The organism is Actinoplanes sp. GCM10030250, assembly GCF_042666575.1.
GTDB lineage: Bacteria > Actinomycetota > Actinomycetes > Mycobacteriales > Micromonosporaceae > Actinoplanes.
Map to the genome: position 1 here is coordinate 1 of NZ_JBHTDO010000003.1, position 213406 is coordinate 213406.

The 213406-nt window shown below is 70.4% G+C and carries 167 protein-coding genes, 1 tRNA gene and 1 pseudogene; 86 read left to right on the top strand and 83 right to left on the bottom strand.

Features of this window, described 5'->3' with window-relative positions; translation table 11 throughout:
• Nucleotides 1-265 precede the first annotated feature (265 nt).
• Entirely contained in the window at nucleotides 266-1456 is a 1191-nt protein-coding gene (locus ACFQV6_RS05785; RefSeq protein WP_378026278.1) for a PucR family transcriptional regulator, read from the bottom strand.
• A 75-nt stretch (nucleotides 1457-1531) separates the two neighbouring features.
• Here ACFQV6_RS05785 and ACFQV6_RS05790 point away from each other — a divergent pair, with 75 nt between their 5' ends.
• Nucleotides 1532-2644, top strand: a complete 1113-nt coding sequence (locus ACFQV6_RS05790) for a ferredoxin reductase (protein WP_378026684.1) — start codon at nucleotides 1532-1534, stop codon at nucleotides 2642-2644.
• 114 nt (nucleotides 2645-2758) lie between these two features.
• Nucleotides 2759-3940 carry a fatty acid desaturase family protein gene (locus ACFQV6_RS05795; protein WP_378026279.1) on the top strand — a complete coding sequence of 394 codons (1182 nt, stop codon included), beginning with the start codon at nucleotides 2759-2761 and terminating at the stop codon, nucleotides 3938-3940.
• Between the two features lie 169 nt (nucleotides 3941-4109).
• Here ACFQV6_RS05795 and ACFQV6_RS05800 read toward each other — a convergent pair whose 3' ends face one another.
• The 4 genes from ACFQV6_RS05800 to ACFQV6_RS05815 form a co-directional block, all read right to left on the bottom strand.
• Nucleotides 4110-4433 carry a putative quinol monooxygenase gene (locus ACFQV6_RS05800; protein ID WP_378026280.1) on the bottom strand — a complete coding sequence of 108 codons (324 nt, stop codon included), beginning with the start codon at nucleotides 4431-4433 and terminating at the stop codon, nucleotides 4110-4112.
• A gap of 86 nt (nucleotides 4434-4519) precedes the next feature.
• The gene (locus tag ACFQV6_RS05805; RefSeq protein ID WP_378026281.1) at nucleotides 4520-5932 is read right to left on the bottom strand and encodes a 6-phospho-beta-glucosidase; all 1413 of its coding nucleotides are present in this window, start codon (nucleotides 5930-5932) and stop codon (nucleotides 4520-4522) included.
• Nucleotides 5932-6996 carry a carbohydrate kinase family protein gene (locus ACFQV6_RS05810; protein WP_378026282.1) on the bottom strand — a complete coding sequence of 355 codons (1065 nt, stop codon included), beginning with the start codon at nucleotides 6994-6996 and terminating at the stop codon, nucleotides 5932-5934. Before ACFQV6_RS05810 ends, ACFQV6_RS05805 begins: the two co-directional genes overlap by 1 nt.
• 43 nt (nucleotides 6997-7039) lie before the next feature.
• On the bottom strand, nucleotides 7040-7606 hold the full coding sequence (locus ACFQV6_RS05815; protein ID WP_378026283.1) for a hypothetical protein: 567 nt from the start codon (nucleotides 7604-7606) through the stop codon (nucleotides 7040-7042).
• A 71-nt stretch (nucleotides 7607-7677) separates the two neighbouring features.
• Here ACFQV6_RS05815 and ACFQV6_RS05820 point away from each other — a divergent pair, with 71 nt between their 5' ends.
• Nucleotides 7678-8319 carry a DinB family protein gene (locus tag ACFQV6_RS05820; protein ID WP_378026284.1) on the top strand — a complete coding sequence of 214 codons (642 nt, stop codon included), beginning with the start codon at nucleotides 7678-7680 and terminating at the stop codon, nucleotides 8317-8319.
• On the opposite strand, the gene ACFQV6_RS05825 is transcribed toward ACFQV6_RS05820, so the two are convergent.
• The 3 genes from ACFQV6_RS05825 to ACFQV6_RS05835 all read right to left on the bottom strand — a co-directional run bounded on the left by ACFQV6_RS05825 (nucleotide 8307) and on the right by ACFQV6_RS05835 (nucleotide 9763).
• Complete coding sequence (locus ACFQV6_RS05825; protein ID WP_378026285.1) at nucleotides 8307-8819, bottom strand: GAF domain-containing protein; 513 nt, start codon at nucleotides 8817-8819, stop codon at nucleotides 8307-8309. The two genes, ACFQV6_RS05820 and ACFQV6_RS05825, sit on opposite strands and share 13 nt — an antisense overlap.
• Nucleotides 8816-9088 (bottom strand): hypothetical protein, encoded by a 273-nt coding sequence (locus tag ACFQV6_RS05830; RefSeq protein WP_378026286.1) that lies wholly within the window; start codon nucleotides 9086-9088, stop codon nucleotides 8816-8818. Before ACFQV6_RS05830 ends, ACFQV6_RS05825 begins: the two co-directional genes overlap by 4 nt.
• A 126-nt stretch (nucleotides 9089-9214) precedes the next feature.
• Entirely contained in the window at nucleotides 9215-9763 is a 549-nt protein-coding gene (locus ACFQV6_RS05835) for a hypothetical protein (protein ID WP_378026287.1), read from the bottom strand.
• A 243-nt stretch (nucleotides 9764-10006) separates the two neighbouring features.
• Between ACFQV6_RS05835 and ACFQV6_RS05840 the strand changes: the two genes are divergently transcribed.
• The 4 genes from ACFQV6_RS05840 to ACFQV6_RS05855 are packed head-to-tail and all read left to right on the top strand — an operon-like array spanning nucleotide 10007 to nucleotide 12883.
• A complete protein-coding gene (locus ACFQV6_RS05840) occupies nucleotides 10007-10789 on the top strand; it encodes an ABC transporter ATP-binding protein (protein ID WP_378026288.1) in 783 nt (260 codons plus the stop codon).
• Between the two features lie 53 nt (nucleotides 10790-10842).
• The gene (locus ACFQV6_RS05845) at nucleotides 10843-11847 is read left to right on the top strand and encodes an aliphatic sulfonate ABC transporter substrate-binding protein (protein ID WP_378026289.1); all 1005 of its coding nucleotides are present in this window, start codon (nucleotides 10843-10845) and stop codon (nucleotides 11845-11847) included.
• Nucleotides 11844-12596: an ABC transporter permease gene (locus ACFQV6_RS05850; protein WP_378026290.1), complete on the top strand. Its 753-nt coding sequence runs from the start codon at nucleotides 11844-11846 to the stop codon at nucleotides 12594-12596. The genes ACFQV6_RS05845 and ACFQV6_RS05850 overlap by 4 nt, the downstream gene beginning before the upstream one ends.
• 11 nt (nucleotides 12597-12607) lie before the next feature.
• Nucleotides 12608-12883, top strand: coding sequence for a hypothetical protein (locus ACFQV6_RS05855; RefSeq protein ID WP_378026291.1), 276 nt, complete (start codon nucleotides 12608-12610; stop codon nucleotides 12881-12883).
• 152 nt (nucleotides 12884-13035) lie between these two features.
• Here the strand turns inward: ACFQV6_RS05855 and ACFQV6_RS05860 are convergent, their stop codons facing one another.
• The 6 genes from ACFQV6_RS05860 to ACFQV6_RS05885 form a co-directional block, all read right to left on the bottom strand.
• Nucleotides 13036-14382 (bottom strand): ferric reductase-like transmembrane domain-containing protein, encoded by a 1347-nt coding sequence (locus tag ACFQV6_RS05860; protein ID WP_378026292.1) that lies wholly within the window; start codon nucleotides 14380-14382, stop codon nucleotides 13036-13038.
• A 62-nt stretch (nucleotides 14383-14444) separates the two neighbouring features.
• Nucleotides 14445-14528, bottom strand: a tRNA-Tyr gene (locus ACFQV6_RS05865).
• Nucleotides 14529-14629: 101 nt separating this feature from the next.
• Nucleotides 14630-15631, bottom strand: coding sequence for a TAXI family TRAP transporter solute-binding subunit (locus ACFQV6_RS05870; RefSeq protein WP_378026293.1), 1002 nt, complete (start codon nucleotides 15629-15631; stop codon nucleotides 14630-14632).
• A complete protein-coding gene (locus ACFQV6_RS05875; RefSeq protein WP_378026294.1) occupies nucleotides 15628-17790 on the bottom strand; it encodes a TRAP transporter permease in 2163 nt (720 codons plus the stop codon). Before ACFQV6_RS05875 ends, ACFQV6_RS05870 begins: the two co-directional genes overlap by 4 nt.
• A 183-nt stretch (nucleotides 17791-17973) precedes the next feature.
• The gene (locus ACFQV6_RS05880; protein ID WP_378026295.1) at nucleotides 17974-20523 is read right to left on the bottom strand and encodes an NACHT domain-containing protein; all 2550 of its coding nucleotides are present in this window, start codon (nucleotides 20521-20523) and stop codon (nucleotides 17974-17976) included.
• 293 nt (nucleotides 20524-20816) lie between these two features.
• A complete protein-coding gene (locus tag ACFQV6_RS05885; protein WP_378026296.1) occupies nucleotides 20817-23117 on the bottom strand; it encodes a beta-galactosidase in 2301 nt (766 codons plus the stop codon).
• A gap of 209 nt (nucleotides 23118-23326) precedes the next feature.
• On the opposite strand from ACFQV6_RS05885, the gene ACFQV6_RS05890 reads away from it, so the two are divergent.
• The 7 genes from ACFQV6_RS05890 to ACFQV6_RS05920 all read left to right on the top strand — a co-directional run bounded on the left by ACFQV6_RS05890 (nucleotide 23327) and on the right by ACFQV6_RS05920 (nucleotide 32810).
• Nucleotides 23327-24637: an ABC transporter substrate-binding protein gene (locus ACFQV6_RS05890; RefSeq protein ID WP_378026297.1), complete on the top strand. Its 1311-nt coding sequence runs from the start codon at nucleotides 23327-23329 to the stop codon at nucleotides 24635-24637.
• Nucleotides 24638-24797: 160 nt separating this feature from the next.
• Nucleotides 24798-25775, top strand: a complete 978-nt coding sequence (locus ACFQV6_RS05895) for a carbohydrate ABC transporter permease (RefSeq protein WP_378026298.1) — start codon at nucleotides 24798-24800, stop codon at nucleotides 25773-25775.
• A 3-nt stretch (nucleotides 25776-25778) separates the two neighbouring features.
• On the top strand, nucleotides 25779-26624 hold the full coding sequence (locus ACFQV6_RS05900) for a carbohydrate ABC transporter permease (protein ID WP_378026299.1): 846 nt from the start codon (nucleotides 25779-25781) through the stop codon (nucleotides 26622-26624).
• Nucleotides 26625-26638: 14 nt separating this feature from the next.
• The gene (locus ACFQV6_RS05905; RefSeq protein WP_378026300.1) at nucleotides 26639-27655 is read left to right on the top strand and encodes a LacI family DNA-binding transcriptional regulator; all 1017 of its coding nucleotides are present in this window, start codon (nucleotides 26639-26641) and stop codon (nucleotides 27653-27655) included.
• A 96-nt stretch (nucleotides 27656-27751) separates the two neighbouring features.
• On the top strand, nucleotides 27752-28852 hold the full coding sequence (locus ACFQV6_RS05910) for an arabinogalactan endo-beta-1,4-galactanase (RefSeq protein WP_378026301.1): 1101 nt from the start codon (nucleotides 27752-27754) through the stop codon (nucleotides 28850-28852).
• Nucleotides 28852-29943 carry an arabinogalactan endo-beta-1,4-galactanase gene (locus tag ACFQV6_RS05915; RefSeq protein WP_378026302.1) on the top strand — a complete coding sequence of 364 codons (1092 nt, stop codon included), beginning with the start codon at nucleotides 28852-28854 and terminating at the stop codon, nucleotides 29941-29943. The genes ACFQV6_RS05910 and ACFQV6_RS05915 overlap by 1 nt, the downstream gene beginning before the upstream one ends.
• A 161-nt stretch (nucleotides 29944-30104) precedes the next feature.
• The gene (locus tag ACFQV6_RS05920) at nucleotides 30105-32810 is read left to right on the top strand and encodes an NACHT domain-containing protein (RefSeq protein WP_378026303.1); all 2706 of its coding nucleotides are present in this window, start codon (nucleotides 30105-30107) and stop codon (nucleotides 32808-32810) included.
• A 263-nt stretch (nucleotides 32811-33073) separates the two neighbouring features.
• Here the strand turns inward: ACFQV6_RS05920 and ACFQV6_RS05925 are convergent, their stop codons facing one another.
• From ACFQV6_RS05925 to ACFQV6_RS05940, 4 genes are all read right to left on the bottom strand, one after another.
• Nucleotides 33074-35428, bottom strand: coding sequence for an MMPL family transporter (locus ACFQV6_RS05925; RefSeq protein WP_378026304.1), 2355 nt, complete (start codon nucleotides 35426-35428; stop codon nucleotides 33074-33076).
• Nucleotides 35429-35445: 17 nt separating this feature from the next.
• Nucleotides 35446-36000: a TetR/AcrR family transcriptional regulator gene (locus ACFQV6_RS05930; protein ID WP_378026305.1), complete on the bottom strand. Its 555-nt coding sequence runs from the start codon at nucleotides 35998-36000 to the stop codon at nucleotides 35446-35448.
• Nucleotides 36001-36082: 82 nt separating this feature from the next.
• Nucleotides 36083-36817, bottom strand: a complete 735-nt coding sequence (locus ACFQV6_RS05935) for a hypothetical protein (protein WP_378026306.1) — start codon at nucleotides 36815-36817, stop codon at nucleotides 36083-36085.
• A 43-nt stretch (nucleotides 36818-36860) separates the two neighbouring features.
• Entirely contained in the window at nucleotides 36861-38261 is a 1401-nt protein-coding gene (locus tag ACFQV6_RS05940; RefSeq protein ID WP_378026307.1) for an AAA domain-containing protein, read from the bottom strand.
• A 71-nt stretch (nucleotides 38262-38332) separates the two neighbouring features.
• On the opposite strand from ACFQV6_RS05940, the gene ACFQV6_RS05945 reads away from it, so the two are divergent.
• Entirely contained in the window at nucleotides 38333-39973 is a 1641-nt protein-coding gene (locus tag ACFQV6_RS05945; protein ID WP_378026308.1) for an amidohydrolase, read from the top strand.
• On the opposite strand, the gene ACFQV6_RS05950 is transcribed toward ACFQV6_RS05945, so the two are convergent.
• On the bottom strand, nucleotides 39970-40632 hold the full coding sequence (locus ACFQV6_RS05950) for a hypothetical protein (protein WP_378026309.1): 663 nt from the start codon (nucleotides 40630-40632) through the stop codon (nucleotides 39970-39972). The two genes, ACFQV6_RS05945 and ACFQV6_RS05950, sit on opposite strands and share 4 nt — an antisense overlap.
• A 289-nt stretch (nucleotides 40633-40921) precedes the next feature.
• Between ACFQV6_RS05950 and ACFQV6_RS05955 the strand changes: the two genes are divergently transcribed.
• Nucleotides 40922-41653, top strand: coding sequence for a laminin G domain-containing protein (locus ACFQV6_RS05955; RefSeq protein ID WP_378026310.1), 732 nt, complete (start codon nucleotides 40922-40924; stop codon nucleotides 41651-41653).
• Between the two features lie 138 nt (nucleotides 41654-41791).
• Here the strand turns inward: ACFQV6_RS05955 and araA are convergent, their stop codons facing one another.
• The 5 genes from araA to ACFQV6_RS05980 form a co-directional block, all read right to left on the bottom strand.
• The gene (araA, locus tag ACFQV6_RS05960; protein ID WP_378026311.1) at nucleotides 41792-43276 is read right to left on the bottom strand and encodes an L-arabinose isomerase; all 1485 of its coding nucleotides are present in this window, start codon (nucleotides 43274-43276) and stop codon (nucleotides 41792-41794) included.
• Nucleotides 43277-43345: 69 nt separating this feature from the next.
• Nucleotides 43346-44371 carry a galactofuranose ABC transporter, permease protein YjfF gene (gene yjfF / locus ACFQV6_RS05965; RefSeq protein WP_378026312.1) on the bottom strand — a complete coding sequence of 342 codons (1026 nt, stop codon included), beginning with the start codon at nucleotides 44369-44371 and terminating at the stop codon, nucleotides 43346-43348.
• Nucleotides 44368-45393, bottom strand: a complete 1026-nt coding sequence (locus tag ACFQV6_RS05970; protein ID WP_378026313.1) for an ABC transporter permease — start codon at nucleotides 45391-45393, stop codon at nucleotides 44368-44370. Before ACFQV6_RS05970 ends, yjfF begins: the two co-directional genes overlap by 4 nt.
• A complete protein-coding gene (locus tag ACFQV6_RS05975; RefSeq protein WP_378026314.1) occupies nucleotides 45390-46916 on the bottom strand; it encodes a sugar ABC transporter ATP-binding protein in 1527 nt (508 codons plus the stop codon). Before ACFQV6_RS05975 ends, ACFQV6_RS05970 begins: the two co-directional genes overlap by 4 nt.
• Nucleotides 46917-47074: 158 nt before the next feature.
• Nucleotides 47075-48064 (bottom strand): ABC transporter substrate-binding protein, encoded by a 990-nt coding sequence (locus ACFQV6_RS05980; RefSeq protein ID WP_378026315.1) that lies wholly within the window; start codon nucleotides 48062-48064, stop codon nucleotides 47075-47077.
• A 339-nt stretch (nucleotides 48065-48403) separates the two neighbouring features.
• On the opposite strand from ACFQV6_RS05980, the gene ACFQV6_RS05985 reads away from it, so the two are divergent.
• Entirely contained in the window at nucleotides 48404-49441 is a 1038-nt protein-coding gene (locus tag ACFQV6_RS05985; RefSeq protein WP_378026685.1) for a LacI family DNA-binding transcriptional regulator, read from the top strand.
• A 262-nt stretch (nucleotides 49442-49703) separates the two neighbouring features.
• Entirely contained in the window at nucleotides 49704-50207 is a 504-nt protein-coding gene (locus tag ACFQV6_RS05990) for a hypothetical protein (protein ID WP_378026316.1), read from the top strand.
• Nucleotides 50208-50479: 272 nt separating this feature from the next.
• Here ACFQV6_RS05990 and araD read toward each other — a convergent pair whose 3' ends face one another.
• From araD to ACFQV6_RS06020, 6 genes are all read right to left on the bottom strand, one after another.
• Nucleotides 50480-51187: an L-ribulose-5-phosphate 4-epimerase AraD gene (gene araD / locus ACFQV6_RS05995; RefSeq protein WP_378026317.1), complete on the bottom strand. Its 708-nt coding sequence runs from the start codon at nucleotides 51185-51187 to the stop codon at nucleotides 50480-50482.
• A 49-nt stretch (nucleotides 51188-51236) separates the two neighbouring features.
• Nucleotides 51237-51365 carry a hypothetical protein gene (locus tag ACFQV6_RS06000; protein WP_378026318.1) on the bottom strand — a complete coding sequence of 43 codons (129 nt, stop codon included), beginning with the start codon at nucleotides 51363-51365 and terminating at the stop codon, nucleotides 51237-51239.
• Nucleotides 51366-51464: 99 nt separating this feature from the next.
• Nucleotides 51465-52646 carry an esterase-like activity of phytase family protein gene (locus tag ACFQV6_RS06005; RefSeq protein ID WP_378026319.1) on the bottom strand — a complete coding sequence of 394 codons (1182 nt, stop codon included), beginning with the start codon at nucleotides 52644-52646 and terminating at the stop codon, nucleotides 51465-51467.
• Nucleotides 52647-52686: 40 nt separating this feature from the next.
• Complete coding sequence (locus tag ACFQV6_RS06010) at nucleotides 52687-58983, bottom strand: DUF3320 domain-containing protein (RefSeq protein ID WP_378026320.1); 6297 nt, start codon at nucleotides 58981-58983, stop codon at nucleotides 52687-52689.
• A 193-nt stretch (nucleotides 58984-59176) separates the two neighbouring features.
• The gene (locus ACFQV6_RS06015; protein WP_378026321.1) at nucleotides 59177-61048 is read right to left on the bottom strand and encodes a hypothetical protein; all 1872 of its coding nucleotides are present in this window, start codon (nucleotides 61046-61048) and stop codon (nucleotides 59177-59179) included.
• A gap of 753 nt (nucleotides 61049-61801) precedes the next feature.
• A complete protein-coding gene (locus tag ACFQV6_RS06020; protein ID WP_378026322.1) occupies nucleotides 61802-62797 on the bottom strand; it encodes an NADP-dependent oxidoreductase in 996 nt (331 codons plus the stop codon).
• Nucleotides 62798-62869: 72 nt separating this feature from the next.
• Between ACFQV6_RS06020 and ACFQV6_RS06025 the strand changes: the two genes are divergently transcribed.
• Together ACFQV6_RS06025 and ACFQV6_RS06030 are read left to right on the top strand one after the other, a co-directional pair.
• On the top strand, nucleotides 62870-63487 hold the full coding sequence (locus tag ACFQV6_RS06025) for a TetR/AcrR family transcriptional regulator (RefSeq protein ID WP_378026323.1): 618 nt from the start codon (nucleotides 62870-62872) through the stop codon (nucleotides 63485-63487).
• Between the two features lie 21 nt (nucleotides 63488-63508).
• Nucleotides 63509-64288, top strand: a complete 780-nt coding sequence (locus tag ACFQV6_RS06030; RefSeq protein ID WP_378026324.1) for an NADPH-dependent F420 reductase — start codon at nucleotides 63509-63511, stop codon at nucleotides 64286-64288.
• Nucleotides 64289-64291: 3 nt separating this feature from the next.
• On the opposite strand, the gene ACFQV6_RS06035 is transcribed toward ACFQV6_RS06030, so the two are convergent.
• Nucleotides 64292-64441 (bottom strand): hypothetical protein, encoded by a 150-nt coding sequence (locus ACFQV6_RS06035; protein WP_378026325.1) that lies wholly within the window; start codon nucleotides 64439-64441, stop codon nucleotides 64292-64294.
• Nucleotides 64442-64522: 81 nt separating this feature from the next.
• Here ACFQV6_RS06035 and ACFQV6_RS06040 point away from each other — a divergent pair, with 81 nt between their 5' ends.
• From ACFQV6_RS06040 to ACFQV6_RS06050, 3 genes are all read left to right on the top strand, one after another.
• Nucleotides 64523-64855 carry an ArsR/SmtB family transcription factor gene (locus ACFQV6_RS06040; RefSeq protein ID WP_378026326.1) on the top strand — a complete coding sequence of 111 codons (333 nt, stop codon included), beginning with the start codon at nucleotides 64523-64525 and terminating at the stop codon, nucleotides 64853-64855.
• A gap of 5 nt (nucleotides 64856-64860) precedes the next feature.
• Entirely contained in the window at nucleotides 64861-65346 is a 486-nt protein-coding gene (locus ACFQV6_RS06045; RefSeq protein ID WP_378026327.1) for an SRPBCC domain-containing protein, read from the top strand.
• A gap of 123 nt (nucleotides 65347-65469) precedes the next feature.
• Complete coding sequence (locus ACFQV6_RS06050) at nucleotides 65470-66618, top strand: methyl-accepting chemotaxis protein (RefSeq protein WP_378026328.1); 1149 nt, start codon at nucleotides 65470-65472, stop codon at nucleotides 66616-66618.
• Between the two features lie 49 nt (nucleotides 66619-66667).
• Here the strand turns inward: ACFQV6_RS06050 and ACFQV6_RS06055 are convergent, their stop codons facing one another.
• The 4 genes from ACFQV6_RS06055 to ACFQV6_RS06070 form a co-directional block, all read right to left on the bottom strand.
• Nucleotides 66668-67279 carry a TetR family transcriptional regulator gene (locus ACFQV6_RS06055; RefSeq protein WP_378026686.1) on the bottom strand — a complete coding sequence of 204 codons (612 nt, stop codon included), beginning with the start codon at nucleotides 67277-67279 and terminating at the stop codon, nucleotides 66668-66670.
• Between the two features lie 164 nt (nucleotides 67280-67443).
• Nucleotides 67444-68172: an ABC transporter permease gene (locus tag ACFQV6_RS06060; RefSeq protein WP_378026329.1), complete on the bottom strand. Its 729-nt coding sequence runs from the start codon at nucleotides 68170-68172 to the stop codon at nucleotides 67444-67446.
• A 40-nt stretch (nucleotides 68173-68212) separates the two neighbouring features.
• Nucleotides 68213-68932, bottom strand: a complete 720-nt coding sequence (locus ACFQV6_RS06065) for an ABC transporter ATP-binding protein (protein WP_378026330.1) — start codon at nucleotides 68930-68932, stop codon at nucleotides 68213-68215.
• A gap of 105 nt (nucleotides 68933-69037) precedes the next feature.
• Complete coding sequence (locus tag ACFQV6_RS06070) at nucleotides 69038-69685, bottom strand: phosphoribosyltransferase (RefSeq protein WP_378026331.1); 648 nt, start codon at nucleotides 69683-69685, stop codon at nucleotides 69038-69040.
• Nucleotides 69686-69895: 210 nt separating this feature from the next.
• On the opposite strand from ACFQV6_RS06070, the gene ACFQV6_RS06075 reads away from it, so the two are divergent.
• Complete coding sequence (locus ACFQV6_RS06075) at nucleotides 69896-70315, top strand: hypothetical protein (RefSeq protein WP_378026332.1); 420 nt, start codon at nucleotides 69896-69898, stop codon at nucleotides 70313-70315.
• Nucleotides 70316-70331: 16 nt separating this feature from the next.
• Here ACFQV6_RS06075 and ACFQV6_RS06080 read toward each other — a convergent pair whose 3' ends face one another.
• Complete coding sequence (locus tag ACFQV6_RS06080; RefSeq protein ID WP_378026333.1) at nucleotides 70332-71036, bottom strand: GAF and ANTAR domain-containing protein; 705 nt, start codon at nucleotides 71034-71036, stop codon at nucleotides 70332-70334.
• A 244-nt stretch (nucleotides 71037-71280) separates the two neighbouring features.
• Nucleotides 71281-71634, bottom strand: coding sequence for an STAS domain-containing protein (locus ACFQV6_RS06085; protein WP_378026334.1), 354 nt, complete (start codon nucleotides 71632-71634; stop codon nucleotides 71281-71283).
• Nucleotides 71635-71773: 139 nt separating this feature from the next.
• Between ACFQV6_RS06085 and ACFQV6_RS06090 the strand changes: the two genes are divergently transcribed.
• Nucleotides 71774-72466 (top strand): GAF and ANTAR domain-containing protein, encoded by a 693-nt coding sequence (locus ACFQV6_RS06090; protein WP_378026335.1) that lies wholly within the window; start codon nucleotides 71774-71776, stop codon nucleotides 72464-72466.
• Between the two features lie 156 nt (nucleotides 72467-72622).
• On the opposite strand, the gene ACFQV6_RS06095 is transcribed toward ACFQV6_RS06090, so the two are convergent.
• Together ACFQV6_RS06095 and ACFQV6_RS06100 are read right to left on the bottom strand one after the other, a co-directional pair.
• Nucleotides 72623-73993, bottom strand: coding sequence for a pyridoxal phosphate-dependent decarboxylase family protein (locus ACFQV6_RS06095; protein WP_378026336.1), 1371 nt, complete (start codon nucleotides 73991-73993; stop codon nucleotides 72623-72625).
• Nucleotides 73994-74260: 267 nt separating this feature from the next.
• Entirely contained in the window at nucleotides 74261-75016 is a 756-nt protein-coding gene (locus tag ACFQV6_RS06100; RefSeq protein ID WP_378026337.1) for a DeoR/GlpR family DNA-binding transcription regulator, read from the bottom strand.
• Between the two features lie 58 nt (nucleotides 75017-75074).
• Here ACFQV6_RS06100 and ACFQV6_RS06105 point away from each other — a divergent pair, with 58 nt between their 5' ends.
• Both ACFQV6_RS06105 and ACFQV6_RS06110 read left to right on the top strand, forming a co-directional pair.
• Entirely contained in the window at nucleotides 75075-76139 is a 1065-nt protein-coding gene (locus tag ACFQV6_RS06105) for an NUDIX domain-containing protein (RefSeq protein ID WP_378026338.1), read from the top strand.
• Between the two features lie 4 nt (nucleotides 76140-76143).
• On the top strand, nucleotides 76144-77505 hold the full coding sequence (locus ACFQV6_RS06110) for an alpha/beta hydrolase family protein (protein WP_378026339.1): 1362 nt from the start codon (nucleotides 76144-76146) through the stop codon (nucleotides 77503-77505).
• 3 nt (nucleotides 77506-77508) lie between these two features.
• Here ACFQV6_RS06110 and ACFQV6_RS06115 read toward each other — a convergent pair whose 3' ends face one another.
• The gene (locus tag ACFQV6_RS06115; protein ID WP_378026340.1) at nucleotides 77509-78405 is read right to left on the bottom strand and encodes a LysR family transcriptional regulator; all 897 of its coding nucleotides are present in this window, start codon (nucleotides 78403-78405) and stop codon (nucleotides 77509-77511) included.
• Between the two features lie 102 nt (nucleotides 78406-78507).
• Here ACFQV6_RS06115 and ACFQV6_RS06120 point away from each other — a divergent pair, with 102 nt between their 5' ends.
• On the top strand, nucleotides 78508-81900 hold the full coding sequence (locus ACFQV6_RS06120) for a bifunctional proline dehydrogenase/L-glutamate gamma-semialdehyde dehydrogenase (RefSeq protein ID WP_378026341.1): 3393 nt from the start codon (nucleotides 78508-78510) through the stop codon (nucleotides 81898-81900).
• Nucleotides 81901-82145: 245 nt separating this feature from the next.
• Here the strand turns inward: ACFQV6_RS06120 and ACFQV6_RS06125 are convergent, their stop codons facing one another.
• Together ACFQV6_RS06125 and ACFQV6_RS06130 are read right to left on the bottom strand one after the other, a co-directional pair.
• Nucleotides 82146-82769, bottom strand: coding sequence for a maleylpyruvate isomerase N-terminal domain-containing protein (locus ACFQV6_RS06125; RefSeq protein ID WP_378026342.1), 624 nt, complete (start codon nucleotides 82767-82769; stop codon nucleotides 82146-82148).
• 72 nt (nucleotides 82770-82841) lie between these two features.
• The gene (locus tag ACFQV6_RS06130) at nucleotides 82842-83297 is read right to left on the bottom strand and encodes an Lrp/AsnC family transcriptional regulator (RefSeq protein ID WP_378026343.1); all 456 of its coding nucleotides are present in this window, start codon (nucleotides 83295-83297) and stop codon (nucleotides 82842-82844) included.
• Between the two features lie 73 nt (nucleotides 83298-83370).
• Between ACFQV6_RS06130 and ACFQV6_RS06135 the strand changes: the two genes are divergently transcribed.
• Nucleotides 83371-84462 (top strand): Glu/Leu/Phe/Val dehydrogenase dimerization domain-containing protein, encoded by a 1092-nt coding sequence (locus ACFQV6_RS06135; protein WP_378026344.1) that lies wholly within the window; start codon nucleotides 83371-83373, stop codon nucleotides 84460-84462.
• Nucleotides 84456-84911: a hypothetical protein gene (locus ACFQV6_RS06140; RefSeq protein WP_378026345.1), complete on the top strand. Its 456-nt coding sequence runs from the start codon at nucleotides 84456-84458 to the stop codon at nucleotides 84909-84911. The genes ACFQV6_RS06135 and ACFQV6_RS06140 overlap by 7 nt, the downstream gene beginning before the upstream one ends.
• Nucleotides 84912-85047: 136 nt before the next feature.
• On the opposite strand, the gene ACFQV6_RS06145 is transcribed toward ACFQV6_RS06140, so the two are convergent.
• Complete coding sequence (locus tag ACFQV6_RS06145; protein WP_378026346.1) at nucleotides 85048-86544, bottom strand: aldehyde dehydrogenase family protein; 1497 nt, start codon at nucleotides 86542-86544, stop codon at nucleotides 85048-85050.
• Between the two features lie 81 nt (nucleotides 86545-86625).
• Between ACFQV6_RS06145 and ACFQV6_RS06150 the strand changes: the two genes are divergently transcribed.
• The 4 genes from ACFQV6_RS06150 to ACFQV6_RS06165 all read left to right on the top strand — a co-directional run bounded on the left by ACFQV6_RS06150 (nucleotide 86626) and on the right by ACFQV6_RS06165 (nucleotide 91632).
• Nucleotides 86626-87429 (top strand): IclR family transcriptional regulator, encoded by an 804-nt coding sequence (locus ACFQV6_RS06150; RefSeq protein WP_378026347.1) that lies wholly within the window; start codon nucleotides 86626-86628, stop codon nucleotides 87427-87429.
• 115 nt (nucleotides 87430-87544) lie between these two features.
• A complete protein-coding gene (locus ACFQV6_RS06155; RefSeq protein WP_378026348.1) occupies nucleotides 87545-89005 on the top strand; it encodes an aldehyde dehydrogenase family protein in 1461 nt (486 codons plus the stop codon).
• A gap of 1374 nt (nucleotides 89006-90379) precedes the next feature.
• Nucleotides 90380-91204: an aldo/keto reductase gene (locus ACFQV6_RS06160; RefSeq protein WP_378026349.1), complete on the top strand. Its 825-nt coding sequence runs from the start codon at nucleotides 90380-90382 to the stop codon at nucleotides 91202-91204.
• Nucleotides 91205-91359: 155 nt separating this feature from the next.
• Complete coding sequence (locus ACFQV6_RS06165) at nucleotides 91360-91632, top strand: YggT family protein (RefSeq protein WP_378026350.1); 273 nt, start codon at nucleotides 91360-91362, stop codon at nucleotides 91630-91632.
• Nucleotides 91633-91713: 81 nt separating this feature from the next.
• On the opposite strand, the gene ACFQV6_RS06170 is transcribed toward ACFQV6_RS06165, so the two are convergent.
• Entirely contained in the window at nucleotides 91714-93786 is a 2073-nt protein-coding gene (locus tag ACFQV6_RS06170) for a hypothetical protein (RefSeq protein ID WP_378026351.1), read from the bottom strand.
• 79 nt (nucleotides 93787-93865) lie between these two features.
• Nucleotides 93866-94840, bottom strand: coding sequence for an acetylxylan esterase (locus ACFQV6_RS06175; RefSeq protein ID WP_378026352.1), 975 nt, complete (start codon nucleotides 94838-94840; stop codon nucleotides 93866-93868).
• Between the two features lie 60 nt (nucleotides 94841-94900).
• On the opposite strand from ACFQV6_RS06175, the gene ACFQV6_RS06180 reads away from it, so the two are divergent.
• The 3 genes from ACFQV6_RS06180 to ACFQV6_RS06190 all read left to right on the top strand — a co-directional run bounded on the left by ACFQV6_RS06180 (nucleotide 94901) and on the right by ACFQV6_RS06190 (nucleotide 98838).
• Nucleotides 94901-97078 carry an ATP-dependent RecD-like DNA helicase gene (locus tag ACFQV6_RS06180; protein WP_378026353.1) on the top strand — a complete coding sequence of 726 codons (2178 nt, stop codon included), beginning with the start codon at nucleotides 94901-94903 and terminating at the stop codon, nucleotides 97076-97078.
• Nucleotides 97079-97343: 265 nt separating this feature from the next.
• Nucleotides 97344-97949, top strand: a complete 606-nt coding sequence (locus tag ACFQV6_RS06185) for a cutinase family protein (protein ID WP_378026354.1) — start codon at nucleotides 97344-97346, stop codon at nucleotides 97947-97949.
• A gap of 253 nt (nucleotides 97950-98202) precedes the next feature.
• Entirely contained in the window at nucleotides 98203-98838 is a 636-nt protein-coding gene (locus ACFQV6_RS06190; protein WP_378026355.1) for a DUF4360 domain-containing protein, read from the top strand.
• Between the two features lie 13 nt (nucleotides 98839-98851).
• Here ACFQV6_RS06190 and ACFQV6_RS06195 read toward each other — a convergent pair whose 3' ends face one another.
• From ACFQV6_RS06195 to dhaK, 5 genes are all read right to left on the bottom strand, one after another.
• Nucleotides 98852-100186 carry a YibE/F family protein gene (locus tag ACFQV6_RS06195; RefSeq protein WP_378026356.1) on the bottom strand — a complete coding sequence of 445 codons (1335 nt, stop codon included), beginning with the start codon at nucleotides 100184-100186 and terminating at the stop codon, nucleotides 98852-98854.
• 58 nt (nucleotides 100187-100244) lie between these two features.
• A complete protein-coding gene (locus tag ACFQV6_RS06200; protein WP_378026357.1) occupies nucleotides 100245-100946 on the bottom strand; it encodes an acetoacetate decarboxylase family protein in 702 nt (233 codons plus the stop codon).
• Nucleotides 100947-101050: 104 nt separating this feature from the next.
• Nucleotides 101051-102625 carry a methyl-accepting chemotaxis protein gene (locus ACFQV6_RS06205; protein WP_378026358.1) on the bottom strand — a complete coding sequence of 525 codons (1575 nt, stop codon included), beginning with the start codon at nucleotides 102623-102625 and terminating at the stop codon, nucleotides 101051-101053.
• Between the two features lie 176 nt (nucleotides 102626-102801).
• Nucleotides 102802-103428 carry a dihydroxyacetone kinase subunit DhaL gene (gene dhaL, locus ACFQV6_RS06210; RefSeq protein WP_378026359.1) on the bottom strand — a complete coding sequence of 209 codons (627 nt, stop codon included), beginning with the start codon at nucleotides 103426-103428 and terminating at the stop codon, nucleotides 102802-102804.
• A 1-nt stretch (nucleotide 103429) separates the two neighbouring features.
• Nucleotides 103430-104431 (bottom strand): dihydroxyacetone kinase subunit DhaK, encoded by a 1002-nt coding sequence (gene dhaK / locus ACFQV6_RS06215; RefSeq protein WP_378026360.1) that lies wholly within the window; start codon nucleotides 104429-104431, stop codon nucleotides 103430-103432.
• Between the two features lie 95 nt (nucleotides 104432-104526).
• Here dhaK and dhaM point away from each other — a divergent pair, with 95 nt between their 5' ends.
• From dhaM to ACFQV6_RS06230, 3 genes are all read left to right on the top strand, one after another.
• Complete coding sequence (gene dhaM / locus ACFQV6_RS06220; RefSeq protein ID WP_378026361.1) at nucleotides 104527-104913, top strand: dihydroxyacetone kinase phosphoryl donor subunit DhaM; 387 nt, start codon at nucleotides 104527-104529, stop codon at nucleotides 104911-104913.
• A complete protein-coding gene (locus ACFQV6_RS06225; protein WP_378026362.1) occupies nucleotides 104897-105157 on the top strand; it encodes an HPr family phosphocarrier protein in 261 nt (86 codons plus the stop codon). The genes dhaM and ACFQV6_RS06225 overlap by 17 nt, the downstream gene beginning before the upstream one ends.
• Before the next feature lie 192 nt (nucleotides 105158-105349).
• Nucleotides 105350-106726, top strand: a complete 1377-nt coding sequence (locus tag ACFQV6_RS06230) for an endo-1,4-beta-xylanase (RefSeq protein ID WP_378026363.1) — start codon at nucleotides 105350-105352, stop codon at nucleotides 106724-106726.
• A 267-nt stretch (nucleotides 106727-106993) separates the two neighbouring features.
• Here ACFQV6_RS06230 and ACFQV6_RS06235 read toward each other — a convergent pair whose 3' ends face one another.
• A complete protein-coding gene (locus ACFQV6_RS06235) occupies nucleotides 106994-108271 on the bottom strand; it encodes an acetyl-CoA C-acetyltransferase (protein WP_378026364.1) in 1278 nt (425 codons plus the stop codon).
• Nucleotides 108272-108338: 67 nt separating this feature from the next.
• Here ACFQV6_RS06235 and ACFQV6_RS06240 point away from each other — a divergent pair, with 67 nt between their 5' ends.
• The 8 genes from ACFQV6_RS06240 (at nucleotide 108339) to ACFQV6_RS06275 (ending at nucleotide 119326) form a co-directional block, all read left to right on the top strand.
• Complete coding sequence (locus tag ACFQV6_RS06240; protein ID WP_378026365.1) at nucleotides 108339-109685, top strand: 3-oxoacyl-ACP reductase; 1347 nt, start codon at nucleotides 108339-108341, stop codon at nucleotides 109683-109685.
• A gap of 1 nt (nucleotide 109686) precedes the next feature.
• The gene (locus ACFQV6_RS06245; RefSeq protein ID WP_378026366.1) at nucleotides 109687-110565 is read left to right on the top strand and encodes a MaoC family dehydratase; all 879 of its coding nucleotides are present in this window, start codon (nucleotides 109687-109689) and stop codon (nucleotides 110563-110565) included.
• A 45-nt stretch (nucleotides 110566-110610) separates the two neighbouring features.
• Nucleotides 110611-111822 (top strand): acyl-CoA dehydrogenase family protein, encoded by a 1212-nt coding sequence (locus ACFQV6_RS06250; RefSeq protein ID WP_378026367.1) that lies wholly within the window; start codon nucleotides 110611-110613, stop codon nucleotides 111820-111822.
• Nucleotides 111823-111836: 14 nt separating this feature from the next.
• The gene (locus ACFQV6_RS06255; protein WP_378026368.1) at nucleotides 111837-113399 is read left to right on the top strand and encodes an AMP-binding protein; all 1563 of its coding nucleotides are present in this window, start codon (nucleotides 111837-111839) and stop codon (nucleotides 113397-113399) included.
• A gap of 18 nt (nucleotides 113400-113417) precedes the next feature.
• Nucleotides 113418-114221 (top strand): SDR family oxidoreductase, encoded by an 804-nt coding sequence (locus ACFQV6_RS06260; protein ID WP_378026369.1) that lies wholly within the window; start codon nucleotides 113418-113420, stop codon nucleotides 114219-114221.
• A gap of 107 nt (nucleotides 114222-114328) precedes the next feature.
• Nucleotides 114329-114847 carry a DUF6879 family protein gene (locus tag ACFQV6_RS06265; RefSeq protein ID WP_378026370.1) on the top strand — a complete coding sequence of 173 codons (519 nt, stop codon included), beginning with the start codon at nucleotides 114329-114331 and terminating at the stop codon, nucleotides 114845-114847.
• A 3-nt stretch (nucleotides 114848-114850) separates the two neighbouring features.
• Nucleotides 114851-115342 (top strand): hypothetical protein, encoded by a 492-nt coding sequence (locus ACFQV6_RS06270; RefSeq protein ID WP_378026371.1) that lies wholly within the window; start codon nucleotides 114851-114853, stop codon nucleotides 115340-115342.
• Nucleotides 115343-115375: 33 nt separating this feature from the next.
• Complete coding sequence (locus tag ACFQV6_RS06275) at nucleotides 115376-119326, top strand: tetratricopeptide repeat protein (protein ID WP_378026372.1); 3951 nt, start codon at nucleotides 115376-115378, stop codon at nucleotides 119324-119326.
• 6 nt (nucleotides 119327-119332) lie between these two features.
• Here the strand turns inward: ACFQV6_RS06275 and ACFQV6_RS06280 are convergent, their stop codons facing one another.
• Both ACFQV6_RS06280 and ACFQV6_RS06285 read right to left on the bottom strand, forming a co-directional pair.
• Complete coding sequence (locus tag ACFQV6_RS06280) at nucleotides 119333-124672, bottom strand: DUF3320 domain-containing protein (protein ID WP_378026373.1); 5340 nt, start codon at nucleotides 124670-124672, stop codon at nucleotides 119333-119335.
• 57 nt (nucleotides 124673-124729) lie between these two features.
• The gene (locus ACFQV6_RS06285; RefSeq protein WP_378026374.1) at nucleotides 124730-126376 is read right to left on the bottom strand and encodes an FAD-dependent oxidoreductase; all 1647 of its coding nucleotides are present in this window, start codon (nucleotides 126374-126376) and stop codon (nucleotides 124730-124732) included.
• A gap of 142 nt (nucleotides 126377-126518) precedes the next feature.
• Here ACFQV6_RS06285 and ACFQV6_RS06290 point away from each other — a divergent pair, with 142 nt between their 5' ends.
• Nucleotides 126519-127109: a helix-turn-helix domain-containing protein gene (locus ACFQV6_RS06290; protein WP_378026375.1), complete on the top strand. Its 591-nt coding sequence runs from the start codon at nucleotides 126519-126521 to the stop codon at nucleotides 127107-127109.
• Between the two features lie 172 nt (nucleotides 127110-127281).
• Here ACFQV6_RS06290 and ACFQV6_RS06295 read toward each other — a convergent pair whose 3' ends face one another.
• The 3 genes from ACFQV6_RS06295 to ACFQV6_RS06305 all read right to left on the bottom strand — a co-directional run bounded on the left by ACFQV6_RS06295 (nucleotide 127282) and on the right by ACFQV6_RS06305 (nucleotide 132108).
• Nucleotides 127282-128223 carry a phosphoglycerate dehydrogenase gene (locus ACFQV6_RS06295; RefSeq protein ID WP_378026376.1) on the bottom strand — a complete coding sequence of 314 codons (942 nt, stop codon included), beginning with the start codon at nucleotides 128221-128223 and terminating at the stop codon, nucleotides 127282-127284.
• 42 nt (nucleotides 128224-128265) lie between these two features.
• Nucleotides 128266-129867, bottom strand: a complete 1602-nt coding sequence (locus ACFQV6_RS06300; protein ID WP_378026377.1) for a glycosyltransferase family 39 protein — start codon at nucleotides 129865-129867, stop codon at nucleotides 128266-128268.
• A 117-nt stretch (nucleotides 129868-129984) separates the two neighbouring features.
• Complete coding sequence (locus ACFQV6_RS06305; protein ID WP_378026378.1) at nucleotides 129985-132108, bottom strand: PhoX family protein; 2124 nt, start codon at nucleotides 132106-132108, stop codon at nucleotides 129985-129987.
• Nucleotides 132109-132446: 338 nt separating this feature from the next.
• On the opposite strand from ACFQV6_RS06305, the gene ACFQV6_RS06310 reads away from it, so the two are divergent.
• From ACFQV6_RS06310 to ACFQV6_RS06325, 4 genes are all read left to right on the top strand, one after another.
• Nucleotides 132447-134945: an alpha-L-arabinofuranosidase C-terminal domain-containing protein gene (locus ACFQV6_RS06310; protein WP_378026379.1), complete on the top strand. Its 2499-nt coding sequence runs from the start codon at nucleotides 132447-132449 to the stop codon at nucleotides 134943-134945.
• 9 nt (nucleotides 134946-134954) lie between these two features.
• The gene (locus tag ACFQV6_RS06315; RefSeq protein WP_378026380.1) at nucleotides 134955-136346 is read left to right on the top strand and encodes a family 43 glycosylhydrolase; all 1392 of its coding nucleotides are present in this window, start codon (nucleotides 134955-134957) and stop codon (nucleotides 136344-136346) included.
• A 126-nt stretch (nucleotides 136347-136472) separates the two neighbouring features.
• Nucleotides 136473-137999 carry a PAS domain S-box protein gene (locus ACFQV6_RS06320; RefSeq protein WP_378026381.1) on the top strand — a complete coding sequence of 509 codons (1527 nt, stop codon included), beginning with the start codon at nucleotides 136473-136475 and terminating at the stop codon, nucleotides 137997-137999.
• Complete coding sequence (locus ACFQV6_RS06325; protein WP_378026382.1) at nucleotides 137996-139684, top strand: putative bifunctional diguanylate cyclase/phosphodiesterase; 1689 nt, start codon at nucleotides 137996-137998, stop codon at nucleotides 139682-139684. Before ACFQV6_RS06320 ends, ACFQV6_RS06325 begins: the two co-directional genes overlap by 4 nt.
• Nucleotides 139685-139687: 3 nt before the next feature.
• Here ACFQV6_RS06325 and ACFQV6_RS06330 read toward each other — a convergent pair whose 3' ends face one another.
• On the bottom strand, nucleotides 139688-141115 hold the full coding sequence (locus tag ACFQV6_RS06330; RefSeq protein WP_378026383.1) for a flavin-containing monooxygenase: 1428 nt from the start codon (nucleotides 141113-141115) through the stop codon (nucleotides 139688-139690).
• Nucleotides 141112-142806, bottom strand: coding sequence for a GMC oxidoreductase (locus ACFQV6_RS06335; RefSeq protein ID WP_378026384.1), 1695 nt, complete (start codon nucleotides 142804-142806; stop codon nucleotides 141112-141114). The genes ACFQV6_RS06330 and ACFQV6_RS06335 overlap by 4 nt, the downstream gene beginning before the upstream one ends.
• A 189-nt stretch (nucleotides 142807-142995) precedes the next feature.
• Between ACFQV6_RS06335 and ACFQV6_RS06340 the strand changes: the two genes are divergently transcribed.
• Nucleotides 142996-143832, top strand: a complete 837-nt coding sequence (locus ACFQV6_RS06340) for an alpha/beta fold hydrolase (RefSeq protein ID WP_378026385.1) — start codon at nucleotides 142996-142998, stop codon at nucleotides 143830-143832.
• 65 nt (nucleotides 143833-143897) lie between these two features.
• On the opposite strand, the gene ACFQV6_RS06345 is transcribed toward ACFQV6_RS06340, so the two are convergent.
• Nucleotides 143898-144089: a hypothetical protein gene (locus ACFQV6_RS06345; RefSeq protein WP_378026386.1), complete on the bottom strand. Its 192-nt coding sequence runs from the start codon at nucleotides 144087-144089 to the stop codon at nucleotides 143898-143900.
• Nucleotides 144090-144240: 151 nt separating this feature from the next.
• Here ACFQV6_RS06345 and ACFQV6_RS06350 point away from each other — a divergent pair, with 151 nt between their 5' ends.
• The gene (locus tag ACFQV6_RS06350) at nucleotides 144241-145089 is read left to right on the top strand and encodes an NAD-dependent deacetylase (protein ID WP_378026387.1); all 849 of its coding nucleotides are present in this window, start codon (nucleotides 144241-144243) and stop codon (nucleotides 145087-145089) included.
• Here ACFQV6_RS06350 and ACFQV6_RS06355 read toward each other — a convergent pair.
• From ACFQV6_RS06355 to ACFQV6_RS06370, 4 genes are all read right to left on the bottom strand, one after another.
• Nucleotides 145086-146522 (bottom strand): long-chain fatty acid--CoA ligase, encoded by a 1437-nt coding sequence (locus ACFQV6_RS06355; RefSeq protein ID WP_378026388.1) that lies wholly within the window; start codon nucleotides 146520-146522, stop codon nucleotides 145086-145088. The genes ACFQV6_RS06350 and ACFQV6_RS06355 overlap by 4 nt on opposite strands.
• A 67-nt stretch (nucleotides 146523-146589) precedes the next feature.
• Nucleotides 146590-147048 carry a MaoC family dehydratase gene (locus ACFQV6_RS06360; RefSeq protein WP_378026389.1) on the bottom strand — a complete coding sequence of 153 codons (459 nt, stop codon included), beginning with the start codon at nucleotides 147046-147048 and terminating at the stop codon, nucleotides 146590-146592.
• The gene (locus ACFQV6_RS06365) at nucleotides 147045-147923 is read right to left on the bottom strand and encodes an amidohydrolase family protein (protein WP_378026390.1); all 879 of its coding nucleotides are present in this window, start codon (nucleotides 147921-147923) and stop codon (nucleotides 147045-147047) included. Before ACFQV6_RS06365 ends, ACFQV6_RS06360 begins: the two co-directional genes overlap by 4 nt.
• Before the next feature lie 20 nt (nucleotides 147924-147943).
• A complete protein-coding gene (locus tag ACFQV6_RS06370; protein WP_378026391.1) occupies nucleotides 147944-148843 on the bottom strand; it encodes an SDR family oxidoreductase in 900 nt (299 codons plus the stop codon).
• A 121-nt stretch (nucleotides 148844-148964) separates the two neighbouring features.
• Between ACFQV6_RS06370 and ACFQV6_RS06375 the strand changes: the two genes are divergently transcribed.
• The 4 genes from ACFQV6_RS06375 to ACFQV6_RS06390 all read left to right on the top strand — a co-directional run bounded on the left by ACFQV6_RS06375 (nucleotide 148965) and on the right by ACFQV6_RS06390 (nucleotide 157077).
• Entirely contained in the window at nucleotides 148965-149456 is a 492-nt protein-coding gene (locus tag ACFQV6_RS06375) for a MarR family winged helix-turn-helix transcriptional regulator (protein ID WP_378026392.1), read from the top strand.
• Nucleotides 149457-149682: 226 nt separating this feature from the next.
• Nucleotides 149683-151326 (top strand): MFS transporter, encoded by a 1644-nt coding sequence (locus ACFQV6_RS06380; protein WP_378026393.1) that lies wholly within the window; start codon nucleotides 149683-149685, stop codon nucleotides 151324-151326.
• Between the two features lie 22 nt (nucleotides 151327-151348).
• Nucleotides 151349-151981: a TetR/AcrR family transcriptional regulator gene (locus ACFQV6_RS06385; RefSeq protein ID WP_378026394.1), complete on the top strand. Its 633-nt coding sequence runs from the start codon at nucleotides 151349-151351 to the stop codon at nucleotides 151979-151981.
• Between the two features lie 98 nt (nucleotides 151982-152079).
• On the top strand, nucleotides 152080-157077 hold the full coding sequence (locus ACFQV6_RS06390; protein WP_378026395.1) for a DUF4011 domain-containing protein: 4998 nt from the start codon (nucleotides 152080-152082) through the stop codon (nucleotides 157075-157077).
• A 161-nt stretch (nucleotides 157078-157238) separates the two neighbouring features.
• Here ACFQV6_RS06390 and ACFQV6_RS06395 read toward each other — a convergent pair whose 3' ends face one another.
• On the bottom strand, nucleotides 157239-159035 hold the full coding sequence (locus tag ACFQV6_RS06395) for a polysaccharide biosynthesis protein (protein ID WP_378026396.1): 1797 nt from the start codon (nucleotides 159033-159035) through the stop codon (nucleotides 157239-157241).
• A gap of 243 nt (nucleotides 159036-159278) precedes the next feature.
• On the opposite strand from ACFQV6_RS06395, the gene ACFQV6_RS06400 reads away from it, so the two are divergent.
• The 12 genes from ACFQV6_RS06400 (at nucleotide 159279) to ACFQV6_RS06455 (ending at nucleotide 171369) form a co-directional block, all read left to right on the top strand.
• Nucleotides 159279-160694, top strand: coding sequence for a polysaccharide biosynthesis tyrosine autokinase (locus ACFQV6_RS06400; protein WP_378026397.1), 1416 nt, complete (start codon nucleotides 159279-159281; stop codon nucleotides 160692-160694).
• Complete coding sequence (locus ACFQV6_RS06405) at nucleotides 160691-161431, top strand: TylF/MycF/NovP-related O-methyltransferase (protein ID WP_378026398.1); 741 nt, start codon at nucleotides 160691-160693, stop codon at nucleotides 161429-161431. Before ACFQV6_RS06400 ends, ACFQV6_RS06405 begins: the two co-directional genes overlap by 4 nt.
• Nucleotide 161432: 1 nt before the next feature.
• Nucleotides 161433-162308 (top strand): transketolase, encoded by an 876-nt coding sequence (locus ACFQV6_RS06410; RefSeq protein WP_378026399.1) that lies wholly within the window; start codon nucleotides 161433-161435, stop codon nucleotides 162306-162308.
• Nucleotides 162305-163285, top strand: coding sequence for a transketolase family protein (locus ACFQV6_RS06415; RefSeq protein ID WP_378026400.1), 981 nt, complete (start codon nucleotides 162305-162307; stop codon nucleotides 163283-163285). Before ACFQV6_RS06410 ends, ACFQV6_RS06415 begins: the two co-directional genes overlap by 4 nt.
• On the top strand, nucleotides 163260-164372 hold the full coding sequence (locus tag ACFQV6_RS06420) for a DegT/DnrJ/EryC1/StrS family aminotransferase (RefSeq protein ID WP_378026401.1): 1113 nt from the start codon (nucleotides 163260-163262) through the stop codon (nucleotides 164370-164372). The genes ACFQV6_RS06415 and ACFQV6_RS06420 overlap by 26 nt, the downstream gene beginning before the upstream one ends.
• 10 nt (nucleotides 164373-164382) lie before the next feature.
• On the top strand, nucleotides 164383-165540 hold the full coding sequence (locus ACFQV6_RS06425; RefSeq protein ID WP_378026402.1) for a glycosyltransferase family 2 protein: 1158 nt from the start codon (nucleotides 164383-164385) through the stop codon (nucleotides 165538-165540).
• Nucleotides 165537-166598, top strand: a complete 1062-nt coding sequence (locus tag ACFQV6_RS06430; RefSeq protein ID WP_378026403.1) for a DegT/DnrJ/EryC1/StrS family aminotransferase — start codon at nucleotides 165537-165539, stop codon at nucleotides 166596-166598. The genes ACFQV6_RS06425 and ACFQV6_RS06430 overlap by 4 nt, the downstream gene beginning before the upstream one ends.
• A 58-nt stretch (nucleotides 166599-166656) precedes the next feature.
• Nucleotides 166657-167271, top strand: a complete 615-nt coding sequence (locus ACFQV6_RS06435; protein WP_378026404.1) for a GNAT family N-acetyltransferase — start codon at nucleotides 166657-166659, stop codon at nucleotides 167269-167271.
• A complete protein-coding gene (locus ACFQV6_RS06440) occupies nucleotides 167268-167954 on the top strand; it encodes a sugar transferase (protein ID WP_378026405.1) in 687 nt (228 codons plus the stop codon). The genes ACFQV6_RS06435 and ACFQV6_RS06440 overlap by 4 nt, the downstream gene beginning before the upstream one ends.
• 9 nt (nucleotides 167955-167963) lie before the next feature.
• Complete coding sequence (locus tag ACFQV6_RS06445) at nucleotides 167964-169259, top strand: lipopolysaccharide biosynthesis protein (protein ID WP_378026406.1); 1296 nt, start codon at nucleotides 167964-167966, stop codon at nucleotides 169257-169259.
• Complete coding sequence (locus ACFQV6_RS06450; protein ID WP_378026407.1) at nucleotides 169256-170497, top strand: O-antigen ligase family protein; 1242 nt, start codon at nucleotides 169256-169258, stop codon at nucleotides 170495-170497. Before ACFQV6_RS06445 ends, ACFQV6_RS06450 begins: the two co-directional genes overlap by 4 nt.
• Before the next feature lie 77 nt (nucleotides 170498-170574).
• On the top strand, nucleotides 170575-171369 hold the full coding sequence (locus tag ACFQV6_RS06455; RefSeq protein WP_378026408.1) for a formylglycine-generating enzyme family protein: 795 nt from the start codon (nucleotides 170575-170577) through the stop codon (nucleotides 171367-171369).
• A 23-nt stretch (nucleotides 171370-171392) separates the two neighbouring features.
• Here the strand turns inward: ACFQV6_RS06455 and lexA are convergent, their stop codons facing one another.
• A complete protein-coding gene (gene lexA / locus ACFQV6_RS06460; protein WP_378026409.1) occupies nucleotides 171393-172079 on the bottom strand; it encodes a transcriptional repressor LexA in 687 nt (228 codons plus the stop codon).
• Between the two features lie 126 nt (nucleotides 172080-172205).
• Between lexA and ACFQV6_RS06465 the strand changes: the two genes are divergently transcribed.
• The gene (locus ACFQV6_RS06465; protein WP_378026410.1) at nucleotides 172206-172853 is read left to right on the top strand and encodes a hypothetical protein; all 648 of its coding nucleotides are present in this window, start codon (nucleotides 172206-172208) and stop codon (nucleotides 172851-172853) included.
• Between the two features lie 130 nt (nucleotides 172854-172983).
• Here ACFQV6_RS06465 and ACFQV6_RS06470 read toward each other — a convergent pair whose 3' ends face one another.
• From ACFQV6_RS06470 to ACFQV6_RS06485, 4 genes are all read right to left on the bottom strand, one after another.
• Nucleotides 172984-174324 carry a hypothetical protein gene (locus ACFQV6_RS06470; RefSeq protein ID WP_378026411.1) on the bottom strand — a complete coding sequence of 447 codons (1341 nt, stop codon included), beginning with the start codon at nucleotides 174322-174324 and terminating at the stop codon, nucleotides 172984-172986.
• Nucleotides 174321-175403 carry a hypothetical protein gene (locus ACFQV6_RS06475; RefSeq protein ID WP_378026412.1) on the bottom strand — a complete coding sequence of 361 codons (1083 nt, stop codon included), beginning with the start codon at nucleotides 175401-175403 and terminating at the stop codon, nucleotides 174321-174323. The genes ACFQV6_RS06470 and ACFQV6_RS06475 overlap by 4 nt, the downstream gene beginning before the upstream one ends.
• Nucleotides 175400-176455: a hypothetical protein gene (locus ACFQV6_RS06480; protein WP_378026413.1), complete on the bottom strand. Its 1056-nt coding sequence runs from the start codon at nucleotides 176453-176455 to the stop codon at nucleotides 175400-175402. The genes ACFQV6_RS06475 and ACFQV6_RS06480 overlap by 4 nt, the downstream gene beginning before the upstream one ends.
• 198 nt (nucleotides 176456-176653) lie before the next feature.
• Nucleotides 176654-177661, bottom strand: a complete 1008-nt coding sequence (locus ACFQV6_RS06485; protein WP_378026414.1) for a dioxygenase — start codon at nucleotides 177659-177661, stop codon at nucleotides 176654-176656.
• A 56-nt stretch (nucleotides 177662-177717) separates the two neighbouring features.
• Between ACFQV6_RS06485 and ACFQV6_RS06490 the strand changes: the two genes are divergently transcribed.
• The gene (locus ACFQV6_RS06490) at nucleotides 177718-178644 is read left to right on the top strand and encodes an alpha/beta fold hydrolase (protein ID WP_378026415.1); all 927 of its coding nucleotides are present in this window, start codon (nucleotides 177718-177720) and stop codon (nucleotides 178642-178644) included.
• Between the two features lie 16 nt (nucleotides 178645-178660).
• On the opposite strand, the gene ACFQV6_RS06495 is transcribed toward ACFQV6_RS06490, so the two are convergent.
• The 5 genes and pseudogenes from ACFQV6_RS06495 to ACFQV6_RS06515 form a co-directional block, all read right to left on the bottom strand.
• Nucleotides 178661-179620, bottom strand: a complete 960-nt coding sequence (locus ACFQV6_RS06495) for a branched-chain amino acid ABC transporter permease (protein ID WP_378026416.1) — start codon at nucleotides 179618-179620, stop codon at nucleotides 178661-178663.
• A 140-nt stretch (nucleotides 179621-179760) separates the two neighbouring features.
• The gene (locus ACFQV6_RS06500) at nucleotides 179761-180621 is read right to left on the bottom strand and encodes a branched-chain amino acid ABC transporter permease (protein ID WP_378026417.1); all 861 of its coding nucleotides are present in this window, start codon (nucleotides 180619-180621) and stop codon (nucleotides 179761-179763) included.
• 392 nt (nucleotides 180622-181013) lie between these two features.
• A pseudogene (locus tag ACFQV6_RS06505) lies at nucleotides 181014-181565 on the bottom strand (ATP-binding cassette domain-containing protein); the annotation flags it as partial.
• The gene (locus ACFQV6_RS06510; protein ID WP_378026418.1) at nucleotides 181562-182452 is read right to left on the bottom strand and encodes an ABC transporter ATP-binding protein; all 891 of its coding nucleotides are present in this window, start codon (nucleotides 182450-182452) and stop codon (nucleotides 181562-181564) included. The gene ACFQV6_RS06510 and the pseudogene ACFQV6_RS06505, both read right to left, overlap by 4 nt.
• Nucleotides 182449-183618: an ABC transporter substrate-binding protein gene (locus ACFQV6_RS06515; RefSeq protein ID WP_378026419.1), complete on the bottom strand. Its 1170-nt coding sequence runs from the start codon at nucleotides 183616-183618 to the stop codon at nucleotides 182449-182451. Before ACFQV6_RS06515 ends, ACFQV6_RS06510 begins: the two co-directional genes overlap by 4 nt.
• A gap of 271 nt (nucleotides 183619-183889) precedes the next feature.
• On the opposite strand from ACFQV6_RS06515, the gene ACFQV6_RS06520 reads away from it, so the two are divergent.
• Nucleotides 183890-184705, top strand: a complete 816-nt coding sequence (locus ACFQV6_RS06520; protein WP_378026420.1) for a PaaX family transcriptional regulator C-terminal domain-containing protein — start codon at nucleotides 183890-183892, stop codon at nucleotides 184703-184705.
• Between the two features lie 133 nt (nucleotides 184706-184838).
• Complete coding sequence (locus tag ACFQV6_RS06525; protein WP_378026421.1) at nucleotides 184839-186110, top strand: DUF222 domain-containing protein; 1272 nt, start codon at nucleotides 184839-184841, stop codon at nucleotides 186108-186110.
• Nucleotides 186111-186198: 88 nt separating this feature from the next.
• On the opposite strand, the gene ACFQV6_RS06530 is transcribed toward ACFQV6_RS06525, so the two are convergent.
• Both ACFQV6_RS06530 and ACFQV6_RS06535 read right to left on the bottom strand, forming a co-directional pair.
• Nucleotides 186199-186537, bottom strand: coding sequence for an L-rhamnose mutarotase (locus ACFQV6_RS06530; RefSeq protein ID WP_378026422.1), 339 nt, complete (start codon nucleotides 186535-186537; stop codon nucleotides 186199-186201).
• Nucleotides 186538-186681: 144 nt separating this feature from the next.
• The gene (locus tag ACFQV6_RS06535) at nucleotides 186682-187047 is read right to left on the bottom strand and encodes an Mth938-like domain-containing protein (RefSeq protein ID WP_378026423.1); all 366 of its coding nucleotides are present in this window, start codon (nucleotides 187045-187047) and stop codon (nucleotides 186682-186684) included.
• 126 nt (nucleotides 187048-187173) lie between these two features.
• Between ACFQV6_RS06535 and ACFQV6_RS06540 the strand changes: the two genes are divergently transcribed.
• The 5 genes from ACFQV6_RS06540 (at nucleotide 187174) to ACFQV6_RS06560 (ending at nucleotide 191961) form a co-directional block, all read left to right on the top strand.
• The gene (locus ACFQV6_RS06540) at nucleotides 187174-187644 is read left to right on the top strand and encodes an NUDIX domain-containing protein (protein WP_378026424.1); all 471 of its coding nucleotides are present in this window, start codon (nucleotides 187174-187176) and stop codon (nucleotides 187642-187644) included.
• A 173-nt stretch (nucleotides 187645-187817) separates the two neighbouring features.
• On the top strand, nucleotides 187818-188690 hold the full coding sequence (locus ACFQV6_RS06545) for a serine aminopeptidase domain-containing protein (protein WP_378026425.1): 873 nt from the start codon (nucleotides 187818-187820) through the stop codon (nucleotides 188688-188690).
• Entirely contained in the window at nucleotides 188687-189301 is a 615-nt protein-coding gene (locus ACFQV6_RS06550; protein WP_378026426.1) for a MarR family winged helix-turn-helix transcriptional regulator, read from the top strand. The genes ACFQV6_RS06545 and ACFQV6_RS06550 overlap by 4 nt, the downstream gene beginning before the upstream one ends.
• Before the next feature lie 197 nt (nucleotides 189302-189498).
• Entirely contained in the window at nucleotides 189499-190986 is a 1488-nt protein-coding gene (locus tag ACFQV6_RS06555; protein ID WP_378026427.1) for an NAD(P)/FAD-dependent oxidoreductase, read from the top strand.
• A 99-nt stretch (nucleotides 190987-191085) separates the two neighbouring features.
• Nucleotides 191086-191961: a thymidine kinase gene (locus ACFQV6_RS06560; RefSeq protein ID WP_378026428.1), complete on the top strand. Its 876-nt coding sequence runs from the start codon at nucleotides 191086-191088 to the stop codon at nucleotides 191959-191961.
• Between the two features lie 131 nt (nucleotides 191962-192092).
• On the opposite strand, the gene ACFQV6_RS06565 is transcribed toward ACFQV6_RS06560, so the two are convergent.
• Nucleotides 192093-193217: a lamin tail domain-containing protein gene (locus ACFQV6_RS06565; protein ID WP_378026429.1), complete on the bottom strand. Its 1125-nt coding sequence runs from the start codon at nucleotides 193215-193217 to the stop codon at nucleotides 192093-192095.
• Between the two features lie 428 nt (nucleotides 193218-193645).
• Here ACFQV6_RS06565 and ACFQV6_RS06570 point away from each other — a divergent pair, with 428 nt between their 5' ends.
• Nucleotides 193646-195607, top strand: coding sequence for an ABC transporter ATP-binding protein (locus ACFQV6_RS06570; protein ID WP_378026430.1), 1962 nt, complete (start codon nucleotides 193646-193648; stop codon nucleotides 195605-195607).
• Nucleotides 195604-197688, top strand: a complete 2085-nt coding sequence (locus ACFQV6_RS06575; RefSeq protein WP_378026431.1) for an ABC transporter ATP-binding protein — start codon at nucleotides 195604-195606, stop codon at nucleotides 197686-197688. Before ACFQV6_RS06570 ends, ACFQV6_RS06575 begins: the two co-directional genes overlap by 4 nt.
• A gap of 10 nt (nucleotides 197689-197698) precedes the next feature.
• Here ACFQV6_RS06575 and ACFQV6_RS06580 read toward each other — a convergent pair whose 3' ends face one another.
• From ACFQV6_RS06580 to ACFQV6_RS06595, 4 genes are all read right to left on the bottom strand, one after another.
• Nucleotides 197699-198598, bottom strand: coding sequence for a serine hydrolase domain-containing protein (locus tag ACFQV6_RS06580; RefSeq protein ID WP_378026432.1), 900 nt, complete (start codon nucleotides 198596-198598; stop codon nucleotides 197699-197701).
• Between the two features lie 106 nt (nucleotides 198599-198704).
• Nucleotides 198705-201311: a M14 family zinc carboxypeptidase gene (locus tag ACFQV6_RS06585; protein WP_378026433.1), complete on the bottom strand. Its 2607-nt coding sequence runs from the start codon at nucleotides 201309-201311 to the stop codon at nucleotides 198705-198707.
• A gap of 90 nt (nucleotides 201312-201401) precedes the next feature.
• Entirely contained in the window at nucleotides 201402-203528 is a 2127-nt protein-coding gene (locus tag ACFQV6_RS06590; protein WP_378026434.1) for a hypothetical protein, read from the bottom strand.
• 270 nt (nucleotides 203529-203798) lie between these two features.
• A complete protein-coding gene (locus ACFQV6_RS06595; protein WP_378026435.1) occupies nucleotides 203799-204437 on the bottom strand; it encodes a DUF2461 domain-containing protein in 639 nt (212 codons plus the stop codon).
• Between the two features lie 107 nt (nucleotides 204438-204544).
• Between ACFQV6_RS06595 and ACFQV6_RS06600 the strand changes: the two genes are divergently transcribed.
• Nucleotides 204545-205339 carry an SAM-dependent methyltransferase gene (locus ACFQV6_RS06600; RefSeq protein WP_378026436.1) on the top strand — a complete coding sequence of 265 codons (795 nt, stop codon included), beginning with the start codon at nucleotides 204545-204547 and terminating at the stop codon, nucleotides 205337-205339.
• On the opposite strand, the gene ACFQV6_RS06605 is transcribed toward ACFQV6_RS06600, so the two are convergent.
• A complete protein-coding gene (locus ACFQV6_RS06605) occupies nucleotides 205307-208837 on the bottom strand; it encodes an NACHT domain-containing protein (protein WP_378026437.1) in 3531 nt (1176 codons plus the stop codon). The genes ACFQV6_RS06600 and ACFQV6_RS06605 overlap by 33 nt on opposite strands.
• Nucleotides 208838-209084: 247 nt before the next feature.
• On the opposite strand from ACFQV6_RS06605, the gene ACFQV6_RS06610 reads away from it, so the two are divergent.
• The 3 genes from ACFQV6_RS06610 to ACFQV6_RS06620 all read left to right on the top strand — a co-directional run bounded on the left by ACFQV6_RS06610 (nucleotide 209085) and on the right by ACFQV6_RS06620 (nucleotide 212435).
• Complete coding sequence (locus tag ACFQV6_RS06610; RefSeq protein WP_378026438.1) at nucleotides 209085-210083, top strand: oxaloacetate decarboxylase; 999 nt, start codon at nucleotides 209085-209087, stop codon at nucleotides 210081-210083.
• A 91-nt stretch (nucleotides 210084-210174) separates the two neighbouring features.
• Nucleotides 210175-211440, top strand: coding sequence for an NAD(P)/FAD-dependent oxidoreductase (locus ACFQV6_RS06615; RefSeq protein WP_378026439.1), 1266 nt, complete (start codon nucleotides 210175-210177; stop codon nucleotides 211438-211440).
• A complete protein-coding gene (locus tag ACFQV6_RS06620) occupies nucleotides 211437-212435 on the top strand; it encodes a sigma-70 family RNA polymerase sigma factor (RefSeq protein ID WP_378026440.1) in 999 nt (332 codons plus the stop codon). The genes ACFQV6_RS06615 and ACFQV6_RS06620 overlap by 4 nt, the downstream gene beginning before the upstream one ends.
• Before the next feature lie 45 nt (nucleotides 212436-212480).
• Here the strand turns inward: ACFQV6_RS06620 and ACFQV6_RS06625 are convergent.
• The coding region (locus ACFQV6_RS06625; RefSeq protein ID WP_378026441.1) for an acyl-CoA dehydrogenase at nucleotides 212481-213406 on the bottom strand (926 nt) is incomplete at its 5' end.

A 213406-nucleotide genomic window follows, 5' to 3' on the forward strand; every position in this document is an offset into this window, starting at 1 on the left:
GGGCTGGGCTGGAGGGTCGGCGTGGGGGCGCGCTTACGCCCGGCGGGCGCGCTGCGGTCTGGAGTTGCAGTGGGTCGCGTGGCTGGGCGGGACGGGATTGGTGGGTTTGGGGAGTCGACTCTCGTACGAAAAAGGAGGTTGATTTTGAAGGGTTGAGACGCGTTGATCTTGAAGGATTAGGAAGGGGGTTCGGGACGGGTTAGGAGGAGGGATCGGGGAGGGGTTAGGAAAGGGGGGTTAGGAATGGGGGGTTAGGAATGGGGGGTTAGGAAGAGGGTTCGGGGAGGGCTAGGGCGATGGTGAGGGCGAGGATCCACTCCGGGTCGCGGAGTTTGTCGCCGTAGAGTTCGCGGAGGCGGGCCATGCGGTAGCGGACGGTCTGGGGATGGACGAAGAGCTCGGTGGCGATGTCCTCGCGGCGGCCGTGGTGCAGCAGCCAGCTGCGCAGGGTTTCGATGAGTTTCGCGGCGGCGGCGCCACGTTCGCCGGCGAGGGGGGCGAGGGCGCGGGCGCGCAGGTCGGTGAGGGCGCTGCGGTCGGCGGAGACCACCACGCGGGCCAGGTGGTCCTCGGTGTCGACGACGGCGCCGGCCAGGGACGGACGGAGTTCGTGGACGCGCAGGACGCGGTCGAGGGAGGACTTCGCCTCCAGCCAGGGGCGGGCCGGGCCGATCGTGGCACCGTGGCCGGTGAGCAGGCGGGTCAGGTGCGGGCGGGTGGTGCCCTGCGGGTCAGGGATCAGGAGCAGGGTCGAACCAGGCAGATCGGGTACGGCGTCAGCAAGCTGAAGGGTCCGCGGATCGAGCAGATCGATCACCCATCGGGCCGAGCGTTCCGGCAGCATGATGGCGGTGAGGGTCTGCGGCGGGGTCCACTCGGCCTGTTCGGCGGCGGCCAGCAGCACGTGCGGCGGTTCGCCGGCGATCAGGGCCTGGGCGAGTTCCTGCAGGTGGCGCAGGTGGATCCGGCCGGAGGCGGCGAGTTCGTCGGCGTGGCCGGCGACGCTGGCGGCGGAGAGCTCGTCGATGTAGGCGAAGACGAGCTCGGCGAAGTCGGCGATGGAGGCTGCGGGCTGGCCGGTGCCGACGCTGATCGCGGCCAGCTCGCGCCAGGCGACCCGGGCACCGACCCGGTAGGCCGCGAGCAGGGCGTCGAGGCTGCGGCCTGAGCGTGCCTCACCACGACCGAGCGCGTACGCCGCCTCGAGTGCCGAGGCCAGCGGGGTGCCGGGGTCGCCTCCGGGCCGGGAGACCAGGTTGAGGAACGTGCCGAGGGCGGCCCGGACCGCCTTCTCGATCTTCTGGCCCATCTCGCCGGCGAAGGCCTCCGCGTACGCCGGGACCTCCATGGTGATCGCGGTGATGGTCTGCGCGGACACTTCGCCCAAACCATGCTTCAGCGGGTCGATCACCTCCACCGGGAGGCGGAAGGACCGGACGTCGCGCAGCTGTTTCACAAAAACTCCTTGTTTACCGCCCCGTACTTGTCCCCACCGAACAATTATGCCGTGCCCGATTCACTTCTCCTGGTCATGCCTTCTCCCTCACGACATAGCAAGCTTGGTCACGTGGCTGTTACACGGACTTTGCGCAACGGAGCCTGGCGCGTGGTCGAGCTGATCACGACGCCGGTGGTGCCCGCCGACTATCTCGACGTGATCGCGCCCCTGCGCAACCCGACAGTCCTGCGCGCCAGGATCGAGGCGGTTCGCCCCGAGACCGAGAACGCGGTCACGCTCGAGCTGCTCCCCGGCCGCAACTGGGCGCCGCACCAGCCCGGGCAGTATGTCCGGCTCGGTGTGGACATCGACGGTGTGCGGCTGTGGCGGGCCTACTCGGTGTCGAGCGCGGCCGGCCGCAAGGACGGCCGGTTCACGGTCACCGTCAACGCGGTCAAGGACGGCGTGGTCAGCGGATATCTGCGGCGGCACGCCCGCCGCGGCATGATCGTCCACCTGGACCTGCCGACCGGTGACTTCGTGCTGCCGCCGGCCTCCCCGGCGAAGGCCCTGTTCGTCACCGCGGGCAGTGGCATCACGCCGGTGATGGGGATGCTGCGCAGCGCCTTGCACTCCCTGCCCGACGTGGTCGTCGTGCATTCCGCGCGGACCCCGGCCGACGTGGTCTTCGGAGCCGAGCTGCGTGAGCTCGCCGCCGCCGGCCGGATCCGCCTGATCGAGCGGCACACCCGGGCCGACGGCCGGCTCAAGCCCGACGAGCTGGCCACCCTGGTGCCCGACCTGTTCGAGCGGGAGACCTGGGCGTGCGGGCCCGGCGAGATGCTCGACGACCTGACGACACACTGGACCGACGCGGGCGCCGCCTCGCGATTGCACGTCGAGCGGTTCCGGCCGACGGTGCTGGTCGCCGGCGACGGTGGCACGGTCACCTTCGAACGCACCGGTACGGTCGCGGAGGCCCCCGGCGGCACGTCGATCCTCGAAGCCGGTGAGGCCGCCGGGCAGCTGATGAAATCCGGCTGCCGGATGGGCATCTGCTTCAAGTGCGTGCTCCCGATGCGCGAGGGCATCGTCCGCGACCTGCGCGACGGCACGATCACCACGGCCACCGAGGTGGACGGCGCCGACGTGATCATCCAGACCTGCATCTCGGCGGCCGCCGGCCCGTGCCGGTTCGACGCCTGATCTTTCCGTCCGGGCTCTTCCGGAGCCCCTTGTGAAGCCCATTTCTGAAGCATCTTCTGAAGCCACTTCCGAAGCCCCCCTTCTGACGCCCTTTCGAGAAACTGAGGGAATCCAGTGACGACGCTGCAGCGCAAGGAAGTCAACCCGATCGCCCACCTGTCCCCCGAGGACATCGAGCAGATCGGCCGAGAGCTCGACGCCATCCGGGACGAGGTGCTCGCCGTCCGCGGCGAGAAGGACGCCGCACACATCCGCCGGATGATCGCCGTGCAGCGCCGCGTCGAGCTGGGCAGCCGCGCCCTGCTGCTCTTCTCGCTCTTCCCGCCGGCCTGGATCCTGGGCACCGCCGGCCTCTCGATCTCCAAGATCCTCGAGAACATGGAGATCGGCCACAACATCCTGCACGGCCAGTACGACTTCATGCGCGACCCGAAGATCCACTCCACGACGTGGGAGTGGGACTCGGCGTCCCCGGCCGAGCAGTGGAAGCACTCGCACAACGAGCTGCACCACAAGTACACGAACGTGATCGGCCGCGACAACGACCTCGGCTACGGCATCATGCGCGTCGACGAGCAGCAGAAGTGGGTGCCGGCGCACCTCGGGCAGCCGCTCTACAACTTCATCAACGCGTGCTTCTTCGAGTACGGCATCGCCGCCTACGACCTCGAACTGGGCCGCAACCTGAAGACCAAGAAGCGGCGCAGCAACCCGGCCTTCCGCGCCAACCTCCGCCAGGTCGGCCGCAAGATCCGACGCCAGGTGATGAAGGACTACGTCGTACACCCCGCGCTCGCGATCCCGGTCGGCTTCCTGATGGGCAACCCCCTCGGCGCCTTCCTCGGCACCCTCTCGGCGAACTTCGTGGCGAGCCTGGTCCGCAACCTGTGGAGCCACTCGGTCATCATGTGCGGCCACTTCCCGAACGGCGTCGAGACCTTCGAGCGCACGTCGATCACCGGCGAGACCCGCGGCGAGTGGTACCTGCGCCAGATGCTCGGCTCGGCCAACATCTCCGGCAGCAAGCTCATGCACATCATGACCGGCAACCTGTCCCACCAGATCGAACACCATCTCTTCCCCGATCTGCCGGCCAGCCGCTATGCGGAGATCGCCCCGAAGGTGCGGGCGCTGTTCGAGAAGTACGAGCTGAAGTACGTGACCGGCCCCCTCGTCATGCAGGTGGCGTCGGCCTGGGCGAAGGTGTTCCGGCTCGCTCTGCCGAACCGGAAGCCGCCGAAGGCCATCGACCACTCGATCCCGCCGCGTCACCCGGCTGAGGCTGCCGCGGTCTGAGGTTCGCGCATTTGAGCTGTTGGCGCGTTTGAGCTGTTGGTGCATTTGAGCTGTTTGGCGGGCGTGGGTCATGGTCTGGACAGGCTGTGGGCGCGCCCGCCTCGCTGTTCGTGGGTTCCCGGTTTCGTCCGGCGGTCAGTTTCGTCCGGCGGTCAGTTTCTTCCGGTGGTCAGTTTTCGCTCGGTGAGCTGGTGGAAGGGACGCCGAGGCCGCCGACGATGGCCAGCTCGTGGCTGTTGAACTCGCCGGTCAGCATCGGCATCGCCTTGGCGATCGCGGCCCTGGTCTCGGGCAGTTGGAGTGAGGCGTCGTGGTGGGCCTTGCTGTCCCACACCTCGCTGACGTGAATGGTCTGGTCGTCGCTTTCCGAGACGCCCACGACGTAGAGGTGACAGCCGGCCGCCCGCAACCCGTCGGCGCCGCTCACCAGGATCGCGACGACCTCGTCGCGGTGGCCTGACTTGGCCTTCATCGAGCCGAGATAGCCATACATGAGGTCGCCCCTTCGTCAGTCGTTCGTTCGCCGGGATCAGACTGCCAGGCGGGTACGACATTTTCGCTCGACGTGCGAGCGCGGGGTCAGCGCAGGTAGGCGAGGCCCGGCAGTTCGCTGCGGTACGTGTCGATCAGGCGGCGGGCGACTGGTTCCGAGGCGACGAGCGGGTGGGCGGCCATCGCGCGTACCGCTGTGGAGCGGGAGCCGGTGGTGGCGGCCTCCAGTACTCCGCGTTCGGCTGTCTTGACCGCTCTGACCAGGTCGGCCCCGTGCTCGGGCAGCGGCGCCACCCGGTGTGGTGCCGCGCCGCTGGCGTCCACCGTGCACGGCACCTCGACCACCGCCTCGTCGTCGAGCACGCCGATGGTGCCGCGGTTGCGGACGTTGAGGATCAGCGTGGCCGCCTCGTCGTGCGCCAGGGCTCGCATGACGGCCAGGGCGACCCCCTCGTACCCGGCGGGGCGGGACTCATCGTGCTCGCGCTCCCCCGCGCCGGTCAGCTCACGGTTCTCCGCCATGTACGTGGCTTCGCGCTCGCGCCAGGCCGCGAGCCAGGCCTCCAGCGGGTCACGGCCCGGGGCGGTGATCTCGGCGTAGCAGCGGTGCTGCTGCTCGAGGAGGAAAGCACCGCGGGTCTGCCGGGCGTCCCGGACAGCGGCGAGCGTCCCGGCGGGGTCGTAGTAGTAGTGCAGGTACTCGTTGGGGATCGCGCCGAGGTCACGGAGGTGGGCGGCGCCGAAGAGGCGGCCCTCCTCGATGGTTTCGAGACGGGCCTTGTCCGCCAGCAGGCCGGGAAGCAGGTCGGCACCGCCCACGCTGCCTGCTGATCCGCCCAGGCTGCTCGCGGGACGGCCCACGCCGCTCGCGAGGGTGCCGGTGTTGAGCGGGCGGACGCCGTAGAGCCAGCCCAAATGGTTGAGCCCGGCGTAGTCGACGTGCACCGTGGCGGGGTCGGCGCCGAGGGTTCGCAGTACGCGGTCGACCAGGCCGGACGGGGAGTCGCAGATGCCGATGACGCGGTCGCCGAGGTGGGTGGCCATGGCTTCGGTGACCAGGCCGGCCGGGTTGGTGAAGTTGATGGTCCAGGCGCCGGGTGCGAGGTGCGCGATGCGGGCGGCGATGTGGTGGGCCACCGGGAGGGTGCGGAGACCGTACGCGATGCCACCCGCGCCGACGGTCTCCTGGCCGAGGACGCCCGCGTCGAGGGCGACCCGCTCGTCGGTGACCCGGCCGGCCAGGCCGCCGACCCGGATGGCGCAGAACACGAACGCCGCGCCGGTGACGGCCGTGTCGAGGTCGGTGGTGGTGAGCACGGCGGGGGCACCGGGCACGTCGCGGGCCTGTGCGGCGAGCACCCGGCCGATCGCGTCGAGGCGTGCCGGGTCGACGTCGTGCAGCACCACCTCGGTGATGCCGGTGCGCCCGTGGTCGGCGAGCAGCGCCCGGTGCACGAGCGGCACCCGGAAGCCACCACCGCCGAGGATCGTCAGGCGCATCAGTGCTCGCTCTGGGCGTCGGAGAGGCGGGCGATCGTCGCTGTGGCGCGGTGGACGGCGTTGCGGCGGCCGGCCGGCATGACGTCGTCGAGGAAGCCGTAGCGGTGGGCCAGCCCGGCCTCGGTGGAGTCGTCGTGGTGGGTGGCGGCGGTGCGGCGGACGGCCTGCCACCAGTCGGCGATGTCGCCCCAGCCGGGTGCGGAGAGGGAGCCGCCGAAGTGCTGCACCGACAGGGAGGCGACCAGGTTGGCGAAGGCGATCCGGTCCGCGAGGGGCCAGCCGCCGAGGGTGCCGGTGATGAAGCCCGCGGTGAAGACGTCGCCGGCGCCGGTCGGGTCGAGGGCCTCCACCGGTACGCCGGGAGCCGCCGCCACCTCGCCCGTGCCCGAGTCGACGGCCAGGGCTCCGTCAGAACCGCAGGTCACGACGACGACCGGGACCTGCCCGGAGAGCTTGTCGAGCGCCTGCTGCGGCGAGTCGGTACGTGTGTAGCGCATAGCCTCCACCGCGTTGGGCAGGAAAGCGTGGCAGTCACCCAGCGCCGAGAGCACGTCGGACGACCACTGATCGGTGTCGTCCCACCCGACGTCCGCGAAGACCAGGGTGCCCGCCGCACGCGCCCGGTGCACCCAGCCGGTACCCGTCCCGGCCAGGCTCACGGCCGCGCTGCGAGCCGGGGGCAAGCCGTTGACCAGGCCCTCCTCGTCGGTCGGCAGCGGATGCCCGTGAGTGATCATGCTGCGGTCACGGTCGTAGGCCAGCGAGACGGTGACCGGCGAGTGCCAGTCGTCGACGCGGGTGGAGGCGGACAGGTCGATCCCCTCCTGGCGGCTGAGGACCCGATGACAGAACTCACCGTAGGCATCCGAGCTCAGCGCGGTGCCGAGCCCGGTGTGCAGGCCCAGCCGGCTCGCGGCCACGGCGAGGTTGGCGACGCCGCCGGGGCAGGAGCCCATCCCGGCCGCCCACACCTCGGTGCCGGGCTCGGGCAGCTCACGAAGGCCGGTGAAGATGACGTCGAGATACACCACCCCCGGCACGAACAGGTCGAGCTGTCCAGCCATTTGCCGATCTTACCTCCGTCCCCATAGGTCAGGTAGCGAATGATCACCGACTGTGACGCAGGTCGGCGTGGGCGGCACGCAGGGTGTCCGCCGCTCGATCGGTGCCCGGCGGGCGGGCCTCGTCGAGCAGGCGCCACGCTTCGTCCAGTGCCTGGGACAGCTCCCGGATCCGGCCGGCGTGCTGCCGCCGGACGTCCTCGCGCACCTTCTCGATCCGCCGCATCCACCCGGCCGCCGCCGACTCACCCTCCCCCCGGCCCGGATCGGACCGCGGCGCCGGCACCGAAGCGGCGTCCCCAGCCCAAGAACCGTGCACCGAAGGCGGCAGCTCCGAACGAGGCCCGCGCCTCGACGGCGGCAGCTCCGAACGAGGAGCCGGCGACAAACTCGGCGGCTCCGGACGGGGAGCAGGCGACAAACTCGGCGGCGCCGGACCGGCACCCAGCACGTCCCCCGGCGGCACGATCGCCGCGATCGGCCGCCCACCCTCCATCACGACGGTCACCTGGCCCGTCAGCCCCGTCACCCGGACAAGTTGCTGGAATCGCAGCCGCGCCTCGGCGACGGAGAGCTCGAGGCGGCGGCGGATCGGTGCTGCTGGTTCTCCCATACCGCGATGATGCCGCCTGCCTACGACATTTTTCGGCGGCGCCGACCCCCGCCGGTCACTAGGGTGCCGGAATGACTTCTCCCGGACCGGTCACCGCATCCGACGTACGCACCGCGGTCGCCCTGGCGCTGGACGCCCTCGAGCAGGCAACTGACCTCGATTGGCAGGTGCCCGCGGCTGATCTGAACTGGACTGTCTGGGAGACCGTCGAGCATATTGCGGACGACCTTTTCGCGTACGCGGGACAGCTCTCCCCGGAGCGGGAGCCACTTACCTCGTACGTCCCCTTTGCCTGGACCCGGCGCCCGGACGGCCCGGCGCTGACCGTCTGGGTGAAACCGGAGGACGGCGTAGCCGGACTTCTGCAGGTCCTGGACGCCTCCGGCGGCCTGCTCGCCGCGCTCGTGGAGATCCGCCCGCCGCATCGCCGCGGTTTCCACCCGTTCGGTGTCTCCGACCCGGAGGGTTTCGCCGCGATGGGCCTCGTCGAGGTCCTGGCCCACATGCACGACGTCGCCGGCGCCCTCGGCCTGACCTGGCAGCCCCCGGCGGATCTCTGCGACCGGGTGTTGTGGCGGCTGTTTCCGGACGCGCCCCGCGACGGTGACCGATGGGCGGTGCTGCTGTGGGCGACCGGCCGCGGCACGCTGCCAGGCCGTGGCCGTTTGAAGAGCTGGCGATGGTACGGCGAAACCCGCCCTCAGCAGCGATAAGCGTCGAGCAACCGCATCGACTTCTCCGCACCATCGGTGATCACGGCGAGGTCCACATCGGTGAAGATCCGCGGACGGGTGTCGACAACACAGTGCGCACCCAGTACGTAGCCACCCTCGCCCAGCAGCGGCACTCCGAGATAGCTGCGCAGTCCCGAGGTCTGCAGGAACGGGTTCCCCGAGTGGCGCGGATCGGAGAGGCCGTCGGTGACGCAGTAGGGCTCGCCGGCCAGCACGGTGTGCGTGCACATGGCCCACTCCGCGGGCGTTCCCCGCGCCTCGGCGACCCAGGCCAGAGCGGCGGTGCCGTGCGAGCCGAGGATGAACTGGGAGCTGTCCAGCAGTACGGAGACCAGAGCCACCGGCGCGTCGAGGAGGCTGGCGCTGCGCTGGGCGACGGCGTCGAGGCTGGTACGCAGGTCGGCGTTGTGCAGGTCGTAGCCGGCGAGGATGCGCATTCGGGAGGGATCTCCGAGGCGTTCGAAGAGGTCGATGATCATGTTCGGCCACCAGCCAGGGAGTGGGGTGCGCAGAGGTAGGTGTGTGCGCTGAGGCGGATCTGCAGCGCCAGGGCGCACAGTCGGGTGGTGGGGTCGGCTGTCGCCATCACTGTCAGTAGTCGCTCCAAGGCGTACCCCTGTGCCGGTCCTGCCGACTGCTCAAGCTGTTCCCACACTTGAGGGCCAGCTTCGCCGTGTATCCGGTGGATCGCGGTCCGGGCGTCGTCGACGGTTGGGCGTGACAGCCCGTAGAGTGCTGCGTCGTTCATGAAGGCTCCCCGGGCTCGGTGGATCTCCTTCGGCTGCGGCCCCTCATCACACTGCACCCGTACTCATCCCGTCGGCATGGGCTCGCGGGGTCTGAGGTTCTGCCGGGGCCGAGGAGGACTCCCCGTTCACCGGGCGGTTCCGGGGCTGCCGGTCGGGGACGTCCGGGCCGTTGGTGACGTCGGGGCCGTTGGTGACGTTCGGGCCGTTGGTGGGTGCCGGGCCGGCATTCTGCGGGCCGGGCGGGGGCGTGCCGCCGTTCCGCCGGGCGCCCAGGTGATCGGTGGGGTGATGCGGAGACGGCGCAGGACCGGCAGGAACGGATCCCCGAAGGTCCGCGCCGCCGTGTTCAGCAGCAGCGCCGCCGCGACCATGCCGACCGCCGGCATCCCGATGAGCAGCGCCACCACCGAGCCCACCAGTCCCAGCCACACCATCACGCGAAGTCCGACGTCAGCGACCGGGATGCCGCTCGGCCGTTCCCGGGTCCAGATCGGCAGAAACGACGACGCCAGTGCTAGCGCCACGGCTCCGAGCACCGCGGCCGCCACGAGGAAAGCCTGCGGCCAGTGGAAGTGCCGTCCGAGCGCATAACCACCGGAGAGGACGACGCCGAACCAGACCTTCATCAGCGCCCAGCGCCCGAACCGGACCGCCAGGTCATCGCTCGTCGTCATGAGGGCCCCCACCCGCGAAGTCTTCGCCCAGGCTACCGAAAGCGGCCGCCCCGGCCCCGGCAAAATCCGCACCGGCCGGCCGTCAGTGCTCCCTCAGCCGCGGCAAGGCAGCACTGAGCGCCAGCCGGCGGGAGGCACCGCGGAGCGCCGCCCATACGTTCGATCATGATGGATCCGAACCAGCACGGCGACCCCTTCACAAGCTCTAGTAAACCGGTAGGAAAACTGGGTAAGCTGCGCGCCATGAGCGCCGTACCCCTGCTTCTCTCCGGCGTCGGCAAGGAGTTCACCGCGAGTGGCCGCCGGCGCACCGTCCTGGCGGGCGTCGACCTGGAGGTCGCCGCCGGCGAGGTGGTGGCACTGCTGGGACCGTCGGGCTGCGGCAAGTCGACTCTGCTGCGGCTGGCCGGTGGGCTGGACACACCGACTTCGGGAACGGTACGGGTGGACGGCCGCGAAGTCACCGGAATCGAACCCCGGTGTGCCGTCGTCTTCCAGGAGCCCCGCCTCCTGCCATGGCGGACCATCGAGCGCAATGTCGCGTACGGGCTGCCCCGCGGAACAACCGGCGACCGCGCCCGCGAAGAGGTGGCCCACTGGCTCTCCGTCGTCGGTCTTGCCGACTTCGGCAGGCACCGCCCCCGGCAGGTCTCCGGCGGCATGGCCCAGCGGGCCGCCCTGGCGCGCGCCCTCGCCCGGCGGCCCGGCGTGCTGCTGCTCGACGAGCCGTTCGCGGCGCTGGACGCCCTGACCCGCCTGCGCATGCAGGACCTGCTCGCCGAGGTGCAGCGGGAGGCCGGCACCACCGTGCTGCTGGTGACCCACGACGTGGACGAGGCCCTGCACCTGGCCGACCGGGTGGTGCTGCTCGGTTCGGCCGAGCCGGGCGGACCGGCCGCCGTCAGCTCGGTCCTCGAGGTCCCCGGCGACCGGCCCCGGGACCGTGGCGACGCCGGCCTCGCCGCGCTGCGCGTCTCACTCCTCGCTGAACTGGGCGTGCGCACGCCGAGCTCGATCCCCTCGTAAAAACCGACACCGATCCCCTCGTAAGAAGCGAAAGCGGAAGGAACCACCCCGATATGAGGATCATGCGCGCCGTGCTCGCGGCGGCCGCCGCCACTGCCCTGCTGGCCGGATGCGTGCAGGGCGAGGACGCCCCCGCCGAGACGGCCGGCGGCGGCAAGGCGGTGTCGCTGCGACTGGACTACGCCTACTACAACCCGGCCAGCCTCGTCCTGCGCGAGCAGAAGTGGCTGGAGACCGACCTGGCGGCGCAGGGCGTCACGGTGAGCTGGCAGCTCTCGGCGGGCAGCAACAAGGCGAACGAGGCGCTGCGGGCCGAAGCGATCGACGTCGGTTCGACGGCGGGTGCGGCGGCCCTGGTGGCGCGGGCGAACGGGGCGCCGATCAAGACGATCGACGTGTTCAGCCAGCCGGAATGGGCGGCGATCGTGGTGCCGAAGGACTCGGCGATTGCGGACGTTGCCGGGCTCAAGGGCAAGAAGATCGCGGCGACGAAGGGTACGGACCCGTACTTCTTCCTGCTCCAGGCACTCGACGAAGCGGGGCTCAAGCCGGCCGACGTGACCGTGACGAACCTGCAGCACGCCGACGGCAAGACCGCCCTGGAGCGCGGGGACGTCGACGCGTGGGCCGGGCTCGACCCGCTGATGGCCACCTCCGAACTGGACGCCGGCTCCAAGCTGATCTACCGCAACGTGGCGTTCAACTCCTACGGCGTACTCAACGCGCGGGAGGCGTTCCTGGCCGAGCACCCCGAGCTGGCCCAGGCGGTGGTGAACGCGTACGAGAAGGCTCGTCAGTGGATCAAGGACAAGCCGGCCGAGGCGGTGGCCCTCTACGCCCGGGAGGCGAGGATCTCCGAGCAGGTCGCGAAGAAGGTGCTGACCGAGCGGACCCGCCTCGACGTCGACCCGGTCCCCGGCGACGCGCAGCGTGGTGTCTTCGAGAAGATCCTGCCGGTCCTGGTCGCCGACGCGAACGTCAAGAGCGAGGCGGACGCCCGTACCGCGATCGACTCCCTCTTCGAGCCGAAGTACGCCACCGCGCGGAGTGTTTCGTGACCCTGCCCCGGTTCCGCCTGGTCGGGGTGCTTCTCCCGCTGGCGTTGCTGGTCACATGGCAGCTCGCGGCCTCGGCCGGGATCTACTCGGCGGCCCAGCTGCCGCCGCCCGGCGAGGTGGTGTCCGCGCTCGGCGAGCTGATCCGGCGCGGCGAGCTCTGGCACCACCTGGCGATCAGCACGCAGCGGGTGCTGATCGGTTTCGCCGCGGGCTCGGCGCTCGGGCTGGCCCTCGGCGGGCTGGTCGGCCTGTCCCGCACGGCGAGCGACGCGCTGTCGCCGACCGTGCAGGCGATCCGGGCGGTGCCGTCGCTGGCCTGGGTGCCGCTGCTGCTGCTCTGGCTGGGCATCGGCGAGACCCCGAAGATCGTGCTGGTGGCGATCGGGGCGTTCTTCCCGGTCTACACGACGGTGTCGGCGGCCCTCGCGCACATCGATCCGCACCTGGTGGAGGTCGGGCGGGCGTACGGTCGCACCGGCGTCCACCTGCTCGGGACGGTCCTGTTCCCGGCCGCCACCCCGGCGATCCTGTCGGGGCTGCGGCTCGGCCTGGCGCAGGGGTGGCTGTTCCTCGTGGCGGCGGAGCTCATCGCCTCCTCGATGGGGCTGGGCTTCCTGTTGATCGACAGTCAGAACACCGGCCGTACGGATGTCATGCTCCTGGCCATCATCCTGCTGGCCGTGCTCGGAAAGCTCAGCGACACGGTCCTCGGCCTGGGCGAGGGGCGCCTGCTGGCAGCCCGCAGGTGATACTGCACATCGTGGATCTACTTCTGGTGGCGATCGTGGAGATGGCGGACGGGCACGCCGAGGCGGGCCGCCGCTACGAGGATGCTGTCCTGGCCCTGCTGGAACGGCACGGCGGGAGGCTCGAACGGCGCCTGCGGGAGTCCGGCGGCACCGAGGTCCACGTGATCAGGTTCGCCGGCCGCGACGGCCTCGACTCGTTCATGGCCGACCCCGGGCGGCTGGCGCTGCGTGCCGAACTCGGCGACGCGGCACCGGCCACCCGGGTTCTCGAGGTCCGCGACATCTGACCACGATCCGGACCATCCCCCGTGAATCCCCCGTGCTTTCCCGTGCATCCCCCTGATGCGGACCGGGCGGGACCTGCAGCTTGGGGCGTGAAAGCCCCGCCCGGCCGGCTCATGATGCCGGGCCGGGCTCTCGAATCACTCTCGGACCGCTGTCATGACGCCAGCCGGAAGGTCTCGGCGTGCACCTGCCGTGACGGAACCCGCAGCTGGTGCAGGCTGTCCAGCACGGTGTCGGTGAGCACGGCCGGTCCGCAGACGTAGACGTCACGATCGGTGATGTCGGGCACGAGCGCTTGCAGGTTGTCCGGGCGGAACGGCTGGTTCGTCGGACCGGTCCGGCCGGTGATGACGTGCAGCCGGGCGCCCTTGGCGGCGGCGAGGTTCCGCAGCTCACCGAGGAGGACCGCGTCGGCGGTGCTGCGGGCCCGGTAGAGCACGATCACGTCACCGCCGATCTCCGGATCCTCCAGCAGGGAGCGGACCGGCGTGATGCCGATACCGCCGGCGATCAGCAGGGTCGCGGTCCGGGCGCGCGTGGCCAGGGTGAAGGCACCATAGGGTCCCTCGGCGAAGACCCGGGAACCGACAGTGAGGGTACGCAGCCCGGCGCTCGTGGTGCCGATACCCTTCGCGGTCAGCCGCAGCGTCCGGCCGTTCGGCGCCGCCGACAGCGAGAACGGGTTCACCTGCCACCAGCTGTTGTGCCCCGGGAACCGCCACAGGAAGAACTGGCCGGCGCGAGCCGGAAGCCGGTGCAGGTCACGGCCGGTGACGTGCACCGACACGACATCGTCCGACTCCGGCACGACGGCGGCGACCCGGAAGCGGTGCCGCGAGTTGCGGATCAGCGGGACGATCAGGCGGCCGGTCAGCAGCGCTCCGAGGGCGAACGCCCAGAGGCTCCACCAGTACACCTTCGTGCCCAGGTTGATGGCGAAGGCGGTGCCCTCGTAGAGCTGGTGAATCACACCGAGAACAACAACGACATAGAGGATCAGGTGTACGGCGTGCCAGGCTTCGTACGACAGGCGGCGCCGCGCGATCCGGAGGGACAGCGCCACCACCAGCACGATCAGGCTCACCGCGATCATGCCGAGCAGCACCGGCACCTGCTTCGACAGGGTCAGCGCGGTCCGCAGCACCGGCACGCCGTCGTACCGGGCGAAGCCGAGGATCACGAACGAGGGATGCAGGATCGCCAGCCAGAAAAGGGTGAACCCGACCCACCGGTGCCAGCTGGTGAGGCGGTCCATCCCGAAGCCGCGGTCCAGCAGCGGCAGGCGGGCGATCAGAAGGAGTTGCACGATCATCGTGAAGGCGAGGTAGAGGCCGAGCATGCGGCCGACGGAGCCGAAGAGGTTATGTGCCGGCGGACCGGCAAGCTGGAACATCACCTGGATGGCGACGAGGTTCACCAGAAGAAAAGCCCAGAGCGCGAGGCGTGCGACCAGGGCGGAACGGCGGACGGTGACTACCTGCGGATGGCTCACAGCGATCATCCCGGTCTCCCCTGCAGAAAATTGTCTACAGTGTGTACCGCATTCGTCACTGAACGGTTCAGTGCGGGCGACAGGATTCGAACCTGTTCAGCGCTGAGGCAACCGGTTTACAGCCGATCCCGACTCTCCCACGTCGGCGCGCCCGCAAGGGTGAGGAGAAACAAGGCGCCGCCCATCCCCGGCGGGGACGAGCGGCGCTCGAAGCTGAGGCCAACCTAAATGCTCGGCACCAGACCGGGCAACGCGATTACTGCGGTGCCCCGAGGTCGTCCAGGGCCTTCACCGCACCGCGGTGCGGGGTCACCGGAGCCGTCTGCCGGGCGGTCTCCTTCGTGATCTCCTTGGCGGCGGCGTTCGCCTGCTGCAACTGCGGCTGCCGCTCGAACAGCGTTTTGGTCAGCACACACGCCACGTTCGCGTCCAGGTCGTCGCGGACCAGCAGGTAGTTGGGCACCACGATGGTCTTCACGTCCGCGCCGCTGCCGTACGTCGCGGCGGCGATCGTGCCCTCCTGATACACCTCGTTGATCTTCTGCATCTCCGGCAGCAGCGGGGTGATGTCGAGGAACTCGACCTGGTCCTCGGCCGTGGTGAGCAGGTCGGTGATGCCCGGCGTGGGCAGGCCGCCGGACCAGAACAGCGCGTCGATCGTGCCGTCCTTCATCCCGTCGACGGTCTTGGTCAGGTCCAGCTTCTGCGCCTGGACGTCGCTCTCCGGCTTGAGCCCGGCCGCGGTCAGGATCCGGTTGGCGATCACCTCGGTGCCGGACTTCGGGGAACCGGTGGAGACCCGCTTGCCCTTCATCCCGGCGACGTCCTTGATTCCGGCCGCCTTCCGGACGATGACCTGCGTGTAGTTGGTGTGGATGCGCGCGAGGGCGGCGACCGGCTGCTTCTCGGTGAAGCTGCCTGCCCCGTTGACGGCGTCGGCAGCGGTGTCGGCGAGCGAGAACGCGACGTCGTACGTGCCGGCCACCAGTTGCTGGATGTTCTGCACCGAGGCGCCGGTCTCGGAGGCCGTCGCCTGGAGGTTGCCGCCGGCCGCGTTGATCTGCTCGGCGTACGCGTTGCCCAGTGCGAAGTAGACGCCGGTGGCGTTGCCCGTCGCGATGCCGATCCGGGTCGCCTGGGCCACCTCGCAGGTGACGTCGCCGCCGGTGTCCGAGGCGGCGCTGTCCTGCTTCCCGCCGCAGGCCGCGGTGGCCAGCGCGAGTGCGCCGACCAGGGTGGTGCTCAGTACTCGTTTCATGCTTCCTCCCGTGAACGCGTGTCTTCCGAGGACTCGGCGGGGGCCGATGGCGATGCGGGTTTGGGCGCGGCGGCCGGTTGCGGTGCGGGGCCGGGGGCCGGTTGCGACGCCGGGCCAGGAGAGGGTGCCGGGTGCGGCGCGCGGCTGAGGGCGGGCGGGTGGCCGCGGCGCCGCTGGACGGCGGCGATGAGCACGGCTGCGGCCAGGGCGGCCGCACCGGCGGCGACGGCGGCCGGCGCCAGGTAGAGCAGCAGCACGCCGGCCAGCCCGGCGAGCACCCGGCTGACCGGACCGGCCGGGCCGACACCGAGAACCCATCCGCCGGTCGCCACCGCCAGGCCCAGCACCGCCAGGGCCGCCGCCGCGGTGGTCCAGACGATGCCGAGCACCGGGCCACGGGCCAGCAGGTACTCCCCGTTGTCGGTCAGCACGAATGCGATCGGAGCCAGGAAGGCGGGTAGCGCGTACTTCAGTGCCTGCCACATGGTGGCGATCGCGCGCCCGCCGGTGATCGCGCTCGCGCCCACCGCCGCCAGCGCTGTTGGCGGGGTGACCTCGGAGAGCACCGAGTAGTAGAAGACGAACATCGCCGCGGCCGCGGCCGGCACGCCGAGGGCGAGCAGCGCCGGACCGATGATCACCCAGCCGATGATGAAGCTCGCCGTGACCGGTACGGCGAGGCCGAGCAGGGCCAGCGCGAACGCGGCGAGCACCACGGTCAGCGCGAGCACCGCCTGCGGGTTGTCGGTGATCGCCTGCGCACCGCTGACCAGCAGCGACGCGAGCTGTGCGCCGAGACCGGTCTTGGTGGTGATCGCGGTGATGATGCCGGCGGCGGCACAGACGGCGACCACCGGCAGGACACCGCGGACACCGGCGGAGAGCGCCGTGAAGATCCGCCGCGGGGTGAGCCAGGAGCGCCGGTCGAGGAAGGAGAGCGCGGCGGCCAGGATCGTCGCGTAGACCACCGCGCGGGTGGCGGACTGGCCCAGGGCCAGGAGGACGACGATGACCACGAGCGACGAGAAGTGGTACCCGAACCGCCCGAGCAGCCGCCACGCGCTGGTGGCCGGTGCGTCGATCGCCCGTACCCCGAAACGCCGCACGTCGATCTCCACCGCGAGCAGAATGCCCAGGTAGTAGAGGACCGTCGGGATCATCGCCCAGCCGAGAACGGTCAGGTAGGAGACGTTCAGGTATTCCGCGACGATGAACGCGGCCGCACCGAGCGTCGGCGGCGAGAGGATGGCGCCGACCCCGGCCGCGGCGAGCATGCCACCGGCCTGCTCCCGCGGATATCCCGCTTTGCGGAGCATCGGCCAGGTGACCGCGCCGACGCTGACAGCGGTCGCCGTACCCGATCCGGAGACCGTGCCCAGCAGAAAGCCGGCAGCGACAGCGGTGCGCCCCGCCGCGCTGCGCGATTTGCGAAAGGCGGCGACCGAAAGGTCGACGAAGAACCGGCTCGCCCCGGAGAGATCCAGCACCGCGCCGTAAATCGTGAAAAGCACGATGTACGTCGCCGCCACATCGAGCGGCGTGCCGTAGAAACCGCTCCCCGAGTTGTAGAGCGCGTCGACGATCTGCGCGAAATCGAGCCCCGAATGCGCCACCGGCAGGTGCTGCGGCAGCAGGCCACCGTAATAGCCGTAGGCCAGGAAAAGGGAACAGACGATTGGCAGCGCCCACCCGGTCGTCCGCCGGCAAGCCTCCACGACCAGCACCAGCAGCACCGCGCCGAAGATCACGTCGACCGGTTCGAGCAGGCCCTGCCGGTCGAGGAAAGCGTTGTAGCCACCGGCGAACGGATTCACCGGATAAAGACAAACCAGCAGAGCGGCACCGGCCAGAATCCAGTCGGTCACCCCCGGCGTCTCCCGGCCTTTCCCGAAACCCGATTTGTACGCGAGAAAAACGAGCGGAAGAGTCCACGCCAAAAATATGATCAGGTAGAACTGGCTCCCCTGCGCGAGCGGCCTGAACACCTGCCACAGCACCAGCAGAGCAGCCCCGAAAGCCACACTCGCGACGACCACGCCGGCCCACCCCGGCAACTCCCGAGCGGGCCTCTCCTCCTCATCGAAGTGCACCGCCTCCGGCACGTCCACACTGGACGCCCGCGCTGGGTCACCCGGCCCCGGAGATCGATCATCACCCATGAAACGGACAGTACTATGCCACCCCCGCCCAGGTAACGATCAAACCCCGCACGTCAGGATGACGACGCCGGCCGAGGCCTCCCACGATTCACGCGCTGCGCGTTCAGCAACGCTTCGGGCACTTCGCCGAGGTCAAGAACCTCGGCGCTCTCGACCAGACTCAGGGCGAGACCGGCCAGCCTGTCATGCGCCTCGACGTCGACATCCGGCGTGTCCGGCGATCTCCGCGCCAGGACGGCACCGCACGCTCTCACCAAGAGCCCGGCAGCCGAGGCCGGAAATCCGGCGCGGAACATCACCTCGCACGCCTCGGCGATCACCGGCGTCGGCACCGACTCGTCCACCAGAGCCTTGAGATAGAGCGCCAAGAACGCCCGCCGGCTCCGCCATCACACCGAACCGCAGCCCCGGCGCGAGCGTCACCGCCAGCAGAACGAGGTTGGCGGAGTAGCCCGCGTAGCGAGCCGGCATGCCCAGAACCACCGGCCGGTAATCGCCGGCTTGTCCTACCCAACTGATGTGCATGCATCGCCGATAGAGCTCGAAGACCACCTCAAGCCATCGGCGCCGTTCCTCCATGTCGAGCTCGCCAGCCATCTCTGCCAGGAACCGGACGATCGGCGCCCGCACCACCAACGGTGCGAACGACAGCAGCCGGGCGAAGAGCCCGTCATAGTTGTTCCAGTTCGGCGAGGCGGTGACCGAGTCCCTAGCCACCACCTCACGGAGGAGTTGCCAGGTGTAACGGGCCACGAGGTATTCGCCGAATGTCGCATGCAGGAATTCGTACGTCTGCAGTGCCTGCCGTCCCCTGACCGCCTGGGCCCGATGTACGAAGAAGAAGCGGCCCAGCAGCAGGGTGGCCGTGTTCATCCCGTCGCTGGCGCCACGCCTGGGTTCCGGTCCGAAGACGGCAGCGAGGTCGTGCACCAGGTCGGCTTCGGTGACCCACTGCGCCGACCGGTTGAGCATGGCGAAGGCCACCACCGAAAGGCGGCGCAGTTCCTCCTCCAGTGCGGCATGGCACTGCGCCTCGGAGAGGTGCGGACCGGCCTTGCGCACCTCTCGGCGCGCGAAGCTCACCAGCAGTCGTTCGTACAGGTCACTCTCGGACAACTCGTCGGTGTGCTGCAGGGCGTTCTCGTCGGCGTCGTAAAGTGCGAGCAACAGCAGAAGCAAGGGCTGGCCCGCTAGATCGGGGAAGCGCCGGGCGACCTCGGCGGGCAGTGGGCGCAGCCCCCGGGCGGCGAGATTGGGCCCGTTGATGTTCTGCCAGGTGGTGAGCCAGGCAGTCACCCGGTCCGCGTCGAAGGGTTCGAGCCGCAGGAACAGCGTGTCGGGCGGCGCCACGGCTCGGTCGGCGACGCTGGACCGGGTGGTGACCACGAAGGCGACTGCCCGGCCGAGGGCGGCTTCCCGGCGCTGGAAGTCGGCGACCTTGTAGAGGTAGTCGCTCTGACTGGTCGCGGTCGCCTGGAGCAACTCGTCGAAGCCGTCCAGCAGGATCACCGGCAGACCGCCGTCCGCGGACTCGGCCAGCCGGGGCCAGGCGGCCGTCTCGGTGGTGGTGATCTGAATGGACTGTTCGACCTGCCGCTGCAGGTCGAGTGTGGTGTCCACGTCGCGCAGCGGCACCCGAACCGGGAGAAAGCCGCCCTCGGCGAGTTCGGCGGCGAGCACCTTGGTGAGCACCGATTTGCCCGCGCCCGGCTGGCCGAGCACCACGATCGGCGCCGACTGGGCACGCGGCGACGTCAGGTAACCGGCGAGGAACGGATAGAGGTCAGCGCGAACGGGCCGGTTCTCCCAGAATCGTTCGTCGCTCGCAGGGTAGAGGGAGGCGGCCTCGGCGACCCGGAACAGCGACGGCAGGTACGCCTCGCGGAGGCTGGGCACGCCGAGCCCTGCCGGGAGGTCGCCGGTCTCGACGATCGGGCGGTCCAGCAGCGCGGCGTACGATCTGCGCAGCAGGTCGGCCACGCCGGTGGCATCGGCCGACGGACCGCCGATGCGGTGCATCAGGTCATGGATCTCCTGGACGGAGCCGGACAGAGCGGTTGCGCGCTGCTCGCGCAACCAGAGTTCGGCCTCGGGACAGTCGTTCCGAAGGTCGAGGAGCAGCTCCGCATAGCGGCTACCGGCGCGCGCCGGAACCTCTGCGAGGATCCGGTCAACCTCCGCCTCCTGGCCCGGACTCAGGTCGTCCCAGGGAGCCAGCCCGCGCAGAAACTGCCCGACCGCGGTGGAGAGCCCGCGGTAGACCTCGGTCAGGTGGGACAGATACTGCCCGGAACCATCGTGCGGCTCTGGCAGCCCCACAGCGACCCGCAAGGCGACCTCTGCGAGATTGCCATGACCCGCGTCCTTGCGAGTCAGGTGCAGTTGATCCTCCACGGTCAATCTCGCAGCGGACAGGTCGAACGGCAGCTCGGCGGCGGACAGCGCGTCGAAGTAGGCGGCGATCACGATGACGGTATGCGCAGCGGAGATCCGCTCGGTCCGGCTCAGCCGATGGGCACCGGTCAGGCGCTGGGCTGCCACCTTGACAAGTTGCTGGGACAACCTGGCGAATTGGGCGTGCGCGTCGAACCAGCTGAGCACCGTAGCGGGGGTGACAAGCGTTGCACTGAGGAGTAGGCCTCCGGTCAGATCGTTGAGTCGTCGCATCCAGTCGAAGTCCGGGCCCTGCCCGAGAATGCGTACCGCGTCGGCGTAGCTGAGCGCTTTGGGCACAGTCCCATGCTGCCGAGGCGGAAGCGCTGCCACAACGCCCCGATCGTGTCGAGGCCTGGAATGCGCATGTACGCTTGGACGTACTCCACGAAGTACATCATGAAGGTTATGACGATCAGCGAGGTTCGTCGGAACTTCGCTGCCGTGGCAATCCCGGCGGGACGGATCTTGGGTGATCGGCCACACCGGAAGGTGACCGATCACCCAAGATCCCGGAGGCGTCAGACCACCCTTTCGGCCCGCGCGAACCCGAGAACACGAAGACGTGTTCGACGCCGGGTGGTGCGCCCGATTCAGCTCTGCGGTCGGCCCGGACCTCGACGACGGTGCGCGGGCGGCTCCGGGTCGAGTACGGCGGTGGCCCGGCCGACCAGCTCGATGGTGTCGATGGCGAGCAGCTGGTCCTCGACGGTGGCGAGCCGGGCGCGGGCCTCGTGCGGTACGTGCACCGGGGAGCCCGCGGCCAGCGGCAGCAGGTGGAGCGTGACCTCGGCGCCCGCGCGGTAGCCGGCGTCGATCAGGTTGACCGTCCAGCGGGAGCCGTCCCAGAACCGGTCGGTCACCGTGGCGCCGTCGATGCGCAGTTCGCCGGTGTCGCCGGCCCAGAAGATGTGCAGCAGCGGATCGTGGTCCGCGCCGGCCGCCCACTCGGGCAGGTCGAGGCGGTAGACGGCGGCCAGTTCGTCGAAGATCTCCGGTGCGGGCGCCGACGGGCGGCCGTCGTGCTTGCCGTAGGTGACCGGGGTGACGGCTGCCGGGCGGATGAGCTCGGCGGCCACGGTCACGGCCCCGGGAGCGGGCGGTGGGAGCGGCAGGCTCCGGAACGATGTCACCACCGGGTCGTATAGGCGTACACCAGAGGTTGTCACGGTTTTGACCGTCACCTGGCCGGAGGCGTCCCACTGCAGTTCGTCGTCGCTGAGAAGGACCCGCCGCCCGCCGTCCTCGACCACCCAGACCGACGCGGCCGTCTCGGCCGGCAGGACGAGCACGTCGAGGGTGCCCAGCCGGACCGGCTCCAGGCCGGGGGTGACCTGCTGGACGCGCGTCTCGCCACCGGTGACCACCGCGATCTCCGGGTCGATGCCGGCCTCGGCGATCAGCACCAGCGTCGGCACCGGGCCGGGCAGCAGGGTGAGCGCGGTGGCGGTGGCCCAGGCGATGCGGACGCCGCCGGCGGTCAGGTTGAGCGGCCAGCGGGCCAGGGTGCCGGGCGGCACGTCGATCGGCTTCGACGGGAATTCGAGGTCGCCGCTGTCGAGGGTGACGCGGAAACGGGCGCCGCGGTAGGCCGGGAGCGGGAGGTGCGGCTGGTGCCAGGACAGGAAGAGAAAGCCGCTGTCACCGTCGCTGCGCAGGGCCCAGCGCAGCGTGTGGTCGTCGTCGACACCGGTCGGGCGTACGCCTGGCAAGCTGGACGGCATGTCGGCGAGCTTGTCGCCGAAGGCGGCGAGGAAGGCGTGCTGGCGGCGCAGCGCGGCGTGGCTCGGGGCGAGGGTGCCGGCCTCGCCGATCGGGGCGTGGAAGTCGTAGCCGAGCCGGGGCAGGTCGTTGGGATACCCGGTGGCGTGGGACTCCTGCAGATCCGGGCCGGGGTTCGTGCCGCCGGCGTACATGTAGTAGCCCTGCCAGGCTGAACCGTTCCCGATCTTGCAGTGCGCGATCGCCGCGACGTCGAGCGCGTCCGGGCGCGGCCGCCGGTGGTACGCGGTGGCCATGCCGCCGCCGAGCTCGCAGGTCGCCGGCGGGAAGAGGTCGGACGGCGTGCGCGGGCCACCGGACGCGGCCTCGATCGCCTGCACGCGCCGGACGTCGGCGCCGATGCCCGCGTCGTCCCAGACGTGGGAGAAGAAGTAGTGGTCGCGGAAGGTCGGGTCCCACGCCGCGTCGGCGTCCACCCAGAAGCCGTCGCCGTAACCGCCGTAGAGCGGGAGCACCTCGTCCTCGGGCAGGTCGGCGCCGCCCCACGCGGTGGCGGTCCACAGGGGTGCGGCCATCCCCGCCTCGCGCGCCAGCCTCTTCAGCGTGACCAGATGCTGCGGCTGGTCGTAGAGCTCGTTCTCCAGCTGGATGCCGAGCAGGGACCTGCCGGAGATCTCGCGGCTGATCTGCCCGAACCACTCGGTGACCAGCTCGAGATAGGCGGGGTCGTCGGTGCGGTGCCGGACCGGCGCGAGCTGCACCCAGTCGGGGAAACCGCCGTTGCGGGTCTCGCCGTGGCACCACGGGCCGATCCGCAGCACCACGTCGAGGCCGGTCTCGGTGGCCAGGTCGACGAAGGCGGCCACGTCGAGGTTGCCGTCGAAACGGGCCTCGCCACGGCGCGCGCTGTGGTGCAGCCAGAAGACGTAGGTGGCCACGACGGTGACCCCGCCGGCCTTCATCTGGCGCAGGCGCTCCGCCCACCGGTGCCGCGGCACCCGGCTGAAGTGCAGCTCGCCGGAGACCGGGATGACCGGGCGGCCGTCGCGGAGCAGGTATCGGCTGGTCAAACAGAGACCGGCACGCACGTCTTCGTCGTTGCTCATCCGCGGCCGGCGCAGCGGCGTCGCCCAGGGCTGATGGCGAACGGAGAGCGGCTCGAGCGGCGGCATGGGATCAGCTCCTTGCGATTTGACTGTAACCGGTCACAGACCGGCGAGCCCGAACGATACACAGGCGTAACGGGTGGGAAGCAAGCTCTTGACACGGGGCCGTAACAGCAGCACTGTAACCGGTCACAGGGACCGACCGAGGCGAATGCCTTCCGGCGGCTTCCCGTCCACGGCTTCCCGTTCCCGGCCAAGCCGATCAAGGAGGATCGATGAAGACGAAAATCGCCCCGTTCGTGGCGGCATTGACCTTGTTCGCCGTCACCGCCTGCAGCAGCAGCTCCGACTCCGACTCCGACTCGTCGTCGGGCGAGGCGAGCGGCCCGGTCTCCCTGACCTACTGGAGCTGGGCTCCGAACATGGACAAGGTCGTCGAGGCCTGGAACGCGAAGAACCCGAACATCAAGGTCACTGTCAACAAGCAGGACGGCGGCGACCCGGCCGTCACCAAGCTGCTGACCGCGATCAAGGCCGGCAGCGGTGCGCCGGACATCATGCAGGCCGAGTATCAGAAGATCCCCACGCTGGTCTCGGCCGACGCGATCGCCGACATCGCGGGTGAGGTCGGCTCGCTGAAGAGCAAGTTCCCGGAGGGCTCCTGGAACGGCGTCACCCTCGGCTCCGAGGCGGTGTACGGCGTACCCCAGGACTCCGGCCCGCTGATGTTCTTCTACCGCTCGGACATCTTCGACAAGAACGGCCTGCAGGCCCCGAAGACCTGGGACGACTACGCGGCGGCCGCCGAGAAGATCCACAAGGCCGACCCGAAGCAGTATCTCGGCACGTTCTCGGCCACCGACGCCGGCCTGTTCGCCGGTCTCGCCCAGCAGGCCGGCGCCTCCTGGTGGGGCGTGAACGGCGACGCGTGGAGCGTCAACATCGACGACGCCGCCACCCAGAAGGTCGCCTCCTACTGGGGTGGCCTGGTGGAGAAGGGCGTCGTCGACAACAAGCCGATGTACACCCCGGAGTGGAACGCCGCGCTCAACGACGGCACGCAGGTCGGCTGGGTCAGCGCGGTCTGGGCGCCGGGCGTGCTCGAGGGCAGCGCCAAGGACACCAAGGGCAAGTGGACGGCCGCTCCCATGCCGCAGTGGGACGCCGCGGCACCGGCGACCGGCAACTGGGGCGGCTCGGCCACCAGCGTCACCACCCAGAGCAAGTACAAGAAGCAGGCCGCCCAGTTCGTGTCCTGGCTGAACAGCGACCCGGAGGCCCTGAAGCTGCTGGCCGGCACCGCCAACGTCTACCCGGCCGCGACCGACGCCGCGGCGGTGCTCACCACGCCGCCGGCCTTCTTCTCCGGCCAGGCCGACTTCTACACGATCGCCGCCGACGCCGCGAAGACCACCAAGCCGTTCACCTACGGCCCCAACGTGAACGTCGCGTACAGCGCGTTCAACGACGCGTTCGGCAAGGCCGCGGAGTCGAAGAAGGCCGCCGCCTTCACCGGCGCGCTCACCACCATCCAGAAAACCACCGTCGACGACCTGAAGAACACCGGGTTCACCGTCGCCCAGTGAGCAATTCTCAACCTGGCATCGGGCCTGCACCTGCCGGGCCGTTGCCCGGCGCCGGCGGCCGAGGCACTCGCCACGTTGAAGAAGACTCAGTGATCGGCAGACCCGGGCGGGGTCGGCCCCGCCCGGGTCCCGGATCGGTTTCGCACAGGAAGGTTCGGCGATGTCGCTGATCACCCCAGCTCCTCCCAGCACCGCGCGCCCGGCCCCGGTGGCGAAGGCGGCGGCTCCGCGCACCCGGCGGGCCGGCGGCACCCCGTACGCCTTCCTCGCACCGGCGATGGTGCTCTTCGTACTCTTCCTCGCCGCGCCGATCGTGTACGCCGGTTACCTCAGCCTGCGTAAGGTCAAGGTCAGCGGGCTGGGACTGGGAGCCAAGGCCCGGACCGAGGTGTGGGCGGGTCTGAGCAACTACGCCAGGTCGATGACCGACCCCGACTTCCTGCCGAGCGTGTGGCGGGTTCTCGCGTACGGGATGATCGTGGTGCCGACCATGCTGGGCCTGGCCCTGCTGATGGCGCTGCTGCTGGACGCGAACCGGACCCGGGAATCGGTCGGCAAGTTCGCCCGGATTTCGATCTTTCTTCCGTACGCGGTACCGGCCGTTGTCGCCTCACTGCTCTGGGGCTTCCTCTACCTGCCCCGGGTCAGCCCGATCAACGACACCCTCGAGGCGCTCGGCATCACCGCACCGAACCTGCTCTCCTCGTCGGCGACCATCTGGGCGGTCGCCAACATCGCGGTCTGGGGCGGCACCGGCTTCAACATGATCGTCATCTACACCGCGCTACGGGCGGTCCCGACCAGCCTGTACGAGTCGGCCCGCATCGACGGCGCCTCGGAGACGGCGATCGCCTGGCGCATCAAGATCCCGATCGTGATGCCGTCGCTGGTGATGACGTTCGTCTTCTCGCTGATCGCGACCCTCCAGGTCTTCGCCGAGCCGATGACGCTCAAGCCGCTGTCGAACACCATCTCCACGACGTGGACGCCGCTGATGAAGGTCTACCGGGACGCGTTCACCCGCAACGACATCTACGCGGCCGCCGCCACCTCGGTGGTCATCGCGCTCGCCACGTTCCTCGTGTCCTTCGGCTTCCTGAAGCTCGTCGGGCGCCGGGCCTTCAATCAGGAGGACTGACCCATGTCCGTCATGACCGCGCAGAAGCGCAGTCCGGTCGCCACCACCCTCCTGATCCTCGGCGCCGCCTACTGCCTGCTCCCCGTCCTCTGGGTGCTGATCGCCTCCACCAAGAGCGCCGGCGAGCTGTTCTCCACCTTCACCCTGTCCCCGAGCGTCCACCTCTGGGACAACATCACCGACCTGGCCGGGTACCGCGACGGCCTCTACTGGCGCTGGATGGCCAACACCGCCCTGTACGCCGGTGTCGGCGCCGCCGCCTCCACGATGATCTCCGCGATGGCCGGGTTCGCCCTCGCGAAGTTCGAGTTCCGGGGCAAGAGTTTCGTCTTCAACGTGATCCTGGCCGGCGTCCTGGTGCCCGGCGTCATCCTGGCCATCCCGCAGTACCTGCTGCTGGCGAAGGTCGGGCTGACCAACACCTACTGGGCGGTGCTGCTGCCCAGCTTCATCAGCCCGTACGGCATCTACCTGGCCCGGATCTTCGCGGCCGCGGCGGTGCCCACCGAGATCCTGGAGGCGTCCCGGATCGACGGCGCCGGCGACTGGCGGACCTTCTACCGGGTGGTTCTGCCGATGATGCGCACCGGCCTGGTGACCGTCTTCCTCTTCCAGTTCGTGGCGATCTGGAACAACTTCATGCTGCCCTACATCATGCTCGGCGACGACAAGCTCTATCCGATCACGGTGGGCCTGAACGGCCTGCTCAACCAGGGTGCCAACCAGCCGGCGATGTACACGTCGGTGATCACCGGGGCGCTGATCTCGATCATCCCGCTGATCGCCCTGTTCCTGGCGCTGCAGCGGTACTGGCAGGTCGACCTGGCCGCCGGCGGGATCAAGGCCTGACTATGATCCCGAACGTGTCGCGCAAACGCCCCACCATCCGCGATGTCGCTCGCGAGGCCGGGGTCTCCTACGCGACGGTGTCGCGGGTGCTCAACGGGCGTGACTGGGTCAGCCCGGAGGCCGTTCGCGCGGTCCGGGACGCCATCTCCCGCACCGGGTACACCACCAACCACCACGCCAGGTCGCTGGCGACCGGCCGGTCCGGGTCGATCGCGTTCCTGCTGACCGAGCCGCAGCACCTGCTCTTCGAGGACCCGAACTTCTCGGTGCTGCTGCGCGGCGTGGCACAGGCGCTCTCCGACCGGGAGCTCACGCTGATCCTGATGATCGCGTCGACGCCGGAGGAGCGCAGCCGCACCATCGCGTACCTCGCCGGCGGTCACGTCGACGGGGTGCTGCTGGTGTCGCCGCACTCCGGTGACCCGCTGCTCGAGCAACTCGTCCAGGCCGAGGTGCCGATCGTGGCCTGCGGTCAGGTGCTCGGCTTCGAGGACTCGATCAGCTCGGTCTCGGCCGACGACTGGGGCGGCGCCCGGACCGCTGTCGAGCACCTGCTGGCGGCCGGCTGCCGGCGGATCGCCACGATCACCGGACCGCAGGACACCTTCGGCGGCGTGTTCCGGCTCCGCGGATACACCGACGCGCTCCAGGCGGCCGGGATCGCCGTCGACCCGGCGTACGTGGTGCACGGCGACTGGAGCCGGGAGAGCGGCGCGGCCGGGATGCGCACGCTGCTCAGCCGGGTGCCGGAGGTGGACGCGGTCTTCGCCGCCTCCGACGGGATGGCCGCCGCGACACTGCCGGTCCTGCGCGAGGCCGGCCGGGACGTCCCCGGTGACGTCCGGGTGGTCGGTTTCGACGACTCGGGGCTGGCCGCCACCACCGAACCGCCGCTCACCACCGTGCGGCACCCGCTGATGCGCATCAGCGAGGAGATGGTCCGCCTCCTCAACGATGTCATCGCCGGGCGTACCCCCCTGTCCATCACCGTGCCCACCAGCCTGGTGATCCGCTCTTCCTCCCCAGCCTGAGCTTTTCTCGGGCCCCCCGGGTCCGGCCTCGATCTCCCCCTTTGATCGAGGCCGGCTCCCAGCTCATTTCGTCCCTTTCGTCCACAAAGGAGCGTCATGAAAGTGCCAGCCGTCCTCCTCGCCGTGGTCCTCGCGGTGACCCTCTCCCCCAACCCCGCCGCAGCCTTTGAGAAACCCCAGCTGAGCATGCGCGGCGCCGACGTCTCGACACTCCCGCGAGCACTCGAGCTCGGCGCGAAGTTCTACGACTTCCGCGGGAAGCGGGACAACCCGTACGACATCCTGAAGAAAGCCGGCGCGAACTACATGCGCCTGCGGATCTGGAACGACCCGACCAGCGGCTACAGCGACAAGGCCCACGTCCTGAAGCAGGCGAGGGCGATCAAGAAGGCCGGTCACAAGCTGCTGATCGACTTCCACTACTCGGACACCTGGGCCGACCCCGGCAAGCAGTTCACCCCCGCCGCCTGGGAGGGCCACTCCCTGGAGCAGCTGACGAAGGACGTCTACGACTACACGTACGACGTGTGCACCAGCCTGAAGCGGCAGGGCACCACGCCGGACAGCGTGCAGATCGGCAACGAGATCAACGTCGGCATGCTCTGGCCCACCGGGTACGTCAACAACAGCGACTTCGGCCCGCTCGCGCGGCTTCTCAACGCCGGGCACGACGCGACCAAGGCGTGCAACCGCAAGACGCAGGTCATGGTGCACACCGCGCTGGCCGGCAACCCGGATGCCGCGCGCTGGTTCTACGACGGGATCACCGCCGCCGGCGCCCGGTGGGACATCACGGCGCTGTCCTACTACTGCATGTGGCACGGAAGTCTCGAAAACCTGAGAACCGTTCTGGCCGAGGTCCGCGATAGGTACAGCAAGCCCGTGGTGGTGGCGGAGACGGCGTATCCGTACACGACGGAGAATTTCGACCACCTGGAGAACATCATGGTGTCGCCGGCACCGTGCGACGGCATTCCGGCCAGCCCGCAGGGGCAGGCCCAGCAGTTCAGCGCGGTGCAGGACGCGGCCCGCGACGCCGGTGCGCTCGGCGTCTTCTACTGGGAACCCACCTGGACGGCGATCGACGGCAACGGCTGGGACACCGAGGACATCGAGAACTCGGGCAACGCCTGGGAGAACATGGCCACCTTCGACGACCGCGGCCGGGTCAACCCCTACATCCGCTGGGAGCGATGATGCGACGTACATTCCGGGCACTTCTCATCGCCACGCTCCTGGTGGCCTTCACTCCGGCACCCGCGCAGGCCGCACCGCTGACCATGCTCGGCGCCGACGTGTCGTCGCTGCAGCGCAGCCTCGACCTGGGCGCCAAGTACTACAAGAACGGCACCGCCACCGACCCGTACGACATTCTCAAGGGCGCCGGCGCCAACTACATGCGGCTGCGGGTCTGGAACAACCCGGCCAGCGGCTACAACAACAAGGCGAAGGTCCTCCAGCAGGCCAAGGCGATCAAGGCCAAGGGCCTCAAGCTCATGGTCGACTTCCACTACTCGGACACCTGGGCCGACCCCGGCAAGCAGTACACCCCCGCCGCCTGGTCGTCACACTCCCTCAGCCAGCTCCAGACCGACGTCTACAACTACACCTACGACGTCTGCACCGCCCTGAAGGCGCAGGGCACCACCCCCGACAGCGTGCAGATCGGCAACGAGATCAACGTCGGCATGCTCTGGCCCCGCGGCCAGGTGGTGAACAACAACTTCGCCCCGCTCGCCGGCCTGCTCAAGCAGGGCTACAACGCCACCAAGGCGTGCAACAGCTCCACCCAGGTCCTGATCCACACCGCCAACTCGGACAGCCTGGCCCACGCCCGCTGGTTCTACGACGGCATCACGGCCCAGGGCGTCAAATGGGACATCACCGCCCTGTCCTACTACTGCATGTGGCACGGCACCCTGGCCAACCTCCACAACGTCATCACCGACATGCGCACCCGCTACGGCAAACCGGTCGTCCTCGCGGAGACCGCCTACCAGTTCACCAGCGCCGACGCCGACAGCGAGCGCAACTCCATCCCCGGCACAGTCCTCTGCGACAACATCCCGTCGACGTGGGCCGGCCAGGCGCAACAGTTCACCTGGGTGCAGAACACCGCCCGCAACGCCGGCGCCATCGGCGTCTTCTACTGGGAGCCCACCTGGTATGCGATCAAGGGCAACGGCTGGGACCCCGCCAACATCAACGGTACGGGCGACGGCTGGGACAACATGGCCACCTTCGACTGGACCGGCAACGTCAACCCCGGCCTGAGATGGACGGCGTGAGGTTGACGGCCTGATCCTTCGGTCGTGCTGAGGGGCCGGTCCGGCGTGAACGCCGGACCGGCTTCTTCTTCGACACGGAGGTGGGTGCCCGTCGCCACGGTGGCGATCCGGCTCGTAGGGTCGACGTGTCTCGTAGCCGGTCGCGGAGGGGCGGGTGGGTCGTGGAGCCGCCGATCACATACCGAGGGGCACTGCAACTGCTGGGTAAGCACGATCCGATGTGGCTCTCCACGCTCGACGGCCTCCTGGGTGGTGCGATCCTGTCGAGTGGGGCCATCAAACCGATAGCCGGCATGTTCGGCCTGGTGGACCAGAAGAACGAAGCGATGACACTCCTGCGGAAAGGATACGGTGCGGCGAAGGACAGGCTCTTGAAGACGGGAGGCTACGAGCGCCAGTACCTGGTGACCGCCGCGCACACCGTCATCGTCCTGACATCCCTGTTCGACGCGCTGCGCGACAGCATCGGAAAGGAGAAATACGGCGCCCTCGAGTTCACCGACAACGAGAAGCTCCGCCGGTTGTCCCCCACCACGAACAAGAACGAGGACGCCCGCCGCATCGACATGCTGTACCGAACTGAAGTGCCCGCACCTTCGGTGGATTACGGCTTCGAGGAGAATCTGCCCCGCCTGCGGAAGTATTATCGCGAACTGATCAGGTCCACGCTCGAGTTCGCCGAGAAGCTCGCCGCGGGAAATTCTGTTCCGGCGGCTGCCAACCTCGAGTACATCGACGACCTGGCCGACCTCTCCATCGGAAAGTACATCGGGAGCTACCTGCAGTTGGCGGTCGACGTGCCCGAGTTCCGCTTCTTCGCGGAACTGAAGGAGTTCGGATCGACCAGAAAGACGATTCGAGGTGTCGGCGCGAAACTCGACTCGCTCCACGAGCGGATCACCGAGCACCACGCCCACACCGTCGAAGCACATTCGCGTGCGCTCACGGCATTCGAGGTTCGCTTGCGCGAGATCTCCCCTGATGTCGTTCCGGCTGCTACCGGGGCTCTTGAGGTTCTCCGCAGGACGAACGCCGGCGCACTCCAGGACCCGATCCTTCCGCACGAGCAGCTCCACGACATTCCCGACATAACCTCACCTGCCATCAAAGACATCTACGTGGAGCCCCACTTCCGTGTCTCGGTCTACTCCCGAAGCAGCAGGCCGACCGAGGAGAGCTGGTGGCGGCGCCTGCACCGCAGGCAGGACCTCAACCTCTTCCTCGCCTCGTACTTCGCGTCGCCGTCGAGCACCGGCCGCCCTCTCCTGATCCTCGGACACCCCGGCGCCGGCAAATCCCTGCTCACCAGAATTCTGACTGCTCGCCTGCCCGCGGAGGCCTTTGTCGCCGTCCGAGTGCCGCTGAGAGAGGTGAGTGCCGACGCCCTCCTCCACGAACAGATCGACGAGGCGCTGAACCAGGCCACGTACAGCAGGGTCAACTGGCGCGAGATGAACGATGCGACGGAAGACCGGATGCGGGTGTTCATCTTCGACGGCCTGGACGAACTGTTACAGGCCGGCCAGTTGACGCACTCCGACTTCCTTCAGGACATCGCCGACTTCCAGCGACGCGAGGCGCAGCACGGTCAGCCGGCGGCGGTTCTCGTCACCAGCCGCACCGTTGTCGCGGACAGAGTCGCCATTCCCCTGGGCACCTCGGTATTGCACCTCGAGCCCTTCGATGACGACCAGGTCGCCGAGTGGCTCCGGAACTGGAGACAGGCGAACGCGCGCCTCGACGGCGGAAATCGCCTGTTGCGGCCGAGCTCGGCGTTGCGACAGCGGGAGCTCGCCCGCCAGCCGTTACTGCTCATGATGCTCGCCGTGTACCAGTCGGATCCCACCACGGAGGGTTTGCGGCCGGGGATGTCGAGTGGCGAGCTCTATCAGGCGGTGGTGAGGAACTTCCTGCGCAGAGAGGCGCGCAAGCACGCCGACTCGCCCAGCGACCTGGAAGCACGCCGAGCGGATCAGTCCTGGCGCATGTCGGTCACGGCCTTCGCCATGTTCAACCGCGGCCGGCAGAGCATCATGGACGACGAGATCGGCTCCGACCTTCTCGCCCTGGACGGCCTTCCGGCCGGAACACCCGAGCAGCGACTCCGCCTGGGCCAGCAAGCTGTCGGGAGCTTCTTCTTCATCCACACCGCGCAGGCGGGTTCTCCGGGTGGAGATCATGTCCGGCGCTCCTACGAGTTCCTGCACGCCACCTTCGGGGAATTTCTGGTGGCCGAGCGGACGAGCGAGCTGCTGTTCCGGTTGGCCGATTCACACCGGACCGCGAACGGCAGCACCGGGCATGACATCGACGACCATTTGCTGTTCGCCCTGCTCTCCCACCGCCCGCTGGCCATACGGTCCTCCATAGCGAACTTCGTCAACGACCTCGTGCCGGCCGGTGATCCACGGCGGGAGCCGGTCGGCGCGGCGATCACCGCGATCCTGCACGGCCTGAGGACGAGACGCGGAGACGGGACGCACGACGCCTACGCGCCGACCCCCGACGACCACCTTTCCCGGCTGGCGACGTACTCGGCGAACCTTGTTGTCCTTCGCGTCCACCTCACCGACAACGGCGTGCCGATCACGGACCTGGCACCCAGCGATGAGGCATGGCAGTCCCTGGTCCGCCTGTGGTGGAGTGGGCTGGACGGCGACGGATGGGCAGCTCAGGTGCAGGCGCTCGACACCGACGGGAGAACAAGAGTCGTCTTCCCCCGAGGCCCGCGGAGCTTCGACGTGACACGGCCGGTGATCGGATACGCCCAGCTGACCGGGGACGTCTCCCTCGAAGACGCGATCACCACGGGATATACCGAGCTGCGTCTTCGCAATCGGAGGCCGGACATGGGTTCCGATCGTTAGAGCCGACCCTGACGCCGCTATGCACGCGTGAGCGCCGCATCGGCTGCCGGCGATGCAGTCCAACGGCGGGCGGCGGGGCGGTCGGAGATCGAGCTGCAGTGGCGCCGCATGGCGCGCTGCGGCCGCGCGTGGGCAGGTGGTCGCGTTGTGGCCCGGGGACGGGACAGCTGGGTTTCAGGAACGGGATCGACCGTACCAAAAAGTCAGGAAACGGCTCGCGCCGCCTCACTCGCAGTGAGTGAGACGGCGCCCGGACAGATCAATCAGCGTGAGCGGGTCGGTGTGGGAGACGGTTCGGACGGAGCAGAGCCGTTGGCCGACGGAGTGCCGGCCGAATTGCCGCCGGTCCGGGAGTCAGCCGACTGGGAGTCGGCGGGCTGGGAGTCGGCGGGCTGGGAGTCGGCGGGCTGGGAGTCGGCGGGCTGGGAGTCAGCGGACACGGTGTCGGCGGAGTGAGCGCCTGCGGCGTGGGCGGCGGGCGCGCGTTCCAGTGCGGCGCCCTCCACGTCCAGCTCCGGCAGCCAGCGCAGCCAGCGCGGGAGCCACCACGCGGAGCGGCCGAGGAGGGCCAGGGCGGCCGGGACGGCGATCATGCGGACGATGAAGGCGTCGAAGGCGATGCCCACGGCCAGGGCGAAGGCGATGGGCTTGATGGTGTCGTTGCCTTCGGGGACGAAGGCGGCGAAGACCGCGAACATGATGGTGGCGGCGGCCACGACGACGGGGGCCGCCTGGCGGAAGCCGGTGACGATGGCGTCGCGGGGTGAGGCGCCGTGGGCGTGGGCCTCGTGCATGCGGCTGACCAGGAAGACCTGGTAGTCCATGGCGAGGCCGAAGAGGATGCCGACGATGATGATCGGCGCGAGGCTGAGGATCGGGCCGGTGGAGCCGGCGTTGACCGCGGAGGCGGCCCAGCCCCACTGGAAGACGGCGACCGTGGCGCCGAAGGCGGCGCCGATGGTGAGCAGGAAGCCGAGGACGCCGACGACCGGGACGAGCAGCGAGCGGAAGACCAGCACCAGCAGGACGAAGGCGAGGCCGACGACCAGGGCGAGGTAGACCGGGAGGGCGTCGTTGAGCTTCTGCGACACGTCGATGCTGATCGCGGTGTTGCCGGTGACGTAGACGGTGGCGCCGTCAGCGTCGGGGATCGTGTCGCGGATCGAGTTGACCAGGTCGACGGTCTTCTGGTCCTCGGGACCGGACGCCGGGATGATCGTGATCAGCGCGGCGGACTGGTCCTGGCTGGGCTGCGCGGGGGTGGCCAGGGCGACGTCCGGCAGGGCGGCGACCTTCTTCTGCACCTCGCCGGAGTAGGCGACCGCGTTGGGCCCGTCGACGAGGATCAGCAGCGGGCTGCTGACGCCGGGGCCGAACCGGGTGTTGATGATCTCCTGGGCGGCGGCCTGGGTGCTGCCCTCGGCGGCCCGCTGGTTGAGGGTGGTCTTCATCGAGAAGAACGGGATGGCGATGACCGCGAGCGCGGCGACGGCCAGGATCAGGCTGAGTACGCGCTGGTGGGTGACCATGTGCGCCCAGCCGCGGATGAAGCCGCGCCCGGCCGGGATCTCGTCCTGTTCGACCGGCGGCACGTCGCGCAGCTTGCGGGGCAGGGCCTTCAGGCCGATGAAGCCGAGGACGGCCGGGACCAGCGTGATGGCGACGAGGACCGCGATGACGATGGTGGCCGCGGCGGCGATACCCATCTCGCTGAGGAACGGGATGCCGACGACGGAGAGGCCGGCGAGCGCGATCACCACGGTGAGACCGGCGGTGACGACGGCCGAGCCCGCGGTGCCGACCGCCTTCGCGGCGGCGTCGTGGACGGAGAGGCCGCGCCGCAGCTCGTGCCGGTGCCGGGTGACGATGAACAGGGCGTAGTCGACGCCGACCGCGAGGCCCAGCATCACCGCCAGGATCGGGGTGGTGGACTGGAGGTCCATGAAGCCGGTGAGGGTGACGATGCCCGCCGCGCCGATGGCGACGCCGACGATCGCGGTCAGCAGGTTCATGCCGGCGGCGACGAGCGAGCCGTAGGTCAGGGCCAGCACGATGAGGGCGACGACCACACCGAGGATCTCGGAGGCGCCGCCGATGTCGGCCGGGTTGCTGAGCGCCTCGCCGCGGGCTTCGACGGTGAGCCCGCCGGACCGCCCGGCGTCGACGGCGCTGAGGATCGCGGCCCGCTGGTCGTCGGTGACCTCGGACGGCTGCACACCGTAGGTGACGGTACTGAATGCGGCACCCTGGTCCTGGGAGACCGACGGCCGCTGCGGGTCGAGCGGGTTGCTCGCGCTGACGACGCCGGGAAGCCCTCCGAGGCTGCCGACGACCTTGGCGACCTTGGCGGCGTTCGCCGGGTCGGTGACCTTCTCGCCGCCCGGGGCCTGGAAGACCACCTGGACGGTCGCGCCGGCCGACGCCGCGCCGAACTTGTCCTTCATCAGGTCGAGCGCGGTGGTCGACTCCTGGCCGGGAATGCTGAACGTGTTCGCCGTGGTCCCGGAGAGCGTGGCGGCGCCGACACCGACGGCCACGAGGGCCACGAGCCAGGCGATCGTGACGACTATCCGGTGCCGTACCGACGCCAGCCCGAGGCGATGCAGCAACGTTGCCATGGTGGGGGATCCCTTTGTTAGTGGTGGTGCCCGAGGGCGTCGTAGCCGACCTCGACGAGGGTGGCCATCGCTTCGGGGGTCAGGTGGTCGCGCAGCGTCACGCTGGCCACCGCGAGGGCGCCGAGCGCGCCGGTGACCCGCAGGGTCCGAGCCTGGTCGCAGAGGAACTCGATGCCGAAGGCCGCGCCGACCGCGTCCCCGACGACCTGCAGCGCGGAGCCCATCTCCCCGTCCGGTTCGCTGACCAGGGAGGAGAGCAGCAGCGCGACGGCGCCGGGCTGGGCCAGCGCGAGCCGCGCGAACGCCGTGACCACCGCGCGGTCGCGCTCCGCGCCGGTCGGCAGGTCGGCGACACCTGTCGTGGTCTCGCGGATCTGACCCACGCAGCGCTCGATGACGGCCTCCTGCAGGGCTTCCTTCGTCGGGAAGCGGTGCAGCAGGCCGGTCTTGGAGTAGCCCACCGAGTCGGCGATGCGCTGGACCGACGTCTCCTTGAAGCCGTGCCGCGCGAAGAGGTGCGCGGCGGCATCGAGGATCTCGTCGTCGATCTGCTGCTTGGTGGGGCGCGGCATAGGACCACCGTAGACCGTTATGGACCAACCTGGTCCGCCGGGGACCGTGTCAGTCCCCACACTTCGGGATGCGACACCGCGATTACCCAGTGATGGGGTGATGAACCATGAAAAGGTCACCGAGGTACGGGTCCGGCCCGTCCACCGACTTGCCGAAGGCCAGCGGCTCGTCCTCGCACTCGACGAGGTAGACCGGGAGCCAGAGCGGCCGGGTGCCGGTCTGCTCCGCCGCCACCGGCACCACCGGCCCGGTGAAGTCGGCGAGGTCGTCACGGCCGAGCAGCTTCTCCACGGTCCCGGCGGGCAGCGAGGCGGACCCCGGCACCGGCCGGAAGAGCGTGCCGTCGGGCAGGGTCAGCTCCGGTACGCGCAGCCAGCTCGACGCCGCCACGCACGAGTACGGCACCGGCTCCCCCGCGAACCCGTCGAACCGCAGCAGCATCCGCCGCCCCTTGGCCAGCTGATAGCGCCGCCCGTCCGCGAGCGACTGCCGGCCCAGCTCGGTCAGCGACAGCTTCCCGTCGTCACGCCCGAGGTGCCCGATACCGGCCAGGAAGCGCAGCGCCCGGGACACGATCGCCGGTTCGACGCCGAAGAAGCCGGCCAGCTCGGCGGGGTCCACCATGCCACCCTCGTCGATCGCTCGGGCCAGGTAGCGGTCGAAGACGTCGTACGGCTGGGACTCCCGGACGGTCGCGACGACCTCGGCCGCCCACATCGGCAGCAGCAGCGGCAGGATGCGGACCGGCCGGACCTCGGGCAGCGCCTCGACCCGCCGGGTCACCTCGCGCAGCGGGAGATGGGCCCACTCGCTCACCGGACGCCCGCCCGATTCGCCCCGGGAACGCGGGCCCGCTCGCTCACGACAGGTCCGCCCGGTTCGCCTCGGGCGCGCGGGCCGCGAGCAGGTCCAGCACGCTCCCCCGGCTCGGCGAGCCGACCAGCACCGCGCGGCGGGCCCGGACCAGCGGGACGAGCGCGACCGGCACCGTGACCCGGCCCGCGTCCTCGACGACGACCAGGTCGAACTCGAGGTCACCGTGGCCGGGCCGGCCCGCGCCGAGGCAGGTGGTGGCGACGACGTCCGCATATCGCAGGAGCTCGGGGTGCAGCTGGCGGCTCGGCCGGGCGGCACGCTGCCGCCACTCGCGGATCAGGCCGGCCCGGGCGCGCAGCACCGGCTCGGCCTCCCGGCAGTGCCCGGCCAGCCTCTCCAGACCGGCGGCGTCGGCGGTCCACTCGGGAACCGCCATCACGCCGGTCAGCATCCGGGCCAGCTGGTGGGCGGACCGCTCGGCGGACTCCAGGACGCGCCGCGCCGCCACGTCAGCCAGGGCCGCCCGCTCGGTCGCCGACCGCACCTCGGTATCGCGGTCGATCGCCGACTCCAGCCGCTCCCGCTCGTCGGCCAGCGCCCGGTGACGCTCCGCCAGCTCGGCTCGCGCGGCGTCGGCCCGCGCGAGCCGGGCCCGCAGGCGCGGTGCCCGCCACCGGAGCAGCCGCGAGCTCTCGGCCCGCAGAAGGGCCTCGCCCAGCCGGTGCTCGGGCTCCTCCGGGACAGCGGCGGCCTCGACGGCCAGCCGGGCCTCGCGCACCGGCCCACCCAGCCGCTCCCGGGCCGCGGCGATCACCACGTCCCGCTCGGCGGCGGACAGATCGGCCCGCTTGCGCGCCTCACGGGCCTCCTCCAGGGAGGTGCCGAGGCGGCGCAGCCAGCCTTTCGCCGGCGACGGATCACCGAGCCACGCGTCCAGGCGGTGGGCCGCTGCCTGCGAGCGGGCGAGGACCCGTTTCTGCACCCCGGCGGCGACGGCGTCCAGGGTGCCCGGCCCGCCGCCGGCCTGGTCGGTGCGGACCACCATCGGCCCGTCCGGCAGGCGCGAGACGATCGTGTCGAGCGCCGCGGTGGTCGAGGCCGCGATCAGCACCCGCTCGCCGCGCTCCGCGGCGGCACGCACGATCTCCAGGACGGTCAGCGCGCGGTTGACGCCGGGTGGCGCCACAAGACAGAACACATCGGGTACGCCTAGAGCGTGCCGAACCACGTCAGCACCCGGTTCGGGTGGTCCTGCCTGGGCCCACCGCCCACCGGCCAGCAGGTGGAGGAGTCCCGGGTTCGCGGTGGCGCCGGCCCGCAGCCTGATGATCGCATCACGCTGGACCCGCTCGTCGAGGCCGGGCGCGCCGGCGGCGACGGCATCCTCCAGGGCAGCACAGAATCGGTCCTCGTCGCGTCCTAGATCGACAGAGGTCGACACCATGCGACAAACATAGTCGCTGCCATCACGAACGGGCACCGGCGGGCCGGGGTAATCGGCTGGATCATGTCCTCATGACCTCACAGCACGCCGATCTCGTCCTCACCGGTGGCCCGGTGTTCACAGCGGACTCCGCCCGGGGGCACGCCACCACTGTCGCCGTCCGTGACGGGCGGATCCTCGCGGTCGGCACCGACGAGGTACGCGACCTGGCCGGCCCGGGGACCGAGACCGTCGACCTGCGGGGCCGCCTGCTGCTGCCCGGGTTCCAGGACGCGCACGTGCACGCGGTGATGGGCGGGGTCGAACTCGGTCAGTGCGACCTGACCGGCACGGCCGACCCGGGCGAATATCTGCGGCGGGTCCGGGCGTACGCGGACGCGAACCCGTCGGCCGAGTGGATCGCGGGTGGCGGCTGGGCGATGGAGAGCTTTCCGGGCGGCGTACCGGGCCGGGAGCTGCTGGACCGGGTGGTCCCCGACCGGCCGGTCTACCTGATCAACCGGGATCACCACGGCGCCTGGGTGAACAGCCGGGCCCTGGAGCTGGCCGGGATCACCGCGGCGACCGCCGACCCGGCGGACGGCCGGATCGACCGGGCGCCGGACGGGTCCCCGGCCGGCGGCCTCCAGGAGGGAGCCATGCAGCTGGTGGCGGCCCTGCTGCCGGAGGTGACACCGGCCGAGCGGCTGGCCGGGCTGCTCCGGGCGCAGGACCTGCTGCACTCGCTCGGCGTCACGGCCTGGCAGGACGCGATGCTGTGCGGGAGGAACGGATATCCGGATGTGTCGGACGCGTACCTGAGCGCGGCGACCGGCGGAATGCTGACGGCGAGCGTGGCCGGCGCGCTCTGGTGGGACCGGGACCTCGGCGCCGAGCAGATCCCCTCGCTGGTGGAGTACCGCGAGCGGTTCACCGCCGGGCGGCTGCGCAGCGGCAGCGTGAAGCTGATGCTCGACGGGGTGGCGGAGAACTTCACCGCGGCGATGACCGCTCCCTATCGGGACGGGTGCGGGTGCGCCACCACGAACCGGGGGCTGTCGTTCCTCGACCCCGCGGCGCTGCCGGGATATGTCACCGAGCTGGACGCGCTGGGTTTCCAGGTGCACTTCCACGCCCTCGGCGACCGGGCGGTGCGGGACGCGCTCGACGCGGTGGCGGCGGCCCGGTCCGTCAACGGCTTTCGCGACACCCGCCCGCACCTGGCGCACCTGCAGGTGGTGCATCCGCTGGACGTGCCCCGGTTCCGGGAGCTCGGTGCGAGCGCGAACCTGCAGGCGTACTGGGCGTCGCACGAACCGCAGATGGACGACCTGACGATCCCGTTCCTGGACCCGGCGCTGGCCGCCCGCCAGTACCCGTTCGGTGACCTGCGCCGGGCGGGCGCGCACCTGGCGGCGGGCAGCGACTGGCCGGTCACCACGCCGGACCCGCTCCAGGCGATCCACGTGGCGGTGAACCGGGTGCACCACGGCGCCTCGTACGAGCCGTTCCTGGCGTCGCAGGCCCTGGACCTGAGCACGGCCCTGACCGCCTACACGGCGGGGTCGGCCTACGTGAACCGGCTGGACGACACCGGGACGCTGCGGCCGGGGAACCGGGCCGACCTGGTGGTGCTGGACCGGGACCCGTTCGCCGCTCCGCCCGCCGAGATCGGTGAGACGCGGGTGGCGCTCACCTATGTCGACGGGCGGCAGGTCTACGCGGCGTCTTAGTTGCGCTGCTCGTCCTCGTCGCCGGCCTCGTCGCCGGCGGGCTGCTCGGCGGCGGCCTGCGCGTGGCGGGCGGGCGGCGCCTCCAGCTCCTCGGCGATCGGCTCCTCCTCGAGGATCTCGCCGGTGTCGGCGGTGACCTGCGGCGCGTCCATCCAGAGGGCGCGCAGCTGGGACTGCATGAACGCGGTGAGCCGGCCACGGTACTCGCGGTCGAAGTCCTCGAGGGCCTCGATCTGCTGCTGGAGGGCTTCGCGCTTGACGCCGAGGCTGCCGACCACGTCGTCGTAACGCTGCTGCGCCTGGTGCCGCAGCTGCTCGGCACCGGCCACGGCGTCCGCGCCGATGGTCTCGGCACGCGACCGGGCGTCCGCCACGATCTTCTCGGCGTTGCGGCGGGCCTCCTCCGCCATGGCCTGCGCGTCGCGGGCCATCTGCTCGGCCGCGGCCCGCGCCTCGGCCAGCACCCGGTCGGCCTCCCGGCGCACGCTGTTCGCGTGTCCCTGTGCGTCGCGGGCGATCTGTTCGGCAGCCGCCAGCGCGTCCGTGCGGATCTTGTCCGCGTGGTGCTGGGCGCTGGCGACGTGCTCCTCGGCCGTCCGCTGAGCGAGGGCGAGAACCTGCAAGGCCTGGTTCGGGAGGCCGGGGTTTGGTGCGATCACAGCATGCTCCGAGGTCTGGCCATTGGTCCCATTGAGCAGCACTTCGACACGATCCTTCGCTGGTTGCCGGTCTTGCGTGCGCACCGGTTCGAGCGGTGCCGCCCCGGCATTTCCGACCGGAGCGCTGCGCATGATCGGCGGATGCTACCAAGGTCTGCCGGGCAGTTGCGAGAGATCCTCAGTAACCGATCGGGCACAGTGAGCAGCCGTTTCGGCCGTTGAGGACAAAACGAACATCTCGCCCATTAAGCTCGTTTTGTCTACCGCCCGACGCCTTCGAGGATGACCCATGCGAACCCGCCGCTCCCTGGTCCTGCTGACCGCCGCCATGCTGACCGGGACCGCCCTGCTGAGCGGTGGTGCGGAAGCCTCCGTGATCTCCCGCTACGAGGTCGCGTTCTGGGGCCTGAACGAGGCGCCGGGCTCGACCCGGATGATCGACACCAGCGGCAACGGCCACGACGGGAGGATCGGCAAGGAGGTCGAGCTCGGCATCCCGGCCGGCGTCGACGGTGGCTACCGCTTCGAACGCCTGGAACCGGACACCCCGCCGACCCATCCGCAACACCTGGTCGTGGTGCCGCACAGCCCCGCGCTCAACCCGGCGAGCAACGACTTCGCGGTGACCGTACGGCTGCGCACCACCAACAAGTTCGGCAACATCATCCAGAAGGGGCAGGCCACTGTCACCGGCGGCAGCTTCAAGCTGCAGATCCCCAACGGGCGGGTGGAGTGCACGTTCCGGGGGTCCAAGGGGACGATGGAGCTGTTCGCGCCGTACCAGATCAACGACGGGGCCTGGCACGTCGTCCGCTGCCTGCGCGTGCGGGACGGGGTCGCGATGATGATCGACGGGCAGCAGGTCGCGTCGCGGGCCGGCTGGACCGGGCCGATCGCCAACAACTGGCCGGTCTCGATCGGCGGCAAGATGGACTGCGACCAGAAGGACGTCGGCTGTGACTACTACGCCGGCGACCTCGACTACATCTTCCTCGAGTCGGTGCCGCAGCAGCAGTGGTGACGCCGCAGCAGTGGTGACGCCGCAGCAGTGGTGACGCCGCAGCAGTGGTGACGCCGCAGCGGCGATGACCGAGGCACCTGACCGTGTGGATCCGGGATCGCCGGGTTCCACACGGTCAGCGGCTTCTGATCGCTCCGATCAGCGGCCGAAGCCCCGGGCCAGGCGGTGGTAGGCCTGGTTCCAGCGGATCTCCTTGACGAACGACCGGGTGGTCGTCGCCTCGTCGATCACGACCAGCTCGGTCTCCACCATCTCGGCCAGGTCGGCCAGTTCCTCCGCGCCCACCGCCGAGGACAGCACGGTGTGGTGCGGGCCGCCCGCGGTGAGCCAGCACTCGGCAGACGTGGACAGGCTCGGTGCGGGCTTCCAGACCGCCCGCGCGACCGGCAGCCTGGGCAGCGGCGCGGTCGGCGGCACCACCTCGATCTCGTTGGCCACCAGGCGGAAACGCTCACCCAGGTCGGCCAGGCCGAGTACGACAGCGGGGCCGGGAGCGGCGTCGAAGACCATCCGGACCGGGTCCTCGCGGCCACCGATGCCCAGCGGGTGGATCTCCAGGCGCGGCGTGCCGGCGGCGATCGACGGGCAGACCTCGAGCATGTGGGCACCGAGGATGACCTCGTTGCCCGGCGTGAGGTCGTAGGTGTAGTCCTCCATGAACGACGTGGCACCGCCCGGGACCATCGCCTTGAGGGTGTGCACCAGCACCGAGGTCTTCCAGTCACCCTCGCCGCCGAAGCCGTAGCCCTCGGCCATCAGCCGCTGAACGGCCAGGCCGGGCAGCTGCCGCAGGCCGCCGAGGTCCTCGAAGTTGCTGGTGAACGCGCGGAAGCCGCCCTCGGTGAGGAACTGGCGCAGTCCGATCTCGATGCGCGCCGCGTACCGCAGCGAGTCGAGCCGGTCCCCCAGCAGCTCGGGAGCGAGCTCGTAGAGGTCCTGGTACTCCGCGACCACCTTGTCGATCTCGGCGTCGAGGACCTGATCCACGACGGCCACGAGATCGTTCACGCCGTACGTGTTGACCGAGACCCCGAAGCGCAACTGCGCCTCCACCTTGTCCCCCTCGGTGACCGCGACGTCGCGCATGTTGTCACCGAAGCGGGCCAGCTTGAGGCTGCGCATCGCGGCGTAGCCGCGGGCCGCCCGCACCCAGGTCGCGATCCGCGCGACCACCGCCGGGTTGCTGACGTGACCGGCCACCGTCTTGCGCGGCACACCGAGACGGCTCTCGATGAACCCGAACTCACGGTCGCCGTGCGCCGCCTGGTTCAGGTTCATGAAGTCCATGTCGATCTCGGACCAGGGCAGCTCGACGTTGTGCTGGGTGTGCAGGTGCAGCAGCGGGGCACGCAGCGCGTCCAGCCCGGCGATCCACATCTTGGCCGGGGAGAACGTGTGCATCCAGGTGATCACGCCGAGCACGCCGGGGGTCGACGAGGCCTGCCGGCAGATGTCGAGGATCTGCTCGGCCGTGGTGAGCACGGGCTTCCACACGACGTCCGCGTCGAGCTGGGCGTCCAGCGAGCGCGCGATCTCCTGCGACTGGCTCGCCACCTGGTCCAGGGTCTCCGGACCGTAGAGACCCTGGCTGCCGGTGAGGAACCAGACTTCCCCGTTGCTCATCTGTAGCCCTTCTGAGAACGGGCTGCGTCGCGGACACGCCGCAGCCGGTGTGACATCTTGGCGCCCACGTCACTTCACTTTTCTGGTGACGAGCCGCTGCATGACGATGAAGCCGAAGAGCAGGACGCCGACGATGATCCGGGTCCAGGCGGAGTTCAGGTCGCCCTGGAACATGATGATCGTCTGGATCAGCCCGCAGACCATCACGCCGAGCAGGGTGCCCAGCACGTAACCCGAGCCACCGGTGAGCAGCACACCGCCGATGACCACGGCGGCGATCGCGTCGAGCTCGAGGCCGTTGCCCTGCAGTGCCCAGCCCGAGGTCGAGTTGATGCTGAACAGCACACCGCCGAGGGCCGCGCAGAAGCCGCTGAGGGTGTAGACGGCGATCCGCGTACGGCCGACCGGCAGGCCCATCAGCAGGGCCGAGTCGGCGCTGCCACCGATCGCGTAGACGTTGCGGCCGAACCGGGTCCAGGCCAGCACCGCCGCGGCGATCAGCACCACGGCCACCGCGATGACCGCGACCGGCTTGGTGACGACACCGTCGGCGAGCGGGATCCGGTAGTCCGAGATCGCCCGCCACGTCTCGTCCCGGATCGGGATCGAGCTCTGGTTGATGAACAGCGCCAGGCCGCGGGCGATGAACAGCCCGGCCAGCGTGGCGATGAACGGCTCCACCTTGAAGAAATGGATCACCGCACCCTGACCGGCGCCGAGCAGAGATCCGAGCACGAGCACCAGCACGAGTACGACGAGCGGCGGCCAACCACCCTGGAGAAGCGTCGCCGTGAGCGTGGTGGTGAGCGAGATGACCGCGCCGACCGACAGGTCGATACCACCGGTGATGATCACGAAGGTCATGCCGACCGCGACCACCAGCAGCACCGCGTTGTCGCGGAACAGGTTGACCAGCACGCTCGGCTGGCCGAAGTTCTCGTAGTTCACGACACCACTGGTGTACATGATCACCAGCAGGGCGAGGGTCGCGAGAACCGGCAGATACTTGGTGTTCGGCCGGTAGACGCGGCGGCGTGGGTTGGCCGGCGAGTCGGGCTTGCGGCCGGTGTCCGGGGTAGCGTCGATGGTCGTCATGCGGGAACCTCCGCTCGCACCGCGGCTCTACGCGGCGTGAGCCTGCCGAATACCTTCTCCCGGAAGGTCGGGGACTGGGACAGGCAGAGCGCGACGACCACGACCGCCTTGAACAGCAGCGTGGCCTGCGCCGGTACGCCGATGGCGACGACCGTGACACCCAGCGTCTGGATGAGGACGGCGCCGAGGACCGTACCGGCGATCGAGAACCGGCCGCCGACCAGCGCGGTCCCGCCGATCACCACGGCGAGGATCGCGTCGAGCTCGATCAGGTTGCCGGCCGAGATGCTGTCGGCGCTCTTGATGTTCGCGCTGTAGATCAGGCCCGCGAGACCGGCGAACCCGCCCGCCACCACGTAGACCATGACGGTGATCCGCCGCGCGCCGATGCCGGCCAGCCGGCTGGCGCTCGGGCTGCCACCGACCGACTCCAGCAGCAGGCCCAGCGCGGTGCGCCGGGTCAGCAGGACGATCAGCGCGACCGCGGCGGCCGCGATCAGGAAGGCGACCGGCAGGCCCAGGAAGAAGCCCGAAGCCATTGTCGCGTACGGGCTGGACTGCACATTGATGATCTGACCGTCGGTGATCAGCTGGGCGATGCCACGGCCGGCCACCATCAGGATCAGCGTGGCGATGATCGGCTGAATGCCGACGATCGCGACGAGCGCGCCGTTCCAGAGGCCGCACAGCAGCGAGATGCCGATCGCGATTCCGATGATCAGCAGCACCGAGCCGACGGCGTTCTGGTTGCCGAGGTCGCTGATCAGCAGGCAGGCCACGGCTCCGGAGATCGCCATCACCGAGCCGACCGACAGGTCGATGCCGCCGGTCGAGATGACCAGCGTCATGCCCAGCGCGACCAGGATCAGCGGCGCGCTGCCGCGCACGATGTCGATCAGGGTGCCGAACAGGTGCCCGTCGTGGACGGTGATGAACTGGTTCGACGTGAACACGTTGACGAACAACAGCACGGCCAGGATGGCGGCGGGCCAGAACAGCCGGTTCTTGAGAATGGAGGTCATGAGGTTGCTCCGCTGGCGATGGTCTGCATGATGCGGTCGGCGTCGACGCCGGCGGTGTTCTCCAGCTCCTCGACCAGGCGCCGGTCACGCAGCACCTCGATCTTGTGGCTGAGCCGGAGGACCTCCTCCAGCTCGGCGCTGACGAACAGCACCGCCATCCCGCCGTCGGCCAGTTCGGCCACCAGCCGCTGGATCTCCGCCTTCGCGCCGACGTCGATGCCGCGGGTCGGCTCGTCGATGATGAGCAGTTTCGGCTCGGTGATCAGCCACCGGGCCAGCAGCACCTTCTGCTGGTTGCCGCCGCTGAGGTTGCGGACCGGGCGCTCCGGGTCGGCCGGGCGGATCTGGAGGGCCTTGATGTACTTCTCCACGATCTCGTCCTGCCGGCGGCGCGGGATCGGCCGGGTCCAGCCACGGGACGCCTGCAGCGCCAGGATGATGTTCTCCCGGACGCTGAGGTCGCCGATGATGCCCTCGGTCCGGCGGTTCTCCGAGGAGAAGGCGATCCCCCGCTTCATCGCCACCTGCGGGCTGCGCAGGTTCACCGGCTTGCCGCCGACGCTGAGCTCACCCTGGTCGGCCTTGTCGGCGCCGAAGAGCAGGCGGGCCAGCTCGGTGCGCCCGGAGCCGAGCAGACCGGCGAGCCCGACGACCTCACCGGCGTGGATGGTCAGGTTGTACGGAGCGATCGCACCCGTACGCCCGAGCCCTTTGGCCTCGATGACCGGCTCGGCCCCGGCTGCCTTCTCCCGGGTGCGCTGCGCCTTGTCCTCGACGTCCTCGAGGGCGGCGAGCTCCTTGCCGATCATCTTCTCGACGAGCTGCATCTGCGGGAGTTCCGCGGTGCGGTACTCCCCGATCAGCTGGCCGTTGCGCAGCACCGTCAGCCGGTCGGAGACCTCGTAGACCTGGTCGAGGAAGTGCGAGACGAACAGGATCGCCACGCCGTCGGCCTTGAGCCGGCGCATGACCGCGAACAGCTGCGCCACCTCGGAGGTGTCCAGGCTGGAGGTCGGCTCGTCCAGAATGAGGACGCGTGCGGAGATGTCCACCGCGCGCGCGATGGCGACCATCTGCTGGATGGCCAGGGAGTAGGTGTTCAGCGGCGCCGACACGTCGAGGTCGAGGTCGAGCCGGGCGAGCAGCTCGGCCGCGCGCCGCCGCATCACGCCCCACTGGATCCGGCCGAAGCGCCGCGGCTCGCGGCCGATGAAGATGTTCTCCGCCACCGACAGGTTGGTGCAGAGGTTGACCTCTTGATAGACCGTGCTGACGCCCGCCTGCTGTGCCTGCTGCGGATTCGCGATCCGCACCGTCTCGCCGGCGAGCGTGATCTCGCCCCCGTCGATCGTGTAGACGCCGGTCAGCACCTTGATCAGGGTGGACTTGCCGGCGCCGTTCTCACCCATCAGGGCGTGGATCTCACCCGGGAACAGGCGGAAATCGACGCCGTCGAGGGCGACGACGCCGGGAAAGACTTTTCGGATCCCGGTCATCTCGAGGACCGGAGACTGCTCGCCCATTCGTGCTCCGTTTCGTGCGCCGCAGGCAGCCCCGGCCGGAGTCCGGACCGGGGCAACCCGCGGGCGAATCATTTCTCGGCGTGGCGCCGGGCTGGTAGCGCCCGGGCCGTTCCCGGTGCCGGGCGCTTGCGGCCGAGGCCACGCCGGGAAAGGTTCAATCAGTACTTACGGTTCGGGAGCTCGGTCTTGGCCTGCTCCTGGGTGAAGGTGGTCTCCACGGTGAGGACCCGCTTCTCCAGCGTCTCGCCTGCGTCGGCCTTCTTGGCGAGCTCCATCAGCTGCGGGCCGAGGAGCGGGCTGCACTCCACGATGAAGTTGATTTTGCCGGCCGCGAGGGCGGTCATGCCGTCCTTGACCGCGTCCACCGTGATGATCTTGATGTCCTTGCCCGGCACCTTGCCGGCCGCTTCGATCGCCTCGATGGCGCCCAGACCCATGTCGTCGTTGTGCGCGTAGAGCACGTCGATGTCCGGGGTGGACTGCAGGAACTGCTCCATCACAGTCTTACCGTCGGCGCGCTTGAAGTCACCGGTCTGCGACTTGACAATCTTGATGTTCGGGTTGGCCGCGATCGCGTCGGCGAAGCCCTTCTGCCGGTCGATGGCCGGTGCCGAACCCGTGGTGCCCTGCAGCTCCACGACGTTGACCGGGTCGGTCTTGCCCTCGTACTCCTTGACCAGCCAGTCGCCGGCCTTCTTGCCCTCTTCGACGAAGTCCGAGCCGATGAAGGTCTGGTAGAGCGAGGTGTCCGTCGAGTCGACGGCGCGGTCGGTCAGGATCACCGGGATACCGGCGTCCTTGGCCTCCTTCAGCACCGGGTCCCAGCCGGAGGTGACCACCGGCGAGAAGGCGATGACGTCGACCTTCTGCGTGATGAAGTTCCGGATCGCGGTGATCTGGTTCTCCTGCTTACCCTGGGCGTCGAAGAACTTCAGATCGATGCCCGCCGCGGTCGCCGACTCCTGGATGGACTTGGTGTTCGCCGTCCGCCATCCACTCTCGGCACCAACCTGCGAGAAACCAAGGGTGATCTTGCCGTCACCGTTGTCGCTGGAGCCCGCGTCGTCGCCGCCGCTGTCGCCACATCCGGCGAGCGCCGTGACGGCGAGAACGCCGGTCAACACGGCCGCGGTCAAGTTCCTGCGCACTATAACCTCCCGAAAACTGTTACCGTTCACAAATTAAGCAGCGGCTGATTGACCAGCCATGACCGCACGAATCTGGGTCCCGCTGCGACCGTGGTCACAGCTTGCGTTTCGTGAGTGTTACCGTTCTCATCCCGCTCGTCAAGAGATCTCGATCAACGTTTCCAACAGGTTGCAAGAACGGCGCTATCGCTCATGGTCATCGAACCGTCACCTGATACAACCCGTCCAATGGCGACCCCAGCACCGGCGCCGGGCACCGATCCGGCCGATCACCAGCAAGCCGCGCCCCGGCCCCGGACTCGACGCGAATCCCGGACCGGCAAGGAGCGCGGCACCGTCATGCGCGACGTGGCGAAGCTGGCCGGGGTCTCACACCAGACGGTCTCCCGGGTGATCAACGAGCACCCGAACGTCCGCGCCGAGACCCGGGAACGGGTCCTGGCCGCCATGCGCTCCCTCAACTACCGCCGCAACCTGGCCGCGCGCACCCTCGCCACCCGCGAGTCGCACACGCTCGGCATCATCGGCTTCGAAACCACCCTCTTCGGCCCCGAGTCCATGCTGTACGGCATCGAGAGCGCCGCCCGCGCCGCCGGCTACCTGGTCAGCGTCGCCACCGTCCGGGAGCTGGCCCACCGCCCGGTCCTGGAAGCGGTCGACCGCCTGGCCCAGCACGACGTCGACGGCATCATCGCCATCGCCCCCAAGCCGTCGGTCATCACCGCCCTGATGCACGCCCCCGTCGGCCTCGCCTGCGTAGCGGTCGGAGGCGCCGCACCGTCCTCCGGGTCCGCGCTCCCTGGGTCGGCTGAGCCTTTTCCGACTGTGCGCGTCGACAACACGGCCGGGGCGCGCATGGCCACTCGGCATCTGCTCGACCTGGGTCACGCCACCGTCCACCACGCGGCCGGCCCACCCGACTGGCCGGAGTCCCAGGCCCGCGTCGAGGGCTGGCGGGAGACCCTCTACGCCGCCGGCGCCGTCGTTCCCCCGGTGACCGCCGGCTGGTGGGATGCCGCCGCCGGCTACGAACAGGGCCAGCGCCTCGCCGCCGACACCAGCGTCACCGCCATCTTCTGCGCCAACGACCGCATCGCCCTGGGCGTCCTGCGCGCTCTCCATGAAGCCGGTCGCCGTGTGCCCGAGGACGTGAGCGTGGTCGGCTACGACGACATGCCGGACTCGGGCTACTTCATCCCCCCGCTCACCACGATCCACCAGGACTTCGCCGAACTCGGCCGGCGCGCCCTCGCCCTCCTCCTGCGCCACATGAGCCGGCCGGACGGCAACGCACCCCCCGAGGCCGTCCTCGTCGCCCCGCTGCTGGTCCCCCGCGCCAGCACCGGCTCGCCCCGATTGAAACGTCTCAGCAGCTGAGGGGCGGGTCGAGCGGGCTCAGGGGCGGGTCTGTTATCCGACAGCGGTGCGGTCACACTCGTCGGTGACTGAGCGCCGAATGGGGGCTTCGGACCGTTACAGTCCGAAACGTGTTCAACGACGACACACCGTTTCCAGCGTCCCCGGTGGAGGCCACCGGGCCATCGGACCACGCTGAGGCAACCAGCCGGGACCACGCCGAGGCAACCAGCCGGGACCACGCCGAGGCAACCAGCCGGGACCGCGCTGAAGAGACGGAGCGGTGACCCGGATGGGTGCCGGATCGTCGGGCTGGTTGCGGCGGCGCCGCGGGCCACGGCTCTCCGGGACACTGCACGTCCGGGACGCCGGCGGGCACGAGCTGGTCGTGCCGCTCCGTGGGCGGGCTTCCGTGTTGACCGCGGGCGGTACCGGGCTGACCGGGTACGGCGAGGTCCATGCCGTGCAGACCGCGCCCTCGGAGGAGGAGGCGGAGACCAGGCTGATGATCAGTTACGGTCCGGATGGGCCGGTGGACGGTCGCGAGTCGGGGCTCTGCGCGCCGGGCGAGACGATTGTGCTCGGTAAGGTGGAGTTCACCTGGCGGAAGCCGGTGGCGCCGGTGATTCCGCGGCCGCGGCCGGTTGCCAACATGCCGCGTAATCTGCGTATGCCGCCGGCCAAGTCGGTGAACGTCCGGGACGAGCCCGAGCCCGCCGGATCGTCACGGCTGGGGCGGCGCCTCCGGAACATGGTGCGCATCGTCACCCAGCCCAACCGCCACTGACGAAAGCCACATAACCAAGGCGCCGGGAAAGACTGAGACGCCCGGAAAGACTGAAGCGCCCGGAAAGACTGAAGCGCCCGGCAACCGTCGTCGGCGGACACCGGGGAACGGGAGCCGTCGTCGGCGATACACCGGGGAACGGCGGTGCCGTCGGCCGTGCGGGTGCAACCCGACCGGCGCACGCCGGACGGCCGGGACGGTGCGGGTGGGTCGCGCCGCGCCGGCGGGACGGGACGGTTCGGGGTTGGGGACCGCCGGGAAGGCGTACGAAATCAGGGTTTGGGATTGCCGTAGTAGGCGCCGGGGCCGTGCTTGCGCTTGAAGTGACGCTCGGCGAGGTGGTCAGGGATGGCGGCAGCCGGGTTGAGAGCCAAAGTCTTGAGGGCCATCTCCGCGACAGCCTCGCAGATGATGCCGTGTTCGACCGATTTGCCGGGGGTAACGCCCCACGTGAACGGCCCGTGATTGGCGACGAGAGCAGCCGGCGTCGCCATCGCCGCTTCATCATCGCCGATCAGCTCGACGAGAACGCGCCCGGTGTTGAGTTCGTAGTCGGTGGCGCACTCCTCGGCGGTGAGCCCGCGGGAGACCGGCACCGGCCCGGCGAAGGTGTCCGCGTGGGTGGTGCCGAGCAGCGGGATGTCGAGGCCCGCCTGCGCGAAGGCGACGGCGTTCGTGGAGTGGGTGTGCGTGACGCCGCCGATGGAGGGCCAGGCCAGGTAGAAGGCGCGGTGGCTCTCGCTGTCGACGGAGGGGCGCAGGTCGCCGTCGAGGACCTTGCCGGTGGCGAGGTCGACCGGTACGAGATCACCCGCGGTCAGGTCGGCATAGGCCACACCCGACGGCTTGATCAGGTAGTAGCCGCCGTCACGGTCGATGCCGCTGACGTTTCCCCAGGTCAGCTGCGCCAGCCCGGTCTCCGGGATGACCTGGTTCGCCCGCAGTACGGCCTGGCGCAGTTCGTTCGAACCGTATGACACGTCGACGTCTCCTCGACCCGGGGATGTTAGCGCTAACCATAACCGAGCGTCAGCGCAGGCTCGCCACGGTCTCCTCGACGCGGGCTCCCAGCGCCTCCGGCAGGGGCACATGTCCGGCGCTCGCCGCGGTCCGCTGCCCCGCCTCACCCGCAGCGTAGGCCAGGAAGCTCCGGGTCACCGCCGAAGTACCGCGTGGCGGCGAGGGCGACCACCAGCCCGGTCGCGAACCGCAACCGGGCCGGTGTCTCCGGGCGCAGGATGCCCTGGAGAACCATCGCTACCTCAGGGACCTCGGCAGGGCGATGGTGATCCATTCGTTGTTGTCGGCGACCCCCGCGGCCCGGCCGCTGGAGAAGGGGAAGTTGTTGTCGTTGAGGACCGCGATCGTACGGTCGTCGAGGATCACCACGTCCTCGATGGTCTGGAACGGGAAGGTGAACGTGGTGCCGAAACCGCCCAGCTTCCGGGGGTTGGCGACGTTCATCAGGTCGACGAGCAGCGTCTTGTCGAGCAGCCCGTCCCGGTTGCGGTCCCGCCGGTCGGCGAGGTAGATCCGCTTCACCACCGCGGTGGCGCCCTGGCCGTTGTCCCGCTCGATGATCAGGAAGCGGTCCCGGTCGACGGCGATCGCGTCGCCGATGGCGTGACCGGCCGCTTCCAGCTGGTAGGAGTACCGCTTACCGGTGTACCGGCCGGTCCGGGTGTCGAACTCGTTCAGCCGCAGCAGCCCGGCCGGGTCACCGGCGACGGTGCCCTCCAGCAGCGCGTAGAGGTGCCGGCCGTCGGCGGAAGCGGCCAGGCCCTCGAAGCCCTTGCTGCTGCCGATCGTGGCGGTGGCACCGGTCCGCGCGGCGGTCTCCGGCGCGGTCACACCGTCGAGCGGCACGGGTGCGGCGAGCAGGCGACCGGCGCGGTCGAAGTGCAGGAGGTACGGGCCGAACTCGTCACCGATCCAGTAGGACCCGTCCTTGGCCTTCACGATCGACTCGACGTCGAAGTCGGCGCCGGTCAGCACGCGGTCCTCGCGCGTCAGCTTCCACGGGACGAGGCCGCGCGGATCGGTCAGGTTCAGGCCGCCGAGCACGTCCACCGTGTTCGTGGCGAACGCCGGGGCCAGCCGCTGGATCCGCAGCAGGAAGTCGGCCGAGTTGGCCTGGTTGCCGTACCCGTTGTCGGACAGCACGTCGTAGGTGCCGTCGGCGTTGCGCGCGATGCCGGAGAAGCCCTGCACCGGCTGGTCGGCGAAGGGCACCGCGAAGCCGTTGGTGTTGCCGGTGACCAGGCTGCCCGAGGGCTCACTGCCGGGCACGAACGTACCGGCCGGCAGCGACGCGAAACCGGTCAGCGTGGGCGTGGTGACCGTGGAGTGGCCGCCCGCCCAGGAGGCGTTGCCCGCCAGCGCCAGCGTGAGCGCGAGGGCACCGGCGCCCGCGAGAGTGCGCGTGAACATCTTTCCCATGTGGGCGGACACTAGGGAGCACGGGTGAACGGCAGGCGGCTCACTTCCGTCCGGCGGTGGACTTCCGGCGACGTTTGGGCGCGGATTCGTGGCGGGGCAGCGTCGCCACGTCGGGCAGGCCGTGGTCGTAGGTCAGTCCCTCACCGGCCTGGACCAGGTTCCCCTCGGCGACGAGCTCGGCGACCAGACCGGTCAGGCGGGCGTCCAGCTCCGCGGAGCGCCGCGGCGGCCAGCCGAACAGGCGACCGGTCGCGGCGAGCAGGTCCTCGGTGGTCAGCACGCCGCCGTCCTGCACCAGGTGCTCCATCGCGAGGCGCAGCTCGGTGTCCGCGATCTGGTCCGGTTTGCGGGCAACACCGTCCGCGCGCAGGCGGATCGGCGGCGCCGGCAGCTCCGCGTCGCTGAGGAAGGCGCCGTCCCAGACCACGCCGGCCTCGCCGCTCTCCAGGACGTTCTCGACGACGGTCCGGGCCTGCTTGGTGATCCGGGTCAGTGCCCACTGCTCACGCAGGCGCTGCAGCGCGAGATCGATGTGCACCGGGCCTTCGACCCGGGCGATCTCGCGGATCGCAGCGGCGAGGTCCGTGCGGACGCCGGGTTCGGTGAGGCCGGTTCCGGGTGGGATCGGCACGATCAAGGCCTTTTGGTACGGGTACGCCCACTCGCTCGTGCGGTCGACAGCCTGTTCCGCGGCGGTGACCGTGGTGGCTCCGGCGGCCGCGGTGACAGTGCTGGTCGTGGTGACAGTGGCGGTTTTGCGGCGGGACGGGCGGCGGCGGGGGCGCTCGGTTTCGGCGGCGGCCGGTGCGAACGGCTCCGGTTCGGTGGGGGCGACGTGCGGGTGGAGGTCCGCTACCGCCTTCCGGCTGACCCGCTCGAACGTCGCCGGCTCGACGTGGTGCTCGGCTTCCGGGGCCGGCGGTTCGAGGTCGTCGTCGAACTCCATGCCGGTGGCGGCCGGCCAAACGGTCCGGGGCGGGGAATCCTCCGCGATCGGTGGCAGTGCGGCAGGCGCTTCCCCGGTCACGTCCGGGGCCACGTCGGCGATGTGCCGGCCGAAGTCGTCGACCGCGGCGAGGTAGCCGCGAGCCTGTTCGGCGCCGATCTCGAAGTCCTCGTCGACGGCGTTCTGCTCCGCGGCGTCCTCATCGGCCGCGGTGAACTGGTCCTCGTGAGCCGCGGCGGCCACGTAGCGGTCCGCCTCCGCCTCGGCGTGCAGGTCGGCCTCGGTCTCGGTGGCCAGGTACGGCTCCTCCGCGGCGGCGGGTGCGGCGTAGGCGTACCCCTCGGTCGTCGCCTCCATGACCGGCTCGAAGCCCGCAGCCTCCGCGACCGGGCCGACCGGCGGCATCTCCGCGGCGTGCGGCGCTTCCTCGGCCTGCACCATCTCCTCGGCCGGCGCCATCTCGTCGACCAGCGCCATCTCCTCGACCGGCGCCATCTCGTCGAAAGTGGACGTCTCGTCGAAGGCTGCCATCTCGTCGAGCAGCGGGGTCTCGTCGAGGGTCGCCATCTCCTCCGGCGGGGCGGTCTCTGCCGCCGGCTCCGCGATCGGCGCCGGCTCCTCGATCGGCGCCGGCTCCTCGATCGGCGTGGACTCCGCGATCGGCGTGGGCTGTTCGATCGGGGTCTCGGTCTCCGTGACGGTGACGGTCAGCTCGGGGGCCTGCTCGGCGGGGAACTCGGCGAAGGCCGCGTCGAGAGCGGCCCGGAGGCGGTCCTCCTCGTGCTGCCGGTCCAGGTACCAGGCAGTCCCCCAGATCCGGTGCAGGCGCCAGCCCAGGCTCTGGAGCTCCTGCTCGCGCAGCCGGTCCCGGTCCCGGGCTGCGGGCGCGGAATCGTACGTGGTGCCGTCGCACTCGATGCCGAGGGCGAACGGCGCGTTGCGGCGGGCGTTGCGGCGGACCGCCAGGTCGAGGCGAAAGGAACCGGTGCCGACCCGGGACTGCACCCGGTAACCCCAGGCCCGGATCACGTCGCGGACCGAGTCCTCGAACGGGGTCTGCTGGTCCGGGCGGAGATCCTCGATGCCGAGGGCGGCCTCGCCGCGGACCGCGTAGTCCAGGTAGGCGGCGAGGTGCTGGAACTCCTCGGCCTCCGGGAGATCACGGCCGCGCACCGCGGACACCACCTCCAGGCGGCGGGCCGCGCGGGTGGTGGCGACGTTGAGCCGCCGCCAGCCGTCCGGGCCCCGCAGGCCGCCGAGGTCCTCGCCGATCGCCAGGATGACCACGTCGCGCTCGTCGCCCTGCACGGTGTCCAGATCCTTGACGAAGAACCCGCGCAGCCGGTCGTCGTCCGGCGCCGCCACCATGTCGGCGATCGCGGCCTCGATCTCGACGGCCTGCTCGGGCGAGCAGGCAACCACGCCGAGGCTCAGGTCGGGGCGGGTGACCAGGTGGTGCGCGACCCGGCTGGCGACCAGGTCGCCGAGGGCCGACTCGCCGGGAACCGGGAACAGCTGCACCCCGGCGTCCGGCCCGGGCGGCCCGGCGGCCGGGAAGGTGCTGAGCCCGGCGGAGTAGAAGCTGTGGTTCGCGAAGGCGATCAGCGACTCGTGCCGGCTGCGGTAGTGGGTCGCCAGGTCGACGACCTGGAACGCACCGCAGCTGATCGCCAGGTCCAGGATCGACTGGCCGCCACCGCCGGGCAGGGGCGCCGCGGTGACCTGCCGGTCGTCGCCGACCACGATCAGCGCCGCACCACGGTAGGCGCAGGTGATCGCGTCGGGCACCGGCATTCGGGACGCCTCGTCCACGATCACGACGTCGAAGTGCAGGTCGGGCGGGAGCAGGCGGCCGGCGACCGCGGGAACGGTCAGGAAACACGGCTTCACGGCGAGGGCGGCGTGCCGGGTCTGCCCGATCAGGTCGTGCACCGCCAGGCGGCGGCCCTGCTGGGCGGCGGACGCCCGCAGCAGCGCGGCCTCGGAGGTGGCGGTGCCGGACGGCTGCCGGGCGTCGACAGCGTTCATCACGTCGGCGGCGGCGGCCCGCTGGAGCCGGGTGTCCCAGAGCCGGAACTCCTGCACGAGCCGGTCGTGAGCGGACGCGTCCAGCGGTGGGAGCCGGTCGTCCTCGCGGATCACCGTGTCCGCCCAGGACTGGAAGAGTGCCCGGCCCAGCACCGGCAGGATCTGGTCGATCGGCAGGTCCTCGCGGGCGCAGAAGTCCACCACGGCGTCCAGGCCGTGCTCGGAGAGCACCGAGCGCGCGGCCTGGTACTCGAACCACTCGTGCTGCCCGCGGCTGTCGTCGAGCAGGGCGCGCAGCAGGTCACGGGCGTGCTCGTAGTCGTCGAGGGCGCTGGTCAGCGACGGGTGCCGGCGCGGCGCGAAGGCACGCAGAATCCAGTCCCGCGCGGCCTGCCACTCGCCCACCCGCGACGGAAGGGTGTCGGTGGGCCGGGCCTTGCGCAGCACCTCGGCCTGCTCCGGCGTGAACGCGATGTCCCCGCCGGTACGCACCCGGCGCGCCTCGGAGGTCCACGCCATCGCAGCGGCGAGCGCGTCCACGTCCGTCTGGGTGCCGCGGTAGACGGCACCGAGCACCTTGGCGTACTCCGCGGCGTTCGCGGACAGGGCAGCGGCGGCGTCGGAGGCGCTCTCCCGGAGCAGCCCGATCGCTGCCGACTCGGCCAGCGTGAAGTCACGTCCCGCCGCGGCGCTGTACGCCTGGACCAGCTCGGCGGCCGCGGTGAACGGCTCCACGTGCGAGCGCAGCCAGGTGACCGCGTCGTGGATCGGACCGGCGGCGAGCTGCGGGCGGGGCGCCGGTTCGGGTGCCGGGCGCAGTGCCGCGATCCACCTGTCGAACTCCTTGCGCGCCTCGGTGACGATCCTGATGATCGCGCTGTTCGGTGTCGGTGCGCTGACCCGTTCGATCACCGCGGGCAGCGCCTCCGGCGGCGTCACCTGCTGCACCTCCTCGGCGGTGCGCAGCGCCTCCTGGATCGCGTCGAAGTCGGTGTCCAGGCGCCGCCAGTGCCGCCCGAGGATCTTCGCGTGCCGCTGCTCGGCCTCCTCCAGCTCCAGGATGGACCGCTTCCACGCGGCCGCGGAGCTGAGGTTGGCCACCGCCTGTGACCGCTTCACGTCCGGCCGGGCGATCTCCGCGGCGGCCTTCTTGTCCCGCCGGTACGGTGCCCGCAGCTTGCGCATCCCCTTGTGCTGGTTGGCGAACCGCTCGGCCAGCTCGTCCACCGGCTCGTGCAGCGCCGCGTCGTTGAAGTGCTCCCGGGCCCGCGCCTCGGCCGCCTTCACCACCTCGACGGCACGCTGGAGAATCCGGGACGCGGTCTGCGCGGCGGCGATACCGGCCGCGTCGAACCAGGCCGGCTCCGGCTTGTGCGGGCGGGAGAGCAGGTCGACGATGATCGCGACCCGGCCGATGTCGGAGAACGCCACGACGTTCGGCAGGCCCAGCCGGGCGGTGACCCGGTCCAGGCTGTGCTGGTGCTGCTCGAGCCGGTCGGCCTCGTCGGCGAACCGGCGGGCCAGGCCGCGGGCCTGCGCGGCAGTGATCGGCAGCAGTACCACCGCCGGCGGGTCCAGGTGGGCCAGGCTCGGCACCAGCGGGAGCTTGGCCGGGTTGGGCAGCGCCGACCAGGTCACACCGGCCCGCGCCCGGACCGCGTCCTCGGCGTCGTGCAGCGCCCTGAGGTGACGCAGCAGCCCCTCGGCGGCCCGGGCCACCGGCTCCAGGCTGGACAGCACGAGCCACTCGCCGTCGGCCTCGGCCGGGCGGCGGGCGGCGTGCCCGACCAGGGTGGTCAGCGTGATCGCGTCGGAGAGCGTCTGCGCACCGAACACCTCGGCCAGGGCGTCCTTGGCCACCGCCTCGGCGAGGTGTTCCAGGGCGGTCTGCGCCTGGTGCAGCCGGGCGTCCAGGCGGTTGCGGTCGACCACGTCACGCCAGAGGAAGTCGTCGCCTTCCAGCGCCGGCCGCCACGCCTTGCCGAGCCGCTCGGCGGCGTCCCGGACCTTCTGCAGCGACTGGGTGGTCAGCGGGACGGGCAGGGTCGGCGGGACCGGCGCGGCCGGCACGTCGATCATCTGCGCGCACATGCCGAGCACGTCGTGCAGGCGGTGCCCGAGCGGTTCGCGGACCTCGTTCATCGCCTCTGCGTACGCGTTGAGCCGCTGCCGGTGCTCCCGCAGCTCCTCACGCTCGTCGGTGGACAGGCTCGGGGGCGGCAGCGGGATGAAGTCGAGCGCCGCGGCGAGGGTGGCCGCCACCTGCAGCCGCCCGGTCCGGTCGCTGTGCAGCTCCAGCAGGTAGTCCTCGAGGCCGGCGCGGGCCAGCCGCTCCTTGACCGTGTCCAGGGCGGCGGCCTTCTCGGAGACCAGCAGCACCCGCTTACCGGCGTGCAGCAGGCAGGCCACCATGTTGGCGACGGTCTGGGTCTTGCCGGTGCCCGGTGCGCCGCGCATCACGAAGCTGCGGCCGGCCAGGGCGGCGGAGACGCACGCCCGCTGCGCCGCGTCGGCGTCGAGCACCAGCGGGACGTCGTCGGGGGCGGCCAGCTCATCGATGCGCCGGGCCGGGATCGGCTCGAACCGGAACGCGTCGATCTGCGACTTCGGGTCGGTGGCCAGCGCGCGCACCACCGGGTGGGCGAGGATCTGCCGCTCGTTGTCGACCAGGTCGCAGTACATCACCTCGCGGTCCACCGCGAACCGGGAGAGCATGATCGCCTCGTCGGTGCGCCACTCCTGGTGCTCGCTGATCGCCGCGTCGAGCCGGGCCCAGAAGACCGTCACGTCCAGCGCGGCGAGGCTGTCCACGGCGGGAAGTTCAACACCATAGGCGCGCAGGCGTACGGCGAGCGCCGGATTGACGATCGGATCGTCGGCACGGCTGCGCAGCCGCGGGTAGTCGAGCGGGTCGGGGTGCGCGAGGTCGACCGGCAGCAGCAGGATCGGGCTCGCGTACTCCTGGTCGCCGTCGCGCCAGTGCAGGGTGCCCAGCGCGAGGTAGAGCGCGGCGAGGCCGTGTTCGAGCTGGTCACGGCGATCGGTACGGCGCAGCGCGTGCAGCGTCGCGTCCATGTCGGCGTCGGCCATCCGCGTCTGGAAGACGTGCGCGGCGCGCGGCCGGGGGCCCTCGGCCTGCTCCTCGATGCCGAGGAAGCCACACTCGCGGCCCTGCTGGAGCGCCTCCACCACACTGCGCGGTGACGGGCTGGTCACCGCCACGACGCCGGGGCCCTCGGGGGCGACGTCGATCAGGGGGTTGGCCCCGGTGAGGTCGAGCAGTCCGTTCCGCCAGGTTTCGAGCACGCCTCGTACGCGCGCATCCGGCCGCCCGGTCAGCCCGTCCGCATCATCCCACCGCATCTGCTCATTCCAGCAAGGCGAGGTGGGTCACCGTGGCGATATTCCGGGTTAATCCGACGTTTCGGCCCTCAAACGGCACAAATTCGTCCGGTTTCCGCCGGTTGAGGGATGTGCTTCACCCGGATTTCGTCTGGGAGCCGGTCATTTTCACTCCCCGGCCGGGGCCGACGGCCGGTTCGGGGTCCGGTCGTTCTCAATCCCAGGTCGGGACCCACCACTGCCAGCCGGACGGCGCCGGGGGCCAGTTCGGGTCGGGGCGCCAGCCGTCCGGCGGGTACCAGCCGCCGGGCGGGACCGGCCATCCCGGCGGTACCGAGAACTTGATCCCGGTGGGTGCCGGAGGGATCGGCGGATGCGGGTTGGCCTCGGGTGCCGGGGACACCGGCGCGGTGCCGCTGCGCCGGGCGGCGTTGCCCTTGACCACCGCGGCCAGGGCCGGGATCACCGTGGTCTCGGCGATCGACGAACCCGGGCCGTCGAGCAGCGAGGCGGCGTGCGAGGGCGCCGGGCTGACCGGGCGCGCCTGCTCGGTGCCGATCGGGCGCACCTGCTCCAGGCTGACCGGGCGTGCCGGCTCGGGAGCCAGCGGCGCGCGAGCGGCGGCGCCGGGTGTGGAGAGCGGGGAACCCGGTCCGGGGATCGTGGTGACGTGCTCGGTGACGGTGACCGACCCGGTGGCCCCGCCCGCCTGGTCCAGCCGCGGGATCGAGCCGCCCGGCAGCGTTCCGGTCGACGGCAGGGCGGGCAGGCCGGAACTCGGCGACGAGGCCCAGCTCGGGACGCCACCACTGGGCACCGCCCAGCTCGGCATACCGGGCGAATCTGACGCCGCCCAGCTCGGAACCGGGTCAGCCGAGGCCGAACCCCAGGCCGGGATCGGCTCGGCGGGTGCGGTGGCCCAACTCGGCATCGGCTCGGCGGGAGCAGCCCAGCTCGGCACGGGCTCACCGGCCGCCGCCCACCCCGGTGCCGCCGCCGGCTCGCCGGGCGCCGCCCACCCGGGTGCGGTGGCGGGGGCATCGGACGGGCCGGGGATGAAGCCGGCCTGCGAGGGTGCGCCGGAGACCGGGACACTCGCCGAGCCCCGGCCGGTCGTGGAACCGGCCTGCGCGCTCGCCGGGCCGGACGGGAAACCGCCGGACACGGCCGCGAAGCCACCCGACGTGGCCGCGAAGCCACCCGACGTGGCCGTGAAGCCGCCCGAGGGGGACGTGAAGCCGCCGGACGGGGATTCGAGGCCGCCGGACGTGGACGCGAAGCCGCTGGGCGCCGGGGAGATCGGGACGACACCGCCCTGCCGGGCGGCCGGGGCCTGCAGGCTCTCCGGGAGGTCCTGGCCGCGGGCGACGTAGACCATCACCTCGGCCTTGCTGTCGTCGCCCTTGACGGTCGCCCGCGCCGCGGTGGCCAGGCCCCGCTCGGCCAGGTGCCGCAGGGCGGGGAGCAGCTCGCCGCTCGTCCTCGGGCTCAGGTCGCCGACCCGGGCGTCACCGATGCGGACCTCGACCAGGTGGTCGGCCATCTCGTGCAACGTCACATAGGCCCAGCACTCGCCCTCCGGGCGCAGCAGCGGACGCAGCGCCTCGAGGAACCGCTGCTGGTCGTTGACCTGCACGGCCGAACCGGACGGGAGCAGGCGGTGCTCCTGGGCCGGCGGCGAGTTGGCGGGCACCAGCATGTGCGGCTCGGCCAGGTCGAGGCGGATGCTGCCGTCGAAGGTGGAGGGACGGCCGTCGTACTCACCCCACTCGCGGCCGTGGACGCGGGCGGTCACCTCGGGCACCAGCCCGCGGCTGTGCAGCGAGGTCAGCACCTGGACGTAGCGGGCGGCCTCACCGCGGGGAAGGTGGCCGAGCAGGCTCGTGCCGGACCAGACCCCGACGGCGTTACGGTCGTGGCGGTTGGTGCGGTCGGGTATGAGCTGCACGGGTACGTCTATGTCGGTTCCCCGGGGGTCGAAGTCGCTGCCGAAGAGCGCACGTATCGCCTTGGCGTAGTGCGTCTCGCCGATGACCTCGGCGCTTGCCCAGCCAGCTTGTCCCCACAGTTGGAACCGATTCGCCACACGGGAACGCTAGTGTCTGCTTTCCGTCAGTGACCTCACCCGTACGGATGAGGGCGATCATCCATACGTTCCGTATCGGCGCCGTCCGGGAGAGCGACCAAAGCATCGTTCAGTTCCCGGAGATACCCGGCGACCGGCCCAAACGTCATCAAACCGCTCGCGGCGCCGGCCCACTCCCCCGCCGCCGGGGCGTACGCACCCTGCTATCCCGCTGACCCTCTCCGCCCGCCCGCTCAGTCGCCGCCCTACGTCAGCGCCGACCTCGACACGCTCGCTCGCCGCCCCGCGTCAGCGCCAACCTCGACCCGCTCGCTCTTCGCCCGGCTGGCACTGACGCACCTAATCCACCCGCCATAAGGTGCGTGAGCGCCAGCCCGGCACATCCAGCTGGCACTGACGCACCCAACCCGCCCGCCATAAGGTGCGTGAGCGCCAGCCCGGCACATCCAGCTGGCACTGACGCACCCAACCCACCCGCCATAAGGTGCGTGAGCGCCAGCCGGGCGGGCGGGGAGGGGCGGGACTTGGGGTGAGCTGGAGTGGGCAGGTCAGCCCGGCGGACGCGGCACCACCCCGGCCCGGCAGCTGATCGCGTGGAACTCCAGGTACCCCGTGGTTTCGGCGTGACCCTTAGGCCGTACCCCTGCATGGCACTTGGCAACGATCGAAGCCGGACCGGACGTCACAGCTCGACCGCCACCTCGCCGGCATTAAGACCGGCATTATGACCGAACCCGGATTGGCCGAAAACGATCACACCTTCACCACCATTTTGCCGGTGTTGGCGCCCCGGAGGAGACCCAGGAAAGCGGCCGGCGCGTTCTCCAGCCCCTCCACGACCGTTTCGCGACCGGAGATGCGGCCCTCGCGCAGCCACGCACCGACCTCATTGACGAAATCGGTCATCCGGTGATTGTGGTTGCCCACGATGAAGCCGCGCAGGTTGAGTTCCTTGCCGATCGCGGCGGACAGGTTGCGCGGCGCGGCCGGCGGCGTCACCTCGTTGTAGAGGGCGATGGCCCCACACAGGGCAACCCGGCCGAATTTGTTCAGTGAGCTGATGGCCGCCTCGAGGTGGTCGCCGCCGACGTTGTCGAAGTAGACGTCGATGCCGTCGGGGGCGGCGGCGCGGAGCTGGTCGCGGACGGCGCCGTCCTTGTAGTTGAAGGCGGCGTCGAAGCCGAGGTCGTCGACGAGGTGGCGGGCCTTCTCGGCGGAGCCGGCGCTGCCGATGACGCGCTTCGCCCCGCGCAGCTTGGCGATCTGGCCGGCGACGCTGCCGACGGCACCGGCCGCACCGGAGACGAAGACGGTGTCACCCTCTTTGAACTGGGCAATGTCGAGCAGGCCGACGTACGCGGTGAGCCCGGTCATGCCCAGCAGCCCGAGGTACGCGGAGAGGCTCGGCGCCGCCGCCGGGTCCACGACGCTGACCTTCCGCGCGTCGGCCACCGCGTATTCCCGCCAGCCGAGCCCGTGCGAGACGATCGCGCCGACCGCCACGCCGTCCGCCCGTGATTCGACGACCTCACCGACGGCGCCTCCGTCGAGCGGCGCGCCGACCTGGAACGGCGGGATGTACGACTTGGCGTCGTTCATGCGCCCCCGCATGTACGGGTCGACCGAAATGTATCGGTTGCGGATGAGCACCTGACCGTCACCGGGCACCGGGATCGCGGTCTCGGCGATCTCGAAGTTGTCAGCGGTCGGCCAGCCGGTGGGGCGGGACGCGAGGCGGATCTCTTTCATCGGAACTCCCGGGGAAGACAGCGTGTCGTTACTACTCGACAGTACGTCGAAAAAGCGCGTTACGGTTGTCCGATGAGCCCTTCCCCCGGCCGGCGCCGCGGTCCCAGCAAGGGTGACCGGCGCGAGCAGGCGATCCTCGACACGGCCCGTGAGCTGCTGGCCCGCAAGCCGCTCGCGGAGATCACCATCGACGAGCTCGCCGCCGGCGCGGAGATCTCCCGGTCGAGCTTCTACTTCTACTTCGACTCCAAGCTCGCCGTGGTGATCGCGCTGCTGCACAGCCTGACGGGCGAGCTGAGCGCCGACGCCGGGCCGTGGCTCGACGGCACCGGGCCGGACGCGCCCGCGCTGCGCCGGAGCCTCACCACGCTCGCCGCGATCTGGCGGGACCACGGGCGGCTGCTGGCGGGCGCTCTCGCCGCCGCGCCGGGCTGCCCGCCGATCGGTGAGTGGCGCGAGAGCCTGCGCCATGCGCACGTCACCCGGCTGGCCGCCCGGATCGAGCGGGACCGCGCCGCCGGGCTGGCTCCGGCGGGGCCGGACGCTCTGGTGCTGGCCGGGATGATCGACGACCTGCGGACGGCGACGCTGGTGTCCGCGAAAGGCGACTCGGCCCTGGTGGATGCGCTGGTCACTGTCGAGATGCGGATGCTGTACGGGGATTTGCCGATTCCCCACCCGGACGAGTGAGCGCCGGGGCACCCTGAGGTCATGCGGATCGGTGTGATCGGGGCAGGCCGGCTCGGCGGGACTCTCGCCGCCTGGTGCGCCGAGAGCGGGCACGACGTGGCGGTCACCTCGCGGCACCCGGATCGGGTCCGTGAGCTGGTCGACCAGATGAACTGGCAGATGCGGGTGATGTCGGTGCCGCAGGCAGCCACGTTCGGCGAGGCGGTGATCTTCGCGCCGAACTGGTCGTCAGCGAGGGAAGCGGTGGACGCCGCACTGGGCGGCATCGACGGCAAGGTGGTCATCGACGCCACCAACCCGGCCGCCACCAACCTGGCCGCGGCTCCCGAACCGGCGGGCATGCCCGGAGCCGGTGCCTTCTCCGGCGCGATGTACGCCGAGGACATCCTCGACAGCGCCCACCACACCAGCCCGGCCCTGATCGCGGCCGCCGTGACCGGCTCGCCGAACGACGCCGCCGACCGGATGATCGCGCGGGCCGGCGGCAAGAGCGGGCTGGAGACGCTCATCGAGTGGGCGCCCGGCGCGCACTGGGTGAAGGCGTTCAACACCATCCCGGCCGAGGTGCTGAGCCGGCGGCGCGGGCACGACCCGCTGCTCGCCGAGTTCGTCTGCACCGACGAGCGGGACGCCCGGGAGACGGCGTCGCTGATCATCCGGGATCTGGGCTTCGCACCGTTCTACGCCGGTGGCGCCAAGGCCGCGCGGCTCACCGAGACCGGCGGACCGCTGCAGAGCCGGGAGGTGGACGTTCAGGACGCCACCGACGCCCTCGCGGACGCGCTGACCACGCTGCGCTGACGGTCAGCCGGCAACCTGGCGCCGGGTCTCCTGAGCCGGGGCCGCGGCGAGCAGCTCGGCGAGCGAGGGCCGGCTGTCCTCCCTGCGGCGCAGCCAGGCCACGTGCGTTTCCCGGACGGACGACTGCTTCGCGGTACCGATGCTGATGGTCACGCCGCCTCTCATCGGCCACCCGGAATCGCGCTGAAGACAAACAGTTGCCCAATCCGGATTCGCGCACTAACGTACAACCACATGGTTGTAGGTGCGCTTTCCGAGTCAGCGGCGGACCGCGTCTTCCACGCCCTGGCGGACGCCACCCGGCGCGACATCCTGATCCGGGTGATCCGTTCCGGGCAGTCCGTCTCCGAGCTGGCCCGGCAGTACCCGATGAGCTTCGCGGCGGTGCAGAAACACGTCGCGGTGCTGGAGCGTGCACAGCTCGTCAGCAAGACCCGGCGGGGGCGGGAGCAGATCGTGAGCGGAGAGGTCGAGGCCCTCCGGCGGGCCGGACTGCTGCTCGACGCCTACGAGGACCTCTGGCGGCACCGCGCCGACCGGATCAGTCAGATTCTGGAAGAGGAGTGAGAACGATGACCGTGGTCAGTTCCGTGAAGGACCTGGACAAACTCACGATGACCTTCGTCGCGGAATTCGCGGCACCGGTGGACCGGGTCTGGCAGGTCTGGGCCGATCCGCGCAAGCTGGAGCGCTGGTGGGGCCCGCCGACCTGGCCGGCGACCTTCGAGCGGTTCGAGTTCGAGCCCGGCGGCCAGGTGCGCTACCACATGACCGGCCCGGACGGGACGAAGGCACGCGCCTGGTGGACGATCACCGCTGTCGAGGCTCCGCACCGGCTCGAGTTCGACGACGGCTTCGCCGACGACAACGGCGAGCCGGTCGACCCGAAGGACATCACCCACGGCGTGGTCACGCTCGAGGCGAACGGCGCCGGGACCCGGATGACCACGGTGTCGACGTTCGTCAGCGCCGAGCAGCTGGAGCGGATGGCGGCGATGGGCATGGAGGAGGGCATGCGGCTCGCCATGGGCCAGATCGACATCGTGCTCAAGGAGTGAATCAAAAGCCGCGGCCAGATCGACATCGTGCTCAAGGAGTGAATCAAAGCCGCGGCCACATCGCCGTCCTGCTCAAGGAGTGAATCAAAGCCGCGAGGGGCGGGCCCGGGGTAGCGTCGCTACGTGGTGTGGGCTCTCCTCGCGTGCTCGCTGCTCGCGCTGGCGACCGGCATCGGCCTGATGGTGCGCAGCCACCGGGCAACCCGGGCCGGTGCCGCCGGCACCCACCGGGAGATCGCCGCACTCACCGAGACCCTGCGGGAACGTGACGCCGAACTGGACCGGATGCGCGCCGACCGCGAGGCCCGGGCCGAAGCCGCCCAGGGCGAGCAGCGCCACCTCCACCAGCGGCTGCGGCGGCGAGCCAAGGAGGCGATCGACGGCACGGCCGCGGTGATCGGCGGCAAGCTCGAGGACGTGGTGGTGCAGGTGGGCGCAGCCCGGGATGCGGCCGCCGCCACCCAGGAACGGGTCACCGTCACCAACGACGCCGCCGAGGCGCTGGTCCGGCGCGCGCACAGCGCCGACGAGGCGGCCACCGCGCTGAACGACAGCCTCCACCAGGTGGCCGGCATCGCCAGTGTGATCTCCGGGATCGCCTCGCAGACCCGGCTGCTGGCGCTGAACGCGACGATCGAGGCGGTGCGCGCCGGTGAGGCCGGCAGCGGCTTCGCCGTGGTGGCCGACGAGGTGAAGAGCCTCGCCGACACGACGGCCGACTCGACCGAGCAGATCACCAGCACCGTCGCCGCGCTCGAGGCCGACGTCGCCCAGATGGGCCAGACGCTGAGCGCGATCATCCGGGACGTGGGCGACATCGAGGACGCCATGCGCCAGCTCGGCGGGATCGCCGACCAGCAGCACGGCATCGTCATGCGGTTGCACCAGAGCGTCGACGCGACGATGGCCCAGATCGGCGACCTGTCCGACGTGGCCGAGCGCCTGGAGCGGCGGCGTTCCGACCGGCTGGCGGTGCGGGGCTCGGTGACCCTGCACCTGTCGTCGCGGCCAGGGCCGGTCCCGGCCCAGATGGTCGACCTGAGCGCGGACGGCCTGGGCTGCACGGTCCCGGTCGCGACTCCGGTCTCGGTCGGTGACACGGTACGGGCGGACCTGGCCCTCGACGGCCTCCGCGGCACCACCGAGGCCCGCGTCGTCCGCCGGACGGTCCGGGACTCATCCGCCGAGCTGGGCCTGGAGTTCCACGACCTGCCCGACCCGGTACGCGCCGACATCGAGGACCACCTCAGCCACGTCACCGCCGATCGCTAGACCCTCTTCGCGCATGACAAGGGGCCGCACCGGCCGCGCATGCCCCGGTTCACTCCGGGGGAAACACCCCGGGAAGCTCATCGGTGAGGTACCGCTGGACGGTCGGGCCCAACGCCGCCACGATCGCCTCGGGCGGGGCGGACGCCAGCGGCTCCACTTTGATCACGTAGCGGGCCATCGCCAGGCCGACCAGCTGGCTGGCCGCCAGCGTCATCCGCAACCGGCCCTCCTCCGCGTCGAGCCCGAGCTTCGGCACGGCCCGGCGCAGGATCTGGGTGAGGATGAACTCGCGGAACAGCTTGGTGGTCCACTCACTGCCGACCGCGGAGCGCAGCAGCGCCACCCCCGCCGCGCCGGCCGGACCGTCCCAGACCCGCACGAACACCCGGACCAGGCGGGCGCCAAGCTCCGCCCGGTCACCGTCGGCCGCCTCGCCGATCAGGTCGATCGGCGAGAACGGCGCCTCCACACTGGCCAGGAACAGCTTCTCCTTGGTACCGAAATAATGGTGCACCAGCGCCGGATCCACACCCGCGCCGGTCGCGATGGCCCGAATCGAGGCGCCGTCGTAACCCTTCTCCGCGAACGCGCCGCGCGCGGCCAAAAGAATGGCTTCCCGGGTGTCCGGGTTACCGGGCCGGCGTCCGGTCCGTCGCACCAGATCTCTCCTTCTTCCGTACGCCTACGTGCCGCCGTCGTCCGCCGAGTCTCACACCGTCCGCAGCTCGCGCCGTCCGCAGCTTCGCGCCGTTCGCAGCTCGCGCCGTTCGCAGCTCGCGCCGTTCGCGGCTTCGCGCCGTTCGCGGCTTCGCGCCGTCGGCGGCCTCACACCGTCCGGCGGCGCAGGGTTGCCGCGCCCAGGACGAGGGCCACGACGACCGCGCCCACGACGACCGCGAGGTCACGCCACATGGTGCCGGTCGCCTCCACGTTCGCGCCCACCTCGGTCAGCGCCTCCACGGAGTAGGACATCGGCAGGAGCTTGCTGATCGCCTGCAGCCAGCCGGCCATCTCCTCCCGCGGCACGAACAGCCCGCACAGCAGCAGCTGAGGCGCCACCACGAGCGGCATGAACTGCACCGCCTGGAACTCGGTACGCGCGAACGCACTGCACAGCAGCCCGAGGGCGACCCCGAGCACGGCGTTGGCGACCGCGATCAGGATGACCAGGCCGACGCTGCCGGCGGTGTTCATGCCCAGCACCCAGTAGGCGAAACCGGCCGCCACGGCGGCTTGTGCTGTCGCCGCCAGTCCGAACGCGACGCCGTACCCGAAAAGCAGGTCGAGTTTGCCCACCGGCGTGGTGAAGAGCCGTTCCAGGGTGCCGGTGGTGCGTTCCCGCAGCATGGCGATGCTCGTGATCAGGAACATCACGACGAACGGGAAGACGCCCAGCATGGTCAGGGCGATCCGGTCGAAGACAGCCGGCATCCCGTCGTACATGAAGTAGATCAGGGTGATCAGCAGCGTCGGGACCACGATGATCAGCGCGATGGTCCGCGGGTCGTGCCGCAACTGGGTGATGATGCGCCGAATCGTACTCAACAGGATCATGCCGGGCCCCTTTCCGTCCGGGTGAGGGGCTTGCGCTCGATCATGCCGCCACCACCTGTCGCTTGATCAGGCGCAGGAACGCCTCGTCCAGGTCCTGGGTTCCCGCCGCCTCCTTGACCGCGGCCGGGGTGTCGTCGGCGATCAGCGCGCCGTCGCGGATCAGCAGCAGCCGGTCGCACCGGTTCGCCTCGTCCATCACGTGGCTGGAGACCAGCACGGTGGCGCCCTCGGCGGCGAGCCGGCGGAAGTGGTCCCACAGCTCGTCGCGGAGCACCGGGTCCTGCCCGACGGTCGGCTCGTCGAGGACCAGCACCTCGGGGCGGCTGACGATCGCGCAGGCCAGCGAGGCGCGGCTGCGCTGCCCGCCGGAGAGATTGGCCACCAGCTGGTCCCGGTGTCCGGCCAGCCCGACGGTCTCGACGGCCTCAGCCGCCGCGGCGGCCTTCAACCCGTAGAGGCTGGCGAAATAGCGGGCGTTCTCGGCCACGGTCAGGTCGGCGTAGACGCTGGGCGCCTGGGTGAGGTAGCCGATTCTGCGGCGCAGCGGTGCCGAGCCGGCCGGGTGACCGAGAACGGTCACCGTCCCGGAGGCGACGATCTGCACGCCGACGATCGCGCGCATCAGGGTGGTCTTGCCGCTGCCGCTGGGGCCGAGCAGACCGGTGACGCTGCCACGCGGGATGACGCAGTCGAACCCGTCGAGCACGACGCGTTTGCCCCGCTTGACGACGAGGCCGGAGACCTCGATCGCGGTATCCATTGTCCCTCCCGAGAAACTCATCAAGTGTTGAACTCAACGCTAGATGAATTACTCGGGCGGCCACAAGCGCCGATATCAACACATGACGAATTTCGTGAGGAAAGGTCAGACACCCGCGGGGTGGAAGCGGGACAGCACCGCGTCCACGTCCTCGTCGGTGAGCTGGGCGAAGTCCTCGTACCAGCGGCCCACGGCGTGGAACGGCTCCGGAGCGAGAAGGGACACCACCTCGTCCGCCTCCGGTGCCAGGGCGTCCCGGGCCTGCGGCGCGCAGACCGGCACGGCCAGGATCAGCCGGCCGGGCCGATGCTCGCGCACCCAGCGCAGGGCGGCGTGGGCGGTCACCCCGGTGGCCAGCCCGTCGTCGATCAGGACCACCACCCGCCCGGTGACCCGCGGTGCGGGACGGTCACCGCGGTACCGCCTGATCCGCCGCCCGAGCTCAGCCCGCTCGGCGGCCACGATGCGCGTGAGGTCCCGCTCGGTGACCCCCGCGTGGCGGAGGTTCTCCGGGTCGTAGACCGGCGGGCCGTCCTCGGCGATCGCACCCACCCCGAACTCCGGATGGCCGGGCGGTCCGATCTTGCGGGCCACCACGATGTCGAGGTCGGCACCGAGCCGCTCGGCGACCGGCGCGGCGACCGGCAGGCCACCTCGGGGCAGGGCGAGGACGAGCGCCCGCTCCCCCGCCACCCTCTCCGCCACGCTGACGGCCAGAGCACGCCCCGCCTCGGTGCGATCCGGGAAGATCATCGCCCGTCTCCTCACCGTAGTCGGGCCCTCCCCACGCTATGCCGGTTGCCCCGGGACCGAGGGGCCACGCTTGATGCCGATCACCCAGGCCCGGGCCTCCTGCCCGGTTACCCCGGGCCCGCGGGGCCACACCTGGAGAAAGTTCTCAGGTGGGAGGCGCCGCCGCCGATCAGGAGGAGGAAGAGCGACCACTGCCTTCGGGAGTCCGCCATGTCCATTTCCCGGTTGAACCGCAGCTCGCAGGCTGTGCCGGTGACCCCGGTCCGGAACACCGCCCGGGAACGGAACCACAACGCCCACCACGACTCGGCGTCACTGACCGACCGCGACCGTGAGCTGATCTTCCAGGCCACCGGGCAGCGGATGGGAGCCGGGTCGAAGCAGGGCTGGATCAACTCGCTGGCGGCGGCGATCGCGGCCGACCGGGCCTCCGGGCAGCTGGCACCCGGCCAGGAGATCACCGCGCTCTACCTGAAGGACCTGTCCCGCCGGTACGACCAGAACCCGACCGGCCGCAACCCGGTCAGCGGATACCTCGAGCCGGCACTGCGGTACCTGTCGCAGCACGGCGGCGGCCCCCAGCCCGGCGGCCCGCCATCAGGCGGCGGCCGTCTGGATGTGAGCGCCTGACCGTCCCCGTGGACGGTCAGGCGCCCGGTCCCCGCTGCGTGCGCTCCACCAGGGCGGCGGCGACGTCACGCACCTTGCGATTGCTGTCCTGGGAGACGCGGGTGAGGATGGCGAACGCCTCGTCGGCGCTGCACCGCCGCTCGCCCATGATGATCCCCTTGGCCTGCTCGATGACCGCACGGCTCTCCATCGCGGCCCGCATGTGCTGCGCGTGGGTGGCCGTGCTGTCGTACAGGTGGGCGTTGGCGAGCGCGACCGCCCCGTACCGCACGAAGGCCTGTGCCAGCGCCACCGCCTCGCCGTCGAAGACCCCGGGCGGCTCGCCGTAGATGTTCAGCGCGCCGGCGACCGTCTCCTGGATGGGCAACCCCACGGACAGGACACTGCCCATCCCGGCCTCCGCCGCGTACCGGGGCCAGCCGTTCCAGCGGGCGTCCCCGCCGGTGTCCGGAACCTCGACGGTGGCCGTGGTCGCGGCCGCCTCCAGGCACGGGCCGGCGGACAGCTCGTACTGTCGCTCGTCGAGCCGTAACGCGTCCGGCCCGGTGTGCGCCGCCGTGTACGCGGTGCCGTCACGGACCAGCGTGATCGAGACCTGCCCGGCGCCCGGCAGCGTACGCCGAGCCAGCTCGGCGACCCGCCGCAGGACACCGTTGAGGTCGGTCTCACCGAGCTTGATGCGACCGAGTTCGGCGGCGAAGTCGGTCGGGTCGTGCGCCATCAACGTCAGAGGGTCCCCGCAGCGGATCGCGAGCCGCCGGTGGGCGGCCCGCGCGTGGTCGGCTTGTGGTGCTGCCCGGTGAGCGGTGACGCCCACGGACCCGCGCCGCTGCTTGACGCTGGTTGGCCGGTGTCGATGTCGACGACCCCGGCCGCAGGAGCCCGATACTACCGAAGTGGCGCCGGCGCCGTCAGCCGGAGACCCTCCTGGGGCGCCGTCAGCCGGAGACCATCCTGGGGCGGCGTCAGCCGGAGACCCTCATGATCAGGTCTAGGCCGGCGACTCGCACGACGTCGCGCGTGATGCCGCGTACGCCGCACAGCTCCAGCCGGTGCTCGAGCACCGCCGCCCGCCGCGCCGCGAGGGCGACCGCGTTGGCGCCGGCCGCGCCGAAGAAGACGATCCGGCTCAGATCGCACTGGACGAACGCGCACCCCTCGACGGCGTGCAGCAGTGCCGCACCCAGAACCGGAGCGGTGTCCGCGTCGGCCTCACCGGCCACGTGGACGATCTCGCCAGGCGTACCGTCCGGGCTCGTGAACCGGCAGGCCCGCACCGTCAGACACGGGTCGTCGGCACCCACGGAGAAAACAGGCATGGCCGGGCCCCCTACCGTCGGCAACGCGATGGCTGGGCGCATGGCTTGACCCGGACTCCAACCTAGTCCCGGGAGACCCACCTGCAACCCGGTGGCCCGGATGGGTGAAAGCCGCAGGTCGCGGGTACATCAAACGGTCATGAGCGAGCAGTCGCTTGGTGTCCTCTCCGAACTCGGCCGGATCTGCCTCGGCGAGAGCGACCTGGAGGGCGTGCTGGAACAGGTGGCCACGATCGCCAAGCGGGCGGTCCCCGGCGCGCACGAGGTCTCGGTGACCCTGATCCGCGCCGACCGCCCGCACACCGCGGCCGCCACCGGGCAGGCGGCGCTCCTGATCGACAAGTGGCAGTACGAGAACGGTCGCGGCCCCTGCCTGGACGCCGCCGCCACCCACTCCACCATCTGCGTCGGTGACGTCGCCGCCGAGCACCGCTGGCCCGGATGGCAGGACCACGCCGGTGAGGCCGGCGTGCACAGTGCCCTCTCCGTCGGCCTGCCGATCCAGGAACAGGTGGTCGGCGCCCTGAACATCTACGGTCTGACAGCCGGCGTCTTCGACGAGGACGCGGTGACGCTGGCCGAGACGTTCGCCGGGTACGCCGCGATCGCCTGCGCCAACGCCCACCTCTACGACACCACGGTGACCCTCGCACAGCAGATGCAGCTGGCGATGGAGTCACGGGCGGTGATCGAGCAGGCCAAGGGGATCATCATGAGCCAGCGGCGGTGCACACCCGACGAGGCGTTCGCCGTGCTCTCCCGCGCCTCCCAGGACGCCAACCGCAAGCTCCGCGACGTGGCCGCCTCGGTCGTCTCCCACATCCAGCACTGAGTGGACGTGCCCAGTGGTGAGGCCCGGTGAGCGCACACGTTGAGGTTGTGTGCGAGCTGACCCACGTCCTGGGCCATGCAGGCGCCCACGAACGGCTTGTGTGTGCGCCTGCACTCGCCGGTTTCACGTCCCGCCGGTTTCACGTCCCGCCGGGTCTCAGGTGCAGAGTTTGCGGAGGAGTTCGAAGACGCGATCCTCGTCGGCTTCGAGGGTGCGCCAGTTGCTGAAGGCCGCCCGGAGCGCGGGTTGCCCCTGGTAGACGGTGGGCGTGAGAAACGCTTCACCGGACTCGGCGATCGCCGCCACGACCGTGGGGACGTCGCCGGGGATGGTGAAGCAGATGACGTTCAGGCGTACCGGAGAAAGCAACCGGAACCCGGGCAGTGCCGCAAGCCGCGCGCCCAGCCGGTGCGCCGCGGCGATGGTGCGGGTGACGATCTCGCGGTGGCCGTCGGCTCCGTAGGCGGCCAGGGCGAACCACGCGGCCATCGCACGGAGACGGCGCGAGTTCTCGGGGGTGAGGTGGAAGTGATCGGGTGAGGCGCTGGGCGCGGGCAGGTAGGCGGCGGCATTCTGGAATACGCGAACCTGCAGGTCACGGCGCCGGGTGAACTGGACCGCCGAGTCGTACGGCACGTTCAGCCACTTGTGCAGGTCGATGCAGATCGAGTCGGCCTCGTCCAGGCCGGTAACCAGGTGGGCGTGCTCCTCGGAGAGCGCGGCGAAGCCACCGAACGCGGCGTCGACGTGCAGCCAGAACGGGAACCGGGAGCGGAGGGCGAGAATCCCGCGCAGGTCGTCGAAGTCGACGGTGTTGACGGTTCCGGCGTTGGCCACCACGATCGCCGGGCGGCCACCGAGCGCGGCGAGTTCCTGTTCAAGAACGGTCAGGTCGACAGCTTCCCGGCCAGGCAGAGTGGGGATCCGGCGCACCGCGTCCCGGCCGAGACCGAGCATCGCGAGCGCCTTGTAGATGCTGGAGTGCGGCGCCCCGGACAGCACGGGCACCGGGCCGAGCGCCGCGACACCCTGCCGGGCCACCTCGACGCCGAGCTGCTCGCCGAGCCACTCCCGTCCGATCGCCAGCCCGACGGTGTTCGACATGGTCGCACCGCTGACGAAGGCACCGCTGTGCACCGCGCCGAGCCCGAACAGGTCACGCAGCCAGGAGACGGTCTCGTCCTCCAGCGCGGCGGCCGAGGAGCCGGACCGGTTGGACGCGTTCTGATCGAACGCACTGGTCAACCAGTCCCCCGCGATCGAAGCCGGCGTCGCCCCGCCGGTGACGAAGCCCAGATAGCGGGGGCCCGCACTGCCGGAGAATCCGGGCGCCCACCGCTCGTCGAAGAGCGCGAGCGCCCCCGCCGCCCCGACGCCCTCGTCAGGCAGCGCGGCCGGTGGTCCGGCGGCCGGTGGGCGTGCCACCGGGCGTTCGCCGAGTCCGGCCAGGACCTGGGCGGCGTAGTCGCGGGTTGATTGCAGCAGGTCGGGAAGGGCGGCGAGGTCGTCGGTCAGTCGCGGATGCACGGAACCGACGCTAAGCCGGATGGTTCCCAGCTGTCGCGGTCCAGTTCCGCACCACTGGCGCCCACCGCGGCGACCCCACCCGGCTTGTCGTGAGTGCGGTGCCTGGCGGGTGCAAGCGCTGAGGGCCGGCTGAGGAGGTCATGGGCCGGCGGCGGGGGACGGCCTGGAGGGGGCGCGGAGCTCGGCCGAGCTGGCGGACGGAAGTGCGCGAAAACGCGTACAAGAAGAGGTTTGAGGGTGACGTGCGCGCCAAGCGGAAGAACGGGGTCAAGCAGGGAGGATCGGGATGCCGGAGGTGGAGAGGGAATGCAGGACGGGGTGGTCGGCGGGGGCGTCGGTGACGATGCCGCTGGTGGCGGCTGCGGGGAGCACGGTGAACGGTGAGGCGGCCCCGATCTTCTCGCGGCTTGCCAGGACGTAGGTTTCGGCTGCGCGGCCGGCCAGGGTGCGCTTCATGGCGGCCTCGTCAGCGTCACCCGTAGTGAGACCAGCCTCGTGGTGGACACCGGTCACACCCAGCAGGAAGAGATCCGCCGACACCTGCCGTGCCGCCTCGGCAGCCGCAGCACCGCAGGTCACGGCCGAGTGCTTGAAGAGGCGACCACCCAGCACGTAGACGTCCACCGATGGATGGGAAACCAGCGCGGCGGCAACCGTCGGACTGTGCGTGACGATGGTGGCGACCAGATCATGGGGCAGGGCGGCGGCCACAGCGAGCGCGGTGGTGCCGCCGTCGAGCAGGATCGTGCCGCCCGGGCGGATCAGAGAGGCGGCCACACGAGCCACCCGCTCCTTGCTGGAAACTGCGACGGAGGCCCGGGTCGCGTAGTCGGCAACCGCCGGGGAGACCGGCAGCGCGCCACCGTAGACCCGCTGACAGAGACCGGCAGCCGCGAGTTCTCGCAGGTCACGGCGGATGTTGTCCTCGGCGAGGCCCAATTCCGCGGCGATCTCCTTGGCCACCAGCTTGCCGTCGGCCTGCAGCCGCGCCATCAGAAAGTCTCGCCGTTCGGCCGCCAGCATCCGTGATTCTCCTTATTGTTGTCGACTATTGCGCGTTTTCAAGTGTAGGTTCTCGGTCGTGACCAAGCCAATGCTGATCCTGATCGCCGGGCCCTACCGGTCCGGCACCGGGGACAACCCCGCCCTGATGGCCGCCAACCTGGCCCGGCTGGAGGAGGCCGCATGGCCGATCTTCCAGGCCGGGCACATCCCGATGATCGGTGAGTGGGTGGCGCTCCCGGTCCTGCGCGGCGCCGGCCCCGACCACGCCGACGAGGTGTTCTATCCGGCGGCAGAGCGGCTGCTCGCACACTGTGACGCGGTGTTGCGGCTGCCGGGTGGGTCGAAGGGCGCGGATCAGGACGTCGCGATCGCCAGGTCCCGCGGCCTCCCGGTCTATGTCGACGTCGCGGAGATCCCGGCATCACAGGCGCGCCCGGCGCCACAGGAGCGCCCGGGGATCGAGCGGCCGGATGCCCGCGGCCGCACCGGGCTCGATCAACAGGGGCGCGACCTGGCAGGCAATCCGGACGTCGTGATCCGCGACGTCGAGCTGCTCGCGACAGCGTGGCACGTGCTGCGGCGCACCACCTACGACTACCGGCGCCGGGACGGGAGCTGGAGCCGGCAGCAGCGGGAGACCTACGACCGGGGCGACGGCGCCACCGTGCTGCTCTACGACCCCACCCGCGGTACCGTGCTGCTCACCCGGCAGTTCCGGTTCCCGGTCTACGTCAACGGGCACCCGGACGGCATGTTCGTGGAGGCGGCGGCGGGCCTTCTCGACGGGGACGACCCGGCGGCGGCGATCCGGCGCGAGGCGGCCGAGGAGCTGGGTGTCGAGGTCGGCGCGCTGGAACCGGTCTTCAACGTGTGGATGAGCCCGGGGTCGGTGACCGAGCGGCTGCACTGCTTCGCGGCGCCCTACAGCGTCGAGTCGCGGACCGGTGCGGGTGGCGGGCTGGCCGACGACGGCGAGGACATCGAGGCCGTCGAGCTGCCGTTCGAGGAGGCGCTGAAGCGGACCACGACCGGGGAGATCGCCGACGCCAAGACGATCATGCTGTTGCAGTGGGCGGCGCTGCACGGGCCGTTCCGCCTTGACAGTGCTGGATCGGCACCCTTGGATGTTACCGGGAGGTAACGCCATGAGAGTTCGCCGGGCCCTCGCGCTCGCACTTCTTCTTCTCGTACCAGCCGTGCCCGCACAGGCATCTCCAGCCGCCACTGTGGGAACGTGCACAGCACCCACGCCCAGCGAGACCCAGCCCGGCTACCTCGTCGCCGATCCCGACTGCGACGTGACCGGCACCCCGTTCACCGCACTACCCGGCGCCCGCGTCCACACCGGCATCCGGGACGGCGCGGCCTACCGCATCGAGGTGCCGACGAACTGGAACGGCCGCCTCGTCGTGTACGCACACGGCTACCGGGGCACCGGCACCACAGTCTTCGTCAACTCACCGAACCTTCGCGAGCACTACGTCTCCCGCGGCTTCGCCTGGGCCGCGTCGAGCTACGCCACCAACGGTTACGACGTCGGTCAGGGCGTCCGCGACTCGCACGCGCTGATCAACCTGTTCCGGAAGGTCACCGGGAAGGCCGCCCGGCAGGTCTACATGACCGGCGAGTCGATGGGCGGGCACGTCACAGCGGTGGCGATCGAGGAGTTCCCGCGGTCCTTCGTGGGCGCGATGCCCAGCTGCGGCGTGCTCGGTGACGTCGAGCTGTTCGACTACTTCCTGGACGCGAACGTGACGGCCGCCGCGCTGGCCGGCGTGGAGATCTCGTTCCCCCTGCAGCCCGGCCCCGGCTATCCGGCGGAGTGGGCGGGCCAGGTCGCCCGGATCATGCCGGCGTTGAAGGGCACACCCGCCGGGCGTACGTGGTCGGGTGTGGTGGAGCGGCGCAGCGGCGGGGAGCGTCCGGGGTTCGACTCGGCCTTCGCCTATTGGAACGCGGCGTCGCAGGGCGGGCTGCCGTTCCTGCAGAGCCTGTGGCCGGGGCTCAGCGGCGGGACGGCGGGCATCGCACCGGGCAACCTGACCGACAACCGGCACACCTTCTACCGCAGCACCGACTCCCGGTTCCCCAGCCTTACTGACCTGCGCCTGAACCGTGACGTGCTGCGGGTCAAGCGCACCGCCACGGCGGACCGGGGCCTGGACGGCGTGCCGCGCGTCGACGGCAAGCCGCCGGTACCGGTGCTGTCGCTGCACGGGATCGGCGACCTGTTCGTGCCGTTCTCGATGGAGCAGGAATACGCCAGGGAAACCCTGCGCAACCGGCGTGGCCACCTGTTCGTCTCCCGGGCGATCCGGGACGTGGCGCACTGCGGCTTCACCCAGGACGAGATGCGGCGCGGCTTCGACGACCTGGTCCGGTGGGTGGAGACGGGCAAGCGCCCCGCGGGCGACGCGATCCTGGATCGGCGCAAGGTGGCAGCGGCGGACTTCGGCTGCCGTTTCACCGTCGGCGTACGGTCGGCGTTCGTCGCTCCCGCCTGTTAGACGTCAGGAAAGCTCCACCGTCTCCTGAAGGATGTCCCGAAAGGCCCGAGCCGCCGGTGACGCCGACCCCGCCAGCCGCTGTGCCGTGAAGATGGTGCGGCGGGGCCGGTCGTCCAGCTCCAGCAGCCGGCACGACGTCGACCGCCCCGCCCACACCAGGTCCGGGATCAGCGCCACCGCGTTGCCCGACTCCACCAGGCGCATGTGTGCCTGCAGGTCCGCCGTCTCGTAGCGCACGTCCGGCTCGAAGCCCGCCCGCCGGCACACCTGCTCCGCGAAGTGGCGGGACGCCGCCCCGCGCGGCTCCATCACCCACGGCATGTGCCGGGTCTCCTCCAGCGTCGCGACCGGCCGCAGCGAGTCACCGGCGGACGGCAGGGCCAGCCGGATCGCGTCCGTGGTCAGGTCGCGGCGGTCGAGGCCGGGGTGGTGCGGCGCCGCATGCGCCGGGTACTGCTCGGCGACGACCATGTCGAAGTCCCGCGCCCACGTCTCGCGCAGCGCCTCCTCCGGCTCCCGCTGCACCATCTCGACCCGTACGTCGGGGTACCGCAGGGCCATCGTGCGCAGGGTCGCCGGCATGAAGGCGAGCGCCGCCGATTGGAAGACAGCAACGCGGACCCGGCCGGTTACCCGAGTTGCCGCCGCCTGCAACCGGGCTTCGGCACGCTCGAGGGTGTCGAGCACCTCCGCCACCGAGGCGACGAGCACCTCGGCCTGCGGGGTGAGCTGGACCCGGCGGCCGGCTTTGCGCAGCAGCTGCGTACCGGTCTCCCGCTCGAGCTGGCTGAGCTGCTGGCTCACCGCTGACGGCGTGAAGTTGAGCGCCTCGGCGACCGCCGCGATGGTGCCGCGGATGGCCAGCTCGCGGAGCAGGATCAGGCGGCGGATCTCGAGCACGGAAAAACATTAGCTCAACTGAAGATAACTGCTCACGAAGCGTTGCTTTTCCTAATCCGACGGGCAATACATGCTTGGGCGCAAAGCGGAAGGAGCTTCCCGATGTCTGAGATCGCCGAAGAGACGATCGCCCTTGTCCGGCGCTGGCTGCGCGAGGCGGCGGACGTCCCGGTCGGCGGCTCGGCTGCACAACTGGCCGGCGTGCTGCGCGATGAGAAGGGCCTGCCGTTCACCGTCGGCTTCGTCGACGGCGTGATCCGCCCCGAGGACCCGCGGGTCAGTGCCCGCGCCCTGAACAAGCTGGCCGGCGATGTGCCCGCCTTCCTCCCGCTCCACCTCCGCACGGCCGTCAAGCTCGGCGGCAAGCTGGCACCGATCATGCCCGGCGTGGTCGTCCCGATCGCCCGCCGCGCGCTGCGCCACATGGTCGGCCACCTGATCGTCGACGCCACCGACGCCCGGCTCGGCAAGGCGATCAAGCGCATCCGCAAACGGGACGTCCGCCTCAACGTGAACCTGCTCGGCGAGGCCGTCCTCGGCCGTGGCGAGGCGTCGAAGCGGCTGCGGGCGACCGAGCGCCTGCTCGGCCGTCCCGACGTCGACTACGTGTCGATCAAGGTGTCGGCGACCGTCTCCCCGCACAACCCCTGGGCCTTCGACGAGGCCGTCACCGACATCGTCGAGCAGCTCACTCCCCTGTTCACGCTGGCCGCGAAAACCGGCAAGTTCGTCAACCTGGACATGGAGGAGTACAAGGACCTCGACCTGACGATCGCCGTCTTCACCCGCCTGCTGGACCGGCCGGAGATGCTGAACCTGGAGGCCGGCATCGTGCTCCAGGCCTACCTCCCGGACGCCCTGAGCGCCATGATGCGCCTGCAGGTGTGGTCGGCGGCGCGGCGCGAGCGTGGCGGTGCCGGCATCAAGGTTCGCCTGGTCAAGGGCGCCAACCTGCCGATGGAGCGGGTCGAGGCGGAGCTGCACGGCTGGCCGGTGGCGACGTGTGACTCCAAGCAGGCCACCGACACCAACTACAAGCGGGTGCTCGGTTACGCGCTGCACCCGGACCGGATCAGGAACGTCCGGCTCGGCGTGGCGGGTCACAACCTGTTCGACATCGCGTACGCGTGGCTCCTGGCAGGTGAGCGTGACGTCCGCGACGGCATCGAGTTCGAGATGCTGCTCGGCATGGCCGAGGGCCAGGCCGAGGCGGTCCGGCGCGAGGTGGGTGGGTTGTTGCTCTACACCCCTGTGGTACGCCCGGAGCAATTCGACGTCGCGATCGCCTATCTGATTCGCCGTCTCGAAGAGGGCGCCAGTTCCGACAACTTCATGTCCGCCGTGTTCGAGTTGCACACGTCGTCGGCCCTGTTCGCCCGCGAGGAGCAGCGGTTCCTCGCCTCGCTGGCCGACCTGGACGAGGCCGTTCCGGCACCGCACCGGGTCGCCGACCGCTTCGCCGCCGTCCCGCGCTCCCGGCCCGGCTCCTTCGTCAACACCCCCGACACCGACCCGGCCGTGACCGAGAACCGTGACCGGATCCGCGAGTTGCTCGGCCGCGTGGAGACCTCCACGCTCGGCACCGAGCTCCGCGTCATCGACTCGCTGGACGAGCTGAACGCCACCGTGGAGAAGGCCGCCGCCGCGAGCTGGGGCGGAGCGGATCGCCGGGAGGTCCTGCACCGGATCGGCGTCGCCCTGGAGGAGAACCGGGACACCCTGCTCGAGGTGATGGCCGCCGAGGCCGGCAAGACGATCGACCAGGCCGACCCGGAGGTGTCCGAGGCCGTCGACTTCGCCCACTACTACGCCGAGCTCGCCGCCGGCCTCGCGCAGACCGACGGCGCCACCCCGGTTCCGGCCCGGCTCACCCTGGTCACGCCGCCGTGGAACTTCCCGGTCGCGATCCCGGCCGGCTCGGTCCTGGCGTCGCTCGCCGCCGGTTCGGCAGTCGTGCTGAAGCCGGCCGGCCCCGCCGAGCGGTGCGGCACCGTCCTCGCCGGCATCCTGCGGGACGCGCTGTCGTCCGCCGGTGCCGACCCGGACCTGGTCACGCTCGTCCAGGTCGAGGAGTCCACCCTGGGCCGCGAGCTGATCTCCCACCCGCTCGTCGAGCGGGTCATCCTGACCGGCGCGTACGAGACGGCCGAACTGTTCCGCTCGTTCCGCACCGACCTGCCGCTGCTCGCCGAGACGAGCGGCAAGAACGCCGTCATCGTCACACCGAGCGCCGACCTGGACCTGGCCGTCAAGGACGTGGTCCAGTCCGCCTTCGGTCACGCCGGTCAGAAGTGCTCCGCCGCCTCCCTGGTCGTGCTCGTCGGCAGCGTCGCCCGGTCCGACCGGTTCCGGGCACAGCTGCTCGACGCCGTCTCCTCACTGGAGGTCGGCCTCCCGTCGAACCCGCGCACCCAGGTCGGCCCGCTCGTCGAGCCCGCCGCCGGCAAGCTGCTCGACGGCCTCACCAAGCTCGGGCCGGGCGAGCGCTGGCTCCTCGAACCGCGCCAACTCGACGACTCCGGCAAGCTGTGGAGCCCCGGCGTCCGCGACGGCGTGCGGCGCGGCTCCGAGTACCACCGCACCGAATACTTCGGCCCGATCCTCGGCATCATGACCGCCGACACCCTCGACGAGGCGATCGACCTGGTCAACGACGTCGACTTCGGCCTCACCTCGGGCCTGCACTCGCTCGACGAGACCGAGGTACGCACCTGGCTGGACCGCGTCCAGGCCGGCAACCTCTACGTCAACCGCGGCACCACGGGAGCGATCGTGCAGCGGCAGCCCTTCGGCGGCTGGAAGCGCTCCGCGGTCGGCCCCGGCACCAAGGCCGGCGGCCCCCACTACCTGGTCGGCCTCACCGGCTGGGAGTCCCGCCCGGCGACCGCCACCACCGAGATCACCCACCCCGCCGTGCGCGCCCTGCTAGCCGAAGCTCGCAAGGCCCTCTCCACCGACGAGTTCACCTCTCTCGAACGCGCCGCCCGCAGCGACGCCGCGTTCCCGATCGCACCCTCCGACGTCTCCGCCCTCAGCGCCGAACGCAACGTCCTGCGCTACGTCCCCTGCCCGGTGACGGTCCGCCTCTCCGCCGACGGCTCCCTCGCCGACCTGGTCCGAGTCCTGGCCGCCGCGAAACTCGCCGGCTCCCCCGTCCACGTCTCCAGCGCCACCGCCCTGCCGTCCTGGATCGGCTCCCACACCGTGGAGGACGACGTGATCTTCGCGGCCGGCCTCCAAGCCGGACGCGTCCGCCTCATCAGCACCTCCACCCCCGCCGGCTCCAGCACCGCCGGCCCTGGCACCGCCGGCCCTGGCACCGCAGGCTCCGCCTTGGCCGAGGCCACCGGCGGACGCCCCGACCTCGCCGTCTGGTCCGGCCCGGTAACCGAGGCCGGGCGCGTAGAGATGCTGCCGTTCCTACGCGAACAGGCAGTCAGCATCACCGCCCACCGCTTCGGCAACCCACTGCTCCTGGCCGAGCAGGTCCTTTAGCCGTACCCCCAAACCCCCGCTCAGGCCCAGCCGGCCCACCCGGCTGGCGCCCAGCGGGGCCATTCGCGCCCAAACACCCCCCTCACGCCCAGCCGGCCCACCCAGCTGGCACCCAGCGGGGCCTTTCACGCCCAAACACCCCACTCACGCCCAGCCGGGCCGCCCGGCTGGCGCTCGGCGGGGCCTCTCGCGCCCAAACACCCCACTCACGCCCAGCCGGCCCACCCAGCTGGCACCCAGCGGGGTTAGAGGACGGAGAAGCCGTCGGGGAGTGGGGTGCGGCCGGTGAGGGCGCGCAGGGCCGGGAGCCCGTCGCCGACCGCGACGGCGATGCGGGCGGCGAGGGCGGCCGACTCGGCGAGGACTTCGGGATCGAAGTCGATCGGGAGGCCGGCTGCCGAGGCGGCGTCGGAGCCGTGCACGACCAGCTCGAACGTACGGGTGGGGAGCCAGTCGCGGACCCGCATCCCGCCGGCCGGGGTGGCGATCAGGTCGTCGTCCCCCGCGACGGCGAGCGCCGACGTCGCCTGGCCGATCATGCCGCTGATCACCTGGACCGGCTCCGCGCCGAGCGCCTTGCCGGTGTCGCGCGCGTCATCGGTGGACGCCGAGACCGCGGCCGTCACCAGCTCCGGCGGCGCCTTGCGGACGGTGGCGAAGTATCCCTCGGGCCCGGTCAGCATCAGCATCGGCGCCTGCTCCGCGAGCACCACCGGAACCTGCCGCAGCGCCGAACTCGCGGTGTGCCCGAGCAGATCGCGCAACGTCCACTCCCCCAGCCCCGGCCCGTCGAGCCGCTCGGCTGGGATACGCGACACCAGGTCGGCGAAGGCGATGGCGGCGGAACGGTAGGTGCGGCGAAAGTCCATGACACCAACGCTGCCACGCCGCACCAGCACGCCGCTGCCCCGGACCACAAAGCCGCAGCCGACGGACGCGGCTCAGTCCAGCTGCTCGATGATCCGGTTGCGGGCGTGCTGGTAGATCACCGAGCTGCGAAACCCGACGATCTCGCGCCGCCCGGTGAACCGGTCCATCAGGAACGCGTGCAGATCGTCCACACTGCGCACCGCGACGTGCACCAGAAAGTCGTCGCCACCGGCGAGCACAAACACCGACAGCACCTCCGGCAGCCCGGCGGCATACGATTTGAAACCCTCGATCACGGTACGGGTCAGCGGCCGCACCTGGACGTGCAGCAGCGCCTGCACCTCCCGGCCGAGCGCGGTCAGGCTGACCTCCGCGTGGTAACCGGTGATGACACCCCGATCCCGCAGCAGCCGCACACGTTCCAGGCAGGTCGACGGCGCGATGCCGACAGCGCGGGCCAGGTCGCGGTTGGTCTGCCGGGCGTTCGTCTGCAGTTCCCGCACCAGCGCCGAATCAATGTCGTCCATGTCCGCCATCTTGGCACTCCAGCCGAATTTCATTCGGCGAGACCGTTCGTGGTCCGGCGAGCGTCCTAGCGTCATGGCCGTCAGAGACGCAGACGTACGGGAGGCCGGGATGTCCCTCAACCATCAGCGAGTCGTCGTCGAGCGGGGTTCGCGCTCGGGCCAGCCGATCGTGGTGGCGGTCCACTCCACCGCTCTCGGCCAGGCGATCGGCGGGTGCCGCCTGGCCCACTACGCGGACTGGCGGGACGGTCTCGGCGACGCGTTGCGCCTGTCCGAGGCGATGACCGAGAAGGCGGCTTTGGCCGGGCTGCCACACGGCGGCGGGAAGACCGTGATCGCGCTGCCACCGGGTACGGTCCTGGACGAGGCCGCTCGCCGTGCCGTCCTGCTCGACGCGGGCGACGTGATCGCTTCCCTGAACGGCGGATACGCGACCGGCCCGGACGTCGGCACCGGCCCGGCGGACATGGTGACGATCGGCGAGCGTACGCCCCACGTCTTCTGCCGGCCGGCCGCAACCGGCGGCAGCGGCGACTCCTCCCCGCACACCGCCACCGGGGTCATCGCCGCCCTGCGCGCCGTCGCCGCCGAACGTTTCGGCTCCCCCTCCCTGGCCGGCCGCAGCTTCGCCGTGCTCGGCCTCGGCCGGGTCGGCACGCACGTGCTCCGCCTGCTCGCCGAGTCGGGCGCCCACGTGGTCGCCGCCGACGTGGACGGTTCCCGGCGTGCCGCCGCCGAGCAGTACGGCGCCACCTGGACCGATCCGCACGGCTGCCTGACCGCCGAGGTGGACGTGCTGGTCCCCTCCGCGCTCGGTGGCCTGCTCACCGCGGAGACCGTGCCGCGGCTGGCCTGCTCGGCGGTCGCTGGTCCGGCGAACAATCAGCTGGACGTACCGGCGACCGCCGATCTGCTGCACGCCCGGGGCATCCTCTGGGCGCCGGACGTGGTGGTCAGCGCGGGTGGCATCGTGCACGCGGTCGCCGCCGAGCTGCACCGGGAGCCGGCACCGCGGATCACCGCCCGGCTCGACGGCATCGGGGAGACCCTCGCCGGGATCCTCAGCGCGGCCCGGGAGACCGGCTGCACCCCGGCCGTGGCGGCCTCGCGGCTGGCCCAGTTCCTGGTCGGCGAGCGCGCCACGCCTACGCTGGCGGCATGCTGACGGCGAAACTCACGAGCATGTGGCGGTCCCGCTACGAGATCTGTAACGCCGACACCGTGATCGCGGTCTGGGACGGCAAGTCCTGGACCAGCGGCGGCGACTTCGTTCTCGACGGGCGCACCTACAAGATCCGCGCCAACGGCTGGGGTACGAAATACTCGATGACCGACGACCGGGAGACGGTGGTCGCCGAGGCCGAGCGGGTCGGCCGCAAGCAGTGGCGGGTGCACGCCGGCGGCCGGACGTTCGAGTTCGTGCGCGACTCGATCTGGCGCGGCGGCGACGAGCAGCTGATGGACGGGGAGACCGTCGTCGGCCGGATCCGCCGGACCAGTACCTGGCGCGGTGACGTCGCCGCCGACCTGCCCGGCCTGCCCGTGCCGGTGCAGATCTTCGTGCTCGGCGTCGTCATCACGAACTGGAACAACCAGGCCGCCGCCGCGGGCTGACCCCCGGGCAGCGCCGGCCGATCGGCCCGCGGGATCCGATCGGCCCACGTCAGGCGCTCGGCCGGCGGGAAAGCACTTCGATCCGGCTTGTCATGCACTTAAAGGCTGACCGCCGGAACGGGAAAGGGCTGACCGATCAGAACGGGAACGTACGCCGTTCCTGCCGGGCCGTGACCCACTGGACCTCGGTGAACTCCTCAGCGGCGAAGCCCATGCCGAACCGGCCGGCACCGCTGTCCTTGACACCGCCGAACGGCATCTGCGGCTCGTCGTTGACCGGCTGGTCGTTGACGTGCACGATGCCCGCCTGCAGGTGGCGGGCGAGGTCGAGCCCCCGGTACGGGTCACCGGTGATGATCCCCGCGGTCAGGCCGAAGCCCGAGTTGTTGGCCCGGCGCAGAGCGTCCCGCGTACCGTCCGCCTCCTCCAGCAGGACGACCGGCCCGAACGTCTCGTCGAAGGCGAGCTCCGCCTCGGCGGGCACACCGGCCAGGACGGTCGGCGGGAAGCACCGCCCCACCGGGACACCGCCGGTGAGCAGCCGGGCGCCCAGCTCCACCGCCTCGCGGACCCGTCGTTCGAGCAGCGACAGCGCCCACTCGTTGATCACCGGGCCGATGACGGTACCGGGGTCGCGAGGGTCGCCGACCGGCAGCGCGGCGGCCCGGGCCACGAACCGTTCGGTGAACTCCGCGGCGATCGACGAGTCCACGATGATGCGGCGGGCGCACATGCAGGTCTGCCCGGTGTGCACGAAGGCGCCGTAGGTGGCGGCGTCCACCGCGTATCCCAGGTCGGCGTCGGCGAGCACGAGCAGCGGGTTGTGGCCGCCCAGCTGGAGAACCATCCGCTTGAGGTGGCGGCCGGCCTGTTCGGCGAGACGGCGGCCGGTCACCGTCGAGCCGGTGAAGCTGATTCGCCGTACCCGATGATCTGCGATCAGGGTCTCCGCGACGGACCCGGCCTCGCCCGGCGCGTGGGTGACCACGTTGAGCACGCCCGCCGGCAGCCCGGCCTCGGCCAGGAGCTCCGCCCAGAGTGCGCCACCGGTGAGCGGTGCCTCCTCGGAGGGCTTGAGCACCACGGTGTTGCCCACCGCGATCGGCGCGACGACCGCACGGCCGGCGAGGATCAGCGACGCGTTCCACGGCGCGATCGCGGCGACCACGCCGACCGGGCGCCGCATCGCCAGCGCGCGGGTGCCGTCCAGGTCCGAGGGGAGGATCTGACCCGAGGGCGCGTACGCGAGCCCCGCGGCCTGCCGCAGCATGGTGACGCAGAAGTCGAGCTGGATGCCGGCGAAGTGGACACCGCAGCCGGTCTCCGCCGCGAGCAGCCCGCGCACCTCGTCCCGGCGGCGGCCGAGAACCTCGGCGGCCCGCAGCATGATCCGCTGACGCTGCCCCGGGGAGGCCTCCGACCAGGCCGGGAAGGCGGCCTCGGCCGCATCGATCGCGGCCCGGGCGTCGTCCGCGTCGCCCGCGGCCACCCGCGCGAAGACGTCACCCGTCCACGGGTTCCGCTTCTCGAACGTCCGCCCGGCGGCGCCGTCGGTCCAGACCCCGCCGACGTGGTGCCGCACCGCGCCGATCTCCTGGCCGCCGATCTCCTGGCCGCCGGTCTCCTGGTTCATCGCGGTGCAGATGGTAGCGGACCGTGGTGCCACCGGTCAGCACACCGTTCCGGCAGCCGGAACGGTTGGCTACCATGCGCCATGGCCGACATCGGATCCACCTCCAGCGCCGGGTTCTCGCAGTCCCTGGAGCGCGGCCTCACGATCCTGTCGTCGTTCAGCGAGGCCCGGCCGGTGCTCGGGATCGCCGATCTGTCCCGGGCCGTGTCGCTGAACAAGAGCACCACGTACCGGTACGTGGCGACCCTGGCCCGGCTCGGCTACCTCCAGCAGGACCCGGAGACGAAGAAGTACTCGCTCGGGCCGCGGGCGGTCGACCTCGGGTTCGCCGCGATCAACGCGCTGGAGATCAACCGGGTGGCGGCGCCGTACCTGCAGGCACTCTCCGACGAGACGGGGTACACGGTGAGCATGGCGGTGCTCGACGGTACCGACATCGTCTACGTGGAGCGGCGGCGCAGCGGGCGGGCCGCGCCGTTCGCGGTGGGGCTGAACCTGCACGTCGGGTCGCGGCTGCCGGCGTACTGCACGTCGATGGGGAAGGTGCTGCTGGCGTACCAGGAGCCGGGTGTGCTGCGCGGGCTGCTGGACCGGACCGATTTCGCCCGGCGCGGCCCGAGGACGCTCACCAACCGCGAGCAACTGACCGCGGCGCTGGCACGGATCCGGCAGTGCGGTGTCGCCGTCAACGACGAGGAGCTGGCCTCCGGGCTGCGCTCGGTCGCCGCGCCGGTCCGCGACCGCACCGGGCAGGTGGTCGCGGCGGTGAACGTCGCGGTGCACCTCACCGTGTGGTCGACGACGGCGGACTCCGTGGTGGCCCGCCTGGAGAAGCCGCTGCGGCACGCCGTCACGGATATCTCGGCACGGCTGGGGTATCGCTGAACTGCTGGGGTATCGGTGAGCGAACTATCGTTCGGGTGGCTCGAACACCTCGTTGATGTGCCGGAGATCCCGGCATAGCTTCAGCGCACCCGACCCCACTGGGAGGCGAGCGCCCATGCTCCTCGACGAGAAACTCTGGACCGGCAACATCTTCATCGGCGGCGAGTGGAAGCCGGGGCGGGGCGGCGCGTACGACGTCGTCGAACCCGCCACCGGCGAGGTCCTCGGCCGGATCGGGCGGGCCACGCCCGAGGACGTCGGCGAGGCCGCCCGGCACGCCGCCGAGGCCCAGCGGGCCTGGGCCGCCACCCCGCATCCGGCACGCGCCGCGGTGCTGCGGCGGGCCGCGCAGCTGTGGGGCGAGTACGCCGAGGAGATCTCCGGGTGGAACGTCCGCGAGGTCGGCGCGATCCCGGCGATGGCGGGGTTCGCGCTGCACGTCGCCGAGCAGGAGTGTTACGAGGCGGCGTCACTGCCCAGCCGGCCGTACGGCGAACTGCTGCCCAGCGAGGAACCGCGGCTCTCGATGGCCCAGCGGGTGCCGGCCGGCGTGGTGACCGTGATCGCCCCGTTCAACGTACCGATCATCCTGTCCATCAGGTCCGTCGCGCCGGCCCTGGCACTGGGCAACGCGGTGCTGCTCAAGCCCGACCCGCGTACCGCGGTGACCGGCGGCGTCACCCTCGCCCGGGTCTTCGCCGAGGCCGGCCTGCCGGACGGCCTGCTCCAGGTGCTGCCCGGCGGCACCGACGTCGGCGAGGCACTCGTCACCCACCCGCTGGTACGGGTCATCTCGTTCACCGGCTCCACCCGGGCCGGCCGCCGCGTCGGCGCCCTCGCCGGTGAGCACCTCAAGCGGGCCCACCTGGAGCTCGGCGGCAACTCGGCGATGATCGTGCTCGACGACGCCGACATCGCACCGGCCGTCGACGCCGCGTCGTTCGGCTCCTGGTTCCACCAGGGCCAGATCTGCATGACCACCGGCCGGCACCTGGTACACGACCGGCTCTACGACGAGTTCGTCGAACGCCTCTCCGCGAAGGCCGCCGCCCTGCCGATCGGCGACCCGAACCGGCAGCAGGTCGTGCTCGGCCCGATCATCGACGCCGGCCAGCGCGACAAGATCCACGGCGTGGTCACCCGCTCGGCCTCGTCCGGGGCGCGGATCGCCGCCGGCGGCACGTACGAGGAGCTCTTCTACTCCGCGACGGTGCTCGCCGACGTCTCGGAGGACACCCCCGCGTTCACCGAGGAGATCTTCGGGCCGGTCGCGCCGGTGATGCGATTCCGCGACGCCGAGGAGGCGGTCCGGCTCGCCACCGCCGGCGAGTACGGGCTGTCCCTCGGCATCGTCACCCGCGACGTGATGAAGGGCCTCGCCCTGGCCGAACGGATCCCGACCGGAATCGTCCACATCAACGACCAGACCGTCAGCGACGAGGCGAACAGCCCGTTCGGCGGCGTCGCGGCCTCCGGAACCGGCTCCCGGTTCGGCGGTGCGGCGGCCAACATCGAGGCGTTCACCGAGACCCGCTGGGTGACCGTGCGTGACAAGCCCCCGGCGTACCCGTTCTAGGGAAAGTTGTTTCCGTGCCGTTACAGGCACCTCGGGAGTCTTGCGTTAAATGCACGTTCATCAATAATGAGCGCCATGAATCGAGCCGAGGCGATGCCGGTCGACGGATCCCGGAGCACGACCGAAGCCCCCGGCGGCAGTGCGCCGGCGGGGGCTTCCCGGGACGCCGCACCAGCAGGCAGCCCACTGAAACCGCAGGCCACCGTGCCGGTCCCCGCCGCCGGTGGCACGTCCGCGGCGCCGCCGGGCGCCGTCGGCCCGCCCGCGGCGATCCGCCCCGCCGCCCCATCCCCTTTCGCAGTATCCGCAACCCTTCCCCATCCGCCCTCCCACCATCCCGTCACCGAATCCCGCGATCCGGTCACTCGTCGGCGAGATCTCAGCGCGTCACCCCAGGCTCTCGCGGCGCCCCCACTCGGGGTCGCGTCACGGGATCTCGCGCCCCAGGATCTCGGCGTGTCCCCGGATCTCGGCGTGTCTCCGGATCTCGGCGTGTCTCCGGATCTCGGCGTGTCTCCGGATCTCGGCGTGTCTCCGGATCTCGGCGTGTCTCCGGATCTCGTGACCCGGGATCTTGTGGCGCCGCCGCCGGATCTGCGGCGGAGACGGGGCCCGACACGCAGACTGGTCGGATTGTGAGCCCACCGACGCGGCCGCCGGCGATCAGCCCGGCGGACCGCGTAACCAGCTCCCCGGATGGCCCGCCACCACCCGGCACAGCCCCGTGCCGGCTCCGGCGGCGCCTTCTCTCCCGAACGGGACGAGCCGGGCCACCACGTCTCTCCGAACACCTCCTGACCGTCATGGCCCACACGGCCACCGACCGCTTCCCCCATCGCGACACCCCATCCACCCCCAGGCGCGCCATCCCCCGCAGCGCCCCGGGCCGGCCCACGACGCCGCCCCGCACCCCCGCGCCACCCCGCGCGACAGCGCCACCCCGCGCAGCCGAAGACACCGGGCTCGCCGGACACACCACCGGCACCACTCATGCGAGCGCTGGCGCCGAGTCGCCTGGCACCGTTGTGATCAGTGCATTCGCAGGCTCCACCACGTCCGGCCCCCGTGCCGCAGCGCCCTCGGCCGGAGCCGCGCACCCGGGGCGCCCACCACCCTCGCTCCACCCAGGTGGACAAATCCCGCATTCAGGGCCGTAAAACAACCCCGCACGAGTGATCTTGGACATCTGAGCCGCCCATGACCGGCTCAGGTGTCCAAGATCTCGGGGACCCCTGGGCTGGGAGATCTCACCGGATGGCGGTGTTGGGGTGGGGAACGGGGTCCCGGCGGGGTAGAGGTAGAGGCGTTCGCGCGCCGTCGCCGGTCACCCCGGCGGGTCGAGTGCGCCCATCACCACACCGGGAGGGTCCCGCAATGGCCGGAATTCCGAACGTCACCCTCAACAACGGCATCACCATGCCGCAGATCGGCTTCGGCGTCTTCCAGATCCCCGAGGCGGACACCACCGCCGCCGTGAGTACCGCCCTCGAAGCGGGCTACCGCAGCATCGACACCGCCGCGGCGTACGGCAACGAGACGGGTGTCGGCTCCGCCATCAAGGGCAGCGGCATCCCGCGGAACGAACTCTTCATCACCACCAAGCTGTGGAACTCCGATCAGGGGTACGAGGAGACGCTCCAGGCGTTCGACGCGAGCCTGGCCCGGCTCGGGCTGGACCAGCTGGACCTCTACCTGATCCACTGGCCGACGCCGAAGCACGGCCGGTACCTGGACACCTGGCGGGCGATGGAGCGGCTCATCGAGGAGGGGCGGGTCCGGGCGATCGGCGTCTCCAACTTCCTGCCCGAGCACCTGCGTGCCGTGGCCGGACTGGGCGGTACCGTCCCGGCGGTCAACCAGATCGAGGTGCACCCGGCGCTGCAGCAGCGCGACGCGCAGGCCGTCAACACGGAGCTCGGTGTGGTGACCGAGGCGTGGAGCCCGCTCGCCCAGGCCGGTGTGCTGTCCGAGCGCTCGGTGACCGACATCGCGACGGCCCACGACCGTACGCCCGCGCAGGTGGTGCTCCGCTGGCACGTCCAGCAGGGCCGGGTCGTCATCCCGAAGTCGGTCACGCCGGCCCGGATCGAGGAGAACCTGCGGATCTTCGACTTCGAGCTGACCGGCGACGAGATGGCCGCGATCGACGCCCTGGAGAGCGACGGTCGCACCGGCCCGCACCCGGACCACTTCAACTAGCCCGTTCAACTAGCCCGGAAACGGGAAGGGAGCAGGAGCCGGGAAACGGAGCCGGAGCCGGAGCACTAAACCCGACGCACTCTCAGCCGACGTTTAGGAAGCCCACAGGTAGCCACCGCATAGTGGGAGCACATCCCCTCAGCTGGAGGTTCTGAATGGGTCTACTCGGTCTGGTCGATCTGCTGCTGCTCCTCGTGCAGATCGTGCTGATCGCGCGTGCGGTGCTCGACTGGAGCGTGGCCCTGGCCGGCCCGGCGATGCCCGGTTCGTTCCGCTCGCGGGCCATGGACGGCGTGCACCGGATCACCGAGCCGATGCTCGCACCGGTCCGGCGGATCCTGCCACCGCTGCGGGTCGGCGGCGTCTCGATCGACCTGGCGTTCATCGTGCTCTTCGTGGTGATCGGCGTTCTCCGCACCATCATCTGACCGAGCCCCGCAGAAACGAACCCCGGCCTGACCCCGCTGCCCCACGCGGCGGGATCAGGCCGGCGGCCTGTCCGGACCGCATCACGCCGGCGGCGACCCGCCCCGTTCCCACCCGGCCGCCGATGCCAGTTCCAGGTCAGCCGCGGGTTCAGGCCTCGAAGCGGAGACCGGGTCCGGCGACGGCGAACGGCCGGCAGTGGTGACCGCGCCGCCCTCCCGGTACAGAACCAGCGCCGCCATCGCCAGGAGCAGCACCGCCGCCGCCGGAAGCAACGAGATCCCGTCCGCCGGATAGCCCATCCCGTCGACCGCGAACAGCAGCGACGGCACCACCATGAGCAGATAGATGCTGCCGTACACCAGCACCGGCGTCGCCGGCACCGCGGCCAGCGCCAGCCCGGCCCACAACGTCGTCGTCAGGCCGCGCCTGCGGGACCGGTGCCGCCTCAGCACCGCCGCCACGATCACCGCGAGCGGCAGCCCCAGCAGCACCCCGAGATCGCTGATCTCGTCGGAGCCGTTGCCGAGGTAGGGACCCAGCACGCCGAGCCCGATCAGCGGCAGCCCGATCAGCGCGGCACCCGCCACCGGATGCACCCGCCGGGCACTGGTCGCGACGGCCGTCACCGTGCCGAGCAGCACGCCCGCCGCAGCCACCAGGGCCGTGGTCAGCGGGAGTCCGATCGGCATGAAGGCGTGGTTCTCCCCCGGGGTGCTCTGGAAGTACATCAGCGGGCCGCATCCACTGGCGACCACCGCGACGGTGGTGGTGCGGCGGCGTACGAGCGCGGGCAGACCGGGCCGGAGCACCCGCCCGGCGAGCGCCCAGCTCACCACGATCACCACGGCCGCGGCGATCAGCGCGGCCCGCATGCCGCCCGCACCGGTCACCTCCTGGCGCAGCAGCACGCCCTCGGCGGTCAGCAGCCCGATGCCGAGGGCCACGGCCGCCCACACCGCGCGCCGGCGGTTGGCGGTCGCCACCACCAGCCCGGCGGCCGCGAGCAGGATCCCCGCCCAGCGCAGTTCGGCGGCCCACAGATAGATCTCGCCGTCACCGCCCGGCATCGGCGCGTCCGCGGACCACACCGGCAGGCCCGGCGTCAGAACGGCCACCGTGTACGCCCACGCGACCACTCCCCCGGCGACCGCCGCTGCCCCCGCCAGAAGCGCCGCAACCGGAACCCCGGGCAAGACACCGGCCGCAGGCAAAGCGTCGGGCGCGAGCAAAGCACCAGGCGCAGACGAAGCATCAGGCGCTGACGAAGCACCAGCCGGCGCACCCGCCGCACGCAGGCCATAGACGACCGCGATCCATCCGTACACGCTGAACAGCACCACCCACCCGCCGACGAAGGAGAACGAATCCACGCCGTCGGGGAGGTCCATGGCCATGTCCAGGAGCAGCGAGGACATCGCCGCCCGCAGCCCGCCGGCGAGCCCGCCCGGCCACCAGAACACCACTGGCAAGGTGGACAGCGCGACCGCGACCAGGGCCGTCAGCGGCACACCGGCGACCGCCAGCAGTACGGTGAGCCGGCGCCGGCCACGGGCGGCGGCGCGCACGGCGCTCCGGCCCAGCACCGCGGTCGCGGGGGCCCACACGATCGCCGCGAGCAGCGGTGAGAGGTCCATCAGGTATTCGCTGAACGTCAGCAGTGCCGGGAGCAGCATCAGTGGTGCCAGCACTGCCGGACCGGCCGTGCCGAAGCGCCCGTCGCGGGACATCGGCGCCCGCCGGCCCAGCCACCATCCGAGCGGTACGCCCCACAGCGCCAGCACGAGTCCCTGCACCAGGTGGGAACCCCAGCCCCAGTCGAGCGCCGGCCCGAACGGCAGGAGGACGAACCGCTCGAAGAGCTTCAACACGGCCGTGCCGAGCAGCGCCATTCCCAGCAGGGCGGCGCCCGCACCGGTGCCCGAGCCGGCGCGACGGCCGCCCCAGCCCCGCGGAACACCGGCGGCGTCCCGCACCGGCGGGGCGGTGAGCAGGCTGAACGCGTACCCGAGTTGCCGCAGCGCGGTGCCGGGCCGGCTCTCCAGATCGGCGAGCTCGGCGTGCCATTCGCGGGACATCTCGTCGCGGACGGCCTCGGGCCAGCGGCGGGCCGCCGCGTGCAACGCCCACCGGGTGATGCGGTTCAGCGCGATCATGCGCACACCGTAGCCGACCCCACTATCACTTCTCTACATAGCCCCCGATGAAAATTCGACACACAGCCGCGGCCTCGTATCAGCCCAGGTGGCGAGCCACGAACTCGAGGGCCGCGGTGTCGAAGAAGGTCCGGCCACCGTCATGCCCGTCCCACTCGTACACCTCGATCTGCTTGTCCCCGGAGAGCTCGTTGTACGCCCCGAAAACCCCGGACGGCGGGCACACCTCGTCCATCAGCCCCGCGGACACGATCGCCGGCGCGGTCACCCGCTTCGCGAAGTGCACCACGTCCACGTGGTCCAGGGTGTCGAGGACCGGCCCGGCCAGTTGCGGGTTGGTCCGCAGGAACCGGACCACCTCGGCGAACGGGTTGCTGTCGGTGATGGTGACCGCCCGCCGGATGTCGCAGAGGAACGGCACCCCCGAGACCACCGCCGATACCAGGTCCGGCACGAGACCGGCGGCCGCCAGTGACAGCGCGCCACCCTGGCTCTTGCCGGTGACCACGAGACGCGACGCGTCGACGCCCGGCAGTTCGGCCGCCACCTCGACGGCCCGCGCCGCGTCGGTGAACAGGCGCCGGTAGTAGAACGAATCCGGCGACTGCACCCCGCGGGTCAGGAAGCCCGGTGTCGACGGGCCGGCACCGGAGTCGTCCACGTCGGGGGTGTCGCCGCCGCGCCAGCTGCCGCCCTGGCCGCGGGTGTCCATCACGAGGTGGGCATATCCGGCGCTGGCCCAGACGAGCCAGTCGATCGGCAGGCCGCGGCCGCCCCCGTACCCGATGAACTCGACAGCGACCGGCAACGGCCCGGTGACACCCGCGGGCCGGTTGAGCCACGCCCGGATCGGCTGGCCCGCGTACCCGGTGAAGGTCACGTCGTGGGTGGTGATGCCGCGCAGCGGCGTGGTCACCTCGGTGAGCCGCGGCGGTGACGCGGCCCGGCGGGCGGCGGCGAGGGTGCCGGACCAGAAGTCGTCGAAGCCCTTGGGCTCGGTGGCGGAGGACCGGTAGGTGCGCAACTCGGAGAGCGGCAGATCAAAGAGCGCCATGAGTGATCACGCTAGGCCCTGCCGGGAGCGCGGGACAGCCCTGCGGGCACGATGTGAGACGTGTCGAACAGCCTGCCGAAGGCTCAGCACGTCCTCGAGGCGGTGCTGGAGCGGCTGACGTATGTCAATGAGGAGACCGGTTACACGGTGGCCCGAGTCGCCACCGGCCGTGGCTCCGACCTGCTCACCGTGGTCGGTGCGCTGCTCGGCGCGCAGCCCGGTGAGAGCCTGCGGATGTCCGGCTGGTGGTCGTCGCACCCGCAGTACGGGCGGCAGTTCGAGGTGCTCTCGTACACCACAGTGCTGCCCGCGACCATTCAGGGCATCCGCCGTTACCTGGGATCAGGGCTGGTCAAGGGCATCGGCCCGGTGTTCGCCGAGCGGATCGTCGACCATTTCGGACTCGATACCCTGGAGATCATCGAGGAGTCGCCGGAGCGGCTGATCGAGGTCGCCGGCCTCGGCCCCAAGCGCACCAAGAAGATCACCGCGGCGTGGGCCGAGCAGAAGGCGATCAAGGAGGTGATGCTCTTCCTTCAGGGTGTGGGCGTCTCCACGTCGATCGCCGTGCGGATCTTCAAGAAGTACGGCGACTCCAGCATCAGCGTGGTCAAAAACAGTCCCTACACGCTCGCGGCCGACGTCTGGGGCATCGGCTTCAAGACCGCCGACACGATCGCGCAGGCGGTCGGCATCCCGCACGACAGCCCCGAACGGGTAAAGGCCGGCCTCCAGTACACGCTGTCCCAGGCCACCGACAACGGCCACTGCTTCCTCCCGGCCGACGAGCTGACCGCCGAGGCCACGAAGATCCTCGATGTGCCCGGCGGCCTGATCCCGTCCTGCCTCGCCGACCTGGTCACGGAGGAGGGCGTCGTTCGCGAGGGTGACGCCGTCTACCTGGTCCCGTTCCACCGCGCCGAGCAGTCCCTCGCCTCGTCGCTGCTCAAGCTGTTGCACGACCGGTCGGACCGGATGCCGCAGTTCGGCGGCGTCGACTGGGTCAAGGCCCTCGGCTGGCTGCGTCAGCGCACCGGCTCGACCCTCGCGACCGAACAGGAACAGGCGGTCAAACTCGCGCTCACGTCGAAGGTCGCGGTGATGACCGGCGGTCCGGGCTGCGGGAAGAGCTTCACCGTACGGTCGATCGTCGAACTCGCCGCCGCCAAGCAAGCCAAGATCCAGCTCGTCGCACCCACCGGCCGTGCCGCGAAGCGGCTCGCCGAGCTGACCGGCCACCCGGCGGCGACCGTGCACCGCCTGCTCAAGCTCCAGCCCGGCGGCGAGGCCACCTACGACCGGGACAACCCGCTCGACGCCGACCTGATCGTTGTCGACGAGGCCTCCATGCTCGACCTGATCCTGGCGAACAAGCTGGTCAAGGCCATCGCGCCGGGCGCGCACCTGCTTCTCGTCGGCGACGTCGACCAGCTGCCGTCGGTCGGTGCCGGCGAGGTGCTGCGCGACCTGCTCGCCGCCGACGCCATCCCGCGCGTGCGGCTCACCCAGATCTTCCGGCAGGCCGCCGAGAGCGGCGTCGTCACCAACGCGCACCGGGTCAACCAGGGCCGCCCGCCGCTGCTCGACGGCATGCGCGACTTCTTCCTGTTCGCGAACGACGACACCGAGGCGACCGCCGCGCTCACCGTGGACGTCGCCTGCCACCGCATCCCCCGCAAGTTCGGCCTCGATCCCCGCCGCGACGTGCAGATCCTCACGCCGATGCACCGCGGTCCGGCGGGTGCGGGCGCCCTCAACACGATGCTGCAGCAACAGCTCACGCCGGCCCGCGAGGGCCTGCCGGAGCGCCGGCTGGGCGGGCGGGTGTTCCGGGTGGGCGACAAGGTCACCCAGATCAGGAACAACTACGACAAGGGCGCGGCGGGCGTCTTCAACGGCACGGTGGGCGTGGTGACCGGGCTGTCGCCCGAGGAGCAGACCCTTACTGTACGGACGGACGAGGACGAATCGATCGACTACGACTTCGACGAGCTCGACGAGCTGGCCCATGCGTACGCGATCACGATCCACCGCTCGCAGGGTTCCGAATATCCGGCGGTGGTGATCCCGCTGACCACCAGCGCCTGGATGATGCTGCAGCGCAACCTGCTCTACACCGCCATCACCCGGGCCAAGAAGCTCGTCGTCCTCGTCGGCTCACGCCGGGCCCTGGCCGCCGCGGTCCGCACGGTCAGCGCGGGCCGCCGCCACACCGCCCTCACCCAGCGCCTGGAGTGAGCCCAGCCCGCTCTATAAGCCGCCGCTGAAGTGTGAGACGGCCGTCGCAAATCCCGTCGGGACGGTTCCTGCGTAGTGCGTGCAGTAACTGAGCCTTTTTCAACGTGGCGAGGGCCTCGGTCGCCGGCGCCGCACAACGGCCCGGCAGCTTCAGGCCCGATGCCAGGTTGAAAATTGCTCACTGTTCGGCAGACGGAAGGACGTCAAGATGCGCAGGAGCAGGTTGGTGACACTCGTGGCGGCGGGTGCCGTGGCCATCGCTGGGATGGCTGTAGCACCCCTGACCTTCGCCGCGGAAGCGCCCCGGAACGGATGCCCCGATGTAGAGGTACTGGGGGCGCGCGGCACGACCGAGCGCCCCGGGCTCGGCGTGCTGTTGACGCCGCTGGCCCAGCGGATCACCAGGGATGTGCCGCAGACCGTACGCACCACCGCGGTCGACTACCCGGCCTCCTTCAACTACACCTCGAGCGTGCGGCAGGGCGTGGCGGACCTGACCGCGAAAGTTCAGCGCACCGCCGCCGCGTGCCCGGAGACGAAGTTCGTGCTGACGGGCTACTCGCAGGGCGCGGACGTGGTCGGTGACGCGGTCACCGGCGCCCTCGCGAACGACCTGGACCAGGTCGCCGCGGTACTGCTCTTCGGCGATCCCACCTTCACCGCCGGCGAGCAGTTCAACGTCGGCACCGGAACGCGGTCCGGTGTCTTCCCGCGGGGCCGCAACCGGCTGGCCGAGGTCGCCGACCGTACCCAGTCGTTCTGCAACCGCAACGACCGGTTCTGCCAGGGCGGGACGAGCCTGGCGGCGCACCTGGACTACAACAAGTTCCTCGGTGACGCCACCGGCTTCACCGCGGAGCGGGTGGGGTGACACCGGCCGGTCGACGCCGGGCCGGGCCGGTGACACACCGGCTCGAATAGCACACTGAGCACGACCACGGGCGGCCATTCGGGAATTCGAGACGAATGGCCGCCTTTGCTCAAACTTCCGTTCGTCTGTTTACGGCACTCCGCACCCAGTTCGCGGAAATCACTAGGGTGAGATTTGAAACGATGCCGAATTCTCATTCCGAATTATTCTCCTATTCGGGAAGGGAATTGCAGAAACAGACGGGGGTATTCTCATGTTGCGTACGATCACCGCTGCGGTGGCAATGCTGGGAACGCTGGGTGTGGCCAGTCCGTCCCAGGCGGGACCACCGCCGGTACCCGATGACATGATGATCATCGACGTGGTCAAGGCGAACGGCTCGGGCTGCCCGGACGAGTCCGCCGCGATCACGGTCGCCGACGACAACAAGGCCTTCACGGTCACCTACTCCGAGTACACCGCGCAGGTCGGCCCGAAGTCGGGCCCGCTGGACTTCCGGAAGAACTGTCAGCTCGCGCTCGACATCAAGGTTCCTTCGGGATTCACCTTCGCCGTCGCGACGGCCGACTACCGCGGATTCGCGAGCCTGCGCGGCGGCTCGTGGGCCGAGCAGAACGCCAGCTACTACTTCCAGGGCTATTCACAGACGACCCGCACCAAGCACACTTTCAAGGGCCCGCTGGAGGACAACTGGCAGCGGACCGACCAGGTGGGAATCGCGTCGCTCAACTTCCTCAAGTGCGGTGACCGGCGGTTCCTGAACATCAACACCGAATTGCGGGTCAACCGCGGCTCGTCGGACTCGACGAAGTACACCAGCTTCATCTCGATGGACTCGACCGACGCGTCGATCAACACCGTTTACCGGGTCGTCTGGAAGAAGTGCTGAGCCGGCACCCGTACTAACGACCCGGGGCGGTGTCGCGATCGACGAACGCCGCCCACGGGTCCTCCGGCGGACGCCGCTCCCCCTCCCCGGCAGGAGCGGCGCCGCCCGGACCTTCGCGCCCCGCACGACCCGCCAGACCCCCGCCCGCAACTGTGGCCGGAGCCGGCCGCACCGACCGGGCGGCCAGGTAGGCGGCGAGCGCCGTGGTGATCGGCACCGCCGCCACCAGCCCGATCGTGCCGACCGCGCTGCGCACCAGCTCCTGGGCGATGAGCTGGGAGGTGAGCAGCTCACCCACCGGTGTGTTGCCGGCCGCGAAGAGCAGCATCAGGGGCAGCGAGGCACCCGCGTACGCCAGCACGATGGTGTTGATGACCGAGGCGATGTGCGCCCGGCCGATCCGGGTGGCCGCACCGTAGAGCCGCCGGAAGCCGTACGCCGGATTGGCCACCGCCAGCTCGGTCACCGTGGCGGACTGGGTGACCGTGACGTCGTCGAGCACGCCCAGCGATCCGATCACGATGCCGGCCAGCAGCAGGCCCTGCATGTTGACCTCGCCCTGGGTGATCGTCAGGAAGTTCGAGGTCTCGTCGGCGACCCCGGTCAGATGCACCACCGCCGTCGCCACCGCCGCCAGCACCGCCGTGATCGCCAGGCTGGCCAGCGTGCCCGCGACCGCGACCGTGGTGGTGGGCGAGAACCCGTGGGTCAGGTAGAGCACGACCAGCATGATCGCCGCGGCGCCGACGACCGCCACCGCGACGGGTGAGCGCCCGTCCAGGATCGCCGGGACGATGAACCAGAGCAGGATGCCGAAGGTGACGGCCAGGCCGGCCAGCGCCGTCACGCCCCGCCACCGGCCGAAGGCGACGATCGCGAGCGCGAACGCCGCCCCGAGCAGCCACAGCTGGCGGGACCGCTGATGGTCCATCACCGAGTAACTGGTGCTGCCCTCGTTGTTCAGCGCGAGCAGCACCACGTCGTCGCCGGTCTCGACCCGCGGGGCACCCGGGCCGTTGGGCAGGTCGGTGGTGATCTCGGTGCCCTCGGCGTCGCCGCTGGTCAGCCTCACGGTGAGGGTGCCGCAGTTCTCGAGCGGGATGTCGTCCTCGGGCACCGGCGGGCACTCGACCGGGGCCATCGACGTGATCTGCCCGAACACGCGGGACGGGCCGTCCTCGCCGGCGGCGGCCCGTGGTGCGTCGCGGGGCCAGAGCAGCATCATGCCCACGATGGTGATCAGCACCGCCGGCACGAGCAGGAGCAGGGTGAGCCGCCGCGCGCCGGGCAGGACCGGCAACTTCCCGCCGGGCGCGTGGTGATGGTGGTCGTGACCGGCCGGGCTCATCTCGCTCCTCAACGGTTCGGCGGTGCGTGCCTGCCGAACCGTACCCGGGAGGTGAGCGTCAGGAGGCGGGACGCTCCCGGTCGGCGGGCGGGCGGGCCCGCTCGGCGGCCGAGCGGGCCCGGTCACCGGCGGAACGGCCGAAGGTCAGCCAGAAGTCGGTGATCGCGAGGCTCAGCGCGGGGCGACGGCCGGCCAGGTAGCCGAGTGGGCCGTCAGGATCCGGGCGCCAGGCGGCGTTCGCCGTACGCAAACCGGCACGGCCTCGCACCGGTGTGCGCCGGACGTGCTCGCCCAGAGCTTGGGCCACCGTCATGCCCACCGGGAAACGGCCCGGTAGCCGCCCCTTCAGCCGGACCAGCGCCGAAGCGATGGGCGTGCCCCGGCCGGGAAGCGTGGCGGTCGCATCCACCAGGGGCTCGGTCTCGGTGTCGATGCTGAAGTCGGCCAGGTCCTTGGGGATGCCCCACAGCCGCCGGCCGCCCTCCCGGGACGCCACGCTGTCCACCCAGATGTCGATGATGCTCACCCGGGGCCGGCCGCGCTCGTGCACCAGGACCGCGCTGAGCAGCTCCTGATAGTGCAGGACGCCGCCGGGCTCGTAGCGGACCCAGGCGGCGCCGACCGCGACCCGGCCGCCGAACGTGATCGGGCGGACCGCCGCGCCGAGAACCGGAGGCAGCTGCGGTAGCCGCCCCCGGGGGATGAGGAAGACCGACAGGAACATCTGACCGCGCAGGTGCCAGGGCTCGGGCGGGTACATGCCCTACACATTGACACCTGCCGACGTCATACACCAGCGGCGAAAACGGTCATTACCGCACGTGCGAGACCACGGTGTGGCGCTGGGCAGCCGTGGTGAGACGGTCAGTACCGGAAGCGCGAGACCACCGTGTGCAGCTGGGCCGCCGTGGTGGTCAGGTCCTCGGCGGCGTGCCGGGTGTCGCCGACCGTGTCGGTGGTCCGGCGGGTGGCGTCGGAGACCGAGGTGATGGTCGCGGCGATGTCACCGGCACCGCTCGCCGCCTCGGTCAGCGTACGGTTCATCTCCTGCGTGGTCGCCGTCTGCTCCTCGACCGCGGAGGCGATGGTGAGCTGCAGGCCGTTGATCCGCTCGATGATCGCCGAGATCTCGCCGATCGCGGTGACCGCGCCGCTGGTGTCGGCCTGAATGGCCTGCACCCGCTGGGAGATGTCCTCGGTCGCCTTGGCCGTCTCCTGCGCCAGGTCCTTGACCTCGCCGGCGACCACCGCGAAGCCCTTGCCGACCTCGCCGGCGCGGGCCGCCTCGATGGTGGCGTTGAGCGCGAGCAGGTTGGTCTGCTCCGCGATGCTGGTGATCACCTTGACCACTGTGGCGATCTCCTCGGACGACGCGCCGAGGCGCCCCACGATCGCGTTGGTGGCCGAGGCGACCTGCACCGCCTGCGCGGCGACCTCGGTGGCCTCGGACGTCGAGACGCTGATGTCGCGGATCGCCGAGCCCATCTCCTGCGAGCCGGCCGACACGATCTGCAAGTTGTTGGAGACCACGTCGGCGGCGGCGGCGACGGTACCGGCCTGCGAGGAGGCCTGGTTGGCGGCGGCGTCGACGGCGATCGACACCGAGCTGAGCTGCCCGGCGGCGGTCTGCAGGGTGGTCACGCTGCCGGCCAGTTGAATGACGTCCTCCCGCAGGCGGGCGATGCCGCGGTCCAGGGCGGCGGCCATCCGGCCGATCTCGTCCTCGCTGCGCACCCCCGAGCTGCGGGTGAGGTCGCCCTCCGCCAGCCCTTCGGCGATGTGCGCGACGCTGCTGACAGTGTGCGTGACCCGGGACGCGACCCGGAACCCGATCAGCAGGCTGATCAGCACACCGGCCGCGAGCACCAGCCCGATCGTCCAGGCCGCGGAGGTGCCGGACTTCTCGTTGGCGCTGATGCTCTCCTCCGCGAGCTTCACCGCCCGGCCCTGGAGGGCTGTCTGGTCGGCGGTGAGCGCACCGCGCAGGTCGTCGTACTGCTTGACCACGCCGGCCAACTCGCTCGCCGACGCCTTGGACCGGTCGGTGTTGATGAACACGAGGTAGGCACCCCAGTCCGCCTCCGCCTTGGTCACCGAGGCCTCACCGGGCAGGCTCGCCTTCAGGGTGCCGATCGCCTCGTCGATCGCCTTCTGGTTCGCGGCCATCCCGGTCTTGATCCGGTCGGCGAGAGCGGGGTAGAGCTGCATCGCCGAGACGTTGCCGCTGAACGCCTCGATGTTGGTGCTGAACGCACCGACCGCGGTCTCGATCACGAGCGACTGGCGGTGCGCCGAGGCTGCCTCGCTGTTCAGGTCGTAGACCGTCTTCACGGCCAGGCCCCCGACCAGGAGACCGCTGACGGTCGCGGTCATCGCCGCCGCACCGATCTTGGTCCGCAGGGAGCGGTTGTCGAACAACCCGCCGAATCCCATACCCATGCCCTCCCATCCCGTTCGCTCGCCACAGCGCACCAGCGCGCCCTGGTCACGAGCTTGAGGAAATCCCCGGCGCGCCGGGGATGAGAAGGCCGGCCCTCCCCTCAGCGAATTGTCGGCTCACGGCGACCCGCGCGGGCCGAAGTCCGCGAGATTGGTTCAGGTTCTCCGGCCGCGCTCTATATCGCGGAGACGTCTGCTAAGGCCCGGAAGATCAGCGCGGTGGAGGTGGCACCCGGGTCCTGATGGCCGATGCTGCGCTCACCCAGGTACGAGGCGCGCCCCTTACGCGCCCGCATGGCGGCCGTCGCCCGAGCACCCTCGTCGGCCGCCCGGGCCGCCGCCGCGGCCGCCTCGGCGAGATCGGAGCCGGAACCCACCGCCACCTCGAACGCGTCGAGCGCCGGCCGGTACGCATCCACGATGGTCTTGTCCCCCGGCTCCGCCCCGCCCAGCTTGCGCACCGCCTCCAGCCCCGCGTCGAGCCCGGCCACCAGCGCGGACAGCTCGACCTCCGGCCCCGGCGGCAGCGCCTTGCCCAGCGCGCGCAGGGCGCTGCCGTAGAGCGGGCCGGACGCGCCACCCACCTTGGAGATCAGCGTCGTGCCGGCCTTGACGAACACGGCTCCCACACCGTCCGGCGGTGTCCCGTCGAGTGTGGCGACCACAGCGGCGAAGCCCCGGTTCAGGTTCACACCGTGGTCGCCGTCGCCGATCGCCGAGTCCAGCCGGGTGAGCCGGTCGGACTCGGCGGCGACAGCACCGGCGGAGGCACGCAGCCAGGCGAGGGCGAGAGCCACGTCCATGTCACGCTCCCCAGCGCAGGCCGGGGGTACGCACCGGCGCGTCCCACAGTCGCAGCATCTCGTCGGTGACCCGGGTGACGGTCAGCGACAGCCCGGCCATGTCCAGGCTGGTCACGTAGTTGCCGACCAGCCGGCGGGCGATCCGCAGCCCACGCTCCTCGAGGACCGCGGCGACCTCGCCGTAGACCAGGTAGAGCTCGAGCAGCGGGGTGCCACCGAGCCCGTTGACCAGCACGATCACCTGATCACCGGCGTTCAGCGGCTTGGCCTGCAGGATCGCGTCGACGGCGGAGCCGGCCAGCTGCTTGGCGGGACGCAGTTTCTCCCGGCGCCGCCCGGGCTCGCCGTGGATGCCGACACCGGCCTCGATCTCGTCGTCCGGGAGGTCGAACCCGGGACGGCCCGCCGCGGGAGTGGTGCCGGCCGTCAGCGCGTACGCGAACGATGCCGACGCGGCGTTGACCTCGCGCCCGATGGCCGCCACCTCGGCCAGCTTGCCGCCCTCCTCGGCGCGCGCACCGGCGATCTTCTCCACCAGCAGGGTGGCGCCGGTGCCGCGCCGGCCCGCCGTCCACGTCGAGTCCTCCACCGCGATGTCGTCGTCGACGAGCACCGTCTCGACGCTGATGCCCTCGTCGGCGGCGAGCTCCGCGGCCATCTGGAAGTTCATCACGTCACCGGTGTAGTTCTTCACCACGTGCACCACACCGGCACCGCCGTCGACGGCCTTGGTGGCGGCGAGGATCTGATCGGGCACCGGCGAGGTGAAGACCTCACCGGGACAGGCCGCGTCGAGCATCCCGGCGCCGACGAACCCGCCGTGCAGCGGCTCGTGCCCGGACCCGCCACCGGAGACCAGCGCCACCTTGCCGGGGCGCGGCGCATCAGCGCGGGCGATGTACTGATCGGTGGTGTCGACGCGCAGCTCGCCGGGATGAGCCGCGGCGAGTCCGGCGAGCGCCTCGGCCACCACGTCGGCGGGATCGTTGATGAACTTCTTCACGGCCGGCTCCTTCCAGGGGCGACAGTGCCCTCGACCCCCAGCATTGTCGCGCTGGGCGATTCGGCCAAGACTTTCTGTGACTAACATTCACGGACATGGCGCTCGTGGGGATCGTGCTCGTGTCGCACAGCGACAAATTGGCATCGGGGCTGCGGGACCTGCTGCGCCAGGTCGCCACCGATGAGGTACGGGTGGAGCCCGCCGCCGGGACCGAGGATGGTGATCTCGGCACCAGCTCCGCACTGATCGAGGCCGCCGTGGCCAGGGCGGACAGCGGCGCCGGAGTGGTCGTCCTGGCCGACCTGGGCAGTGCGGTGCTGACCGCGCGTACCGTGCTGGAGGATCTGCCGGCCGGCCCGGTTCTGGTGGACGCGCCGTTCGTCGAGGGCGCGGTCGCCGCGGCGGTGCTCGCCTCGACCGGCGCCGATCTGGCAACGGTCGCCGACGCCGCCCGGGAGGCTCGTGATGTCCCCAAGTTCTGAGACACCGGTGGTGCTGCCGGCCGCTCTGCACGCGCGGCCGGCGGGCGCGGTCGTCCGGGTGGCGTCCGGGTTCACGGCCACCGTGGAGGTTCGTTCCGGCTCGCGCGCGGCGAGTGCGCGCAGCGCTCTGCGGCTGATGTCGCTGGGTGCGGAGGCCGGCAGCACTGTCGTCGTGCACGCCGAGGGCGAGGATGCCGATGCTGCCGCCGAAGCCGTGGCTGCCGTCCTGAGAACGGCTGTCTAGCGCCTCGATCCCCGGAAGTTTCGGGCCCTCACACCGCCATGGGCACGCTCCCATCCTCAGCATTACCGGTGAGAACGGACAACTTGACCTTCCGAGTTTCCGGGACGCGTTACTAAAGTTTCGGCCGTCCGAAGCTGTCCGCCGATGTTCCCCGCATCGACGCCCCTCGCTCCCACTCGAAGGTTGATCCCCATGACCCGTCCCCGCACCACCGTCATCGCGCTCGCTGCGGGCCTGCTCGCGGCAGCCGGTTCCTTCGTAGTCCTCTCCCCAGCCGACGCCGCGTCCACACTGGGCTCGGCCGCGGCCGCCAAGGGCCGCTACTTCGGCACCGCGGTCGCCGCCTACAAGCTCTCCGACTCCGTCTACTCGGGAATCCTGAACCGGGAGTTCACCTCGGTCACCCCGGAGAACGAGATGAAGTGGGACGCCACCGAGCCCACACAGGGCTCCTTCAACTACTCCTCGGCCGACACGATCGTGAACCGGGCGATCACCAACGGTCAGAAGGTACGGGGACACGCGCTCGCCTGGCACTCGCAGCAGCCGGGCTGGGCACAGAACCTCAGCGGCACCGCGCTGCGCAACGCCATGGTCAACCACGTCACCCAGGTCGCCACCCACTACCGCGGGAAGATCGACTCGTGGGACGTGGTGAACGAGGCCTTCGCCGACGGCGGCAACGGCGCCCGGCGTGACTCCAACCTCCAGCGCACCGGCAACGACTGGATCGAGGTCGCCTTCCGCACCGCGCGGGCCGCCGACTCCACCGCGAAGCTCTGCTACAACGACTACAACACCGACGGGCAGAACGCGAAGAGCAACGCCGTGTACGCGATGGTGCAGGACTTCAAGGCGCGCGGCGTACCGATCGACTGTGTCGGTTTCCAGTCGCACTTCAACTCGGCGTCACCGCTGCCCTCGGACTACCAGGCCAACCTCCAGCGCTTCGCGAACCTCGGCGTCGACGTGCAGATCACCGAGCTGGACATCGAGGGCTCGGGCACCGCACAGGCCAACTCGTACGCCGCGGTGGTCCGCGCCTGCCTGGCGGTGACCCGGTGCAACGGCATCACGGTGTGGGGCATCCGCGACACCGACTCCTGGCGGGCCAGCGGCACCCCGCTGCTCTTCGACGGCAGCGGCAACCCGAAGGCCGCCTACAGCGCGACACTGACCGCCCTCGGCGCCACCACCGACCCCAGCACCTCCCCGCCGACCTCCCCCTCGACTTCGCCCTCCGCCTCCCCGTCCACGTCGCCCTCCACGCCGTCCGGCTCGGGCTGCACCGCGAGTGTCTCGGTGAACGCGTGGACCGGCGGCTTCGTGGCCACCGTGAAGGTCACCGCGGGCGCCACCCGGCTCTCCGGCTGGACCGTCGGCCTCACGCTGCCGTCCGGCTCCGCCGTCTCCAACACCTGGAGCGCGACAGCCTCCGGCACCACCGGCGCCGTCTCCTTCACCAACGTCGCCTACAACGGCGCGGTCAACCCCGCCGCCACCACCGAGTTCGGCTTCCAGGGCACCGGCACCGCCCCCTCCACCACCCCCACCTGCACCGCTCGCTGACCCCCGCCCGCTGACCCACCGCCCGCTGACCCACCGCCCGTTGATTCATTGCCCGCTGACCCAGCCAGCGCAGAACCCCGGCCGGTGACACGCCTGCCGGGGCCCTCACCGCCACACCGTGTGCAGCTACTCCTCGCGGGCGCCGAGCCCAGTGCGGGTAGCTGCACACATTGGCGTTACGTGTGCGCTGACAAGGCCCCTGACGTGGGTAAACGCGCACACAACCTTAACGTGCGCGCCTACCCACGCCACGAAAGCCCAGCCGGATCAGCGCTCCAGGATGGCGACGACGCCCTGCCCACCCGCGGCGCAGATGGAGATCAGGCCGCGGCCGGAACCCTTCTCGGACAGCAGCTTCGCCAGCGACGCCACGATCCGCCCGCCGGTCGCCGCGAACGGATGCCCCGCCGCCAGCGAAGACCCGTTCACGTTCAGCTTCGCGCGCGGGATCGAACCGAGCGGCGCGTCCAGCCCCAGCTTCTCCTTGCAGAACTCCGGCGACTCCCAGGCCGCCAGCGTGGCCAGCACCTGTGACGCGAACGCCTCATGGATCTCGTAGTAGTCGAAATCCTGCAGTGTCAGCCCGTTCCGCGCCAGCATCCGCGGCACCGCATAGGCCGGCGCCATCAGCAGACCCTCGTCCCCGTGCACGTAGTCCACAGCGGCCGTCTCCGAGTCCGCGAGATACGCCAGGACCGGAAGCGAGTGCGCCGCCGCCCAGTCCTCCGAGGCCAGCAGCACGGTCGACGCGCCATCGGTCAGCGGCGTCGAGTTGCCCGCCGTCATCGTCGCGCCCTCTTTGCCGTAAACCGGCTTCAGACCCGACAGCTTCTCCAGGCTGGAGTCCGGGCGCAGATTCTGATCGCGGGTGAGCCCGAGATAGGGCGTCAGAAGATCATCGAAGAAGCCCTTTTCGTACGCGGCGGCCAGGCGCTGATGCGACGACAGCGCGAGCTCGTCCTGGGCGGCCCGATCGATGTTCCAGCGCAGCGCCGTGATCGCCGCGTGCTCACCCATCGACAGCCCGGTACGCGGTTCGGCGTTACGCGGCAGCTCCGGCTTCAGTGCCTGCTGCGGCCGCAGTTTCGCGACCGCTTTGAGCCGGGCGCCCAGCGTCCGGGCCCGGTTCAGCTCGAGCAGGGCCTGGCGCATGTCCTCGTTGAGCTGCAACGGCGCGTCCGATGTGGTGTCGACGCCGCCTGCCACGCCGGAGTCGATCTGCCCCAGGGCGATCTTGTTGGCCACCAGGATCGCCGCTTCGAGGCCGGTGCCGCACGCCTGCTGGATGTCGTAGGCCGGGGTCCGCGGGTCGAGCCGTGAACCGAGCACCACCTCGCGGGTCAGGTTGAAGTCGCGGGAGTGCTTGAGCACCGCACCGGCGACCACCTCACCGAGCTGCTCGCCGGCCAGCCCGAACCGGGCGATCAGCCCGTCCAGGGCGGCGGTCAGCATGTCCTGGTTCGACGCCTTCGCGTAGCGGCTGTTGGAACGGGCGAACGGGATCCGGTTCCCGCCCAGGACGGCGACGCGGCGCACGGTGGGCACGACTATCCTCCACATCGAAAGCAGGCACATCGACGGCAAGCAAGCTACTCACCGGTAGGCTACTCGCATGGCTGACAGGTACGCGAACTTCGCCAACTCCGGTCTCGGCCGGACCGTGGTCAAGCGCCTCGGTCTGCCTGATCCGCCCCGGCTGCGACGGCACAACCCCGGCGACCCGATCACGGACGGGCCCGTTCTGCTGGGTGCGGCGCCGGGCGGGCGGCTCTCCGAGCCGATCCACAAGCTGCTGGAGGGCGCCGGCGCCGAGGTCGCCGAGCCAGGTGCGCGGCCTGAGGGGGTACGCCACGCCGCGCTGATCTTCGACGCGACGGGGATCGGGGACTCCGCTCAGTTGCGGGCGCTCTTCGACTTCTTCCACCCGTACGCCCGCTCCTTGAAGGTCTCCGGGCGCGTGATCGTGCTGGGCACCCCACCGGAAGCCACCGCCGGCCCGAAGGAGGCGACCGCGCAGCGGAGCCTGGAGGGTCTGACCCGCAGCATCGGCAAGGAGTTCGGGCGCGGTGTCACCTCGCAACTCGTGTACGTGGCACCCGGCGGCGAGGCGGCCGTCGAGTCCACGCTGCGGTTCCTGCTGAGCGGCCGCTCGGCCTACGTCTCCGGCCAGGTCATCCGGGTCGGTGCCGGCAGCCCGCCCGAGCCGGCCGACTGGGAGCGTCCCCTCGAGGGCAAGCTCGCGCTGGTCACCGGCGCGGCCCGCGGCATCGGCGCGGCCATCGCCCGCACCCTGGCCCGGGACGGCGCCGACGTGATCGCCCTGGACGTGCCGGCCGCCGGTGACGCGCTCGCCGGCGTGGCCAACGAGACCCGCGGCCGTGCCCTGCAACTCGACCTGACCGCTGCCGACGCGGCCGCCCGGCTCGCCGGATACCTGGCCGCCGGACCGCGCGGCGGCGTCGACATCGTGGTGCACAACGCCGGCATCACCCGCGACAGGACGATCGCCCGGATGGACGCGGACCGCTGGGACGCCGTTCTCGGTGTGAACCTCACGGCTCCGGAACGCGTCAACGACGTGCTGCTGGAGCGCGATCTGATCCCGTCCGGCGGCCGGATCATCGGGGTGGCGTCGATCGCCGGGATCGCCGGGAACCGGGGGCAGACCAACTACGGGACCAGCAAGGCCGGCGTGATCGGGCTGGTCCAGTCGCACGCCCCGCTGCTCACCGGCCGCGGCATCACGATCAACGCGGTGGCACCGGGCTTCATCGAGACCGCCATGACCGCGAAGATGCCGGTCGGGCTGCGCGAGGCCGGCCGGCGGCTGAACAGCATGTCGCAGGGCGGCCTGCCGATCGACGTGGCGGAGACGATCGCGTGGTTCGCGTCGCCGGGTTCGGCGACCATCACCGGCAACGTGGTGCGGGTCTGCGGCCAGAGCCTGCTGGGGGCCTGAGATGGTCGCGGTCGTCGAGCTGAGCTCCGGTCCGGGAACGACAGCGGCGTACGCGAGGGCCGCCCTCGGCCTGCTCCCCGGCACCCGGCGGGGTTCCACGCTGCCCGAGCGGGAGATCCTGCACCGCGGCGTGACGGTCGACCGCGATCACCTGGCGGCCTACGACCGGGTCTGCGGGTTCCGGCTGAGCGACACGCTGCCCGCGACGTATCCGCACGTGCTCGCGTTCCCGCTGGCCATGCGGCTGATGACGGCCGGCGATTTCCCGCTCCCGCTGATCGGCCTGGTCCACGTCGCCAACCGGATCACGGTCCGGCGCCCGGTCTCCGCGGACGTGCCACTGGACCTGTCGGTGCGCGCCCTGGACCTGCGCGACCATCCGCGCGGCCGCCAGTTCGACGTGATCGCCACGGCCTCGGCGGACGGCCAGGAGGTCTGGCGCGGCGTGTCGACCTACCTGCGCGTCACCCGGCCGTCCGCCGGATCGGATCGTTCCGAGGAGCCCGGCAGCCCGGCCGGTGGTGCGCAGTGGCGCGTCCCGGCCAGGGTGGGCAGCGATTACGCGGCCGTCTCCGGTGACCGCAACCCGATCCACACGTCGCGGCTGGGTGCCCGGCTGTTCGGCTTCCCGCGCCCGATCGCGCACGGCATGTGGACCAAGGCCCGCAGCCTCGCCGCCCTGGAGGGCCGCCTCCCGGACGCGTACACCGTCGACGTCGCTTTCAAGGCACCCGTGCTGCTCCCCGCGCGAGTCACCTTCAGAGCCACTCCGAGAGCCACCCCGAGAGCCACACCCGGCGGCTGGGATTTCACCCTCGCGTCGAAGCGCCCGCATCTAACCGGATCGATAGGGCTTGTCAGTGACGTGGGGCACTCCTAAAGTTACCGGCGAGTTAACCAGCGCCGCCGGAAAGGCTGATCCGACGTGGAGTTCTGGCTCGACCTGAACGAGGAGCAACAAGACCTGCGTGAGTGGGTGCACGGGTTCGCCGAGTCGGTGATCCGGCCCGCCGCCGCGGAGTGGGACGAGCGCGAGGAAACCCCGTGGCCCGTGCTCCAGGAGGCCGCCAAGATCGGGCTGTACGGCTTCGAGTTCCTGGTCAACACGTGGTCCGACACGTCCGGGCTGAGCCTGCCGGTGGCCAACGAGGAGCTGTTCTGGGGTGACGGCGGCATCGGCATGGCGATCTCCGGCACCTCGCTGGCGGTGGCCGCGATCTACGGGTCGGGCACACCGGAGCAGCTCGTCGAGTGGGTGCCGCAGTGTTTCGGTGACGCGAGCGATCCGAAGGTGGCGGCGTTCTGCAGCACCGAGCCGGAAGCCGGCTCCGACGTCGCGTCGATGCGGTCACGCGCGGTCTACCACGAGGCCACCGACGAGTGGGTGATCAGCGGCCAGAAGGCTTACGCGACGAACGGCGGCATCGCCAACGTGCACGTGGTGACCGCGAGCGTCGAGCCGTCGCTGGGCTCCCGCGGGCAGGCCGCCTTCGTGATCCCGCCCGGCACCGCGGGCCTGGTCGGCACGAAGAAGCTCAAGAAGCTCGGGTTGAAGGCCTCGCACACCGCCGACGTGTTCCTCGACGACGTGCGGGTCCCCGGCAGCTGCCTGCTCGGCGGCAAGGAGGCCCTGGACAAGCGCCTGGCCCGGGCACGGGAGGGGCAGCGCGCCTCGAAGCAGGCCGCGATGCGCACCTTCGAGCTGTCCCGGCCGGCCGTCGGCGCGCAGGCGATCGGCATCGCGCGGGCGGCGTACGAGTACGCGCTGGAGTACGCGAAGACCCGTGTCCAGTTCGGCCGCCCGATCATCGAGAACCAGGCCATTGCGTTCGCCCTGGCCGACATGCGTACCGAGATCGACGCCGCGCGGCTGCTGGTGTGGCGGGCGGCGTGGATGGGCCGCGCCGAGCGCCCGTTCGCCGCCGGTGAGGGCTCGATGTCGAAGCTGAAGGCCGGTGAGGTGGCCGTGGCGGTGACCGAGAAGGCCGTGCAGATCCTCGGCGGCGCCGGTTACCTGCGGGACCACCCGGTGGAGCGGATGTTCCGCGACGCCAAGATCTACACCATCTTCGAGGGCACCTCGGAGATCCAGCGACTGGTGATCGCGCGCGCCATCTCGGGAGTCCAGATCCGATAAGAGGGGGCAGCGCCGTGGACCTGACCTTCATCGCCACCACCATGGCCAAACGCGGCCTGCTCACGCCGGGGCATCCGGGCCGGATCGCCCGGCAGTTCGGTGCGCTCGGCAGGTGGGGGTTCGGGCTGGCCGGCGAGCTGCGCCAGGCCGCCGCGCGCAGCCCGGAGCGGGTCGCCGTGGTCGACGACGAGCGCCGCGTCACGTACGCCCAACTGCTCTCCCGCTCGGAGCGCCTGGCCCGCGCCCTGCCGGTGTCCCCCGGTGATCGGGTGGGTCTGCTCTGCCGCAACTCGGCCCGGATGATCGAGGCCCTGATCGGGGTGGCCACGGCCGGCGCCGACCCGGTCCTGATCAATACCGGCCTCTCCGCCTCCCAGCTGGCGGCCGTCGCGAAGGATCAGGACCTCCGCGCCCTGATCCACGACGACGAGTTCACCCCGCAGCTCGCCCTCGTCGCCGGCCCGGACCTGCTGAACGAGCGCCGGATCGCCGAGCTGATCGCCGAGAGCCGGCCGGGACCCGCGCAGCCGCCGCAACGGCCGGGCCGCACCATCGTGCTCACGTCCGGCACGACAGGCGTACCGAAGGGTGCCCGCCGCCCCACCCCCGGCGGCTTCCGGCCGCTCTGCTCGGTGATCGACCGCATCCCGCTGCGCTCCGGCGACCGGATCCTGATCGCGGCGCCGCTCTTCCACACCTGGGGGTACGCGGGCCTGCAGATCGCCCTCGCCCTGCGCGCCACGATCGTGCTGCACCGGCGGTTCGACCCGGCCGCCACGCAGGCCACTCTCACCGGGCGTGACTGCGCCGGCCTGATCGCCGTACCGGTGATGTTGCAGCAGTTGATGGAGCTTCCCCAGCCCGAGGAGTCCAAGAAGTCCAAGGAGCGGCGGCCGCCGAACCTGCGGGTGGCGGCGGTGAGCGGCTCGGCTCTGCCCGGCGGCCTGGCCACCCGGTTCATGGACCGCTACGGCGACGTCCTCTACAACCTGTACGGCTCGACCGAGGCCTCCTGGGTCTCCATCGCCACCCCCGCCGACCTGCGCGCCGCACCGAACACCGCCGGCACACCGCCCTACGGCACCCGGATCGCGGTGCTCGGCGACGACGGGAAACCGGTGCCCACCGGCACCGTGGGACGGCTGTTCGTGGTCAACGAGATGCTGTTCGAGGGCTACACCAACGACGCCGCGACCCGGATGGCCGACGGGCTCCTCGGCACCGGCGACCTGGGGCACGTCGACGAGAACGGCCGGGTCTACGTGGACGGCCGGGAGGACGACATGATCGTCTCGGGCGGTGAGAACGTCTACCCCGGCGAGGTCACCGACCTGCTCGCCGCCCTTCCGCAGGTCCGGGAGGTCGCGGTGATCGGCGTCGACGACCAGGAGTACGGCCGGCGCCTCGCCGCCTACCTGGTGCTGCGCCCCGGCGAGACCCTGGACGCCGAAGCCGTGCGCGAGCACGTCCGCCGGCACCGGGCACGCTTCTGCGTCCCGCGCGACGTGGTGTTCCTCGACGAGCTGCCGCGCAACGCCACCGGCAAGATCCTGACCCGGGAGTTACCGCGGGACTGAGCCGGGTACCCACCCGCCATGCGCTTCCACGACTACGACCGCGTCGCTATCGTCACCGGCTCGGACTCCGGCATCGGTGAGGCCACCGCGATCGCCCTGGCGACGGCCGGCTTCGACGTCGGCGTTACCTTCCGCTCCGACAGTGCCGGCGCCGAGGAGGTCGCCGGCAAGGTGCGCGAACTCGGCCGCCGCTGCGAGGTGCGCCGGCTGGACCTGTCCCGGTTGCCCGGCGCCGCCGACGTGATCGACGACCTGGCCGGTGCCCTCGGCGGCCTCGGCGTCCTGGTGAACTGCGCCGGCACCGGCATCTCCACCCCGGTGGTCGACACCGACTACGAGCAGTGGCGCGAGGTGCTCGCCGTGGACCTGGACGGCCCGTTCCTCTGTGCCCAGCGCGCCGCCCGCCGGATGCTGGCCGCGGGCCGCGGTGGCCGGATCATCAACATCACCAGCGTGCACGAGCACGCGCCCCGGGTCGGCGCGGGTGCGTACTGCGCGGCGAAGGGCGGTCTGGGCCTGCTCACGAAGGTGATGGCGCAGGAACTGGCGGCGAGCGGGATCACCGTGAACGCTGTCGCGCCGGGGGAGATCGCGACGCCGATGACCGGCAACGAGGACGTTGATCCGTTCACGGTGAGCCGTCCGGGCGTACCGGTGGGCCGGCCCGGCGACGCGAACGAGGTCGCCGCCGTGGTGGCGATGCTGGCCGGGCCGGACGCCGCCTATGTCACCGGCGCGTCCTGGGTGGTCGACGGCGGCATGCTGCTGATGGGACCGCAGGCGGGCTCGCACCTGCAGAGCGACGACTGGCGCAACGGCTGACGCCAGGTTTTCTGCAAATTGCATGTTTCACATTTTTGACTGGACCTTCCGCACCCAGAGTGACCATCGTGATACGCGGTGTGCCCTTGGTGCGGGGAGGATCCGGCATGCGGCTGTTGCTCAGGGACGACTTCGACGATCTGTTCCGGACGTTCGAGCGGTCGGCGTTCCATCTGGAGGTGGCGGACGTCTATCACACCGATGAGGAGTCGGAGCCGATCCGCCGCTTCCTCTCCGGGGAGCCCGACGACTTCGCCTGGCAGCGGCCATGGCTCGACCTGATCCGGAACGCGACGGCGGCCGGCCGGAGCGTGCGGCGCCTGCGGGTGGTGACCGTCCCGCACGTGGACTACACCCGGTGGCTGCTGAGCATCTCGGCCCTCAACGAGGACGCGGGCGAGCAGATCCGCTGGCTGCCCCGGCACCTGGTGAACGGGCTGCCGATCACCGCCGACGACTTCTGGGTCTTCGACGACGACAAGGTGGTCTACACGCTGTTCGCCCCGGACGGCTCGTTCACCGGCGGCGCGCAGACCGAGGACGGGGTGATCGTCGAGCACTGCGCGAAGATCCGGGACGCGCTGTGGCCGTACGCGATCCCCCACGGCGACTACGTCAAGCTCTGAATCATGCCCGCGTTCACCCGGCCCGTGTCAGCAACGCGATTGTTGCCGAGCCCGCGGCCGCATAGCGTCGAATCCGTTCAGGAGGCGGAGGATTCGACGATGGACCCAGCAACGCTCGCGATCGCAGCGGCAACCCTGATCGCGACCAAGGCGGCCGAGGGAACCGGTTCCGCTCTCAGCGACGCCATGCGCGACGGGCTGACCCGGCTCCATCAGGCGGTCCGCGCGCGGTTCTCCGGTGATACCGACGTGACCGAGTCGATACGGCGGGTGGAAGCCGAGCCGGAGAGCAAGGCACTGACGGCCGAACTGGCGCGGGCCCTGAGGACTCGTCTCGCCACCGATCCGGAGACGGCCGCGCAACTGGAGAAGCTCGTCAACGACATACCTCAGGGCGGCGGCGCCGGCCCGTCGTTCGTCACCACGGTGAAGGACAACGCCGAGGTGGGCAAGATCGCCAACATCGGCGAGGTCAAGGGAGACGTCTCCTTCTGACGTGTCGCCCTACCGGCTTGGCGGGTGGTGCTCATGGACGACCGGGAAGCCATCCGGCGTGGGATCCGCGCATGGCGGGCGGTCGACGATCAGGCCGAGGAGGCGATACAGCATCTGCTCTCCGATCCGGACGAGGGTTGCACCACCTTCTCCGACCGGTTGAGGTCCGCGGGAGTCAGATCGGACGCCCCTCCGGAACTCGCCGCGGTGGTGAGCGGCGGGCTGGTCGACAAGATCGTTCAGATCGCACGGGCGAGGGACGTCAACTTCTTCCTCCAGCCGGCTGCCGCACGGCGGGGCGACCTGCAGGACCTTCTCGCTCTCCGGCTGGCTCCCGACGGCGGGCCGCCCGCTGTGGAGGACGTCAACTATCACGACATCGGGGTGTCCCGGTCGAAGTACACCGAGGACGCGCAGCCCTACGTGCGCCGCCGCGTGGACGAGAGCCTGCGCGATGCTCTCTCCCGGGAGCCCTTCGTGATGCTGGCCGGCCTGTCCAAGGCCGGGAAGTCGAGGACGCTGTTCGAGGCGCTGCGCGCGGTGATGCCGAGGGCCCGGCTGTTGGTGCCCCGGGGCAACCCGTCCGCGCCCGCCGACCTTCTGGAGTTCGCTGACCTGTACGCCGCCTTGAACGAACAAGCCGCTCCGAACGAACACGCCGCCTTGAACGAACAAGCCGCTCCGAACGAACACGCCGCCTTGAACGAACGAGCCGATCTGGACGGACGGTTCGTGCTGTGGCTCGACGACATCAACCGGTACCTCGTCCCCGGCGGCCTGGACGCGCTTGCCCTGGACCGTTTCGCCCACCTGCCGAACGTGCCCGTGGTGGTCGCCGGAACGATCCGGGCGCAGCGCCGCGACGACGTCCTGGCCGCCGCCGGGGAGACCGGCCGGGCGGCCGGCCTGGTGCTCGGCAGGGCACGAACGATTTCGTTGTCCCGCGCCCTGCAACCCGACGAGCGCAAGGAGGCGGAACGCCTCTATCAGAATGAGGACTTCACCCGGCGCGGAATCGGCGAGCAGCTGGTGGCCGCGCCCCTGCTGGAGCAACGCTACGAGGACGCCTACGAGAGCAATCCGGCCGGCTGGGCCGTCGTCCAGGCCGCGATCGACCTGCGGCGCGTGGGCCTGGACCAGCCCGTCCCCCGTGCCACCCTCCGGCAGCTGTTCGCGCCGTACCTGGTCAGCGCGGCACCCGACCTGGATCCCACCGACGATCACTTCTCAGCCGGACTGTCGTGGGCGCGGCACCCGGTGGCGGGCTCGGTCGCCCTGCTCCATGCCATCCATCGAAACGATGCCACCCATGAGGACGGCGGCATCCTGTTCTCGGCTTTCGACTACATCCTCGCCTACGCCGATGGGCAGCGGCCGGAGAGCGCGATCGAGGTTCCGGGATACACGTGGAAGTTCGCCATCAACCACAGTGCGCCGGACGACCTGCTGGAGATCGGCTCGGCCGCCATCACCCGGAAGGAGTACATCGTCGCGCGGAACGCGCTCAGGACGGCGCTCGCGTCCGGCGATGATGAGGTGGTCCCGTGGGCCGCCTTGCTCCTCGGCGATCTGGAGGCCGAGGAGGGAAGGCTCGAGCAGGGCCGGGAGCTGCTGATCCGGGCGATCGACTCGGGGAACCCGGGTGTCGTACCGGTGGCCCAGGTCGACCTCGGTGCCCTGCTGATGCGCAGCGGTGACTACCCGGCCGCCCTCGAGTGGATGGAGGCCGCTCTCGCATCGGGTGATCCCCGGGTCATGCCCATGGCGCAGGCCAATCTCGGCGCGGCGCTGGTCAACACCGGCGTGTTCGATCGCGCACGGGAACTGCTGGAGTCGGCGATCGATTCGGGGGACGCCCAGGCCCTGCCGGTGGCGCAGTCCAGTCTCGGCGGGTTGCTCGGCCGGATCGGCGAACTCGAGAAGGCACGCGAGCTGCTGGAGACCGCGATCGACTCCGGCGTCCCCGATGCGCGGGCCATGGCCCAGGCCAACCTCGGTGGCCTGCTCATCAACACCGGCGAGCCGGAACATGCCCGTGAGCTGCTGGAAGCCGCGATCGACTCCGGCAATCCCCAGGCCGTCCCGCTGGCGCAGGTCAACCTCGGTGCCCTCCTCCTCGGCGGCACCGAACTCGGCCGGGCACGGGAGCTGCTCGAGGCCGCGATCGACTCCGGCCACCCGCACATCGCGCCGCTGGCGCTGATCCTCCTCGGCAGTCTTCTGGGGCGGATCGGGGAACCCGAGGCCGGGCGTCACCTGCTGGAACAGGGTGTTGCCGGCGCCGAACCTGATCTGCGGGTCCGGGCCCAGCACCTGCTCGGTGACCTGCTGAAAGTGATGGGCGACAGTCCGGGCGCGGAGGCCGCTTACCAGGCGGCGATCGACAGCGGCCACCCCGTCTGGCGACCGCTCGCGCAGATCTCACAGGGGGCACTCCTGGGCACGCAGGGTGCGCCCGGCCGGGCGCGGGAGCTGTTCGAGGCTGCCATCGAGTCCGGGCATCCCGATTCCGTGGCGCTGGCGCAGGCCAATCTCGGCGGGCTGCTCACGCTGACCGGCGACCTCGAACGGGCACGGGAGCTGCTGGAGCTGGCGATCGCCTCCGGCCGGCCCGGTGCCAAGGCGCTGGCGCAGGCCAACCTCGGCGGCCTGCTCGTCACCGGCGGTGACCTCGTGCGGGCCCGCGAGTTACTGCAGGACGTGCTGGACTCCGCGAGCCTCGGCGCCCGGGCGACGGCGCAGGTCAACCTCGGCGGCCTGCTCATCATCACCGGCGAGCTCCCCCGGGCACGCGAGCTGCTGGAGGCCGCGATCAACTCCGGCGACCCGCAGGTCGTACCGCTGGCGCAGGCGAATCTCGCCGGGCCCTTGCTGGCCGCCGGCGAGACCGGCCGGGCGCGGGAGCTACTCGAGGCCGCGATCGACTCCGGTCATCCCAAAGCCATGGCCCTCGCTCAGGCCAACCTCAGCGTGCTGCTGGTGAACATCGCCGAGCCTGAGGGCGCACGTGAACTCCTCGAGGCTGCGATCGACTCCGGTGACCCGCAGGTCGTACCGCTGGCGCAAGCCATTCTCGGCGGCCTGCTGATCAATTCCGGGGACCACGACCGGGCGCGTGAGCTGCTCGAGGCCGCGGTCGAATCCGGTTTTCCCGGCGCCCGGCCGACGGCACTGGCCAACCTCGGCGGACTGCTCGTCATCAACGGCGAACTCGAGCGGGCCCGCGGACTGCTCGAGGCCGCGATCGACTGCGGCAACTCGCTGATCACGCCGCAGGCCAAGGTCAGCCTCGGCGATCTGCTGGGGCAGTCCGGGGAGTTCGACGCCGGGCGCCGGCTGCTGGAAGAGGCCGCCGCGACCGGCGATCGGGAGGTGCGGCCCCGCGCTCTGGACCTGCTCGGCGACCTCCTGCGGCGACAGGGCGACCTCACCGCCGCGGAGTCCGCCTACCGGGCCGCGATCGGCACCGGCCACCCGCGGTGGATTCTGATCGCGCAGGTTGACCTGGCGTCGCTCCTCATGGATCAGGACCAGTACGACGCGGCACGCCCCCTCCTGGAACACGTCGCCGCAGCCGGTGACCCGGATCGCCGGCCGTGGGCTCTGGTCCTGCTCAGTGATGTGCTGTCGTACACGGGGGATTACGCGGGCGCGGAAACCGCGCTCGAGACGGCTGCCGATACCGGCCATCCGGTATGGAACCCCTTCGCCCAGCTCTGCCTGGCCTACCTGCACATGGACCAGGGCCGCACCGACACAGCGCTCGCCCGGCTGGAGGACCTCGCCGCCTCCGGAGATCCGGAACAGGCAGCCCGGGCCCTCGGCATGATGGGGGATCTCCGTGCCCGGCAGGGTGATCTGCCGGCCGCGGAGACCGCCTATCGCGCCGCGAGGGAGGCCGACACGATCAGCGCCCTCGCTGAGGCCCGGCTGAGTGACCTGAAGGCCGCGGCGGACCAGGATCCCGGTGAATGGCTGGGCTGACTGCCGTCATGAGGTGACTGCCTTCTCCGCACCCAGACGGACACCGCTGTGTGTCTCCCGGTGCGGCAGGGTCGCCGGGTCCGGCAGGTCGAGCAGATCGTCGGCGGGTGCGGCGATCAGGCCGTTGCGGTGCGCGATCAGCCGGCCGCCCGACACCAGCTCGTCGAGCATCCCGGCCAGGCGGGACGTGGCCGTCTTCAGGCCGCTCCAGCCGAAGAGCCGGCCGGCCGCGGCGATCAGGTCCTCGCCCTCGACCAGGCCCGCGTCGAGAACCAGGTACTCCAGGGCCAGCTGGAGCTCCGAGTCGGCGACCTGCTCCGGCTTGCGGGTGACGCCGTCGCCGGGTACGCGTACCGCGGGGATCGGCTCGCCGGCGGCCGTGACGAAGGAGCCGTCGAAACCGGCGCCGGACGCCCGGATGGCGGCCTCGATGGCGGCGCGGACCGGCTGGGTGACGCGGCTGATTCCCCACGCCTCCCGGATCCGCCCGATCACCGTCGAGACGTGCACCGGGCCCTCCACCTCGGCGATCCGCTCGACGGTGCGTACCAGCAGGTCGCGGGCGACGTCGTCGCTGGCGCGGGCGGAGGACGGCAGCGGTTCCACCTCGGCGCGCTCGTAGGGCAGTGCCCACTCCGGCGGCTGGGCCGGGCGGACGGCGAGCAGCTCGGAGTCGGGTGCGGCGAACACGTCGGGGGTGGCCAGGGCGTTCTCGATGGCGACGCGCAGCCGGGCCTCCTCCTCCTCCCGGTTGCTGTACCAGGCGACACTCCACACCCGGTACAGGTTCCAGCCCAGGCCGTGCAGGAGGTGGTCGTGGACCCGGTCCCGGTCACGGGCGGCCGGGGACAGCTGGTAGGCGGGCCCGTCACACCGGATGCCGATGGCGTATCGGGCATCTTCCGAGTCGGCCGCCCGTACCCCCGCCTCGATCCGGCACGGACCGACGCCGACCTGGGCCGTCACCGCATAGCCCCAGCCCGCGACGGTCCGCAGGACCGAGTCCTCCAGCGAGGTCCGGTCGCCCAGCTCACCCTTGCCGCTGCCGCGCTCCGCGAAGGCGAGGTACGCGCAGAGCCGGCGCTCCCCCTCCGCGGCCGGTTCCTCGCGCCGGCCGGCCGGGATGGCGGTGACCACCTCGACCCGCTGCCGGGCCCGGGTCATCGCCACATCGAGGCGCCGCGTCCCGGTCGGACCGCCCGCCGCGCCCAGGTCGGCGCCCGTGCAGAGGATCACCACGTCGCGCTCGTCGCCCTGGGCGGACTCGGCGCACTTGACGAAGAAGTCGCCGAGCTGGCTCTCCAGCTCGGGCCGGTCGGCCAGGGCGGCGTCGACGGCGTCGGCCACCTCGTCGACCTGCGCGGCGGTCAGAGTGACCACGCCGAGCGAGAGGCCGGGCCGGTTGGTGAAGTGGTGCACGACGCGGGCCGCGACCAGGTCGGTCTCGGCGTCCGCCGCCGTGAACAGCTCGACGCCCAGGTCCGGTCCCGCCGGGAGCGCGGCCGGGAAGGTGACGAGCCGGCCCCGGTAGAAGGCGTCGTTGGCGAACTCGATGAGGCTCTCGTGCCGGCTGCGGTAGTGCCAGACCAGGCCGAGGCGGGTGAACGCGCCGCTGTCGTTGGCCGCAACCAGCACCGAGGTCCGGTCGCCGGTGGGTGGCAGCTGCGCGTCGTCACCGACGACGATCAGCGAGGTTCCCCGGTAGGCGCAGGCCACCGCGGCGGCCGTGGTCATCCGGGACGCCTCGTCGATGATCACGACGTCGAACGTCGCCTGCGCGGGCAGCAGCCGGGCGACCGCGGCGGGCGGCATCAGCAGGCACGGCTTGAGGGCGGCCACGGTGTCCCAGGCGGTGGCGAGCAGCTCACGTACCGGCCGGTGACCGCTCTGCTTCAGGCCCTCGGCACGCAGCAGTGCGGCCGGGCCGCCGGTAGTGACGGCCGGGCGGCGGGCGTTGACCGCCTCGATCACGGTGGCGACCGCGTCCTGGGGCAGGTCGGCGTCGAGGCGGCGGAACTCCTCGATCAGCTCGGTCCGGCCGGCGGCGTCGAGCGGTTCGAGGCGCTCGTCGGCGGCGATCACCTCGTCGATCCAGGCGCGGTACGCCGTACGCTCGATCACGTCACCGACCTGTCCCGCCTCCACACCGTGGTCAGCGCAGTAATCGGTGACCGTGCCGAGCCCGAACTCGGCAAGCACCTCTCGCGCGGCCAGGAACTCGAACCACTCACGCTGCCCGCCGGCGTCGTCACGCAGGTCCCGTAGCAGGTCACGGGCGGTCTCGTAGCGGTCGAGCGCGGTGGCCAGGCGCACCTGCCGGGCCGGCCCGAACGCCTCGATGATCCGTTGCCGGGCGTCCTGCCAGGCCTCGATCATCGGCGCCAGGTCGGTAGCGGTGGTGACGGCGGCGAGCGCCTGGGCCTGGTCGCCGGTGAGCGGGGCGTCGGTACCGGTGCGCAGCGTACGGGCACCGGCCGCCCACTCGATCGCCTCGCCGACGGCACGCAGGTCAGTGTGCCGCCCCCGGTACGCGATCCCGAGCGTCGTCTCGTACCCGTGGTTCGCCTGGTTCAGTGCCGCCTCGGCAGCCAGCACCCGCCGCCGGGCCTCCAGCACGTTCGCCGCCTCGGCGACGTTCAGGTCACGCCCGATCGCGTCGCCCAGCTGGTGCAGCAGGGCCGCGGCCTCGCCGAGCGGCGCCACCTGGGCCCGCATCCACGCGACGGCGGCCTGCACGCTGCCCTGACCGAGCACCGGGCGGGCGGCGGGGGAAGGCTCCGGGCTCAGCGTGGCCCGCCAGTGCCGGAACACGTCCCGCGCTTCGGTGACCGCCCGCAGCAGCTCGTCCGGGTGGTTCGTGGTCACGTACTCGACCACGGCCGGCAGTGCCTCCGGCGGCGTGACGCGCAGGGCCTCGTCGGCGGTCTGCAGCGCCCGCCCGATCGCCCGGAAGTCGGTGTCGAGCCGCTGCCAGTAGCGGCCGAGCAGCCCGGCGTGCTGGCGCTCGGCGGCGACCAGTCCCTCGTACGCCCGCCGCCACGCGACCGCGAGCCCGAGCCCGGCGACCGCCTCGTCCACGCCGGCACCCGGCGCCGCGAGCCCGGCCACGGTTTCCTTGTCACGCCGGTGCGGTGCGAGCAGCTTGCGGGCGCCGCGGTGCACCGTCGCGAACCGTTCCGCCAGCTCCTCGACCGGCGCGTCGAGCACCTCGTCGGTGAACAGGTCCCGGGCCTCGCCCCGGGCGGCGGCGACCGCGTCGACGTGCCGCCGCAGGGCCGCCGCGGCACTGTGCACGGCACTCTGCGCTCCGGGCACGAACCAGGCCCGCTCCGGCTTGTCCGGCCGGCCGCCGAGTTCGGCGATCAGGTTCACCAGCTCCACGTCCGAGAACGTGATCACCTCGGGCAGGCCGAGCCGGCCGGTCACCCGGTCCAGGTTGCGCTGCTGGTGCTCCAGCTCGTCGGCGTCCGCGGCGAACCGGCCGGCCAGCAGCTTGGCGTCGGCGGCGGTGAGCGGTTCCAGGCGTACCGCGGGCGGGTCGAGCCGGGGCGGCTCCGGGATCTGCTCCGAGGCCAGCGGCGCCGCGAGGTTCTCCCAGTGGATGCCGAGCCGTTCCTCGACCTGGGCGGTGGACTGGCGTACCGCCTCGATCTGCTCGTCCAGATCGTCCGCCGCCTGCCGGATCGGCCGCAGGGCCGCCGCGGTCAGCCACTGGTCCGCCACGTTGCCGGGCCGCCGCGCCGCGTGCGCGGTGATCTCCGCGAGCGCCGGCGCGTCGGCGGGCAGCCGCAGGTGGAAGGCCGCGGCCAGGGCGGCATCCGGTGCCATCGCCTCCGCGAGATCCTCCAGCGTGAGCTGGGCCAGGAACAGGGCGTCGTCGAGCGACTCCTGCTGGACCACCTCACGCCAGCGGAAACCACTGCGCTCGACGGCCGGTCGCCAGGCCGCGGCGAGACGGGCGGCGGCCTCGCGGATCCGCTCCAGCGAGGCGTCGGTCAGGGTGGACGGCTGGAAGCCGGGAGCGGGTGCCTCCGGCACACCGGCGAGCCGGGCGTGGGCACCGATCACGTCGTGCAGGCTGCGGCCGAGCGGTTCGCGGGCTTCGTTCACTGCTTCGGCGTACGCGTTGAGCTGGGCCCTCCGCTGCCGCAGTGTGTCCCGGTCGCTCTCGTCCATCGCCGGGTCCGCGAGGGGCACCGCGTCGAGAGCGGCGGCGAGAGCGGCGGCCACCTGCTTCCGGGAGCCCTTCGCCCCGTGCAGGTCGAGCAGGTAGTTGCCGAGCCCGGCGGACGCGAGCCGCTGTTGAACGGTGTCCAGGGCGGCGGCCTTCTCGGAGACGAACAGGACCCGCTTACCGGCGTGCGCCAGCGCGCCGATCATGTTGGCGACCGTCTGCGACTTGCCGGTTCCGGGCGGGCCGTCGACGACGAAACTGTGCCCCTCCAGGGCGGCGGCCACGACAGCCCGCTGGCAGGCGTCGGCGTCGAGCACCAGCGGGGTGTCGTCCGGCGGCGCCAGCACGTCGATCTCGGCGGGGCTGATCGGGGCGAAGGCGAACGCGCCCTCGGTGCCGTCGGCGGCGGCGAGCGCCCGGACCACCGGGTGGCGGGCGATCCGGTCCTCGTTGGTGAGCAGGTCGCGGCGGATCTGCTCGGCGGCCGGGTCGAGGCGGGCCAGGACAACAGCGTCAGCGGTACGCCAGCCCGCGCGGCCGGCGATCGCGGCGTCGATCTGTTCCCGCAGCGCGGCCGGGTCGTCCGCCTCGGGCAGGGTTATGCCCAGGGTGTGCAGGCGGGTGATCAGCGCGGGGTTGACCACCGGGTCACCGGCGCCGGTGCGCAGGCGGGGGACCTCGCCGGGGCCGAGCGCGACCAGGTCGACCGGGAGCAGCAGGAGCGGGCTCGCGTAGCCCGCTCCGTCCGCGTCCTGCCAGTGCAGCAGGCCGATCGCCAGGTGCAGCACGTCGACGCCGCGGTCCTCCTGCTCCTGGCGGGAGTGCCGCCGCAGGCGCCGCAGCAGCGGGTGCAGCACGTCGGCGGGTAGCTCGGTGCGCAGCACGTCGCGCTGTTTCGCCTTGCCGCCCCCGCCACCGCCACCGCCCGCGCCGCTGCTGTTCCCACCACCGTCGCCTGCGCCGGTGAGGGTGCAGTCGCGGCCCTGCCGCAGTGCCTCCACCACGCCCGCCGCGGCGGGGGCGACGATCTCGACCAGGTCGGCGCCGCCGCGCGGAAGGTTGATGAGTCGGTTGGCGGCACCGGGATCGGCGATCTCGTCGCGCCAGGCCGCGAGCGCCGCCCGGGCATCGTCACCCGGGCCGGTGGGTCCTTCAGCATCATCCGGCCGCATGTGCCCATTCCAGCAAGGCAGCCGGTACCTTGGTGGCAAATCGCCCGATCCCGGCTTTCAGGCGCGGCGGCGGGCGACCAGGACCGCGTCGTGGATGGTGATCTCCCGGCCCTGCGGATCGGTGAACGGCCGGGGCCGGGCGTCGGCCGCGACCACGTCCCATTCCGCCGCGTCCCTCTCTGCCGCTTTCCCCCCTGCCGCGTCCCGCCCCGCCGCGTCCGCCTTCTGCTCCGCCGCGTTCAGCGTTGCGGCGATCTCCTCGGCGGTGAAGAGCATGTCCGGGAAGTGCATCCGCCCGACAGTCGTGGCCAGGTCCGACGGGTGGTGCCCCACGATCAGCAGGGTTCCGCCCGGTGCGACGGCGCGGGCCAGATTGGCGTACAGCTCCTGCCGCGCCACCGGCGGCAGGTGCATGAACTGCGCCGATACCAGGTCGTACGATCGGTCAGCAGGCGCTTCCGTACGCAGGTCCGCGTGCTTGAAGGCGATCTGCCCCGCCACACCCTCGTCGGCGGCGTGTCCCGCCGCCCGCTCCAGCGCGACGGTGGAGATGTCCACAGCGGTGACCTGCCACCCCCGCTTCGCCAGCCACACCGCGTCGGCGCCCTCACCACAACCCACGTCCAGGGCCCGGCCGGCATCAAGTCCTTCCGCCTCGGCGACCAGCTGCGGGTTCGGCCGGCCGCTCCACACCGCCGGCTTGCTGCGGTACCGCTCCTCCCAGGCCTCCTCCTCGAACATCGTGGTGACCCGCTCCCGATAGGCCGTCACCGCCAGCCGGGTGTCCTCGGCGATCAGGTCCAGGTTGATCGCGGCGGCCGCGGTCTGCCCGCCCGCCGCGGCCACCGACACCGTCGCCGCGAGGTTCGTGACGTTGCCCGCCACCCAGACCCCCGGCACCTCGGTGGCGCCCTGCTCGTCCGAGACGATCCGGCTGCCCATCGAGTGGCCGTGCATCTCCATCTCGACCGGCTTCAGCCCGAGCGACTCCAGCACCGCCGACCGCGCCACGAACCGCGGCCCGGTCACGACGGCGTCCACCGCCACCACCTCGCCGGTCGTGAGCCGTACCCCGGTCATCCGGTCCCCGGACACCTGCAACGACGCGATCGGCTCCTCCACCACCGGGATACCCCGCGCCGCGAGCTGTTCCGCCTGCTCCGCACCGGGCCGGGGCAGGCCGTTGAGCAGGAGCAGCACGTGCGGGCTGATCTGACGCCACATCTGCGCCTGGAGCGCGCTCAGCGGCCCGGTGGCCACCACGCCGATCCGCTGGTCCTTCAGCTCCCAGCCGTGGCAGTACGGGCAGTGCGCCACGTCCCGCCCCCACCGCTCGGCAAGCCCGTCGACCTCCGGCAGCTCGTCCTTCAGCCCCGTCGTCACCAGCAGCCGGCGCCCGCGCACCTCCCGCCCGTCATCGAGCCGGACCCGGAACCCGTCACCGTCCCGCTCCGCCGACTCGGCCCGCCCGCTGACCAGCTCGGCCCCGTACCCGCTGATCTCCGCCCGCCCCGCCGCCAGCAACTCCGCCGGCGCCTTCCCATCGTGCCCCAGCACGTTCTGCATGTGCGCGGCCGGCGCGTTACGCGGCTCCCCGCTGTCCACCACCAGCACCGACCTCCGCGACCGGCCGAGGGCCAATGCCCCACTCAGCCCGGCCGCCCCGCCACCGATGACCACCACGTCGTACGTCTGCTGCTCCACGAGTCTCCCCCTACCGTCCGCGCCCATTGCCAGCCGCCTTTTCCGGCGGCTGCCACGCTTTCTGCCGCCTGCTCTCCGGCGGCTGTCGCGTGTCCGCCCACCGTGCGCCGCTCATCGCGATTCAGCAAGTATTGTTGCCGTTATGGCAAACGACGCGGATCTCGAGACAGCCCTCAACGGCGTCGGCCCACGCCTGCGCGACCTGCGGCAACGACGAGAAATCACGCTCACCCAGCTCAGCGAAACCACCGGCATCTCGGTCAGCACCCTGTCCCGCCTGGAATCCGGCGCCCGCAAACCCACCCTCGAGCTGCTACTCCCCCTGGCCCGCGCCTACCAGGTCTCCCTCGACGAGCTGGTCGACGCCCCCGAAACCGGCGACCCCCGGGTGCGGGCCCGCCCCATCGAACGCCACGGCCGCACCTACATCCCGCTGACCCGCCGCCCGGGCGGCTTACAGGCGTTCAAACAGATCCTGCCGCCCGACGCCCCCGACTGCGACCTGGAACAGAAAACCCACGACGGGTACGAGTGGCTCTACGTCCTCTCCGGCCGCGTCCGCCTCATCCTCGGCGACCACGACCTCACCCTGACCCCCGGCGAAGCCGCCGAATTCGACACCCGGCTCCCCCACCTGATCCTCAACCCGGGCCCCGAACCCGCCGAAATCCTCAACCTCTTCGGCCCCCAGGGCGAACGCCTCCACGTCCGAGCCCGCTCCACCCCCCGCTAACCCCCTCCCCCCAATCCCAGCTGGCACTCAGAGGTGCCAAAACGCCCCCGCACCCCCGCTCACGCCCAGCCGCCCAACCCAGCTGGCACTCAGAGGTGCCAAAACGCCCCCAAACCCCCGCTCACGCCCAGCCCGCCAACCCAGCTCAACCCGGGGACGCCCCGCGCCGCCGTCAGCGGGTGATCAGGTTGCGCAGCGGCCGATCGGCCACGAAAGCGCCCAGATTCTCGCTGATCAGAGCGGCCGCCCCGACCGGCCGCCCTCCAGCAGCATGCGGCGTGATCAGAACGTTCGGCTCATCCCAGAACGGCGACGCGGGCGGCAACGGCTCGGTGTCGAAAACGTCAAGAGCAGCCCCACCGATCCGTCCTTCGCGGAGGGCGGCAAGCAGAGCCGGCTCATCCACAGTCGTCCCCCGCCCCACGTTGACAACCCACGCGTGCGCCGGCAGCTGAGCCAGCACCGCAGCGTTCAGAACGTGGGCGGTGGCGGGCGTGGCGGGAAGAATGGAGATCAACACATCGGTACGGGGCAGAAGCTCAGGAAACGCCTCCTCGGTGACCACCCGATACCCGTGGCGAACGCCGGGAGTCCGAGCCACCCCCGTGACCTGCGCACCCAGGGCGGTGAGAAGCGGAGCCAGCGTCGCAGCGATCCCCCCGAACCCCCAGATGACCACATCGGCGTCCCGCAGAGTCCGGAACGACCCGGTCTCATGAACCGGCTGCAGCCCACCCCACTCCTGAGCCCACCGGTGCCCGATCTGCGCGCGCACCAGCAGGTGCAGACGCCGGGCAACCGCAAGCACCAGCGCGAGCGTGTGCTCAGCCACGGTCTGATCGTGCAGGCCCAGCCCAGCGGTGATCACAACGTCCGGACCGAAGCCCGCCTGAAGAACCGCGTCGGGCCCGGCCGCAAGGGTCTGCACCCAGCGAAGATTCGTCAACCGGCGGGCGGCGTCAGCGAGCGTGTCCGGCGGGTTGCCCCACACGACCAGCACTTCGGCGTCGGTGTGCTCGTCGGGCAGCGGTCGACGCACGTCGTACACGAAAGCGACAGCACCATCGGGCAGTTCCGGATCAAGCTCAACCGTGTCAGGCAGCAGGACCTTCATCGCGCCAGGATGCCACCGACGACCATGAGACGCAGAGCAACGTCAAGCCCGGAGAACGTAGAGCGCAACCGTCGCCCGCTTGGGATGCGACATCACCGCCAGCCGATAACGGCCGAAAAATCCGTGCAGAGCGGGCCGGAACGCCAGCGGATCCTCAACCCGGTTGCCGACCACGAACCAGATCCGGTGAGACCCCGACAGAACAGGCGCCGCCTCTTCATACTCCTCCGCGATCAACCGCCCGGTCCCCGCGGACGGCACCTCGACCAGCGGATCCGCCGGCCGGCCGGGATAGGGCGAAAGGTAGTAGTCCATCCCTGCCCGGATCGCCCGGTTCCGAGGCGGATAGATCACCACATCCCCTGGCTGATATCGCTCAGCGATGAACGCCGCAGCCGACCGATAGTCCGGCCCGATCTTGGCCGTCGGCGACCGGATCCCCTTCTGCGCGGGCACCGCCACCGCAGCCAGCAGAAGCAGCACCGCAACGATCCGCACCGCCCCGAATCGCACCGCCCCGAATCGCACCGCCCCGATCCGCACCGCCCCGAATCGCACCGCCCCGAATCGTTTCCCACCGGCCAGCGCGATCGCCGCCAGCATGGCAAGCGGCGCCAGCACGACCAGCAGATAACGAGCCACCCACATCGGCGAGAACAGGGCAGACACCACCGCCAGCACGAGCACCGGCCCCACCGCCAGCACCACGATCGGAGCCATCCGGCGCATCGGCCGCCAGGAGGCGAGCACGGCCAGCCCGATCAGCATCCAGGCCACCGGGCTCGAGCCGACGACCTCGCCGGGCATGGCGTGGACGCGGCTCAGCGAGATCGGCTCCACCCAGTGCAGCTGCGTGTCCTCCTGGTGTGTGCCGAGCCAGGCCAGGGGCAGCAGCGGGACAACAGCAGCGATGACCGATCCGGCCCAGATCATGGCGATCCGGCGGCGCCGGGTGCGCCAGGCGTACAGCCCGACGAGCGTGGCGTGCGCGGCCAGGGTGGTCAGGGCAACCAGGTGGAAAAGACCCAGGAGCAGAACACTCAGGCCATAACCCACCCATCGGTACGCGCCGCCGCGCCGCACCGCTCCGACGAGCAGGAGAAGGGCGAGGACCGAGAAGAAGCAGGCCATCGCGTACGGGCGAACCTCCGCCGCGTACCGGGACGTGTTCGGCAGAACGCACAGGATCAGGCCGGTGATCAGCCCGATCAGCGGGGTGAAGAGGCGCCGCCCGAGTTCCGCGGCGAGGGCCACCGCGCCCGCCATAGCGAGGATCGACGGGAGGCGGAGCTGCACCTCGGAGGTGCCGACCACGCCGCTCCAGTAGTGCAGGAACGCGTAGTAGAAGCCGAAGACCGCGTCGATGTTCTGGATCAGGTCCCAAATCTGCGGCAGGGACCGCTGAGCCACCTCGGCGGAGGTCACCTCGTCCCAGCTGAGCACCGGCCGCCCCGCCTGCACGAGGCCGAGGACCAGCATCAGCATCCCGGGGATCACCGCGGGCAGCAGCCGGGCGGCGGCCGCCGGTGGCCGTACGGTGACGGGTTCCGGAAGTAATCGGCGTGCCGTTCGTGCTCTGGCCGGCGTTTCGATCACGTTCAGCACCCCCGCGTGGCGTTTCTGCTCATCAACGGTGAGAAACACGCTATCCCCAGCAGCGCGGAACAGCCCGGTGACGAGTTCATCAACCCCCGGAAGAGGCACGAAAAGCCGAAGGGGACGGCCGGAGCCGCCCCCTTCACATCAGCGATCGCACATACGTCAGCTGCCGATCGGGCCGCCGTCGGTACGCCAGGTCACGATGACCGCCGGCTTGGCGTAGTCGCCGTCCGGCCAGGTCGACGCGGGCTTGTCCACCGTCGCACCGCTGATCTCGCGCGGGTGCTGCACCGCCACGAACACCGACCGGTCATCACCGGTGACGAACGGGCCGCAGGTCTCGGCGCCGCGCGGCACGGTCAGGAACTGCTTGAGGTGACCCCGCTCCCGTCCCTCGATCGGGGTGGCGAACAGGCCGTCGTTGCTGCCCAGCGCGTTGCCGTCGGTCGAGATCCAGAGATTGCCGGCGCTGTCGAACGCGACGTTGTCCGGGCAGGAGATCGGCGACACGGCGCTCTTGTCGTACCCGGCGAAGTAGGTCGACGCGTCGGCCGGGTCGCCGCAGAGGATCGGGATCGACCACCGGAACGAGGTGCCGGTGTGGTCGCCACGGTCCTCGACGAGCTCGAAGATGTGGCCGTGCTTGTTGGCGTTGCGCGGGTTCGCCTCGTCCGCCGGAGCGTTCGTTCCGACACCACGGTTGGTGTTGTTGGTCATCGCCGCGTAGATCTTGCCGGTGCGCAGGCTGGGCTGCACGTCCTCGGGCCGGTCCATCTTCGTCGCGCCGACCGCGTCACCGGCCAGCCGGGTGAAGGTCAGCACGTCGGCGGCGGTCATCCCGGGCACGTACGACCTGGTGCCGGAGACCAGTTTGATCCAGACGCCCTTGCCGTCGAACCCGCCGTCGGCGGGCAGCTTCCCGGTGCCGTCGATCTCGGCCGCCGGGCTGTCGCCGGTGACCTTGGCGACGTAGAGCGTGCCGGACTCGAGCAGCGTCAGGTTGTGCCGGCGGGCGGCGTGCGAGTTGCCCTTGAGGAACTTCTTCTCGGACACGAACTTGTACAGGTAGTCGAACCGCTCGTCGTCACCCATGTACGCGACGACCCGCCCGTCGCCGGCGACGATGACGTTCGCGCCCTCGTGCTTGAAGCGGCCCATCGCGGTGTGCTTGCGCGGCGGGGCGTCCGGCTCGAACGGGTCGACCTCGACGATCCAGCCGAAGCGGTTCGCCTCGTTGGGGTGCTTGGCCAGGTCGAAACGCTCCTGCGCCCGGTCCCACTTGCGGGAGCCGCTCGGGTAACGGGCGGTGGTGGTGATGCCGTACCGGGTGAGCTTGGGCTTGGCCTCCTCCGGCACCGCGTCGCCGCCGACGAAGTACTGGTTGAAGTTCTCCTCGCCGGAGAGCACCGTGCCCCACGGCGTGACGCCTCCGGCACAGTTGTTCACCGTACCGATGACGGTCTTGCCTTTAGGGTCCGCGGCGGTCCGCAGGTGAACCGATCCGGCGGCGGGGCCGGTCAGCCTGAACTCGGTCTCCAGCGCGGTGATCCGGCGGTTGTACGGCAGACGCCGGCTCTTCACCGGCTTCCACTGCCCGGTGCGCCTCACCCGCTCGAGCTCCACGACGGAGAGCCCGTGCGCCGCGATGGCGACCTTGAGCTGCTCGACGGTGAGCGCGTCCAGGCTGGTGAACCCGGGGAACATCAGCTCCTCGTTGGTGTACTCGTGGTTCACCACGAGCAGCGCCCGGTCGTCACAGCCGGGGATCGGCAGCACGCCGACGAAGTCGTTGTTGTAGCCGAACTGCTTCGACTGCGCCGCCGCGGTCTGGTTCGCCAGGTTGAACGCCGGCGCACCGGCCTCCACCGCGTCGCCCCAGCGCAGCACGACAGCGGTCTGGTAGCCGGCCGGGATGGTCACCTTGTCCAGGGTGTTCGGCGCGACCTTCTCGAAGGTCAGCTTTCCGGCCTTGACGTGGTGCCGGTCCCTGAGAGTGGCCGGCACGGCCTCGATCGGTGCTGCCTCGATCGGTGCGGCCGCGGCGGGCGCCGCCGCCGCTGCCACCGTCCCGCCGAAGCCGAGCACCATCGCGCCGACCGCACCGGCGCGCACCACACCACGCCGGCTCATCTCGGCGTTGACGACGTCACCCAGGTACGGGTTGGACGACTCGTTGGGCACTGGGTGGTCACACGCATTGCCACAGCGATAGAGACAGGTCATCGCGTCACGGCTGCCACCACTGTGTCCCAGCAGCGGAAGCAGACGGCGAATCTTGTCGGGCATCGAATCTCCTAGGTCTCACGTCACCACTCGGTGCCGCATTCGGTGACGGGCTGCCCGGACGTTAAGAAGCACAGGTGTACGGCGACCCCCGTGTACCGGCGTCGGCACGGTGAACGGGACGTGAACCTCCGGCGGGACCGATGCCCGGCGGATCAGCGATCGCATGCCTTCGAGTGAACGTTAACAACTTCCAGCCCACGCGACTGTAAAGGCACTTTTGCAGCAACGACATCGATGTGCTGCTCTTGACAGGGCCATCGATGTTTGCGTACACATTGCTGAGCTACGCCCACCGAAACATCCCCGAAACCGATGCACCCCGCACCGGAGGACCACTCATGCCCAGAAATTCGTACCGCCTAGCGGGCGCGGCCGCCGTCCTGGTCTCGCTGCCCCTCGCGGTGTCCCCGCCGGTCGCCGCCTCGGCCGTCGAGCCCGACTACACCATCACGGCGAACCCGGCCGCGACCGGCGCCGCCATCCCGAAGTCCATGTACGGCGTCTTCTTCGAGGACATCAACTACGCGGCCGACGGCGGCCTCTACGCCGAACTGGTCCGCAACCGCTCCTTCGAGTTCAACAGCACCGACGCGAGCGGCTACACCGGCCTGACCGCGTGGACAGTCGCCGGCGAGGCCACCGTCGTCAACGACGACCAGCGGCTGAACGAGCGCAACCGCAACTACCTGCGGGTGGCGCTCGCGAACGAGGCGAGCCTCACGAACGCCGGCTACAACACCGGCCTCGCCGTCGAGAAGGGCGAACGCTACGACTTCTCGGTGTGGGCCCGGGCCGACGCGGCGGTGCCGCTGAAGATCGCCCTGCAGACCACGGCCGGTACCGCGCTCGCCGCCCCGATCACGGTTGCGGTGAAGAGCGACACCTGGACCAAATACACCGGTACGCTGCGCGCGAGCGCCACCAGTGACGCCGCCCGGCTCTCCGTGCGGGCAACCGGCACCGCCACGCTGCGGCTCGACGAGGTCTCACTGTTCCCGCGCGACACCTACAAGGGCCGCAAGAACGGCCTGCGCAAGGATCTGGCGGAGAAGGTCGCCGCGCTCGACCCGGGCTTCGTGCGCTTCCCGGGCGGCTGCCTGGTCAACACCGGCAGCATGTACCCGTACGACGCCGCGAACAACTACCCGCGCGCCCGGTCCTACCAGTGGAAGGACACCGTCGGGCCGGTCGAGACGCGGGCCACGAACAAGAACTTCTGGGGCTACAACCAGAGCTACGGCCTCGGCTACCACGAGTACTTCCAGTTCTCCGAGGACATCGGTGCCATGCCGCTGCCGGTGGTGCCGGCTCTGGTGACCGGTTGTGGCCAGAACCGCGCCACTGTCGACGAGGCGCTGCTGCAGAAGCACATTCAGGACACTCTGGACCTGATCGAGTACGCCAACGGCCCGGCCACCTCGACCTGGGGCAAGGTGCGCGCCGAGGCGGGACATCCGAAGCCGTTCGGGCTGACCCACATCGCGGTCGGCAACGAGGAGAACCTGCCGAACGAGTACTTCGCCAACTTCCTGAAATTCCGGGAGGCCATCGAGGCGAGGTACCCGGGCGTCATTGTGGTCAGCAACTCCGGGCCGGACGACACGGGTGCCACGTTCGACAACCTGTGGGCCAAGAACCGGGCCGCGGGCGTGGACATGGTCGACGAGCACTACTACAACAGCCCGTCGTGGTTCCTGCAGAACAACGCGCGTTACGACGCGTACGACCGCAACGGGCCGAAGGTGTTCCTCGGCGAGTACGCCTCGCTGGACAACAAGCTGTTCAACTCGCTGGCCGAGGCCGCGTACATGACCGGCCTGGAGCGCAACGCCGACGTCGTGAAGATGGCCTCGTACGCCCCGCTGCTGGCCAACATCGACAACGTGCAGTGGCGGCCGGACATGATCTGGTTCGACAACGACGAGTCGTGGGGCTCCACCAGCTACCAGGTCCAGAAGCTGTTCATGAACAACGTCGGCGACCGGGTTGTGCCCAGCTCGGTCACCGGTGAGGTGGTGCAGCCGAAACCGATCACCGGGGCCGTCGGCCTCTCCACCTGGCGGACCGCCGCCGCCTACGACGACGTGTTGGTCACCCGCCCGGACGGCACCGTGCTGTTCAGCGACGACTTCAGCGACGGCAACGCGGACGGCTGGACCCCGGTGCAGCCCCGTGGCACGTGGACGGTCACCAACGGCGCGTACACGCAGACCGACATCGCCTCCGAGGACACCATGGTCAAGGCGGCCACGATCGGCGAGACCGATTACGACTACACGCTGAAGGCCACCAAGACCGCCGGCGCGGAGGGCTTCCTGGTGGCGTTCGGCATCCAGGAGACCGGTCAGTTCTACTGGTGGAACCTGGGCGGCTGGAACAACACCCAGGGTGCTGTCGAGAAGGGCATCACCAGCGCCAAGGAGCAGATCCTCACCAAGCCGAACACCGTCACGACCGGGCAGACCTACGACCTCAAGATTCAGGTACGGGGTACGAAGGTCACGCTGTTCCTCGACGGCGTGGAGTGGGGCGGCTTCGACGACAACAAGGTCAGCGAGCCGTTCGCACAGGTGATCACCGAGGACACCCGGGCCGGCGAGCTGATCGTCAAGGTCGTCAACGCCCAGGACACCCCGGCCGTGACCCGGATCGACCTCGGCCGCAAGGTGGCCCGCACCGCGCGGCAGACCGTGATCACCGGGGACCCGGGCGAGCAGAACACCCGTTCCGCCGAGCCGATCCTGCCGGTCACCTCGACGGTCGGCGGCATCGCCTCGTCGTTCACCCGGGAGTTCCCGGCGAACTCGGTCACCTTCCTGCGCATCAAGACCCGATAGGGGACGCACATGAATCGTCGTAACCTGCTGCGGGGCTCCCTCGGGGTGACCGCCGCCGGAGCGCTCGGCGGCCTGGTGGCCAGTGGCGCGGAAGGCGCACCCCAGCTGCCCAGCGATGCCGAGATCTACGGGGTGACCACGGTCGACCCGCTGATCAGCCAGCGTGCCGACCCCTGGATCACCAAGGTCGCCGGCACGTATTACTTCACCGGCTCGGTGCCGGAGTACGACCGCCTGGTCGTGCGCGGTTCGAGCACGATCGCCGGCCTGGCCGGCGCCGAGGAGTCGGTGATCTGGCGCCGTCCCGCCACCGGCACCATGGGCGGGCACATCTGGGCGCCGGAGCTGCACCGGATCGGCGGCAAGTGGTACCTCTACTTCGCCGCCGGTGACGCCGGCGACGTGTTCCGGATCCGCACCTACGTGATGGAGTCGGCGCTCGACGACCCGCGCGACCCGGCCGGCTGGAGCCTCAAGGGCCAGTTGATCACCGAGTGGGACGGGTTCACGCTGGACGCCACGTCGTTCCACCACCGGGGCAAGCACTACCTGGTGTGGGCGCAGAGCGAGCCGGAGATCGCGGTCAACACCAGCCTCTACATCGCCGAGATGGCGAACCCGTGGACCTTGAAGAGCAAGCCCACCCGGATCACCACGCCGACGAGGAGCTGGGAGATCCAGGGCTACAAGGTGAACGAGGGCCCGGCGGTGCTGATCCGCAACGGGAAGGTCTTCCTGACCTTCTCGGCCAGCGCCACCGACGCCCGCTACTGCATGGGCCTGCTCACCGCGGACGCCGGCGCCAACCTGCTCAAACGGGAGAGCTGGGTGAAGACCCCGGACCCGATCTTCGTCACCAGCGAGGCGACGAACCGGTGGGGTCCCGGGCACAACTCGTTCACGGTGGCCGAGGACGGGAAGACCGACGTGCTGGTCTACCACGCCCGCGACTACCGGGACATCACCGGCGACCCGCTCTACGACCCGAACCGGCACACCCGGGTGCAGAAGCTCTACTGGCACGAGGACGGCACCCCGCTCTTCGGCATACCGGTGGGCGACGGCGGCCCGATCGTCCGCCTCTCGCCCGACCGGAACCACTTCGTCCGGCACGTCGGCGACGCGTTCCACGTCGAGCGGTCGCCGCGGGCGCTGGAGCAGACGCAGTTCCGGTTCCTCAAGGCCGCGGACGGGACGGAGACGGTCCAGTCGGTCGACCAGCCGGCGAAGTTCCTCACGGTCAGCGGAACCACCGTGTCACTGAGCACGACAGGCACACCGGTGACGCGTACGGCCACCCGTGACGGGGTGACCATCCGGGTCGCTCCGGGCCGCTACCTGCGGTCCGCCGCCGGCCGGCTCACGGTCGGCGACAAGGCGACGGCGTTCAAGCTCAGCTGATCGTTTTCCGACTCCTTCCGACCGATGGGGCTTCTTCCGACCGATGGGGCGTGCCGTCCGGCGCGCCCCATCGGTCGCGCTCGCCTGACCCCGCGGGGTCCTCAAGTGGGCGCCCGGCTCGACGATATGGCGGACGTGTTCACCGCCCAAGCTCCCCTGAGCGCCCCGCCCGCGGCCCCCGTCCGGGAACGCGCCCTGGACGCCACCGCGCTGGCCTTCCTGCACGTCGACCGGGCCGGTCTGATCCAGGACTGGAATCCGGCCGCCGAGCGGCTCTTCGGCTGGAACCGTGCCGAGGTCCTCGGGCGGGCGCTCGCGGACACCATCGTGCCCGCGAGCCTGCGGTCGGCGCACAACGCCGGTTTCGCGCGCCGGCTGGTCACCGGCGAGGGTGACACGCTGGGACACCGCGTCGAGGTGCCCGCGATCCACCGCAACGGCCGTGAGCTGCGCGTGTCCATGATCATCGACGCGTGCGGCGACGACGGCTTCACGGCGTTCGTCTCCGACCAGACCCAGTGGTACGAGGCCCAGCAGGAACTGCAGCGCAGCAGCACGCTGATCAGCGCGATCCTGCAGCACACCACAGCGGTGATCTCGGCGAAGGACCTGGACGGCCGCTACCTGTTCGTCAACGGCGAGTACGAGCGCGTCTACCAGGTCACCGCCGCGGACATGGTGGGCCGCAGCGAGGCGGAGATGCTGGCCGCCTCGGTGGCAGCGGTCGGCCGCGCCCACGACGTCCAGGTCACCGCGACCGGCACGGCCAGGACCGTGCTCGAGGAGATCCCGTTCGGCGACGACATCCGCCAGTACGTGGTGACCCGGGTGCCGCTGACCGACCCGGACGGTTCCGTCTACGGCGTCTGCACCATCGCGATCGACGACACCTCCCGGCGGCGCGACGCGGACGCCCTCGCCGCCGGCGAGCAGCGCTTCTGGAACACCATCAACAACGCGCCCGGCATGCTCTACCAGTACCGCATGGAACCCGACGGTACGACGTCGTTCACCTTCGTCTCCGAGGGCTGCCGGGACATCTTCCAGCTGGAGCCGTACCAGGTGATCGAGGACGCCAACCTGGTCCTGGGCACCATCGCGCCGGAGGACCAGGAGGGTTTCGTGGCGAGCGTCATGCTCTCCCAGCAGACCCTGGAGCCGTGGGACTGGCGGGGCAGCACCATCCGCAAGGACGGCAGCCGCCGCTGGCTGTACGGCGTGTCCCGCCCGCACCGGGAGCCCGGCGGCGCCACCGTCTGGGACGGCATGCTGCTCGACCGCACCCGGGAGCGCGACACCGAGCTCGACCTCGCCGCCGTCCGCGGTGACCTGGAGAACCTGGTCGACCGGCTGGCGTCGGTCTCCTTCACCGCGCTGGCCGGCCCGGACGGTGCGGTCGCCGTGCCCGCCGCCGACGGCACCACCGGGCCCTGTCCGGTGGCCGCGCTCGAGGCGCTGATCGTGCCGGCGGAGCGGGCGAGCCTGGCCGAGCTCTGGTCCGCCGCCCTGCGCGGCGAGCGAGTCGACACCGCGCGCACCGGCCCGGACGGTCCGGTCCACATCCGAATGCGGAATCGCCAAGACGGTGCCGGGAGAACCGGTGGCCGCACGCTGATCGGGGTGGCCTGCTTCGACCTGGGACGGGCCCGGTGACCGGCTACGGCATCAGCCCCCGCCTGCCCCGCAAGCTGGGCGAGATCGGTATCCCGATGACACCGCTGCCGGCGAGCACCCCGGTCAGCGAGATCGAGGCGATGTTCGCCACGGACGACCTGACGCCGGGCGTCATCATCGAGTCCGGCCCGGGCTACCGGGTGATCAGCAGGGCCATGATCGAGCGCGTCCGGCACCAGCACCCCGGTTCCACGGCGGCTGACCTGCCGGGCACCGAGGCGATGGAGCTGCTGGCCGGCACCGAGATCGACGTCGCCGCCGAGATGGCCCTGGCCCGTCCGGGCGCCGAGCGCGAGGAGCCGGTGCTGGTGAGCTGGCCGGACGGCCGCTTCGGCATCGCGCCGATGATCGAGCTGCTGGCCGCGATGGCCGGGCGGTTCGCGCGGTTGTCGCGTACCGATCCGCTCACCGGGCTGCCGAACCGTGCCATGGTGCAGGCCGAGGGCCAGCGCCGGCTCGACTCGGGTGACCTGTTCGCGGTGATCCATCTGGGGCTGGACCGGTTCCAGGACGCCAACGACGTGCTCGGCCACCACGGCGCCGACACCCTGCTGCACCTGGTCGCCAACGCGCTGGGCGAGGCACGCGGCCACGGCAACCTGGCCGCCCGGCTCGACGGCGACCAGTTCGTGGTGCTGCTGTCGGAGCTGCCCGCCGGCCAGTCGCCGCAGACCGTCGGCCGTCGTCTCGCGGCCGGCATCCGCGGGCCGCACCCGGTGGACGGGCTGCCGATCAGCGTCGAGGCCAGCGTCGGGATCAGCCACGCCGACCACCACGACGTCACGGTGCTGATGCGCCGGGCGGCCGCCGCGATGCGCCGGGCCAAGCACGAGCGGACCGGTGTCGTGGAGTGGGCGCCGGGGCTCGACACCAACCAGCGCGTCGACCTGCGGCAGCTCACCGAGTTGCGTACCGGGCTGCGCTCCGGGCACCTGCGCCTGCACTACCAGCCGCTGTACGACGCCCGGACCCGGCGGGCGCACGGCGTGGAGGCCCTGGTGCGCTGGCAGCACCCGCAGCGCGGCCTGCTGCCGCCGGGCATCTTCCTGCCGGACGCGGAACGCTCGGACGTCATCGTCGAACTCACCGACTGGGTGCTCGCCGACGCGCTGCACCAGGCCCGGGTCTGGCACCGGGACGGGTACGACATCCCGGTCTCGGTGAACGTGCCCGCCGCCTTCCTGGCGCAGGACCGCGCGGTGCCGACCATCCTGACCCTGCTGGAGCTGGAGCGACTGCCGGGTTCCCTGCTCACCGTGGAGATCACCGAGACGGCCGTGCTGACCCGGCCGGACCAGGTCGCCGCGCAGCTCGCCGAGCTGCGCAGTGCCGGGATCCGGGTCGCCATCGACGACTTCGGCACCGGGTACACCTCGCTCGGACTGCTGCCGCGGCTGCCGATCGACGAGCTGAAGATCGACCAGTCGTTCGTGCTCCGGGTGCACGACTCACCGGTGCACGCCACGATCATCGACTCGGTGATCGCGATCGCCCGCTCGCTGGGGCTGACCGTGGTCGCCGAGGGTGTCGAGGACGAGCCCACCGCTGCCGACCTGGCGAAAGCCGGCGTCGACCTGTTGCAGGGCTTCCACCTCGGACGGCCGCAGCCGCCCGCCACCATCGCGGAGCTGTTCGAGGTCCGCGATGCCCTCTCTCCCGTATGAAACCTAGTGGAAGTCGGCCCGTCTCAGCGTGGCGGTCCGGCGGCGGTATTCGGCGGCCTTACCGGGCCAGTTGGTGACGACCCGACCGGCCGCGTTGCGGTACCAGCTCTGGCAACCGGTCCAGACGCTTCCGGCGAGCCGCTTCTGGATCTCCCGGTCGTAGACGGTCGCGGGCTCCTCCCGTACCTCAAGAGGTTGATCTTCAGCGGCGACCGACCGCACAGCCTGCGCGATGTATCGCGCCTGGGACTCGTGGAAGTAGATCACCGAGGTGTTGCCAGTGTTGGTGTTGGGGCCATATATCAGGAAAAGATTGGGGAAGCCCGGCACAGTGATGCCCAGGTACGCGTGAGCGCCCTCGCGCCACACCTCCTCCAGCAGCACGCCGTCGCGGCCGGTGACCCGGATCGGCACCAGGAACTCGGCCGCCGCGAAGCCGGTGCCGTAGACCAGCACGTCGCACGGATGCTCGATGCCGTCGGCGGTGCGGATCCCGTCCGGGGTGACCGCGACGATCTTCTCGGTGACCAGGTCGACGTCGGGCCGGGACAGGGCGGGCAGCCAGGCGTTGGTGAAGAGCACCCGCTTGCAGCCCAGCGGCTCCTCCGGGGTGACCTTGGCGAGCAGCTCCGGATCGCGGACCTGCCAGCGGCGCTGCGCCAGCGAGTACCCGCGGACGACCCGGGTGGCGACCGGGTTACCGGCCACCGCGGCGCCCTGAATCAGGGTGAGTGCCCAGGTCGCGGCCCTGGACATCCGCATCAGCGCGGGGACCCGGCGGTAGGCGGCCCGCCGGGCACGCCCGTAGCCGCGGTCGGGTTTCGGGACGGTCCAGGGTGCGGTGCGCTGGAAGACGGTGACGTGGGCGGCCTTGCCGGCGATGGCGGGCACGAGCTGGATGGCGCTGGCACCGGTACCGATCACCGCGATCCGGCGACCCTCGATCTTGACGTCGCGGTCCCAGTGGGCGGTGTGCATTTTCGGACCATGGAAGGCCTCGGCGCCGGGCAGCTCCGGGATGCTGGGCCGGGAGAGCTGACCGACCGCGGGGATCAGGACGTCGACGGTGAGCTTCTCGCCGGTCGTCGTGGTGATCTCCCAGGCGGCACCGTCCCACGCCGCGCCGGCCACCTCGGTGCGGAAGCGAATCAGGTCGGTCACGCCCAGCTCACCGGCGCACCGCTCCAGATAGGACAGGATCTCCTGGTGCGGCGGGTAGCGGCGGGACCAATCAGGGTTCAGCGCGAAGGAGTACGAGTAGAGCGGCGCCGGGACATCGCAGGCGCACCCGGGATAGGTGTTGTCCCGCCACACACCGCCGATCCGGTCCGCCTTCTCCAGCAGCACGATGTCGCGAAAGCCCTGCTTGAGCAGCTCGGCCGCGGCCGCAACCCCGCCGAACCCGGCCCCGATGATGGCGATCCTGGTCATGCTGTTCTCTCCGTGGTCGACGGCCTGCGGATCAGCCGCAACGCCGCCGGTGCGCTAGGCGGTACGACCGGGCTCCGCGGTGCCACCGGAGCCACCGCCTCGTAGGCGAGACCCGGCGCCGGCCGCGGATCCGCCTCCCCCGCGTTCGGCCACAGCGCGATCGCCCGCTCCGCCAGCGCCGTGATCGTCAGCGACGGGTTCACCCCCAGGTTCGCGGCGATCACCGACCCGTCGATCACGTGCAGCCCCGGATGACCGAACAGCCGCTGGTACGGGTCGACCACCCCGCTCCCCGGATCCGCACCGATCGCGCACCCGCCGATGAAGTGCCCGGTCACCGGACGCCCGGCCAGCTCGGTGTAGGCGCCGAGCGGCACGCCGTCGATCTTCTCCGCGGTGCGCCGGGCCACGTCGTGCGCTGCCGGGTTCCACGTGGGGTTCGGCTCGCCGATGCCCGGCCGGCTGGTCAGCCTGCCCCGCGTGCGGTAGAGCGTGATCGAGTTGTCGAGCGGCTGCATCGCCAGCAGCACCACGGTCTGCCGCGACCAGTCCCGCGGTGACAGGTACAGCCGCAGGTCCCGGCCGGCCCGCGCGAGGCCGCCGAGCGCGACCCGCCAGCGGGACCGGCCGCCGGTCTCACCCACCAGCACGGTGGCGAGCAGGCTCAGCAGGTTGCTGCCCGGCCCGTACCGCACCGGCTCGACGTGCGTCACCGGATCGGGGTAGATCGACGACGTCACCGCGACACCGTGGCTGTAGTCGATGTCCCGGCGGCGGGTGCGTGCACCCAGGATGGACTCCGAGTTGGTGCGGCTCAGCTCACCGAGCCGCGCCGAGATGCCCGGAAGCCGCCCACGATCGCGCAGCCGGTGCAGCAGCCGCTGCGTGCCGAGCGCGCCCGCCGAGAAGATCACCTGCTCGGCGGTGAACGTCCTGGTCCGCATGCCCCCCGTCCGCCGCGTCTCCACGGAGTACCCACCATCGGGCAGCGGCGTCACGGTGCGAACCGTCGTGAGTGGATGCACCACCGCCCCGGCCCGCTCGGCCAGGTAGAGGTAGTTCTTCACCGTGGTGTTCTTGGCGTTGCCCCGGCAGCCGGTCATGCACGATCCGCACAGCGTGCAGTTGCGGCGCGCGGGGCCGGCCCCGCCGAAGTAGGGGTCCGCGACCTCGGCGCCGGGTGCGTCGCCCGTTCGGGCGAAGAGCACACCCACGGGGGTACGGCGAAACGACTTCCCCACACCGAGATCGTCGGCGACCGCTTTCAGGGCCACGTCGGCGGCCGTCTCCACGGGGTTGACGGTCACGCCGAGCATCCGGTTCGCCTGGTCGTAGTAGGGCGCCAGCTCGGACTTCCAGTCGGTGATGCCCGACCACTGTGGATCGGCGAAGAACGCGTCCGGCGGCTCGTAGAGCGTGTTGGCATAACCGAGGGAACCGCCGCCGACACCCGCGCCGGAGAGCACCAGCACGTCCTTGAGCAGGGTGAGCCGCAAGATGCCGTAGCAGCCGAGGGCGGGCGCGTAGACGTAGTCACGCAGCCGCCAGGAGGTCTTGGCGAACTGGTCGTCGGCGAAGCGGCGCCCCGACTCCAGCACGCCGACCCGATAGCCCTTCTCGGTCAGGCGCAGCGCGGAGACGCTCCCGCCGAACCCGGAGCCGATGACGAGAACGTCGTAGTCGTACGCCATCGCCGTACCATCACACCGTTATTGGCAACATGTCAACAACGGGTTTCCGGTCTTGGCTCGCTGCGCGGAATCGCCCGTACGAACGGCTGCCATCGGAGCGGTTGAATGGCAGGGTGGTGCGATGACGGAGCTGGCTAATTGACGGAGCTGGCCAATTGACGGAGCTGGCTAAATGACGGAGCTGGCCATATGACGGAGCTGTCCTACGCCCGGCGCGGGTACGGTCCCCCACTTGTGCTGATCCACGGCATCGGCAGCCACTGGCGAGTGTGGTCACCGATCCTCGACGCGGTCAGCCGCCACCGCGACGTGATCGCCCTCGACCTACCCGGCTTCGGCGATTCCCCCGACTGGCCCTCAGCGACATCCCCGCCCGCCGCCTCGCTCCAGCCCGATTTCTCCCAGCCCGGTTCGGTGCCGCACCTCGCCGACCAGGTCATCACCTTCCTGGACGAACTCGGCGTGCACGAGTACGAAGTCGCCGGCAGCTCCCTCGGCGGTGGCATCGCCCTCGAACTGGGCCGGCGCGGCCTCGCCCGCCGGGTGACCGCCTTCGCCCCCGTAGGCTTCTGGCGCGGTCCCGGCCGCCGCTGGTGCCAGACCGTCGTCGGCGTCGCGCGGGCCGGCGCGGTGAGCCTGGGCCCCGCCCTCCCGCAGATCATGAACACCCGAGCCGGCCGTGCCGCCTTCTGCTCGGTCTTCTACGCCCATCCGGTCCGCCTGCCCGCCGGCGACTGCCTGGCCGCCGCCCGGGCCCTCGCGGGCGCCCGCGGCTTCACCGCCGCCAAGAGCAGCTTCGGCAGCCTCCGCCCGTGGACCTACACCGGCACCGGCGCACTCACCCGCATCCCGGTGACCATCGCCTGGGGCACCCGGGACGCCGTCCTGCCCTACCGCACCCAGGCCCGCCGCGCCCGCTCCGTACTACCGACCGCCCGCCACGTCCCCCTCCCCGGCTGCGGCCACCTCCCCTTCGCCGACGACCCGGCCCGCTGCGCCGAACTACTCCTGACACCCCACCCGTGACCGGCCCGGCCCGCACGTCTCCCGCGCCCCGCGCCGGGCCGGCACCCACCCCAGCGGCGCCGGGGTCACCTGGTCAGCCAGGTCACCAGCATGACCAGCAGGATCATCAGGCCGGCCGCGAGCGTCACCGCCGCCACCAGGGTGCTCACGCCGGACTCGGACCGCGCCGGCCGCTCGACCGGCGTGGCCAGGTTGCCGACCACGGAGATCGCCCGCGATCCCGCGGCGCGGAGCCGATCCCCCCAGGTCCGCGTCATCGGCCGTCCACTCCGGACATACAACGACTCCTCCGTGCACCGCTTCACTCGTCCGGTCAACGACCCATGGGCGCAACAGTGATGCGGCACGGGCGGGTTCGCTGCCACACTCATGCGTGCCGGGACACGGATCAACGGCGGAGGGGATCACATGGAACACCTCGCGGAGGCCGCAAAACTGCTGGCACAGGCCCAGAGGGTGGTCGTCTTCACCGGCGCCGGGATCTCGGCCGAGAGCGGCGTGCCGACGTTCCGCGACGCCCTCACCGGTTTGTGGGCACGCTTCGACGCCCAGTCGCTCGCCACACCGCAGGCGTTCCAGGACGACCCCGGCCTGGTCTGGGGCTGGTACGAGTGGCGCCGCCACCGGGTGACGAGCGTCCACCCGAACGCCGGACACGAAGCGGTCGCCGCGATCGAGGCACACTCCCCGCACCTCGACGTGATCACTCAGAACGTCGACGACCTGCACGAACGCGCCGGATCCACCCGCACCGTCCACCTGCACGGCAGCCTCTTCGCCCCACGCTGCTCCACCTGCGGCACCCCGGCGGAGCTTTCAGACCCAGCGGAAATTTCAGACCCAGCGGAGCTTCCAGACCCAGCAGAGCTTTCAGACCCGGAAAGCGCCGACCCGGACCACGGCGGCCGCCTCACCCCGCCCGCCTGCGCATCCTGCACCGGCCCGATCCGCCCCGGCGTCGTCTGGTTCGGCGAGGCCCTCCCCGAGTCAGCCCTGGAAGACGCCGTCCGCGCCGCCGCCGCCTGCGACGTACTGCTGACCGTAGGCACATCAGGCCTGGTGTACCCGGCCGCCGAGATCCCCCGCGTCGCCGAGCGCACCGGCGCCGCCGTCATCCAGGTCAACCCCCACCCGACGCCCCTGGACCCGATCGCCCGGGTGAACCTGCACGGCCCGGCCGCAACCGTCCTGCCGGCCCTGGTCGCGGCAGCCTGGCCGGAGACGAACGCCGGCGAAACACAGGCCGGCAGAGATTAGGCCCGCCCGGGAAGCGGCCGCTCCCGCAACGGCCCCTTGAGCACCTTGTTCGACCCGGTACGCGGCAACTCCTCCACCACCTCCAGGTAAACCGGGATCTTGTACGCGGCCAGCCGTCCCCGCAAACCCGCGAGCACGTCCCCCGGCTCCAGCCCCGCTCCGGGTACCGGCACGACGAACGCCCGCCCCACCTCGCCCCACTTCTCGTCCGGCACACCCACCACCGCGGCCTCCGCCACCCCCGGCTGCTCGAAGATCGCCGCCTCCACCTCGGCCGGGTACACGTTCTCCCCACCCGATATGTACATGTCCTTGGTCCGGTCGACGATCCGGAAGTGCCCGGACTCCTCCACCACGGCCACGTCCCCGGACCGCAACCACCCGCCGTCCACGAACGCCCCCGCGGTTGCCCCCGGGTCGTTCCAGTAGCCGGGCGTCACGTTCGGCCCGCGGACCAGCACCTCGCCCGGCTCACCGGGGGACGCCTCGGACAGGTCCGGCCGTACGCATCGCACATCAGTGAAGAACACCGGCAACCCCGCCGAACCGATGTGGTCGTGACTCTCCCGCGCTTCCAGGAAGGTCGCTCCGGGTGCCGTCTCCGTCATCCCGTACCCCTGACAGAACGTCAGTCCCCGCTCCTCGTAGGCGCGGATCAACGCCTCCGGCACCGGCGCCCCACCGGTCATCAAACACCGCACCGACGACAGATCCGCACCCGCCCACCGCGGCGACTGGGCCAGCCCCGCGAACATCGCCGACACCCCGAACATCCACGTGATGCGATGCGACGCGATCAGGTCGAAGCACCGGTCGACGTCCCAGCCCGGCATGATCACCGAGGTGCCGCCCTTGAGGAAGGTCGGCAGCAGGCACTGGTTGAGCGCCGCCACGTGGAACAGCGGCGCACTGACGAGCGTCACCTCGTCGGACGCGACGTCCACGCACACCAGCAGGTTGTACGCGTTCCAGATCAGGTTGCCGTGCGTGAGCATGGCGCCCTTCGGATGCCCGGTGGTCCCCGACGTGTAGAGGATGCAGGCCACGTCGTCCAGCGCCGACGGCTCACCGGTGAAGCCCGGCGAGGCGCCGCCGAGAAAGCTCTCGTAGGCGTCCAGGGAGACGGCCAGGGGCACAGATTCGGGCACCGGCCGGTCGTGGATCAGCGCCACCGCCCCACTGTGCTCCAGCTGGTACGCGATCTCCGGCCCGGTGAGCCGGAAGTTCAGCGGCACGAAGATCGCTCCGAGCGCGTACGTCGCGAACATCGTCTCGACGAACGCCGGGTGATTGGTACCCAGATAGGCGACGCGGTCGCCACGCCGGATCCCGGCACCACGCAGAGCCGCAGCCAGTCGGCAGATCCGTTCGTGCAGCTCACCGTAGGTGACCGGCTTTCCCTCAAAGATCAGGGCAGTACGCCCGGGCGACATCGCCGCCCGCCGCCCGGGCCAAGAGCCAAGTCCGGAATCACGCGGTCTTGAATTAGGCGGTCTTGAATCAGGCATAGTGCCGGTAGACCGGCCGCGCCACGCAAGCCGGCTTCGACGACCCGTCCACCTCGACCGTGAAGTCGAACGTGCTCTGCACCCCGTTGCCCGCCACGTCCTCGACGCTCACCACCTTGGCGTTCAGCCGGATCTTCGCGCCGACCCGCACCGGGCTCGGAAAACGCACCTTCTCCAGCCCGTAGTTGACGCCCAGCTTGATGCCCTCCACCGTGAGCAGGCTCGAGAAGAGCGGGATCACGAGCGACAGCGTCAGATAGCCGTGGGCGATCGGCCCGCCGAACGGCCCCGTCTTGGCCCGCTCGACGTCCACGTGGATCCACTGGTGGTCGCCGGTGGCGTCGGCGAACGTGTTCACCCGCTCCTGGGTGATCTCCAGCCACTCGGACGAGCCGAGGTCCTGCCCGGCGAGCGACTTGAGTCCTTCGAGGCCGTTCACAACGGTGGTCATTTCGTGTTCTCCCCAAAAAGTAGGCGGGCGGCGTTCTCTTTCAAGATCTTCGGGCGGACAGTGTCCTTCAGCTCCAGCCGGGCGAAGTCGGCGAGCCAGCGATCAGGGGTGATGACGGGATAATCCGAGCCGAACAGCACCTTGTCCTGGAGCAGGCTGTTGGCGTACCGGACGAGTTGCGGCGGGAAGTACTTCGGCGACCAGCCGGAGAGGTCGATGTACACGTGTTCCTTGTGCGTGGCGACGGCCAGTGCCTCGTCCTGCCACGGGAACGACGGGTGGGCCAGGATGATCCGCAGGTCCGGGAAGTCCACCGCCACGTCGTCCACGAGCATCGGGTTGGAATACTTGAGCCGGATCCCGCCGCCACCGCGGACACCGGCGCCGATGCCGGTCTGCCCGGTGTGGAACAGCGCCACCGCCCCGAGCTCCTCGATCGCCTCGTACAGCGGATAGGCGAGCCGGTCGTCCGGCGAGAACCCCTGGATGCTCGGGTGGAACTTGAACCCCCGCACCCCGTGATCGGCGACCAGTTGCCTGGCCTCCCGCACCCCGGCCAGGCCCCGGTGCGGGTCGATGCTTGCGAACGGGATCAGCGTGCCGGCATGCTCCGCACAGTTCTCGGCGATCTCGACGTTGGAGATCCGCGGATACCCGGTGGCGTGCTCGGCGTCCACCGTGAACACCACTGCCGCCATCTTCCGCGACCGGTAGTACTCAGCCATCTCGTTGATGGTGGGCTGCCGATGCCCCTCCGCCTTGAAGTATTCCGCGGACGCACCGAGCAGCGCCGGGCTCAGCGACGTGTGCCCGTCCCGGCTGACCTCGGCATGCGTGTGCACGTCGATCGCAACGAGCTCGTCAACGTTGATCATGAGATCGGCACCCCCGGAAATCATGAGCCCGGCACCCGCGGAGCGGGAATCCCGTACGTCTCGGGCGAAGCGCCGACACCCGACGCCCACTCGGCAGCGATGGCACCGGCAGTCCACCCGCCGTCGGCGAAGGCGACGGCCTTCTCCGCCGGATGCGCCCAGAGCGCCAGCCGGTCCCCGCCGATCCCGATCGCCTGCCCGGTCACGTCCTTGGACGCGTCCGACGCCAGGAACGTGATCAGCCCGGTCGCGTCCTCCACCGTCCCGAGCCCTTCGTCCCGGCGCAGCCACGCCGGATAGGGCTGCCCGGTCCGCTCCGCCTCCTCGATCACCGGGGCGAACGCCGGAATCGTCTTGGTCATCTCGGTGGCCGCGACGGGCACCACGGCGTTGACGGTGATCCCCGCACGAGCGAGTTCGAGCGCCCACGTCCGCGCCATCGCAGCGATGCCGGCCTTGGCCGCCGCGTAGTTGGTCTGACCGAAATTGCCCCGCTGCCCCGCCGGCGAGGAGATCAGGATCAGCCGCCCGCCGGTGCCCTGCTCGCGCATCCGGATCACGGCGGCCCGCGCACACGTGAAGGTCCCGCGCAGGTGCACGTCGATCACCGCGTCGAAGTCCTCGTCGGACATCTTCCAGAGCACCCGGTCGCGCAGGATCCCCGCGTTCGTCACCAGCACGTCAAGCCGTCCGAAGTTGTCCACCGCAGCCGCCACCAGCCGCTCCGCTGCAGCGGGCCCACCCACCGCCGCTGCCACTCCCACCGAGCCGGCAACCTCAGCCACCGCCGCGTCCACCACCGCCTGGTCGACGTCGTTCACCACCACCGACGCACCGGCCGCGGCAAGGGCCTTGGCATAGGCCAAACCGAGCCCGCGCCCGCTGCCCGTCACGATGGCGACCTTGCCGCTCAGATTCATGCACTTCAACCTCTCACAGATCCGGCCATCCCATCAGCAGGTTTCCTGACGATCAGGAATCCTGTCAATCCCGTAATCTGACGGCCCGCGCGAAAGTCCGCACCTCCCCAAGGAGCACCCGATGCCCTCGCTGCTGTACCTGGTCAAACAGCTCGAACTGGCGGTCCGCGCGGGCCTCGACGACCTGGTCCGTCCCGTCGGCATCACCGCGCTCCAATTCACCGCGCTGACCGTCCTCGAACGACACGACGGCCTCTCCGCGGCCCAGCTGGCCAGGGACTCCTTCGTCACCGCCCAGTCGATGGCCGACATGATCCGCACCCTGGAACACCGCGACCTCATCCGCCGCGAACGCAACCCCACCAATCGCCGCGAACTACACCTCCGCCTCACCCCCGAAGGCCGCGCACTCCTGGCCTCCGTAGCCACCCCCGTCCGCGAACTCGAGGCCCGCATGGTCGGCACACTCACCCCCCACGAGACAGCCGACTTCCGCCGAGCCCTGGTCACCGCGTGGCAGTCCCTGACACCCACCCTCACATCCGGTACCGCTCCTCAGTACCGCGCAAATCGCCAGTCCCCACGCCCGCCCGCTCACAGCGAGCCGGAGTGACGGGGCGCACATTTCGATACGAGACCGTTTCGTTTCACCACGGGCAGGCTTAGGGTTCTCGACGAATACGGAACCGTTCCGTTTCGAAATCGGGGGCAAGGACATGGCCACATCTCAAACCGAGCCGTCTCAGACGGAGCCGTCTCAGACGGAGCCGCCTCAGACCGAGCCGCCTCAGACCGAGCCGTCTCAGAGCGGGCATCCGCGGCGCTGGGCGATTCTCGGCGTGCTGGTCGTCAGCCTGCTCGTCGTGGTGCTCGACAACACCGTGCTCAACGTCGCGATGAGCACGATCGCCGACCCGGAGCACGGCCTCGGCGCCACTCAGAGCGAACTCGAGTGGGCGATCAACTCGTACACCCTGGTCTTCGCCGGGCTGCTCTTCACCGCCGGCATCCTGGCCGACCGGCTCGGCCGCCGGATCACCCTCACCGCCGGCCTCGTGATCTTCGGGATCGCGTCGCTGATCTCGGCGTACGCGGACACCGCCAACCAGCTGATCGCGGCTCGCGCCGTGATGGGTCTCGGCGCCGCCGCCGTCATGCCGGCCACCCTGTCGATCATCGCGAACGTGTTCGACCCGCGCGAGCGCGCACGGGCGATCGGCGTCTGGGCGGGTGCCGTCGGCCTCGCCGTCGCGGTGGGCCCGGTGATCGGCGGCCTGCTGCTGGAGAACTTCTGGTGGGGCTCGGTCTTCCTGATCAACGTGCCGATCGTCATCGTAGGCGTCACGCTGGTCGCCGTACTGGTCCCGGAGTCCCGTGACCCGAAGCCGAACCGCGTCGACGTGCTCGGCGTCGTCCTGTCGATCATCGGCCTGACGCTGCTCACCTACGGCGTGATCAAGGGCGGCGAGGACGGCTTCGGCGAGCTCGCGGCGTGGGGAACGATCACCGCGGGTGTGCTGGTCCTGGCCGGTTTCGTGATCTACCAGAGCCGGATCCCGTTCCCGTCGCTCGACGTGCGCCTCTTCAAGATCCGCCAGTTCTCGGCCTCGGTCGGCATCGTCGGCCTGGTCTTCTTCGCGGCGATGGGCTCGATGTTCTTCGGCGCGTTCTACCTCCAGCTGGTCCGCGGCTACGGCCCGCTGACCTCGGGCGCGCTGTTCGTACCGTTCGCTGTCGGCCAGATGGTGTTCGCGCCGCTCAGCGCCGGCATGGTCAAGCGGTTCGGCCCGAAGGCGGTCAGCACCGCCGGCCTGCTGCTGGTCGCGGCCGGCCTCTCCACCTGGCTGCTGATCGGCGCCGAGACCCCGATCTGGGTGGTCGGTGCGGCGTTCTTCGTGATGGGCGTCGGCATGGCCAACGTGATGCCGCCCGCCACCGAGGCGATCATGGCAGCGCTGCCGCGGGAGAAGGCGGGCGTCGGCTCGGCGGTCAGCAACACGATCCGCCAGCTGGGCGGGGCACTCGGTGTCGCCGTACTCGGGGCGGTGGTGTCCTCGGCGTACCGCGGTCACCTCGGCACCGCGACCGACGCCCTCCCGGCAGCCGCCCAGGAGGCCGCCCGCGAATCGGTGGCCGGCGCCTACGCGGTGGCCGCACAGGCCGGCCCGGCCGGCGCCGATTTGATCAGTGCCGATTTGATCAGTGCCGATTTGATCAGTGAGGCCAACAGCGCCTTCATCACCGCGATGCACTACGCCGCCGTCGGCACCACGGTGTTCGCACTTCTCGGCGCGCTCGTCGCAGCGATCTGGCTGCCCGGCAAGCAGGCCGCCAAGCCGGAGATCGCCAAGCCGGAGATCGCCAAGCCGGATGACACCAAGCCGGAGGACACCAAGCCGGAGGACGAAAAGCTGGAGGACGGGAAGCCGGGGGGCGCGAAGCCCGAGCAGGAGCCGAACGGCCTCGCGTTGGCCGACGCGTAACCCGTCGGTAACAATGACTGCCATGACCACGGCCAACGCCGCTGCCGAGGAATCCGCAGCAACCGGACCCGGTCAGGAGCGCAAAGCTCCTGGCCGGCCCCGCAACGCCCAGGCCGACGAGGCCATCCTCGAGGCGGTGCTGGCCCTGCTCAGCGACGGCCAGAGCGCGGCCGCCATCTCCGTCGAGGCGGTGGCGGCCAAGGCCGGCGTCGGCAAGGCGACGATCTACCGGCGGTGGCCCAACAAGGAAGCCCTGCTTGTCGACGCGGTGGGCGCGATGAAGGGCCCGTTGCCCGAGCTTGCGGGCCATTCCGTACGGGAGGACCTGATCACGCTGATCGCAGCCGGCCGCAGCCCGCTCGGCCAGCGCTACGGCAAGGTCACCGCCTGCCTGCTCCCGGAGCTGATCCGCGACGACGAGCTGGCCCGGATGTACCGGGCGGTGATCGAGCCCCGCCGCGAGGTGATGCGCCAGGTCCTGCGCCGCGGCATCGAGTCGGGTGAGCTCCGCCCGGACCTGGACGTCGAACTGTCCCTGCTGATGCTCAACGGCCCGTCGATGGTGCGGTCGATGATGCCGTGGAGCCCACCCGTCCCGGTTGAGGGCTTCGCGGAAAAACTGGTCGACGCCGTCCTGCGAGGCATGGCTGTCTGACACAGGCGCGCCCTGAAACGAGCCCGCTCGCCGTGATCGCCCATCGCACGCATTCCCATTCGCCAGCGAAAAGATAGCCGCTTTGGTGCAATCGGGACATGAGAGACCGTTCAGCCGGCAAACGCACCCAGAACGCGCTTGTTCCCGCCCGGACCGAGGTACGAGCGGCACTGCACGCCTGGCGGGACAGCCTCGTCGACCTCGGCGACACGAACCGGCTGATCAGCTTCCCGACCGACCACCCCGACCTGGTGGAGATCGTCGGCCCGGAGCCGGAGGCCGTCGTCGACGCCCTGCACCAGGGCTGGGAGTGCGCCCTGGTCGGCACCGGTGCCGACCCGGAACGGCACGCCACCGCCGACCAGGTGCTGCGTACCGAGCTGCCCGACCAGGCGCTGGACGCCGTGCTGCGCCGGATGCTGAAGAAGGCCCGCCAGGAGTACCTGGACCGCGGTGTGTCCGTGCTGCACCTGGTGCTCGGCCTGCTGCGCTGGCGGGACGAGAACGACGAGGCGTACGCCAGCCCCGTACTCCTCCTCCCCGTCGAGCTGGTCACCGCCGGCCCCGGCGACCCGCCGCGACTGCGGGTCCGCGACGACGAGATGGTCCTCAACCCGGCGCTCTCCATCCGGCTGCGCCGCCTCGGCCTGGAGCCGCCGGCGACCGGTCCCGACGTGGACGTCACCACGGTCTGGGCCGGGCTGCAGAGCGCTGTCGCCCGCCGCCGGGGCTGGCACGTCGAGCGCACGGTGTTCCTCTCCTACCTGACCTTCCACAAGGAGGCGATCTACCGGGACCTGCTGGTCAACGAGGACCGCATCCTCGGTCACCCGGTGATCCAGGCGCTCGCCACCACCGGCACCGGCCGGCAGACCGACGCGTTCCGGTTCAACCCGATCCCGGCCGACGAGATCGACCGGGTGGCCGCGCCGGAGCACGTTCCGCTGGTGCTCGACGCCGACGCCTCGCAGCGGGCCTGCATCGCCGCCGCGGTGGCCGGCCACAGCTTCGTGATGGACGGCCCGCCCGGCACCGGCAAGTCGCAGACCATCGCCAACATGATCGGCTGCCTGTTGCACGCCGGGAAACGCGTGCTGTTCGTCTCGGAGAAGGCCGCGGCCCTGGACGTCGTGCACCACCGGCTGGTGGAGGCGGGTCTCGACCGCTACGTGCTGGAGCTGCACGGGCACAAGGCGGGCCGCAAGGAGGTGGCGACCGCGCTGGCCGCGGCCCTGGACGACGGTCCGGCACCACGTGGCGGCCCGGGCGGCGGTCTCACCGGCACAGACCGCAGGGGTACGCGTGAGCGGCGCGAGCAACTGAGCGTGTACGCCGACGCGATGAACGAGGTCCGCCAGCCGCTCGGCCGCACCCTGCACGACGTGCTCGGCCTCTGCGCCCAGCTGGCCGAGGCCCCGGCCGCTCCGGTGCCGGTCATCTCCCCGGCCACCGTGACCACGGAGTCGGTCCGCCGGGTCCGGGAGGCCGCCGACCGCCTCTCCGCGGCCTGGCGCACAGCCGTGAGCAGCGACGACTCAAAACTGGGCGACACAAAACCGGGCGACACAAAACCCGGTGATCCAAAACTCGGTGATCCAAAACCCGGTGATCCAAAACCCGGCGATGACCTCCCGTGGCGGGACGTGATGAAGCGCGAGCCGCTCGACCCGGTCCTGTCCCGGGCCGAGCGCGCCCTGGCCGGCCTGACCCGGGCGGTACGCGACGGCAAGGCGCCGGCCGCGTTCAACCTGGGCAGCCCCGACGACGCGGGCACCCTGGCCAGGCTCTCCGCGCACGCCGGCCGCCGCCCCGAGCAGGTCCGCGACGACTGGCTGACCGCCGCCACCCTGGAGCCGGTCCGCCAGGCCGTACGGACGCTGGGCCGGGAACTCACCACGATCAGGGCCACCCGTGAATCCGCCACCCGTCGGGCCGGCGCCTCGTGGTCGGCCCTTCCGGTCCCGGCCGAGCTTCCCTCCGTACCCGATCTCAGTGGCCTGTTGCCGGAACCGGTTGATCTCGCACCGCTGACCGCCGCCGAGGCGGACCGGCAGGCGAAAGCCTGCACCGAGGCGGCCGACGAGCTGGAGCGGCACCGGGTCGCGATCGACAAGGTCACCGCCAAGCTGGGCCTGCCGAAGGCGGTGACGGTCGCCGACATCGGACGGGTGGCCGACATCGCCGAGCTGGGCACGAGGAAGCACAAGCCGGAGCCGTTCTGGTTCTCGCCGGGCGCCGCCGCGACCGTCGCCACCGGCTCGCAGGCCCTGCGCCGGGCGCTGGAGAACCTGGTCGCCGCCGAGGTGCGCGCCCGCCCGTTCTTCGCCGAGGCGATCCTGACCCAGCCGGTCGAGGAGCTCGCGGACCGGTTCGCCCGAGTGCACCGGGGCCTGCGCAAGATGCTCGGTGCCTACCGGCGCGACCGGCGGATCGTCGCGGCGTTCGTGCTGCCCACGGCCGCGGTGCGTGACGCGCTGCCGCGCCTGGAGACCGCGGTGGCCTGGCAGCGTGCGCGGCAGGATCTCACAGCGGCGGAGCAGACGTACGGCCCGGCGCTCGGCCGCTACTGGAAGGGTCCGGGTACGGACTTCACCGCCATCGACGAGGCACTGCAGGTCGTCGAGCAGGGGCTGCGCTCGGCTCCTCCGGCGGCGGTGCAGGCCGTCGCCGCGTACGTCTGCGCCAAGTCCCCGGACGCCGAACCGGTCCGCCTGGCCACCGCCGCGCGCGACGCCGTGCTCGCCGGCAAGCCGGGCCCGTTCGCCGCGGACCGCCCGGAGCTGGTCGCCGGCTCGATCGACGCCGCTGTCACCTGGCTCCGGTCGCACGCCACGGCCCTGGCAGCGGTCGCCGCCGTGGTGCACGCCTACGACGTGGCGACCGGGCGGTCCCTCGATTTCGCCGAGGTGAGCCTGCTGGGCCGGCTCCGGCAGGAGGTCGCCGACGCGGAGGCGGCGCTGTCCACGAGCGCCGGCGAGTTCACCAAGGTGTTCGGTGATGCCTACAAGGGTGGAGAGACCGACGAGGACGCCCTGACCGCCGCTGTGGATTGGGCGGCCACCGCCCGGACGCTGCTCTCCGGTTCGGACGCGGCCCTCACCAAGCAGCAGGCGGCGGCGTTGCGCGAGCTGCGGCCGGTCTCCGGGTTGTCCAAGCTGGCCGAGCAGTGGGCCGCGGCCCGGCAGGCCGTCCTCGAGGCGTTCGCCCCGGCCCGCCGCGCCGACCTCGGCAAGCTGCTCGGCGACCCGGAGAAGGCCCGCGTCTTCCTGCAGCGGATCCGCTCCGACGCCGGCGGCCAGGAGGAGTGGTTCGCCGCGCAGGACGCCCGCGCCGTGCTCAGCGGGTACGGCCTGGACGGCGTCGTGGAGTTCTGCGCCGACCGCAGGCTCACCGCCGAGCAGGTCCGTCCCGCCGTGGAGCGGGCCCTGTTCCGGGCGTGGGCCGACGCGGTGATCCAGTCCGACCAGCGGCTGCGTCCGTGGCGGGCCGCCGACCGGGACCGGCTCGTCGCGGAGTTCCGCAGCCTGGACAGCAAGCTCACCGCCACGGCGGTCGGTGACATCGCCGAGGCGGTGGCGTCGCGCCGCGCGGCCCTGGACAAGACCGCCGACGACAGAGCCGCCGACAGCGGCATGGGGGCTTCCGCTGATCTGGTGCGCCGGGAGGCGATGAAGGCCAGCCGCCACCTGCCGGTCCGTGACCTGATCGGCCGGGCCCGTGACCTGGTTCTCGGACTGCGGCCGTGCTTCCTGATGTCGCCGCTGACGGTGAGCCAGTCGCTGCCTCCGGACATCCGGTTCGACGTGGTGATCTTCGACGAGGCGTCCCAGGTCACCCCGGCCGACGCCATCAACTGCATCTACCGGGGCACCGCGCTGATCACCGCCGGTGACGACCGCCAGCTGCCGCCCACCTCGTTCTTCGACCGTGCGCTCGGCGGCACCGAGGGTGGTGCCGGCGACGAGCCCGAGCACGAGCTGCCGGTGCTCGACTTCGAGTCGGTGCTGGAGCTGGCCAAGGGCTGCGGCGCGTTCGCCAGCCTCGGCCTGAACTGGCACTACCGCAGCCGGCACGAGGCGCTCATCGCCTTCTCCAACCACGCGTTCTACCAGGGACGGCTCAGCGTCTTCCCGAGCGCGAACGCGGGCGGGCCGGACACCGGTGTCGCGCTGATCCCGGCGGGTGGTGTCTACCGGCGCAGCAGCACCCGGGACAACCCGGTCGAGGCGGACCGGGTGGCCGAGCGGATCGTGCACCACTTCACCACCCGTCCCGGCCTGTCGCTGGGCGTGGTGACGTTCTCGGTGGTGCAGGCCGAGGCGATCGAGCGGGCCGTCGAACGGGTCGCGGCCGGCCGCCCCGAGCTGGAGCGGATCCTCGACGACGACCGGCTGCACGGCTTCTTCGTGAAGAGCCTGGAGGCCGTGCAGGGCGACGAGCGCGACGTGATGATCTTCTCGATCGGGTACGGCTTCGACGAGTCCGGCAAGATCAGTGCCAACTTCGGCGCCCTGAACCGGCCCAACGGCTGGCGGCGGCTCAACGTCGCGATCACCCGGGCCCGCTACCGCGTCGAGATCGTCACCTCGATCACCGCCCGCGACGTGCCGGAGACCGACAACGAGGGCGTACGCCTGCTCGCCTCCTACCTCGACTACGCGGAGCGGGGCCCGGCCGCCCTGGAGACCTCGGTCCCCGAGCGTGCCGCCGGCGTTCCCGAGGGCCCGTTCCAGGAGTCGGTGCTGGCCACCGTACGGTCCTGGGGCTACCCGGCCTACCCAGCCCTGGGCTGGGCCAGCGGCCGCGTCGACCTCGGCGTGCGGCTGCCGGACCAGGCCGAAGCGGGGTACGCGCTCGGCATCCGCTGCGACGGCGCCGCCTACGGTGAGTGCGCGGCGGCCCGTGACCGCGACCGCCTGAGCGAACAGGTGCTGCTCGGCCTCGGCTGGAACCTCCACCGCATCTGGGCGATCGCCTGGTACCGCGACCGCGAGGGCGAGGAGGCCCGCCTGCGCGCGGCCCTCGAACGCGCCGCCGGCCACCGCAAGCCCCTCCCCGACCGGCACACCCCCGCCACCCCCCTCCCCGCGGTGTAAGCCCCGGCTGGCTCCCAGGGGTGCCTCACGGCCGTTTTGACACCGCTCAGAGCCAGCCGGGGACTTGACCTTGACGGGCGGGCCGGCGGGGTCAGGAAGGCGGCGGGGTCAGGGAAGGCGGCGGGGTCAGGAAGGCGGCGGGCGTCAGGAGGCGGCGGGCGTCAGGAGGCGGCGCGGTGCCAGAGGTCGGCGGGGGAGGCGGCGCAGAGGTCGGCGAGCTGGGCGGCCACGGTGGCGGGATCGGCGTCCGGGCGGAGGCGCCGGATCCGGTCGGCGTCCAGGGGCGGCACCTCGACGTGCGAGATCAGCGGGTGGAACGGGCGCCGGTCCACCTCGCCGGCGCCGAACAGCGTCTCGGCCAGCTTCTCCCCCGGCCGCAGCCCCGTATAGCGGATGGTGACCGGCGTCGGCGCCAGCTGGGACATCTGCCGGGCCACCTCGGCGATCCGCACCGGCTCACCCATCTCCAGCACCAGCGCCTCACCGTCACGGCCGATCGCCGCCGCCTGGATGACCAGGTGCACGGCCTCCTGGGTGGTCATGAAGTAGCGGGTGACGTCGGGATGGGTCACGGTGACCGGGCCGCCGTCGGCGATCTGGGCGCTGAACGTGGTGAACACCGAGCCGCGGCTGCCGAGCACGTTGCCGAAGCGGACGCTCAGGAACGTGCCGGGACGGTTGCCGGCGGTCCAGGCGGTGAGCCGTTCGGTGACGCGTTTGGCGTACCCGAGCACGCTCGTCGGGTCGGCGGCCTTGTCGGTGGAGATGTTGACGAACCGTTCCACGTGCTCGGCGGCGTCCAGGACGTTGAGGGTGCCGAGCACGTTGGTCTTGAACGCCTCGCCGGGATGCCGCTCGAGGAGGGCCAGGTGCTTGAGGGCGGCGGCGTGGAACACCACCTGCGGCCGGCGGGTCCGGAAGATCGTCCGGATCTGCTCGGCGTCGCGCAGGTCGGCCAGGATCACCGCCGGATCGTCGAGCCGGCCCCGGGCGTCGAGGGAGAGCTGGACGGCCTGCAGCGCGGTCTCGTCGCGGTCCAGCATCATCAGCTCGGCCGGGTGGAAGTGGTGGATCTGGCGGCACAGCTCCGAGCCGATCGAGCCGCCGGCACCGGTGACCAGCACCCGCTTGCCGGTGAGGTACCCGGCGATGGCGTGCAGGTCGGTGTCGATCTGGTGCCGGCCGAGCAGGTCGGTGACCTGCACGTCGCGGATGTCGTCGACGGCCACCGGGTGGTCCATCAGCTCGCTGACCGAGGGCACCACCTTGAAGGTGGCGCCGGCACCGACGGCCCGGTCGCGGATGTCGCGGACCAGTTCGGCCTCCGCGTTGGCGACCGCGAAGACCAGCACCGACGCACCGGTCCGGTCGAGCACGGCGGGGATGTCCAGGCGCGATCCGAGCACGGGTACGCCCAGCACGTGCAGCCGTCTCTTGTGCGGATCGTCGTCGATCATCCCGACCGGCAGGTACCGCCCGCCCCGGTCGTGCAGCATCGACCGCAGCAGCAGGATGCCCGCCTCGCCCGCACCGAAGAGCAGCACCGGGGTCGCGGTACGGACGTCCGGCCGCTGGCGCCGGGACCGGTAGGTGCGGAGCACGTAGCGGAAGCCCAGCATGAGCAGCAGCGCGACGGCACCGCCGACGACCGGTGCGCTGGCCGGAACCGGGTGCCGCGACAGCAGCACGTCGACGACGAGCAGCCCGGCCCCGGTGGCCACGGTGGTGGCGGCGACCGCCCGGACCTCGTCGAAGCTCGCGTACCGGTAGCGACCGCGGTAGAGGTGCCGGGTGTGGCCGATCGCGGCCTGCAGGACGACGGCGAGCAGCGCGGCGGCGACCGTACCGGCGATCCGGTCACGGTTCAGCGCACCGTATCGGGTGAGAACCGCGATCAGCAGCCCGGCGGCCCAGGCGGCAGCGTCCACCACCAGCGGCAGGATCCGGCGATGGCGCATCACGCGAGCGCGTACGGCGTACCAAAATTCGGGGTACCAAAGCTCGCCGTACCAGAACTCGGGCCTTCTGAGAAACACAGGCCGCCCCTCCACGCCCAAGCCGGTGGGGCGTCAGTTTATCAATGCTTTTCAGGATAAATAGGATTTTCTCGAATGCGGCACTCGGTGGTGGAGACCGCCATATCGTGGCAGTGGCCACCGAACGGGGGATCTGAACGGGGAGGCCTGACCGGGGAGGTCTGCATGGGCCTACGCGACTATCTCCGGGTCGCCAAGAGACATTGGTGGCTGGTGGCCGTCTCGCTCTTCCTCGCTCTCGGCGTGGCTCAGGTGGTGAACATGCGGACCACACCGATGTACGCGGCCAACGTGACGTTCTTCTTCAGCGCCCCGTCCACGGAGACCGCCGATCTCTACCCGGGGACCATGTTCTCCACGAGCCGGATGGCCACCTACGCCGAACTGCTCGACAGCGACCAGATCGTGGCCCCGCTCATCACGTCCGGCCGGGTCGACCTGGACGCCACCGAGCTGCGGGAGCGGATCAGCGCCGAGGCCATCGCCGACACCGTGATGCTCCAGGTGACGGTGGAGGACGAGTCCAGGACGGGTGCGATGACGCTGGTCACTGACGTCGCCGGCCAGTTCGAGACCGTGGTGGAGAACCTCGAGACGAGCGCCGACAACGACGGCCCGGTCGTACGCGTGGAGATCGTCAACGGCCCGCACCTGGAGGAGGACCCGGTCGCCCCGCGCCCGCTGGACACCTTCGCGCTCGCGCTGATGGCCGGCATGATCGTCGGCGCCGGCTCGGCGGTGCTCCGCGAGGTCTCCGACGCCACCGTTCGCGACGCCGACTCGCTGCAGGCGCTGGCCTGCGCACCGGTGCTGGCCCGGGTGCCCGCCGACCGCCGGGCCCCGTCGGTCGGCCCGTTCGTGTCGGAGAGCCGGTCACCGCGTACCGAGGCGCTGCGCCAGGTGCGCACCCTGATCCAGTCCGCCGCCGCCGGGACGTCGCTGAAGACCCTCGCGGTGACGAGCGCGGTACCCGGTGAGGGCCGCTCAGCGACGGCGTGCAGCCTGGCGCTGCTCTTCGCCGAGACCGGGCAGCGGGTGCTCGTTGTCGACGCCGAGCTGCGCCGCCCGCGGCTGGCCAAGTTCCTCGGCCGCGACGACGCGGCCGGGCTGAGCACCGTCCTGAACGGCTCCGCCACCGTCGACGAGGTGATCCAGCCGTGGGGTGTCGGCCTGTGGCTGCTGGCCGGCGGGCATCCGCCGCCGAACCCCAGTGAGCTGCTCAGCTCACCGCGGATGACCGAGGTGGTGGACGAGGTACGCCGCCGCTTCGACGTGGTGATCTTCGACTGCCCGCCGCTGCTGCCGGTGACCGACGGCGAGGTGGTCGCGGCCCGCGCCGACGGCGTCCTGCTCGTGGTCCGCTTCAGCCGGACGACCGGGATGCAGGTCACCGCCGCGGTCCGCTCGCTGAACGGGGTGAAGGCGACGCTGCTCGGCTGCGTGCTGAACATGGTCCCGGGCAAGGGCCCGGAGGCGTTCCCGCATTTCGACGACTATGTCTCCCCGCGAACCCCGGCCCAGCGCCGCCCGGGATTCAAGCCCAAGTGGTGGTCACGGGACCTGATCGGAGCGATGCCATGACTACCCCCGGCGGTCTGCAGAACGAGACCGAACGGCAGGTGCCCGGCGCGATCGCCGAGGTCTTCCAGAACAGTACGGACGACCTGCCCACGCGCCTGGCGAACATGGCGCGCTATGCCCGCCGCTCCCAGGTGACCCGGTTCGCGGCCCTCTACGAGCTGTTCAAGTTGTGCCTGCCGGTGAAGGGCTCGATCGTCGAGTGCGGTGTCTTCCGTGGTGCCAGCTTCATGACGTTCGCGCAGCTCAGCGCCGCTCTGGAGCCGACCAACCTGACCCGCCGGATCTACGGGTTCGACTCGTTCGGCGGCTTCCCGTCGGTGTCGTCGCAGGACCGCCCGGAGACCACCGAGGTGCGTGCCGGCGACCTCGCCTCGGACAGTTACGCCGAGCTGTCCCGGCTGCTGGAGATCTACGACACCGACCGATTCCTCGGCCACCTGCCGAAGGCGCGGCTGATCCGCGGCGACGTCACCGAGACCATCCCGCAGTTCGTGGCGGACAACCCGCACCTGGTGATCAGCCTGCTCTTCCTCGACCTGGACCTGTACGAGCCGACGATCGTGGCGCTGCGCAACCTGCTGCCACGGCTGCCGCGCGGCGCCGTTCTGGCCTTCGACGAACTCGACAACCCGCTGTGGCCCGGTGAGACGGCCGCGGTGCTCGACGAGGTCGGCCTGAACCGGCTGGAGCTGCGGCGGTTCGAGTTCGACCCGTACATCGGCTATGCGGTGATCTGAAATGGAGCTCGATTCAAACAACACCGACTCGAACAACACCGACTCGAACAACACCGACTCGGGTAACACCGACTCGGGATCCACCGCGCGTGCTGTCCGCGCGCACGTCCTGCGGATGACCAGCAGCGGCCGCAGCTCGCACGTCGGCTCCGCGCTCTCCTGCGCGGACCTGCTCGCCGTCCTCTACACCGGCGTGCTCGACGTCGATCCAGCCCATCCGCAGTGGCCTGACCGGGACCGGTTCGTGATGAGCAAGGGTCACGCCGGCGCCGCCCTGTACGCCGTCCTCGCCGAGCGCGGCTTCTTCGACCAGGCCGTCCTGCACCGGCACTACCAGAACGGCTCCTATCTGTCCGGGCACGTCAGCCACGTCGGCATCCCCGGCGTCGAGTTCTCCACCGGCTCGCTCGGGCACGGCCTGCCGGTCGGTGCCGGGCTGGCCTGGCGGGCCCGGCAGACGGGCCGCTCGTGGCGCACCTACGTGCTGCTCGGCGACGGCGAGTGCGACGAGGGCAGCGTTTGGGAGGCGGCGATGTTCGCCGGCCACCACGAGCTGTCGAACCTGATCGCGATCGTCGACCACAACAACATGCAGTCGCTCGGCACGTGCGAGGAGACGCTGCGGCTGGAGCCGTTCGCGGACAAGTGGCGCGCGTTCGGCTGGGACGTCGCCGAGGTGGACGGCCACGATCACGCCGCGCTGACGGGGGCGCTGCGCGTCCCACGGGGCGCTGCACCGAGCCGGCCCCGCTGCGTGCTCGCCCGGACGACCAAGGGCAAGGGCGTCTCGTTCATGGAGGACCGGGTGCTCTGGCACTACCGCCCGCCGTCGCCCGAGGAACTGGACCGGGCCCTGGCGGAAGTGGGGCCGACGTGAGGAACCGCTTCTTCGCCGGCCTGCTGACCGCCGCGCTCGTCGACCCGGATCTCGTGCTGATCACCGCTGACCTGGGTTTCGGGGCGGTGGACGAGTTCGTGGCCGCGCGGCCGGGGCAGTTCCTCAACGCCGGGGTGGCGGAGCAGAACATGGCCGGGCTGGCGGCCGGGATCGCGCTCGGCGGCGGCCGGGTCTTCACCTACTCGATCGCCAACTTCCCGACGCTGCGCTGCCTGGAACAGATCCGTAACGACATCTGCTACCACCAGGCCGACGTGACGGTGGTGGCGGTGGGCGGCGGGCTGGCCTACGGCGCGCTCGGCATGTCGCACCACGCCACCGAGGACCTGGCCATCATGCGGGCACTGCCGGGGATGGCGGTCGCGGCGCCCGGCGACCCGGCCGAGGTCGACGCGGTGCTGGACGACCTGCTGACCTCCGGCGGCCCCGCCTATCTGCGGCTGGGCAAGACCGGCGAGCCGAGCGTGCACCCCGGCCCGGTGTCCGCCCCGCGCGGCACGTCTCTTCTTCTGAACAGCGCCGGTCTTCCCCTGAACAGCGCCGGCTCGGGCGGCGGCGAGATCCTGCTGTGCAGCACGGGCGCGATCCTCGACGTGACCTGCCGCGCCGCCGACCTGCTGACCAGCGGCGGAATCCGCGCGGACGTCCGGTCGTTCCCCTGGCTCGACCCGTTCGACACCGCCGCGATCCGGGAGGCGGCGGCACAGTACGCGGCCATCGTCACGGTCGAGGAGCACTCGATCGTCGGCGGGCTGGGCAGCGCGGTGGCGGAGGTGCTCGCCGAGACGGCGGCCGGCGTCCCGCTGATCCGCGTGGCGCTGCCGAACCAGTCGTCCTCCGTCGTCGGGGACCAGGATTTTCTGCGCGGCGCGTACGGCCTCGACCCCGAGTCGATCAGCCGGCGCGTCCGTGACCATTGGGAGGCCCACCGTGGACTGGCGAGTCAGGTTCGTTGACTACCCCGAGCAGTGGCGGCGGCAGCGGGAGGAGCTGCTGCCGATCATCGAGGGCACCATCGCCCGCGGTGATCTCATGCTGCGCCAGGAGCTGCGCGACTTCGAGGCGCACCTGGCCCGGTTCAACTCCTCGGCCCGGGCCGTCGGCGTCAGCAACTGCACCGACGGGCTGAGGCTGCTCGCGCACGCCCTCGACGTGGGGCCGGGCGACGAGGTGGTGACCGTGGCGCACACGTTCATCGCCACGATCTCGCCGTTCGTGCTGCGCGGCGCCACCCCGGTCTTCGCCGACATCGGCCCGGACCATCTGATGGACACCCGGGAGCTGGCCGAGCGGGTCACCGAGCGGACGAAAGTGATCATCCCGGTGCACCTGAACGGCCGCACCGTCGACATGGCCGAGGTGACCAAGGTGGCCGACCAGGTCGGTGCGGTGGTCCTGGAGGACGCGGCGCAGGCCCTCGGTGCCACCGTGGACGGGCAGACCGCCGGCACGTTCGGACTGGCCAGCACGTACTCGTTCTACCCGGCGAAGCTGCTCGGCGCGCTCGGCGACGCGGGCGCGGTGCTGACCGACGACGACGATCTGGCCGACCGGCTGCTGCGGCTGCGCGACCACGGCCGCGTCGGCAAGGCCGAGATCGACGGCTGGGGCTACAACTGCCGCCTGGACAACCTGCAGGCCGCGATCCTGGACTGGCGTCTCGCTCAGCTGCCGCGCTGGATCGAGCGGCGGCGCGAGCTTGCTCGACGGTACGACGAACGCCTGCACGACCTTCCGGACCTGCGCATCCCGGTCGGCCCGGACTCCGACAGCCGCCGCCGCGACGTCTTCCAGAACTACCCGGTCACCACCGACGCACGGGATCGCCTGGTCGAGCACTTGACCAACGACGGGATCGAGGTGCTGATCTCGTGGCCGGTGCCGCTGCACAAACAGCGCGGCCTGGACCTGGAGCACTGGAGCCTGCCCCGCACCGAGGAGCTGTGCCGCCAGGTCCTCTCGCTGCCGATGCACCCCGAGCTCGAGGACTGGCAGATCGACCACGTCGCGGACAGCGTCCGCCGCTTCTTCGGCGCGGGATAGGGGCGCGGTCATGGAGAAGCCTTCCCACAGCGAGACGCCCGCCCTGAGCGAGACGCCCGCCCCGAGCGCGATGCCCGCCTTGAGCCCGATGCCCGCCCTGAGCGAGATGCCGTTTCTCAGCGTCGTGATCCCGTGCTGGAACGAGTCCCGGTTCGTCGCCGCGTTCCTGGACTCGGTGCTCGGCAACACCTACCCGGCGGAACGGATGGAGGTGCTGCTCGTCGACGGGATGAGCGACGACGGCACCCGCGAGGTGGCCCGCCACTACGCGATCCGCGACCCCCGCCTGCGCCTGATCGACAACCCCGGCCACAGCAAGCCGGCCGCGCTGAACCGGGGCATCCGGCAGGCCCGGGGCGACGTGATCATCCGGCTCGACGTGCACGCCGAATACCCGCCCGACTACCTGGAACGGTGCGTCCGGGCACTCGTGGACAATCCCGGCGCGGACAACGTCGGCGGCGTACGGCTCTCCCGCGCCCGCGACGACACGCTGCTCGGCCGGGCCATCGCCCTCTCCACCACGAGCGTCTTCGGCGCCGGGAACTCGAAGTACCGGGTCGGCGCCGACGGACCGCAATGGGTCGACACCGTGTTCGGGGGCTGCTATCGGCGCGACGTCTTCGACCGGATCGGGCTCTTCGACGAGCACCTCACCCGGGCCCAGGACCGCGAGTTCAACCAGCGGCTGCGCGCGGCCGGCGGGCAGATCCTGCTGCTGCCGGAGATCACCTGTACGTACTACGCGCGCAGCGACTTCCGCGAGTTCTGCTCGTGGACCGTCGAGGCGGGCTACTGGCCGTTCAAGGCGAGCCGCTCGGTCGGGCGCTGGATCGGCTCGTGGCGCAACGTCGTACCGCTCGGGTTCGTCCTGACCGTCGCGGCGGGTGCCGCGCTGTCGCCGGTGAGCCGCCCGGCACGTCGGCTGACGGGGGCAGTGCTCACCGCGTACGGAATGAGCGCACTTGCCTTCGCCGTGCGCGCGGCGAGGCAGCACCGCGACCCGGGCCTGGCGATCGCGCTGCCCGCGGTCTTCCTCACCACCCACGTCCTCTACGGGATCGGCTCTCTCAAGGCCCTGCTGGAGAAGACAGCGAAGTTGGAGAAGGCAGCGAAGTTGGAGAAGACAGCGACGTTGGAGAAGACAGCGAAGTTGGAGAAGAAGTGAACGAGGTTCTGCATTACTACCGCGGCAGGGTGGCGCTGCACGCGATCCTCAGCGGCTTGGGCGTCAAGCCGGGCGACGAGGTCGTGGTGCAGGCCTACACCTGCGCGGCCGTCATCGAACCGCTGCTGCGGCTCGGCGTGCGGCCGGTCTTCGCGGACATCGACCGGGATACGTTCGGCCTGGACCCGGATCGGGTGCGCGACGCGATCACCCCGCGCACCCGGGCGGTAATCGTGCAGCACACCTTCGGCATCCCGGTGCCGCTGGACCACATGCCGCCGAACATCCCGATCATCGAGGACTGCGCGCACATCACCGCGGGTGAGAATGACGACGAACGCAGTGTTGCCGCTTTCTACTCCTACGAATGGGGCAAACCAGTTGTCGCCGGGGTCGGAGGGACCGCGGTGGTGCACGATCCCGGGCTCGCGGCCCAGATGCGCACCCGCTACGACCGGCTGGGCCCGCCACCGCCACGCCGTGAGCTGCTGATGACCGCGGAGTACGCCGCCTACCGGATCGCGGCCGGCACCGGCGTCCTCTGGCGGCTGCGCTCCCTCTACCGCCGGCTCGCCGGGCTCGGTGTCGTCGTCGGCTCGTACGCCGCCGACCCGGCGGTGAGCCCCGAGTACGACTGGCGGATGAGCCGCACCGTGCGGTGGCGCCTGCCCGCGCGGATCGCGGCCGGGCGCGGCGAGACGGACCGCCGCCGCCGGGTCGCCCGCGCCTACCGCACCGAGCTGACCCGCCGCGGTATCCCGCACACCGCCGCCGACCTGCCGTTGCGGATTCCCGTGGTGGTCGCCGACAAGGAGCGTGCTCTGCGCGAGGCGGCCGCGGAGGGCGTCGAGCTGGGCGACTGGTTCGCCACCCCGGTGCACCCGCTCAGCGGCGCGGGCCTGGCCGCCGCCGGATACACCGAGGGCTCCTGCCCGAACGCGGAGTGGGCCGCGGCGCACGTCGTGACCATCCCGGTCCGGGCCGGCGCCGGGGTGCCCTCCATCTTCCGGCACGTCGGCTTCCTGGCCGGACGGGAAGCGACACGAGCCCATGTCTGAACCGTCACCCTCTGAACCGTCACCCTCTGAGCCGTCGCCCTCTGAACAGTTCCGCATCGTGGGGCGCCCCTTCAGCCGCGCGCAGATCGCCGCGGTCGCGCACCTGCACGCCACCGAGGTCGCCGAAGGGTTCCTGACCTCCCTCGGCGAGCCGGTGCTGCGGCTGCTCTACCGGCACCTCACCACCAGCAGGCTCGGCGTTCTCTACCTGGCCGAGCACGTACCGTCGGGGCGGCCGCTCGGCTACATCTGCGGCTCACCGGACACCTCGGCGCTGTTCCGGGAGTTCGCCCGGCGCCGGTGGGCGGCGGTGATCCCGCTGCTGCTGCCCCGGCTGCTGAACCCGATGAGGGCGTTCCGGCTCCTCGAGACGCTCGCCTACCCCGGCTCGGCGGATCCCGCCCTGCCCGCCGCCGAGATCATCAACTTCGTGGTGGTGCCGTCGCTGCGAGGGCGGGGCGTGGCCACGAAGCTCTACGAGCACCTCATGACCTGGTTCTCGGAGCGGGGCGAGACCGCGGTGAAGGTGGTGACCGGCGAGCAGCAGCAGCGGGCGCACGGCTTCTACGCCAAGACGGGTGCCGTACTGCACGGGCAGACGTCGATACACCGGGGAACGCAGTCCCGGGTCTACGTACAAGCGATTTCTTCGCTGGTGAAAGGGGAGAAATGACGGCACGGCACGAGTTCGGGAAGCGCTTGATGGACATCGCCGTGTCGGCGGTCGCGCTGACCGCCGCCAGCCCGGTGGCCGCCTTCGTGGCGTGGCGGATCAAGCGGGAGGACGGCGGGCCGGTCCTCTACCGCGGCACCCGCGTCGGCCGGTACGGGCAGCCCTTCGCGATGCTGAAGTTCCGCAGCATGGTGGTGGACGCGGCCAAACTCGGCGGCCCGTCCACCGCCGACGACGACCCGCGGCTCACCCGTACCGGGCAGTTCCTGCGCCGCTGGAAACTCGACGAGCTGCCCCAGTTGGTCAACGTGCTCGTCGGTGACATGAGCCTGGTCGGGCCGCGGCCGCAGGTCGCCTCCGACGTGCAGCGGTACTCCGCCGACGAGATGCGGCTGCTCGACGTACGGCCGGGGATCACCGACTGGGCGTCGATCGTGTTCCACGACGAGGGGACGATCCTGGCCGGGCACGAGGACGTGGACCTGGCGTACGACGAACTGATCCGGCCGGGGAAGATCGCGCTGGGCCTCGCGTACGTGGAACGCCGCAACCTGCGCACTGACCTGGAGATCCTCGGGCTGACCGCGCTCGCCCTGCTCGGCTACCGGCGCACCCCCGAGCTGCTGCAGCGCGTGGTGCCGCTCGACCTGGCGGACGTCCGCCCGGCGAACGTCCGACGGTGAGAGCGCTCCTTGCGATCGCTCCTGCGGGCCGTCCCGGCAGCCGTCCGGCGCGATTACGCCGGCACGCTGCTGGCGCAGTGGTTCGTGCTCGGCTCCGGGTTGTTCCTGTTCCACCTGGTCGCCCGCCGGGGCAGCGTCGAGGGTTTCGCGTACTACCAGATCGCCCGTGGTGTGGTGAGCAGCTTCCAGCCCCTGGTGACGGCCGGACTGGGGCAGGCTCTTCAGCGTTACCTTCCGCGTACCCAAGAAGGGTCTGCGTCTCTGGCTCGCCGGACCTTTCTGGCGCAGGCCGGAGTGACAGCGGTGTTCTCCCTGGCCGGCGTCGCACTCAGCCCTTGGCTCGCCCGGGCCCTCGGTCTCGGCGGCGGATCCGGCGCGGTCGGCGCGGTGCTGATCATGCTGTTCGGCAACAGCCTCTGCACCCTCGCCACCGCCGCGCTGCGCGGCACCCACCAGGTCGCCCGCTCCAACGCCATCTCGACCGTCGGCCTCGGCCTGGTCCCGCTGATCGCTTTCCCCCTCGCCGACCGGATCGACGACTTCCTCGTCCTCCAGGGCGCGGGCATGACGATGGTCGCGGCCTGGGGCGCGGGCACGGTCCGTCGCCGGCGCCCGGCTTCGCCGGCACCACACCGGACCTCAGAGCCAACCTTGCAGACCCTTTTCGCGTACGGGCTACGAAGGCTTCCCGGCGACATGGCCCTGCCCGCGCTCTTCACCTACCCCACCTTCGCCGTGGCCGCCGCCCTGCCCGGCGGCCCGGAGGCCGGATACGTCGGTTTCGCGACCTCGGCCGTCACCCTGATCTGCTCGTTCTTCGGCATGCTGACCCCGGTGCTGCTGCCCCGGCTCAGCCGCTTTTTTCATCGCACCGGCCCGGATCGCACCGGCCCGGATCGCACCGGCCCGGATGACGGCGCCACGATGCGCATGCTCATTCGGCTTCCGCTACTGGCCGCCGCCCTCGCCTCCGCCGCCGCCGGTGTCTTCGCCCTGATCGCACCCGCCCTGGTGAAGGGCTTCCTCGGACCGGAGTTCGCCGCCGCGGCCGGCGTGTTGCGCGTCGGCGTCCTGGCCGCGATCCCGCTCGCCGTCTTCTACGCCGCCCGGCCCACCCTCGACGCCCTGCTCGACACCCCGGTGATCAGCCGAGTGCTGCTCGCCTGCCTGGCCGTCCAGGTGCTGCTGACCCACGCCACCTCGGTCCTGCTTCCTCCCGCTCATGCCGCAGTGCTCTCCCTGTGCGCCGCCGCCACCATCCTCGGCGTCTGCTCCCAGCGCATGGTCATCCGTGCACTCCGATGACCATGCCCGCGCTCTCTCAAGAAACCGCCCGCCCCGGCATCGTGATCTACGTTTCGTTCATCACCGCGCTCGCCGGCCGCTTCACCCTGAACCGGCTCGGCCTCGAAGTGCCGGTGCTGAACGACGTCCGCGTGGTGCTCTTCCTGGCCGTCCTGATGTGCCTGATGCTCGAGGCCCACCGCATCGGCCCCCGCTCGGCGGCCGGCGGCTACTGCATCCTGCCGGTCATCGGCCTGCACGGCTACCAGGTGCTCTCCGCCACCTGGGCCCCGCCCGGCGCGGTCATCGGGCCGATGATCGGCGACCTGTGCGCCGTCGTGTTCCTGATCGTCGTCTACTACACGCTCGCCAAATGGGACCGCGACCACGTCACCCGGATCACCATCTACTGCTTCCACGCCGCCGCCTGGGTGTACTTCCTCGCCGCCTGCACCGGTCGCGGCCACGCCCCCGGCGGCCGCTGGGCAGCCCTCGGCGGCGGCCCCAACGTCTTCGTCCGCGTCATGATCCTCGGCGTCATCACGTCGCTGTACATCTACGGCCGCAGCGGGGCCAGCCTCCGCTGGCTGGTACCGATCCCCTGCTTCATGTTCGGCGCCCTCGCCTCCGGCTCCCGCGGCGGCATGGCGGCACTGGCCATCACCATCGCCATCGCGCTGCTCGCCATCCGCCCCAAACTCCGCTGGGACCAGCTCGCCAAACCCCTCGCCACGCTCGTCGTCCTGTCCATGGTCCTGGCGATCACCGCCGGCCCCGTGATCGCCGACTTCGTACAGTCCCGCTTCGTCGAAGCCACCGTCGGCCAGGGCTACACCTCCGACCGCGACGTGCTCTTCGCCTGGGCACTGCGGCTCTTCTGGCAGCGCCCCCTGCTCGGCACCGGCATCAACGGTTTCCACGCCATCGCCAACCTCGGCGAGGGCGAACGCTACGTGCACAACCTTCCGCTCTCCGTCGCCGCCGAAGGCGGCTTCGTCGGCCTGACCTTCCTGGGCCTGGCCTGGTTCACCCTCTGGCACGCGTACGCAAGAACCCCTCGCGCCCAGCGCGGCCCCGAAGCCCAGACGGCCGCCTACTGCGGCATCTTCATCGGCGCCACGTGCCTCTTCTCCGGCGACTACTTCGACGCCCGCCTGATGTGGGTGCTGCTCGTGCTGGCCGCGGTACGCCCCGCCCCACCAGCCGGCACCTCCGCCGCCGGTAGAATCGCCTACCCGTGGAGCCGAGCCTCAACCTGAGCGAGCCAGCTGTGCCCTCTCCAGCTGTGCCCTCTCCAGCTGTGCCCTTCCCTCTTCCAGCGGTAGCCCATCCCCCGATGCTCGTTGTTCCCTCGGGTGAGGTCACGCTGACCGACCGCCGCACCGAACGCCGCTGGACAGTCCCGGTCCCGTCCTTCCAGCTCGCCGCGACCCCCCTCACCCTCACGCCCGGCGGTCTTCCCGTCACCGAGGTCTCCTGGTGGGATGCCCTCCAGCTCTGCAACGCCCTCTCCGGCCGTGAGGGCCTCACCCCCGCCTACCTCTTCCTTCCCGCGGGTTCCCCAGCTCCCTCCGGCGCGCTCCCCTCTCATGACCAAGTCCCCTCTCATGACCAAGTCCCCGCGCATGGCCGGGTTTCCGCAGGTGGCCGGGTTTCCGCAGGTGGCCGGGTTTCCGCAGGTGGCCGGGTCGACAACGAAGATCGCCTCGACCCTGACGGCAGCCTGCGCCCCTCCCCCGACGAGCCGGGCGTCCTCTGGAACCGCTCCGCCGACGGCTACCGCCTCCCCACCGAGGCCGAGTGGGAACACGCCTGCCGAGCCGGCACCACCGGCCCCCGATACGGCGAACTCGACGACATCGCCTGGTACCGCCACAACTCCGGCGAGCGCCTCCACCAGCCCGGCGAGAAACAGCCCAACGCCTGGGGCTTCCACGACATGCTCGGCAACGCCTGGGACTGGTGCTGGGACGTCTACGACCCCGAGGTCTACGGCACCTACCGGGTACTCCGAGGCGGCGGCTGGTTCGACGAACACTGGAGCTGCCGAGCCTCAGTACGCCGCCGCAGCCACCCCAGCCTCCGCCTCGACGACGTCAGCCTCCGCCCGGCCCGCGCTCTGCCTGCCTGAACAACCAACCCCGCCGCGATCCGTCAAAGACGGCGCATGACGCAGACGACCTTGCCCAGCACGACAGCCTCATCACCCGGAATGACCTGATAGAGGGGGTTCCGAGGCACCAACTCGACCCGCCCGCCACGACGGCGCAGCACTTTGACCGTCGCCTCCCCGTCGAGCATGGCAGCGATGATGTCCCCGTTCTCCGCGACCGGCTGACGGCGCACCACCACCACGTCCCCGTCACAGATCGCCGCGTCGATCATCGAGTCACCCTTGACGTTGAGCGCGAAGAACGTGCCGTGCCCGACCATCTCCCGCGCAACGGTCAGATGGTCCGTCACATGCTCCTCGGCGAGAATCGGCGCACCAGCCGCAATGTCACCCAGCACCGGAACCGAGACCGCGCCGTCGCCCCGCTCCGCGTCCCGAGCCGCCGCCTTCCCGTTGCCGCGGGTACGCACATCAACAGCACGGGACTCGTTGGGACGACGACGCAGCAAACCGTGCCCCTCAAGGATCTTGAGGTGGTGCGACACCGACGACGGCGAAACAAGCCCGACAGCGGCCCCGATCTCCCGAACAGTCGGCGGATAACCCCGATCACGCACCGACTCCCGGATCACCGCAAGAATGCGCTCCTGCCGAGCAGTAACAGGCCGAGCGGTAACAGGCCTTGCGGTAACAGGCCGAGCTGGACCCTCACCGCTGTCGATACTCATACACCGCACCCTACCCCACGATTAGATCAGATGTACTAATCGCGACCGAAACCGCACGTTCGGGGGATCGCCCGCCTACACCGAAGACGGATTGCCGAGCCGCGTTCCCCCTGGTGAGATCGTCCGATGCCGACCATCTGGGAGTACGCCGAACAGGTCGCCGCCGGTGACACCGGCCGGTGGCAGGCAGCCACCCGCCGCACAGCGATCCTCCTGGCGCCCACCCACCCGATGATCGACCTGCCCCACCGGATGCCGGTGCACCAGGTACTGGTCCAGACCACAGCACTAGTCGTCCACGGCCTCGCGATGACCGCCCACACCCAGGGCCACATGGTCACCACCCGCGAACTGGCCGCCTGGGTCACCGACCACGCAGTACCCCCCATCCCCGCAACCCCCGAGCTCAGCCCCGAACCCTCCCGTCCCGAACCCGCCAGCCCTGCGCCCGCCAGCCCTGCGCCCGCCAGCCCCCAGCCCGCCAGCCCCCAGCCCGCCGCCGGCGCACCACCCGGCCGGCTGCTCGAGATCGCCCGGGCGGTCCGACGCCAGCAGGACGGCCTGGCCGCACTGCTGCGCGCGGCCGGCCACCAGGTGCCGGACCCAGGCGTACGCTCCCTGCGCCACCACTCCCCCGACCCGGTGATCCGCCAGTGGCACGACCTGGCCGACGTCGACGACGAGGACCTCTCCACACCCGGCGGCTTCCGCGGCCCCCTCCTCTGCCTGGGCATCGCCGCGATGGCCGACACCTTCGGCCCAGCGATCATCTAGAAGCAAAATCCACAGCCCAGACCCGGCGCTATCGCAGGGTTGGGGTCTCAATCTCGATCCCTCTGCGGTTCTGACCCCGCTGCGGTTCTGACCCCTCCGTGATTCTGACCCCTCCGTGGTTCTACCGCCCTCAGCGAACGAATAGGAGGAACAGGCCCACCCACGTGCAGCCGATCATGAAAAGGACCAGCGGAAGCTCGTCAGCCAGCACCTCGAGTGACGACCGACTCGGTTCAGCGGCGAGCGCTCGGTCGTGTGCCACCACTACGCCGATCACATGTCCGATCAGGATCAGCGCGATCTGAGCTCCGGTGATGACCTGCGGCGCGGGCGTCAGGTTCCATTCCGCGCCCGGCACTAGGCCCCACTGCTGGATCAGCAGAAGAAAGCCGCGCGGGCCCTCCACCAGCAGCAACGACAGGTAGTGGGCAAGCGTGTAGCCGACGGCGATCGGGATCAGCGACGCGGTCACGTCGAGGCGGCCCGCTGTCCATCTGACCGCGATCAGTACCAGCGCACAGAGCAGGATCAAACCGGCCGTGCCGAAGACGGCGGGACGACCGGTGCGCTCGACGAATGCGGTCCACCACGGCGAGGAGGAGGCGCTGTCGAAGACGGTGGAACCCCACCAGACCGCGAGGACGGCAGCCGCGCCAAGCCCAGCCGTCAGGCGAGCGATCCGGCGGCGCGGCGGGGCGACTGCGACTGTTCCTGGCTCGGCGCGCAGCTCGCCCAGCGACACGGCGCGCGGCTCGGCTCGCAGCTCGGCTCGCGGCTCGGGGGCGTCGCCGGGGAGGGGGGCGACGAGGCCGGAGAGAGGGGTGGGCCAGCGGAGCGGGCTGAGGCGGCCGGCTAGTTCGGAGTAGACCTCGAAGCAGTCGCCGCGGGAGAACCATTCCTCGCCGCGGACTGTTGCCAGGGTGAGTTGGCTCAAGGCGTACCCAAGAATCCAAAGACCGACCGCGACCGGATCGCTGTGATGGGGCACCACCAGCTCGAACCAGACAAAGCCCAGCAGGAACACCGCCGCCGGCCACGCCCCCGCGCTACGGCCGGGCGGTAGCGGGCGCAGGCCGGGCGGTAGCGGGCGCAGGCCGCGCGAAGGCAGCCGCAGCAGCACGAAGATCGTGCGCAGCGGGTTCACCAGCCGCCACACAGGTCCGAACGCGACGCTGACCGGAATCAGCCCCACCCAGAGCCACACGAAGAGCGCGTGCGCCGCCGGATTGTTCTCGCGCGGTCCGGCGATGGCGTTGCCGACGAGATAGAGCGAGAAGACCAGCACCGGATAGCGCAGCCAGTGCCCGTGCCGGAGGCTACGCGGTGAGCTCGCGGTCAGCCTGGGCTCACGCCACCAGAACGCCGTGACGAGGAACGAGACGACGACCGTGGCGGCGCCGGCCTGCAACACCAGGTCGAGCGGGAGCGGCAGGTCGGCTGAGCTACCGACGCCGTGAGCTAGAACGGTCACCGCGACCCGTCGGCGGCTCTGTCATCGGCGGTCATGTCATCGGCGGTCATGTCATCGGCAGCTGGGTCGGTGGCGGCTGGGTCGGTGGCGGCACCGTCGTTGGCCGCTCCGTCGTTGGCCGCTTTGTGTGCGAGGCCGCGGAGGACGCCCGCGCCGGCGATTGCCACGCCTGCGCCGAGGCCGAGTGCGAGGACGACCAGGATGCGTTCGAGGAGGGCTGGGCCGGCGAAGGGCAGTACCGGGCGGTGGAACGACGTCACGTCGGGTAGCACGAAGACCGCGGTCAGGGCGGCCCCGGCGCAGACCGCCAGAACGCCCGCGGCACGCCCCCGGATGGCGGTGATCGCGCCGCCGATGAGCAGGGGCCAGGCGAGGAGGTTGACGCCGGCCGCGCTGAGGAAGGTTCCGGCCAGGGGTGCTGACTCGACCGCGAGGGTCGAGCCGGCCACGTGCGTGATGGAGGCGGCAGCCGCGATCGTTCCGGCGGCGGCGAGCAGCAGGTCGGCGCGGCGCAGTCGGCGGGCCAGGAGTATGAGAACCACGCCGGTGAGGGCGGACGCCACCCACCACAGCGGCGCCAGCGGAGGGTTCTCGCCGGTCAGGACGCCGGTGACGGTGACGGGGATGCCGTTGGCGTCGAGGGGAATCGTCCACTCCACGGTCCGGCCCGCTGCAACGCGTCGGCCGTCCGGTGTTGCTCGTTCGTCGATCCAGGTCAGATCGTCGCCGGCGGCTATGACCGCCGGAGTAGCTGCTCCTCCCCCGGCGCTGACGGTGATCGGGCCGGTGGTGCCGTTGCGGAGCCGGAGCCGGGCGCCGTCCTCGATCGCCACGATCTCCAGGCCGGGGGTCGCGGGGCTGATCGACACCACGCTGCCCCGGGAGTCGGTCGCTGTCAGCCCGCCCGCATGCGCGGCGGCCGGTGCGGCGGTGGCGGCCAGCGTCGCCCCGAGCACCAGCGCCACCACGGCGAGGCGCCGAAACAGCTCGAGTTGGCGCAGCGCAAGCTGCCCGATTATTCGCAGCGCACACCGCTCTTGCAGTGCTCGCTGTCCCGATCGCGGCTGGGGTTTGCTCACTCCGGGAGGTGCTGGACGCTGCGGGCGACGAGTACGGTCGCCGCGCCGGTCAGGGCGGTGAGGGTGAGGAGGCCGGTGATCATGTGGATGTTGAAGCCGGTGCTGCCCTCCTGGATCTTGCCTACCAGCAGCAGCGTGCCCCACGTGGCGGGCGGGGCGATCAGGCCGAAGAGGAGCCAGCGAAGGTTGGCGGAGAGCGGGACCAGAGGCGTCACGATCCGCAGCACGAGTTCGATCACGAAGGCCGCACCGGCGACCGCGAGCGCCGGCCACCACGGGTCCTTGGAATCGAACATCAGATGCATGAGTACGGCGATGACCGCGACCAGGATGCTGGGCAGTCCGATCGGCAGTGGCCACCGGCGGCCGATGATCACGAAGGGGAGCAGCAGGAGGATCGTGCTGAACACGTACCCGTGGACGAGCTGCGCGTCGGGCGAGAAGATCGGTACTGTCTCGTTGCCGCTGCCCAGGTGGCGGAAGCCGATCGACGAGGCGTGCAGCGAGTAGATGTGCACCGGCAGCGCGGAGAAGAGCGTGGAGATGGCGACCAGGAAACCGCCGCCGACGCTGAGCCGGCGCTCCGGTCCGGTGGCGAGCATCAGCGCCGGGCCCATCGCGACGAGCACCATGCCGAGGATGATGAACTCGTGGCTCGGGCTGACGAAGATCTCCATGTCCCGCTCGATGCCGAACACGTTGTGCCACAACGTGTCCACTCCCCCGCCGACCAGCAGGAACGCCATCCCGGCCAGCGGAATGCGCAGCGCGTTCGGCAGGGCCAGCACGGACTGATAGGTGGGCACACCGGGCAGCCGGGAGCGCATGATCCAGAGCAGGGTGAACCCGGACGCGGCGATACCGGAGTAGAGCACGCCGTGCCACGGCGTCCAGAAGGTCTCCAGCTCCGGAGTGGTCGCGTGGGCGTACGCGTCCAGCTGCAACCCGATGACCAGCCATGCACTGGCGACCAGCAGTACCCAGCGCTCGCGCGCGGTGAACGCCACGGCCCCCGTTTGTGCGGGCTGTGTCTGTTCCACGGACGTCGTCACGATTGACACCCCTCTGATCGATCCGGCGATCGGTAACCTACATCGCCTCTGTTACATGGTTCGATCCCGTGTCGTAACTTGATCCCGGCGTAGGGCGGTTCGCCGGTAAAGAGGCGATAGATCCGGTTGGCGATAGATCCGGTTGGCGATAGATGGTCGCGGCTATCTCTGTAGCCAGGGTTATCTCTGTAGCCAGGGCTATCTCTCAGGGGCCAGGATTATGTCGAACTCGGTGCGGGACCACGGGCCGTCGAGCAGGCGACCGTCCGGGCCCGGGGTGCCGGGCGGCTGCCTCACAAAATCCTTGACCAGAGACTGCTTGACACCGAAGACGCTGTCGCGGGTCAGAAACTCGCATTCCCGTACGAAAATGTGGGTTGCCAGGGTGTGAAGCCCCTCCGCAGAAACCATGAAATGCAGGTGCGACGCTCGCATCGGTGATCGGCGGGTGGCTTTCAACAGGTCACCGACCGGTCCGTCATCAGGGATCGGGTACGGCGTAGGCCGCACACCCCAGAACGCGTAGCGCCCCGCCTCGTCGCTGAAAAGATGCGCCCGAGCTGCGACCCGGTCATCGCCGTACTGGACGTCGTAGAGCCCTTCCTCGTCGGCCTCCCACACCTCGATCCGCGCGCCGGGCACCGGGTTTCCGCTGGTGTCGGTGACCGTTCCCGCCACCCAGCAGGGCTCCCCCGCCGCACCACCGGCGACGTCACCGCCGATCGGCACCTCCGGCGAGCCCTCCACGAAGAACGGCCCGACGACGGTCGCCTCGGTCGCCTCCGTCGCCATCTCATTGCTTCCCGACTGGCTTCTCACCGTCTCGTTGTTGACGGTGATGGTCTGCATGGAGACACCCAGCACGTCGCTGAGCAGGATGAACTCCTGGCGCTTGGCGTCGGTGATCTCCCCGCAGCGGGTGAGGAACCCGATCCCCACCGCCCACTCCGCCTCGGTCAGACGGGTCTCGCGCACGAACGCGTGCAGGTGCCGTGTGAGCGCCTCCAGAAGTTCCTGAGTCCGACCGGACTCGGTGCCGGCGAAGGAGGCCAGCACTTCGTCGGTCAGTGCTTCCTCACGCGCGGCCTGCACAGCGTTGGCGCGTCCAGCAACGGCCTGTTCAGGATCGGCCTGTTCAGGATCGGCCTGTTCAGGATCGGCCTGTTCAGGATCGGCTTGTTCGGCGGGTGGGGGCGTGTTCGTCACGAGGCACCTCCGGTTTGGCCACCGAAAGTGTCATACCCGTGGCTTAGTGTCGAGACATGATTGAGCCGGTTACTCACACCCTGGAAGTTCCCGGTGCTGTCCTGCGCTATGACGTGCGCGAGCCGGCCCAGCCCTCCGACAAGCCACCGCTGATGCTGATCGCCTCTCCGATGGATGCAAGCGGCTTCGTCACGCTGGCGGGCCACTTCACTGACCGGACCGTGGTCACCTACGACCCACGCGGCACAGCGCGCAGCGAGCGCACCGACCCCGCCCCCGAGAGCACTCCCGAGCAGCACGCCGACGACGTCAGCCGAATCATCGAGGCGGTCCGCTCTGGCTCTGCTGGTTCTGGCTCTGCCCGTGCTGGTTCTGCCCGTGCTGGTTCTGGCTCTGTCGACCTCTTCGCCAGCAGCGGCGGCGCGGTGAATGCGCTGGCTCTCGTCGCCGCGCATCCCGATCTGGTGCGTGTGGTCGTCGCTCACGAGCCGCCCACCGTGGCGCTGCTCCCCGAGCGGGAGAACGCGGTCGCCGCCGTCCGGGGCATCCGCAGCCTCTACGAGCGCTCCGGCATGGGCCCAGCGATGGTCAAGTTCATTGAGATCACCTCGTTGAAGGGACCGGTGCCCGCCGGTTTCGCCGAGCAGCCCGGCCCCGACCCGGCCGCCTTCGGACTGCCCGCCGAGGACGACGGCTCCCGCAACGACGCCCTGCTCGGGCAAAACCTCGTGACCAGCTGCCTCTACGAGCCGGATTTCGACGCTCTGCGCGCCGCCTCCACCCGCATCATCATCGCCGTCGGCGCCGAGTCCGAGGACGAGGTCGCCCACCGCGGCGGCCGCGCCGTCGCCGAGCGCCTCGGCATCACACCCACGGTCTATCCGAGCCACCACGCGGGCTTCCTCGGCGGCGAGTACGGCCAGAAGGGAGACCCCGACGCCTTCGCGGCAGCGCTGCGCGCGTCTCTTGAACTGCACGTTTGATGACAGGTGAGCGCCGCTATCGCCGGGTTTTGAGGCGGTCCAGGGCGACGCGCGCGCTGGGGACCAGTCCACGCGGGAGGTAGAGCACGCACACCACCAGCACCAGCGCGTAAACGGCGTAGGACAGGACGCTCGGCGCGTAGTCCGGCATGCCCGGCTGAGTGCCCAGCGTGTTCAGCAGCTGGATCAGCAGCACGATTACTGCCGCGCCGACGATCGGGCCGGCGATCGTGCCGAGGCCGCCGACCACGGCCATCACCACGTATTCGATGGAGAGCAGCACCGGGAAGGAGCCAGGGGCCAGATATCCCAGGTAGAACGCGTAGACACCACCGGCCAGCCCGGCGAGCGCGGCGGAGAGAGCGAAGACCGCGAGCCGGTAGCCGCCGACGGGCACACCGCTGGCCGCGGCGGCGATCTCGCTCGTACCGGCGGCGCGCAGGCCGCGACCTGCGCGGGAGGAGACCACATTGCGCGAGATCAGCACGGCAACGGCAAGGACACACCAGGCGACGTACGCGTAACCGAGGTCCTCACGCAACTCGAAACCGCCGACCGAGAACCGCGGAATCCCCTGGAGCCCGATGGCACCACCCGCCCAATCGGCCTGAGCCAGCAGCGACAGCAGGATCAGCTGAACGGCGAGAGTCGCGAACGCGAGGTGATGCCCCCGCAACCGCAGCAGTGGGGCACCCAGGAGTACGGCTGCGGCTGCCGCGATCATCGGTGCGGCGACCAGACCCAGCAGCGGCGGTGCGCCATGGACGGCGAGCAGGCCGGCCGCGTACGCCCCGATCGCGTAGAAGGAGGCCTGCCCCAGCGAGACCTGTCCCGCGTACCCCATCAGCAGCGAAACGCCAACGGTGACCGTCGCAGCCAGCGTGAGCAGCACAAACGTCGCGAGATGGCGCTCCGGCAGGAGCGGCGGCAGCACCAGCGTGGCGAGCACCAGCGCCGCGATTTCCCAGCGCCTCACGGACCGCCCGGCGCCCACCGGGTTGCCGCTGGCCGCCGGGCTGTCACTAGCCGCCGGGCTGTCACTAGCCGCCGGGCTGTCGCTAGACGCCGGGCTGTCGCTAGACGCCGGGCTGTCGCTAGACGCCGGGCTGTCGCTTTTCATTGGACTGTCTCCGGGACAGGGCCGGTGCGGGTGGCCTGGACGATCATCACGGTGAGCATCAGCACGAGGGCTACCTCCACCTGGTAGGCGCCGCCGCCGTAGCCGGCGACCAGTGTTTGCGCTACGCCGAGCAGGAGGCCGCCGGCGAGTGCTACCACCGGGCGGGTGAGGCCGCCGAGTACCGCCGCGGCGAAGCCGTTGACGATCAGGGTGACGTCGCTGTCGAAGGTGACCTGCTGGACCGGGGTGGTGAGGACGCCGGCCAGGCCGCCGAGAGCGCCGCCGAGGGCGAAAGCGATCAGGCCCATCCGGCGCACGTCGATGCCGACGACCCGCGCGGCGTAGCGGTTCGAGGCGCACGCGGAGAGCGCCTTGCCCAGGTCGGTGCGGGCGAAGAACCAGCCCAGACCGGCGAACACGGGAACGGTCACGGCGAGAACCACCAGGTAGTGGGCCTGCAATCGGGCGCCTGCCACCTCGGCAACGCCGGGCACGCCCGGGAAGGAGCGTGGCTGATCACCCCAGATCAAGATCTCTATCGCGTACGCGAAGACACCCAAGCCGAGCGTCACGATCAGCGACGTTCCGGGGCTGGTGCCGGGGCGACCGATAGCGACCACACCGACCAGGAGCCCGGCGAGGGCGCCGAGCAGGACGCCGCCGAGTTCCGCGACACCGTGCGGGAGTCCCGCGCCGAGGAGCGAGGAGGTGAGCATGGCGGCCAGCACCGCGAACGCTCCCTGCGCGAAGTTGACCACCCGGGTCACGCGGTAGATCGCTACGAGACCGCTGGCGACCAGCGCGAAACCGGCGCCGAGTCCGAGGCCGGTGATGAGGTAGCCGATCAGGTCGCTCATCGGGCGCTCATCGGGTTTTCACCGGTGGCTACATGGCCACCGAGGTAGGCGGCGGCTACGCGTTGGTCCTGCGCGAGTTCCTTGGCGGGGCCGTGCAGAGCGATGCGGCCGGCTTCGAGGACGTAGGCGCGTTCGCACAGGTCCAGCGCCAGGCGGGCGTTCTGTTCGATTAGGAGGACGGCGAGTCGGCGGCCGGTGTTTTCTGGTCTGGCGCTGTGTTGTTCTGTGCTGTGTTGGCCGGCGCTGTGCTGGCCGGCGCTGTGCTGGCCGGCGCTGTGCTGGCCGGCGCTGTGTTGTTCTGTGCTGTGTTGGCCGGCGTTGAGGGTGAGCAGGTGTTCTATGAGGGTGGCCACGATCAGTGGGGCCAGGCCGAGGCTGAGTTCGTCCACTACGAGGATGTCGGGGCGGGCCATCAGTGCGCGGCCGATCGCGACCATTTGTTGCTGGCCGCCGGAGAGGGTGCCGGCTCGGCGGCTTCGGATGGGGGCCAGGTCGGGCAGCAGGTCGTAGATAGGGGTGGTGTCGCGGCCTTTGCGGCCGTTGCGCCAGCCGCCGAGGCGGAGGTTGTCGTCGACGGTGAGATCACCGAACATCTCGCGGCCTTCGGGAACCTGCGCGAGGCGTCCGCGCACGGTGATCGTGCCGGCCTCGATCCTGCCGTTTTCCGATCCGGCGGTTCCGGAGCCGTGAGCATTTGAACCGGCAACCCTTGAACCGGCAACCCTTGAACCGGGGCCTTTCCAGCCGCGAGCTCCCGACGCGCCTGCGCCGGGTTTGGCGGGGATGAGGCCCGAGAGGGCTTTGACCAGCGTGGACTTGCCTGCGCCGTTGGCTCCGATTAGGGCTACCAGCTCGCCCTCGCCGACTGTCAGGTCGACGCCGTCCAGCGCGGTGGCACCTGAGTAGCGGACCGTGAGGCCGGTGACCTCTACGACGGCGGTCACGGTTGTGGGCTCTTCCGGACGGTGGGGGCGTCGTTTTCCCGTACAGCTGCCTTGTGGTTTTGATCGGCTTGATCGGCTTGATCGGTTTGGTGGGTTTGAGTGGACTTGGTGGGGGCTGTGCCGAGGTAGGCGGCCATGACGCGGGGGTTGGCGCGGACCTCGGCGGCGGTGCCTTCGGCGATGACTTTGCCCAGGTCGAGGACGGTTACGCGGTCCGCGAGGCGCATGACGAACGCGACATCGTGTTCGACCAGGAGCATGGTTAGGCCCTCGGCGCGCAGTTCGTGGAGGAGGGTGGCGAGGCGGTCACGTTCGGCGGCGCGCAGGCCGGAGGCGGGTTCGTCGAGGAGAAGCAGCCGGGGTTGGCCGCAGAGCGCGCGGGCCAGTTGGAGTGCGCGCTGCTGGCCCAGCGGCAGCGCCTCGGCGGGGCGGTCGGCCCAATCCGCGATGCCCACCCGGGCCAGGCACTCGTGGGCGCGGGCGCGGATCAGGCGTTCGTCGCGGCGATGCGCGGGCAGGCGAAGCGCCGCGGCGAGGAAACCGGCGCGGGTGGTGGAGTGTGCGCCGACCATGACGTTCTCGAGGGCGGTCATTCCGCGGAAGATTCTGGCTGCTTGGAAGACCACGCCGATGCCGAGACGGGCGCGGCGGTGCGCGGAGAGGCGCTCGATGTGCGTGCCTTCGCTCGGTTTCTTTTCTTGGCTCAGTTGGACGCTGCCGGTGTTGGGTGCCAGTTGGCCGCCGATGAGGGCGAAAAGGGTGGACTTGCCAGCGCCGTTGGGCCCGATCACCGCGCGCAGTTCGCCCGGTGCGACGGTCAGGCTGACATCGCGTACGGCGTAGACGCCCCCGAACGCGCGGGAGACACCGGTGACGGTGAGCCTCACTTGAACTTCGTTTCGGAGAACTCAGTGGGTACGAACTTGCCGCCCTTGATCGTGTTGATCGCGATGAAGTCGGTCGTCAGCCCGGAGTGGTTGGTCGCGGAGTAGGTGTAGGTGCCGTTCGGCGTGGTGAGCGTGAGCGACTCCAGGGCGTCGCGGACCTTCTTCCGGTCGGTGCCGCCCGCCTTCTCGATCGCGGCGGCCAGCAACTTCACTCCGCTGTAGCCGTCCTGGGCGAACTGCGGTGGCGCGTAGCCGTACTTCTGAGTGAAGGCCGTGGTCAGTTCGTCCACCGCGGTCTTCAGTTCGCCGGCCGGAAGGTACTCGCCGACGACCCCGACCGATGTGGCGATGGTCGCGCCCTCAGCGGCGGGGCCGGCCGGCTCGAGGAACAGTTTGCTGGCCTGGGCCCCGGTGAGGACCAGCGGGATGTCCAGCCCTGAGGCGGCGTACTGCTTGGTGAGCGCGACGGCGGGTGCGCCTGTCGCCCACACCATCAGGGCCTGCGCGTCGGAGGCACGGACGTGGGTGAACACCGCGCCGAACTCGGTCGCGGTGGTCTGGAACTCCTCGATCGGGCCGGGCGTGACGCCGTACTGTGCGGCTTTTGCCTGCAGGCCCTTGGCGCCCGCGACCGCGTAACTGCTCTTGGCGTCATAGGCGACGGCGACCCTGGTCAGCTTGTTCGCCTGGAAGTACTGAAGGGCCGCCTCGGCGTAGGTGCCGGAGGTGGCGGGGACGACGAAGACGTACGGGTGGATCGGTGTCACCTGCTCGTCGGCGGGGGTGAGCGAGACGTACGGGATCTCCTCGCGGTCCACGAGAGGGATGGTGGCGAGCGCGGAGTTGCTGAACGGCGAACCGATGATCGCGTCGGAGTCGCCCTTGAGCTCGTTGAACGAGAGGACGGCCTGGTCGGGGAGGCTCTTGTCGTCCCGTACGGTCAACTGGATCTGCCGGCCCCCGATGCCGCCGGCAGCGTTGATCTTGTCGACCGCCAGGGCGACGGATTTCTGGTTCTCAGTGCCGAGCGGCGAGTAGTTGCCAGTCAGCGAGACGATCTGGCCGACCTGGATGGGATCGGCGGTGTCGCCCGAATCTTCGCCGCCACAGGCGGCCATGGCTGTCACGAGGGTGAGTGTCAGGATCAGCGGCCCGGTTCTGCGCACGGTGACCTCCTCAGTTGATTACCGAGGTGTTCGCGTTTGGGGGGTTGCGGCTCTTGGAGCAGTTCAGTGCTGGTGCATCTCAGCGGTCTAGTGCAGTTGAGCGGTCTAGTGCAGTTGAGCGGTCTAGTGCAGTTGAGCGGTCTAGTGCAGTTGAGCGGTCTAGTGCAGTTGAGTGCTTGGTGTCTCTCAGCGGCTGGAGCAGTTCGGCGCTTGGACATCGAAGTTAGGCTTTATCTGTACGGCCGTCAACGGGTTGCCTAACATTCAGCTCATGCCGGTTCTTGATCCTGCGCTGCGCCCGCAGACGTTGCTGCTCATGCTGTTCGGTGACTTCGTGCTGGACCGGGGTGTCTGCGTGTTCTCCGGCAGCGTGATCGACGTGCTGGAGCGGCTCGGGGTCTCGTCGCACGCGACCCGCTCCACGCTGTCCCGCATGGTCAAACGAGGGCTGCTGCGCCGGCAGAGGCACGGCCGGAAGATGTACTTCGGGCTCACCGGCCGCTCGACCGCGATCCTTCACGACGGGCGGGCACGGATTTGGGAGACCGGCGCGGTCAACGACCGGTGGGACGGGAGTTGGACACTGCTCTGCTTCTCATTGCCGGAGTCGTGGCAGCGACAGCGGCACGACCTGCGCTCTCAGCTTGCCTGGGCGGGGTTCGGGCCGGTGCAGGGCGGGCTGTGGATCGCGCCCGGTCAGGTGCCGGTACAGGAGATCGTGACGGGGCTGGGTCTGGAGGCTCACGCGCGCGTTTTTCACGCGCGCGCTGACGGGCTGACCGACGTCGGCGGGATGGTGCGGGATGCGTACGACCTGGCGGGGCTCGCCTCGCGCTACGAGGAGTTCCTGGGCCGCTGGGACGGGCCGGCGCCCTTGACTGATCCGCTGGCGGCACGGCTGAGCCTGATCGCGGAGTGGCTCGGTGCGATCCGGCGAGATCCGCGGTTGCCGGTGGAGCATCTGCCTGCGGAGTGGCCGGCGGTGCGGGCGCAGAAGTTGTTCCGGGAGCTGGAGGCGGCATATCTGGGGGCGTCGCGGGAGGTCGCGGAGGGAGTGCTCGATCTCGTGGAGGAGGAGCGGGGCTGAGTCGCGCATAGTCACACGGCGTGCGGGCCGGGGTCGCGGTGATGTTGTGTCTGGTGGGGCGCCATTCGCAAGGGCGGGCAGACTGCCTCTGCGGGCGACCGAAGTTGTCGTACAGGTGTTCGAGAATGCTGGGATGGGAGATACAGGGGAGCTCTTGACCGCATATGCGGGTGAGTGCGCCGCCGCTTCGACGTGGTCGATGCCGGAGCATGAGCTTCTGGCGTTCCTCGAGAGCGTGCACACCGCTCAGCAGATGCTCCATGCTGCGCTGCTGCATGCGGTCAGGGAGTTGGAAGGGCGAGCGATTCCCGCCGCACAGGGAGCCACGTCACCGCACGTGTGGCTCCGGGGACGGCTGCGGATCAGCATCGGCTCGGCACTCCGGCTGCTCACCCAGGCCAAGCTCCTCACCAGCGACCCCGCACTCGACGCCGCAGTCATCGCCGGCCGGATCAACGCGGAGCAACTCGACGCGATCACGAAGGTGCTCGGTGACCTGCCGGCCAAACTCGACGACGCCGTCCGCGCGGAGGCAGCGGCAACGCTCGCCTCCTGGGCGCCGCAGTTGGACCCGCATGAGCTGCGCAAGGCCGGCAAGCGGATCCTGGCGCACGTGGCACCCGAAGTGGAAGAAGCCGCCGAGGAGGACCGGCTGAGGCGGGAGGAGCGCGAAGCTCACGAGCAGCGCCACTTCACGCTGAGCCCGCTCGGCGACGGCCGAGTTCGGCTTCGTGGGCTTCTCGACGTCAAGGCCGCCGCCGTCGTCAGCGCCGCGATCGATCCATTGTGCAAGCCGAGCGACGCAGCCGACGAGCTGGCCGGAAGCGGGACCACACGCACCCCCGAGCAACGGCGCGCGGACGCATTCGTCGAGGTGTGCCGGATGGCGCTGGCGGGCGGGAACCTCCCGGAGAACGGCGGCGACCGGCCCCAGCTGACGATCACAGCCTCATACGACGTGGTGCGCCGCGAACTCCGTGGCGGAGTGACCGACAGCGGCGATCCGGTGTCGGCTGCGACCGTACGGCAGATGGCCTGCGACGCCCGCATCCTGCCGCTGGTCTTCGACGGCGAGAGTCAAGTTCTTGATGCCGGGCGCAGCCGCCGCCTGGTGACCGGGACGCTGCGCCGGGCATTGAACGCCCGCGACCGCGGCTGCACCTTCCCGGGCTGCGACCGCCCGGATCGCTGGTGCGACGCCCACCACGTCGTCTCCTGGGCCGACGGCGGGAGGACCGACCTGTCGAACGTGGTGCTCGTCTGCGAACACCATCACCGGGCTGTTCACGAGGAGGGCGGGTGGCGGGTACGCATCGGGGACGGCGGAACGGCCGAGTATGTCCCACCAGCGTGGCTCGATCCGGAGCAGGTTCCGCGCCGCAACTCGTATCACCGGCGGACGTGAGTTCGAAGGTAGGGAGGCGCTGGACGGCCCTGTGGCCCGGGACTGCGCAGTGGCCCGGGACTGCGCTGTGGCCCTGGATATCCGTGGCTCAGCCAGCAGCCAATTGCTCCTCGAGGTGGAAGATCTGGTCGAGGACAACCAGGCCCTCGTCAGGGCGGGCCTCGCCGAGCGACGGGAAGAACTCGGCCATGGCAGCCTGCCAGCGGGCGTTCACCTCGGTGCGCGCCATCGCCTCCTGTGCTGCGGCGAAGTCGTCGGTCTCCAGAGTGCCGACGAGGAGACCGTCGGGGCGGAGGAAAAGCCGGTAGTTCCGCCAGCCGGTCGCGGCGAGCGCCCCGAGCATCTCGGGCCAGACCGCTGCGTGTGCCGCACGGTAAGCGTCGAGCTTCTGCGGGTCGACCTGGAGGGTGAAACAGACGTGAGTCAACGGGGGCTCCTCTGCTGAGTAGGACGATGTGCGTGCAGGACAAAGGGCGTGCAGGACGATGACGTGCAGGGCAATGGACGTGCAGGGCAATGGACGTGCAGGAATATTGGGCGCTCAGGAGTTGGGCGCTCAGGAGTTGGGCGTTCAGCAGGTGGAGTGGAACAGGCCGCCGACTGGTTCGGACTCGGCGAGTTTGTTGTAGAGGCGCACGGCCTCGGTGGTTTCCGCCTCGTGGACGGCGACGCCTCGTTCGCGGAGCAGTTCGAGGGTGGCTGGGTCGACGTGAAGTCGGCTCTCCATGCCGCGGGACAGGACGATCGTAGTGGCGCCTTTGTCGAGTAGCTCCGCCACGTCGGCGGGTTGGATGCCGGGCTCGTGGCGGGTGCCGGTTTCGTTCCAATCCCACTGCCGGCCGCCACCTGGGTACAGCTTGAAGTCTTTGCCGGCAGGGAGTCCTTGGACCTCCATGGAACCCCACGTGACCGCTTCGATCTTCGGGGATGTTTCCACTCTGCCGATCTCCTCGCGGTATTGAGATGCTGCGCAAGCTTCGAATTTCGCTGAGTCTCGAGTTGTTGCGCGCACTCGGGATGTGCCGTGCGTTTTCGATCGGTCTCGGGCTTTTAGGCTGTTGGGATGCCAGTACCCGAGTTTATTGTCAAACTTCGCGCGAAGATCGGTCACGACTCGCTGCCGATCTCCGGGATAGCCGCCGTGGTGTTCGACGAGCAGGGCCGAGTGCTGCTCGTGCGGAGCGCGGACAACGGCAGGTGGACGCTCGTCACCGGTTGTCTGGAGCCCGGTGAACAACCGGCCGTCGGTGCGGTGCGCGAAGTTGCCGAGGAGACCGGCGTGAAGGTGACGGTGGAACGACTGCTCGCGGTGGAGTCGCTGGGGCTGTCTCAACTGCCTAACGGCGACCAGTTGTACATCCTGAACATCGGGCTGCTCTGTCGTCATGTGGCCGGGGAGGCTCGCGTCAACGACGACGAGTCGGTGGAGGTGGGCTGGTTCGACCCGGCTATGGCGCCACCGCTACCGGCGCATCAAGCACGCTGCCTGGAGCTGGCGCTGGCTGGTGAGCCGGAACCCTGGTTCGCGCGCTGAGGCGGCGCCCGACGGCTTCAAACTGGGGCGGGCTCTGAGCTGCGCGGTCTTGAGCTGCGCGGTCTTGAGCTGCGCGGTCTTGAGCTGAGCCGCTCCAGACAGCACCGCTCCAAACAGCGCGCCTCAAACATGCCCCACCCCAGACGGCGCCACGCGGTGCTAACTTAGTTCGCATGCGAAATAGCAAGATCCAGGTGCCTGTCGACGGGGGCGGCGTCATCAGCGGGACGCTGTGGGAACCCGCGGACAACGCGCACGCGACGCTCGTCATCCACCCGGCGACGGCGACGCCCGAGCGGTTCTACGCTGGATTTGCCGCCTTCCTCGCGGGTAACGGAATCGCGGCGGTCACTTATGACTACAGGGGTACGGGTGGTTCCGGGTCGCCGCGGGTCCATCGGCATCTAGGAATGCGGGATTGGATGGAGGGCGACGTCCCGGCCGCCGCTGCGTGGGCGGCCGAACGGTTCCCAGGACTGCCGCGCCTGGCGATCGGTCACAGTCTCGGCGGGCACGCGCTGTCGCTGGGTAATGGCACCGCTGGGCTGACCGCATTCGCTTTGCTGGCGTCACACGCGGGAACGGCGCGGGCCGTACCGGACCCGGTCGAGCGGTTTCGGGTTCGGCTCCTGCTGCACGTCCTCGGTCCGGCGCTCGGGGCGGTCCTCGGTTACGTGCCGGCGCGCCGCCTGGGACTGGGCGAAGACATCCCGGCGGCAGCCATGAGGCAGTGGGGCGGGTGGGCGCGCCTCCCGCGGTACTTCTTCGACGACCCGGCGATGCGGGCGCGTGAGCGGGCGGCCACGGTCACCCAGCCGGTTCTCGCGATCGGGTTCACCGACGACCCGTGGGCCACCCCGGAACAGGTCGACTTTCTGACCAGCCACCTCACCGCGGCGAACGTGGAACGGCGTACCTATTCGCCCGCGGATGGAGGCGTCGCGCGGATCGGACATCACGGTTTCCTGCGGCGAGGCGTACAGGAAACGCTCTGGCCTGAAGTGGTCACCTGGCTGAGCAAACACGCTCAGAGCGCACCGCGATGACCGCGCCCCACGACGGCCTGGAACCGAACCGGGCCGAACTCAACAGGGCCGAAATCAACAGGGCCGAACTCAACAGGGCCGAACTCAACAGGGCCGAAGGTCGGCAGCAACCCCCGGGGTCGGGTCCCCACCCGGACGGACAGACGCACGAAGAGCCGCGCAGGCCGTCGGAGACCAGCGCGGAGAAACGGCCGGAACAGCGGCTGGTGTTCGGGTTGATGAATGCGGAGCGTTGGATTCGTCGATGGATCGACGCCCGCGCCGGGGATTCCGGGATCGGCGCGGCCGGCGCGGGTGTCCTGTTTCATCTGGCGCTGAACGACAACGCCCTGGTGGGAGACGTGACGGCGGCTTTGTGTGCGTCGCCCTCGGGAATGAGTGGGCTGATCACTCGCCTGGAGAAAGGCGGCTTCGTCGCCAAGTCGCCGGATCCGGTGGACGCCCGAGCAGTCCGCTTGACGCTGACATCCCTCGGGCGCGAGGCAGTCGGCTCGGCGCGCACTGTGGTCCGCGACCTCAACGCCCACCTGACCGCCGGCTTCACACCCGACGAGTTGCGAACGGTCGGGCGCTGGCTGGAGCAAGCGGCGACGATCGAGATCAAGGCCTGACCGGATTCGAGACTGACCGGGCTCCAGACTGACCGGGCTCCAGACTGACCGGGCTCCAGACTGACCGGATTCGAGACTGACCGGATTCGAGACTGATTGGTTTCGAGCCTGATTGCCCACACTCCACCGAGTGTTCTTCCCTTCGGGCGCTGGGCATACCAGTGTGGTTGTGGGTGCCCGGAACGGAGGAGTGGAACATGCGTCATCGTGTGGTCGTCGTCGGGGCGGGTTTTGGAGGCCTCTTCGCCATCAAGGCTCTACGCCGGGCGGAGGTCGACATCACCCTGATCAACGGGACGGCCTACCACCTGTTCCAGCCGCTGCTCTATCAGGTCGCCACCGGCATCCTGTCCGAGGGCGAGATCGCGCCGCCCATCCGGGAGGTTCTCAAGCGGCAGAAGAACGTGGATGTCCGGCTGGGCTGGGTGCAGGACGTCGACGTCGAGGCGAAACGGGTGTCGGTGGCCGGGCCGGGCATCGACTACACGGTGGAGTACGACACTCTGATCGTTGCGGCGGGTGCGTCACAGTCGTACTTCGGCAACGACGAGTTCGCCGAGCACGCGCCGGGCATGAAGAGCATTGACGACGCCCTGGAGTTGCGCGCCCGGATCTTCGGTGCGTTCGAGGTGGCGGATCTGCAGACGGATCCGGAGGCCGTGGACCGCTGGCTCACCTTCGTGGTGGTGGGCGCCGGCCCGACCGGTACGGAGATGGCCGGTCAGATCGCGGAGCTGGCTCACCGTACGCTGCCCGGCCAGTACCGCCGCATCGATCCGCACAAGGCGCGCATCATCCTGGTCGATGCGGTCGGCGCGGTGCTGAACACGTTCGGCGACCGCCTGTCCTCGCGGGCGCAAAAGCAGCTCGAGAAGATCGGCGTCGAGGTCAAGGTGAACACCAAGGTGGTGGGCGTCGAGGCGGCCGGTATCGAGGTCGAGTCGCCGGAGGGCCGCGAGCACATCCCGTCGATGACGAAGGTGTGGGCGGCCGGTGTCGCCGCTCCCCCGCTGGCGACGAAGCTGGCGGAGGTCACCGGCGCGAAGACTGACCGGGCAGGCCGGATGCACGTCGAGAAGGACACCACGGTGCCGGGCCACCCGGAGATTTTCGTGCTCGGCGACATGATGAACCTGGCGGACGAGGACGGCCGGCCGCTGCCCGGGGTGGCGCAGGTGGCCATCCAGAGCGGGCGGCACGCCGCAGACCAGATCAAGCGCCGGCTCGCCGGTAAGCCGACCGGGCAGCCGTTCAAGTACTTCGACAAGGGCAGCCTGGCGACGATCTCCCGGTTCTCGGCGGTGGCGAGCATCGGCAAGGTGCACCTGTCCGGGTTCTCCGCCTGGGTGGTGTGGGTCGCGGTGCACCTGTTCTACCTGGTCGGGTTCAAGAACCGGGTTACGGCGGTACTGCACTGGGCGGTCAGCTTCCTAGGCAGGGGCCGGTCTGAGCGGGTGGCGACCCAGCAGCAGGCGTTCGCCCGGCAGGCGATTCGCGCATACGGGGACCCGTTCCGCCGAGCCGCAGCGGAGACGACCAGCACCACCGCGAAGACCAACAGCACCGGCACCCACAGCACCGGCACCAACAGCACCGGGACTAACAGCACCGGGACTAACAGCACCGGGACTAACAGCGCAGAGAACGACCCGACCGGCGCCGCGGACGCGACACCCGTGCGCTGATCAGGGCCCGCCCGTACCGGCCCGGACATGGCACGCGTAGTGCTGTGTCCGGGCCGGGTAGCGTGTACCGGCCCGCCGCAGTCCTGAGAAAGGCTCGCTTTGCTACCGGTCACCACCCCGTCGCCCATAGGCGAGCTGTCAGCAGAGAACCAGTCAGCAGGCAAGCAGGCGGGCAATCAGCAGGCGAACAATCAGCTGGCAGGCAATCAGCAGGCGGGCAATCAGCAGGAGGGCAATCAGCAGGCGGGCAATCAGCAGGAGGGCAGCTACTCAGCGGGCAGCCCGCATGTAGCGGCGACACCCGTCATCCCGCGGGCACGGACGATGGCTCCGGTGTTTCACGAGCTGACGCTCTTCCACGGCAGCATGGGGGCCGGTAAGTCGACACTTGCGCTGCAGAACGCGTACAACCGGCGCCAGGCGGGACGTCCGGGCGTCCTGTTGACCAGCATGGATCGGGCGGGCAGCGGCGTGTTGTCGTCGCGGCTGGGCGTGATGGCTGACGCCATCGAGGTGATCAACACCACCGACCTCGTGACGCTGATCTCCGCGGAGGTGCCGGCCGGCGGGTTCGTGATCGTCGACGAGGCGCAGTTCCTCAACGTGGAGCAGGTCGAGCAGCTCGCGTGGGCCGTCGACGAACTTTGCGTCGACGTGGACTGTTACGCCATCGCTACGGACTTCCGTTCGCAGCTCTTCCCGGGTTCGCGGCGGCTGTTCGAACTCGCCGACCACACGATCTCGCTCCAGGTGGAAGTGACCTGCTGGTGCGGCCGGCCCGGACGGCAGAACGCACGGATAGAGGACGGCCGGGTGGCACGGTTCGGCGCCCAGGTCGCCGTCGGCGACATCTCAGACGCTGCTTCAGATGCCGTCTCAGGCGCCGCCTCAGATGCCGCATCAGGCGCCGCCGAGGTCACGTACCGCGTGCTCTGCCGCCGCCACTGGCGCGAGGGCAACCCGGGCTCAGCCTGAAGAACGAGCAACCCAGCCGGGGCAGGCAGCTGAGCTGAACAAGCGCGACCCGGCCTGAACTAGTGCGACCCGGCCTGACCAAGTGCGACCCGGCCTGACCAAGCGCGACCCGGCCTGACCAAGCGAGAGCCCTAACAGCGACCGCTACCCCACGCGACACACGTGACGGTCCACTGGTCGGCAGTCTGCAGGGCAACGCTGTCGCCCGCGTCGTCCAGGACACGACCGGACCCCAGCGGCACCTCCAGCGATTGCCCGGGCGCCAGCACGGTCGTCGAGGTGATGGGGTACGAGTAGGGCTTGCTCACCACAACATGCCCATACAGGTCCACGGCTTCCGAGCTCGTGTTGACGATCTCGACCTTCTCCGGACCCCGGTACTGGACGTTCAACGCGACCTTGGCTTTCACGACCTTGCCGTTGACCACCTCCCCTTTCAGCGGGCTGTCGCAGCCCACGAGGCACGGGTAGATCATCCAGGCACGCAGATCGCCCTGCGGATCGAACAGGTAGCCGCCGTCACCGTAGCTGTGGGCAGCCGGGTCGGTGTTCGTGAAGATCGGCGCGGTCAGGCCCCAGTACTTGTGAGTGGCGGTGTCACGGCCCTTGCCTACGTGCACGTAGGCGGAGCCGCCCGCGGGCACCACGGTCCCGGCCGGGAACGTGTACCGCCGCAGCCCCGAGTCGCGTACCCACCAGCCGGCGATGGAGACGGCGGACGCTGACGGGTTGCCGATCCGGAACCACTCACCGTTGAGGTTCTGCTCGTCCACGCCGTCCGGGTCGGAGTTGACCCACATGGTGAGGCCGGCGTTCTGGGCGGGGCCGGCTCCGCAGGTGTCGGTGTCGTACAGCCCCCGGCGCTCGCTCGCGGCCTGCTGGGCGGCGAGCCGGTACGCCTCGTCCCACGCCCATTCACCGGCGAACGGCAGCCACAGGGCGTGACCCCGTCGGACCAGGTCGAGCCCGATGTCCTGCCACTTCCCGTTGATTTTCACGGCCGCGGACCGGAGCGGCCGGTCACCACTCTTGCTGGAGGCGCGCAGGGAGGTCAGCCGTACGGTGCCTCCGCCCGCCTTGACCAACTGCTCAACCCGGGCCGTAGCCGCCAGAGCGTGACAGTCACCGCGCCTGTTCGCCGGTTTCGGCGAGTACTTGGACTGCTCCATGGCCTGAATCCCGACGAGCCGAATGGATGTGAGCTCGGTGGTCCCGTCACCGGCCAGATCCACCCGAAGCGTGTCGCCGTCCGCCACCCACGACACCTTGCCGGTCCAGCTCTGGCAACGCGGGCTACCCGCCGCAGCACTACAAGCAACTGTCCCGGCCTGACTTGTTCCGGCCTGACTTGTTCCAGCCTGACTTGTTCCAGCCTGACTTGTTCCAGCCTGACTTGTTCCAGCCTGAGCCGGCACGGCGAGGCCCGCCAGGGCCAGAGTGGCAGTTGCCGCAAGAGTCGCGATTCGGCGGAGCATGCCGCCTCCATCGGCACCGAGCAGGCCCGATGTGAGCAAAAGCTAGGCGAAGCACCCCGGAGATGGATTGCGCCGCAATGGCGGGGGCTACGTCACCCCTAAATCGTTAGCTAAGCTAATCACCGCCCACGCAGCACAGGTCACGCAGCACAGGTCACACAGCACAGGTCACGCAGCACAGGTCACGCAGCACAGGTCAGGAGTACCGGTTGATCTCGACCCCGCGCCGCGCCCCCAAAGCCGGCATCCACCAGGATCCGTCGAAGAGCTGGCTACGGCGCGCCTGGCCGATCGTCCGCGCTCACCGCGCCCTGCTGATCACCTCGCTCACGCTGAGCTTCATCGGGCTGATCGTGCAGGTGCAGATCCCCGACCTGATCCGCGTCGCCATCGACCGGGCGCTGGTGGACCAAACCGAAGACCTGATGAGGTACGTGTGGTTGATCGCCCTCTTCGCCCTGGTACAAGGCGTCATCAACTTCCTGGCCCGGCTCTACCTGCTGCGTACGGCGTACGAGATGGAGTACGACCTCCGCAACATCGTCTTCGCCCACCTGATGCGCATGTCGTACGGCTTCTACGACCGCGTCCAATCCGGCGAGCTGATCTCGCGGGCGACGAGCGACATCCGCGCCGTGCAGATGTACCTGGCGTTCGGCCCGTCGATCCTGGTGCAGTGCACGATCGCCGCAATCGCGTTCGCGCTGATGCTGTCGATCAACGCGCCGCTGGCCGTGGTGGCGATGCTGACCATGCCGGTGATCGCGGTCCTGGGCGTACGCATGCGCAAGGCGATCTTCCCGGTCTCCTGGCTCATCCAGTCCCGTCTCGCCGGAGTGGCCACAGTGGTCGACGAGAACATCCAGGGCGTCCGGATCGTCAAGGCGTTCGCGGCCGAACAGCAGCAGGTGAACACGCTGGCGAGAGCGGCCGACGAGGTGCGCTGGGCCTACACCACCGACGCCCGGATCCGCAGCCGCTGGATGCCGGTGATGGACAACCTGCCCCGGCTCGGTCTCGCGCTCGTCCTGCTATTGGGCGGCCTCATGGTCCTCGACGAGAGCATGTTCTTCGACAGCTCGGCGACCGTCGGCACCATCGTGGCGTTCAACTCCTACGTGCTGATGCTCCAGCCCCCGTTCCGCATGCTCGGCATGATCATCATGATGGGCCAGCGAGCAGCAGCCTCAGCCCAGCGCATCTACGACATCCTGGACACCCCAGCGGAAATCATCGACCCAGCCAAGCCAGCCGTTGAGAAACTACACAGCCCTGCGCAAACGCACAGCCCTTCAGAAACGCACAGCCCTTCAAAAACGCACAGCGTCCCCGAGCCAAACGGCGACCTGCGCTTCAACGGAGTGCGTTTCGCGTACCCCGATGGCACGCTCGCCCTCAACGGCCTGGACCTGCACATCCGCTCGGGAGAAACGGTAGCCCTGGTAGGCGCCACCGGCAGCGGCAAATCCACCATCGCCCGCCTGGCCGCACGCTTCTACGACACCGGCAGCGGACAGGTCCTACTCGACAGCACCGACGTGCGCGATTACCCCCTCGAGACACTGCGCGACCGCATCGGCATAGTCCCCGACGAACCCTTCCTCTTCTCCGTCTCCCTCCACGACAACATCGCCTTCGGCCGCCCGGCGGCAACCCGCGACCAAGTGATCACCGCGGCCATCGCGGCGGGCGCTCACGACTTCATCCAAGTTCTACCCCAGGGGTACGACACTGTGGTCGGCGAACGCGGATACACCCTCTCCGGCGGCCAGCGGCAACGAGTGGCGATCGCCCGTGCCCTGCTGGTCAACCCGCCCGTACTGATCCTCGACGACGCCACCAGCGCAGTGGACGTCCGCGTCGAACACGAGATCCACGAGGCACTACGCGGCCTGATGAAGGGCCGAACCACGATCATGGTCGCCCACCGCCTGGCCACCATCGGCCTCGCCGACCGCGTAGTCCTGATCGACGCCGGCCGAGTAGCCGCGGACGGCACCCACGCGGACCTGCTCAAAACCGAACCACGCTACGCGAGAGTGCTGGCAGCAACGGAACTGGAGCCAGCCGAAACAGAGCCAGCCGAAACAGAGCCAGCCGAAACAGAGCCAGCCGAGACAGAACCAGCCGAAACAGAACCAATCGAAACCGCCGCGGAGGCACGCGCATGAGCATGTTCGGCGGCGGTTTCGGCGGCCCCGGTGGCGGCCCCGGCTCCGGCCCGATCGGCGGCATGGGCGGCACCGGAGCCGGCGGCCGCGACCGCCGCACCGGAGGCAGCGCCCCCTTCGCCGGCATCCCACCCGAACTCGCCGCCGGCGTGACAGCGCTCCAATCCCAGGAACCACCACACCCCGCCCCCACCGAAACTTTCACCCAGCAACCCGACAGATCCCAGCTGACCCTCTGGTCGCTCCTCTCCGGCCGCCCCCGGCTCCTCATCACCGCCGCGATCGCCGTACTCATCGAGGCCCTGCTCCTGCAATCCGGCCCGCTCCTGGTCCAGATCGGCATCGACCACGGCATCATGGCGCGCGACGTGACCGTCCTGGTCACGGCGGCAGTAGCGTTTCTCGTCTCGGTCGGGCTCACCGCGCTCGCCTCCGGTGTGCGGATCCGGCAGAGTGGGCGGCTGGCCGCGTACGCGACACGCGACCTCCGCGTCCGCGTCTTCTCGCACCTCCAGCGACTGAGCCTGAGTTTCTACACCGACGAGAAGGCCGGCGTCACCATGACCCGGATGACCTCCGACGTCGAGGCGCTGCAACACCTGCTCCAGGAGGGTTTCGCCCAGTTCCTCATCCACGGCATCACCATGGTCGTGGTCACCGCCGTACTGGTGCACTACAGCGCAGGCCTCGCCGCGATCACTCTGCTGCTCGTCATTCCGCCGTTGCTGCTGCTCACGCTCTGGTTCCGGCGGGCGGCCGACGTGGGCTACAACCGGCAGCGGGACACCATCGCCGCGCTCTTCTCGCACCTCTCCGAGAGCCTGTACGGCGTACGCGTCATCGCCGCGCACAACCAGCAGGACCGCAACGTGGCCGAGCACCGCGAGGTCGTCGGCGGCTACCGCGACGCGAACGATCACACCGGGAAGATCAACGCCATCTACGGTCCCGGCACCTCGGTGATCGGCCTGCTCGGACTCGCCGCTCTGCTGCTGATCGGCGGCCGGATGGTACTCGAGGGCACGCTCACGATCGGTGAGCTGACCGCGTTCGTCCTCTACCTGAACGCGTTCTTCCAGCCGGTCCAGCAGCTGGTCCAGCTCTACACCAACTACCAGCAGGCCCGCGCGGCGCTCGGCAAGCTACGCGGCCTGCTGCGAACCACCCCCGCGGTCCAGGAGAAATCCGGGGCGATCGCCTTGCCGCCGGCCAGTGGGGGCATCGAGCTTCGGAAAGTCACATTCGGGTACGACCCACAGCGCCCCATTCTGACCGATGTCACCCTGAGCATCTCCCCCGGCGAGACCATCGCGTGCGTCGGCCCGACAGGCGCCGGCAAGTCGACCCTCGCGAAACTGGTAGCCCGCCTCTACGACCCCGACCGCGGCAGCATCCTGATCGACGGCCACGACCTGCGCGACGTCACCCTGGACTCCCTGCACCGCCAGATCGGCGTAGTCCCACAGGAGCCGTTCCTGTTCGCCGGCACCCTGCGCGACAACATAGCCTTCGCCCGCCCCGCGACCACCAGCGAAGCGCCCAACAACGCCGCCCCCGACAACGCAGCCACGGACGCCGAGGTGCAGGCCGCCGTCGACGCCGTAGGCCTCCGCGACCTGGTCGACCGCTTCCCCGACGGCCTCGACACCGTCCTGCACGAGCGCGGCCAGTCGGTCTCCTCCGGCGAACGCCAGCTGATCGCCCTGGCCCGCGTCTTCGTCGCCCAGCCCCGCGTGGTCGTCCTCGACGAAGCGACCTCCAGCCTGGACCTGCGCTCCGAACTCCGCGTAGAAGCCGCTATCCAGCGCCTCCTCCAGGGCCGCACCGCCATCCTCGTAGCCCACCGCCTGTCCACAGCCCGCCGAGCCGACCGCATAATCCTGATCGACAAAACAGCCCCCGCAGACCCAGCCAACTCAGACCCAGCCAACTCAGACCCAGCCCACTCAGACCCAGCCAACTCACGCAGCGGCGACTCAGGCAGCGGCATAGTCGAATCCGGCTCCCACGACGAGCTGATCGCTGCCGGCGGCCGCTACGCCACCATGTACGCCACCTGGGAGTCCCACAAAGCCACCTGACGGCCCCCTATCAGGACAGCTTCGCCAGCACCAGCTCATGGACCGCCTCAAGCAGTTCCTCGTCCCGCTCAGAATGAGCAGTCACCGTAACCGCGACACGCCGCGCCGGATCGATCACCGCGTACTGCCCATAGGCCCCGTCCATGCGATACGTCCCGTCCCGGTCGAGCCAGACGCCCAGCCCGTACCCGTACTTGGACTGCACACGGCTCATCGCCGAACTGTCCACCCGCTCTTCCACCATCCGCCGCACATAGCCCTCGGGCACAAGCTGCCGCCCCTCCCACGCCCCGTCCTGGAGCAGCAACCGTGCGAACCGCGCCAGTTCCCCGGTACGCAGGAACAGGTCGCTCTCCGCGAACGAATACCCCAGCGGACACGTATGCCAGGCCGGATTGTGCAGGTCGAGCGGCACGAAGAGCCGCGGCACCAGATACGCCCGCAGATCCGCCCCCGTCAAACGGGCGATGACACGCCCCACCGCGTACGGCCCGGATCCGGTGTAGGCGAACCGCGTCCCCGGCGCGGCCACAAGCGGCGCCGCGACGATCTCCCGCAGCAGATCAGCCGCCTCGATCCGCTCGTTGGCGAACCACCGATGGCCGGTCCCGCTGGTCATCGTGATCAGCTGCCGCAACGTCACCGCCTCGAACCCGTCCGCAGCGATCGCACGAAGGTCCGGCAAGTGATCGAGAAGCCGATCGTCAAGGCTGAGGCGCCCCTCAGCCTCAGCCATCCCCGCCGCCACCGACGTGAACGTCTTCGCCACCGAGTAGAGGTTCACCCGATCATCCGACCGGAACCGATGCTCAACAGGCGGAGACCCCTCCCGGTACACGTGAATGCCGTACGTACCGAGCTCCCGTTCCCGGTCCGCGCGAACAAATTCAGTAAGAAGGTCATCAGCCATGCGCGAAAACGATACACAGGCTGTGAGTCAACCCATGACAGCCGAAGTCGAGTGGTGGCCGACGAGCCGCGCGGCCACCACTCGATCCCAGCCTAAGAACCAACTGCTACGACGCGGACCAGAACAGGGCTCGGGCGAACTGGGCGTACAGCCCCTTCGGATGGGCCCGGAACAGCGGCTCGGTACCGAACAGCACCGCCCGGCCACCCCCGGCCGTGGCCCCCGAGATCACCGCGGCCTGACCCGCCGCCTGCTCCGGCCCGTTGATCCCCGCCTCAGTCGGCAGCCAATGCCCCGCCACCAGCGGATCCGCACCATACCGCTGCTCGACCGTAAACCCCGGCCCGACAAACCCCGGCCCGACAAACCCCGACCCGACAAACCACAGCGGCGAGTACACGAACGAGTTAGGCAGCGACCCGGCACCGACTACAGAACCTTCGTTGGAAACCGTCACGACACCATTGGCATCACCACGACCCGCCACAGCCGTAGCCGGCAGCACCCGCGCCGCCGCATTGAACGCCGCCCCGGTGGCCCCCCGGGTAACAACCCCGCCACCCCGCGCAAGGAACCCGTCAACCACCGCGCGGGCCGCGGGATTGAGCGCGGCATAGGATAGCCCCGACGAGACGATCAGAGTGTCCACACCCGACAGATCAACACTCCCGGCGTTCAGAGAAGCCGTCGACACCGTGCGAACCGGGAACCCCATCTCCTGCAGGGCGAACAATTCATCCGCCGCGACAGCACCGGCGATCACCGGCGGGGAGATCGGGGCGCCTTCCGGCCCGCGCGCGGCGGTGAACCGTACCCCCAAGGTTTTGGCCACAGACGCGGCCTCACCGCGCGCCTCGGCCGGGACCACAACGGTGGAAGCGCCGGTCTGCCGCACCTTCACACCCAGGTTGAGCAGCTCGTTCACCGCCCGAACATCGTTGCCGTCGCGAAGCGTCAGGCTCAAATCCCGGCCGCGCGGAGCCTCGACGGACCCGGTGGGCGCGGCCCTGGTCACCGGAGAGGACGCGACGCGCGGCGCGGCCGTGCGGCTGATGTCGACAGGCGCGCCCCAGAGCAGGCGATGGCTCCAGCCGGAGATGTCATACATCTGGGGTACGAGGTCGGAGATGTCCCGGCCGGCCTCGAGGAGCACGTTGGCGAGACCGCGTTTCGGCTGGTGCATGTCGACGAGATACGTGCCGGCGGCGTAGCGACGGCCGTTCAGGGCGAACGAGTGCCGCGCCCGGGTGACCCGGATGTCGTGGGCGACGAGGTGGTTGACCAGGCGGGCGGCGGCGGGCGTTCCCTGCGGGATGACGTACGCCCGGGGGAACTCCGTCGAGTAACGGTCCTCGGGGCCGAAGCCGGGCACGAAGCCGTCCGGGATGGTCGGCGACGGTTCACCGGCCCAGCCGCGGCGGAACTGCTCGATCTGGCCGGCGAGCAGTCCGGTGCGGTTCGTGTCGGCGTACGTCAGCGCGGCCTCGATCGTCGCGGCGGCGACGTCGGTGTTGACAGCCGAGCGGCGCCGCAGTTCCTCGACGGGCAGGCTGGTGTAGGCGGCGTTGTTGACCTGCAGCGGGATCTCCACGGTGTGACCGATCGCGCCCTGGTAGATGGCGTACATCGGGGTGAAGATCGGCGGCCAGTCGTCCCAGTCGCCGGGCGCGTAGTCCCGGAACGGAATGTCCGCGCGGGTCGTCTCGGCGTACCCCAGCTTCTGGATCGCCGCTTCCATGCCCTCGGCGTTCGGCAGGGCATGCTTGATGTAGAGGTCGTACTCGTAGTTCTGCCCGTGCGGCGGCGTGGCCGGCTCGATCAGCGTCGTCCCGGTGTAACCGTGCTCGTCGAGCATCACGAACGGCTGGGTTCCGATCACCACGTCGCGCACCGCCCGCGACTCCGGCTGCGAGCTCGTCGCGTGGTCACGGTTGATGTCGAAACCGGCGCCGTTGGCCCGGGTCCCGGCGATCCGCCCGTCCGGGTTGTTGGTGACGGTCACGTAGACGCGGCTGCGCCCCAGGAAACTCTTCGTGGCGGCGTCCGTGGCGGTGGCGAGCCGTTCGATCACCCGCAGCGCGCCGTCGGTGCCCTCCCACTCGTTGCCGTGGATGTTCGCGTTGATCCAAACCGGCGTCTTGTAGCCGCTCTTCAGCGCCCGGTCACGCTTGGCAGCGCGCGGGTCGTCCTCGATGAGGCCGCGCCAGCGGTCCTGGCGGGCCGCCTCGGCGGCCGATTCCGGCGCGGTCACCGTCACCAGGTAGAGGTCGCGGCCACCGGCCGACTTGCCCACAACCTCCGCGGACACCCGGTTCGAGACCTTCTGCAGCGCGTTCAGTTTCGGGGCGATTTCGTGGTACGGGACAAGCCCGAGCTTGATGCTCCGATCCTCAGGGTTCACGGGGTAGACAGGCAGTGCCGTCTGCCGCGGGTAGCCCTTGTGCCGGGGCTTCCAGCCGCTCCCAGCCTGATCCGTGCCCAGACCCGTGCCCTGAGCCCCGGCCTTTGCCGAGTACAGCGCCGCCGTGCCGGATGCGACGGCGGCGATGTCGTTGCGCTCAGCGCCGTTGCCGAAGTCCCTGGTCGAGGGCGTGGCGGCCGGGCCGGAACCGGCGGGCGCGGCATGGTTCGGCGCGGCATGAGCGGGTCCGGTCAGCAGAGCGGTGGCCAGCAGCGCCGTGCCAAGCCCGGCCAGCGTTCGTGACAAGTCCACAAAGCACCTCCGTTGAGATCCCCTCGAACCCTCTCCGGACCCCAACGAATACGCAACCGTCTATGCGGCCCATTCGCCATACTGATCAGGTCATTGCGCCCGGTCTGCGCTACCTGATGATTCACTGCTCAGGTCATCCCCGTCCCGGTCTACGCGACTTTGGTCGGCCCGACTTTGGTCGGCCCGGCTCTGGTCGGCCCGGCTCTGGTCGGCCCGGCTCTGGTCGGCCCGGCTCTGGTCGGCCCGGCTCTGGTCGGCCCGGCTGTCGCAGAGGGCTTGGTAGCAGAGCCGCAGCGCGAACCGCCGCCGCATCGCGATATCGATGCCGGCGAAATACTGCTTCCGGCTCTGGACCGTCGCCAGCGACTGGGCAGCGAAATAAAGCACGGCGAACAGGGTCAGGAACATCGAAACCTGCAGCCAGGGACTCTTGAGCATCGTCCAGTCGAGCTGGAACAGCCGCCCGAACCCGTCGAGCGAGAGCCGCTCGAACTCATCGGCCCGGTCCTCGCTACCGTCGCCGAAGATCCAGACCGCGGCCACTTCGGGCGGCACGGCGAGCCACACGAGGGCCAGGAACGTCACCATCAGCCCGAGCCCCACCGCACCGAAGATGAAGAGCTGGTAGACCACGAGGACGAGCAGGGCGTTCATCCAGGCCATCGGGCGCATACGTACGTCGGGCGAGCCCTCCGGAAGATGCCGCAGCAACCACGGCCGCAACTCCTTGACGATCAGCTTTTCGTCGGCTGCGTTCTTCTCATGTGCGGTGAGGCCGTGGGCGACGTACGCCCAGGTGAGGAACCGGCGCTCCCGCAGCAGCAGGTTGATCGACCAGCCGAGCACCAGGGCCATGATGAGCGTCGCCAGGAGCGCGAAAAGAGTCCACAACGCCGCCGGCACGAGCCGGTTCATCACCTGCCAGGTCTCCGCGGTGAGAGCGAAGAAGAGCGCGAAGATCAGGAGCAGCGGAGCCCCCTCCGCCATCTGCCGGCCGGCGTCCGCCTTCTTCTGCCACAGCTCCTTGGCCGCCCAGAAGAAGATGTGGTCCACCCCGAAGGCCGCGAGCACCCAGATCAGCAGCAGGTAGGCGGCGTTGAAGGCAACGAGCATCCCGGCCAGTGTCAGTCCGGTGTAGGTCCGCCCGAACACGGTCAGTGCGTGCTCCTCCCCGTTGAAGTAGAGGTAATCCACCAACGGATAGGCGAGCAGGAAGAACGGAAGCCAGTAGCGAAGACTCGGCTCATCGATCTGCCGCGGAAACCTGACACCGGAAGCGGACGACACCTGATCGGGCTCAGGCACCAGGTCGGGTACGGGCACCAGGTCGGGTACGGGCACCAGGTCGGGTACGGGCACCGGATCGGGCTCGGACGCCGACCGGCGGGGAAACCCGAGCTTGCGAGCGACGACCCACAGAGCCACAGCCGCTACCAGGAACTCCACCGCCGCGATCACGATGTACTCCAGCCAGGCGACGAACAAGTCATAGACGAACAGGGCGTTCACCGCGCCGAAGACCACGAGCAGGACGGCCGTCGGAACCGTCGGCACGTACGGGCCCGGGGGAAGGTGGGAGCGTTCCGTCGGCCGCAGGCGGGGAAGGGTGAGAACCACCGCCAGAAAGGCGCTCGCCACCAGGAACGCGTAGAACGAGGAGTGGGTGTCCGCCGAGTTCGGGCCGAACGGGAGCGGCCCGGCGAACAGCGTCACCTCAACGGCCGCGAGCAGCGCCACGAACAGCACCCAGATGCGGACGTCACCCCAGCGCGATGCCCGGTGCGCCTGCGGCAGCAACAGGATCGCGGCGGCGTAGAGAGCCACCAGTAGCACGGCGGCGTCGCTCCAGAGGTTGGGCAGATACCAGACGGGAGCGTCGGCGTCCTGCCCCCACGGCACGAACACGTGCACCACGTGCACCACGACGACCGGCACGACGAGAAGGGCCAGCAGCCACCACCGGTACCGGCGGTCCCCGATGCCGAGGGCACTGGCCGACACACCACGGGTCGCGAAGGCCACGAGTGCCACCACCGGCGCCCCGATCAGCAGCGCATCACGCGGATCCGCGGCGTAGGTGACCGCACCGATCTCGAACGCGATCATCCACAGCAGCGGAATGATCCGGCCGTGCCGCCAGACGATCCCCCGCCCGGCGAACGCCGGCACACCCAGCCGCCGCAGGCAACCCTCCGCGTCCTCCCGCAGCCTTTCCAACTCCCGCAGCCCAGCCAGCCCCTGCAGCCCAGCCAACCCCCGCGCAGGAGCCGGCCGACCATCCCCACCACTCGCGGCGCTCACCGATCAACCCTTCACATGCCGAAGCCACCCCTCAGGCATGCAGAATTCACCAGCGTCACGACCCCCGCCCGACCCAAGTCCAAGATGCGACTTATTCACCGGCACCGATCACCCGATCGATACCCCTCTCGAACAACTCGTCATCGGTCCATCGTGTCTCGTCCAGATGACCCGACTCGGCGAGCGTCAGCGGGAAGCTGACGACGGCCCCACGTTGTCATTCAGCCATTCGCGCAGGGGGCGGCTCGCCCGCAGGAAGTCGACGATGCGGGTCTTGACGGCCGCGGTGCCCATCCAGGCCGCCGGGGGCCACTCCTTCCAGGTGGTGAGTCCCTTGTGGCGGAGCAGTTCGAGGCGCGGGTGGTCCTTGGGATAGCCGCGGGGTGCCGTCTTCAGGCTGCCGTGGCCGTGCACGTCGATCCGGGCCTTCTCGATGACTTCGATCAGGGCGGTCAGCTCGGATCCGGTGCGGTCGGCGGCGACCGCGCGACGGTAGCGTTCGAGCTGGTCGGGGGCGAACTGGTACATCCCGCAGCCGGCCGCCAGACCGTCGGCGGAGAGCTGGATGTAGCCGCCGGACTCCAGCCACGCCCCGAGGTGGGTCTTGTAGGGCGTCTTGTCGTTGCTGAACCGGACGTCACGGTACGGCCGGAAGATCTTGCCCGGCCCGAACTCCGGCTCCAGCGCGGAGAGCAGCTCCCGCATCGGTTCGCGGACCTGTGTCTCGTACACGTGCAGGTGATCTGTCCAGAAGGTCTTTGAGTTGTCGGCGCTGAGCCCGTCGTAGAACTCGAGGGCTTCGCTGGCCCAGCCTCGGAACGTCACCCCTCAGAGTCTGGTTCATCGGCACGAGCGCGGCCAGCTTTCCCACCAGGATCACCCCCACCAGATTCACCCCCCACGCAGGTTAACTCCCCTATTAGGATCGGCCCGTGACGATCGACAGGCTCGACACCGGTGTGGCGCACCCGGCCCGGCGCTACAACTACTGGCTGGGCGGCAAGGACAACTTCGCGGCCGACCGGGAGTCGGGAGATCTGCTCGCCAAGTCGTACCCGGCAGCTCGCATCGCCGCCCGCGCCAATCGCGCCTTCCTGCAGCGCGCCGTGGGTTACCTCGCCCGTGAGGCGGGGCTGCGGCAGTTCCTCGACGTCGGCACGGGCCTGCCCACCGCCGACAACACCCACGAGGTCGCGCAGCGGATCGCCCCGGAGAGCCGCATCGTCTACGTCGATCACGACCCGATGGTGATGGCCCACGCCCGGGCGCTGCTCACCAGCACCCCGGAGGGCGAGACCCGCTACCTCGAGGAGGACCTGCGCGAACCGCAGCGCATCCTGGACTCGCTGGAGATCCTCGACCTGTCCCAGCCGGTCGGCCTCATCCTGGTGGCGGTCGTCCACTTCATGCCGTCGCAGGACGAGGCCCGCTCGGCGGTGCGTGCCCTGGTCGACGCCCTGCCCTCGGGCAGCCACCTGGTCATGACCAGCGCGACAACCGACTTCCTCACGCCCGCGCTGAAGGCGAACTGGGACGAGTCCCTGCGCACCGGCCGGTCCGACGTCCACCCCCGCGGCCGCGCCGAGTTCGAGCAGTTCTTCGAGGGCCTCGACCTGGTCGACCCGGGCATCACCGCGATCAGCCAGTGGCGCCCGGACCCGGCCGCTGAGGAACGCCCCACCCCGGTCGAGGCCTCATTGTTCGGCGCGGTCGCCCGCAAGCTTTAGATCGATGACCGGCTTCGGGTCACCCGCAAGGCTTGAGTGATTCTCCCGGCCGCCGCCCTCGACAGCCGGTACCAGCCGGCCGTCGGCGTAAAGGCGGTAGTTGGCGCGCAGCAGCGCGGACGACAGCAGCTCGTCAGCGCGGGGATAGGCCTGGAGGTCGAATCTGCGCCACAGGTCGACGAAGTCGGTGATGTTCTCCGGATCCACGAAATCCGCGAGCCGCCGGAAGAACGTGAGCACCGTCGGCTCGGGGTAGCGCAGGGCCACCTCGGGAAAGTCCATCCGCATCATCCGCCGGGCGGTGGTTCGGCAGATCACGGCCTCCGCGGCACCGAACAGGTCGACGAGCCGGTCGTTTCCCACCGCCGGCGGGAACCTGGTGAAGGCGGTCCAGACCTCCTCGGCGATCACGTCCAGCAACGCGTCCGGAGCGAGTTCCACAAAACGCTCGAATCGTACGATATCGCGGTGGAGGATGTCGAAGTTGTTCGCCGGGTTCGCCCGGGTGATCAGCTTGGCGACCTGGGCCAGGACGAACTCGCTGAGACCCAGGTGGGTCAGCACCCGGGCACGCCGGATCGCCAGGTCCAGGTTGACGCCCGGCGCCGCCAGGTCCCGCCGGAAGGAGTCCCGCACGTCGTCGGCGGCGCGGAGATCCCCGGAACGAGCCAGCAGCATCAGCAGCTCGGCCCGGGCCTCCGGTGACTGTTCGAGGCACGCACGGATCAGGTCCGGACGGGTGGGGCCGGCCTCGAGCAGGTCGTAGAGCACCCAGGGAAGACGGCGCCGGCGGGACACGGCGAACTGCCGCAGGACCTCGGCCTGCACCCGTTCCGTCCACAGCGGAGCCAAGTTCAGCTCGGCGTCGTTCTCGATCTTCACGTAGCCCACGCTGATGGCTTTGACGGCTGCCGCCTCCTCACCGGGCGGGCAGAGGGTGAGCAGCCCGCGCACGAAGTCGGACCCTCTCATCCGGGCGTAGCCGTTCCTGGCCAGCACCACGAAATCGGCGAAGAGCGCCCGCTCCTCGTGCACCGTCGCGATGTGCGCACACGCGCTCGCGGCATAGTACGAAGAAACCGTGTCGGCCAGTTCCCGGCCGTGGATGTTCTCGACGAGGATCGCGACCAGTTTCCTGACGTAGTGGAGCGCCAGGCGGCCGTCCATGTCGTTCAGCATGAACAGCAGCGTCCGGCTGTGGTGACCGGTGCCCTGCAACCGGACTGTCCCGCCGGCGAACAGGACGTCCAGTGCCTTCACCACCAGGTCGCGGGCGCCGCTGAAGCCGCGGTCGTGAGCGGCGTCGATCATGCCGCAACCGAGGCGGACGGCGTCCACACTGTCGAGCACACCGTCGAGCACACCGCTGATCACCCGGGTCACGTAGGCCTCGTCGCCGTACTCGCTCATCGAGCCGCCGACGATCAGCCGGGCCTGCGGGTGGGTGAGCGCCACATCCCCCACGACCACCGCGCGCAGGCGGTCCAGCTGCTGGGGGTCGCCCGACGCGGCCAGAATGCGGGTGCACTGCACCACCGTGTAGGTGTGGCCGGCGGCCTTCAGCGCCGACCAGAGCGCCTCGACGATGTGGGCGCGCAGTCCGGCCAGCCTGATCCGTGGCGCCGCGAGCAGGCAATCGCCCATCAGGATCAGGTCGCGGTGCATCACGTCGTCGGCCGCCACCAGCGGGCTGGGGAGCGTGGCCGGACGACCGCTGACACCGGCGATACCCAGCAGCAGGTTCGTGGCGTCCGATGTACGCCCCGCGAGCAGCAGGATCACCTCCTCCCACCACGGGTCGTGCCGATGCCGGAGCAGCAGGTCACCGCATTCGGCGAAGTGCTCGTTCGCCCAGACCGCGGCGAAGTACTCCTGGATCGTCAGGTGCCAGAAGCCGTACCAGCCGTGGGCCTGTTCCTTCAGCAGCCCGTAGTTCGCCGCGATCTCCAGCAGGACCTCGGCCGGGTCCGCCTCCTCCAGGCCGATGGTCGGGAGGAACTCGCGGATCATCTCCAGGATCTCCCGCTCCGGGAAATACCGCTGGCCCTTCACGTGGAAGTGCCAGGCCAGTTCCTCCAGCAGGTCCCGCTTACGGTCGGTGGTGAACTGGGAGTAACGCCGGATTCCCCGCTTCGAGTCCCACTCCTTCAGCAGCACCTCGACACACCGGTTGTAGAGTTCCGCCCGGCGTTCCGGCAGTTCCAGATCCTTCTCGTAGACGATCGCGATCAGCGACAGGATGAGCGGGTTCGCCGCCAGGGTCTTCATCCGTACGTTGCGGTTGAGCGAGTTCACCAGGTCACGCAGGGCCTTCTCGCGGCCGTCGAACCAGTTGCTCAGGAAGCGCCGGCTCTGCTCCCAGGTGAAGTCGAGCACCTCCAGGACCTGGAAACGGTCCAGACCACCGTTGAAGCCGGCACGCCGGCAGGTCACCACGATCGGCGCCTTCGGGTACCGCGCGCAGAGCCGCTCGATCTCGGCGGCGGCCCGCCGGTAGGCGTCGAACGCCTGCTCCGCGTCCGATCCGCCGAGCACCTCGTCGAGGCCGTCGAAGAGCAGCGCCGCAGTGCCGTCCCGGAGCCGCTCCTCCAGGTATTCCCGTGCGTCGGCGAAGCCGTAGCGGTGCTCACAGTCGAGGGCCGCGAACTCCAGGATGTCGTCGAGCCCACTGTCGATGAACCGGCGCAGCTCGACGAAGATCGGCAGGGCGGTGAGCCCGGTGATCTCGTCGCGGCACATCCGGAACGCGAGGTGCTTGAGCATCGTCGTCTTGCCCGCACCCGGATCGCCGAGGACGGCGACGTGCTGGTACTGGACCAGCGCGTCCTCCGGCCGTACCGCGTCGGTGTGCTTGGCGACTGTACGTTCGGCGGTCGCGGTGAGCAGCGCGGCCGGGTGACCGACCGCCAGCCGCTCGATCTCCTCGTCCGGGACGTACCGGCGCGAGTCGCCCTCCCGGATCTTGACCTGGACGTAGAGGGCGTTGAGATCCAGGGACTTCGCCATGTCCAGGACCCGCAGCGCCTTCAGCTCCCGCACCAGCGATTCCTGGTACGCCAGGGCGGCACGTTCCCGGTCGTCCGCCGCGAGCGCCCGGTGACGGCGGGCGGCCTCGGCACGCTCGGCCTCGGCTTTCTTCGCGGCGGCCGCCTCGCGCTCCACGTCCGTTCTGGCCCGTTCCCGCGCGAGTTGATCCTCGTAGTCCGCTCGCTCGCGGGCGAGCTGGTCCTCGTAGTCGGCCCGTTCCCGGTCGATCCGGCGCTGGAGCTTGTGGCTCTTGCGCCACTGGACCCAGCCGACGACGGCGAGCAGGAGCGCGATCAACCCGGCGATGATCGCGGCGACAACCTCCGGCGATCGCATCACCGTCTCGGCCACCGGGCCGGGTGAGAGCGCCGGCGAGGGGCTGGGCGCGGGGGTGGGCGAAGGGCTGGGCGCGAAGCCCGCCGGGACGGCGAGAGCTGCGAGGACTGCGAGGCGGAGGGCGAGCCCGTACACGCGACGTCCTTCCTTTGCGGGTCGCCGGATTGTCCATCGGGGACGTCCGGGGTGGTGTCGCGTGCCGGACACCGGTGGCGCATCCATGGGCGGTCTCGCCCGATCGGGTGACGGGCGCACACCGTGGCTCAGGGGCGCGGCAGTGACACGCGTCTTCGTCCCCGGCCCGCGCGTCGCAAGCGCCGAGGCGGCAACACCCTGCACACTCAATCATGCCCGCCACTGCTTTCACGCCCGCAGTCACTTCATGACCACCGCTGCCTTCACCGCCGCCGCCTTGCGGGCACTGCTCGCCGCTGATCAGGTCACCCACGTGCCAGGCGTCTACGACCCGATCACGGCCTCGCTCGCGGTGCGGGCCGGCCACCAGGCCGTTCACCTCTCCGCCGCGGCGGTGGCGGCGATCGCTCTCGGCCGGCCGGATCTCGGTTACGCCCACGCCACCCAGATCGCCGACCGTGCGTCGACGCTGGTACCGGCGCTGGACGGCGTCCCGCTGCTCGCCGACGCGGACATCGGTTACAGCGAGCCGGGGCACGCGGTGTGGACGGGTCTCGCGTACGCGCGGGCCGGCGTCTCCGGGCTGTGCCTCGACGATCGGGTGGGCCCGAAACGCTGGGGGGAACCGGTGGGCAAGGAGGTGGTGAGCGTCGCGCTCGCCACCGAGACGATCTCCGCGCTGGCTGATCAGGTGCCGCACCTCGCGCTCATAGCGAGGACCGATGCGTACGCAGAAAACGGTCTCGCCGAAACGGTGAGGCGCTGCCGGGCGTACGCCGGAGCGGGCGCCGACGCCGTCCACCCGGAGGGTGTCGAGTCGCTCGACGAGTTGGCCGCGCTGCATCGGGCGCTTCCCGGCGTACCCATCGTGATCAGCCACTCGGAGGCCGCGGGTGCCCGTCCGCCGCACGCCGACGCCGACCTCGCCCGGGTCGGCGTCCGCCTCGTCCTGCACCCCCTCACCGCCCTGCTCGCCGCCGTCCGCGCGGCGTCGCTCACCTACCGCGCCATCGCAGAATCCGGCAGCACGGATTCCGGCAGCACGGATTCCGGCAGCACGGATTCCGGCAGCACGGAGCTCAGCAGCACAGAATCCAGCAGCGCAGGCGCAGACTCGGGCAGCGCACGATCTCGCAGCGCGGCAGCCGTCGACCGTATGCCGTGGGCCGTGTTCACCACGCTGACCGGGCAGCGCAAGACCGCGGACCCGGACGAACGCTACGTGCCCGGCAACCTGCAGACGTGACCTGAGTCACCCCGCTTCACGATCGGCGCCTCGACCTCGTCACGTGCACGTCCCGGCAGAACGCACGGGAGAGCGCGAGAGGGGAACACCGATGCACCAGATCGTGATCTTGGGAGCCGGCTACGCGGGACTCGCCACCGCTACGACGCTGGCGGGCCTGCTGCGGGGGCGGGACGGCGTACGGGTCACCGTGGTCACCGCGAGCGAACGGTTCACCGAGCGGCTCCGACTGCACCAGACGGCGACCGGGCAGACCACGGCCGACCTGCGGATCCCGGACCTGCTCGCGGGAACCGGCATCGACCTGATCACCGGCTGGGTGACCGAGATCGATCCGGCGGCCACAACGGTGCGCGTCGACAGCGAACGGGAGACCAGAACCGAACGGGAGACCAGAAACGAACGGGAGATCGGATACGACACGCTTGTCTTCGCGCTGGGCGGGACCGCTGACACGTCGGCAGTTCCGGGCGTTTCGGATCACGCGTACACCCTCGACAGCCCGGCCACGGCACAAGCGCTCGCACGACGCCTGGCGGAATTGGGCAGCGGGACCGTCGCCGTCTGTGGCGCGGGCCTGACCGGCATCGAGGCCGCGGCCGAGATCGCCGAGCGCCATCCCCGCCTCAAGGTGACGCTCATCGGCGCCCGCGAGCCAGGCGCGGGGATGAGCGCACGCGCGCGGCGCCATCTGGATGCGGCGCTGACAAGGCTGGGGGTACGAGTAATCGCCGGCGCCACCATCACCAAAGTCCTGCCGAACACGGTCGAGATGGACGGCACGTCGAATGTCGCGGCCGACGTCGTTCTGTGGACCGGCGGCGTGCTCGCAGTGGGCCTCGCGACAGTCTTCGAGACCGACGACACGGGGCGAATCGTCACCGACAGTTCGCTGCGGTCGGTCTCGCACCCCGAGGTGTACGCGGTCGGCGACGCGGCCGCGATCCGCCAGGGATACGGCGTCCTGCACGGGACGTGCCAAAGCGGCATGCCCACAGGCGTCCACGTAGCGAACGCGATCATGCGGGACCTCGAAGGCACCGAACGCGAAGGCACCGAACGCGCAGGCACAGAACGCGAGGGCACAGAACGCGAAGGCAGGAAAATCGCCGGCCGGGAGCCCGAGCGGTTCCGGTTCGGCCATCTGCACACGCCGGTGAGCCTGGGGCGCCGGGACGCGGTGGTGCAGTTCACCCGGCCGGACGGGAGCGCGAAACCGTTCGCGCTGACCGGGCGGGTGGCGGTCTGGTACAAGGAGACGGTGAGCGCAGCGCCGTGGCCATCGTTCCAGCGGCTCCTCCGGATGCCCGTGACCGGCAGGTTCGCGTGGCGCCGGGGCGGCGGGTACACGCGGTGAGCTTCGAGGCGTACCGAAATCTGCTCTTCTCGGTTGCCTATCGCATCCTCGGCAGTGCCGCCGACGCCGAGGACGCGGTGCAGGACACGTGGGTGAAATGGTCAGCGGTGAAATGGTCAGCGGTGAAAGGGTCTGCGGTGAAAGGGTCAGCGGTGAAAGGGTCTGCGACGGATCATTCGCGGGTCGCAGAACCGAAGGCCTACCTCGTGCGGATCGTGACGAACGTGGCCCTGGACCGATTGCGATCAGCTCGCGCCCGCCGCGAGACCTACATCGGCCCCTGGCTTCCCGAACCCGTGCTGACCAGCGATCATCCGCCAGAGCGCAGCGATATGTCCGGGAGTGACACGTCCGGGAATGATGCCGTCGTCGCGGACTCCGTGTCGACCGGGCTGTTGATGCTGCTGGAAAGCCTGAGCCCGCTCGAACGGGCGGTGTTCGTGCTGCGGGAGGCGTTCGGGTTCAGCTACCGGGAGATCGCCGAGGCGGTGGAACGCTCCGAGGAGACGGTGCGGCAGGCCGCGCATCGGGCGCGCGGGCACGTGCGGGACGGGCGGCCGCGTTTCCCGGCCACCCGCGCCCGGCACCGGGAGGTCGCCGAGCGTTTCTTCGCCGCCGCCGGTGGCGGCGACATCAACGCGCTGATGGAGCTGCTGGCGCCGGACGTGACACTCTGGACCGACGGCGGGGGCCGGGTACGCCAGGCGATGCGCCCGGTCACCGGAGCCGACCGGGTCGCGGCGTGGCTGGCCGGGGTAGGTAGCCGAGCGTACGAGGGTGTCGAACCCGCGGACATGAGCGTGCGCCTCGCCGAGCTGAACGGCACGACCGGCCTGATCTTCCACGGTGCGGGCCGGGTGCTGGCCACACTCACTCTGGACCTCGGCCCGGACGGCCGCATCGTCGCGCTCCACAATATGGCCAACCCGGAGAAACTGCGCTCCGTGTCCGCCGGCACGATCCACGTCCTGCCGACGGACACGGTACGGCCGTAGAAACACGGTACGGCCGTAGAAACACGGTACGGCCGTAGAAAGTTGCTACCCCTCAGCCAGCGCGCCCTCACTCAGCACAGCGTCGTCCTCCTTGGCCATCGCCTCCTGGCGGTCGTGCTCCTCGCGCAGGACGGCGGCGTTCAGCCACTCGTCCGGGATGCCGAACCCGTCGACGAGAGCCCGCATCGAGGGCCGCAGCTCCCGCAGCAGGTCGTTGATCACGGCGGTGACCGCTTTCGATCGGGCTGGGGTCAACCTGCCGTGCTCCAGGAACCAGCCCTTGTCGGCCTCGATGACGGTCAGCGCGTACAGGTCGCAGACCTTCGCCAGCAGTGACCGGGCCGCCGGGTCCGACGCCCGGTCGATGCCCGCCACGAAGGCTTCCAGGGTGATCCGGTCCATGTGCGCCATCGACGTCTTCAGCACGTGGTCCTGTACGTCGTTGAAGATGTCGAACGGCTGGTCCTTCTTGGTGGCCGCGCCGTTGCGCAGCCGGCGGATCGCGCCTTCCAGGAGGTGCTTCTCACGGTCCTCGAACATCGTCAGGTGCCATCCCCGATCGGTGACCGCGACCTCCTCGTCCCGGCCCGGTACCGCGCTGACCAGCCGCTGGATCAGCGAGCGGGCAGCGGTGCGCTCGAGAACCATCTCGCGTACCTGCTCGGCCACGAACGTCGCCCGGCCCCAGCCGTCGAGCGAGCCGAACGCGTCCCGATAGCCGGTGAGCAGGCCCTTCGCGACGAGCTGGAGCAGCACCGTGTTGTCACCCTCGAACGTGGTGAACACGTCGGTGTCGGCCTTCAGCCCGGGCAGCCGGTTCTCGGCGAGGTATCCGGCGCCACCGCACGCCTCGCGGCACATCTGGATGGTGCGGGTGGCGTGCCAGGTCTGCACAGCCTTCAGCCCAGCGGCACGTGACTCCAGCTCTCGCTGCCGGCGCTCGTCAGTTGGTAGCGCATCGGCCTGAACAG

Coding starts and splice junctions, on each gene's coding strand:
- ACFQV6_RS06490 (WP_378026415.1), top strand. CDS start 177,718: ATGATTGAGCCGGTTACTCACACCCTGGAAGTTCCCGGTGCTGTCCTG.
- ACFQV6_RS06315 (WP_378026380.1), top strand. CDS start 134,955: ATGAATCGTCGTAACCTGCTGCGGGGCTCCCTCGGGGTGACCGCCGCC.
- ACFQV6_RS06020 (WP_378026322.1), bottom strand. CDS start 62,797: ATGAAAGAGATCCGCCTCGCGTCCCGCCCCACCGGCTGGCCGACCGCT.
- ACFQV6_RS06120 (WP_378026341.1), top strand. CDS start 78,508: ATGTCTGAGATCGCCGAAGAGACGATCGCCCTTGTCCGGCGCTGGCTG.
- ACFQV6_RS06550 (WP_378026426.1), top strand. CDS start 188,687: ATGACCGCGCCCCACGACGGCCTGGAACCGAACCGGGCCGAACTCAAC.
- ACFQV6_RS06330 (WP_378026383.1), bottom strand. CDS start 141,115: ATGACCAGGATCGCCATCATCGGGGCCGGGTTCGGCGGGGTTGCGGCC.
- ACFQV6_RS06090 (WP_378026335.1), top strand. CDS start 71,774: ATGAGCGAGCAGTCGCTTGGTGTCCTCTCCGAACTCGGCCGGATCTGC.
- ACFQV6_RS06270 (WP_378026371.1), top strand. CDS start 114,851: ATGCCCGCGTTCACCCGGCCCGTGTCAGCAACGCGATTGTTGCCGAGC.
- dhaM (WP_378026361.1), top strand. CDS start 104,527: ATGGCGCTCGTGGGGATCGTGCTCGTGTCGCACAGCGACAAATTGGCA.
- ACFQV6_RS05830 (WP_378026286.1), bottom strand. CDS start 9,088: ATGAACGACGCAGCACTCTACGGGCTGTCACGCCCAACCGTCGACGAC.
- ACFQV6_RS06185 (WP_378026354.1), top strand. CDS start 97,344: ATGGCTGTAGCACCCCTGACCTTCGCCGCGGAAGCGCCCCGGAACGGA.
- ACFQV6_RS06045 (WP_378026327.1), top strand. CDS start 64,861: ATGACCGTGGTCAGTTCCGTGAAGGACCTGGACAAACTCACGATGACC.
- ACFQV6_RS06320 (WP_378026381.1), top strand. CDS start 136,473: ATGGCGGACGTGTTCACCGCCCAAGCTCCCCTGAGCGCCCCGCCCGCG.
- ACFQV6_RS06175 (WP_378026352.1), bottom strand. CDS start 94,840: ATGGCGCTCTTTGATCTGCCGCTCTCCGAGTTGCGCACCTACCGGTCC.
- ACFQV6_RS06030 (WP_378026324.1), top strand. CDS start 63,509: ATGCGGATCGGTGTGATCGGGGCAGGCCGGCTCGGCGGGACTCTCGCC.
- araA (WP_378026311.1), bottom strand. CDS start 43,276: ATGAGCAACGGGGAAGTCTGGTTCCTCACCGGCAGCCAGGGTCTCTAC.
- ACFQV6_RS06370 (WP_378026391.1), bottom strand. CDS start 148,843: ATGAATCTGAGCGGCAAGGTCGCCATCGTGACGGGCAGCGGGCGCGGG.
- ACFQV6_RS06575 (WP_378026431.1), top strand. CDS start 195,604: ATGAGCATGTTCGGCGGCGGTTTCGGCGGCCCCGGTGGCGGCCCCGGC.
- ACFQV6_RS05940 (WP_378026307.1), bottom strand. CDS start 38,261: ATGGTGTCGACCTCTGTCGATCTAGGACGCGACGAGGACCGATTCTGT.
- ACFQV6_RS06345 (WP_378026386.1), bottom strand. CDS start 144,089: ATGACGCGGACCTGGGGGGATCGGCTCCGCGCCGCGGGATCGCGGGCG.
- ACFQV6_RS06130 (WP_378026343.1), bottom strand. CDS start 83,297: ATGGACGACATTGATTCGGCGCTGGTGCGGGAACTGCAGACGAACGCC.
- yjfF (WP_378026312.1), bottom strand. CDS start 44,371: ATGACGACCATCGACGCTACCCCGGACACCGGCCGCAAGCCCGACTCG.
- ACFQV6_RS05840 (WP_378026288.1), top strand. CDS start 10,007: ATGAGCGCCGTACCCCTGCTTCTCTCCGGCGTCGGCAAGGAGTTCACC.
- ACFQV6_RS06520 (WP_378026420.1), top strand. CDS start 183,890: ATGCCGGTTCTTGATCCTGCGCTGCGCCCGCAGACGTTGCTGCTCATG.
- ACFQV6_RS06010 (WP_378026320.1), bottom strand. CDS start 58,983: ATGCGGTGGGATGATGCGGACGGGCTGACCGGGCGGCCGGATGCGCGC.
- ACFQV6_RS05800 (WP_378026280.1), bottom strand. CDS start 4,433: ATGTATGGCTATCTCGGCTCGATGAAGGCCAAGTCAGGCCACCGCGAC.
- ACFQV6_RS05890 (WP_378026297.1), top strand. CDS start 23,327: ATGAAGACGAAAATCGCCCCGTTCGTGGCGGCATTGACCTTGTTCGCC.
- ACFQV6_RS05885 (WP_378026296.1), bottom strand. CDS start 23,117: ATGCCGCCGCTCGAGCCGCTCTCCGTTCGCCATCAGCCCTGGGCGACG.
- ACFQV6_RS05870 (WP_378026293.1), bottom strand. CDS start 15,631: ATGAAACGAGTACTGAGCACCACCCTGGTCGGCGCACTCGCGCTGGCC.
- ACFQV6_RS06360 (WP_378026389.1), bottom strand. CDS start 147,048: ATGACCACCGTTGTGAACGGCCTCGAAGGACTCAAGTCGCTCGCCGGG.
- ACFQV6_RS06545 (WP_378026425.1), top strand. CDS start 187,818: ATGCGAAATAGCAAGATCCAGGTGCCTGTCGACGGGGGCGGCGTCATC.
- ACFQV6_RS06085 (WP_378026334.1), bottom strand. CDS start 71,634: ATGCCTGTTTTCTCCGTGGGTGCCGACGACCCGTGTCTGACGGTGCGG.
- ACFQV6_RS06540 (WP_378026424.1), top strand. CDS start 187,174: ATGCCAGTACCCGAGTTTATTGTCAAACTTCGCGCGAAGATCGGTCAC.
- ACFQV6_RS06265 (WP_378026370.1), top strand. CDS start 114,329: ATGCGGCTGTTGCTCAGGGACGACTTCGACGATCTGTTCCGGACGTTC.
- ACFQV6_RS06110 (WP_378026339.1), top strand. CDS start 76,144: ATGAGAGTTCGCCGGGCCCTCGCGCTCGCACTTCTTCTTCTCGTACCA.
- ACFQV6_RS06405 (WP_378026398.1), top strand. CDS start 160,691: ATGACTACCCCCGGCGGTCTGCAGAACGAGACCGAACGGCAGGTGCCC.
- ACFQV6_RS05945 (WP_378026308.1), top strand. CDS start 38,333: ATGACCTCACAGCACGCCGATCTCGTCCTCACCGGTGGCCCGGTGTTC.
- ACFQV6_RS06385 (WP_378026394.1), top strand. CDS start 151,349: ATGACCACGGCCAACGCCGCTGCCGAGGAATCCGCAGCAACCGGACCC.
- ACFQV6_RS05970 (WP_378026313.1), bottom strand. CDS start 45,393: ATGACCTCCATTCTCAAGAACCGGCTGTTCTGGCCCGCCGCCATCCTG.
- ACFQV6_RS05860 (WP_378026292.1), bottom strand. CDS start 14,382: ATGATCGCTGTGAGCCATCCGCAGGTAGTCACCGTCCGCCGTTCCGCC.
- ACFQV6_RS06615 (WP_378026439.1), top strand. CDS start 210,175: ATGCACCAGATCGTGATCTTGGGAGCCGGCTACGCGGGACTCGCCACC.
- ACFQV6_RS06040 (WP_378026326.1), top strand. CDS start 64,523: ATGGTTGTAGGTGCGCTTTCCGAGTCAGCGGCGGACCGCGTCTTCCAC.
- ACFQV6_RS06350 (WP_378026387.1), top strand. CDS start 144,241: ATGGAACACCTCGCGGAGGCCGCAAAACTGCTGGCACAGGCCCAGAGG.
- ACFQV6_RS06245 (WP_378026366.1), top strand. CDS start 109,687: ATGGTCGCGGTCGTCGAGCTGAGCTCCGGTCCGGGAACGACAGCGGCG.
- ACFQV6_RS05930 (WP_378026305.1), bottom strand. CDS start 36,000: ATGCCGCGCCCCACCAAGCAGCAGATCGACGACGAGATCCTCGATGCC.
- ACFQV6_RS06275 (WP_378026372.1), top strand. CDS start 115,376: ATGGACGACCGGGAAGCCATCCGGCGTGGGATCCGCGCATGGCGGGCG.
- ACFQV6_RS06410 (WP_378026399.1), top strand. CDS start 161,433: ATGGAGCTCGATTCAAACAACACCGACTCGAACAACACCGACTCGAAC.
- ACFQV6_RS06135 (WP_378026344.1), top strand. CDS start 83,371: ATGGCCGTCAGAGACGCAGACGTACGGGAGGCCGGGATGTCCCTCAAC.
- ACFQV6_RS06065 (WP_378026330.1), bottom strand. CDS start 68,932: ATGGATACCGCGATCGAGGTCTCCGGCCTCGTCGTCAAGCGGGGCAAA.
- ACFQV6_RS06580 (WP_378026432.1), bottom strand. CDS start 198,598: ATGGCTGATGACCTTCTTACTGAATTTGTTCGCGCGGACCGGGAACGG.
- lexA (WP_378026409.1), bottom strand. CDS start 172,079: ATGAGTATCGACAGCGGTGAGGGTCCAGCTCGGCCTGTTACCGCAAGG.
- ACFQV6_RS06170 (WP_378026351.1), bottom strand. CDS start 93,786: ATGATCGCGCTGAACCGCATCACCCGGTGGGCGTTGCACGCGGCGGCC.
- ACFQV6_RS06465 (WP_378026410.1), top strand. CDS start 172,206: ATGCCGACCATCTGGGAGTACGCCGAACAGGTCGCCGCCGGTGACACC.
- ACFQV6_RS06555 (WP_378026427.1), top strand. CDS start 189,499: ATGCGTCATCGTGTGGTCGTCGTCGGGGCGGGTTTTGGAGGCCTCTTC.
- ACFQV6_RS05925 (WP_378026304.1), bottom strand. CDS start 35,428: ATGGCAACGTTGCTGCATCGCCTCGGGCTGGCGTCGGTACGGCACCGG.
- ACFQV6_RS06100 (WP_378026337.1), bottom strand. CDS start 75,016: ATGCTGGCGGCCGAACGGCGAGACTTTCTGATGGCGCGGCTGCAGGCC.
- ACFQV6_RS05985 (WP_378026685.1), top strand. CDS start 48,404: ATGCGCGACGTGGCGAAGCTGGCCGGGGTCTCACACCAGACGGTCTCC.
- ACFQV6_RS06450 (WP_378026407.1), top strand. CDS start 169,256: ATGACCATGCCCGCGCTCTCTCAAGAAACCGCCCGCCCCGGCATCGTG.
- ACFQV6_RS06395 (WP_378026396.1), bottom strand. CDS start 159,035: ATGCGCCATCGCCGGATCCTGCCGCTGGTGGTGGACGCTGCCGCCTGG.
- ACFQV6_RS06440 (WP_378026405.1), top strand. CDS start 167,268: ATGACGGCACGGCACGAGTTCGGGAAGCGCTTGATGGACATCGCCGTG.
- ACFQV6_RS06455 (WP_378026408.1), top strand. CDS start 170,575: ATGCTCGTTGTTCCCTCGGGTGAGGTCACGCTGACCGACCGCCGCACC.
- ACFQV6_RS06060 (WP_378026329.1), bottom strand. CDS start 68,172: ATGATCCTGTTGAGTACGATTCGGCGCATCATCACCCAGTTGCGGCAC.
- ACFQV6_RS06230 (WP_378026363.1), top strand. CDS start 105,350: ATGACCCGTCCCCGCACCACCGTCATCGCGCTCGCTGCGGGCCTGCTC.
- ACFQV6_RS05815 (WP_378026283.1), bottom strand. CDS start 7,606: ATGGGAGAACCAGCAGCACCGATCCGCCGCCGCCTCGAGCTCTCCGTC.
- ACFQV6_RS06610 (WP_378026438.1), top strand. CDS start 209,085: ATGACCACCGCTGCCTTCACCGCCGCCGCCTTGCGGGCACTGCTCGCC.
- ACFQV6_RS06225 (WP_378026362.1), top strand. CDS start 104,897: ATGTCCCCAAGTTCTGAGACACCGGTGGTGCTGCCGGCCGCTCTGCAC.
- ACFQV6_RS06400 (WP_378026397.1), top strand. CDS start 159,279: ATGGGCCTACGCGACTATCTCCGGGTCGCCAAGAGACATTGGTGGCTG.
- ACFQV6_RS06310 (WP_378026379.1), top strand. CDS start 132,447: ATGCCCAGAAATTCGTACCGCCTAGCGGGCGCGGCCGCCGTCCTGGTC.
- ACFQV6_RS06290 (WP_378026375.1), top strand. CDS start 126,519: ATGGCAAACGACGCGGATCTCGAGACAGCCCTCAACGGCGTCGGCCCA.
- ACFQV6_RS06335 (WP_378026384.1), bottom strand. CDS start 142,806: ATGGCGTACGACTACGACGTTCTCGTCATCGGCTCCGGGTTCGGCGGG.
- ACFQV6_RS05975 (WP_378026314.1), bottom strand. CDS start 46,916: ATGGGCGAGCAGTCTCCGGTCCTCGAGATGACCGGGATCCGAAAAGTC.
- ACFQV6_RS06425 (WP_378026402.1), top strand. CDS start 164,383: ATGGAGAAGCCTTCCCACAGCGAGACGCCCGCCCTGAGCGAGACGCCC.
- ACFQV6_RS06080 (WP_378026333.1), bottom strand. CDS start 71,036: ATGGCGCACGACCCGACCGACTTCGCCGCCGAACTCGGTCGCATCAAG.
- ACFQV6_RS06355 (WP_378026388.1), bottom strand. CDS start 146,522: ATGTCGCCCGGGCGTACTGCCCTGATCTTTGAGGGAAAGCCGGTCACC.
- ACFQV6_RS06260 (WP_378026369.1), top strand. CDS start 113,418: ATGCGCTTCCACGACTACGACCGCGTCGCTATCGTCACCGGCTCGGAC.
- ACFQV6_RS05895 (WP_378026298.1), top strand. CDS start 24,798: ATGTCGCTGATCACCCCAGCTCCTCCCAGCACCGCGCGCCCGGCCCCG.
- ACFQV6_RS06500 (WP_378026417.1), bottom strand. CDS start 180,621: ATGAGCGACCTGATCGGCTACCTCATCACCGGCCTCGGACTCGGCGCC.
- ACFQV6_RS06165 (WP_378026350.1), top strand. CDS start 91,360: ATGGGTCTACTCGGTCTGGTCGATCTGCTGCTGCTCCTCGTGCAGATC.
- ACFQV6_RS05955 (WP_378026310.1), top strand. CDS start 40,922: ATGCGAACCCGCCGCTCCCTGGTCCTGCTGACCGCCGCCATGCTGACC.
- ACFQV6_RS05820 (WP_378026284.1), top strand. CDS start 7,678: ATGACTTCTCCCGGACCGGTCACCGCATCCGACGTACGCACCGCGGTC.
- ACFQV6_RS06125 (WP_378026342.1), bottom strand. CDS start 82,769: ATGGACTTTCGCCGCACCTACCGTTCCGCCGCCATCGCCTTCGCCGAC.
- ACFQV6_RS06190 (WP_378026355.1), top strand. CDS start 98,203: ATGTTGCGTACGATCACCGCTGCGGTGGCAATGCTGGGAACGCTGGGT.
- ACFQV6_RS06025 (WP_378026323.1), top strand. CDS start 62,870: ATGAGCCCTTCCCCCGGCCGGCGCCGCGGTCCCAGCAAGGGTGACCGG.
- ACFQV6_RS06200 (WP_378026357.1), bottom strand. CDS start 100,946: ATGTACCCGCCCGAGCCCTGGCACCTGCGCGGTCAGATGTTCCTGTCG.
- ACFQV6_RS06525 (WP_378026421.1), top strand. CDS start 184,839: ATGGGAGATACAGGGGAGCTCTTGACCGCATATGCGGGTGAGTGCGCC.
- ACFQV6_RS06305 (WP_378026378.1), bottom strand. CDS start 132,108: ATGCCCGACAAGATTCGCCGTCTGCTTCCGCTGCTGGGACACAGTGGT.
- ACFQV6_RS06155 (WP_378026348.1), top strand. CDS start 87,545: ATGCTCCTCGACGAGAAACTCTGGACCGGCAACATCTTCATCGGCGGC.
- ACFQV6_RS06075 (WP_378026332.1), top strand. CDS start 69,896: ATGTCCATTTCCCGGTTGAACCGCAGCTCGCAGGCTGTGCCGGTGACC.
- ACFQV6_RS06205 (WP_378026358.1), bottom strand. CDS start 102,625: ATGGGTATGGGATTCGGCGGGTTGTTCGACAACCGCTCCCTGCGGACC.
- ACFQV6_RS05900 (WP_378026299.1), top strand. CDS start 25,779: ATGTCCGTCATGACCGCGCAGAAGCGCAGTCCGGTCGCCACCACCCTC.
- ACFQV6_RS06390 (WP_378026395.1), top strand. CDS start 152,080: ATGAGAGACCGTTCAGCCGGCAAACGCACCCAGAACGCGCTTGTTCCC.
- ACFQV6_RS06070 (WP_378026331.1), bottom strand. CDS start 69,685: ATGATCTTCCCGGATCGCACCGAGGCGGGGCGTGCTCTGGCCGTCAGC.
- ACFQV6_RS05845 (WP_378026289.1), top strand. CDS start 10,843: ATGAGGATCATGCGCGCCGTGCTCGCGGCGGCCGCCGCCACTGCCCTG.
- ACFQV6_RS06195 (WP_378026356.1), bottom strand. CDS start 100,186: ATGAGCCCGGCCGGTCACGACCACCATCACCACGCGCCCGGCGGGAAG.
- ACFQV6_RS06295 (WP_378026376.1), bottom strand. CDS start 128,223: ATGAAGGTCCTGCTGCCTGACACGGTTGAGCTTGATCCGGAACTGCCC.
- dhaL (WP_378026359.1), bottom strand. CDS start 103,428: ATGGACGTGGCTCTCGCCCTCGCCTGGCTGCGTGCCTCCGCCGGTGCT.
- ACFQV6_RS05805 (WP_378026281.1), bottom strand. CDS start 5,932: ATGCGCCTGACGATCCTCGGCGGTGGTGGCTTCCGGGTGCCGCTCGTG.
- ACFQV6_RS06375 (WP_378026392.1), top strand. CDS start 148,965: ATGCCCTCGCTGCTGTACCTGGTCAAACAGCTCGAACTGGCGGTCCGC.
- ACFQV6_RS05875 (WP_378026294.1), bottom strand. CDS start 17,790: ATGGGTGATGATCGATCTCCGGGGCCGGGTGACCCAGCGCGGGCGTCC.
- ACFQV6_RS06145 (WP_378026346.1), bottom strand. CDS start 86,544: ATGAACCAGGAGACCGGCGGCCAGGAGATCGGCGGCCAGGAGATCGGC.
- ACFQV6_RS06365 (WP_378026390.1), bottom strand. CDS start 147,923: ATGATCAACGTTGACGAGCTCGTTGCGATCGACGTGCACACGCATGCC.
- ACFQV6_RS05810 (WP_378026282.1), bottom strand. CDS start 6,996: ATGGCTGGACAGCTCGACCTGTTCGTGCCGGGGGTGGTGTATCTCGAC.
- ACFQV6_RS05910 (WP_378026301.1), top strand. CDS start 27,752: ATGAAAGTGCCAGCCGTCCTCCTCGCCGTGGTCCTCGCGGTGACCCTC.
- ACFQV6_RS06150 (WP_378026347.1), top strand. CDS start 86,626: ATGGCCGACATCGGATCCACCTCCAGCGCCGGGTTCTCGCAGTCCCTG.
- ACFQV6_RS05915 (WP_378026302.1), top strand. CDS start 28,852: ATGCGACGTACATTCCGGGCACTTCTCATCGCCACGCTCCTGGTGGCC.
- ACFQV6_RS06340 (WP_378026385.1), top strand. CDS start 142,996: ATGACGGAGCTGTCCTACGCCCGGCGCGGGTACGGTCCCCCACTTGTG.
- ACFQV6_RS05835 (WP_378026287.1), bottom strand. CDS start 9,763: ATGACGACGAGCGATGACCTGGCGGTCCGGTTCGGGCGCTGGGCGCTG.
- ACFQV6_RS06280 (WP_378026373.1), bottom strand. CDS start 124,672: ATGCGGCCGGATGATGCTGAAGGACCCACCGGCCCGGGTGACGATGCC.
- ACFQV6_RS06140 (WP_378026345.1), top strand. CDS start 84,456: ATGCTGACGGCGAAACTCACGAGCATGTGGCGGTCCCGCTACGAGATC.
- ACFQV6_RS05825 (WP_378026285.1), bottom strand. CDS start 8,819: ATGATCATCGACCTCTTCGAACGCCTCGGAGATCCCTCCCGAATGCGC.
- ACFQV6_RS05790 (WP_378026684.1), top strand. CDS start 1,532: ATGCCTTCTCCCTCACGACATAGCAAGCTTGGTCACGTGGCTGTTACA.
- ACFQV6_RS06005 (WP_378026319.1), bottom strand. CDS start 52,646: ATGGGAAAGATGTTCACGCGCACTCTCGCGGGCGCCGGTGCCCTCGCG.
- ACFQV6_RS06240 (WP_378026365.1), top strand. CDS start 108,339: ATGGCTGACAGGTACGCGAACTTCGCCAACTCCGGTCTCGGCCGGACC.
- ACFQV6_RS06160 (WP_378026349.1), top strand. CDS start 90,380: ATGGCCGGAATTCCGAACGTCACCCTCAACAACGGCATCACCATGCCG.